Genomic DNA, 230,686 nt, shown 5'->3' on the forward strand with positions numbered 1-230,686 from the left:
CTCTCGCCTTCGCTCTCGCCTTCGCTCTCGCCTTCGCTCTCGCCTTCGCTCTCGCGCAGCGCAGCGCACGCGACAGCTACGTATCGAATATCACTTCAGCGATCCACTCGGACTCATCCATGCGCAGGGTGAGGCCATGCCAGGTAACTGCTTTGATCTCAGTCGCTTGTGCCTGAACGGCTGAAGTCATGTCACCGTAGGCGATGTCCGCCGTGCAGTGCCAGCCGTATACATCAGAATATGCAGAAACTGCATACGTGACGGGAAGGACGCGAAGGACGGCGTGGAGGAAGAGCAGCTCAGAGAGCAGGGCGTGCAGCAGTTCCTCGCCGGAAGGCGCTTCGATGGAAAGGGTCTGTCGTCCGGTGGACTCAATCAGAGGGGGATCGGGGAGAATGAGCGCGAACATGCCGCGGGCAGATTGCTCGAATACGCCCGAGAGCGATGCACTGCGCGCACGGATACCGGTGTCCGCGGTGTGGGACAGTTCCTCGAAGCTCTCTTTCGTCACATCTCCGGCCATGTTGTGTCCTATACTCTACCAATGCGGTAAATCCGCTCAATTCATAGTAGGTAGCGGTAACCGTATTCGCAACAGGAGATGGATAGACCTCTAATACGAATACGAGTTCGAAATCGCCTGTCGCGGCGTAGTTGAGCGAAGCGAAACGAAGCCGGAAAATCGAAATCGAAATCGAGATCGAAGTCGAAATCGAAATCGAAATCGAAATCGAAATCGAAGTCGAAATCGAAGTCGAAATCGAAATCGAATTCGTTCGAGTGCAGTCGAGGATCCCTGTACGCATCAACATGAATTTTAGGGCGTGTTAAAATTTATTTTTAACATAGCCTAAAACTCAAAAATCGCTGAAACTCGTGCATAAAGCTTGTCTCTCGCGCCCCGCAGGGGCTCCCGCGTTCGAGCGAAGCGAGAACTCAAGCGCCGCAGCGCGGCTCCCGCGCCCCCGCAGGGGCTCAAAATGCTTGTACCAATCCATTTTCATTGTTTTCTGCGGCTGTGCTTGCTATTATAAGGCAGCCAGACTGTGAATTCGGCGGGTTGTATGCAGCCTGCCAGCAAATCTGAAAGGCGAGGAAACGAACACCCACGAAATCGCCTGCCGTGGTGTTCGAGCTAATTTTATTACCCATTCATCATAGTTCATCTGATGCCACACACCGCGTCCCTTTTTCGGCTGCGACGTCTGCCGTTGCTGTTGCTTTGTGCTTTTCTCATTCCTGCCGCGCTGTCGGGGCAGATTGTGCTGGAATGGCAGCATCCTGCGCCGCAGGGGAATATGCTGCTGTCGATGCAGAGTTCTCCGTCCGGCGTTGTGATTGCGACAGGACGGTACGGGACGGTGCTGCGGTCGACGGATGCCGGTCAGAGCTGGCGGAATACGATGTACGGATTGACGGACGATGTGATCAGCGCGGATGTATCACGGGATGATCACTTCTGGTGCGTGGCGGACAACGGGATTCTGCTGGAGAGCACGGATGGGGGACTGTTCTGGAAGGACAGGCAGTCCATCACCACCATGGGACTCAACGACATCGCCCAGGTGGGTGCGCAGACGGTGGTGGCCTGCGGCGACGGCGGCACCATCATTCGTTCAACGGATGATGGTGCGACGTGGAACACGGTGTTCTCGGGTGTCAATGTTTTCCTGAATGCAATCACATTTGCTGATGAAAGTCACGGCTGGATCGTCGGCGAATCCGGCACCGCGCTGTTTTCCTCCGATGCCGGTGCCAGCTGGGAAAGCCGGAAAATCAATCCCCCGGAAGATCTGTTCGACATTGTCTTCTCTGACGCTTCCAATGGCTGGATCTGCGGCACGCGTGGCAGTGTGTACCATACCGTGAACGGTGGCTTTCGCTGGGAGAAACAGCAGACGGGCGTATCGCGGCATCTGAACGGGATTCATCTGCTTCCTCCTTCCGAGCTGTATATCGGCGGGGACGGCGGGACGCTGCTGCGGACGTCGGACAGCGGGGTGAACTGGACGCAGCTTCCCGTGCTGCTGCCGGAATCGGTTATCGAAGGTGTCACCTCGGCCTCAGGAACGCTGCTGGCGGGCGGAGAATTCGGACATATGCTGCGCTGCACGGATGGCGGATTCTCCTGGTCTGTCATGAACCCGGAAACCCGCAGATCGGCGAACTGGACCAGCTTCGCGACGGAAAACGACGGATGGTGCTTCGGGGAGTATGGTATGATCATCCATACATCAGATGGCGGCGCATCCTGGCGCGAAGAAACGGCGCTGCTCGGCAACAGTCTCTACGGTGGGAAAGCCGTGTCGGCCGCCGAAGCATGGTGCGTAGGCGAAGCGGGTGTGATACTGCATACGTCGGACGGCGGGAACACATGGACGCAGCAGGAAAACGCGTTCACCAACATCCTGCTGGCTGTGGATTTTGTGTCCCCCTCCGTCGGCTGGGCCGTCGGGGAACTGGGGATCGTGCTCAAAACAACGGACGGTGGCTCCAGCTGGGTGCGGCAGGAAAGCGGAACGCAGGATTATCTTTTCGGCCTCGATGCGGTTTCCGAACAGCATGTCGTCGTGGCTGCGGATGGAGGACGATTGCACACAACTTTTGATGGCGGATCGGACTGGAGCATGCAGCAATCCCCCGTGCAGAGTACGCTGTACTGGCCGAGCTTCGTATCCGATGCGGAGGGCTGGGTCGTAGGTGAAGTCGGCACGATTCTGCATACGACGGATGCCGGTGCGAGCTGGACGAAGCAGAACAGCGGGGTAAGCACCGCTGTGTACGTCGTCAGCACTCCCACGCGCAACGCCCTGTGGGCCATCGGGGATGATGGACTGGTGCTGCAGAGCACTGATGCCGGGGCGAACTGGATACGTCACTACGCAAGGACGGGATACGACCTTTTCGGACTCGATTTCATCTCTCCGCATCGCGGATGGATTTCAGGGGATTATGCTACGGTGCTGACATGGAATGATGCATCCACCGGAATCAATGATCGTCCAGCCCCCGAAAGCTCGCTTGTGCGCGCACTGTATCCGAATCCCCTTCGGTCGACCTCGCAGCTTCAGCTCGCGCGGGATGTGAGGGACGCGGAATTGCGCGTTTTCGATATGCTGGGAAGAGAGATTTTTTCCCGTCAACAGACGGATGCGCACGCGGGCGCGAGCTTCACGCTCGTGAGGGAAGCCTTTCCGCAGTCCGGCGCCTACCTGCTGCTCCTCCGCAGCGGCAGAAGAATTGAAACACGAATGATCATAGTAGAATAGTACCTGTCACATGAGATATATCACACTCATTGTTTTCCTATGCTTTCTGTCCCCATCCCTGCACGCGCAATGGGAATGGCGGCATCCTTCGCCACAGGGGAATGATCTCTGGAACGTCCATTTCGCGCCGGGCAGCAGCACGGGCTGGGCCGTCGGTGCCGCCGGAGTGATTATCAAAAGCACGGACAGTGGCAGCAGCTGGTCAAACCAGGAAAGCCATAGGGAGGATATTTTCCGCGGGGTTTATGCACTTTCTGCATATTCCGCCTACGTGGTCGGCGACAATGGTGTCGTACTCCATACCTCGACCGGGGGCCTCACCTGGCAGAAGCAGAACAGCAGCACCACGGCGGGAATCAACACCGTGCACGCGGTCAATTCCTCCTTCGCCGCCTTCGTCGGTGATGCGGGTTTGCTGCATACGACGAGTAATGGCGGAGCGACATGGACCCCGCGCAGCACAGGGACGAGCAATAACCTCAACGGGGTGTTTTTCACCAGCACGCAGAATGGTGTTGCCGTCGGGAGTGGGACGACCATCGTGCAGACGACGAATGGTGGGGTCAGCTGGACCGCACGGCAGGTGTTTCCCGGACAGTTTTCCAGCGACCTGATCGATGTGTTTTTTGTGGATGCCAGTTATGGCTGGGCAGTCGGTACCGGTGGTGGTGTCATTCGTTCCACCGATGGTGGGACGACATGGTCGCGCATGACCAACAACGGGACGTCTGCAGATCTCAACAAGGTACGCTTCTCCGATCGACAGAATGGCTACGCGGCTGGGGAAAGCGGAGCGATCTATCGCAGCACGAACGGGGGTGCTTACTGGTCGACGGTCACGTCGGGTACGAGCTATGGACTCGAAGGTCTGGCCCTCCAGGGTGCGAGTACCGTGGCAGTGGGACTCTACGGCGTTATCCTGCGCTCGGTCAACAACAACGGCTTCTCCATGGTCACGTCAGGGACGCGCAGCAGCATCAATGCTGTCACGGCCGCGATTCCATCTACCGCGTGGGCAGTGACTTCCGATGGAGAAGTGCTCGCGTCCACCAACGGCGGTATCAGCTGGCAGCTGCGCGCGCAACCGGTGATGCAGCCGCTGTACGGGATCGACAATATCAATGGACAAACGCTGCTTGCCTGTGGGAACGGGGGACTGGTGCTGCGATCAACAAATGGCGGCTACAACTGGTCCTCAATAGCCAGCGGGACATCCGTTGCGCTCAATGCGGTAGATATGCTCGACAGCGATACAGGCTATATCGTCGGCAGCACGGGACGCATCATCAAGACCACGAATGGCGGTGCTGGCTGGTATCCGGTGGCGAGTGGAACGCTGGAAAGCCTCCTCGGTGTGCATTTCACCGACAGTGATCACGGGACGATCGTGGGTACCAACGGCAAGGTGCTCAGCACCACGAATGGGGGGTACACCTGGTCACATCAGCAGAGCTGGACGCAGGATGCGCTGTTTCATGTCATCCGCGACGGCAATCGCGGCATGCTCTGTGGGGATGACGGGACGCTCTCATGCACAACGGACGGTGGACAGCATTGGACCGATTGTCCCGGCGGCACCACCGCGGCCCTCTTCCATCTTACACATCCCGCACCGAATGAGTACGCCGCAGTAGGGGAAGACGGCACCATTATGCGCACCAGCAATTTCGGACAGACATGGGTGCGCGAGATTTCCCATGCGCAGCACACCCTTTACAGCGCCGATGCGCACGGGGGAAATGTGTATGTGGTGGGGGATTACGGTACCGTGTTGCGCAACGGCACGTATCCCTATCCCGTTACCCTCCGTGCATTCACCGCGAGCGAGATCGATGGCTGCGTGCAGCTGCACTGGCTGGTTGAGGATGAGCAGGCATTGCTCGGCTATGCGATTGAGCGACTGGATGCGACCGGCTGGGAGGAAATCGGCTTCGTCAAATCCAGCTCCTCCCTTCGCACCGCATCAGCGGAATATCAGTGGCGGGACTGCCTCGTCGCGACTGCAGGAACAGCCTGGCGATTGCGCATGGTGGATATGGACGGGAGCACGGAATACAGTCCTGAACTCCGCCTCGTTGGCACAGCAGAACCCGGCGACTGGAAACTTGAAGCCTGGCCGCGTCCCTCACACGGCAACGTCACACTGCTCCTGCCTGACGGTGTCGCGGAGCTGGACGTCTACGATATGTCAGGACGCCTGCTTCGTGCCTTTTCCATATCAGAAATGAATGATGCGCGCATGCAGCTTTCGGGATCGCTCTTTCCCTCCACCGGCAGCTACCTGCTTGTCGCACGTAACACCAATCACATCACCTCAATCATTCTGCAGGTGATGAAATGAGAAACATGAAAATTCCATTCCTGACGATACTCTTCGGGCTGTTCATTCTGCCGTTGCAGATGCCGGCACAGATGAAGAGCACGATGCCATCCCGTACCGATTCCGTCACCACGCAACGCGTCGTCGTGTATTTCGAGGGTCCCGCCCGCGAGGAGAATCTGGGACGAGGCGATGCATATCAGCTCGCGCAGCTTATGGGACACTTTCACACCGACACCGATGTGCGAAGTGTGGAGGAGTACCGGGACGGGGACATGGATGCTTTCGACGCCGTGTTTTTCATTGGCTACACGCTGGATTGCCGCACGCCGAAAATATTTATGCAGAATCTGCATAAACGGAAACGCACTGCGGTGTGGCTGCATACCGGTATCCTGCATTACGCAGAACAGTATGATCTCGATGCGCGCTACGGTTTCCATCCTGAACGAGTAGATACCGTCCAGGGCTGGTCCCGCGTGTTTAGAGGTGAGCAGATGTTCACCAAGTCGGAGCCCAACATCACACTCTGCCGCGTGACCGACGCCACGAAATGCACGGTGCACGCCATTGCGGAAAACCGCCGCAAAGGTTCGACACCCTACATCATGCAAAGCGGAAAGTTCTGGTACGTCGCAGATTCCCCCTTCGCACTGGCAGATGAGCGCGACCGCTACCTGCTGTTCGCCGACATGCTGCATGACATACTTGGCGAAGATCATCCCGAATCACATCGCGCCATCGTGCGGATTGAGGACGTGCATCCCCTCGAGGATCCGGACCGTCTGCGTGACCTGGCGGATCTTCTCGAAGATGAAGGCGTTCCTTTCCTCATTGCACTCATTCCGTATTACATCAATCCCGAACGCGGCATACGGGTGAGTTTGACGGACAAGCCGGATTTCGTGGATGCGATCCATTACATGGTCGAGAAGGGCGGGGCGGTGACACTGCACGGCGCCACGCATCAGTACCGCGGCATCACTGCGGCGGATTACGAGTTTTGGGATATCAATGCCGGGGGGCCCATCAAGGACGAAACCGTGCAGTATGTCCGTTCCAAAATCACGAACAGCCTCGAAGAATGCATCCGAAACGGCATATACCCGATCATCTGGGAAACCCCGCATTACACGGGCTCGATGACCACGTATGACGGCGTTGCCACGATTTTTTCCTCCGCCATGGAACAGCGCAGCGCCATCAACAGCGCGGCGTATGGACAGATCTTCCCGTATATCATTTATCGCGATATACATGGACAGAAAATCTATCCCGAGAACCTGGGCTACGTACAGCTCGATCCGGGCGACCCGGAGGTCGCGCGCAGACAGGTGGGCTTCATGCTGGGACACGCGGATGTGAACTACGCCGTGCGCGACGGCTTTGCGTCGTTCTTTTTCCATTCCTTCGTCCCTCACGAAAACCTGCGTCGCCTGGTGCGCGGCATTCGCGAACGCGGTTTCACCTTCATCGATCCGCAGCGCATGTACAACCGTGTGCAGCTGCAGGACAAAGCCATACTCACCGGTGGCGGGGAAATTGCCATTGAACTGCGTGATCAATACCTGCGGGAATACTGGTTCGCCCGTGATGGGGAAGTGCTGCGTACGGAAGTTTCCTCGGCGCGGCAGACGGGACTTGTGAAGCGGAAGATCACGCTGGAGGATGGACAGCTCTATCTGGCCACACCGACAGAAATCAAACAGTATGACGAAGGATTGTTCACCAGCGTCAAGCGTACGCTGCGCTCATGGTATGACGACCTGTTCACCGAGGAGGATACGCGCGATGAGCTTTCGGTGACCGTGCTGTGGGACAGCACGGCGACAGGAGGAGCGATGCGGGATCAGCAGAGCTTCGCCGCCGCTTTCCAGAGCGTCGGTGCGAAGGTTGACACGCTGCACCTGGGTGGCAGGTTCAGGAAAGAATACTGTCGCCTGCTCGCCGTCCCCTACGCCGCGGTGGAGAACCTGCGCAACCCGCAGTTCAGTGAGCTGGTGGAATGGATTCGGCACGGGGGACGTGCGGTGACGGACGGTCACAACGAGTTCTCGCTCGAACTTGGGATGAAATACACCGGCACAAGCGTTCGCCTCACCGGATTGCGCGAGCGGCTGTATCCGGAAGACGATGTGCTCTGGAACGAATCCACCGCGTTCAGAAAATTCGAGGTGGAGAGTGACGACGTTATCTATGCAGCGGACCCTGAAACAGAAGCGCCGGTGGTGATCAGTCGCGCGTTCGGGGAAGGACGTTTTCTGTATCTCGGGACGCGTCTCGATCCGCACACCGATATGGGTGTCAGCCGGTATCCATTCCTCATCCAGTACGTGGCGAAGGATATGGATCTGCATCCGGTATTTCGCAGGGACGCTCTCGAAGTGTATTTCGACCCGGGCTTCCGCAGCGCGATTCCTGTCGAATCCCTGGTTCGTCGCTGGGTCACGCATGGCGTGCGCGCGGTGTATGTCGGCTCCTGGCACGATTACCATACATACACCTACGACTACGAGCGGCTCGTACGACTCTGTCACGAGAATGGCATCCTCATCTACGCCTGGCTCGAACCCCCGCAGATCAGTCACAAATTCTGGGAGGAACATCCCGAGTGGCGTGAGAAAAATGTGTACGGGAAAGATAACCGTGCGTCGTGGCGCTATCCGCTCGCGATGACGGATTCCGCCTGTGTCGGCGCCATGATGCGTGAATACGCAAGCTTCCTGCGTCAGCATGATTTCGACGGCGTGAACATCGCTGAGACCTATTTCGAATCCGACGTACGGGGTCCAGCCGAACCCGGCAACTATGCGCCCATGCATCCCAGCGCACGAAAGGAGTTCGCTGCGCTGCAGGGCTTCGATCCCGCCCTTCTGTTTGAACAGGGTGGAAGATATTACTGGAAAGACAATCCCCGCGCCCTGCGCCTGTTCGAGGATTACCGCGTCCAGAAGGTCGTCGACATGCACCGGCGGCTGCTGCAACTCGCGTATGAAATCCGCAATGAGCGTCCGGGCTTCTCCGTGCTCGTCACCATGCTCGACAATCTTGGCTCGCCAGGATTGCGTGCATCACAGGGCATCGACATAGAACGCATCATCGCTCTTGACGAGGAGTATCCGTTTACACTTATCGTCGAGGATCCCATGGCCCGCTGGTCGGAATCCCCGCGGCGGTACCATGCGATCGCCAGCCGATACCGGCAGCTGATGGGTGATGATTTTGCGCTGGATATCAATATTCTCTCCTTCCGCAGCAAAGAAACGCCCACGATGTTCCCGACACTTGTGCAATCGGGCATCGAAGCATTCTCTCTCTACCAGGTCGCGAGCAGTGAAGTCGATCGCACGGTCGTGTATGCGGAATCGAGCATCAATCCCCATGACTTCCCAATGCTCAGCTATGCGTCCACCGGAAAAGTACGCTGGAAGCATGTGCCCGGCGGCTATGAGATATTTTCACCCCACGCCGTCACACTGGAACTGAGTCCATCACAGAAGTACGTGCTCATCGACGGCGCACTGCGCACGTCGGCGGGGGACGGACGCTTCCTCATTCCCGCGGGACGCCATCACGTGCAGCTCGAATCGCAGGGGGAAGCGCTGCTCGAATCCGGTGTGCTTCACGCCACGCTGCTCAGCTGCACGGGAACGCTGCTTTCTCTGGATGAGGGTGAGCGAAGCGTCTCCTTCACCTATCGCTCTGCCGAACGCTGTTATGTCACCATCAACAAAAAACCCGTGGAGATTCTGATTGACGGGGAAAAACGTGAACTGCCCGTGCGCGAGGGCATCATGCGTTACAGCGTGCGACTGCCTGACGGTGAGCACCGCGTGCAGATTATTACCAGTGGCGCCGTTTCCTACAGCATCGACCTCACCAGTTTGTGGTCATCTACTCTTATCGTGCTCTTTGGCGCCGTAGCGCTGGTGCTGCTCGGACTACTGTACATCGTCACGCGCATTCGGCGCAGGCGGCATCCGCTGCCCACCGCACCGCCGCAGATCGTGAGGTCGCGATGAGTGAAATCCTGCAACTTGTTGTGAACGGACTCTTCGTCCTCGCTGTCATCCTGATCTGGTTCATGATCGCATGGCAGCTGCTGTTGACCCTCGCGGGGTATCTGCATCATTCGTCCTCTCTGAAAGAACGCAGGGAGGTCCATGTCGAAGACGACCGGCTGCCCGGCGTATCCATACTCATTCCCGCCCACAACGAGGAAGTGGTCATCGACGCCACACTCACTGCCATGCGGGCGCTGGAATATCCCGAAGATCGACTGGAGATCATTGTGATCAATGACGGCTCATCCGACGGTACTGGTGACATTGTACGCGCACATGCAGCAGAGGACGCACGTGTGATCTGCTACGACGTTCCCGCGGGTGAAGGAGGGAAGGGGAAATCGCGGGCGCTCAACCTCGGCTTCCGCCAGGCGCGCTTTCCCGTCATCGCCATCTATGATGCGGACAATACTCCCGCCACCGATGCGCTGCGTCACCTGAGCGCGCAGCTGGTCGAGCATCCCGAGCTGGGCGCCGTGCTCGGGAAATTCCGCACGGTGAACAAGAACCGCACCCTGTTGACGCGCTTCATCAATATCGAAACCCTGAGTTTTCAGTCTATTCTCCAGGCGGGACGCTGGAAGCTGATGCGCATCGCCACGCTGCCGGGTACGAACTTTGTCATCCGACGCGAGATCGTCGAAGAACTCGGAGGCTGGGATGAGGACGCCATTACCGAGGACTCCGAGCTGAGCATCCGCATGTACATGAAGGGATGGAAGATCAAGGTCATCCCTTACGCCGTCACCTTCGAGCAGGAACCGGAAACCTGGAGCGTCTGGATCAAACAGCGGACGCGATGGGTACGAGGCAATAACTATGTGTCGAAGAAATTCCTTTCCCAGTGGAAGGATCTCAAGAGCCGCCGTCTGCGCTTCGAGGTGTTCAATGCCGTGGCGTTGTACTATATCTTCTTCATTGCCATTGTGATTTCCGACCTGATGTTCATACTCGCGGCTTCGGGTGTGATCGCCATACCACTGCCGGGCCCGTACACACTTGTGTGGATCATGGCTATCGTCCTGTTCTACGCGGAAATCATGCTGGCACTGTCGTATGATCGTGAGGACAGTTTCGTCGCCTTCCTTCTCATCGGTGCGATGTATCTTGTGTACTGTCAGCTCTGGCTGTTCGTCGTCGCAAAAGCGTTTTATATGGATGTGATCAAGAAGGAGCGTATGACCTGGGCGAAAACCGTGCGTTTTGCGCAGGACAAGGGGAGGGATGCGGTATGAGACTGCAGTACCTCATCCTGGGCTTTCTCATGCTGACTTCCAGTGCCACAGCGCAGGTCGGGTTTTCCCTCTACACATCCAGCACCTATGACGACAACAGCTTTTCCTTCTACGAGAAGCGGGAAGACGTGTATCATGCACTGTTCGGCGCGCTGACTGCCGGAACGCAGTCCGGCTCCGCCTACATGCAGGGATATTACTATGGCGCCCTTGTGCTTTTCCGCACCTACAGCGACCGCACGTATCACGTGCACACCGTGGGAGGATACTCGCAGTTTCAGCTTGATTACCTGTCCGATGATGGCGCTGAGGAGGAAGCGGAGTACAGCAGTTTGCAATCCAACACCGTTAGAGGTCCCGTTCCCGCACCACCTCCAGCGGAGGAGTTCAGCGACAGTCTTGTGACATATCTTTTCGTCATCCCGCAGGTCGGCGCGCGGTTTGATCACGACAACTGGGATTTCTATGACTTCCGCCGCGCTTCGCTGCTCCTGCGTCTTCGCCGGCATGTGAGCGGCGAGCTGATGAGCATGCTGCATGTCACCACGCAGCTCAAGAGCTATCCCAATCTCACGCAGTTCAACCATTTCGAAGTCAACGGCGGTGTGGTGCTCAGTCATCCCCTGGCGAAGGCGATGGACGGTTTCGTTGCGCTGGATGCGGGACACAAGATGTACACCGAAACCGTCAGCGATACGACATGGGTAACCGACGGCAAACCCGGGAAGGGCAAGGGAGGAGTAAAACCGCCCGTCGCGGTGATTTCCCGATTCTCCACCCCATCAACGACGCAGTTCACAATTTCGACCGGTGTGGTGTTTCATCTCAGTTCCTCGGCCCCTCTCGTCCTCTCCTGGCTGCGCAGAACGAATCCGAGCAGCGATGCGCGCTACGTAAACGAAGAGGCCTTTATCGGACTCACCGAGGATGAGATTTTTGACGACCGCTATGGCTATCAATCCCACGAACTTCGTCTTCGGCTCGACGGCACAGTGTTCGGGGACATTCGCACGATGAACGCCGTCGAATACCTGTGGAAGGATTATCCCCGGACAGCAACTGACCTGTTGGGACAACCCTTTGAAGGATATCCGCAGCGCAAGGATCGCCGCTTCGTTTTTCGCCTGCAGGCACTGTATCCGTTCTTCCGCAATGCGCAGGGAAAGGGACTTTCGATCGGACTCGCCTACAACTTCATCCGCAATCAGTCGAACAACGCCTATCACGATTTCAACAATCATCAGATCGCGCTGGTGATGTCCGGAGACTGGTAACGGGGGTGCTCGCAAGTGCATGCGCTCGTCAGCGCAGGCGTCCGCCAACGAGGGTGCCCGCGAGGGATGGCTGTACATGCATTTTCCCGGAAACTTTTCCCCTGTTTTCACGAATACTGCTGTATCCCTTCACCACGCGAGGTCACGATGCGCATTGCTTACGTCTCCCTCAGCCTCTGCACGCTTTTCCTCATCCTGCTTTTCCATGCTCCCGCGACCAGCGCCCATACGCAGCGGCCGGATGGCGGGAAGCGCAGTTTCCGCGCCTCTGATCATTCCTCCATCGACGCCATCGTACGCGCTCTGTACGCTTCAGTCAGCGGTCGCGCGGGGGAGAAGGATGATTGGGACAGGCTGCGGGCGCTGTTCACGCAGAGCGCGCGATTGCAGCCCGTGGTGTGGAAAGGGAAAGATGACGTGCAGCTGCGCACGGTGAGCGTGGATGACTATATCCGCTCGGCCACCAAATACTTCGAATCCGGGAGTTTCCACGAACGGGAAATCGGCAGAAGGGTGGAGAGATTCGGGCATATCGCGCATGTGTTCAGCACCTACGAAAGCTTTGAACACGCCGAGGATCCTCTGCCGTTTGCACGCGGCATCAACAGCATTCAGCTGTATCATGACGGATCGCGGTGGTGGATACTCAGTGTGTTGTGGGATGAGGAGAGGGAAGGGAGTTCCATCCCGGACCACTATCTCGAAATGCCTTAGTCCGCGGGCTGCGATGCTGCGCGGGACCGGATTCTGAGGAGAATTTCGTATTTTATCCGCTGAGAAAATCGAAGATACCCACCGAAAAAAATATGTTTCACGAACAGGAAATTCATGCACATGATGCTACGTAACGTACTTCGTTCCGTCGCCGTCATGATGACCGTGGTTCTGCTGGCCGGTTGCGGCTCCAGCAGCATGTCGTCATACGAGAAGGCGAAAAAAGAGAAACTCGAACAGATCAAGGCCGGTCCATTCGACAGCGGCCGCATGTGGACGTTCGAGGACGCCCCGAAACAGTATCTGCAGGAAACCTACAATTTCAATCCCGGCCAGGAATGGTTCGACGATGTGCGGATGTCCGCCCTGCGTTTTGCCACCTGGTGTTCGGCCTCCTTCGTCAGTGCTGACGGACTGGTGATGACCAACCATCACTGCTCGCGTTCACCGCTGGTGCAGGTGCAGAAAGAAGGCGAGCATCTGCTGGACAACGGCTTCTTCGCCGAGACGCTCGAGGACGAGCGCAAGGTGCCCGATCTCTTCGTTGAGCAGCTCGTCGACATCCGTGACGTGACCGCCGATGTGCAGTCCGCCATGGACGCCGTGGAAGATCCCGCGGCGCGTCTCGAAGCCCGCGACAAGAAGATCGATGAGATCAAAGCAGCCGCGGAAGAGGAAACAGGCAACCGCGCACAGGTCGTCACCCTGTACAACGGTGGCAAGTATTCGCTGTATATCTACAAGCGCTACAACGACGTCCGTCTCGTGCTCGCCCCCGAAATCCAGGCAGCGCATTTCGGCGGGGAATGGGACAACTTCACGTATCCGCGCTACGGACTCGATTGCACGTTCTTCCGCGTTTACGATGATGACGGCAAGCCCTACAAACCCGATCATTTCTTCAACTGGAGCCAGGCAGGCGCAGCGGAAGGCGAAGCGGTGTTCGTGGTTGGTAATCCCGGCAGCACCAGCCGTCTGAGCACTACCGAACAGCTTGAGTACTACCGCGATGTGCAGTATCCCTTCATCTCCGATCTGCTCAACAATCGCATGGAAGTGCTGCTGACGTACACCGAAATGCATCCGGACAAGAAAGAAGAGATGCGTACGGACATCCTGAGCATCGCCAACGGACAGAAAGCGTATATGGGACGGCTCGACGGACTGCGCAACGACGTGCTCATGCAGCGTCGCCGCGATTTCGATCGCCAGTTCAAGGCGGAAGTGATGAAGCGTCCGGAACTCGCCGAGAAGTACGGACACGTGTGGGACGAGATCGCAGAAACACGCGCGGCCACGCGCGCCATTGCACCGGAGCTGTATGGCTTCCGCAACAGCGGACTCGGTATCTCGAAGCATTTTGCGAAAGCCTCGCAGCTCGCCGTGCTGGCGGAGCAGCTCGCCAAACCGGAAGCAGAGCGTGATGACTCTTTCCAGGGCCAGAAACTTGACCTTGTGAAAAAGCAGTTCTCCAAGCCCATCACAGAAGATCCTGACCTCGAGCGCCTCACCTTGCAAAAGCAGCTCATGGCAATGAAGAAACTGCTTGGCGCAGACGATCCCGTCATGATGGAACTGCTGCAGGGCCGCAATTGCAAGGATGCCGCCACGGCGCTTCTCAGCAGCAGCAAGCTTGCGGATTCCGTCGCTATCGCGTCCCTGGTCATGGGTGCACCGAGCAGCATCACGCAGTCGCGCGATCCTTTCATCGTTGCCGCACGCATGGCGCTGCCGCGCTACCAGGAAGCCGTGGAAGTGTCCCAGGCAAACAGCGCACGCGATCAGGTGAACCGCGCACTGCTGGGACGCGCACTCTTCGACGTCTATGGCACCGATATTCCCCCCGATGCGACGTTCACACTCCGCATCGCGGACGGTGTGGTCGAGGGTTATGAATACAACGGCACGAAAGCTCCGGCACACACGACGTTCTACGGCATGTATGACCGTCACTACAGTTTCCCCGGCGAAGAAGCCTGGGCACTGCCCGAGCGCTGGCAGAATCCGCCGGAAGAATTCGACATGAGTACACCGTTGGACTTCGCATCCACCAATGACATCATCGGTGGAAACAGCGGGAGCCCCATGATCAACCGCAAGGGCGAGATCGTCGGACTCATATTCGACGGCAACATCGAGTCCCTCCCCGGCGATTTCATCTTTGCCGAAGACATGGGGAACCGCACCGTATCGGTGCATTCCTCGGGTATTCTCGAAGCCGTGCGCCACATCTTCAAGGCTGAGCGCGTCGCGCGCGAACTCGAACGCGGAGCACTGCCGAACCTCCGCTGATAATCTGCGACAACTGAAAATTACGCAGTGAATCCCCGTGTTCCTGTTTCCATATCCCCATCAGGGGAGTAAATGTGGAAAGAGGGACGCGGGGATTTCGCATAAGGGGGTCGTTGCGGGAAATGTAACTTTCCCGATTCGGGGCCGTATAGCAATGATTGGACAGGATTTCGGAGAAATTTTGTACCTTATTATCTCCCTGAATGAGGGATGAATACACGCTCCAACCTTTTATCATTTACAGGTAATGCAATGCGAACAATTGTGCAGAAAGGCCTGCTGCTGATTGTGGCCCTGGTATTTGTCGCCGGCTGCAGCAGCACGCAGGAGCTGACTCCGTATCAGAAGGCCAAGCAGGCCAAGCTCGAGAGCATCGAAGCACAGCGCTTCGACAACGGACGGATGTGGACATTCGATTATCCGCCACTCGAGTACTTCAAGGAAGAGTATAACTTCGCGCCGGATCAGCAGTGGATGGATGACGTCCGCATGTCCGCGCTGCGTTTCGCGACGTATTGTTCCGCGAGCTTTGTCAGTGCTGACGGACTCGTCATGACCAACCATCACTGCGGACGGCAGTCCGTCGAAGCTGTCTCGAAAGAAGGGGAGAATCTTCCCGTGAACGGCTTCATCGCCAAAACGCTTGAAGATGAGCGTCCCGTAGAAGGACTCTTCGTCGAACAGCTCGTGGAAATCCGCGACGTGACCGGCGAGGTTATCGCCGCCATGGATGCCGCTGACACCGATGAAGCACGCCTGCAGGCACGTGATGCCAAGATCAGCGAAATTGAAGGCCGTATCGCTGAAGAAACCGGCAACCGCTGCCAGCTCGTCACCTTCTTCAACGGCGGCAAGTACTCCGCTTATGTCTACAAGCGCTATGAGGATGTGCGTCTCGTGTTCTCGCCGGAACTCTCTCTCGGGTTCTTCGGTGGCGATGACGACAACTTCACGTATCCGCGTTACACACTCGACTGTAACTTCTTCCGCGTCTATGACGAGAATGGCAAGCCGCTGAAGACGGATCACTATTACAAGTGGAGCCAGAACGGACCGAGCGACGGCGAACTCGTGTTCACCGTGGGTAATCCGGGCAGCACCAGCCGTCTGAGTACCACTGCGCAGCTCGAATTCAACCGCGACGTGCAGTTCCCCTGGATTTCCATGCTGCTCGACGACTATGTGGACGTGCTGAAATCCTATATCAAGCTGCATCCCGAGCAGAAGGAAGAACGCACGAATGACATTTTCAGCATGGCCAATTCGCAGAAGGCGTACAAGGGTCAGCTGGAGGGACTCGAGAATGACGTACTGATGCAGCGCCGCAAGGATTTCGACCGCAAGTTCCGCGCCGCGGTCATGGCTGATCCCAAGCTGAGCGCGAAGTATGGTCAGGTCTGGGATGAGATCGAAGAATCGAATGCAAAGATTCGTTCGGTGGCCCCTGATCTGCTCGGTCTTCGCTTTGAAGTACTCGGCGCGCCTGAGTCACTGAACAAGGCCATGAGTCTTGCCCGCATGATCTATGAACTTGACAAGCCCGAAGATGAGCGTCCCAAGGCCTTCCAGGGCAATGCCCTGAAACTCACCATGCGCTCGCTCTCCAAGCCCGTCAGTCCTGACATGGATATGGAGCGTCTCGTACTCGAGAAGAAGCTTGGAATGATGGAGCACTACCTCGGTGACAGTGATCCTCTGGTGCAGTACGCTCTGAAGGGACAGACTCCGGCACAGGCCGCGCAGCGTCTGCTCAACGAGAGTATCATTCTCGACTCCGCCCGCTATGTGCAGTTTGCGGAAGGTTTCCCCGAGAGCATTCGCAACTCCAACGATCCTCTTATCGTTATTGCCCGCATGGCCACGCCGCGCCGCATGGCCGCATCGGAAGTTGCCCGTGAGACCAGTGCACGTGACGCCGTGAACAAAGCGCTTCTCGGACGCGCCCTGTTCGACGTCTATGGCACCAGCGTTCCGCCCGATGCCACGTTCACGCTGCGCATCAGCGACGGTATCGTCGACGGCTACGAGTACAACGGTACCAAGGCCCCGTCGCACACTACCTTCTACGGCATGTACGACCGCCACTACAGCTTCCCGAACGATGAGCAGTGGGCGCTTCCCGAGCGCTGGCTCAATCCTCCGGCAGAATTCGACATGAGCACGCCGCTCGATTTCGTGTCTACCAACGACATCATCGGCGGTAACAGCGGATCTCCGCTCATCAACCGCAAGAAGGAAATTGTCGGCCTCGCATTCGATGGCAACATCGAATCCCTCCCCGGCGAATTCATCTTCGCACCGGAAATGGGCAACCGCACCGTCTCCGTCCACAGCGCCGGCATGATCGAAGCGATCAATCACATCTACCGCCTCGACCGCCTCGCAAAGGAACTCCGCGCCGGCAAGATCGTGGAGTAAGCTTTTAGCGTACTTGCTGACAAGCCCCCAATCTGGCTAACAGATGGGGGCTTTTTTTTAATACAGAATCTCGATTTCGATTTCGATTTCGAATTCGAGATCGAAATCGAAGTCGAAATCGAAGTCGAAGTCGAAATCGAAGTCGAAGTCGAAATCGAAGTCGAAATCGAAGTCGAAGTCGAAGTCGAAGTCGAAATCGAAGTCGAAGTCGAAGTCGAAATCGAAGTCGAAGTCGAAGTCGAAATCGAAATCGAAGTCGAAATCGCAATCGAGATTGACTTCCAAAACAAAACCCCCTCCGAAATTGGAGGGGGTTACAGATGTACTCTGCTAAAAGCGAGGGAGTATTAACTTGTGGCGAGGTTGCGTTCTTCCGCGAGGGCTCGGCCGGCGCGGAAGGCTGCGAGGTTCTGTTCGACGATGGCATCGCCCTTGCGTGCAAAGATGGCTTTGATGGCCGACTCGAGGTCCTCGGCGGGAATGTCGAGGAAGGGTGAGGCGGCACCGAGGATGACCATGTTCATCGAACGGGCGGTGGCTACTTCGCGAGCGAGTTTTTCACCGTCGACGAGGATGCTGCGCGGGAGGTCTTCGATTTCCTTCCACACGGTTTCGTAGTCGGGATAGTCGGTGATGTTGACGAAGGGCTTGCGATTGGTGATCAACCAGCCTTCAGGGGCGAGGTAGGTCGTGTAACGCAGCGTTTCCATCGGTTCGATGCCGATGATCAGGTCTGCTCGTCCCTCGGGAATGAGGTCGGAATAAATCGGTGCGTCGCTGATGCGCAGGTGGGACTGTACGTCGCCGCCGCGTTGCGACATGCCGTGTACTTCAGCCTGTTTGAGATTGAGTCCGCGTTCCACGGCTGCATAGCCGATAATTGTAGCGATGGTCAGGATGCCCTGTCCGCCGACGCCGGCGAGGATGATGTCACGTTTCATTTGTTTGCCACCTCCTTGGCCAGTTTGCGGGCAATTTTCGCGGTCTGAATGCACTCGCGGCGTTCGATGATCACGGACACGCCCTTGTGGTACAGTTCTTCCTTGATCATGGCGACGTTGTCGTCGTGGTACTTCTTCAGCGGTTCGACCACGCGGATGTGATCTTCCGGAACACCGAGTCCCTTGCAGATGTCTTCGAGTTTCCCGCGTGCGGAACTTGCCTGTCCGCCCGTCATACCCGTGGTTTCGTTGTCGACAATCATGACGGTGATGGGACTGTCCTCAATAATCGCGTCCAGCAGTCCGGTCATGCCCGAATGCGTAAAGGTGGAATCCCCGATCACGGCGACGGCAGGGAAGAGGCCGGCATCCGCGGCGCCCTTGGCCATGGTGATCGATGCGCCCATGTCGACGCAGGAGTTGATGGCATTGAAGGGTTCGAGTGCGCCGAGTGTGTAGCAGCCGATGTCGCTGAACACGCGTCCGGGTTCGAGCTCGGAAAGCGCCTGGTTGAGCGCGTTGTAGCTGTCGATATGCGGGCAGCCCGGGCAAAGTTCGGGGGGACGAGGACGCACGATTTCGGATTTGTCCTCGGTAATCGTGATCTCGCGTCCCAGAGACTTCGCGACAATATTCGGGTTCAGTTCACCTGCGCGCGGCACGGTGCCGTCGAGGCGACCGAGAATGTTGAAACTGACATCCATCAATCCACGAATCTGCTCTTCGAGGAAGGGCGCGCCTTCTTCGAGGATCAGGACGCGCTCGCACTCGTCGAGCATGCGCTTGATCAGATCGCGCGGTGCGGGATACTGGCTGATTTTCAGGACGGGATGGGGACAGCCCTCGGGGTAATTTTCCATCAGGTAGTTGTACCCGATGCCGCAGGCGATGATGCCGAGCGAACGATCGTCGGCGTCGATATACTTGTTGAACGGTGATTTTTCCGATTCTTCCTCGAACGCGACCTGCTTACCGAGAAGGGACTGGTAGTTTTTCCGGGCGATGGCGGGAAGCAGCACGAACTGCCGCTTGTCCGCCGGAAGACGCAGCTCATTCTCGGCTTTCGCTTCAGAGAGTTCCACGCCGGCGCGGGAATGCGCGAGACGCGTGGTGATACGCACCATCACGGGCGTACCGTATTTCTCGGAAAGCTCGAAGCCGTACGCAGCGGCTTCGTAAGTTTCCTGCTGATTGGAAGGTTCGATGATCGGTACGAGCGCGAACTTGCCGTAATAACGGCTGTCCTGTTCATTCTGCGAAGAGTGCATGGAAGGATCATCGGCGACAAGCACCAGCAGTCCGCCATTCGCCCCCGTAATACCGGCATTGACGAAACCATCGGCCGCCACGTTGAGTCCGACATGTTTCATGCATACCATGGCGCGCTTGCCGGCGTATGACATGCCGAGCGCCGCTTCCATCGCGGTCTTTTCGTTCGCACTCCAATCCGAGTGCACGCCCCGTTCGCGGGCGTCTTTTACTTTCTGGATATATTCAGTGATTTCCGTCGAAGGGGTGCCGGGATAGGCATATACCCCGGAGAGTCCGGCGTCGAGCGCCCCCTGGGCGATGGCCTCGTCACCGAGCAGCAACATCCGTTTCATGTGCAATCCTTGCGTTTAATGTATCGACGTATGTTATAGTTCAAAGGTGCGGAACATGCACCTTACAGGGTTTTTTCAAGATAATACCAATGCGTCTTTTATCCTATATGCCGTGGTGGAAATCGCTGTCCATCATGGCACTAAACGCCACGTTCTGAACGTTTTGTATGCATGAAAACAGCTGCAGACTCATGAGAGGAAAGCAAAAGAACAGCGATGACGGTTTCCGCGGACGCGGAGTTACCTCGAATCCCGCAAACCGTTTTGAACAGCGGGAATACGAGCGATTGGGGGATTTCCCTGAAGAAGAGCGTGCGCCGAGGACGCAATTCCTGCGGGATGCTTCAAAAAGCATCATTGCAAGGAATGACAGTCCCGACATCAACTTCGAGGCAAGTATCAATCCCTACCGTGGATGTGAGCACGGCTGCGCTTACTGCTATGCGCGTCCTTTTCATGAATTTCTCGGATTTTCGGCGGGATTGGACTTTGAAACGCGCATCCTGGTCAAGGAAAACGCTTCCACCTTGCTGCGAAAGGAACTGTCCGCTCCCTCCTGGCGTCCCACAGCTCTGGCACTCAGCGGCGTCACCGATCCCTGGCAGCCAATTGAACGGGAACTGGAAATCACACGCCGTTGCCTTGAGGTTCTGCGCGATTTTCGCAATCCCGTGCAGGCGGTGACAAAAAACGCGCTCGTTACGAGGGATGCGGACCTGCTCGCGGAGCTTGCGCAGTACAATGCGGCCAGTGTCCTGATTTCCATTCCCACCGCGGACGCAGATCTGGCGAGGGAGTTGGAGCCGCGCACATCAACGCCTGAACGCCGTTTCCGCGCCATGCGCCAGCTTTCGGACGCCGGCATCCCCGTCGGTATCAGTCTTTCGCCTGTGATTCCGGCACTGACGGACAGTGAGATTCCCACTCTTCTCGAGGAAGCGGCAGCCAACGGAGCGTCCTATGCCGTTTTCGTGCCACTGCGGCTCCCGCGTACAGTAGCGGAGCTGTTCTCAGGCTGGCTGCAGCGCTTTTATCCCGACAGGAAAGAGAAGGTGCTCTCCCGCGTGCGACAGATGCGAAGCGGGGCGCTCAACGATGAACGCTATGTCAGCCGCATGCAGGGTGAGGGGGTGTATGCCGAACAGCTCTCCGCACTCTTCCGTACCGCCAGCAGGAAGCATGGGATATCCACCACCGGACCCGCGCTTGCTACATCGGCGTTTCGCAGGCTGCATGGCGATCAACTGCCGTTGTTTCCGTGACTACCCGCTTCCTCACATTGACCAAACCCTGATAATAAAGGGAATCGTACAGGTATAACTGAAATCTTGCATTGCGCTAACAAAACGCTAACATTATGAGTGCGATATTAGCATCAGGTTTCGTATCACTATATCCGTGGATATCACGTGAGCAGCAAAGGTCGCATACTGGTAGTTGAAGACGAAGAAGAAATTCTCGAACTCGTCAGCTACAATCTCAGCAAGGAAGGTTATACTGTTGACAGCGTCATCTCCGGAGAAGACGCACTCAGCTACATGAAGACAAGCACCCCCGAGCTCATTCTGCTTGACCTGATGCTGCCGGGAGTCGACGGATTGGAAGTCTGCAAATCCATCAAGAACAATCCGGCGACAGCGCAGGTGTCGATCATCATGCTTACCGCCCGAAGTGAGGAAGCGGATATCGTGACCGGGCTCGAGCTTGGAGCGGACGACTACATAACCAAGCCCTTCAGCCGTCGCGTTCTTCTTGCGCGTGTCAAGGCCGTGCTTCGCAGAGGAAAAGAAGCGGAACAGCCGGATGACAGCGAGATTCTCCGTGTGCATGATATTGTCATCAATCCCGGCAGACACGAAGTGCTCGTCGGTGACGAGGGCGTCTCTCTTACGCTCACGGAGTTTCGGGTGCTGCATTTTCTCGCCAATCGTCCCGGCTGGGTATTTACCCGTTCGCAGATTGTCGAAGCCGTGCGCGGTGACGGTTATCCGGTGACCGACCGCAGTGTCGACGTGCAGATCGTCGGATTGCGCAAGAAACTGGGTGACGCGGGCAAATATGTCGAAACAGTGAGAGGAGTCGGCTACCGCTTCGTGGAAACGCCATGAATCCCGTGAAAACCGCATGAAAAAAAAGCGCCTGTTCTGGCAGCTGTATACATCGAATTTCCTGATCATCTTTCTCGCCCTTTTCGCTTTTACATTCTTCATCTCCAATTCCTTCAAGAACCTCCTGCTCACGCAGGTCTCCGATGATCTGGAATCCCGTGCACAACTGCTGCAAGAGGAAGTACTGCATCAGCTCAGAAATGCTGACGGCGGCACACTGGAAGATTTCTGTGTGCGGCTCGGTCAGCGTTCGTCGACGCGTATTACCATTATTCTGCCTGACGGACTCGTGGTGGCGGATTCCGAACGCGATCCTGCGACGATGGATAATCATGCGACACGTCCGGAAGTTCAGCGCGCACTGAACGGACAGATAGGGACGTCAACACGCTTCAGCGCCACATTGCAGATGAATACGATGTACGCTGCCATTCCTCTGCGGGAGGGAGGGGAGCTCATTGGTGTACTGCGTACCGCCGTTCCGGTGAAACGGGCTGAAGAGAACGTTTCAGCACTGCAGTTGCAGATTGTGATGGGGGGGCTCTTCATCACACTGCTCGCCGCGTTGATCAGTCTTGTACTCTCACGGCGGATCACACGTCCCATAGAACAGCTCAAGGACGGTGCGCATCGCTTCGCGGAAGGTGATCTCGACTTCCGTCTGCCGGAGCCGAATTCCGAAGAGCTTTCCGAGCTCGCCGAGGTGATGAATACCATGGCCGAGCAGCTCCAGGATCGTATTTCCATCATTGTCCAACAGCACAGCCAGCAGGATGCCGTCCTCTACAGCATGATAGAGGGGGTGCTTGCCTTCGATACGGACGAGCGACTGATTAATATCAATCGCTCAGCTGCGGAGCTGTTGAAGGTGGATCCCGAAAAAGTACGTGGGAAAAGCATACAGGAAGTGGTGCGCAATGTCGGTCTGCAGCGTTTTGTCGAAGAAGCGCTGTCCGCAAATGACAACACCGAGGGATATGTCACACTCGTTGACGACGTTGAACGCTTCCTGCAGGTGCACGGAAGTATCCTGAAAGACGATGCGGGAATGCCGATTGGACTCCTCGTTGTGCTCAACGATGTTACCGAGTTGCGCACTCTGGAGAACGTTCGCCGTGACTTCGTGGCCAACGTCTCTCATGAGTTGAAAACACCGATCACGAGTATCAAGGGATTCGTCGAGACCCTGCTCGACGGCGCGATCAACGATCGCGACGATGCCCTGCGCTTTCTCGGCATCGTTTCCCGACAGGCCGATCGCCTCAATGCCATCATCGAAGATCTTCTCAGTCTGTCCCGCATCGAGCAGGCGGGCGATACCGAGGAAATCAGTCTCGCACCCGGTTCTGTGCATGATGCGCTGCAATCCGCCATGCAGGTGTGTCAACACGATGCAGAGCAGAAAAACATTATTCTGCAGCTGGACTGCGACGGCGACATCAGTGCACGCATGAATCCACCTCTGCTCGAGCAGGCACTGGTGAATCTCGTGAACAACGCGATCAAGTATTCTGAAGCGGGAAAGCGCGTCTGGCTGTCGGCCGCGGTGGACGATATGCAGAAAGTGCATATTTCCGTGAGAGATGAGGGATATGGCATCGAAGCCGAGCACCTTCCGCGGCTATTCGAACGCTTCTACCGTATCGATAAGGCCAGAAGTCGGAAGATGGGCGGGACCGGACTCGGACTCGCCATCGTCAAGCATATTGCACAGGCGCATCACGGTGTTGTCACCGTCGAGAGCTCGCCCGGCAGTGGAAGCAAATTCACCATCATCATTCCTGTCGCAGGCGACGCAAACGGAAGCGGCGAAACAGCATAGTACCTGAGGTCAGGAATCACTATTTTCCCGAGAACTCTATATCCCGATGCCAACATCACCAGGTAACTTTACAGAACCGCTGAAGCGCAAATTGCTCAAGCTTTGTGCGCTCGTGGAGGAAAATGCTCGACGCTGCATTCTGTCGGTGCGTACGCGCGACAGGCAGGCCGCACAGAATGTCATCGAAGCTGATCACCCGATTGATGTGCTGGAAATCGAGATCGAGGAGCACTGCGTGCGACTGTTTCAGGTTGGAGGCCTCTCTGCATCCGACGTTCGTTATGTTGTTGGTATCCTGAAGATCAACAGCGATCTCGAGCGTGTAGGTGATCTTGCGGCCAACATTGCCCGGCGTGTGCTGTCCATTGGTCAACATGAACAACTGGCACTGCCCAATGAACTGATGGAGATCGCGGAACGCACGCTCGCCATGCTGACTGCCAGTCTCGACGCGCTCGTGCATATGGATACAGGAATGGCGCGGGAGGTGTGCTCAATGGATAATCGCGTCGACCTGCTTTACCGGCACATGTACGACCTCGTGCGCGACCGCATACAGGCCAATCCCGTACAGACCGAGCGACTCATACACATGCTCGGGCTCGCGCGCTCGATGGAACGGATCGCGGACTACAGCACAAACATCGCAGAAAACGTTGTCTTCATTCACGAGGGTCGAATCATTCGGCATGGAAGGGACACGGAAGACAGTGGCGATGCCAGACGAGAAACACAATCTCCTTCCACATAATCTACTTGCGACATGGAAATTTTTATTGTCATTCTGATCATTCTGCTGGCAGCCGCCATCATTGACCTGATGGTAGGTGTCGCCAACGATGCGGTGAACTTCCTGAACTCCGCCATCGGTGCAAAGGTGGCGCCCCGCTTCGTCATCATGATCATCGCGACACTGGGTATTGTCGTCGGTGTCACGTTTTCCAGCGGACTGATGGAGGTCGCGCGGAAAGGTATATTCAATCCGCAGCTGCTGACATTTCCGGAGGTCATGTTCATCTTTGTGGCAACCATGCTCACGGATGTCCTGCTGCTTGATTTCTTCAACACCTTCGGACTCCCGACCTCTACGACGGTATCACTGGTGTTCGAGCTGCTCGGTTCCGCATTTGCAATCGCGGTGATCAAGGTACTCACGAATGGTGACGGTGGGATTGCCGAAGTGTTTACCTACATCAACACAGCCAGTGTGTTTAAAATCCTCTTTGGTATAGTAGCATCGGTGATCGTCGCTTTCATTGTCGGTTCACTGGTGCAGTACTTCTCGCGCATGCTCTTCACATTCGAGTATGGAAAGCGGCTCAAGCGATACGGATCGCTCTGGGGCGGTTTTGCACTGGCGGCGCTTTCCTACTTCATGATGGTCAAGGGCGCCAAGGGGGCTTCTTTCCTCACACCTGAGGACGCTGCCTGGCTCAAAGATCACACGCTGATCATCGCATCGCTTTCGTTTGCCGGTTGGACGGTGATTCTGCAGCTGCTGGTTTGGACGTTTAAAATAAACGTGTTCAAACCTATCGTCCTTGCCGGGACCTTCGCACTGGCACTCGCCTTTGCAGCAAATGACCTTGTGAACTTTATCGGGGCTCCGATGGGCGGACTCGCTGCATACATGAAAGTCAACGCAGCAGGGGATATATGGAGCCAGACCATGGAATCGCTTGCCGAGCCGGTACGTGCGAATACATGGATTCTGCTGTTGGCCGGTGTTATCATGGCGATCACATTATGGATTAACAAGAAAGCACGTACGGTAACTGCAACCTCAGTGAATCTGGGACGGCAGTCGGAAGGATTCGAGCGCTTTGAATCCATCGCCCCGGCACGTTCCATCGTGCGTATCGTGCTGGCAATATTCAAGTTCGTTTCCCTCATCGTGCCTGACAGCCTGAAAAGGAGAGTGGAAGGAAGGTTTGACACCAGCAAATACCGTCCGGAGCCCGATGAAAACGGTGATTATCCCGCATTTGATCTTCTGCGAGCCGCGGTGAACCTTATTGTGGCCGCATTGCTGATCTCCTTCGGCACGTCACTGAAACTGCCGCTTTCCACCACGTATGTCACCTTCATGGTGTCCATGGCAACCGCATTGCCGGACAGGGCATGGGGACGTGATTCCGCTGTCTATCGTGTATCCGGCGTACTGACCGTGATCGGAGGATGGTTCTTTACCGCCTTCATCGCGTCCACCGCGGCCGGTATCATTGCAACAATTATTTACTTCACCGAGCTGCCCGGACTGATCATCCTTTCAATCCTTGCAGGCTTCCTTTTGATTCGTTCGGTTCGTGTTCACCGCCAGCGTGAGCGAGAGGCCGCCGAGTCCGAGAAACGCTTCAGTACGCACCAGAAGGACATCGACGAAGCGCTGCAATCGCTCAAGGATGACCTGAGCAGTACCATCAAGACCGCGACGGAGATTGTGACACGCACATTCAAGGGACTTTCTTCGGAAGATCGCCTCGAGCTGCGCGAAGCACGGAATATTTCAAAGATGCTTCAAAAGCAGGGCAAGGGTATGACGGCGAGCATATTGCGTACCTCGTCAATGGAAGCGGCAGATGAAGCGATCGAAAACAAAACCTATGCAGAAGCCATGAGTTCGCTGCAGCTGCTGCTCCGCAGCCTCCGGCATATGGCGACGCAGACGCACGATCATATTGACAATAATCATGAGGGACTGTCCGAACTGCAGGTCGAGGACCTGGATGCTATTGCGAAAGATCTGCGAAAAGAACTCAAGCGCATCGCCAACGGCATCGGCCAGGCTGATTTTTCAAATATCAACAAGGTCGCTGAAGCCGCGGAAGAGCTGAAAAGCAAAATCCGTAAAGCGGACAAGCAGCAGCTCAAGCGCTCGAAAAAGGAAAAATACACGACGCGTACAAGCCTGCTCTATCTTGAACTCCTCACCGAGTGCGAGGAAATTATCCATCACGCCCAACATCTCTACGTCCTCTGTCAGAAGTGCTACGAGGGTGGCAAGCCCGCTGCTTCCTCGGAGAACTCGTCCAGGGAATGAGTGCGTTGCGGATGGAAAGATAGAAGGATGGAACGATGGAAAGATCGGTTGACTGATCTATGAAGAAAACGACCCCGGTGCTGGAGCGCCGGGGTCGTTTTCAATCATTCCTTTTTCCGATTCATCAGAACGTGTATTCCACATTGAACGTGACCGCTTCAAAGGTCACGTTCCCTCTGTAGTTGGTGGTGCGTTCGTAGTCGAGGAGGAGCTTGTTCCTTCTGCTGATTCTGTATGCTAGACCGGCGATAATGCGATCATTGCTCATGAGGTTGTCTATGCCGAGACCATAAAACCCAGAGGTTTCAGGGAATTCTTCCTCGGCCTCGTCGTACCGGCCGATGACACTGATCGGCGTCGATGGCAATTTGAACTCAGCGAAGAATGATGTGCCGTTCAGGTCCATCGGATAACCATCGCCCGTGACATCGTTGCCTGAGCTGTTCCCACTGCCGTTGAAAAGCGTCGCCGTCAGCACGAAGAATTCATGCTCGTAGGAGACAAATCCGAGATGCATGTTCCAGTCCAAATCCTCCGCGATATTCCCCTTACCAAATGCACCGCTATAGCTGATTTGCAGTCCCGGCAGGAAATCGGGCAAGGGACGAAGCGTGAGGCGTCCTTCAATCGTCTTGTTGGTATTGCGTTCGATTGCGTGATATCCACCACCATTGAATACGCCGACCGCGATACTCCCATAGCGCCCGGGATATTTTGAACTCACGTGCTTTTTGTATTCATCGTCTATTTCGCCACCAAGGAGTGTGCTTGCCTTGGTACCGAAATCCGCAGAGTTGATGATGCCAATACTTTCGATGAACATGTATCCCTGCACGCGATAGTGATTGATCTTCTGCTCGAAGTTCAGCCAGGGACGTGCGATAAGACCGAACTCGATCGCCGGTTTGGTGAAGACAGTAAAATCTGGCAGATCCGCCTTGATGAAACAGTACTTGAGCCGTAACGCAAGATTTCCCTCTTCATCACCATCCCGGTCGACAGTGATGTCCGGCGTGATACGTCCGTAGAATCCGGGAAGCAGTTCCTTGCTCACGTTGATATACCCGCGATTAATCACAAAATCACTGAAGGGAGTGTTCCCGCGACTGCCGGTCTCGAAAGCGATAAAGAACTGTCCGGAAACGGAAACCTCACTCGGATCAAAGATCGCCCTGACAATGGATTCAAGTGAATCGCCGTCAGTGGGAGGGGAGGGGAGGTTGCTGGCGTGGGCAGCTGAACAGGAGCATACCAGAGCCAGGCAAGTGATCAGTGAGAGTCTCATTGCAGGATTCCTGATTGTGGGATGCCATGAAGAGATGTCGGGAGGAGCGTGTCTCGGAAAAAGGAATCAGGAGTAAGTATGCCGAATATCCTGGAGTTGTACAAAGACGGTATCCAACTCGCAGCTTTTCGCTTGCTGTGGAATCCCATATATTCCGCTTTCTGAGAAGGCCATGAAGCAGCAAAGCCAGGCATACATATACGCTCTCTCGGCCATAGCACTCTGGTCGACGGTCGCTTCCGCGTTCAAGCTTTCGCTCGGGGAAACCGGAGTCGTGGAACTGCTTTTCGTTTCGACCATTGTGTCCCTGATCGCTCTCTTCGTTTCGGCATATATGCGTGGCAGACTGCATGATCTGCGCAGGTGGCCGCGTAGGGAGTGGTGGTCGTCGGCATTCCTCGGACTGCTGAACCCTTTCCTGTATTACATCGTCCTTTTCCGTGCGTACGACCTCCTGCCAGCGCAGGAAGCGCAGCCCCTCAATTACACGTGGCCTGTCGTTCTCGTGCTGCTTTCAGCTGTTTTGCTCAGGCAGCCTCTGCGGGCCCGCAGTGTGGTGGCGCTGCTTGTCAGTTTCTCCGGCGTCGCAGTCATATCCCTCAGGGGAAATATGCAGAATCTGCATATTTCCAACGTAGAAGGCGTGTCACTGGCCGTGGGAAGCTCATTGATCTGGTCGCTGTACTGGATTTTCACCATGAAGAGTAAAACAGACGCGCTGCTCAAACTAGCGGTGAATTTTCTTTTCGGCAGTCTGTATGTAACGGTACTTGCGGTGGCGACGGGAGCGGTGTGGGACCTGAGTACGGGAGGGGTGCTGGGATCGGTGTATGTCGGACTCTTTGAAATGGGTGTGACATTCATGCTCTGGATGCGTGCGCTGGAAATGAGCAGCAGCACAGCACGTATCGGCAACCTGGTCTTCCTGTCTCCCTTTTTATCACTGATTATTATTCATTTCGTCGTTGGCGAGGAAATCTATTCCTCCACACCGGTGGGATTACTGCTGATCGTAAGCGGGATTGTACTGCAGAAAATTGGGGAACGGCGCAGGGTCAGTCCCCGAAAAGTGCGTCCATCAGGCGGTTGAACGGACTCTCCCGTTTCATAGGATTCCGTTTTACCCAGTTCCGGTACCGTGTGCTGCGAACCAGGCCAATCGGACCATCGTATATTCCACCGTGCATGAAACCATCGAAGACACGAACGGCAATGACATTGTCTCCCCTTGCGCGCAACAGAGACTGCGGCACGGTGTAGGCTCGCAATCTGTCGTACGTATCATCGTGTCCGTAGGTACCTCCCTCTGTAGGCATGAGCCCGGTTTTCCCAATGCGCTTTCCGTTGAGCCAGACTTCGTCTACATCATCGATTTTCCCGAGCAGCAGTACGAGCGTCTCATTTTTCAATGCGGGATCCAGCGAGAAATGACGACGATACCATCCGAAGCCTTCATAATTGCGAAGTCCCTGCGTCTCCCAGTATATCGGAACGAAAACATCCGGCCATGAACTGTCGTCAACCGTCGGGTCGCTCCATTCGGGCAGATCACCGCGGCGCAGTTTCCAGTTGCCACGGAGGGACTGATCCGGAACGAGATAATCAGTTTGCTGATACACACCAAGATTACCGCGAAGGATGCCACCGGATAATTCACGGTCATACACACGTACCGCGATGACATTGTCGCCGGTGAAATTCACGTATTCGTAGGGGAGGTAGTACCACCGTTTATCCGCAAAGGCAGACATGTAATGCGGAGGAGGAACCCCTTGAAAGCCGACCAGCCGTCCGTTCACATACACTTCATCAACATCGTCAATGGTACCGAGAAACAGGTACAACGCATCGAAATCATGTCCCTCGGGCATACGAAAATGCTTGCGATACCAGGCCCAGCCGTCATAGCCCGGGTAGCCCTGATCCTCCCATGCGTCAGGAGCGTGTATCAGATCCCATCCCGAGTCACCGTAATCGACCCGGGCCCGCGCGCTGTCATCCCCGATTTCAAAACGCCATTCGCCGCGCAGATCCACGATGCGCTGCATGTCCTGCGCCCGGGACGCCTGACCGGGCAGAAGGAGCAGCAGTGTGAACAGGACGATATGTGCGTTGTGTGAGATCATGCTCTCTACGAATCCGGGCGGTGTGCCGCAAGGCACATGGGTGGTATGCAGTTTCAAACTACGAAAAGCGCGTAAAGCCGGTGTTGCAGCCGCGTAAAAGTATGTCACCGGATGTCACCGCTTCATGGAAGCAGCTTGTACCCGATGCCATGCACGGTGAGAATGTGCCGCGGGTGGGAGGGATCGTGCTCAATTTTCTGCCGCAGTTTCAGGATGAAATTGTCGATCGAGCGTGTGGAAATACTTTCGTCATATCCCCAGACATCCGTCAGCAGCTGATCACGGCTCACGGTTTGCCGCGGTCGCTCATGCAGGTAACGCAGGACTTCGAATTCCTTGTGGGACAGCGGGATATCGGTGCCTTCTTCCGATGCCGAATATCCCTCGAAATCCACCGAGAGACGTCCGATGACAGCTGCGTCACCCGTCAGTGACGTTGCATTGCGTGTACGGCGAAGTACGGCTTTGACACGCGCCAACAGCTCCCGCAGGCTGAATGGTTTTGTGATATAGTCGTCGGCGCCGAGTTCGAGTCCGAGCACGCGATCGATTTCCTCGCCCTTTGCCGTCAGCATTATGATCGGTGTGTCCACGCCTGATGCACGTGCAGCGCGGCAGACGTCGAAGCCGTTTATGCCGGGCATCATCACATCGAGGAGAATCAGATCAGCCGCCGTATCGCGAATGAGCTCGAGTCCGGCATTGCCGTCGCCGGCTTCCGCGGTTTCGTATCCCTCGAAATGCAGATTGTCTACGAGTCCCCTGCGCATGTCCGCTTCGTCATCAATGACAAGAATCATGGCCATGGTATCACCTTTTGCTTCCTACGATTGAGCTGCGTTGATGGGAAAACGGAGCCGGAACGTGCTGCCCTTGCCGGGTGTGCTCTCAACCTGCACAGAACCGCCATGCGCCTGCATGATGTGCTGTACAAGGGAGAGACCGAGTCCACTGCCCTTGGCCGTATGCACGAGTCCTTCACTCACCCTGTAAAACTTTTCAAATACACGGCTGCGGTGTTCGGGGGCGATGCCGATACCGCTATCGAGAACTTCGATAAATATGTATCCTCCGTCGCGTCCCGTACGCACCTGCACCTCTTTCACATCTTCGCTGTATTTCATCGCGTTGTCGAGCAGGTTGATGAGCGCCTCCGCGACCGCCTCTTCATCCGCCTGCACGCGGGGGAGGGAAGTCTCCAGTTCCATCGATGTGGAAAAGCCCTTGTGCTCGAGGTGGAAGCTGTACATGGTCATCACCTCACGGACAACCGCATCGATATCAACGCTGGCGAATCGGTAGTCCTTCTTTCCCGCTTCGATGCGCGAGAAAGTGAGAATGTTATTGATAAGGCGCGTCAGCCGCTCTGTTTCCTGGACGATGATGCCGTAGTATTCCTTTCGCTGCGCTTCATCCCGGACGCGATCCATCTCCAGGGTCTCGGCGAACATCCGGATCAACGCCAGGGGCGTTTTGAGTTCATGCGAGACGTTGGAAACGAAATCGGATTTCAGCGCGGCCAGTTCCATCTCCTTCCTCACGCTGCGGTATACGACGATGACTCCCGCGATCAGCAGAAGGTCGATGATACTCAGCAGCAGGGCGTTGCTTTGAAAGCGATCCTGCGCGATTTCCTTCACCGTCTGTCCCTGAAGACTGATGGCAAGCTCGTATTCGGGGAAGAGCCAGAAACCGCGCGATTGCTGCAGGGTCTGTTTCTCAGCGCGTCCGGACGTTGAGAGCAGTACCTCTCCTGTGCGCCGGTCAATGCACGACAGACGCAGATTGTCGCCCGCCAGTTCCTGCAGCTTGGGGGAAAGCACGCGACGAATGAAGCTGATCGCATTGATGGATACTGCGGCGAAGCGTCCTCTTCCTTCGCCATCCACTACCACGGCCGAAAGGCACAGACGTGTACTGCCGCTGTCGACAGGTATACGCAGGGGTTCCATTTTGTAATACAGTTCCTCACGGTAGCGCAGCAGGCGCGACAGCAGGTTCCGGCGCGTTGCAAGGCTGTCAGCAATGCGCTGTTCGAGCAACTGCGTGGCAGCGTCGTCGAGTCGGCGCGCGGAAGCAATGACCTGTGCACTGCTGTCGAACAGCGCTGCCGTGAGTATCGCCGTGTGCTTTTCGAGAATTTCTTCAAGAATGGATGCTGTGCCGCGTTCCGCTTCCTCCCTGAGCAGGGAGCCCTGGATTTCCGCAAACCAGCTTCCCGTGATATCCCAGGAGTACTGGTTGATGGAGAACAGCACGGCATCGAGCTGCTGGGCATACACCCCGGAGAGCGTTTCCTCGGTTTTGTTCAGGCGGCTGAGTTCGAATCCCGTATACAGCAGCGCGGGGAGGAGTATCAGCAGCAGAAGAACCAGCAGGAGGATATTGAGTCGACGGTGCTTCATGGGATACAGTTCTGTAAGAAGGAAATATCGTGACGCGCAGGCAGACAAACAATCCCGGTATCTGGATTCCACGGCACTGAAACCGTATATTCTGATGAAGATAAATGAGCTGACATATGTTCACTATTCGGGAGCCGCAGGCGATGCAGTTGCACGCACTCCCGGAAATCCGCGTCATTCATCGCAAGGAGAAGGCAATGTACGAACAGGACGAACATCGGATGATCCGAAGCACGATCCGCGAGTTTGCAGAACAGGAAATCGGGCCGCAGGCGAAGGAACTCGATGAGAAAGAGGAATTCAGCTATGCCCTGACGAAACAGATGGGCGAAATCGGATTGTTCGGTATCGTTGTCCCACCGGAGTACGGGGGACAGGGAATGGACTACCTGTCGTATATCATTGCCGTTGAAGAAATCGCGCGGGTCGACGGTTCGCATGCCGCAACCGTGGCGGCACACAACAGCCTCGGGATCGGTCCCCTCTACAACCACGGCAGCCAGGAGCAGAAGGAGAAATACCTGCCACCGCTCTGCACCGGTGAAGGACTCTGGGCATTCGGTCTCACCGAACCGGAGGCGGGTTCGGATTCCCGCGGATCGAAGACCTCGGCACGATTGGAGGACGGAAAGTGGATTATCAACGGCTCGAAGATTTTCATTACCAATGGTTCCACGGACATCACCCGCGGCATTACGGTGCAGGCTGTGACGGGGGAAGTCGATGGACGCAAGGAGTTCTCGACGATCATTGTGGACAGCGGGACCAAAGGACTCACTGTACGCACGATGAAAGAAAAGATGATGTGGCGTGCCTCGAACACATCGGAATTATTCTTTGACGATTGTACCGTCCCTGAAGACCATCTGCTCGGACAGCGGGGTGAGGGTTCCAAGATCATGTTGAAGACGCTCGACGATGGCAGGCTGTCGATCGCGGCCATGGGACTCGGACTCGCACAGGGTGCTTACGAGATGGCGCTCAAGTACGCGAAGGAGCGCAAGCAGTTCGGCAAGCCGATCGCAAAGTTCCAGATTATCGGATTCAAGCTCGCGGACATGGCGATGAAAGTTGAACTCGGAAGGAATCTCCTTTACAAGGCCTGTTGGCTCAAGCAGACGGGACAACCTTTTGCGAAGCAATCCGCGATGGCCAAGCTGTACTGCTCGGAGATTGCAAAGGAAGTCGCCGATGAGTCCGTGCAGATTCACGGCGGCTACGGACTGATGAAGGAATACGATATCGAGCGTTTCTACCGCGATCAGCGCCTGCTGCAGATCGGCGAAGGAACCTCGGAAATCCAGCGTCTCGTCATTTCACGTTATCTCCTCAACGAGTAGGTCCATGCTGCAGTTCACCGTTGTCGTCGAAAAAACTCTCGATGGTGTGGACGCTTCCATTCCCTCGATACGGGAATGTGAAACCTGGGCGGAAGATACCGACAAGGCCCTCACACTGCTGATGGACCGGCTGGCGTATTTTCTGCAACGCGAACCGGGTTTTAAGCATGACCTCGATCTGATGCGCCGGGAAGACGGAAAGACGTTTTTCAAATTGATCATACGTAACTGAGTGCGGCGGATGGACGCCGGTCTCCTTTGCACGTAGGCTCTTTCTACCGCGCTTCCAGTAGAAAAAATCTCCCCTTGTCGTTTCCGAAAGCGATACGACCCTCCGGACCAATTGCGGCTGTGACATTGATCGGATCACCGCTGTCAAAGCGCCAGCGCACGCTCCCATCCGCGGAAACCGCTGTCAGGATGCCGTCGGGACTCCCGATATACGCAGTTTCACGTACATCCAAGACGGGACTGGCAAGTCCACCTCCCTGCGCATACTCCAACGCCCATTCCAACTGTCCGTCAACATCGATGCGGTACAGCTTGCCTTCCGCGGTACTTACGTATACCGACCCCGTGGCAGTCAGTGCCGGCGTGCTGTACACCGGTGCATGGAGGTCGTGCGACCAGCGACGCGTTCCGTCGGGACGAAGGGCATACAGCATGTTGTCGGTAGAGGCGATGTAAATGGTACCGAGCGCGTCAACGGCCGGACTCCCCCGGAACGGGGCGGAGGCGGGGAAGGTCCACTGCAATTCACCATTCGTGTTGTAAGCATAGACGAGTTGGTCTGCACTGCCGATATAGACCATGGATTCATCCGGGGAGAGTGCAGGACCGCCTTCGATGGCACCACCGGTGATGCGTCTCCATGCGACCGTTCCATCAGCATGCAGACAGGTCAGCGCGTTATCCGAGCCTCCTATATAAATTTTTCCCTGTGCGTCGAGCACGACGCTGGAGCGTCCCACAGGCGCACCGACAGAGTAATTCCATTCCTTCCGTCCGTAGCGATCGACACTGTAAACGTTTGCGCTGCTGCTGCCGAAACACAGTGAGCCATTTTCCTGCAGGGCGGGACCATTGCCGATGCGTGCAGAGCCCGTCCAGTATGTCCATTTCAACCTGCCATTCCTGTAGTACGCATGCAGCAGAAAATTGTCGCAGCCGAAATACACCGTACCCCTTGCGTCGAAACAGGCCGAGGATCGAATAGGGGAGCCACGCTCGAGTGACCAGGCCAGGACGGGAGAGTCGGGTCCTTCAAAGGGACTGCGTCCGCTATGCTGCGCATCGCCCATGAACATCCACCAGTTGCTTCGTCCGCTCACCAGCTCACCGCCGACGAGTACGTGAAAGGGATCGGACCATGCGGAGCGTCTCCCAAGAACATCCAGGACACGGCAGCGTATCGTGTAGCTACCGGCATCAAAGTAGCTGTGTTCGAAGGTGTAGTACAGCCCGCTCACACCCTCATTGACTACTTCGATTTCGCGTTCGTCACCCCAGTCAATTTCATAAAGGAATTCATCGTTTTCCGGATCCACGGTAACCACGGTGAGTTCCATGAATTCGTCGACTTCGACACTGTCTGACCCGCTGATGATCTGCGGCGTTCCCGGAGGAAGATTGTTTGCGTCCTCATCACAGCCGATAAGTGGCAGCAGGACGAGCAAGAGCAGGGAAGTGATGATGGCGTTCGCTTTCATATTGCGCCAATCTACATACTGCGGATACGAGGCGAAAGGGAAAAGCGACAAGGAGTGCCGGACGGAAGTGTGGTCCACATGGATGCAGGGAAAGGATGCGGCATCCGGAGACGACTGCTCCGGATGCCGCGGAGATGCTAGTTCGCGAGTGGCGATGCGACGATCGGGGGTTTCGGGGTAATGGGACGTTTTTCTTCACGCACCTCCATGTCGTCGATGATCAAGGCACGGGGAGCGATGACGGATGTCGGAATCCCGCTGTACCCCTGTCCCATAGACATGCTGATGCTGAAAATGGCACCGAGTCCGGGTACGCTGCTGGCACCGGCGATGCTGGTATTCCATGCCACTCTGTCGGCGCTTGCGAGGCAGCGGCGCAGTGGACTGCTCCCGGGCTTGAGCACTTCAATATTCCGGATGAGCTCTTCAGAGCCGTCTTTGACGTTGACGCGATAAATCCCGGTTACGCCGTCGAGTGGCTTTGCGCTGTTTCCTCCCTGCATGCCGAACATGCTGAAGGTGCTGCTCATATCCATATCGACGGGCGGGACGGGGACAGTTTCCGGACGTATCGTACGCACGATGTATGTGTATTCCAGTCCTTCATCCAGCGCCCGCTCAAGCAGTTCCTGCTTCATTTCCTCGAAGGTGGGTCCATCGGATACGCGAACATCCATGATCCCGGGCCCAATACCATCGACAGTACTGAACGAACTGTATCCCGTGCAGCGGTGTCCTGTCGATGTCTCCGTGTACTGTGTGGGTGTACGATCGGCCAGCAGGGCCTCGACCTTTCCCTCGCGTAAGAGAATCAGTTCTTCGGCAGGAATCACCCCCTGGCCGTCAACGGCAAAGGGACCCACGAGCTGGGCGCCAGCAAACGATTTTTGCTGTGGAGTGCTGGCGATGGTGATTTCTTTTGGCAGCACGCGCCGACCCATTTTTTCTCCGAGGTTGCGCGTCTGCATTTGAGAGCCCATTGCGGCGAGCGGTCCATCCATGATAGGCATGCGGGAAGCGCAGAGTCCTTCTTCTCCGAGGAAAAGACGCACGAAGAGTTCCGCAGCCGCCTGGTCTTCAAAGAGAACGGGACCGGTGTAAGAATCCGTCATGCGTTTCGCATTGCGCCGCGCGACCAGGCGTTTGGCCATGCTGTGCATTTCCGCTTTAAGACTGGCTTCGTCAGGCAAATCCTGAGGCTGCAGCGCCATGTGCAGTACATAGTCGCTGAGCACTTCACCGTCTTCAGCCTGTGTCGTGGCGGATGCAAGAATCACGGCGACGGTTCCGGGCTCTGTGATGCTGCTCCCTTCACTGTTGAGGAAATAGTGCATGTTGTCGTTGAAATGGAAGGAGACCTGCGAAACAGCGATGCCGGGGTATTCAGTGAACAGCGCGCTGAGTCTTTGCGTGCGGCCACGCCAGGCGTTTTCGTCGCAGGAAACACTGACATGCGGCGTCTGATGCGTGACGGGTTTTACTTTTGCGAAGTCGGCGAGTCCGCGGATCGCTTCGGGAATTTCCTGCTGGCGCATGGCGGCCCGTTTCTTCTCGAGCCTCTCCGTGGCCGATTTGTAGCGCGCATCCGTTTCGAGCCAGAGATCCCGCCGGATGGCGTCGTAGTCGTCTTCAATGCTGGTCGAGCGTCCACGTCCGTACATTGATGATGTGAAATCCATGCTCATGTACTGTTCCTGGGTCAGGTCGTAATCACCGACGAGTACATCGACGTCGAGTCTGCGGACACGCGATGTGTCGAAATCGGTGATGCCTCCGGCGACGGCCTTGATTTTCGTACTGCGCAGATCGTTGAGCGTGTATGCGATGAAGAACGGGGGACTCATTTCCTCGATGGAGAGGCGTTCGATATTCCGTGTCAGTTCGTCATTCATGGCGCGCATGATGACGTCGCTGCTGCTCTGTGCCGCCAGTGGCTGCCAGCATGTGGCAGCGAGGAGGAAGCAGAGTGTGAGAAATCTTGTGTATTTCATGGTATGCTATCCTTGCTGATCAGGAGTGGATTAGTAGGTCCGCTTCGAAGGTTGCGTCGTGCTGTTGTCCCTGTCGGGCCGCTGAAGGAGCGGGGCCCGTTCCTGGGACTTGCTTTTCTTCTGCACCTCGATCTGCGAGACCAGCAGGGAAGGTGAGATTGCGGATACGGGAACACCCCCGGACTCCGCACCGCAGGTGCCGGTAAACACTTCCGGATCATTACCCGCGGCGGTGATATTTGAGAACATGACCAGTGGTGTACCAACGAGATCCACGCCACGCACAAGTTCATCAGGCCGTCCGTCCACGTACACGCGATACACTTCCGTTGGTGTGACATTGAACGCATTCGGCATAAAGCGTCCTGTGGTGGTGAAGCCGCCCTGTACGTCTGCGAAGAGCAGTCCGTACTCTTTCTCCTGTTTACGGCATTCTTCGATCAGCTGTTCGCGGAGGTTGGCCGGCGCGACCGGGTCCGCCGTCGTAACGATCAGGTTCGACTGACGTGATACCGGGTCATATCCCGACGCTGCGCGTCCGTGTCCGTTCGACGTCGGATGCTTTTCAAACGGTGTGCGTCCCATAAGAAAATCATGAAGTACGCCTTTTCCGACGACTTCGACATTCTGTCCCCGTACGCCCTCATCGTCAAAAACGTAGTATCCGTTGAGATCCTGACCTTCAAAACTTCGGCGGGTCGGATCGAACAGCACTGTCATGTGATCGGCAAGCACCGACTTTCCTTCCATTTTCTTGAATGTCTGTCCCTCGCTTTCACTTTTCTGCCTGTGTCCCTCCACGCGGTGCCCGAATATTTCATGGAAGAACACGCCAGCTGCGCGTCCGCTGAGCATGGCCGGACCGGTATACGGTTCCGTCACCGGTGCTTCGCGCATGGCACGCATCGTTTCCACCATCTTTTTGGCGTCAGCGAGCATGACATCGGGCGATGGAAGATCGGAGACCTTGAATGCGAAATAGCTCTGGTAGAGGGGGAGCTCCATACCGTCGTCGCATTTGATCGTTGCATTGAGCATCACCCGTGCGGAAGTGCGATTCTCCGCGATGCGGCTGCCCTCACTGGTGACGATGTACTTCCGCTCCACGCCAAATGACAGTGATGCGCTGCCGCGGAAAATGTGTTCACACTCGAGGAATACCGCACTGATCTTCTTGAGCGCGCGTTCCCAGGCTGCGCGATCAGGCTTGAGTGGCGCGATATCGAGTACAGGTTCCTCGTAACTCTCGATCTTGATGTCACGAGCGAAATCGTCGGATTTGTCTTCCGCTTCGACTTTTACGGCGGTATTGGCTTTCACCTGCTGGTACTTTTTTGCGGCCTTGCGGTAGGCACCGCTGCTGGCATTCCAGAGCACCAGCCGTGTTCCGTTCTCGTTGCCATCGAGCGGCAGGTTGGCAGGAATGGGGAAGTCGAAATCGAAACTGTTGCTGCCGCGGATTTCCCGGGTGTTGTCCGTCGCGTAATCCCCGACCCGCACCTGCGTGGTTGCACCACGATTATGTGACTCCTCGCTTGCCGTCAGCGCTCCGAAGGATGCGGAGACATGTGAGCTGAAATCGTCGACGACACGGTATGAGAGGAAATAGGCAGGGGGGTCTTGCTGCTGCAGGGATGTGTATTCGCGCTGCAATTCCGATTGCAGAAGATCCAGAAAGGCGTCCTGCGCCTGCACCGTTGTCGTCGCACATAGCACGACGAACAGGCATGACACGAACGCAGTGCGTACACTACGATACTTCATCCTTACCTCCACGTTGTTGAAACTTGATACTTCAGGTCTGATGGTTGTGTATATCTGAATATGTGCAAAAAACCGGATATTCGGAACACATAATCGGAGATTGTGGAAAACGGACAGCGCCCGTAGATGGTGATGCAGGCAACCATTTTCTGCAGGCCCTCCAGGCCCCGTTTATTGTATTTGCAGTCAGCGCGTTCTTGTGCTGTCGATTTCCGTAGCAGGCGAATGCCCGGGCACGGGCGCATCCGGTGGTGTTGGAATGGGAATGAACGGTCGTGTGTCCTCAATCGAAGGCATGGGCGCATCGGACGGCATGGGAGATTCAGGCGGTACCGGCGTGTCGGGCGGGATGAGTCCGTCGGGCGGTCTCTGCCTCCGGATTTCCCTTTCGATTTCGAGGCGGAGATTCCTTGGCATGCGCTCGAACTGTCTTTCATGTTCGCGCATGAGACTGTCGATCATCACCGGCTCGCCTTTCTGATTATAGTGATACCACCGCATCCTGCTTGTGGAATCGTTACTGAACAGCTGCATCTGCTCGAAATTCAGTTCGAGCTGCATGTTCTCCAGCTCATTGAGCATGCCGTTCATGATGCTGTCCATGTTGACGGACATGCGCATACCGCCATCGGGACGCACTTCAACCTCGATGCCGCGATGCCTGCTGTGTTTCGCATTCCCACTTTCCAGCGCTTCGTACAGCATCCGTGCCTGCTCGCGCTTGAACACACCGACTTCTCGTGAGAGTTGCCGCATTTCATTTTCCATCTCACGGATGACATGTGCATTCGCCTGAATAGCGATCGTGATGACATGATCCCCACGGTCGTCCCCACGTGTCGTTACGCGCATGGACTGCTGGGGAAGCAAGGTCTCACCACGCCCATTTCCGACAGCCACGGTGCGGGCGAGCTCGTTGACGCGGACATCGAAACGTGGCATGTGATGTTCCATTCCCTTCATTAACCTTCTTAGGCTGTCCATATTCAACTGAAGGCGCTGAAACGTGATACTGTCACGCATCAACACCACAAATTCCTCTGGCATGCGTACCGTGCGGAAACGCTCAATCACGTGTGATGGACGAGGCTGCGGGGGACTCTGGCTGCTGGCATGGGAAACGAAGGTGTATGGGGTATTCCGCTGACTGAGGAAGGCGTCGAAGCGTTCGAGCTGCTCGGGTTCCAGGCTGGCAGCAATCCCGGAGAGAATGACTTTGTGATATTTACTGATGGCCGGGTCAATGGCAATTTCGTTATCGTCATTCATTAGCACGGAGGATTCGATCTGACGCTGCGCGTAGGAAAACAGTGTATCGAAGACACGGCGCTGATCCGCGGTGGGACGAATTTCCTCATAGAGCTCTTCGAGCGAGGCTTTTCGCGCACCGCCGCTGAGATCCCTCGCGAGCTCAACGCGATATCCGGAATCCGCATGTTCATCAACACGCAGTATCGTCCCATCTTTCTCATCGAGAGGCAGCGTGCCGAACATAGCGAACTGAAGCACGTCATCCCTGTCCGTTCGTTCGAACAGGGGCATGATCCAACCCTTGAGAACAGAATTCTCATACGCCTCCTGCATCTGCGTCCCGGTATCCTCGACGTAACGCATCAGTCCATCACGCTGCAGCCACGCCAGCGTACCGACAGCAACGAGCAGTACCACGGCCAGAGCTGCCGCAGCGGGCAGATAGCGCCGCGGGACGGGCAGCGCCCCATCCTGCTCTTCGGCTTCGCGGCGGATGTGATTCATGATTTTCTCGGGGAGGAAAGGATTCGGAGGCAGGGGCTCACGTGCGGCGAGCATGGAATGCATACGCTGAAGCTGCTCGTATTCTTCGCGAACAGCGCTGTCAGTCGCGATGAGTTCCTCGACTTCCCGGCGTTCGTTTTCGCCGAGCTGTCCGTCGAGATACAGCGACAGTTGCAGTGAGATGTACTGATTTCGTCTCAATGTCATAGTGCTACCCCTCCAGAATTGGCTGCAGCCATGAACGGAGCATGGAGCGGCCTCGCGAGAGGCGTGATTTTACGGTTCCAAGTTCGCATTGCATGATCTCAGCCATTTCTTCGTAGGAGAATCCTTCCATGTCTTTCAATATCACCGGAGTCCTGTATTTCTCCGGCAGCCTCTGCAGTCCGCGCTGTATCCACTCCTTCGTATCGGTATCGACGGGTGGAACAGAGGTTTTTGCCGTCAGCTCTTTGTCGCGGACCTCAAGCAGGGTGTTCAGGGAAAGCGAACGGCGCAGTTTCTGCTTGCGCATGATGTCACGACAGTGATTGATGGTAATACGGTAGAGCCAGGTGTAAAACGACGCATCGAAGCGGAATCGGGGCAGTGCTCGATAAGCCTTGATGAATACGTCCTGTGTCACATCGTCAATCAGATCCGGATTGTGCAGCACGGAAAACACCAGGTTGCGAATGCGCTCGCTGTACCGCTCGAGGAGGATGCGGAATGCGTCTTCATCACCAGCCTGGAAACGGGTTATGAGGACGTCGTCCCCGGTTTCCACGGTAAGAGGCGGAGCGGTGCTTTCTGCGGCGTAACCTGTCATGCGATCCGGCGTTTTCACAACACAGTGCTATAGACGGTTTGAGACAACATTTGTTCCGGGAGTCGTGAGAATCGTATTTTTTCCATGGAGCACAATACGGAAAATCCCGTATCGGAGCGAGTCTGGAATACAACCCCGCGCGTAACGGCTTATTTGCGCGAAAGGAGCTCAATTGACGCATGCGCCATACATAGACGCACACTGTCACCACGCATCAGTGGATGCGGAAACACGTACAGTCCGCAGTTTTTATGCACAAACTGCATATTTTCAGCAGGAAATTACGGGTTTTTGCAGTTTCGGTATCCATCCATGGCATGCGGGTGATATCTCCGTCCAGGAAGGCAGACGTTTCCTGGAAGAGAAGCTCCAGTTCGACGGCTGTATCGCGGTTGGGGAGGTTGGACTTGACCGTCTGCGCGGACCGAACCTTGAGATTCAGCAGGAAGTGCTGCGCATGCAGCTGGAATTCGCAGAAGAGCGGAATCTGCCGGTGATTTTGCACAATGTGCGCTGCAGCAGTGAATTTCTCCATTTGCGGGGAGAATATGGACGCACGCCATGGCTGATGCACGGCTTTCAGGGTGCAGTCGAACTCGCGCAACAGTTCATCGAAAAAGATGTACATCTATCGATCGGACCGGCCTTGCTGGAGCGCAAATCACGCTTCCAGGAACTCCTGCAGCATATCCCGCTCGAAAAAATCCTGTTTGAGAGCGACGACACCCGGCAATCCGTCAGACTGTTGTATGCGCAAGCGTCCATTCTGCTCGGCATTGAAGAAAAAAAGCTGCGGGAGAAGCTCGCAGGCACATTTTACATAGTATTCGGAGTACAACCCTGATGGCAGTACAGTGGCTTGAGCGCACCGAACTGCTGCTTGGCAGTGAAGCCCTGACGCAATTGCAGAAGAAGCATGTGCTGGTGGCAGGACTCGGTGGTGTTGGCGCATACGCCGCGGAAATGATTTGCAGGGGAGGCGTGGGAGCCATGACTATCGTCGATGGCGACGTCGTGCAGCCAGGGAACAGGAATCGTCAGCTCCCGGCGCTGCGCAGCACCGAGGGGAGGCAGAAGGCGGAGGTCATGGCGGAGCGCATGCTGGATATCAATCCTGATCTCCAATTACGGGTGATCAGGGAATACATGAAAGACGAGCGTCTGGAAGAGATTGTGGACGGACCCTACGACTACGTGGTGGATGCCATCGACACGCTGTCTCCGAAAGTTTTCCTCATCGCCAATGCCGTCGCACGGGGGATTCCTGTTGTCAGCTCGCTGGGCGCAGGAGGCAAGGTGGATCCGATGCAGGTGCGTATCGACGATATTGCGAAATCACATCACTGCAGGCTTGGGAAAATGCTGCGCAAGCGCCTGCACCGGCTCGGTATTCGAAACGGGGTACAGGTGGTGTATTCGCCTGAGGAAATCCATCCTGATGCCATGATGCCGGTGGAAGACGAAGCGAACAAGAAAACAGTGGTGGGGACGATTTCGTATATGCCACCATTGTTCGGCTGCTGCTGTGCATCCGTTGTGCTGCGAGCGCTGAGTGGGGAAGAAGCCGGTGAGGGTCAGTCAGCCTGACGCTGAGCTGCGGCCATCCTGCGGCTCTGGCGGTGAAATCGGTACTGAAAGGAAATGGCTGCGGTGGTCAGCCCGAAGACAAATCCAAGCCACACCCCTTTGACTCCCATATCGAATACGAAGGCGAAGATATAGCCTGAGGGGAGTCCGATCACCCAGTATGAGAATATCGCGATGTACAGCGGAACAGTCACATCTGTCATACCACGCAGACTGCCGTGTCCCACGACCTGTGAGCCGTCAGAGAGCTGGAACACCGCCGCTATGATCAGCAAACCCGATGCGATATGGATCACTTCGGGGTCATCGATGTATAGCGTCGGGAGTGTGTTGCGGAAGATGATGAATATGAGTGCGGCGACGGACATCAGGGAGATGGCCAGGACCCAGGCGCTGAATCCTGCCTGACGTACCTCACGCGCATCTCCTTTTCCTACGGCATTGCCGACCCGTATGGTTGCGGCATTGGCGATACCGAGAATAATCATGAACGATGTAGCCGCCATACTGATCGCGATCTGATGTGCCGCGAGCGCCTTGGCGCCGATCCAACCGATCATGACGGCGGAAAGGGAAAACGACCCCGCTTCGAAGAAATACTGCATTCCGCTGGGGAGTCCGATACGCAGAATCCGTAGCTGCATGGCTGTGTTGAACGAGTGGAACGCAAGCAGCGGTCTGTAGCGTGTAAAACGCTTCGAGCGCAATACGTACACCATGATGGCGACTGCAGAAAAAACCTCAACCATCAGACTGCTATACCCTGCACCATCGAGTCCGAGAGCCGGGAAGCCCAGGTTCCCGTAAATCAGCACCCAGTTGCCGAGGACGTTGACCCCGTTGGCCAGGATGATTACGACCATGGCAGGACGTGTGAATGACTGTCCCTCGATGAAATTACGTGCCGACATGAACACCATCATCGGCAGGAAGCTGAAGCTGATGATGCGCAGGTAAGGCTCTGCCAGTACGACGACTGACGAGGGCTGGTTGAGGACATCGAGCAGGGTGCTGAGGAAAAGTGAGAGCGCGATAAGAAGGATCCCTATGCCGCTGTTTACCAGCAGTCCCTGCCGGAACACGACACCCGCCTCATCGAAATCCTCACGTCCGCAGGCGATTGCGGTCAGCGGGGTAATGGCGGAGGAAATGCCGGCAGCCAGCACCAGCATGAGTACGAAAACGGAATTGCCGAGTGAGGAGGCCGCAAGAGGCACGGGACCCAGTTGTCCTACCATCAGACTGTCGGTAACGCCGAGCATGACATGGCCAAGCTGTCCGATGGCCACAGGGACCGCAAGACGCACGGTCTCGCGCAGATGTGTTCCGAGATTCCGTTCCATCGGTCAGCTTACTTTCGACTCACCGCTGTCGGATTGCCTGCCGGCAGGATCATCGCTTCCCTTGTGTCCGCTTCCTGCCGCTCCGGTCGCCGCGTCCCCGGAAGCAGAAGCCTCAAGTTCCGGATGGAGAGGGAGGAGTACTGTAAAGGTGGTCTTTCCCGGCTTACTCTCGACACGAATGTTTCCGTGATGCTTGTCGACGATGCGGCGCACGATATCGAGTCCGAGTCCTGATCCCTCCCCGGCTTCCTTTGTGGTAAAGAACGGTTCAAAGATTTTCGCCTGAATGTCTTCCGGAATGCCACTGCCATCGTCTGTGATCGCGACTTCGATTCCCTGGCCGACGGTGCGTACGGAAACTTCGAGCTGTCCCTCGTATTCCATGGCCTGGATGGCATTGTGGATGAGATTGGTCCACACCTGGTTGAGCTCATCCGGGTAGCAGCGTATTGCTGGAACGGACTCGAAATGGCGTGTCACCTCCACACCATGCTTGAGCTGGTTGTGGTAGAGTGTGAGCACGGTCTCTATACCCTCGACGATATCCGCATGTGACATTTCGCCGCTTTTGTCGTGATGCGAAAAATTCTTGAGTGCGAAGACAATTTTGCTGGCACGTTCAACGGCAAGCTCAATATTCTGGCTGTTGCGCTGCTGCATACTGAGCCTGGATGCCAGTGTCAGGATTTCACGCACACGCTCATGACGCAGCACATCATCAAAGATGTCCCATCCCCTGAATATGCCCATTTCAGACAGGTTGTCTGCAATTTCGGCTGCAAATTCATAGGAGTCGTTCTCGAGTTCGGTTTGCAGAGCGCGCCGCTTTTTTCTTTCCTCACGTGCCGAGAGCGAGGTTTTGAGGGAGAGGCTGTGTCGTACCATGGAGAAAAACTGCTCCTGCACTTCCTCCTCAAGTGAAGCCAGCAGGGCGGGGAGGTCACGCAGCGTGTGTTCGAGCGCCTTGTCGATATTCGAGATCGATGCCCGAATGGCGCCAAGGGGAGTGTTGATCTCATGCGCGATGCCGGCGATCAGTTGTCCCAGCGCCGCCATTTTTTCGGACTGCACCAACTGCGCCTGTGTTGCCTTCAGATGTTCGAGTGTGCGCGCCAGCTGACGCCGTTCTGCCTCAAGCAGACGGTTTTTGGACTGTAGTTCGGTATTGACTTCCTGCGCATGCTGCTGCGCACTGCGCACATTTGCGATCATTTTCCCGAACTCCGTAGCCAGGTCGCCAATCTCATCGTTGGTGTAGCGGTACACTGCCGTATCAAGATCGCCGTGTCCCACTTTGATGGCAGCGAGTCTGAGCAGAGAGAGGGGACGTACAATGAGATTCGCCTGCCACATGCCGAACAGCGTGCCGAGAAGCAGGGTGATCATCGATACCCAGAAGGTGATGGCACCGAGCTTGTGCACACGGTCGGAGATGAAATCCGTGCTTGCGCCAATGACGGCGGAGCCGGAAAATAGATCCGTCTCCACCGGGTAGAAGGCGACGACAAGGGAGTCCGTCTGTTCATATGCCGGAGTGTATTCGAAATCTTCCTTGTGTGCGGCAAACGTGCGTCCCTGTCTGTCGACCAGTGCGGCAAAACGCACGCCCGGGGCGCGGACGACAATGTCGAGCGTGCGCCGCATTCCGGCCCAGTCTTCGCTCGCGAGTCCGAAAGTCACACTGGTGGCAACCATTTGTGCGAGGGACTGCACTTCGTTGTGAAAGCTGTCGCGCAGAGCCTCTTCATGCTCGGTCGGGAAGTAGGCGAACATGAAAAGGGAGAGCAGGGCGATAAAGAGGATAATCGGCAGCTGAATTTTCTGCCGTACCGAGAATCGCTTCCGTGTCTTCTTCACCATGCGTTCATGCCGGATCGATAGGGAAATATCTAGAGAAGAATGCTGCAGCCGAGGAAAACGAACCGCAGCGCAAGGTCGTGTTTGTACTGGTCCGCGCCATCGTTGACCAGATAATCGAGCGCTTCGTCGTACTGCACGAGCTGAAGCTTCGCCGTGATCGCGTCGTTGATTCTGTATGCGCCGCCGACGCTGTACACGTAGTAGTCCGAGTCGACACCGAAACTGTAGTCTCCGTACTGCACGGAGACATAGGTCATCAGATCAGAGGTGACATCATACCCGAGCATACCGTGCAGAAAGGCCTGTTCTATGGTGAAGTTCGGCAGATCGGCATCGTCGGTGTCATAGAACACCTTGATCATCTCCGTTTCAAGCGAGAAGGGGCCATGTCGCAGGAAGAGATCAGCGCCGAGGCGATACCGCGGAGCATCATCACCAAGCTGCTCGTGCACCGACTGTGAGAGAATATGATCGGGATAACGCAGGCTGTCGCGAAGATTGTTGTAATCGTGCGTCAGCGAAACGCCGAGGTTGATATTCTCATCGCGCGATCGGAGTCCGATGCGTCCGCCAAGCAGCTTGAGATTGAAATTTGTCGGATCCACACCCGTCAGAAATTCAAAATCGCGGTTCACATCCGCATGAATATCGCCGTCTGGCGTGCGCCGGGAGATGTACGATGCTTCAGCGTTACCAGTGTAGACCGCATAATCACCAAAAAAATTACCGAAAGGAACAGCGCCATAGATCTGGACGAACGCGTGCTCCGGGATGAAATCTTCCGCATAGAACTGCTCGGATAGCAGGCGTTCATAGATGAGGGGACGAAAGATATACGGCAGCAGGGCGAGCCGGTTCTTTATCTCGTTCAGCCGGTTGAATGCGGGATACAGCAGTCCTGTCTTGATACTCAGGGCGTCATCGATGTGATAATTCATCCACGCTTCCTGAAGACTCATGCTGCCCCAGTTCTTGTCTGACGAATAATTGAGCTGGAATTCCAGGTCGACGAAGGCGGTGAAGTTTTCGCCCAGTTCCTTCCGCATGAAGAGATCGAGCTGCTGCAGCATGAAGCTGCTGCGTGATTCAGCGTATTTGATGGGCTCCGCGAAGCCCGGAACGATGGATTCGCGCTGCCCGTCCTGATGAAAAAACACCGTCTGCATGGAACCGAAGAGTTGGAGGTCATCCTGCGCATGAACGCGGACCGTGAGCAGCGAAAGGAAAAGGAGGGACCACAGTATCAGCGAGAGCGGCATCAGTTTCAGCGGAAGCGGCATCGGATTGATGGAGCGGCACAGCTGCATATCCTCTGGAGTGTCGATATGGAGACCACTGCGGCGCATTTACTTCTTCACCCTTGCGACAATGCGGATTTTCTTTTTCCCGCGCACGGCACGTTCAGATGCGAAACCGATGGCCCCTTTCGTTTTCGCCACTTCTTCGATCAGCTCTTCCTCGCTTTCCATGGCATTCGGAGGCGGAGCCTTGCCGGTGAACTGTTTCCGCAGCCAGATGCGCTTGAGATTGTCTTCAGACATGTCGAGATAGGACAGGAAATCTTCTTTCGCCTTGCCATCCTTGACATAGTACACGGAAACACGCGACCCGTCATCCCAGTGGGTTTTGTTCAGCGTGTAAATATCCATCAGATCCTCAATGCTGAGCTTCGTCGATTGCACCGAGCTGTTGGCGATGACCACGGTTTGTGATCGCAGTTCGCCGGTGCTCAGCATCACCAGGATGATGAGTGGAAATATGATGCGCAATGATTTCATGAACGTGTCATAATACGATTGTCAATCCGAGAAACACAAATCGCAATGCGATCCTGTCGATATGAGACTGATGTTCAACTTCCTGTCTGTAATGGATGTACTGTGCCTTCGCAGTCACCGCAGGATTGATCTGGAAGGCTGCTCCTGCAGTAATGGTCCGGTTTTCTGCTTCGGCTCCGAATACCTCTCGGCCGCCTTGATAGGTGCCGTAGAGGAAGAGCCGGTCGGTGAACTGATACCCGAGCATGCTGTAATAGAACAGCAGGTCGAACTCAACGTCCATGCGCTCAGCGGGGTCATAGCTGTAGAGCACTCGAATGAACTCGGACTCAAAACGGACGGGGCCGATGCTTCCCGACAGATCTGCGCCAAGTCGAAAACGTTCTGCATCCCCTTTGAGTGGCGTGCGCAGTCCCTCGTAAATCTTCGGGTACTGTGTGGTGTCGCGGAGATTGTCATAGTCATGCGTCAGCGAGACCCCGGCCTTGAAATTCTCGTTCCGGGCACGTATGCCAAGGCGTCCGCCAAACATTTTCTTGTCTGTCTGCGTGGGATCCACACCACTGAGAAACTCGAAATTCTGATCGAGATCGTTGACGATGTCTCCGTTTTCGTCTCTTCGAGAAATGTATGAGGCTTCCGCATTCCCAACATAGGCTGCGTAATCCCAGAATACGTCCCCATGCGGTATGGCGCCGGAGAGCTGAACGAAGGCGTGCTCAGGGAGATAGTCCTCCGCCATGAAAAGGTCGCTGAGCAGGCGTTCGTAAGCGCCGGGACGAAAGACGTAGGGAAGCAGGGCCAGGCGGTTCTTTATTTCATTCAGGTTGTTGAATGCCGGATAGAGCATGCCCGCTTTGAGTCCGATCATCTCGGAGGGTGTATAGTTGAGCCAGGCTTCCTGCAGACTCAGTGCACCCCAGCGCTTGTCGGAAGAGTAATTGAGCTGGTATTCAAGATCCACGAAAATGCTGAATTCCTCTCCGATGGGCTTGCGCAGGAAGACGTCGAGCTGCTGCACGGCGAAACTGCTGCGCTCTTCGTGATACTCGGTGCTGCCCCAGGGCTGCACGCGGCCAAAACTCATATTGGCCTTCTGGTTGAAGAACACAGTCTGCAGCGAGCCGAAAATCGTGGTTTCCCCGGGCTGCACCTGTGCAGACAGCGCCTCAGCGAACAGAGGAACGCAGCATGCTGCAATGAACATATATTTCCGGGTGAGGCGGAGCATGTATTACCGGGGATTGTACGGGAGGCCAAGCAGGGTGGAGTAATATTCCTCCTTGTCGGCCATGAACATGGATGTAAAGCGCAGCACGAGTGTGTCACCGCTGCGCGCCGTGACTTTTCCGTAGGATTCAAGTGCGATGCGCTCGCCGTCAATGATCATGGCATGCAGACGCACGTCGGCGCGGATTTGCAACGCACCATTGTCTCGCAGGCGGGCCTGCTGCACCGAGACGGCAAGCAGAGGCATATGCAATACGGTGTCGGACACTGATTTGCCGTCGAGTATTGATAGCTCGACAATCACCTCTTTTGACACCTCGCGCATCTCCTCCCAGCTCGGAATGAACTCGACGTCGAAGCCGTCGCGTATGCTCTGTACTTCACAAATGCGTAACGGGTGATCGACACCCTTGACCGAGACTTCAAACTCCTTGACGATATCGACGGAGGCATGGCAGCGATCCAGTGTATCTGAAGAAATCAGCACCTGCTGTCCGGTTGACAGTGCTTCAATACGCGCGGCGAGGTTCGCGGCATTTCCGATGACGCCGTATTTCGTGCGCTTCTCGGAACCGATATTGCCGACGACGACTTCGCCTGAACTGATGCCGATACCCATCTCCAGCGGGGGCATGCCTTCGCTGTGATGCGCAGCGTTGATGTCGTGCATCGCCGTCTGCATGGAGAGTGCACAGGCGATGGCATGTTCGGCATGATTCGCCAGCGGTTTCGGCGCACCGAAAATCACCATGATACCGTCGCCGAGAAATTCGATCACAATGCCGCTGAATTCGGCGATGACTTCCACCATCCGCTCGAGATAGCGATTGAGGATGCGCACGACGTCTTCAGGAGGCAGATGCTCAGTTAGCACCGTAAACCCGCGCAGATCCGACATTAGCACGGAAATATCCCGCTTGGCACCGCCGATCTGCAGTCCCTCGGGATCCCGCAGCACGGTGTCCATCACTTCATCCGATACATACCGGCCGAATACGTTGCGGATGAATTCGTTGCGAACCTGCAAATCCTTGCGCTGCTTTTCGATGCTGAGCATCTGTGTCTGAATTTCTTCCTTCTGCCTGACGACCTCTGTCGTGCGCTCAGTCACCAGCTGCTCGAGGTTCTCATTCATTTCCTTGAGAACGCGGTTCTGTTCCTCGAGTTTCTTGTCCTGGTAATAGCTGCGCAAGGCCTCCTTTATGGTCAGGACGAGGTCTGTTTCTTCCCAGGGTTTGGGAATGTAGCGATAGAGATTCGCATGATTGACGGCGTCACCGACCGCGCCGGCGTCAGCCTGTCCGGTCAGGAGGATGTTGAAGGTTTTCGGGGAGAGTCCGTGCAGCTGACGAAGGAGTTCGTTTCCCTTGATACCCGGCATGATCTGATCGCAGATGATGACGGGGATCTCAACGGACTGGCCAAGCAGGTCCTGCGCCAGTTCCATAGCCTCCTCGCCGCTTTCCATGATTTCAATACTGAAATCCCCGCTGAAATGCTCGCGCAACTGATCCTTCAGACTGCGGAGGATCATCTCTTCATCATCGACACACATGAGAACGGGTTTGCTCATGCGCCGGACTCCAGGCTTGTCCGGATACTGGTGATCAGGTCATCTTCTTTCCAGGGCTTGTGAAAGCATGCCTTGAGTGCTGCGTATTTTCGCGCGTTTTCGACGGCGGAATCGTCCGCCTGTCCCGTGAGCATGAACGTAATGATGGCGGGATGCCTGCGGTGCACATCGATGAGAAATTCGTCGCCTTTGACACCGGGCATCAACCAGTCAGAGACGATAAGAAGTATCTCGACACCGTCGTCGACGAGTTCCTCGATAACCTCCCAGGCGTCTTCCGCATTTTCCGCGATTTCATACGCGTAACGGTCACCGAAGTGGTGCTTGAGCTGCGTGCGGAGACTGTTGAGTACGATGGGTTCGTCGTCCACGCAAAGGATGGCTTTCTTCATACGGGCCTCGAGATGCGTCACGGATAGTTCACCCGGAAGCATCATGCAGCAAATACATCATGTACCGGGGATTGTGGTAATAATATAGGGATTTCTCCCGTTTTACCCGCAGGGGAAATGGGAGACCGGGAAGGATGTGTGCCCCGTCTGAAGCCTGTGATTTGTCCCTTTCAAAGCTGTAGATCTCCCGTCAATCGCTGCAGTTCGAGTGCGGCAATGCGTGCCTGGAAGAGGGCGACGATATATGCTGTTTCAGCTCTGACATATTGCAGCTGTGCATCGCGAAATTCTAGCGAGGTCGCCGAGCCACTGTCGTAGCGTTCGATTTGCAGCGCAAGTCCGTCTTCGGCGGATTCGAGACTGCTGGTTTCCAGCTCCAGCGCCTGCATGCGGATGTCGAGGCTGCGCAATTGCCGTGATATTCGAGCGTCGAGACGCAGACGCGCCTCATCGAGTGCTGCTTCCGCACTGCGGCGTGCGAGAACGGCATTTTCCATGTCGGTGCTGTTGCGGAAACCATTGAACAGATTAAACGAAAGCGAGAGTCCCACCGTGGCATCGGTACTCTGCGTGCTGATATCCCCGCTGAAGCGTTCGCTGTCATCGGTTCCCGTCAGCCTGTCCGAATACCCGTAATTGGCGAAGAGGTTCAGCCGCGGGAAGAAGGTAGACCGTGCGCTGGTGACGGAAGATTCAGCAACGCGGAGGTTCTGCTGACTGATGCGCAGTTCTGCGTTGCGTCGCCGTGCGCGCGCGAGCAGTTCTTCACGGTTGGAGGGAAGATCAGGTAAAGTGATTTCACGCTGAACGTCGAAGGGGGTGTCCGGGTCGCGTCCGAGAAGGATGTTGAGGTCCTGCTGTGCGATCAGCAGCTGAAGTTCCTGCTCCAGTACGGCACTTGAGTCGCTGTTGTATGCGATGCGGGCGTTGAGAAAGTCCATGGCTGAGCCGCCCAGTTCATTGCGAACCTTCTCCTTTTCAAAGCGCGTCCGGGAAATGCCGAGTACATGGCGCAGGGCATCGAGGATGCGTGCCTGCTGCACGACGGACATGTAGGAGGCGACGATGGAGACAACGGTATTCTCGATGTTGCCGCGGCTGCGCGCCTCGCCAAGTCGCGCGAGTTCATTGTAGCGGTTGTTCTCGGCGAACATTCGGAAACCGTCAAACAGTGTCCAGTTCAGTTCGAGCTGTGCCGCGGCGTTGCGCGTATTGGAATTCCCGAAACTGAAGGGAGAATTGGTTTCCTGTTCACTGCGGGCGAGCGACCAGTTTCCAACAGCGTCGAGTGTGGGTAAAAAACCCGCACTGCCACGCATCGTGTTGTTTTCCGCAATTTCCGCATCGTTACGGGCGATGCGGATACTGTAGTTGTTCTCGAGTCCCACTGCCACGGCGTCTTCGAGCGTCAGCAGATTCTGTGCGCGCAGGGTCGGCACAGCGAGCAGAAGAGTGAGGAGAATGCGGAGGGTCATCGTACGTCCTCCTGTTTCGATGCGTAGACGATTTCTTGCAATGCGGGCTCCACGGCTTCAGGAGTGACATCGCTCTTGCGCAGAATATGCCGAGCGAAGAGGACGCGGAATTTGTTGAGGATGAGGAAACTCGATGGCAGCACCATCAGCAGGATAAAAGTGCCGAAGGCGAGTCCGTACGCGACGGAAACAGCCATGGGAATAAGGAACTGTGCCTGTCGGCTGGTTTCCAGGATGAGCGGTGCGAGTCCGAGAGAGGTGGTAAGCGTCGTCAGCAGAATGGGACGCAGACGCGATACGCCCGCAGTATGAACGGCATCCAGTATTTTCATCCCGTCACGAAGATTGCGGTTGATCTGATCGACGAAGACGATGCTGTCGTTGATGATGATACCGGCAAGGGCTATGATTCCATAAATGGAAAGCGTATTCAGCTGTATGCCGTGTATCCCGTGTCCCCAGACCGAACCGAGTATGCCGAGGGGAATGATACCGAAGACGATTGCTGCCTGGGCATAGGAACGGAAGACCAGGATGACGAGGATGAACATTACGATCATGGCGACGGAAAATGCCGTGCGCATCGAGCGCATGGTCTTTTCCTGATTGCGTGACTGTCCTTCGAAGGAAGCGCGAACGCCGCTGACCTGTGCGAGGACGCCGGGAAGCACGTTGTCGCGTATATCGTCAAGAATCGGGGGGAGGTCGGCTTCAAAATCCGTCAAATTGGCTTCAACCTTGATTTCCCGCTGATTTTCGAGGCGATTGATGGAAATGATACCGCGTGCGATATCATATTCCGCCAGTTCGCTGAACGGATACTCGGCACCATCCGGCGTGCGTATACGCATTCTGTCTATGAAACCGAGCGCTGAGCGGTCTTCTTCTGTATAGCGAACCCATACGCGGATTTCATCACGTCCACGTTGAATGCGCTGAACCTCCTGACCGAAAAAGCCCTGGCGTACCTGGGAGGCGATGTCGCGGAGTGTGAGTCCGAGTGCGTAGGCGCGTGGTTTGAGACGAATGTCGATTTCCCGCCGGCCCTCCTGTTCGCTGTCGGTAACATCCTTGAGCGAAGGAAAGTCCTCGAGCTGCGCCACAAGCAGATCGCGCGCTTTGGTGAGCTGGTCGAGATTATTGCCGAGCAGACTGACGGAAACCGGTTTCCCGAAAAAGCCAATACGGCCATAGGTGAGCTTCTGCGCTTCCGGAATGGCACCCACCATGTCACGCAGCCTGTTCGCGATCAACGGTGTGTCCATATTGCGCTCTTCGCCGGGAAGCAGCAGCAGGGTGAGGCGCCCGGTGTGGCTGCCCTGCTCTCCGAAATCATTGCTGCCGATGTCGCGCTTGACTCCGATGACGACGTCTTTGCCGTCGGGACGCTCCGCTTTGAGGGAATCGTTGAGAATCAGGGCTTTCTGCTCGATGTGACGGAGCAGTGAGTCTGTATCGGCTTCCTGCCGTCCCGCCACGAGCGTGAGATTCACCGGCAGCGTGTCACCGTCGATAAAGGGGAAAAAGGTGACGCCGATGAGTCCGCCCCGCAGCAATCCCAGTGTGATCATGACAGCAGCCACAGGGGTGACAACAGTCAGCCATTTGTGCCGCAATGCGAAATGCAGACTGCGTCCATACACATCGTTGGTCAGCCAGGTGATGAAGCCGTCGATACGCTGCCGTATGGGATTGTCCTGCGTATGTGGATGCAGTCCCTTCGAATGCGCAAGATGTGCCGGCAGAATGGTGAAGGCTTCGAGCAGGGAGAACCCGAGTGTGGCAATGACCACAAGCGCCATATGCCAGATAAATTTTCCGAGGAAACCATCGAGGAAAAAGAAAGGCAGAAAGGCGACAATGGTTGTGGCGATGGATGTCGTGACGGGACCGACCATTTCGATGGTGCCATCAATTGCGGCTTTGAGCGCGGGTTTGCCCCGCTCATAGTGCGCGTAAATGTTTTCTCCGACCACGATAGCGTCATCGACAAGGATACCGACGACGACAATCATACCGAACAGGGAAATGACATTGATGGTGATGCCCGCGAGTCCGGCAATGATGAACATGCCGCCGAAGGAGAAGGGAATACCGACGGAGACCCAGAAGGAGAGACGCAGGTTGAGGAAGAAACCGAGAGAAATGATTACCAGCAGGAGTCCGATAAGACCATTGTTGATCAGCAGGGACAGTCGCTGGCGGAGAGAAACCGTATTGTCGTCGAGCACTTCCGCCTGCACTTCACGGTGCTCGGCATTGAATTCGCTGACAATGTTTTTCGCGGCCTCGGCGACGGCGAGAATGTCTTCTTCCCGTGTCTTGTCGATGTTGATGACCACTGCGGTACGATCGTTGAAATACGATTTGTCGGGCACATCCTCCCAGCGTTCTTTCAGTTGGGCGACATCCTTCAGGTAGATAATGGTGCCGTCGTCGTTGCCGCGTACAACGAGATTCGCCAGTTCGCGGGCGAAATATTCACGCGCATTGGCACGAATGAGAATTTCCTCGTCTTTCGTATCGATCTTTCCGCCTGAAAGATTGATGTTTTCCGCTCCGACGGCCGCGGCGACTTCACTGAAGCTGAGATTGTAGCGGCGCAGATCCGCTTCCGAAACTTCCAGAGAAAATTCCAGGCGCGGGACGCCTTCAATGGCGACCTGCGAGATTTCCGGTGTGGCGAGCAGCTCGTCGCGCATGCGCTCGCCGTAATACTTGAGATTGTAGAGGTCGGTTTTGCCGTAGAGTACGATACTCAGTGCGCGGCTGCGGAATTTCTGCTCGAAGATCACCGGCTTTTCACTGCCGATGGGGAAGGAGTTGATGCGGTCGACGGAGTTCTTTACATCGCGGAGCACGTTATCCATGTCCGCTTCCGCAGTGATTTCCACCGTCACTGTACCAAAATTTTCACGGGATACTGAGGTGACCCGCTCGATGCCCTCGAGTCCGTCAATCGACTCTTCGATTTTGAGGACGACACCTTCCTCGACTTCCTCAGGAGATGCGCCGGGATAGGCAACCTGCACGTTGATGAAATCGGGCCGCGTTTCAGGGAAGAAGCTGTATTTCATGTTGAGGAAAAACAGCAGTCCGAACAGCAGCGTACTGAAGAGAAGGACATTCGTCCACACTTTGTAGCGGACGAAAAACGCTATGATGTTCTTCATTCGCTCTCCTCTTCGGAGGCGGTGAGGCGGGCGCTGGCGGGCATACCCGGGGAAACTCCCTGCAGCAATTCTGTTACGAGGGTGTCACCGTCGGACAGGCCTTCATCGATGACGACATGCTCCGGATTCCGGCGTACGATATGCACGTCTCGCATATGCAGTGCCCCGTTGTCGACGATATAGACGTAGCGCTCTTCATACAGTGCGCGTCGGGGAATCTCCGTTCCCACTTCGACATCGCGTCCCGGAATATTCGCTTCCATGAACATCCCTTCAAACAACGCCGCACCAGCGGCCTCAACGGAAACGTACACCGGGATGGTCTGTGTGCGCTGATCCACCGCGCTTCCGATGCGCGTGATGCGTCCCTTCCAGGTCCCTGTGCTCTCTTTCGCCGTGAGTGAAACCGGGCGCGTGCGATCAATCCAGGGAATATCGGAAGCCGGTACGGGCACTTCGAGTTCGAGGTCGCTGAGACTGATGACCTCTCCGAGCACGGAACCCGCTCGGGCAGTAGATCCCACGCGCAGGGCAGTGCTTACGATCGCGCCATCGAAGGGGGCGATGATCGTGTGCTTTTCGAGAGTGATTTCCTGGTTTCGCGCCGCATAGTAAAGCTTGTATACGTTGAATCGGGTCAGCAGCAGCTTGATTTTCCTGTTCTGTGCCTCAGGGAGTTCGCCGAGCGACGCATCGAAACCGCAGGAATCGAAGTACGACTGCCAGACATTGTAGTGTTCCGGATAATCCACCTTGATTTCCGGGAGCACACCGGCAAGAGCATTGAGAAAGTCGCTTTTCGTGCTGTTGAGCGTCAGCGCGACCTGCCTGTCGTCGATGCGCAGAAGCACGTCTCCGCGGCTGAAACGGGCACCGGGTTTGAACGCAACATCACCTTTCTGCAGCACGCCGCCGACTTCACTGACAAGCTGCACGGGCTCGGAAGACGTCAGCTTCCCGAGCGCGACAATGCTGGTCGGGGTCTGCGTCATGTGAATGACACGCGCGCTCACGGATTTCGGGGGCTTCTGTGCGTTCCGGCGTGCGGGTTCTTCCTTCATGCCGGCAAGCAGCTGCATGATGAGAAAGCCCGCGGCCAGGATGACGACGGGGAGGATGTAAAAGAGCTTTTTGTTCATGCGCGAAACTCTCGCAATGCGATAACAGGATTGTGATTATGCCGGGGCTGCGGCACAGAAAAAGAGAACAACGGAAACAGGGGAAAGGGTTTCATGAGGTGGGGGAAGTGGAAGGGAAATCGTACATCAATACCACGGCAGTGAACGCGCGACAGCCGGGTAAAAAAGGTGCGGTACGATTTCGGGATCAGGCCCAGTATCTGCGTGTCAGCCAGCGATCGAATGACAGCGAACCGCTGCCCATGACGAGAACGATGAGTCCGAGTCCCATCGCCAGCAGGTGGTATTCCCAGCCTTCGCCTTCCTGCATGCCCGACCAGTTCATGAAGAAACCGAAATCGATATGCTTGAGCAGGACGGCTCCCAGCATGGTGATCATGATGGAGCCCGCCATGAAGCGGCTGAACACCCCGAAAATGAGCAGCAGGGCACCGATGGATTCAGAGGCGATGACCAGCACGCCGAAAACTGGCGGGATGCCAATACTCTCGAGAGCATCGAGTGAAGCGATCAGACCTTTCCCCCCGAACATGCCGAGTGTTTTCTGCAGCCCATGCGGAAGGATGGCGCATCCGAGTATTACACGCGCGAGGAGTCCTGCTGCATGACTGTCCGTATAAATGATCTGTGCCATGGAATACCCTGCTGCTGGTGTACTGACCGAAAAAACGGTTTATGCGTGCGAGCACTCAGGGATCACATGGTCCCTTCGCCGGTGGACGGCGCCGGAGGAGCGTTGTCCATCTCCATGTGATCGGAAGGAGGCGCAGGTGGCAGATCTTCTGAGGGCTTGGACTCGACAATGCCTTTCAGCGTCGTGAGTCCATGTTCGAACTGGGGACCGAGCTGCTGATCTATGAAGAGTCCGAACCACCGTTCGAGAGGCCAACCGAGAGTGCCTTCGTCCGTCCACGTAAGCTTCGTCCCGCCTTCTTCGGGCTCGAACATCCAGGTGTCGTATGATGTCATTTCATACGGGGCGGTGAAATCCACACGACTTTGTATTTCCCTCGGAGCCTGTACGTCGGTAAATGTCAGCGTCCCTGCCCCGATCACCTTGCCGTCCCAGCTCAATACCGCTCCAGCGCCGCGACCCGGATCGGAGTAGCTGAAATCCGCCTGGGGATCCTGCTCCTGCCAGGGACTCCATTTATCCCAATGCTCAAAGTTCGCAACATACTCGAACACGGTTGCCGGTTGTGCATTTATGACGACGCTGCGTTCGACCCTGTATTCCGACGGCAGAAACGCCGCGATAACCAGCAGCAGTCCCAGAATACCAATAATGGCGATGAGAAGAATTTTCAGTGCTTTCATCGGAACCTCGACAATGTGTAAAAGGGCGGGTCCCACATGGGGACGAACGGCATCGCTCTGTGGTGGTATCTGGCTGCGATGCGAATACGACGGGGTAGACAGAGGGAATGTAGCGGTCAGGGCGGAGGAGTGCAAATCATCGCAGAGAAACAAGTCTATGTTTCTTTTGAAGAAAATAGTATCTTTTTTAGGCCCTCCCCAAGCAAAGGATCTTTGCCTATGCATGTATTGACACATTCTTCACCCTCCGAAGTTCAATTCACACGTATGAAGCGTTTCATTTTTCCTTTCGTATTGGCGGTCGTTATGCTTTTTGCAGCACCGGCCGCGATGGCTCAGCTGTGGCCGCAGGACGGTGGGTACACCTATATGCGGCTGGGACTGCAGGGATTTCAGGGCAATGGTTATCACAATCTGACGGGCGAAGAACTCCCGTTGCAGCGCCTTGAAGAAAGCACATGGAAATTTTACAGCGAGTATGGCTATTCCCGCTTCGTCACCGGTATTGTGAGTCTGCCCGCGTACCGCACACTGCTCGTGCAGGAAAATGTCGATTCCCCCGTGCAGCGGGTGGAGGCTCCCGGTGATATCGAGCTGGGCCTTCGTATCGGCATCTGGCCTGGAGATCACGATGTCATTTTGCTCTCCGGTATCTTCGGCATTCCCATCGGGGAAACCGCCAGTGAGGCGGGACTGTGGTCGGGAGACGACGAATATGATCAGGCAGTGATGCTGGGATATGGTCATGAGTTCGCAGAGCTGCACGCGCACGTGGTCGTGCAGGGCGGGTACCATTTCCGCAATGACGGCTACAGCGACGAGATCATGTACGAGGGTGAACTGCAGTATCACCCATGGTCGTTTCTCGAAGTGCTGTTCCGCGTGCGCTACCTCGAATCGCAGGAAAATGGCGACCCGGCATTTTCTGGCGGCCGCTACGGATTCGGGAGCAACAACCGGCGTTTCCTTCGCTTCGGCCCCGAACTCTCCCTGTGGGTGACCGACAGTTTTGGCGTGCTTGCGTCGGTTTCGTCACTCTCGGGTGCGCAGAACATGCCATCCGCCCTGCAGTTCTCCACCGGGGTCTTCCTGTCCGTCGCCCCGACCAGGAGGAAGTAGTGCATCGCAGGCGCATCCCTGTTCACCTGATTTTTCTTTTGTCTGCTTTCGTCATTCCTCTGCTGCAGCCAGCGGTATCGCTCGCGCAGGAGAGTGGGGGCTGGGACAGCGTCAGTGATCGAAGCGGTGCGCCTGATCACACGGACTTCGACATGCTCTGTGGATTGCTTGTCGATGCGCAGGGAAACGTCCGTTATGAGGGGTTTCGCGTTCCTGCGTTCGAACGCTATGTGGCTGAACTCGGCAGCGTGCAGCTTGAGCAGCTTGGAGAAGATGCGCAGCTGGCCACCGCACTCAATGCCTACAACGCCTTTGTTATTCTCAACGTCATTCGCCACTGGCCGCTGGCTTCAGTGATGGATGTGCCGAATTTCTTTGATGAGCAGCGGTTTCTTTTCGGCGGACGTATGCGTTCGCTTCGCGAGATCGAGGATGCCATCCTGCGTCCCCTCGCCCCGGTGCTGTCACATTTCGCCACCTGTTCCGCGGCGAAGAGTTCGCCCCGCCTCACCCGCCACGCATACGCTGCCGGAGATGTCCGGGAACAGCTCCGCCGCCAGGCACGACGTTATTTTGCCGATACGGCATCGGTGCGCCTCGACAGAGAGGAAGGCGTGTTGTATCTGTCCATGATTTTTCGCTGGTTTCGAAAGGATTTTACGACAGTGTACGGGTCGCTGCGTCAGCTGGCACTGCGCTATCTGCCGCAGGACGATGCGCAATGGTTTGCTGCGCATGAGGCGGAAATCCGCTACATGCCGTGGGACTGGTCGCTGAACAGCCGCTGATCGCCCTGAATCGTGAAGATTGGGGTTTGCGGTTGCGCTGAATTCAGAATAAGTTGGATGGGCTGATATGGGACGATTGCTTCTGCCCCTTCTGCGCGCTTATGAAGTCGCTGAGGGTTTTCTCGCCGGAAACTATCCGGGACACGGGGATATTGAGGTCGCACGACAAAAACTTCGCACGATTGTCGATCTCGGTGTGACATCCATCGTCAACCTCATGGAAGAGGATGAGATGCACTGGCGCGGGGGAAGCATACGCCCGTATGGCGATCTACTGGAAGAATTGCCTGGAAACCCTCCGGTCATGCACCGTTTCCCTGTCATCGACATGCAGATCCCCTCCGTCCAGCACATGAAGGCAATTCTCGATCATATCGACGAAGTACTTGCATGCGATGATATTCTGTATCTGCACTGCCTCGGGGGAGTGGGACGCACCGGTACTGTCGTGGGCTGCTGGCTCGCGCGCCACGGTATCGCCACCGGTGAGGCTGCCCTGACAGAAATCTCCCGCCTGCGAGAGTACGATCCCATGCTCGACATGCCATCCCCGCAAACCGAGCAGCAGTGTCAGATGGTCCGGTCATGGGTTGAGGGGGCATGAACAGGAGCGGAGTGGAAATAACGGATGCACTGATGATGGATCTGCTTTCTTCCGGGGGAACGGTGTGCACATCTACCCAGCGCCTGGCAAGGGAGATTCGGCAACGATTTGACGCGCATATGCTGCGTGAGGGACGCACGGTATGGGCGTCACCCGATGTCGTTCCGTTTCCATCCTGGCTCGCCTCGGCTGTCGAAGAACAGGCGCTTTTCGGGCAGCACCTTCCCTTCGCAGAGGGGTCACCGGTCGCAGAGGGGTCACCGGTCGGACAGGAAGCAGCTTTTTCCGGGAGACGATTGTTAAGCGCGGCGCAGGAAACGCTGACCTGGGAGATGGCGATCGCACGAGCGGATGTGGAAAAACAGGTGCTGCAGACCGAGACACTTGCCTCCATGATGATGGAGGCGCATGCGGTCGAGCATCGCTGGCTCATGCGCGAAGGAGACCTCCAGCGGTATCATAGCGAAGCGAGCGCAGCATATATGCAGGTGCGTGCGGCGGTACGACAGATATGGAAGGAGGAGGGACTGCTGCCGCAATCGGCATTGCCGCGCATTGCGCTCGATCTCTTCCGCGCGTTTCCGGATCTGCTTCCGGAGCGCCTGCTGCTCGCCGGATTCGATTTACTCCCCGATGCTTCGCAGCGCGCGTTCTTCGCGCTCTATCGGCGTCACCGCAGTAGTCTGCCCGCTGCCGCCGCAGTGCCGGAGCAGCGGAGCGGCGACATCGAACGATATGAGAACCTCGAGCAGGAGGTATACGCCGCGGCGTTGTGGTGCAGGCAACTGCTTGAAGCCGGGGAAAATGATATTGCTGTTGTGTTCCCATCCCTTGATCGTGTGCGTCCCCTTGTCGAACGCGTATTTCGGGACGTCCTGCTGCCATCACGCAGCCAGGAGGATGTGGACGAGCAACGCAGCTTCTTCGAACTTTCGCTGGGTACGCGTTGCGCGCATGAACCCATCATGGCCGCGGCGATGCAGGGACTGGAGCTGCTGCGTCCACGAATTTCTGTCGATGCTGTGTGCGCCGTTCTGCGCAGTCCATTTTTCCACGGTGCTGCGACGCATCGCTCCCTGCGCGCACGCCGTGAACTGGATTTCCGGCGCCTGGGTGTGGACACGTTGACACATAGCGATCTGAGGCAGGTGCTGCGCGACGATGCTGAAGAAGACAACCTCGCTGAAGCCCTGTGGCTGCTGGAAACACCTTCTGGCAGCGTCTCATCTCGCGACTGGGCGGCACGCATCGATGCATTGCTGCGCGCGCTGGGCTGGCCGGGAGATCGAACGCTTTCAAGCAGGGAATTCCAGGCGCTGCGTCGCTGGGAGCGACTCGTGGAAGAATTGCTTTCCTTTGATGCCGTGCTCCCACCGATGGCCGTCACCGAAATGCTGGCGCGTTTCCGGCGCATGCTCACGGAACGGGTATTTCAACCGGAAAGCGGGCATGCACCGGTGCAGGTCATGGGCATGCTGGAAACGGCGGGATTGCACTTTGCGCACGCCCGTGTGGTGGGGATGAACGAAGAGCTCTGGCCGCCCCCTGCGCGGCCGCACCCGTTTCATCCCATACGGTTGCAGCGTCAGCTGCGTATCACGGATGGGGTACCCGAACGCTATCTCGAGCAGATGCGTGTCGTCACGCGCAGGGTTGAGCATATTGCAGACGATCTCGTTGTCAGCTGCAGTCGAGGAGAGGGAGACAGGGAACTGTTGCCCTCACCGCTGCTGCGGCATCGCACGATCCGCGACCTTTCTGTTCAGCCCTGGAGCTACGCAAGAAATATGCAGAAAGTGCATAATTCTGCAATGGAAGAGCGTCCCGCAGAAAGCATTCCCGCCATAAGCGCACAGGAGCATGTGCACGGCGGCGTGCGCGTGCTGACACTGCAGTCTGCCTGTCATTTCCGTGCTTTCGCCGAACTGCGCCTGCATACAGAGGAAGCGGAAATTGCGGAAGCCGGTGTGCGTCCCCTCGACCGCGGCACGCTGTTGCACGGCGTGATGGAGCGCGTGTGGCAATCGCTCGAGGGACATGCTGCGCTGATGCTGCTTTCGGACGAAGATTTGCTCACACGCGTTGATCGTGCCATTGAGGAGAGTGAGCGCGCGGCGTCGTCCCTCCGCAGTGCGCAATATGCAGCGCATGTGCGTCAAGCCGAGCGCAGCTGTCTGCGTCAGATTGCGTTGGAATGGCTGCGCGTTGAACGCGAGCGTTCCCAGTTTACCGTCGCCGCGGTAGAGGAAGAACGAACGGCCGCGGTCGGACCTCTTGCCCTGCGCCTGCGCATCGATCGGATTGACAGACTGCAGGATGGCAGTCTGCTGCTCATCGATTACAAAACGGGAAGGCAGGATGCGGGCGACTGGCTTTCCTCCCGTCCCCGTCAACCACAGCTGCCCCTGTACACCCTTACCGACGATGGTGATTACTCCGGCGTCACATTTGCGGAACTGCGGAGAGGCAGCTGCAGGTTTACCGGACTCACCCGCGATACCTCCATAATGCCGCAGCTGCAGGATGTGGAGAACTTTCTCGAAAAGCGCGGGGAGGACGCTGCCGACTGGCAGCAGCTGCGTGATGCGTGGCGCGAGGTGCTGACGGACCTGGCCACGGGGTTTTACGAAGGGAGCGCCGCAGTGAATCCCGCCAATGGTGCAACGACCTGTACCTACTGTCCGCTGCACGCTTTTTGCCGCGTACAGGAACTGCGCAAGGAGGGTGCCGATGTCTGATTCGAACTCCCTTTCATCGCAGCATGCAGCGGAAGAACTGCAGCACAATCTCGAGCAGCGTGACATCGAAGCCAGGAGTGAAGCGCTGGAGCCGGGGTATTCCTGCATCGTACAGGCGCCGGCGGGATCGGGAAAAACCGAGCTTCTGATACAGCGCTTCCTCGTCCTTCTTGCCGCCGTCGACGCGCCGGAAGAAATCATTGCCATCACATTCACGCGCAAGGCATCGGCAGAAATGCGCGTGCGCATCATGCTGGCGCTGGCAGAGGCCGAGTCGGGCGCGGAAGTGGAGGGACATGCCGCAGTCACACGTACGCTGGCCGAACGTGTGCTCGCGAGGGATGCGGAACGAAAATGGCACCTGCGGGATCAACCCTCGCGTCTGCGTATCATGACAATCGACGCACTCAATGGCTGGATCGTGCGGCAGATGCCCTGGCTCTCCGGCATGGGAGGAGTACCGGCGATCGCAGACGACGCGATGGAACTGTACCGCGAGGCCGTGCGGCGCAGCATGCTCGACGATGTGCACGATGTCGAACGACGTGCGCACATCACGCGTCTGCTCGAACATCTCGATAACAGGTATGGGACGATAGAGTCGCTGCTCGCACAGATGCTTGCGATCCGGGAGCAGTGGATGGATCTCGTCAGTGAGGAGGTGGAAATTCCCCGGGAAGCACGGAGCATCATTGAACGGTCGCTGACCAGCATTGTGACGGCACAGCTGCAAAAGCTATGCGCCCTGCTTCCGGAGGAGGAGCGCCGGGAAATTGCCGCACTCGGACAGCATGCCGCGCGGCAGCTTGAGGCGAGAGAGGACAGGAACGCCGGCGCGATGGCGGGATTTCTGAGCGGACCCACTGAACTCAATGAAACACCGGAATCGCTTGCCTCCTGGCAGGCAGCGGCGCAACTGCTGTTGACTGGAAGCGACACATTGCGGAGTCCGCGGGGCATCAATCGCACCCTGGGCTTTGAACGGGACGATACAGAAAAGCCGCGCATGCTGGCGCTTGTCGGACGGTTGGAAGGACAGGATGAATGCATCGCTCTGCTGCAGGATATCAGGCGTCTGCCCTCACCGCGTTTTACCGATGCGCAGTGGGACATTCTCTCATCGATACTCGAAGTGCTGCGCTATTGCGTCGGCGAACTGCAGTCTCTGTTCACGCAGCGTGGCATGGTTGATCATGCGGAAGTCGCGGCATCCGCGTTGCGCGCCCTGGGCAGCGAGCTCGATCCGACGGATCTCGCCATGATGCTCGAATATCGCATTCAGCATATTCTTGTAGACGAATTCCAGGATACGTCTGCCGGACAGTACCGGCTGCTCAGCCTGCTTACCACCGGCTGGATGCCGGACGATGGGCATTCGCTGTTCCTTGTCGGTGATCCGATGCAATCGATTTATCGCTTCCGGGAAGCTGAAGTCGGCCTGTTTCTCAGTATCTGGGAAGATGCACGTATCGGGTCGGTTCCACTGCGAACGCTGCGGCTGTACAGGAATTTCCGCTCGCAGGCGGGTATCGTGCAGTGGGTGAACGAGGTGTTCGCACAGGTCATGCCTGCGCGCAGTGATCCGGCCTCAGGCGCTGTGACGTATGTGCCCTCCGCCCCCGCAAAGCCCGAGAACGGCGAGGCAGTGCGCTTCATGCCAGTCTACAGTGGTGATCGTGCGGATGAAGCTGCAGGTATTGTTTCCCTGCTGCGTGAACTCGGACATGGGCGCAGCGAAGTTACTGCCGAAGAAACAGCAATACTTGTCCGCAGTCGATCACATCTCGCGTATGTCATTCCCGCGCTTCGCGAGGCGGGCATTGCCTTCCAGGCCGTGGATATCGAGGCTCTGGGCGCGCATCCTGCGGTGCAGGACATTCTCGCACTGACACGTGCCTTGCTGCATATGGCAGACAGCACTGCCTGGCTGGCCGTGCTGCGTGCGCCGTTTTGCGGATTGCAGCTTTCCGACCTTCACGCGCTCACTGCGTTGCGTGGAGAGCGAACGGTACTCGATGCCATACACGATGCGATAGTGAAAGAGGAGTACTCGGAGGATGCGGGGATTCGGCTGCGTCGCATCATGCCGGTGTTGGATGAGGCCATGGGTGAAGCGGGTCGCCGTCCCCTGCGGCTCCTTGTGGAACGCTGCTGGATCGGACTCGGCGGACCAGCATGCGTAGATGCGCAGGGCTTCGATGCTGTGGCGTCATATTTCGATATGCTCGAGATGCTGGTGCCCGGAGCGAATCTCGACAATCTTCGAGAACTCCATGAAGGAATCGAAAAGCTTTTTGCACCGCCGGATCAGGGGGATGCCCTGAGGCTGCAGGTGATGACCATTCATCGGGCAAAGGGATTGCAGTTCGATCATGTGATCATTCCCCGTCTCGACGGGACGCCGCCTGTTCGTGAGGAGCGCCTGATGATCTGGATGGACGATCCGGGTGCGAAGGGAAGTGGCTTCATCATCGCTCCGTTGCGGGAACGCGGTACCGAAAAGGAAGCAACCTATGCGTATGTGCAGCGTCGTCTGGCGGAAAAGGAAGAGCATGAGTACCAGCGGCTGTTGTACGTTGCCGTCACCCGTGCCCGCAGGCGTCTGTACCTGTCCGCCACACTGCGCATGAAGGAGGATGACCAGCAGGGGTTTGTGTTGCAGAAACCTGCTCGCAATTCCTTCCTTTCCGCGATATGGCCAGCGGTCGAGGATGAGGCGCAGCGGCAGAGTGCAGCCTGGCTTACCTCCGCACAGGAGGAGGATGTGATATCCCGTCCTGAGATTCGACTGCGTCGCCTGCGTGATGGATGGGAACCTCCGGCACTGCCGCCTCCGCTGCCTGTACGCGCATCCATCGATGTGGAAGACGTGTCCCACCCTGAAACAAGTGAACTGCCCTGGCATGCGGGCGAAGAGGCGAGACTGCGGGGAACTGCGGTGCATCGTGTTCTTGCGTGGATCGGTGCGCACGGTCTCGCCGCGTGGGAAGAGAAAAGTACCGACGAACAAGTATCAACGGTGACGCGCGTCCTTGAGCATGGCGGCAGTGCGGGCACAGGTTTGACACGTGCTGTCATCGACGCGGTGCAGGCGGTAACCGGGGAAGAGATGGGTCGATGGCTGCTCGCAGCGCATCCGGAGGCGCGGAGTGAGTGGGCGCTTACGGTGCATCATGCGGGGAGAAACGAGCGTGTGATCATCGACAGGACTTTTGTGGATGAAGAGGGGACGCGCTGGATTGTGGATTTCAAATCCGCGGTGCACGAGGGGGCAGACCTCGAGGGTTTCCTTGACGCACAATTGCGCATGCATCGCGCGCAGTTGCAGCGGTACGGAGAAATATTGCGCGCATTCGATGCGAGGCCGCAGCGGCTGCTCGTGTATTTCCCGATGTATCGAACGTGGAGAGAGCTGTAGGGTGGAAAAAACAACCCCTGTCACCGGGAGGGACAGGGGCTCATGGGGAAGGAAACGTTTCGTTTCACCTATTTGAGTTTGAAACTGAATACCGCCGTGCCGACCTGGTCGGCCTGTTTGCTGCTTTCGGGAAGGACGTTGAATTTCCATGTGCGCATCGCGGCGAGCGCGGCGCGTTCGTAGCGGGGGTCGCCCTTCTGTATGACGGTCATGCCGTACATGCTGCCGTCGGGTCGCACACGGAAGCGCACAGCAACCTGCACCTCGCGCGTCGCTCCCGGAGGGAAATCGGGAAGCACACCGCTGATACGGTTCCGCGATACACCGCCGTCCCACCGGATATCTGCGGAGCTGTGGGGGGTTGCGCTGAGCGAGCCAGGGTCGGAGGTGATGGCGGAATGATCGCCGGTGCCCGCGCCGCTGACATTGTCAGAAGACTGTACCGATGTGCTCAACCCCTGTTCACGTGATTCCTGGCGGGTGAAATCACCGGTGTGCATCGACGTACTGCGGTCCTGTTTTCCTCCGCCGTAATCCATGAAATCCACCGCGTCCTCGGTCCCACGCAGTTCTCGCGGAGCAGCCGGCGTTGACGGGGCGGCACGCTGCGCGCCGCGATCCCTTGCCGTGGATTCCGTACTCGGTGCCTGCCGGGCGGCAGACTGCTCGATGCTTGTCGTTCCGCTCCGGCGGGGTGAAGACGAACGCTGCGCCGTGGTTGTGGTCTGGACTCTGGGACGCGATTCCAGCCGTGGCGGTGGTGTCGGCAGACGAACCGGGGTGACGAAGGTCAGCTCGATTTCTTCCGGGAGCCTGCTGATATTCGGGAAAGCTGCCCAGAACACCATGATCAGCATGAGCAGGATGTGAAGGACGAGAGAAACGCCGAATCCTTTGACATCATCACTGTTGAGTGTCATGATCTTCTTTCATCCTGGTGGAAATAAAAAATCGTGTTGCGCCGATGCCTTTCGCTTCGTCCATCACGAACACGGCGCGGTCAAGGGGAACGTCGCGGTCACTCGAGAGCACGATGACCTGTTTTTCGGGATCCTTCAGCTTCTCTTCCAGTGCACCCCGAAACTGTTCGGGAGCAATTTCCTCGTTGTTCAAAAAGAGGCGTCCATCATTGAGCAATGCGACCACGATCTGTTCCTGCTCAGATGCGGTGGAATTCTTTGCTTCCGGGAGGGTCACCTTGATCCCTTCCGTGATGATGAAGGAAGAGGTGAGAAGGAAGAAAATGAGAAGCAGCAGGACGATATCCGTCAGCGATGAGTAGCTGAAAATACTCAGCGGCTTGTTGTCCTGATTGAGATGGATTTTCATGACTGGCTGCTCCGTGCCTGCTGACGGGCCGCCTGTGCCTTCTTCGCGGCTGCGAGCGCCTTGCGCTGCTCACTCTGCGCGATGTCAAGGAAGTCGTTGCAGCTGCTCTCGGTTTCCGCAACGAAGTGGCTCACGCGATTGACAAGGTAGTTGTACATGAAGTAGGCAGGGATGCCGACGATGAGTCCGAACGCGGTGGTCAACAGCGCTTCCCAGATGCCGCTTGCCAGCAGCTGGGGATTGACCACACCTTCGTTGACCTCGATGACCCGGAAGGCGGAAATCATACCCGTCACCGTGCCGAGGAAACCCAGCAGCGGCGTGATGCCGGCAATGGAAGCCAGCAGGCCGAGTCCCCGCTCCAGTTTGAACACCTCCATGCGCGCAGCGGCTTCCACGGCATCCTTCACATCCTGATGCGTGCCTTTCATTTTCAGCAGTCCCGCCCGCAGGATGTTCGACAGTGGTGAAGTGGCTTCACTGCACATCGTCAGTGCCGCGGCCATGTCACCCTTGCTCATTACGGAGCGAATCTGAAGGATGAATTTTCCGCCGTCGACTTTGACACGTGAGAGCGTAATCAGCTTCTGCACGATCAGCGTCACGCCGAGCAGCGATGCGGCCAGGATGATCCACATGATAATGCCGCCTTTGAGAAAGAGATCGAATACAGTCATCGAAGTCTCCGCTATAATGAATACTGTTTCTGTGTTCTGCGTTTCATCTATGCGCAGGGGAGGCGCTCTTCACTCCACGCCTGTCCGCTGCCGCTGCCCGGAACCACCGGGCGCTCCTCCTCACCGAAAAACATGCTGAATACAATCACCAGCATGATCACCGTCAGCACCAGCGCAACCACCACAAGTGGCCGCCTGCTTCGCTCCTTCGGAGGATGATAGAGCTGATCCCGGTTCCTGTAAAAAACCTCGTTATCCTCCTCTTCAGCCTCGCCCTTCCGGCTTCGTCCCTCCGGAACTACGCCGGGACAAGCGCTCTCGATTTCGATTTCGCTCTCGAATTCGCCTTCGCTCTCGATTTCGCCTTCGCCCTCGATTTCGATTTCGCTCTCGAATTCGCCTTCGCTCTCGATTTCGCCTTCGCTCTCGAATTCGCCTTCGCTCTCGATTTCGATTTCGCCCTCGAATTCGCTCTCGCCCTCGAACTCGCTCTCGCCCTCGTATTCCATTCGGGGGCTAAATAAGCTCTGCACTTCATCAACGACGGCTGCAACATCGATCATTTCATGCGCACCACCGTGCTGCACGTTTTCAAGCGATGCGGCTGGAATGAATTCGAGTTCCTGTTCATTGACGGATGCGTGTGCGTGAATGAGTACGGGATGTACCGCTTCGTATTTCACATTCTGCAGCGTGCCATTGTCCTGCAGCACCGGTGTCCATTCCCCGATTCCGTCGAGGCGAAGCGGATCGCCGGTACGAAGGGCAGATTTTGCCGCATCGAAGAAGGCATGCAGAAATACCTGTGCGCTGTGCTCCGGGATGCCGAGCCTGGTCGCGAGTCGCGCTGTCAGTTCATCACGCTTCACAATTCCTCCTCATCAGGTGGAAGGAGGGAGGTATGGGCACGGAAGCGCTCTTCCCCGGCCGACCGCAGCAGTGTCCCAAAGGTCATCAGCTCCACATCCTCATCGTGCTGACGGGCTTCACTGATGATTTCGAGAAGGGCATCGACATAAGACTGCACGACGGTGGAGTCCATTCCGAGTCGTGCAGCAGTGCGAATCGTTATGTCCTGCAATCCAGCCATATCAGAAGCGCAGCACCGCTCCTCCCATCATGAAGAAGGGGCGCTCACGATAGTCATCCCATTGTTCGTAAGACTGATCAAGCAGATTGTCGACGCGCAGGAACAGGGAGGCATAATCCGTCAGACGGTATTCACATTCGAAGCCGAGGATCAGCCAGGCGGGAATGTCCGCGCCGTCAGAATTCACCTGTCCTCCGGCGAGCTGCGTGCTGGCCTGCAGGGTCAGGTCAAAGGGAAAGCTGTGCTGCAGCATGAGGCGAAGCTCATACGAGGGCATGTACGGGATGCTGCCGTCGACGACATCGTTATGCGTAGAACGGAACAGCGCGCTTCCCTGGATGCGCGTTGCCGTACTGAAGGCGTGAGCAAGATCACCACGCAGATCCAGCATGCTGCTGTTTCCATCATAGTGCAGTGCCCATTGCTGCCGCACGGGATCAGGCAGAAGGGAAAAGCGCGCGATGGACGATGAGGAACTGTAAGATGCGATGATACGTGCGGAACTCCGGTGCCTGTTGTCCCATTCCGCCGCGGCTTCGAAGCGCAGGGGGATATCAGTGTGCCGGATTTCGCTGGCAAGCATCATGTAGGGATTGAGATGCATGAAATCCGCGAAGCTGCGCTCCTGCACTTCGGGTGCATACCCGGCATGCAGCTGCCAGTCGTCCGTCAGCCTGTGGCGGAAAAGTATGGTAGGATACAGCCGGAGCTGTGTTGCCTGCATGCTGCCGCGAAACAGGTAGAGGCGTGCACGGACGTCAAGGCTGTTTTTTACATCGAAACGGTGAATGGTCGCGGCGCCTGCGTGCATGAAAAATGGCCGCGTGCTGCCTTCCGCTGCCTCGGAAAGATCATTGACGTGAATGCCTCCGCTCGTCTCGAGACGATAGCCGGGAACGCGCAGTGTGGCCGTGCCATCGAGTCCGATACGGTTTTCCAGGCTGCTGTAGTCCTCGAGGTCCATGGTATCGCGAACGGCGAGCTGCTCATCGACGCCGGTATGACGGAAGAACAGCGAGAGGGAGTGGTCGAGAATGGTATTCCGGCGTGAGATCAGGTCGGCCTGCCAGTCGAGCTGTGTCAGGCTGCGACGAAAATCCAGTGCGGGGGCATCCTGCTGCAGCTTGTCCGCATACAACCCGTATTCATGAACCCGCGCGTGAAACGCACCCTGGATACGTGAAGAAGCGAGCAGCGGCGTAAGGTTGCGGGGGAGATAGGTACCCGCATCGATATCGAAATTGAAACGGCTGTAATCGGCCCGTGGTACATGTCCATCACTGCGTTCATACAGCACATGCGAAGCGAGGTCGCCAAGCTGATAGCGATCGGCATACCATGCCTGCAGATGGGGGGTCGACCAGGTGCCAATCCCGGCTTTGAGGCGGAACACCTCTTCACTGCCGGTCAGGGCGCGTTTGCGCAGGGGCATGCGTGTCGGCTCGGTACCGAAGAACCGCTGCTCCCGTATCCCGCGTCCCGCGCGTGCCGTAAAGCCGGCATTGTCGGGCCAGGAAAGTGTTGTTTTCCTGTCCTCGGTAAAGCTGATCATATCGCTGCCGGTGATGACATATTCCGGGAGGTCGAGCGCGGGCAGCACATCGGATGCCTGCCTGGTTTCGGGTTCGAAATTACGCACCGGGGGACGCGGTTTGTCCTGTGCCTGCGCAGTTGCAGGGAGCAGGCAGGAAAGAATGGCTGGGAGAAAGAGCAGACGGAGATATTTCATCATTTGAGTATCTCCAGTCTTGTTTTTGCTTCCGCGGCCTCTTCGGACCCCGCGTATTTGGTCAGCACGTCGTTGTAATATTTCATCGCCTCGCTGGTTTGTCCTTCAGCTTCGCTGATGCGTGCGAGCTGCAGCAGTGCGCGCGCATTCCAGAGGGAAGCATTGTCGCGGTAGACATAGCCGACTCGCAGCAGGGCTTCGCGGGCTTCACCGTAGCGTTTTGCATGCGCCAGCAGCTGGCCGCTGCGGTACTGTGCTTCGGCACCCACGGCATCGACACGCGTACTCGAGATCTGGCGCAATTCCTTGAGTGCCGTCTCCAGGTCACCTTCCTCGGCGGTGAGCACCGCGAGTTCTATCGTGGCGAGGGCAGCGTAGCGGTCTTCAGGCTGCGCCTTGCGGGCGGCCTCAAAATCCTTCCGTGCTGCAGCGAATTGCTTGTCCGATTTGTACACGAGCCCGCGTCGGTAATAGACTTCTGCCCGATGTCCCCGGGCAGCGGGGTCGTTGAGCAGTTCCTCGCAGATGACACGGGCCTTGTTGCGGTCCTGTTGCGCCATGGCGGTTTCGGCAAGCGCGAACTTGGCGCGGACGGCAAGCGGACTCTTTGGATTGAGACTGATTGCTTCGCGCAGTGTTTTTTCTGCGTCATCGAGATCGTCGTTCTCCCTGAACGCTTCACCAAGAAGCAGGTGTGCTTCCTGGAGCAGGGGGGAGGAAGGATGAGATTTGATGAAGCCCTGGAGAGCGGGGATACTGCGTTCAGGTTCCCCCTGTGCTGCCAGGTCGCGCAGATTTGCGAATGCGACTTCGTCGGCGGCACCGCTGCGGGGATTGGACTGCAGCCATTGCTCCTTCACCGAAGCAGCCTCGGCTTCCCGACCCTGCATGCGCAGCGCCTGGGCGAGTCCATCAAGCGCATCGCTCACCTTCGGAGAATCCGGATGCCTGGTGAGCACGCTGCGGTAGCTTTCCTCCGCTGCCTCGTATTCGCCTTTATTGTAGTAGCAATCGGCTATGCTGTAGCGTGCCTGGGGAAGCAGCGGACTCTGTGGCCAGTCACGGATCAGCTTCTCAAACTCCATGATGGCAACATCATAGTCCTTGCTCTGGAAATACATCCACGCGAGTGAGAACTGTGCCTTGTCACCGTATTCCGATTCCGGGTAACGCGCCAGCAGTCCTTTCAGCGTCGAAATCGCGGCGGGCGTATTCCCGAGCCGATGCTCACACGAAGCGAGCTGCAGAAGGGCATAGGCGGAAAGGGGATTCGCGGAATACATCCGCGAGGTGTAGCGGTAGGTTTTCGCCGCGTCGGAGAAATGCTTCTGGGCGTACTGCGCGTCGCCGAGACGGACATTGGCGTCGACGTCATGCGTACCCGCACGGAATTCCGTGGTCAGGCGGTGAAATGCCTTTTCCGCATCAGCAAACTGCTGTGCACGGAAATGTGCCCATCCGAGTCCGTACAACGCGTCCTGCGTCACGTCAGGATTCTGCGTTTCAGCGAGCGCCTGGTTGTACACGATGACGGCGTCGTCGAATTCATCGGTCTTGAAGTAGCTTTCCCCCAGCCAGAGCAGCGCTTCCGTCTTCCGTCCATCAGCCGGGTATTTCTGCAGAAAGTTTTTGAGGACGACAATGGCGTCCGGGTATTTCTTCGCCTGATACAGCGCGAAGCCCTGGCGGAACAGTGCCTTGGAGAGAATCTCCTGCGAGGCGTCTTTCACCGCCGCGGCCGCCGCGTACGCTGGTGCGGCAGCGGCCGGATCGTGCAGCGCAAGCCAGCATTCGCCTTTCATGAACCAGGCGTCGGCGATGACGTCGCTCTCCGGGAAATTTTCGGTCACCGAGTTGAAATGCTGAAGCGCGGTCTGCAGGGCTTTTTCATTGAAGGCCGCCATACCGAGTTCGAAATGCGCGTTGTCGGCGTAACTGCCCGAGGGCTTTGTGGCGATCATTTCGCGGAACACGCTGCGCGCGGCTTCCAGGTTGCCGTTGAGGCGCAGCGCCATACCCTTGCGGAACATGGCCGCCTCGGCGATCTCCCCGTTGCGCTGTGCGAGTTCGTCGAACGTCGCGATGGCTTCGGAGTATTTCTTCTGTTCAATCTGCGTCCAACCCAGCGAATACTGCACCTGCTGTGCACGTTTGTGATCGGGATACCCTGTGAGGAAGTCCCTGTACAGTGCTTCCGCTTCCGCATACTGTCCGAGTTTGTACCGGGCTTCGCCGCGGAGATACAGGCGCTCAGCAGCATTTTCCGGATCTGGACTGTCGGTCAGGGATGTGAGCCAGGAAATGGTTTCTTCATACTTGCCGAGCTGATAGAGGCAGGCTCCCTTGCGGGTGTACACGCTCGAGAGGAGGGCGCTGGAAGGAAAAACCTTCAGGAAATCTTCGTAATTGTCGAGTGCCTGCTGGTATTCACCCTGCTTCTCGAGTACGAAGCCGATGGAAAAATATGCGTAATCGCGTATGCTGCCTTCGGGGTAGTGTTCGTAGGCGATGCGGTAATAGCGCAGGGCCATCGGATAATTGCCATCCTTGAAGGCCGCTTCACCGGCCCAGTAAGCCGATTCGTGCGCCAGGTTACCCTCGGGCCAGCGCTTGACCACCGATGCGAAGGTCTCGTGTGCCTTGCTGAACTGACCCTGGCGGTAATACACCTCACCTTCACGGAAACCCGCATCATCTGCCAGCTTGCTGTCGGGATACCGTTCCCGGAACTGTGCAAACGCAATGGCAGCATCAGGCAGATTCGCATTCTGATACAGCGATTCAGCACAGTAATATGTGGCATCCGGACGTAACGCGCTTTCCGGATAATCATCCAGAAACTGTCGGAATTTTTCGAGGGAAAGCTGGTAGTTTTTGTCCTTGAACAGTCCCAGGGCGAAGGCGTAATCCTGCTCCTCCTGGAGCGATTTTACCTGCGCAGGTGCGGAAAAAGCCAGAACCAATACCAGGAGAAGTGAGAAGAGGACGGTTGGTCGCACCATGTGTAGCTCTTCTGTGGGTAAAATCGAACGACTTAAAGTGATACTATAGATAGTTCACTTAACTGTGACAAATTACGTTTTACGGGTCTGAGTGTCAAGGAAGCGGAACACGGACGAAACGATAGGGCGAATCAAGGGGAACACGGTCAAAACGGATAGGGCGAATCAAGGGGAACACGGATTTTCACGGATTAATACGGATTTTCACGGAGATACTGGTTGGTGGGGGAGTTTGTTTCCAATTGGGAAGGGTAGTTTGGAATGGGGTGTTTGCCGAGAACTCCACCGCAACGCGGGGGAAACAACATCGCGCGAAGTCGCGCGAAGCGGGACGGAGCGGGATGACACCGCGGTTGCGTTCTTTGAGATAAGCGTATAAACCTGTAATTTCTTACCCCTTTCCAATCATGATACAAGTTTACCATGAACGCAACCGCTACAACATTTTCTCCGGAGCAGGCGCTGGAAATGATACTGGAGGCCATTGAGCTGGTCAACAGGCGCATCATCAACCGCAGGGAGGTGATTGATCAGATTTTCTCGGCCATGCTCATGCGGGAACATGCGCTCATTCAGAGTCGCACGGGGGCGGCGAAATCGCTGCTCGCGCAACAGATTTTCAGCATGTTCGATGGTGCCAACGTGTTCATGGTGCAGGCATCGAAGGAGCAGCAGCCGGATACGTATTTTGGCGGACTCGATATAGAGGAGCTGAAAAAGGGTCGCATCATGCACAATACCACCGATTCGCTGGTCGAGAGCGAGTTCGGCTTCATAGACGAGATTTTCGATGCGAACGACTATACGCTTCGCGCGCTGCTGACCACGCTCAATGAGCGGGCGCTCATCCTCGGTGTGCAGCAGGTCCCTGCCCGCGTCCACAGCGTCATCGCCGCCACGAACTATCTGCGCGTCAGTGAGATCACCGAAGCACTGCTTGATCGTTTCATTTTCAAGGCGTTGTTCATTCCGGCGAAGGAGCCGTACACGCAGTATCAGATCGCCCAGCGCTACCTGACGCACAAGGGAAAACCATCCACTCCCGAACAGCGTATTCCCTACGCAGTGCTCAACCGGACGGCAGACGTGATCAAGGGACTGGATGCCGAGTTCAGCATTCGTATTCCGCTCGAGGTCATTTTCTTTGCGAATTCCGTCGTCCGTTACTACGAAATGCAGAAAAACCGTCTGATCAAGGAGAATCCACAGCAGTATCCGCATGTGAAGGACTACTATATCTCTCCTCGTACGTATTCCCGGGCGATGGACATGCTGCGCGTTATCGCCTTCCTTCATGGACGCATGGAAGTGATCCCGGAGGACGTTGAGAAGCTCTGGTATCTTTACACTGTCGTGGGCATTCACGAGGAACGCGACCTCTTCAACAAATGCTATACCAGTCTGTTCAAGCAACTTTCATCATCCCGCGCCTTCGAACAGATACGGCACATGCTCGAATTCCAGGAATTCATCGAATATCTGAAGACGCATCCCGAACTGCTGAAACGTCCCATCACGGAGATCGAAGGACAGCCGCTGCGCCGCACACTCACCGAGTGGGCGAAAGAAGCCCTGGGTATCACGAATGCCTCGGTCGAACACAACCGCAGGCTCCTCGAAGGCTATTTCAAGACCTTCGAACCTCTCAATGAAGAGATTGCCGACTTCCTCCGTATCCAGCAGCGCGACATCCACGAGCTGTTCCACCCAGGCGTGCATATCTATAGCTAACGCCGGTTGGCAGAGTTACCTGCCTGTACACCGTGATGCGAATAGAAAAATGGAACCATCGAAAAATGGAAACATGCCCTGGATGTCATAGTTCAATTTTTCCATTTTTCAATCCTTCCATGCTTCACAAATCCCGGGATGCCTGCACAACCCCTATGTGTAATCTGTAATCTGAAATCTGACATCTGCCATGCCGGCGTACGAGCACTTTTTCGACGTAATGGAGGATCTGGGATTCTTCGAGCATATCTATGAGGATTTGCCCGAGGATTTCTCGGCGGTGTTTGAGATTGCGCGGGTACTGGAGGATGAAAAACATGAATTGACGCAGCGCCTGATGCCGGTGCTGGAATTGCAGAGCAGTGGGGGAAGACGCAATCCGGAGGAGAAGGGGAGGGATCCACAGGTGTATGTTGACGACAGGGCGGAGTACGAGGCGGGCCTTATCCGTTCTCCCCAGCATTTGCCGCGTATCTACAATTATCAATGGCTGCTGCCGGATGACGTGTTTTTCCAGCGTCTCGCGAAGAAAGAGCTGTGGGTGCCGTACGCGCAGGAGCCGACGTATTACGCGGTGGACCCGGAATCGGATGAGTATCGTCCCGACAGTCGCAAGCAGAAACTCTACGTCCTTCTCGATACCTCCAGCTCCATGGCGATGAAAAACCGCATCAATCTCGCCAAGGCCATCGTGTACCATTTCCTCAAGCAGAATCTGCGTGAACTGGGTTACATCAACCTCCGCACCTTCGACACGAAAATCGGAGAACTGCATGAAGCGAAAGACACGGCCAGCTTCCAGGCCCTCCTCACCTATGTCATGCGTCTGCACACGCTGGGCAATGGCACGGCGATGGCGCGCGCGATACGGCAGGCGGTAGAGGATATCAATGCACTGCCGCAGCTTGCAGGGACTGAAATTCTCATCATTACTGACGGCGCCTGCGCGCTCAATGAAGATGAAATCCGTGCGATGCTGGGTGAGAGGATTGTTATCAACACCATCAAAATCGGTCGTGCACAGCTCATCGCTTCCAAGAGCTATATTCACGACCAGATTTTTGAGGAGGACACCGGACAGCATCGCGTGATTGCGCGCCTGCAGAAACGCGAACGGGAACTCAAGCATCAGTACGACTACGCTGAGAGTCCACACATCAAACGCCGGTATGAAGAATCCCTCCGCGCCATCCGGCAGGAAATCGAACGCCAGGTCAATGCCATGACCGAGGAAATTGTCGTCGGTTACGGTCACGAACTCGAACGGCTCTCGTCGCTGTATCTCCAGATAGAAGACATCGACCTGCCCGGCATGTTCGATTTCAGGGAGGAGCAATACGACGAGATACATCGGCTTTTCGAGCAGATCGCCCGCGAACTCGACCTGCGCTGTTCGCTTGACCAGCTTCGTAAACTGGCCCTGATCATCGACCATCTCAGCGTCCTCATCAAAAACACCGAGGATGTGCAGCTGCGCACCAGGCTCGAGGTGCTGCAGAAGGAGGTCACCCAGCGGCTGACATCCTGTATCGAAACCGAAATGGAGCAAAGCGGGGGAGGACTGTTCCGCTCTCTCGGCAATGCCGATCGGCATGATCTGCAGTTCCTGCTTTCGTCCGCATCCACCCTCCACGTCAACCTGTGGCGTGCCTTTATCTGGAAGCTTCTCAGCGGTTTCCGCCGCATCACGGGACGCGACTGATAACCCGCGAAAAATTTCTCAAAAAAATCAGAAAATATTTCACTATTCGGGAATTCCGGACAACCCGAAGGTGTTATGTCTCTATCCGTGGAATGAGTCCCCACGGCAACGCTTTTCAGGCGTTTGTTTTCCGTCATAAAATCAGTAACTTTAAAGATATGTTTTTTTGAGGATTTCACTGTTTCGTTGAAGCCCGAAAAACAACACAAAACCAACGCCGAGATCATCGGTGAAGCCATGCGGGAACTGCTCCCGTACACCAACCTCGGCTGGCAGCTGCTCGCCACAATTCTATTCTTTTTTGGCGCCGGCTATGGACTCGATTCGCTTCTTGGAAGTGGAGAAATACTGACCATCGTCTTTTCTGTTATCGGCATTGTCTACGGATTGTGGTCAGTAATCAGAAACGCAAACGAATTACAAAACAAGAAACAATCCAGAGAAAAATGATTACGCGATTCAAACGGCAACTTCGCAACATGAGGATCGAATTCACGCTCCTCGGACTGCTTTCGGTGCTTTTTGTGAGCTTCACTTATTTGACGAATGAAAACTACACGTTCGGGCCCGACCTGATCGCCGGTTGTATTTTAAGTGTGACTAATGCATTTTTGGGGTATGTATTCATTGAGAAGGCTTTTCGTCTGAACAATAACCTGTTCATGATGTTTTCGCTGGCCGCGATAACCGTTCGCTTCTTCCTTATGATAGCTGCAGTCGCCGTGTTCCTGATCACTACAACAACGAATGTCCTTGAATTCGTTGGATCGTTCATGGGCTTCTATTTCACTTTCCTCATCATGGAAGTGCTGCATATCAACAAGCGGACCGATCAACTCAAGCCAAGAAGAGCTTTCGCCCGATAATTCAACGGAATCCGGACAGTCCATCATCATGAAGATAATCCGCAGTTTTCAGGGAATAATACTCATCGCAGCGCTTCTGCTGTTTGCCGGTGTCCTGCGTGCAGAGGGTGGTCATGACAAGGCCATGACTGACAGCGACCACGGCAGTGCAGTCGATCACGGACAGCAGCACGAGTCGGAGGATGCCTCCGCGCATGGCAACGGCCACGGTGAGGGACATGGAACGGATAATCTGACACCAAACGAAGAGATGATGCGTATTCTCGAGCACAAAGTCGAGAACACCCCTTACATTCACGAATATCCCTTTCCCACCATCGATCTCCCGCAAGGGTGGGTTATCAACATCGCCGGGTTCTCACTGGATATGTCCCCGAGTCGTCATGTGGTTTACATGTGGCTTTCGATGCTGATCACCATTCTTCTGACCTGGCTTGCGGCGCGGCAGACGCGCACGGGCATGGTGCCCCGCGGCTACGGCAATGCCATTGAATCCGTGGTGGTGTTTGTGAGGGACGAAGTGGCCATGCCGTTTCTCGGCAAGCATAGCGCACGATACCTGCCGCTGCTGCTTTCCTTCTTCTTCTTCATTACGGTGATGAATCTCGTCAGCCTCATGCCCTTCGGTGCGGCGTCAACGGGGAATATCAACATCACCGGCGGACTGGCGCTGATCACATTCGCGTTCATGATTTTTGGCGGGATGAAAGCCAACGGCATCATCGGGTTCTGGAAAGGACTCGTGCCGCATGGCATTCCTTTCATCATCGGCATCCTGATGTTCGTCATTGAGATACTCGGACTGGTGATCAAACCTTTCGCGCTGGCCATTCGTCTCTTTGCAAACATGCTTTCCGGCGCACTGGTCATCGGCGCATTTTACGCGCTGATTTTCGGTATGGATACCGTGTTCGTCGCTCCGATGTCCATCGCCTTTCTCCTGTTCATGTCCATCCTGAAGATATTCATCAGTTTTCTTCAGGCTTATATTTTTGCGATGCTTTCGTCATTCTTCATCGGGATGTCGGTGCATCAGGAACATTGATAACGCAAACATTTTCTCTATAACTACTATTCAACTGGAGGATTTTCAATGGAACTCGCATGGTTAGCCGCCGGACTTGGTGCAGCAATCGTCGTCGTCGGTGCCGGACTCGGCATCGGTAAACTGGCCGCCGCCGCTCTCGAAGCCATCGGTCGTCAGCCGGAAGCAGCTGGTGATCTCCGTGGAGCGATGATCATCATGGCCGCACTCATTGAAGGTATCGCACTGTTCGCCGTTGTGGTCTGTCTGCTCCTGGCGCTGAAAGCCTAACACCGTCTTTACAACGAAGCGCAGGAACCTTGAGGTAGCGTATGGATAAACTACTTGCCCTTGAACCCGGGATGCTCATCTGGACGTTCATCACGTTCGCCCTGCTTCTCTGGATTCTGAAAAAAGTTGCCTGGAAACCGATGCTGTCCGCATTGGAGAACAGGGAAAACAAGATTCGCGACGATCTGCAGAAAGCAGAACAGGCACGCGATGATGCCGAACGTATGCTCAACGAGCACAAGGCCCTCCTCCAGAATTCTGAAGCCGAGGCCAGGTCCATCATCGATGAAGCCAAGCAGACGGCCGAGCAGATGAAACAGGGCATCGTTGATTCCGCAAATGAGCAGGCGCGTCAAATGACTGCGCAGGCCAAAGCCGAAATCCAGCGCGAGAAAGACACCGCCCTTACCCAGCTGCGCGAGGAGGTCGCCGATCTCGCCATCCGCGCAGCCGGTAAAATCCTGGGTGAAGAACTCGACGAGAACCGCCATCGCAAGATGGTGGATGATTTCATCGGCAATCTGCCGAAAAACTGAGATAGCCTCTCATTTCGCAGACGGCCGTAGTATAAACGCTGGAATACACCCCCTATGAGTCACAGCAAAGTCTCACATCGCTACGCAGAAGCAATTCTCAATGCCATCCCACAAGGGATGGATATCGAGAGCGTTCTCGGCGACCTTCGCGACGTGCAGGCCTCAATCGCCGCATCGCACGAACTGCAGCTCTTTTTCGAATCCCCTGTGATTGCATCGAAAAAGAAAGCAGAAGCCGTACGCGCGCTCTTTGAAAACCACGTCAGCGGTTATGTTCTCTCCGTTCTCCTGCTGCTTGTGGAGAAGGGGAGGGAAGATATTGTGCTCCCCATTATCGAGGCCGTGCACGATCAGCGCCGGCAGCGTGAAGGGATTATCCGCACGGAAGTGCGGTCAGCAGTTGCCCTCGGTGATGATCAGCGTGCACAACTGGTCGAAGCACTGGCAGGAGCGTCTGGAAAGCACATCGAGGCTGTGTACGAGCAGGATGAGGCCCTGATGGGCGGACTGCAGGTGCGCCTCGGTGATACCGTGTATGACGGCAGTGTGCAACATCAGCTTGAACGTCTGCGGAAGCGCTTTATCAGCGGCAGATAATACCAACGATTCGAATACAAACAGTCAGCATAAGGCAAGAACAGACATGGCAGAAGTAAGACCCGACGAAGTATCGGCGATACTCAGGAAACAGCTCAGCGGCTTCGACAGCGATATTGATGTCTACGAGGTTGGCACCGTCCTGCAGGTGGGTGATAATGTCGCCCGCATTTATGGATTGAAAAATTGCCTTGCAGGCGAGCTGATCGAGTTCCCCAACGAGATTTTAGGCATGGCCCTGAATCTCGAAGAGGACAATGTCGGCTGCGTACTCTTCGGTGAAGACATCGGTGTGAAAGAGGGCGACACGGTCAAGCGTACCGGGAAGGTTGCCTCCATGCCCGTCGGAGAGGAAATGCTCGGCCGCGTGATTGATCCTCTCGGACGTCCCATCGATGGCCGGGGTATCATAACAACTGCGCAGACCATGCCCATTGAACGCAAAGCGCTCGGTGTGCTTCAGCGTCAGCCGGTGAAGGAACCGCTGCAGACCGGCCTCAAAGCTGTCGATTCCATGATTCCGATCGGACGCGGACAGCGTGAGCTGATCATTGGTGATCGTCAGACGGGAAAAACTGCCGTGGCCCTCGATGCCATCATTAATCAGAAACACACGCATACCGAGGAAGCGAAGAAGCAGGGTGTCAATCCCGTGTTCTGCATATACGTCGCGATCGGACAGAAAGCGTCGACCGTCGCACAGGTATACGCCAAGCTCGATGAAATGGGCGCCATGCCCTACACCACGATCATCACAGCGGAAGCCAATTCGCCCGCACCCCTCCAGTATATTGCACCGTATTCCGGTGCGACACTGGGCGAATTCTTCCGTGACAGTGGCCGCCATGCCCTGGTTGTCTATGATGATCTCTCGAAGCAGGCTGTCGCTTACCGCCAGCTTTCGCTGCTGCTGCGTCGTCCCCCCGGACGCGAAGCATATCCCGGTGATGTCTTCTACCTGCATTCGCGGTTGCTGGAACGTGCGTCCAAGCTTTCCGATGACCTCGGCGGTGGTTCGCTGACTGCGCTGCCCATCATCGAAACACAGGCAGGCGACGTTTCCGCATACATCCCGACGAACGTGATCTCGATTACGGACGGACAGATTTATCTCGAGTCCAATCTCTTCAACGCCGGACAGCGTCCCGCGGTCAATGTCGGTATCTCCGTGTCCCGCGTCGGCGGCAGCGCGCAGATCAAGGCCATGAAATCCATCGCCGGACCGCTGCGCCTCGATCTTGCCCAGTACCGCGAGCTCGAAGCTTTCGCGAAATTCGGGTCGGATCTTGACAAATCCACCCAGCAGCAGCTCCGCCGCGGTTCGCATATGCTCGAACTGCTCAAGCAGGGACAGTATATGCCCATGCCCATCGAGGAGCAGGTCGCCAGTATTTTCGCCGGCGTCAAGGGCTTCACGGATGAAATTCCTCTCCCCGAAATGGGACGTTTCGAAAACGAGTATCTCGAATTCATGCGCACCCGTCATGCTGACGTACTCAGCGCCATAGCGCATGAAAAGAAAATCTCCGATGAACTCGACGCCAAACTTCGCGAGATCCTCAAGGATTTTGTCACTTCCTTCAAACTCTCACTGAAAACCGAAGAAGCGTAAATGGCCAATCTGCGCGAAATACGCAGCCGCATTAACGGCAACCGCAACATCAGCAAGATTACCCAGGCGATGAAAATGGTCGCCGCGGCAAAACTGCGCCGCGCCCAGGATGCCATCGTTGCCGCGCGTCCCTATGCATTCAGCATACGTGACCTGATCACGCATCTACTGGCGCGCATGGATCGATCAACCATGCCGGTCATGATGCAGCGTGATGAAGTGGAGAATGTGCTCATCGTCGTGCTCACGGCTGATCGCGGACTCTGCGGCGCTTTTAATACCAATATCATCCGTCATGCCACCCAGAGGATTCACAAGACCTGGGGTGAGCAAAACAAAGCCGGGAATGTGAAGCTGCTTTGCATCGGTCGCCGCGGTTACGCGCATTTCAGCAAGCGCGGATATGATGTCGTTGAACATCATGTCGGACTCGTGAATTCCGCCACGCATATGGACGCATCCAATATCATGCAGTCCATTCTCGATCGCTTCCTCGACGGGGAATTCGATCATGTCGAGGTGGTGTACAATGAATTCAAATCCGTCATCTCCCAGAAGGTGCGTGATGAACAGCTTCTTCCGCTCCCGGAGGAGGAAGAGGAGCACAGCGGCGCTGAGCATCACTACCATCAGTTTGTCGACTACATCTATGAGCCGTCCGAAGTCGAACTCATGGAGCAGCTCATTCCGAAGCATCTCAATTTCCAGCTCTTTCGCATGCTGCTCGAGTCCAACGCTGCCGAACAGGGCGCACGCATGACGGCCATGGATACGGCGACGACCAATGCCAAGGATCTCATTCATGATCTGCAGCTCGAGTACAACAGTGCCCGGCAGGCATCGATCACCACCGAAATCCTCGAAATCGTCAGCGGCGCAAACGCCCTCAAAGACAACGAATAGTCCGACGATACTATCGTCTGCATAAACCGCGGTTGAGCCATCTCCCGCGGTTTTTGTATTATGGCAACTGCAGGTTGAAAACGTTCTACCAATGTTGATGGAAGAAAGGGAACGCGATATGTCACACAGCTATATCATGGACCGCACCGTACTGGTAACCGGAAGTACGGACGGTATCGGACTGCAGACGGCACTGGAACTGGCGCAGCGTGGAGCGAAAGTCGTGCTGCATGGAAGGACTGAAGAGCGGCTGAATGCGGCCATGATACATCTGCGAAGGGAGGGAGCCGATGTTGCAGGCGCGGTGACCGGAGACTTTGCAAGTTTTACTTCCGTCAGGCGCATGGCCGATGAGGTGCGCAACAGCTTTCCCGAGCTGTCGGTGCTGGTGAATAATGCCGGATTATACATGAATGAGCATGTGATGACCGAGGATGGGTATGAAATGACATGGCAGGTGAATCATCTGTCGGTTATGCTGCTGACCGAGCAACTGTTGCTGGTGCTGAAGGAGAATACACCTGCGCGCATCGTCAACGTCGCATCCATCGCACATACCAGGGGAAGCATCGATTTCACGAATCTCAACGGAGAGAGGGAATTTGCTTCATATGCGGCCTATGCGCAGTCGAAACTTGCGAATGTGCTTTTTACCTATGAACTCGCTGCCAAACTGCACGGCAGCGGCATTTATGCGAATTGCCTGCACCCGGGCGTTATCGGCACAAAGCTGCTGCGTGAGGGATTCGGAATCGATGGCGCTTCACTCGAGGAAGGTGCCGCAACGTCGGTGTACCTCGCGTCGGAGGACGATGTGGCGGATGTTTCCGGAAAGTACTTCGTACGGAAACAGCAAACCCCTTCGTCTGAAACGAGTTACGACCTTGAGCTCATGCGGAAACTCTGGGAAGTGTCAGAGGGTCAGATTTACGGGGAAGGGTGACGGGTGAAATCAGCCGGCATGCTCATGCCATTTTTCAGAGATGAAGGCAGACATTTTTTCCGCGTAGACGGACCGGTCAAAGGACTCGGCATGGCTTCGTATCGACTGCGAATCAAATGACATTGCAGTGAATCTTTCGATGGCATCGGTCAGCGAACCGACAGTCTGCTCGGGGAAAAGCGTTCCGCTTAATCCTTCGATCACCGTTTCCGTCGCGCCACCGCGTCCATAGGCTATGACGGGCTTGCCTGAAGCCATGGCTTCCACGGGCACGATGCCGAAATCCTCTTCCCCGGGGAAAAGCAGGGCGCGGGACGAAGCGTACGCTTGTTCAATCCCGGTATCGTCAATCCACCCCTCCATTGTCACTGTCGGACCCGCCAGACGCGCGAGACGCTCTTTTTCGGGCCCATCACCGATAATTCGCAGCGGCACCTTCAGTGTATTCGCCGCCTCAATGGCGAGATCTACGCGTTTGTATGGTACGAGGGCGCTGACGACGAGGAAATTCCCGTCATTATCCTCTGTCGGGGTAAATCGCGCTGTTTCGACAGGTGGATGGATGACCGTTGATGTGCGGCCATAAATGCGTTCTATGCGTTCAGCGACATACGCGGAGTTTGCGATGTAATGATGCACGCGTGAGGCCGTGCGCACATCCCATCGGCGCAGCCGTGCGGCGGCAAGACGAATCAGTGCCAGCTGCAGACTCCCGGTGTTCGACTTGTTGAAATACTGGTCGAACATGTCCCACACATATCGCATCGGCGTGTGTACGTAGCTGATATGCAGGGCATGCGGCGGCACACGCACACCCTTGGCGACGGCATGACTGCTGCTGACGATGAGGTCGAACTCTGAAAGATCCAGCGACTCGATGGCACGGGGGAACAGCGGGAGGTAGTGACGGTAACGGGTTTCTGCCATGGGCATGCGCTGCAGGAAACTGCTGCGGATGTCGTGGCTTCGAATGGTTTCGCTCACCTTTTCCGGATATGCGATAAGCGTATGAATGGGCGCTGCAGGGAAGAGTTCGCACAGCACTTCCAGACACTTTTCCCCTCCGCGCATGCCGGTGAGCCAGTCATGGACGAGCGCGGTGTTTGCGGGGATTTCTGCGGGCATGTTGTTCCGTACCGTGAATTCAGTATACTTTGCATGACAAGATAGAAAAGTGCCAACAGAAAGCGTAACATGATGCACGATCCGTTTATCATACTCAATCGCCACAGTGATCGCATTTTCGGAGACGTTCACCTGCCGGAGAAGGCGGAGGGATCTCCCGTTGTCATCATCTGTCACGGCTTCAAGGGATTCAAGGGGTGGGGCGGTTTCCCCTGGGCTGCGGAACATTTCGCGCTGAAGGGACTCACGGCGGTACGCTTCAATTTTTCACTGAACGGTGTGGAAGAGGAATTCGGACAGTTCACCGCACTCGATCGCTTCGCGCGCAACACCATCAGCAGGGAGCTCGATGACCTGGCAGACGTGGTCGCCGGAATCCGGGAAGGAAAATTGATCGATGCGGAAATCGACCGCAGCCGCATCGCCGTTATCGGTCACTCACTCGGTGGTGGCGTGGCCATCGTACATGCAGCGGAGGATCGTAATACGCGCGCGGTCGTATCCTGGGCGGGCGTCTCCAATTTCGATCGCTGGGGAAAGAAAACAAAGGAGCAGTGGCGCAGGGAAGGGAAGATGGAGATTCAGAATGCGCGTACCGGACAGATGATGCCCATGGATGTAGTGATGCTCGACGATCTCGACGCGAACCAGACACGATTCGACATTCCCGCAGCAGCGGCGCGGCTGGAATCGCCGCTGCTCGTGCTGCACGGGCAGCAGGACGTATCCGTTCCGATTGAAGAGGGACGCAGAAATGCACAGGCCGCCACACATCCTCAGAGCAGGATTATTGAAATCCCGAACACCGATCATACTTTCGGCGTGAAACACCCGTTTGAAGGACCCACGGCGTCCTTCAGAGATGTGGTCGAAAAAACGTCATCCTGGCTATGGAAGGCCTTCTCCTAGCCTTTTTTCGCCTCTTAAATTGTCAATTATGCAGAAAGTGCATATTTCCAGCGTGGGAAATATGCACTTTCTGCATAATTATTCAGGCGGAGAGCTTCAGGCTTCGCGCGCGGAGATGTTCGCTCAGTTCACAACGGTGAACTTGGCGACACGAACTTCGTCATGCGTCGTCAGCCGGTAGAGATATATGCCGTTGCTGAGCGTCGACGGATCCCAGCTGATATCCCATCGGCCCGGACTGCAGCTCTCTTCAAACAGCGTGGTGATCTGTCGACCGAGCAGGTCGTGGACTCTCAGCGTCACCATGCCGCCGCGCACGACATCGACGGCGACATGCGCCACGCCTGTCGCGCTGCGCGATACGGGCTGCGGCCAGGTCGAGGAAATGGAAACACGTGATGGATACTGTGCTTCGATGCGATTGACAGCGAGTGTGCCACCGGAGGTTGTCCGCATGACCGTCGTGTTCCATCCTGCCACGCATCCGGTTTTGCTGTCGATGAAGGATACCGATTCGAGGTTGACGTCGGTATTGCTTTCCTGCGCTGTCCATGTCTGTCCTGCATCCCAGCTTTCGAGAACGATGCCACCGTATGCTGCGATCACGGCGTGATTGCGTGTCAGATGCTGCACGCCGCTCAGACGATATGCGGAAAGCGGGAGATTTGCTGTTGCAGGATTCCACGTTTTCCCATAGTCCGTACTGCGCAGTATTGTCCCGTTGATGCCGCAGACAACGATGGTACTGTCATCGCCGAAGGAAACCCCGGTCAGTTCGAGGTCCGTTCCGCTGCTCGATTTGCTCCATTTCTCGCCGCCATTGACCGTGCGGCGAATCGTGCCTTTGTTGCCCACGATGATTCCAACGTCTCCGCGGAAAGCGATTTCATTGTAATTATTCAGTCCGGAGCTTTCGTTTGTGAACGTCGCTCCGCCATCGGTGGTGGAGAGTACGCGTGCACCGCGTCCGACAACCATCCAGTTATCCGCGTCGAAAAAATGCACGTCGAACAGTGCATCTGACGTACCGGTGGTGAGCATCTGCCATGAGAGTCCGGCATCTGTCGACTTCATTGCCACGCCGCCATTGCCGAGGACGACGCCGAGGTCGGCACTGTACCAGCGCACACGGCGAAGGACGTCTGTCGCTCCATTGCTGATTTCCTGCCAGCTTCCGCCGGCATCACCGGAACGCAGAAGCAATCCATCGCTTCCGACGGCCACAATTACCGAAGCATCGAGACAGCCGACGGAAAACAGTATGTCTTCTCCTTCCTTGTGTTTTTCAAACCAGCCTTTCTGTGCATGCAGCGGAACGGAGAGAAGGAGGAATGACAGGATCAGGAAGAGCGAGAATACGGAAGCAATGTGTTTCATAGTCTGATGTGGTCTGTTCAACGGTTTCAACTAATCAAAACTTATAATTGCAAACCCTACATGACAATAAACAGCGGGTTAAATCTTTGAAAGAAAATGCCCCGTCACCTTGGGGGTAACGGGGCATTTGTAATAGGAAGGGAGCGAACGAGACAAAATGCCATCGTTCGAGGCGAGCATTTATGCTGCGATCGCCTGCGTGACTTTCTCTGCCGCTTCGCGGAAGTTATGTGCGACGAGGAAATCGATGCCAGAATTCTCGAGAATGACAGCGGCCTCTTCAGCATTGGTCCCGGCGAGACGCACGACAATGGGCACCTTGATGTTGATGTTTTTCGCGGCCTGTACCACACCGTTCGCGATGCGGTCGCAGCGCACGATGCCACCGAAAATGTTGATCAGAATCGCCTTCACATTCTTGTCACTGAGAATGATGCGGAAGCCCTGCTCGGTGGTCTGCGCACTTGCGCCACCGCCCACATCCAGGAAGTTTGCGGGGTCACCGCCGGCCAGCTTGATGATGTCCATCGTACCCATCGCGAGTCCGGCACCGTTGACCATGCAGCCCACATTGCCATCGAGCTTGATGTAGTTGAGATCGAATGCGGAGGCCTTGACTTCGAGGGGATCTTCCTCGGCCTTGTCGCGCAGCTTGATGAAATCCGCATGACGGAACAGCGCATTGTCATCGAGATTCACCTTTGCGTCGAGAGCGAGCACATCGCCTTCTTTCGTAAGGACGAGGGGATTGATTTCGAAAAGACTGGCGTCAAGCTTGTCATATGCATTGGCCAGCGCCATGAGGAATTTCACGGCATTCTTGAAGGCAGTTCCGGAGAGTCCGAGTCCGAACGCAAGCTCGCGCGCCTGATACGCCTGGAAACCGATCTTGGGGTCAATGGCGACCTTGAGGATTTTTTCCGGGGTCTCAGCGGCAACCTTCTCGATCTCCATACCGCCTTCTGTGGAAACCATCATGACGTTGCGCGACTGCGCGCGGTCGAGCAGCATCCCGGCGTAGAATTCCTTGTCAATGTTGACGCCCTGTTCGATGAGTACGCGACGGACGATCTTGCCTTCTTCGCCGGTCTGAATGGTCACGAGCAGATTCTTCAGCATCTGTGCTGCGTACTTCTCAACCTGCTTGAGTGTGGTGGCAACCTTCACTCCACCATCGAGAATCAGTTTGCGCGACTGCGGATCGAGAATCTTTCCCTTGCCGCGGCCACCTGCATGAATCTGCGATTTCACGACCCAGACCTTGCCACCAAGTTTCTTCGCGACATTCACCGCCTGCTCGGGCGTCGTCGCTACGCCGCCCTCGGGCGTGGGGACATTGAACTTTCTCAGTATGGCCTTTCCCTGGTACTCATGGATTTTCATGCGCCGTTCCTTCTAATAAATGGGATAGTATGTAAGCTCAAATCATTTGTCTAGAATAAGGCATTTACAAAAATGCAAAAAACCGGGACAAATTCCAGATCGCACGCAATCTGCGAACGGTCTGCATTTTGCTGAGCATGGAAAAATGAAAAGATGGAATAATGGAATCATACTGTAAATGTCATATTTCCATTCTTCCATCTTTCAATATTTCAATACTCGGCAAGTACCCTCGGTGTGAGGACTCGGCGCTGACTACCCGCACACCGCGTTGAATACGCGGAGGAAGTTGCCACCCAGGATGGCGCGGATGTCGGAAGGGGAATAGCCGCGGTGGAGCAGTTCGCGGGTGAGGAGGGGGAGGTCGGTAACGTCGGCGAGTCCGACCGGAGTATACCCGATGCCATCAAAATCGGAACCGAGTCCGACATGCGCGACGCCGGCGATTTCCACGGCGTGATCAATGTGGTCGGCGACGGTGTGGATGGTCGCGAGTCCGGCCCTGTCTGCGCGGGCGACCAGGGCATCGACGGACTCTTCATAATCCCCGCCGCGTTCGGGATATTTTTCTTGAAGTTTGCGCTGCTCTGCGAGCAGGTCCTTTGCCAGACGTATTTGTTCTTTCCCGAGTCCCGCTTTGATAAAGCCGGGATAGAAATTCACCATGGCCACACCGCCGTTTTTCGCGATGGCTCGAAGCTGCCTGTCGGTGAGGTTGCGGTGATGATTGCGCAGCGCTTTTGAGGCGGAATGGGATGCAATGATGGGGTTGCGTGTGGTCTTGATCACATCCCAGAACGATGCCTCACCGAGATGCGAAACATCGATGAGTACACCGAGCGAATCGAGCAGACGCACGAAATCATGGCCTTTTGCAGAGAGTCCGCCTTTGACCTTGCCCGCGCTTTCATCCTTTGAACAGGTCGCCCAGTCAGAGCTGTAATTCCATGTGAGCCCGAAGCAGCGGAGTCCACGAGCGTAGAGCTGATAAATGCGCTCCCGTTTCCCATCGATACAACGTCCGCCCTCAAGCGCGATGATACCGGCGATGCGTCCCTCATCCGTCGTGCGTTTCAACGCCTTTGCCGAGGTGATCACGCTGAGAAGGGAGGGATTGCGCGCGGCGATGGCGTGCAGCGAATCGATTTCCGCGAGGGCGAACTGCCAGGCGGCGTCATGCTTTCGTTTCGAGGGTACCCAGATCGAAAAGAGCTGCACATCGAGTCCCCCGGCGGCAAAGCGCGGGAGGTCCGAGTGTCCCTTCGCGTTCCACGATTCCATCTCACCGCCGGACATCACGCGTCCGAGAACATCGTTGTGTCCGTCCACCACTGTCGCCTGCATGTGAAGAGCTCGGTAGTCTTTCTGCGCGAGCAGGGTGAAAGGGAAGAGAAGAATGATGAGCAGGGAAATGCGTAGTACAGACATGATATTGCGTCAGAATGGGAATTTTTCAGCGTACCAGTCACGGGTGACGTCCATCCACATGACCAGTCCCTTCCATTCTTCGAAGGGAGCGTAATAGGCCTCGATGGCTTCGTCGGCGACGGGACTGCCGTTGTTGTGAATATCCGCGAATTTGGACCGGCACCAGCTGTCGAGTCCCAGTTTATCGAAGCGTCCGAGCAGTTTGAGAAGATTGCTCGCCGCATACTCACCCACGCCTTTGATCGCGCGCAGTTCCCGGTACAGCTCTGGCGAGGGGAGGGTGCTGTCGCGGAAGGCTTCTATGTCGAGTTCTCCGCGCGTGCAGCGCCGGGCCAGCTCAAGGACAAATGGAGCGCGGTACCCGAGTTTGACTTCACTGCGCAGAAAGGCCTCACTGCTCTCGGCGATGGCCTGGGGGACAGGAAATGGGCGAGCGTCGCCTGAACCGATGCCAAAATGCTGTATCAGGCGCTGATTCATCTGCGTGGTCAGGGACCAGCTGCAGTTTGTGGTCAGTATCATCTTGACGACATCCTCAAAAAATGAGGCGCCACGCAGCATGCGACCCGTATTCCGGCGTGCAATCCATGAGAAGGTACTGTCATCCCGAACGCGAGCATAGAAAGGTCTGAGATCGAGATTCAGATGCAGGATATCCTCCGCTGCGTTCTGAGCATTCGCCAGCGCTCGCTGCGAGAGCCGTCTGCGATGTTCGACTTCGACGGCGACGCGGGATTTTCCGGCAGGGGAGAACTGCAGATCCATCACTCGATCGGCATCGTCCCGCAGCGCATAGCACAGCACTCCGCTCGCGGTATCGAGGCGGAAAGGAAAAAGAGCACACCATCCATGTGAATAGACGGTGTGCTCAAAATGAAAACGAGGGGGAAGTGAGAGATTGAGGGCAGTGTTCATGCGCGCTGCGTCCCTTCTCAGTCTTCCTCGCTCTTCTTAATGGACTGCACTTCCATGCGCACGTCCTGGGCGAACTTCTTGACTTCGTTCATGTGCTTGCGAAGCCGGGTACCGGCGGATTTGTTTCCCTTCTCATAGAACTTTTCAAAGTCCGATTCGAAGGACTGGACAAGAGCAAGCAATTCCTGGTAACGGTTCATATGACCTCCTGGTTATTAATCACTCATCAGATGATGCGAATGCACGTAATATACGATTTCAGGCTTTTTTCCAAAATGGGCAGGGCAGGGAGATGCATTTTTGTACATTGCAGGGGAACAGACGGATTTCTCCATGAAATGCTTCCTTTCCCTCTCGCTGATCCTGACATTGACCGCTCTTCCGGCTGCCTTCGCGCAGGAGCATGCCGCCCTGTGGCCGAAAATCGAGTCCTTTGATTCCGGTTATCTCCAGGTTTCCGATCTGCACAGCATTTATTACGACCGCAGCGGAAATCCGGATGGTGTGCCGGTTTTCGTGCTTCATGGGGGACCCGGAGGATCGACGTCCCCGTATTACCGCCGCTTCTGTGATCCGACGTATTTCCAGATCGTGTTGCACGACCAGCGCGGGGCGGGACGCTCGAAACCCTATGCGGAAACGAGGGAAAACACGACCTGGGACCTTGTGGAGGATATCGAGCAACTGCGCAAACATATCGGGGCCGAGCGTATCGTGCTGTTCGGCGGGTCGTGGGGAACGACACTGGGACTCGCGTACGCCGAGCGGTATCCGGATCGTGTCCTCGGACTCGTCCTCCGCGGGGTATTTACCGCAACGAAGGAAGAAATCGATTGGTTTTATCACGGAGGGACAGCACATCTGTTTCCGGACCAGTACCGGGAACTGCTTGACGCGCTGCCGGACCCGGACCGTCGTCCGCTTCCTGCGTATCTGTATGAGCTGCTGCAATCACCGGATTCCCTGACGCGCGCGAAATATGCAAGAGCATGGACGAAGTACGAGGCCGCCGCCAGTAAAGTGGATGCGGATTCGAGTCATATTCGTCAGCTCAACAACTGGCTGGAAGGCAACAATCCGCTGTCATTCGCGCTTTTCGAGAATTACTACATGGCCAATGACTGTTTTCTTGAGCCTGATCAGCTCTGGAAGGATATCGACCGCATTCGTGATATCCCGGCGTTCATCGTCAATGGGCGCTTCGACGCCATCTGTCCACCCATAACCGCCTGGCGTCTGTACCGCGCCCTGCCGCACTCACGCCTGGTCCTTACTTTCGCCTCGGGGCACTCGATGGCGGAGCCGAATACGGAAGCAGCCCTCGTGCAGGGCTTCGAATGGCTGAAAACCAAACTGGAGGAGAAATGAGCAGCATCGATTATACCGACCTCCGGCATGATGTGGCGGAGCATTGCCGCGCCATGCTGCGCGCGGGACTCACAACAGGCTCGGGCGGTAACATCTCCGTTCGTCTCGAAAACACGGATCGCATGTGCATCAGTCCTTCAGGCATCCCGTACCACGAGATGCGCGTGGAGGAAGTACCCATCATCGATTTCGACGGAGAACACAGCGATACCGACACGCAGCCCTCCAGCGAGTATCCCATGCATGCCGCGGTCTACCGGGCGCGACCCGACGTCACGGCCATCGTTCACACGCATTCCCCCTATGCCACCACCTTCGCCTGTCTGCGTGAACCCATCCCCGCGTCGCATTACCTTGTCGGCTTTGCGGGTCCGCGGGTCCCTGTCGCCCCCTACGCCACGTATGGCAGTGAGGAACTGGCGCGCAATGCAGTGGAGTCGCTCGGGCAGGAGTATCATGCGACACTGCTGGCAAATCACGGGCTGCTGAGCGTGGCATCGTCCATTGAGCGGGCTTTCGCCATTGCCGAAGAAATCGAGCTCGTCGCACGCATCCACTACCAGGCGCGTTGCATCGGGACGCCGGTAATTCTTGACGACGAGGAAATAAAGCGTGTGATCCGGAAGTTCAGAAGTTATGGCGTGCGGTCATCCCATGCCGCCGATGACACCCGGCTCGACAATTACGATGGTGAAGGGAGCTGAGCGGTCGCATGGAGTTCCTTCCCGTCAGTAAAGCGGAAATGCAGCGGCTCGGATGGTCGCAATGTGATGTCATCCTCGTCAGCGGCGATGCGTATATCGATGCTCCGCAGATCGGTGTCGCCGTTATCGGACGCGTGCTGGTGGATGCCGGATTTCGTGTCGGTGTCATCGCACAGCCCGACATGCATTCGGGGGAGGATATCAGCCGTCTCGGGGAACCGCGGCTGTTCTGGGGCGTGACCGGGGGCAGCGTGGATTCGATGGTCGCCAACTACACGGCGCTGCAGAAGAAGAGACGGTCGGACGACTATACTCCGGGAGGTGAAAACACGCAGCGGCCCGATCGCGCCGTCATCGCGTACAGCAATCTCATCCGGCAGTATTTCAAGGGCACGGTGCCCATCGTGCTCGGGGGACTCGAAGCGAGTCTCCGTCGCATCGCACATTACGATTACTGGAGCGACGCGGTCAGACGCTCCGTGCTTTTCGATGCAAAGGCCGACCTCCTGGTCTATGGCATGGCAGAGGAGACGGTTGTGCAGCTCGCCCGGTCGCTGGCGGAAGGGGAACTGCCGCGTGCTCTGCCAGGCACATGCATCATTGAGAAGACTGCACCCGATGCCTATCTGCAGTTGCCTTCCTACAAGATTGCGCGCAGCGATGTGGACTCCTTCCTGCACATGTACCGGGTGTTTTACGACAATACCGATCCCGTGACGGCGAAAGGACTCGCACAGCAGCATGGAGACCGATGGCTCGTGCAGCATCCGCCTCCCGCCTATGAATCCCAGGTGCAGCTTGACCACGTGTATGGACTTCCGTTTGCGCGGGATGCGCATCCGACATACAGGAACAAGGGTCGTATTCCAGCGCTCGATACCATACGCTTTGCCCTGCAGACCCATCGCGGCTGCTACGGCGAATGCAATTTCTGTGCTATCGCCGTGCATGAAGGACGACGGGTACGCTGGCGCAGCGAGCGCTCGGTTCTCGATGAGGCAGCGTCATTTTCCTCACATCCGGCGTTCAAGGGTGTGATCCCCGATGTCGGGGGTCCCACCGCCAACATGTACGGTTACGAATGCAGCAAGAAAATCGAGAAGGGTGCATGCACGGAAAAACGCTGCGTTTACCCCACGCTCTGCAAACAGCTGCCCGTGGATCACAGCCGCTACACACGTTTGCTGCAGCGAATCCGTGCACTGCCGGGGATGCGGCATGTTTTCGTCGCCAGCGGGATCCGGCACGATCTCGTGAAGGAAGACCGCTCCTGCGGCATGGATTTCATGGAGCAACTCGTTTCCCATCACGTGTCAGGACAGCTCAAGCTGGCCCCCGAGCACAGTGACGACAGTGTGCTCGGCGTCATGGGGAAAGGGGGCGTGCAGGATCTGCTCGACTTCCGCGAACGATTCTATTCCATCTCGAAGAAATCGGGGAAAAAACAGTTCCTCACCTATTACTTCATCGCCGCCCACCCAGGTTGCGAAGAAAAGCATATGCGGGCGCTGAAATCGTTTGCTTCCACGGAACTTCAAATCAATCCGGAACAGGTACAGATTTTTACGCCCACGCCTGGAACGTGGTCAAGCGTCATGTATCACACGGGGAAAAACCCGTTTACCGGGGAGCGCATGTTCGTAGAAAAGGGGTTACGAGGGAAGCGGTTGCAGAAAGACATCCTGCACACAGCAAAAAAAAGATGAAATTTTCACGAAGATCGTGAATCCCTGCGCGATCTTGCTGCATCCTACTCCTGGAGCTGAAGACCGGCTACTCCTAAATATTTCCTTCATTGGAGAAACGACCTGCCGGAATTTCGAGAGAATTGCAACATGGAGCAGCAATGACCAACAAAAAACGTACCTTTTTCTTTTCCATCCTCATTATTATTCCTCTCCTGGCCCTCACCGGATGGGCTTTCTGGTCGGACATGATCAACATGATGCTGCCGGCGGACAGTCGTCCGGGGAGCATCACCTACGTGGCTGAGCCTGTGACGCAGGAGCAGTTCGACGCCATCGCTGATCAGCTTACGGGCGAATTCGATATGGAATTCAAGCACATCGACATTTTCCGCGAAGCGGGCATCACCGAGTATGAGGGACCGCAGACCTGCCTTTCCTGTCATGAGGAAATCACTGTTGAGGATGCCGCGAGCGGCAACGAGAAAACCGTCAACCTCATGCACAACCTCCTGACATCAACGCACTATCGTTTCTTCACCGAGCGTCACCCGAATGTGTACGGCTTCAACGGCAAGCTGGCCGATAATTTCGCCATGGGAAAAATCAATCGTCCCTGTCCCAAGCCGGGTAGCTTCGCGATGACCGCCTGGGCGGACCTCGTGGTCACCGAGCATGGCGACACGCTTTCCGAGGGCTGTGGCCAGTGCCATATCGGCGGCCAGTACCAGGCGCCGCTTGGTGAAATGATGCCGGGTTATGAAACCACGCAGGATGAAAAAGATGCCATTGACTGTCTGATCTGCCACTCGCAGGGATATGACATGAACCGCAAGCAGGTGACGATGGACGACAACGGACTCAAGCGCTGGGAAATGGACCGCAGCATGCGTGCCGCGATGTCGGTTACGACAACAACGTCGCAGACCTGCCTGCGCTGTCACCAGCACAATTTTGGCGGCGACATTTATATCGATTCCACCGACACCTCGTTTTTCCAGAGCATGCTGAACACAGGCCACGAGCGTCCCCGCGTCCTTCACCCTGGATCCAAGCGCGGCACGCCGTTCTCCCCGAGCTGGGATGTGCATGCTGCTGCGGGACTGAACTGTACGGACTGCCACACCACCGAAGGTCACTACATCGCAAAGGGCCAGCATACCACGACGATGATGACCAATGATCTGCCGGATGTGGATGTGGCATGTGCGAACTGTCACACCAATGAGCCGCATGAGGAAAATGAGGAGATCGCCGAATTCCTCAACATGCATACCGAGAAAGTGGCGTGCGTGACCTGCCATATCCCCTCGCTGCAGGAAGACAATGCCACGCGCCGCGATTTCGACACACCGATGTATGAAGAACACCCGGGTGTGTACGTGTACACAGATATTGAAAAGTTCACCCAGCCGAAGCAGGCAATGACCTACGTCTGGTGGAACGGTGATGCGACCTTCCTCGGCAATGCCATCGGTGACAATCCCAACGGGGAAGACCGCTACGTGTTTTACAAGCCGACGCAGAAGTGGCCTGAGTACCAGGACTACGACTACAGTGAATGGTACGAGCGCGTGATGCGTCCCATCGCCAAGAAGCGTCCCTCCAAGCTGTATGCCATGAAAATCTTCAACGGCAAGCAGCACATCGACCTGCAGAATATCGGTCCCTTCGGTGGCATGTTCGTGCCCTACAATCTCCCGACCTATTATCGCACCGGCGATCCTGACAAGGCCGCTTCCGTGGAAATGGCGAAAGACATGATGAAGATGATGTACGGCACCATGTTCAAGTACTACATGATGGATCAGTTCATGCAGTACATGGACGATGGTACCGGGAAATACATTACCGAATGGCACACCGAGCCGTATGAGGACGTGCGCCTGGTCAAGCAGGGCAAGGTGGAACCCCGCTGGATTCCTGCCGATGCCAACATGGAAATCAGTCACGCCGTGCGCCGCAACGGAGCGCTGACCTGCCAGAACTGTCATGCCGAAGACGGTGTGCTTGACTGGAAGGCCCTCGGTTACAGTGACGAAGACGTGGAAATGTATCAGATGAATCCTCTCGAGTGAGTGTACGCTCACTGAGCTCCAGGAAAAGGGCGTCCCTCGCAAGAAGGACGCCCTTTCTACATATGCCAAATATCACGACATTTTTGTATCTTTTTTCCTCGGGAAACGTACTGAGAAGAATGAATCCTGTTTTTCAAATATCGGAGTAATGATGAACCGATTCCTACGTGTTGCGACTGCTGTTGTCCTGTTCGCTGCGCTGCCGATGCTGCTGCATGCACAGGAGCAGGAGAGTGCTATTTCCTCCCTTGGACTTGGAAGCAAACTCCCTGTAAATCCGCTCGTGAAAATCGGGAAGCTCGAGAACGGGCTGACCTACTACATCATGCAGAACAAACGGCCCGAGAACCGCGCGGAAATGCGTCTCGTTGTCAATGCCGGATCCATCCTTGAAACCGATGACCAGCAGGGACTCGCACATTTCTGTGAACACATGGCATTTAACGGTTCCGAAAATTTCAAGAAAAACGAACTCGTCGAGTACCTCGAGTCCATCGGTATGCGCTTCGGATCCGATCTGAACGCCTATACCTCATTCGATGAGACCGTGTACATGCTTGAATTGCCGATGGACGATGAAAGCGTCGTTGACAAGGGCATGCAGGTGCTGGTGGACTGGGCCTCGGCGCTGTCATTCGAGAACGAAGAGATCGACAAGGAACGCGGTGTGATCATGGAAGAATGGCGCAGCAGGAAAAGCGCAGCGTCCCGCATTCGCGACAAGCAGTTCCCTGTTCTGCTGCACAATTCGAAGTATGCAAAGCGACTGCCCATCGGTCAGCCCGAAATTATCGAAAACTTCGAGTACGATACGGTGAAGAAATTCTATCGCGACTGGTATCGTCCCTCGCTGATGGCAGTCATCGCGGTGGGCGATTTCGATGTCAGCCAGATGGAAGAAAAGATCAAAGCCAAATTCGGCGGGATCGAAAAGCATCCGAATCCCCCGAAGCGTGAGACCTTTGAGGTACCTGATCATGATCAGTTCCTGTTCACCATCGAATCCGATCCCGAGGCGACGTCTACCAGTGTCAACCTGTATCACATGATGGATCCGGAGGTGGATCGCAGGGTGATGGACTATCGTTCATCGATGATTCCGCAGCTCTACAGCCAGATGCTCAACGCCCGTTACAGCGAGCTGCTGCAGGACAAGAATCCTCCGTACATCTTCGCGTCCTCAGGCAAGGGCGGCTTTGTGCGCGCGAAAGATGTGTATGTCCTCAATTGCGGAGTGAAGGACGGTGGAATCGCACGCGGCTTCGAGACTCTGCTCACTGAGGCCGAACGCGTCAAGCAGCACGGTTTTCTCGAGACCGAGCTCGAGCGTGCGAAAACCAATATCCTTCGCAGAATGGAGCAGATGTACGAGGAGCGCGAGAAAACCCGTTCCGGCAGTCATGCGTCTGAGTTCGTTCGCAATTTCCTCACCGAAGAGCCGATTCCCGGTATCGAGGTGGAGTACGAACTGTACAAGAAGTATCTTCCGACCATCACCATCCGCGAAGTGAACAAGCTGACGGATGAGCTGCTGCGTGAGGACAACAGGGTTCTTGCCGTGAGCATGCCCGAAAACGAAAAATATCCCAAACCGACGGAAGAAGAACTGCGTGCCATCATCGCGAAGGTCGAAGCCATGAAGCTCGAACCGTACGTCGATGAGGTTGCCAACAAGCCGCTGACTGAAGTCCCCGGGCAGTTCGCGAAGGTGACGGCAGAGAAGTCGTACGACGATGTCGGCATCACGGAATGGACGCTGGGGAATGGCGTACATGTGCTGCTGAAACCCACCGATTTCAAAGACGATGAGATTCAGTTCGCCGCGTGGAGTCCGGGTGGTCACAGCCTGTCGACAGACGCCAATTACCCGAGTTCGTCGATGGCTGACGCACTGGTCAGCGCCGGCGGTGTGGGTGATTTCGACGTCATCAAACTGCGCAAGGCCCTGACCGGCAAGGTCGCGAGTGTCAGTCCGAGTATCACCGAAGAGTCCGAGGGCTTCTACGGACAGGCTTCGCCGAAGGATGTCGAAACCATGCTGCAGCTGGTGAACCTGTATTTCAAGGCACCGCGCAAGGACACGACCGCGGTGGAGAGTTTCAAGGAGCGCATCGGAGGCTTCCTTGCCAATGCCCGCAATCGTCCTGAAAGTGTGTTCGGCGATACGCTGACGAAGGTGCTCTACCAGGATCATCCCCGTCATCAGCCGATGACAGAAGAGTGGCTCAAGGGACTCGATCTCGAAGTGGCATACGATTTCTATCTCGACCGCTTCAAAGACGCGAGTGATTTCACTTTCATGTTCGTGGGGAATTTCAAGCCGGAAGAACTCAAGCCGATGGTCGAAACCTGGCTCGGTTCGCTGCCTTCAATCAACCGCAAGGAAACCTGGGGCGATCCCGGCATTCGCTACCCGAAAGGCGTGATCAAGAAGAAGGTATACAAGGGCATCGACGACAAGTCCATGGTCACCGTCGTGTTCACAGGCGACCACAACTGGTCGTACGAAAACAACTACAAGGCGAATGCTCTTGAAGAACTGCTCACGATCAAGCTTCGCGAAGAGATACGCGAAGAAAAGGGCGGTACCTATGGCGTTGGTGTGCGCATGGGCCTGGACAAGTCACCGGTCGGGGATTATGCCCTGATGATTCGCTTCGGCTGCAAGCCGGAACGTGTCGACGAGCTTACCGCGACCCTCTTCGACGTCCTCAACAGCGTACGAAATGAACCTGCCGATGAAGAGACCATCAACAAGATCAAGGAGATTCAGCGCCGCGAGCGTGAGACAAATCTCAAGGAGAATGGATGGTGGCTCGGACAGATGCGTGCATCGCTGTCGTACGGCGAGCCGCTTGATCGCTGGATGCAGTACGACGCACTGGTCGACGCACTGGATGCCGATATGCTGCAGGAGACAGCACAGAAGTATATCAACATGGACAATTACGTGCAGGTCCAGCTTTTCCCCGAGGAGAAGCCGGATGATGCAACAGGCGACGTCTCCGCCGAGTAAGTCCCGCATCGAAAAAACCTGACAAGCGTCCCTGACCGGCATTCGCGGCAGGGACGCTTTCCTTTTTATCCTGCGCAACGTACATTCCCGTAATCCATTAACTCCGAAATACGGGGATGGTCCATGGCTCCTGCTACCCTGCAAAAACCCGCCGTCATCGTCCTGTCGCATCACCCATCACCACTCGGCAATCTGCATATCGCCAGTTGTGACGGGGCCGTCTGCTACCTCGGCTTCGAGCGTAAAGGCTATCGCGAGGATCTCTATGCCTATCTGGGACGCTACCTCAAACACTTCGACGTGCAGTCCGACAAGGGCCAACACGACAGCATCCACCGTCAGCTCGACAGATACTTCGAAGGACGCGTGAAAAAATTCCGCGTCAAGACGCATCTCTACGGGACGGAATTTCAGCTGCAGGTGTGGACGGCACTTCGCTCCATTCAGTACGGCAGCACCAGCAGCTACCGTGCCATCGCCGACTACGTGGGCAATCCCGACGCCTCCCGTGCCGTCGGCCAGGCCGTCGGCCGCAACCCCATCTCCATCATCATACCCTGTCACCGTGTCATCGGCGAAAACGGCACCCTCGTCGGCTACGCCGGCGGCGTCGACCGCAAGAAAAAATTGTTAAAGCTCGAAGGCGCCCTCCTGGTTTAGTATTATCAATGGGAACACGGATCCTCACGGATCGTACGGATTTTCACGGAAAAAGGGAGTAGGGAGAAGAGGTTGGGTTCTGACTTGCAGGCCAATGGTGGGGAAGTGACTTTGGTGTAAATACCATAATCAGGGAGAATGCAATGCTGCATGGGGAGATTACGAGGGATATCATTCGTGGATTTTTTGATGTGTACAATACTCTGGGATACGGTTTCCTCGAACGGGTGTATGAAAACGCACTGGCTCTGGAATTGAAGGAATTGATGCTGCAGGTGGATCGTCAGGTCAAGATTGATGTGTACTACTACGACGATCGGGTTGGCACGTATTTCGCCGATATGGTCGTGGAGCGAAAGGTGCTGCTGGAACTCAAAACAGCTGATACTATCAACAATGAGCACATTTCCCAGCTGATTAACTATCTGAGATCTACAGAATATGAAGTTGGTTTGCTGTTGAATTTTGGCCGCCAGCCTCAATTCGCACGCAGAATCTTCACCAACAACCGAAAGGGTGTAATATCAGACATCTCTCCGAACCTCCGTGAGGATCCGTTGGATCCGTGAAAACCCGTGTTCCCTTTGATAGCACTTACGGGTTCTGACGCAGTTTCTTCTTCTCGCTGCGTCGCTTTTTATCCTCGAGGCGTTTGAGGTTGGATGCGCGGGTGGGACGGGTTTTTTTCCGGGGTTTGGGCGGGGAGAGGGCGTGGTGGATGGCGCGGGCGAGGCGGTCGCGGGCATCCTGGCGGTTGCGTTCCTGTGAGCGGTAGCGGCGTGCTTCGATGATGAGTACGCCTTCTTCATTGATGCGGTTCTTCTCCATTTTCAGCAAGCGTTCACGCACATCCTCTGGCAGAGAAGGAGAGTGCTGTACGTCGAAACGCAGTTGAACCGCGGTGGCGACTTTGTTGACATTTTGTCCCCCGGGTCCCGATGAGCGCACGAAGCTTTCTTCGAGTTCGCTGTCCGGTATGTGTATGTCCGCCGTAATCGCCAGCATGTACGAAACTAACGATTGCGGCTCCTTCCATCAATTCCTTCCTCCCGAATTCTTGACATAATCGCGGCGAATGCGTAGCATAGGCGCATCTGTTATGTAGTATTGATCTGTTGCACGGACAGGTTTCCGCCTTGTCCGTACACGCGACAGGCAGCTGCGACGTTCCAGGGGAGTACGGAACTGTGGCTGCGGCAGAGTGGATTAGCGCTGAAATGAGGCGTTTCGTATGTGGCAGGTTCCGTGGTGGCAGCGGCATCGGTCGAAAACGGAATTTCAGCAGTGGCATGCTTGTATCACAGCTGAGCGAGGTATGGTATGGATCCAAATCTATGGCATCTGGACTGGGAACGAACGTTTGAGGCGTTGATGGGCATCGTTGTGCTGTCATTCGTTGTCGAGCGCGCGGTTTCGCTGCTTGTGGAATCACGCTGGTGGATCGGGAAATTTGAAGACAGCAGCGTGGCGAAAAAACGGAACGCAGTGGCACATACGGTCACATCCGACCCAGCTGCCGGCGAAGGAAATGCCGGGACAAAACCGGAGAACGCGTCGACTGCAGGAAACGTGGCAACCGCCGCAGAACAACCACTGCCCGCACAGCGCTATCCTCTGAAGGAATTGTTGGCTTTCCTGGTCGCGGTGCTGATTTGCTGGCGGTGGGATTTTGACGCGGTAAGCATTATTCTGCTGACGGAGACGACGACGAAAGTGGGTGTCGTCATCACCGCAGCTGTCATCGCAGGGGGCAGCAAAGCTTCGATCAAGCTCTTCCACGATGTGTTCAACATGCGTTCGAGCGCGTTGCGGGAGAAGCAGCAGAACAGTGGCAATGTCGACGGACAGAGGTAAGGAGCAATGAAAACAGTATGGATACTGATGCTGACCATTGTGGTCAGTATGACTTCACTGCATGCCCAGCACTATTACGTGGAGGCGAGCAGATCCGCTATTGTGCGCACGCAGCCGGACAGGAATGCCGAGATGATTTTGCGTATGACGCAGGGGGATCAGCTCAATCTCGTACGACTCGAACAGACGGACACCTATTACGAAGTCGTGCTGCCGGCAGGGGGCAGCGGCTGGGTTTCGCGCTATGTGGTGCGGGTGCATGAAGGGGAGGCGCCGCATCCGCTGGGTGCATCTTCTTCCACGGAGGTGGCAAGCGGGCCAGTCGCGGACGTTACCAGTCTCGGCGAACCGGTGGCTTACCAGGTCCTTCGCAGACGGGCCTACAGCGCAGGTTATGATCCGAGGCTGAAAATTCCTGTGTGGGTGCAGTACACGCTCACGAAAGCACATTCGGAAGCCGATGATGTTGATCGTTCCAACGCCTTCGGTGATGATGAGGATATACATGAGGATGGCAGGGCATACAATGTTGACTATGACCAGTTAGGGGATGGCTATGTGAAGGGACACATGGCGCCGGCGGACGATTTCCGTTGGAGTGCGGAGGCTGAACGCGAGACGAATCTGCTGACGAATATCGCACCGCAGATAGGCAGCGCTTACAACGGCAGCGTCTGGAAACGTATCGAGAACAGCGTGCGCGACTGGGCGGAAAGCCGCGGTGAAATCACCGTCATCACCGGACCGGTATTCTTTTCCCGCGACAGCATTGTGACGAAACCGGATTCTCTCACGCAGCCCGGTACTGCCCGGCAGGTTGTGTACAACGTACTCGGAGAACATGAGGTAGCAGTTCCCACTGGATTCTACAAAATCATTGTAGACGCCACAGGCACGCGGCCCGAGGTTATTGCGTTCCTTGTCCCACATTACGAAACGCACACAGATGCAGAGCGAAGCATCGCCCGCTACATCGTAAGTGTCGACGAAATCGAACGGGTCACCGGAATTGATTTTCTTCCTGAGCTGGAGAATGGAGTAGAAGCTGAGATTGAGAGCCAGCGCGCCCCCGGACTCTGGTAGAAACGATCAGTTTGAGCTGCTAGAATACCATTCAAATCATTCATGAGGATGCCCCCATTGCTTCCTTATGTCTCTGCTTGATATGCTTGACCGGGGAACTGATAGCACCTATCTTCTTCATATTAGTGGACCTTATTCTGCATTACCCGGCTATTCAGTAAATCGGACGTTCGATGAAAGAAGAATATGAATCAGAAGGAAAGGCTGCAGAGTCCGTCTCATTTTCTCCTGAAGCATGGTTCAAACTGCTTGTCGAGCGGGCATTGTCAGGGGTGTATATCATACAGGAAAGGGAGGTCGTTTATGTGAATCCCCAGATGGGGGAGATTCTCGGCTACACCCCGGAAGAGCTGATTGGCACTGATCCAATACGTCATGTTCATGAAGAGCATCGGGAATGCATGGCTGAGCTGCATGAAATGCGCCTCAGCAATTTTGGTCCTGGCGAGCGACTGGAAATTAAAGTCGTTACCAGCAGTGGTGAAGCTCGCTGGGTGGAGCTTCATTCCGTTTCAGCCAAGATTGCCGGGAAGCGTACGGTGCTGGGAAACATGCGGGATATTACTGACAGGAAGAAGGCTGCAGAGTATGCGCTGGAGCATCAGGTCATGATGCAGCTCATCACAGAGAATATGGCGGATGTGCTCTGGGTGATGGATCCCGAAAGCAGGCGATTCAGGTATGTCAGTCCATCGGTACAGCAGCTCCGTGGTTTTACTCAGGAGGAAGCCATGCAGCAGTCCCTCGAAGAAGCACTCACTCCAGAATCATTGGAACGCGTTCTGGCGATCATGGATTCTCTTGTGCCGCGCCTTCTGGCCGGAGAAGATCTCGGCAGAACACTGGTCGAAGTTCGGCAGCCATGCAAGGACGGCCGGATCATCGACACCGAAATCTATGTAACCGCATACCAGGCCGATGATGACAGTACGCTTATTGTGGGCGTCACACGCGATGTCACCGAGCGCAAGGCACAGTCGAAGCGCTTCGAGATATTCAGCAGGACCTTGGATCTGATGAGTGAGGCTGCTTTCTGGTTTGGAACTGACAATCGTTTCACATATGCGAACGCCGCAGCATGTGCTTCTCTGGGATACACCCTTGATGAATTAGTCGGAATGGATTTGTCCGTCGTCAATTCAAATGCGACTTCGGAACAGATGGAGTACGTTTGGAAAAAACTCCGCTTCGGAATTCCTCACATTGCTGAATCGCATCATACACGGAAGGATGGCAGCACCTTTCCCGTCGAAACACGATCCTTTCTGGTACATATCGACGGCAAGGAATACTGCTACGGAACTGCCATTGATATTCAGGATCGTTTGCGTGCGAGGCAGGAACAGGCCGACTCCGGATAGCGCACAAAAGGGGAGCGACGCGCTCGATGACGTTGCTATTCTTGCCAATCTGTGGCGAAATGCCATCAAGAAAATATGCAGAAGCTGTATTTTCGGGTGGGAATGGGAGAGGGAAGGCTCGGTCAACCTTGCCTTCGAAAAAGATAGGTGCCATCCATTTCAAGCACGCGATCGTCGTTTTGTCGGTACACGGCGTAGGTGAGTTTGACCAGTCCACGATCCGGTCTGCTTGTCGCACGGGTTTCGCGCACTTCGATATCCACGCGCAGTGTGTCGCCCGGATGGACGGCCCGCAGGAAGCGCATGTTTGTGAATTCCAGCACGGCGACGACCTGATCGAACCAGCCGCTGGCGCGAACGAGTCCCATGGCCACGGCCAGTATCATCGGTCCGGTCACCAGGCGTCGCGGATGTCCGATTTCCTGTGCTCCTTCATCGTGCAGGAACATCGGCAGGTGCAGTCCCGCCACATCGAGAAACACATCAAGCTCCTCCGCCGTCACCGTCCGTTCCGGTGTTGTGACGGTTAGACCCTCGGAAAAATCCTCAAAATACATGTCAGCTCCTTTCCAGCATGCGGAATATGCAGAAATTGCATGTTCCATGGACTCAAAATATGCAGAAACTGCATAATACCGGGCGAGTAAATATGCAGAAACTGCATAATTCGCAGCCGGGGTGTGCTTTACATCACAAAGCACACCCTGGCGTGATAGGTGAAATGTACCTGTCGTGGGCTATTGCAGCCGGACGGGAAGCACGGTAGCCGTATTCCGTGTTCTGTCACTGAGGAGCAGGAAGTAATTACCGGATGGGATTCCTTCAAGTGAAACCGGAAGTTGATGCACACCTGCTTCATGGAAGCGACCTGCAGACAGCATGCGGAGTTTGCGTCCCATCACATCGAAAATCGCAACGTCGAGACGCGCTGCATGGGCGAGTTCGACACGCAGCGTCAGGTCGCCGTGAGCAGGTTGGGGATACAAGGATGCGGACATGGGCAGCGCCGCGGTTTCGATGTCCTCCACAGCGACAGCAGGAGGAATCGGCGAACGCAGTACGCCGCATCCGCGGGTGCCTGCGTAGAGGTAGCCTTTCTCGTCGATACAGATTGCGGTGATTTCCTCGGTCGGCAGGCCGAGCGAAAAGCTGAACCACGAAGTCATATCGAATGAAGCCAGTATGGCAGTGCCCGACCCGGTTACGGCCTCACCTCTGGCGTCGAATGCGTGTCCACCAAGAAGGAAGAGATATGAGGCATCCCCGTCCGCATCAATAACGCTGAACGTGGATTGCATGCTCTGCGGAACGAAGTTGCCGCCTCCCATGCTGCTGTATCCATAGGAATACAGAGGGTCGCCGAGTCCTGCGATCAGTCCGCCATCCAACATAGGCAGCACATTCAGAGCATCGCCATCGAGAATTTTGTCCCATTCGACACCTCGATCGGACGAGAGGAACAGACCATTCTCTGTTGCCGCGAACAGCTTGTCATCTGCATAGCGGTAGAGCTGGCGGATTTTTCCGAGTCCGGGATTGTATGCGGGTGCGGACCAGTGAAAATCATCGTCGAAAGGATACAGGAAACTCTTTCCCGTTTCAACATTCACATCGCTGAGCAGCATGGTATTGTCACTGAATTCGACGATGCTGTTCAGTCTCCCCTTGATCCAGCTTTCGAAAAGGAGCGGCTGCCATCGCCAGCTTTTTCCCGCGTCACTGCTGCGGTATATGTAATCATGCATCAGGTCGCCACCGGGCAGGATGGTGAAGCGGGTCGGAATATCGGGGTTCGGGTAGGTGTATTTCATGGTATCGCTCCACTGCCACGAGTCGCCGAAATCTCTGCTGTGCATTACGCCAGTGACATGGCAGCTGTCCATAGCCGCGAGCACGCTGCCATCGAGGAATAGCAGGTCCGAGACATACCCATATCCACAATCGAGGCGCGTGCTGCTGCCGTCCGCCGTATCCACGCGCAGGAAGCCATCGAGCGTGGTTGAGACGAGCAGATCGCCATCCGCCGTGAGCATAAGATTCATCGCATCGATATCCCTGCGCAGCCATTTCCAGGATGACCCTTCGTCGTAAGAGACGAGTACGCCGCTTGTGTCGGGACGCAGTCGCTCGGGCGGTGCACCGTAGAAGTCGGTTCCGATACCGAGGTAGAGTGTACCGGATGGTCCTTCAATGATGGCACGTGCGCGGACATCGCTGTTGCGGCTGAGGACAGGGGCGAAGCTGGTGACCGGGTGCATCCAGTTGGCGGAGCGCACGAAGACCGTGCCTCCATAACCCGTAATCACCCGTCCCGAATCCGAAGTCACAAGCAGTATGTCACTATGTGGAATCCGGATGGTCGCGCTGTCGTCTACCTGATGGGAAGTATTCCAGGTCAAGCCCCGATCGAGGCTAATCCAGTTTCCCCCCCATGAGCGCGAACAGACTATCCATCCGCGGTCATTCATCGCGAATTTCCTTGGCAGATCCAGCTGCGGATTCCTGGGGAAGGTCAAGTCGTCAGACAATCGCTCCCATGTCTCGCCATTGTCGGTGGACCGGTAAATGGCGCCATACTCCTGTCCTGCATAACAGTTTCCATCGCGCAGGCAATCGAGCGCGGTTGTGGCGCTGTCGTGCACCTGTGTCCATTTCGAGAAGTCTTTGGTACGCCAGATCCCCTCATCATTCGCACAGAGAATGCTGCGGTCGTTCGCCCATGCCAGTGCGTGCACCTTACCCCAGCTGGGAGTGACATCCTTCAGCATGCTCTCACCGGGAGTATAGAGATACAGTCCGCGTCCATTGCGTCCCAGTCGTGATGAAGGCCCCGAGAACAGGAACCTGCCATCCCCAAGATCCAGCATGTGGGCCGCATAGCCGGCCTGGACATCCGTCACTGCCTCCCAATGTCCGAACTGTGCAGAACCCTCGCGAGGGAAAAGCGCGAAGATCATCGTGAACGATAGCCACAGCAGCGTAAACGTAGTTTTTGTACGCATGATAAACCCTCCAGAATGTTGTTTCCTCCACCCGCAATAAACGAGTTGTATGCCTGAACTTACAAATGTAAGCAGGGAAAGGCAAGTGCGGCGGCGAATTGCTGGCAAATCGCAGTGCTAATATGTATTTTGCAAATGCATGGTGAGCGCAGCATGCATGCCTTACAGCACATTGCCCCCGTAGCTCAGGTGGATAGAGCGACGGTTTCCTAAACCGCAGGTCGGGTGTTCGAGTCACCCCGGGGGTACAAAACGTACAACAGGTTTTGCTGAAGTAACCCATGCAGTGTGTGGGAAGGATATAGTTATTCTTTCAGGCTGTGTGGAAGGAGGGCAGCATGAATGAAAGTGCCGGGGTAGTAGAGGACATGGGGACGAACACAATGTCATTTGTGGACAGGGCACGGTTTGGCCGCTCTGCAATAACTCTGGGGGCAGTTGCTCTCTGGTTGTTCGCACTTTCAGTGTTGCCAAGCTCTGCGCAGCCCGTGGAGCGGCGATTGAGTTGGACGGATCAGGAAGCAACAGCGCACTGGCCCATCCGAATCGCGATATCCTCAACCGGTGTCCGCTGCGTGTCTTGGGAGAACGGAACACAATTTCTTTCACCGGCTGGACAGCAGGTTGGAGGAATCCTGGAGTCCCCGGCATGGATGGGAGGCGTCGAAGCTGTCGGACCGGGTACATGGGTCTTTCTGCGTTTGAAGGATTCTTCATGGAATGACACTGGTACAATACATTGGAGCAAAACCGTTACCATCGACCTTCGAACTGCGATGGCAGTGGAGTCGACACGCGATACCGTCATTCAGTTCTTCGGCCAACAGCCACCGTACAGTGAAGGTGACTACCACTGGGAATATGTGTATCGATCTTATACGGTGAAAAGCGCTTCCGGATTACTGTTTGCCACTGCGGTGGGTGTCGATGACAGACCTGGGGGACTATTCTACAAGTGGAATGAAGCGCGCTGGTCTCTCTGGCGAAGCAGAGGGGATCTGGTCCGGCATTCCAGCAGGATCGGACAAAAGACGCTGTCCGGATATCTCCAGGATCCCCACGTATGCATGGCTGCGAAGAGTGCGAGTGGCTTGATGTATCTTCTGATTCGGGAACGGGAGGAAAGCGGCAGGGATGGATTCGCCGTCAGTCAGATTGACGGTAGCAGCGGCGAACGTCTGTTGACAACGACGTTGGATCCCATGCAAGCCACACACAACGGTGATATCGCGGATTTTGTGCCATATGATGATGGACATACAGAAGTAATCAGCCTCATTCCCGGCTCGGATTCACTTGTGGTGAGACGCTATGACGAGAGCGGAAGGGTGGATGATGAGATCCTGCTTTGTCCAGAAATAAACATTGTTGACAATGAGGTGATTCGCGTAGGATGGCCAGACGCAAGTCATGTAATGCTGAAGAATGGGAATCACCTCCTTTCTTACAGTAGGAAGGATGCGGTAGACAGTACGCATCTGTACATCGCGATGTATGACCGGGAGTGGAGTCCGGTAGGAACTCCCAGACGGGTCTCCAACGTCCCATCGAACCAGCAAATCTGTGCAGGACTCGCTGTGCACAACGATTCCGTCGCCATTGCCTGGCTCGATTCACGTGAACAGTACCCGGGAATCTACTACCGTTGCTTCCCGATTGATTACGTGACGGACGTGAGTACTGCTCCAACTGCAGTACCGACACCTCTGTACGTGCACCCAAATCCTGTTCGTCAGGGTCAGGTTGCGTTCATCGAAATTGACGGCGCACAGCACGAGGATCTCTTGCTCTTCGATGCACTTGGCCGTAAGAAACTATCGCTACCTGCGGAACAGCTCACGGTATTGCGGACAGCCAATCTGCCGCGGGGAGTATACTTCCTCGTCTCACCGGGAGCGCAGGCTATACAGATGAAACAGCTGATTGTATTGTGAGATTTCATCGTACGGAAATATGAAGCATCCATGTCATACCCTGACGGTGATCGCATGCGCGTTGGTCGTTGTTTGCAGCGTGACGGGAGCGCAGCCCTTACAGGAAATTCGACTGTTCCTGTAAGACGACGCAGCTACAGATGTCCAGCTTCTGTCATCAGCGCTGTTGTTGGGGCCGTTGTGCTGGGATTGATCGCTATTGACCTGACTGCACCCCTGGAGCTCCGACATGCAGATTATCCCGATGACGACGACCTGCTGCGGGTGCTTCGTCAGATCTGTGTGTACCCGAATGAACTTCCTGCTGAGCTCAGCTCGGCGATAGTATCATGCCGCCATTGCAAATACGTGCAGAGCTGTCCTTGAACAGTTCGCAACTGCAACTGAGGGAGGTAGCACCGGGTCCGCCAGGCTCTGTAGAACTCATGAAGCTGGATACGGCGACGCACCTCGCGATTGATCTCACAGCGACGACTAAAGACGGGAATGTGCTGCATGTTCGTGTTCGCGTGCACGATATCGATGGACCGGGGACCTATCCCGTTCAAGTGGAGCAGCACTCTGCCGGACATATCTCCATCCGGGACGAAGCAAGTGGAATGAATGCATCTTTCAGCAAAACGAGCGGGGGAACTGTGACGATCGAGGAACTTGACCTGGAGACGATGCGCTGTCGCGGTCGGCTCGACGTACATTTTGACCAGCCTCAGGCCCGCTTTCCGAATCACTCGCAGCTGTACCTGCAGGGCAGCTTCGATCTGCCGGTATGGATTTCAACCGAGTATGATCTCAAACTGCATCGCCTGACGCGTCCTGCGGGATATAAGCTGATAGACCCATAACGCACATCCAGGCCCTCAAATGTACGCGTGTAGAAGGATTTTTGTTGACTTTGTCGCCGGGGGAGTGTACGTTTGACCTATCCCTCCCTCCCCCCATGGGCGTCACGGCATTAGCCGGGGCGCTCATTTTTTTTGTACCCACTTCTCAAATTACCCAGCCTCCATCATGATTGCTAAGGAATGCATGCAAACCCGCCTTCCGTCGGATTTGATATTGGGCGAAAGCCTGTTATTTTTTTCCAGGTTCAATGTATCCGTTATATCGCTCTCTCCCCGTTCATCCCGGAGGCTTCCATGAAACGTATCGCCACGTTCTTCGCACTTGTGCTTTTCCTCACTCCCATGTTTCTGCATGCGCAATGGCAGTCTGCCGGTGGACCGGATGGTGGGCGTGTGAACGGACTCTATTCCTACAGCGGATACGTCTATGCAGGCACATACGCCGGGATATTCCGTTCTTCGGATGATGGGGATTCCTGGGAAGCCGTCTATGGCGGTATTAATCCCAGTGGCGTGTATCGTTTTGCCGTGCATGATGGACTCTTTTTCGCGGGTACCGCCATGTCCAACGTCCTGGTGAGTACGGATGGCGGTACGACGTGGACAGAGGCTGCATCGGGCAGCGGCTCGCATGTACAGAGCTTCGTGAGCCGGACTTCCGGACTGTATGTCGGCAGCATCTGGGGCGGCGTGACACGGACAACGGACTATGGTCAGACCTGGGAGGAGTTGAATACCGGCCTCCCTGTGCCGCGTCTCAGCTGTCTCGCGGAAGCGGGCACGGCTCTGCTCGCGGGCATCGGCGGCGGGGGATTGTATCGCAGTACCGATGAAGGCGCCTCGTGGACGGATGTATCCAATCCCGCACCTTCCGGACAGCTGCACTGCGCCGTGCAACATCAGGGAGACGTCTACGCTTCCTTCCTGGGAAACGGTGTGTACAAATCGACGGATGCAGGGTTGTCGTGGAGCCGCATTCTGACCTCGACGTATGTGTACGATCTCATTTCCGATGGCGCACGGGTGTATGGCGTAGACAACACCAGGTTGTGGTATACGGATGATGGAGGAAATACATGGACGGAACGGACCTTGACGGGTTCACCCGCCGGGGGGTATTGCATCGAGAAAATCGGCGGCCGACTTCTTGTCGGGCACATCGCCGGTGGCGTAACCGTGAGCCTGGACGATGGTGTCACGTGGTCGGAGAGCTCAGACGGACTGCGTGCAACTAATATCAACGCCGTACTGAAATCTGGACAGAATTTGTACGCGAGTGTTCAGGACGCCGGATTGCGGCGCAGTACGGACAATGGTGCTACATGGACGGTTTTGCCGGTGCAGCGCAACGGAAGTGTGCTGTCCGAACGAAACGGCACGCTTTTCTACGGAACAAGCAACGGTTTATATAGCAGTACGGACGATGGGGATTCCTGGCAGTTGATCAATGGCACGGGCTATGCTTTCAGGAGCATGTTCAACGCTCCCTCCGTCATGTATGCAGGTGCCAGCAATGGCAGCGTACTCGCATCGACCGATGATGGCGTCAGCTGGACCAAGCGCGGGGAAATCGGGGTCGCAACGGATATTGGATCCATTGTTGACAATGGAACCGTGTTGATGGCCGGTACCTCCAATGAGGGCATTTTCGTCTCCACCGACGACGGCGCCACATGGGAACAGAGAAACAATGGACTCGGAGCGAATCCGAGCAGTCAGGATCTTATATACACTGACGGTGCCTGGTATTCTGCACGCACCCCCGGACTGTACAGATCCACCGATGACGGATTGAACTGGCAGGTGATACCGAATGCCATTCGCCAGAGCAATTCCTACAGTATCACCGCAGTGCAGGGTGGAATCGTTGCCGGCACCTATGACGGTGGAGTGTATTTCTACGATACGGATGATTCCGTGTGGACGGATATCGGGAATGGCTATCTCGGTGTGGTCGTGCAGACGCTCGCGGCTTTTGGCGACAGCGTCTACCTCGGCTCCGGTGCAGACGGACTATGGCTGCGGGCAGTTTCGGATTTCAAGCCGAGTCCCGAGATCGCAGTGAGCCCGGCATCGCTGGATTTCGGTACCGTCGCAACCACATTGACAAAAAAACTGAACGTGGAAGTTGAAAACATCAGTGACGCTGCGGTGCGACTTCGCACTGCTACAATAGTAGGTCCGGATGCCGCGGCGTTTTCCGCCGTCTTCAGCGGCAGCACTCTCCTGTATCATGGTGAGAAGAGCAGGGTGGAAGTCTCATTTGCACCGTCAGAGCTGCGCAGCTATTCTGCGGAACTTGTCATATCCTCAAACGATGTCAGCACGCCGGAGCACAGGATCGCGCTGACGGGGAAAGGACTCGAGGTGCCTGCCGCCAGAGTGGAGCCGTTGTCATACGACTTTGGGGATGTCGAGAGAGGGATGGAAAAAGACATGACCTTCCATGTCTACAACGACGGCAATCTCGATCTGGAGGTACAGATGCCGAAACTCGTGGGATCGGATGCTGCTTCATTCTCCCTGACCGGAAGCGCAATGACCATCGCTGCTGCTGATTCCGGTAGTTTTACCGTGCGCTTTGCACCTGATGCTGATGGATTGAAACAGGCGACTGTTCAGCTCCAGACAAATGATCCATCGAAGCTTCTGGTTGAAATCCCCGTTTCAGGAACCGGAGTTCGTCCCGATCGTCCAGAGATCTTTGTCACGCCAACCGCTATTAATTTCCCGCCCACTGACGTCGGCAGCAGAAGCACAGAGACCATACGTGTAGAAAATCATGGTGGTGCGGATCTGCTGGTCTACCGCACGCTCATGGCCGGTACAGGCCGGAATGCCTTTATCGCGCGTGACGGCGACAGTCTGACCATCGTACCCGATGGCTTCGCTGAAATAACCGTTGAATTCCAGCCTGAGGATAACCTTCCATACAGTGCGACGCTGAGGATTTCCTCGAATGACCCGAGTATTCCTTCTTTCCCGGTCTTTCTTTCGGGACTGGGACAGGGTGACGACAGTCCTGTGATCGAGCTTGAAAAATCTTCAATCAGTTTCGGCTTTGTCGCCGTCGGTTCCTCTCGCACCGAGGATCTGAAAATCACGAATGTGGGGCGCAGTCCGCTCAACCTCACCGGCTTCAGCTTCCAGGGCTTCGGTGCAGATCAATTCGCACTGCAGAACGGATCGGTCACCACTTTGGGACCGAACCAGTCCACCACCATCACCGTAGCGTTCGTTCCAACGAGTGATGGAGTCAAGCACGCTGATCTTGTCGTCATGAGCAACGATCCCGTACTCCCCAACGCACTCGTGACGCTCACGGGCAACGGTATCGTGTCTTCGGTTGAAGACGAGGCCATGCCGACCAGGACCGCGATACTGCAGTCATTGCCGAGTCCCGTCCGCTCAGTGGCACGCATCCCGGTACTTCTGCAGAACAAAGCGCATGTGCGTATTGAGCTCTTCGACCTGCTCGGCAACAGCATCACTATGCTTCAGGACGGCGAACTTTCCGCCGGGAAGCATTTCATCGCGTTCAATGCGACAGCCCTCCCGAGCGGAGTGTATTTCTGTCGCCTTTACACGACAGACGTACTTCGCGTCAGGAAAATTGTTGTCGACAAAAGGTAAGAACGTACCAGAAAAGATAGAACGTACTGTTGGAGGTAGGACTATGGACAGAAAGTACAGGTGTATACCAGTTGTTGTGTTGATGCTGTTGCTCACTTCGGCGGTTCATGCCCAGGAAAGCGGGCTCCCAGCAGGTAGAAGTGCAGAATCACTGACTGGTATTTGGGAAATCGTATTTGAAAACGGGGAAAGCATGCGCCTGGAACTGCTGCAGCGTTCGGATTCGCTGTACGGGTACGAAGTCAACGGTGCGGAGATGATTCCACTCCTGGGTACATGTTCAAAAGAAGGGCAACTGTACCTTCGTAGGCCAGACCCGTCGACTCCGACTGCAGATGCAGATGAGCAAGCGGGGAGTCTCAGTCCACTCGTTCATGAAATCACAGGCACTGTGCAGCACAATTGCACCAGCTTCAAAGGAGTGAAGCAGGTGCGCGATCAGGAATCCGGGGCCGTGCTCGATCAAAAAGCGTTCGCTGCCGCCAAACGTATCTACACCGATCTCCCGAGCTGGATGAACAGGGGAATGAATGCAGTGATTCTGCTGGAGGAGGCAGTGCCTGACATGGACAAAGTGCCAGATCGTTAACTTCGATGAGCGAAATTTCCTTGAGTTGCTCCTGCATTTTGTCTCCAGGGAGATACTCTGGGCGGGGCTGCATCACCGGCCTTCGCGTTGACATTGTTTGCCTGTTCGCGTATGTTATTAACCAATAAGCATATCCGATATTCTTATTTATTGTATTAGTAGCAAGGGGCACGAGCATGAGGAGAAACGCAATCAATCGATGGCTGCGCGGATTGTTATTCGCTTTACTGACACTGGGCACTGCGAACATTGCTCAGGGTTGCAGCGATCATGCAGCGGGAAGGGAAGTGACCACACAGCCTTCCCTGGAGTGCTTTGCACATGAAACCGGGATGAAGGGGGAGTCACCGGAAGAACTGTTTTCAAAACCTTCACTTGTGGTGTTCTGGTCCACCCACTGCTCTCCCTGTTTGAAGGAGTTGCGCAGAATGAACATGTTGGCGCAGGAGCATCCGGAAATCAGTTTTGTCTGGGTGAGTGGGCAGGATGATGAGAAGAAGATCGGCAAGCTGGCTGACACCCTGACGGCAATACATTTCATCCACGACCCGGATTCGACGGTCTGGCATGAGTTCAACCCGGAGAGTTGGGGCGTTGCCTATGCTTTCGATAAGTCAGGTACGCAGTTTTTGAAAGGATATTCATCCGAGATTACTGATGGAAACATCAATTCGATCGCAATGGAGAAGTCCATCACGCGTCGTCACAGCCGGATTGGCTATCAGTTCAATTTCGATACAGAAGTTGGGTTCGGCGCGCATGAGTTCAGCTACATCCCGCACGACAACGGTGAGGAAGTACAATTAACCAACAAATCCGCGACTTCGCTTGTTAACTATCTCCTTACCTCATTGTATGGAAACAAGGTTGAAATCGTCGAACGCAATGAGGCAAACGCTTCGACGCCGGTGAAAATGATCAGACTTCGCCTGCGTTACGACGAAGAGCAGAAGAAAGCTGCCTTTGAGCGTTTCCTCAAAATGTTCTGCGCGGGCTACGGAATTGTACTGGATCTGGAGAAATCGGCAGACGGGGAAGTGCAGAAGGTTATTGTCGATTATTCCGGTTATTCCGGGTAACCCTTTTCGGCGAATAGTGTCTGATTATTGAAGCCTGCTGATACGAAAGCTCGACAAAACTGACCGGGACTGTCAAAGTCGAATCCTAAAGCGAATATTGAGCAGGTTCGAATGCACTGACTGATAGTTGAGGAGGCAGGATGAAGTTGTCAGGGATATGTATTCTGGGGATTACCTTTATTCTACTGTGTTGTCTGCAGGCCTGTTCGGACGATTCTTCCGTCGACCCGGCGTCGCACCGTCCCACGGAGTTTACACCACCCACGTTGACATTTCCTGCGGATGAGGGAGTGATTTACGATCCACTACGCCTGGCGTGGGAATCCGGCTATGAGTACGATTCCTATCGACTGCAGATCAGTGAGGATGCGGGGTTTCAGTCCATGGTGTTCAACCAGGATGTGGGGACCTTCCTCGAGGTCATACCCCCCAAGTTCCTGGGTGACAGGGAGTATTTCTGGAGAGTTGCTGGACAATCGCCTGACACAGCGGTGTTTTCGGACGTTCAGTCATTCACTTTCTTCGTTCTCAAGGGACCGCTGGTACAGCGAACATGCGTGTTGACAGTGCATGGTGTGTATCTGCAGTTTATCGACGAGGGAACAATGCACCCGGATTCAGTGCGTCCGTATTACCGTCCATATCGGTTGGATTCAGCGGCGATTGAGCGCTATGGAACAGCGGGACATCATTTTCTCGGATATGGACAAGATACCGCGCCGATTTTCGACATCGACAGCGCAGGTCCACATAAGTGGACCCTCGACCTGCAATTTGCTGAGGCGAGCGATGTCATCTCAACACTGAAGTTCAAAGAGATCGCTTCCTGTGGAGGGTGGATGCCCAATATGACAGGCATCTGGTCAGAATGGTACTCCTTCGAGCTAAGCTGGCAAGGGCCATGGATGCGCTCAGGTACAGGTGGGTACTATGAAATTCGTGGCCCCGCTGCGGTCGAAGGCTTTTTCGAGGATATGAAATTGCAGGGATATCGCACTTCTTCACCCCTGGGGCCGTCAACGAGTAACACAACCTGGTATCATGCGACAGGCAACGTCGCAGCGAAGGAAGACGCGTACATCCGACTGGAGTTTATATGATTATCCGTCCTGGTAGACGAATCGTCGTTGTTCTCGTCATGATCATGATACTGCTGCCCATCCTCACAGGCGCCTGCAGCGAGTCCCGGTATCCACGTACCCCATTGGTGGACGTCCGCAATGATTCGCTGCTGATCGATCTTGACGATCGTGTCTCTTACGATGATGTGGCGGTGCTCCTGCTCTTCGGGGATGAACACTTCAACGATTACTATTCCGATGCGATGCCGGATTTTTCTGAAGGTGGACGATTTACCATCCCGCTTGAATACTGGCATCGTTTCGATGCGGCTTCCACGAAATACGAACATCCAGAGCCCGGTCGAAAACCGGATATGATATCTATCGCAGTCGATATCCCGGATGGTAGCGGGGTACTCTGGAATATCATGCTTCACAATAACCAGTATCTGCTCCTGAACAGTGAGGGAGCGAACGCCGAGGGAGAGCGGGTTCCGGAATTGAACAGGGCGATGCCCGACTCCCTGAAACGTCTACTCGCCAATCGTACGACGTCTTAGCCCGGAAGTGCCTTCATCCCACTTAATCCGCTGCCTGGAGAGCGAATTTATCGTACATTACACTATGAACGCTTTTCGAATACTGATGGTACTTCTCGTCTGTTTGCTGGCCGCCAGCTCGCTGCAGGCGCAGACTGGCACGGGACAGACCGTGAAAGAGCCCAACACGATGTTCGAGTTGAAGGTTCGTGTGGACGGACATTCGGTCATCATCCGTAATGATGGGGATCAGAATTTCCGGCTCACCTCCATCGGTATTCTCTGGCAGGAGGGACGAGGGTACTGGTCAAAGGAACCGGAAGACATGCATGTGCCGGCACATGACAGTTTGCGTGTGCAGTATGCAGACATTGTTGCGAACTATGACCCGAAAACCGACGATGGCTATCCACGCGGTGTCATGATGATGCTGGAGAACGAGGATGGGAAAATCGAACCGCTGGCGTTCATCGGGAATGAAGTCGATGGGTACCAGATCAACCCGTTGCTCGTCAGGGAAATGAAGCAGCGGCAGGAACGCTAAAACGTTGCCCGCGCGCCAACGGATAGGGTGAGGGCGCGCTTGAGTCCGTCAAAGTTGACATCACGCTGCAGGAGGGGAAGCGCCACCTGTCCGAGAAGCGCGTACGATTCGTTGAGGTCGTACGATGCAGTGCCAAGCACGTTTACCTGCAGCTGATCACTGTCCTCCACATTGTAGAAGATATCCTGGTTGACAACGAACGGAAACTGGCGACTCGATTCGCCGAGGCGCTTGATCGCGATTACCTCGAGTCCGAACCCGATGTCACTGATGAAACTGCTGTATCCGACCCGCCCGATAAAATCGTCACTGCGCTCGAGCCGGTCGATGCGATTGTCGCTGCGTCCTGTGCTCAGCTGATATCCGATAGCGAACAGCCATTCCGCGTATTCATACGAAGCGCCAAGGATCAGGTCATTGGTGCCGAGTCCGGGCTGATACGCCTGGGGAAGATTGTCCTCATTCACCGGTCCCGTAGCCAGTTTCCCGCCTGCCTGCAGGAAGAGCTGCTGCTGATGCTCCTGCCATACGCGCTGACGCCAGAGCAGGATGAGATCCCCGATGCCGCTGGTGCTGCCCAAAGGACCGTCAATGGTCCTGTACGGCAGGCGGACAATCAGTGCGGAATTCTCAAACAGATCCACCAGAGCATCCAGCTGAATGGTGTGGAATGTGAGATCCTCATCGCCGCCGGACTGTCCATAAACGTAACGCAGCGCGACCTGATGACGTGAGTTCGTGGGAGCCGCACCGATAACGCAGGCGCCCGCATCCGAACACTGGGCAGTGACGTCCTGCGAGATAAATCCAAGCAGCAGGAGGAGCAGAAGTAGGCTTTTCCGCATAGATGGCCTCAAAAATTGAAGTTGAACGTTCTGCATTCCCAACATGCACGGGTCGCAGGTTGTTCCTCGTAAGGGGGAAATGTATATTTCAAGATGTAATTGATCCATGAAAATCGCTTTTCCATCAACGAGTTACCTCCATGCGCCTCTCTCAGTACTTCATTCCCACACTCAAGGAAATTCCCGCAGAAGCGGTCATTCCCAGTCACCAGCTCATGCTGCGCTCAGGCATGATTCGCGGACTCTCGTCCGGAATCTACTCACTGCTTCCGCTTGGCTACCGGGTCTGGAAGAAGGTCATGACTATCATTCGCGAAGAAATGGACGGGATAGGCGGCATGGAACTGCATCTCCCGGCCCTCAATCCGAAGGAGATCTGGGAAGAAACCAATCGCGTCGAGGCCTTCGGCGACACCATGTTCCATATCAAGAATCGTGAACTGGTGCTGGCCCCGACGCATGAAGAGATCATCACACATCTCGCGCAGGCTTTCGTGCACTCGTACAAGGATATGCCGCAGATCTGGTATCAGATTCAGACGAAATTCCGCAACGAACCCCGCCCGAAATCCGGTGTCATTCGCAGTCGCCAGTTCCTGATGAAAGATGCGTATTCCCTCGACAATAGCTGGGAGGGACTCGACGAGAGCTATCAGAAACACTACGATGCGTATTGTCGCATTTACTCGCGCTGTGGACTCAATTACTTCGTGGTTGGTGCTTCCAGCGGTGCCATGGGTGGTACGGGATCACAGGAATTCATGGTGGAATCCGATGCCGGTGAGGACCTCTGCGCTTTCAACCTCGAAAGCGGATATGCCGCCAATATCGAGGTGGCGACGTCACAGCTGCCCGCGGTCACACGGTTGGATGAAAACCCCGCGGCCGAGAAATTCGACACGCCCAATGCAAAGTCCATCGATGACCTGGTCGAACAGCACGGTGTAATTGAAGAGCGCTGCGCCAAGGCGCTGGTGTATTTCGCAGACGATCAGCCCTGGCTGATTTTCATGTCGGGCAACGATCAGCTCAATGAAGCCAAGCTGCAGGGCGTCCTCAAAGCCAATATCATTCGTCCCGCGCACGATGAAGAACTGCTGGCCCTTACCGGAGCAAATGCCGGTTCCATCGGACCAATCAATCTCAAGACGAAGCTGCGTCAGATCGCAGATCTGCGTCTGAAGAACGCCAACAATCTGGTCAGTGGCGCCAATGAGAACGGCTTCCATTATCGCCATATCGATATCGATCGCGACGCCGACATCGAGTCCTATTACGATCTGCGTACCGTCATCGAGGGTGAACCCGATCCGGTGAAGGGACTGCCTCTCAACGTGAAAAAAGCCATCGAGGTGGGACACATTTTCAAACTCGGAACGAAGTACTCCGAGGCGCTCAAGGCCAATTTCCTTGATGCGGAAGGCAAGGAACATCCCATTATCATGGGCAGCTACGGTATCGGAGTCGAACGCATCGTCGCCTGTCATATTGAACAGCGGCATGACAAGGATGGTATCTGCTGGCATCCGTCAATCGCACCCTTCCAGATCCAGGTTACCGGACTGAAGGTCGAAAGCGATATGGTGCGTGAGCATGCCGAGAAGATTACGGCCGACCTGGAAGGCGCAGGACTCGAGGTGCTCTATGATGATCGCACTGGTGTCAGTCCAGGCTTCAAATTCAAGGACGCCGACCTGCTGGGTATGCCGGTGAATGTGATTGTCGGCGAAAAACATCTCAAGGACGGCAACGTTGAGATCAAGGTGCGCCACAGTGGAGAACGTCATGTGCTTCCCCTGGCGGACGTCGTCTCGAAGTGTGAGAATTTGGTTACAGAGCTGATGGAAGAGAACTAAACCGCAAGCTCCGATGTTCTGCTATCAATGAGAAGATCCATCAACTTTCACTTAATACGAGGCTAGTACATGCTGAGCAAAACCATGGTCGAGAAGCTCAACGACCAGATCAACATCGAGTTTGAATCCTCGAATCTCTACCTGCAGATGGCCGCCTGGTGCGCCTGGAAAGGATACGAGGGTGGAGAGACTTTCCTGCGCATGCATTCCGAGGAAGAGCGTATGCACATGATGAAGCTTTTCAGCTATGTCGGTGAAACCGGTGCCCTCGCGAAAATCGGCAGCACGGAGCAGCCGAAGCTCGAGTTTGAATCCCTTTCCGACATGTTTGAGCAGATTCTCTCGCATGAGAAATTTGTGACCAGTAAGATTAACGAATTGGTTGCGTCCGCTTACGAGGAAAAGGATTTCTCGACGCTGAATTTCCTCCAGTGGTACGTCGCTGAGCAGCATGAGGAAGAGACGCTCTTTAATGCACTCCTCGACAAGATCAAGCTGATCGGACACGACGGCCGCGGACTGTACCTCATCGACAAGGAACTCGGCAAGCAGGCTGCACGCGCCGCTGCCGCTCCCGCCGGTGAATAAGTCCTGACAAGTATTTTCTGCAATAGCGGTCCCGTGTTGAACGGGACCGTTCTTGCATACAGTTGCCTTTGACTCCTGTTTGATGTACAATGGGAGGCGAAAAACCCCCGCTTTCAAAACCATTCTCAGTAGAACACCATGGCCTTTCCCGCACCTTTTTATCGTTGGCGTCCCCATCCCTGGCATGGACTCGAAGCAGGACAGACGCCACCTTCGCTCGTCAATGCATATATCGAAATCACGCCATTCGACATGGTCAAATATGAACTCGACAAGCTGACGGGATACCTGCATGTCGATCGTCCACAGCGCTCTTCCGCGCTGCCACCGACGCTGTACGGGTTTGTTCCGCGAACCTTCTGCGGACGCCGGGTCGGCGCGCTTATGCCGAGCGCGGAGAAAGGAGATGGCGACCCGCTCGATATCTGCGTGCTCAGCGAGCGTCCGATCAATCGCTCTGACGTCGTGCTGCAGGCGCGCGTAGTCGGCGGACTCGCGATGAATGATCACGGGGAGGCGGACGACAAGATCATCGCCGTGCTCAACAAGGACAGCTTCTGGGCGAATGTGAAGGATATCAACGAGCTTCCACCTGTGCTTGTCGAGCGTCTGCGACACTATTTCAGCACCTACAAGCTCGTCCACGGTGAACCCCACCACGTCTCCATCGAACGCGTCTACGGCCGCGAAGAGGCGGAAAATGTCATCCTCGCCGCCATGGAAGATTACCAGGAGGAATACGGGGAGTAGGAAGGGTCAGATTACAAATTGCAGATTACAAATTGCAGATTACTGCAAGCAGATTTCTGCAATCTGTCAACAGGGATTGATTCCACGTTGCCACCAGGCCTTCGGGGACACGACATGGGAATCAATCCCTGCTCCTGATAAGTTCGGGATCTGCAATCTGCAATTATTTGAGCACCATCATCTTCTTCGTGACGCGGGTGTTGCCGTAGGTGAGGTGATAGAAGTAGGCACCGCTGGGGATGGCGGTGGCGTCGAAGAACACGTGATGCGTGCCGGCATGCTGCTGACGGTCGACGAGTGTACTGACCGTGTTGCCGAGCGCATCGGTGATTTTCAGCTGCACAGCACCGGTATGAGGCAATGTGTAGCGGATCGTTGTTACGGGGTTGAAGGGGTTGGGGTAATTCTGCTCAAGTGTGAAGTCGGAAGCGACAGCATCCCGGATTTCTACAGGAATTTCATTTGAATATGTTTCGCTGCCGTCGGTATCAACCTGCTTGAGTCTGTAGTAGAGCAGATCGCCTGCGGGAAGGGCGTTGTCGACATGCGAGTACAGCTGCAATCCTGCCGAGCTGCCTTTTCCATCAACAAATGCGATTTCTTCCCAGCCGCCGAAACGGGTACGGCGTTCAACGGCAAACCCGCGGTTGTTGGATTCATGTGACGTTCTCCAGTCAAGACGTACATTGCTGCCATCTCTCCGTGCCGACAGGTTGAGCAGCTCGACGCCGAGGGTGACGCCCAGACTGTAGACACTGCGTCCATGCGTGGCCGCATACAGCTTCCCCGTTGTGGGATGCAGTTCGAGATCGACAACGACGACCTTGGGCATTCCGTCGCCCAGGATTTCCCAGTTCTCTCCGCCATCCGTTGTCGCATACACGCCGAAATCGGTGCCGACGAACAGTTCATTCGGCATTCCGTAGTTGATGGCCAGCGCATTGGTGGGAATGGCCGGCAGATTCCCTGAGATACTTTCCCATGTTTCCCCGGCATCCGTAGTTTTGAAAACGCTTTCGTCGATGTAGTGCGAGAAGCACGCGTACACCGTGTTCGGATCGGTCGGATGGAAAACGATATCATTCGTATTCCTGCCCGAGGGCAGACCTTCGGCTTTCAGATCCCAGTGGCTCCCGGCATCGGTCGTCCGGTATATCTGTCCGTTGGTGTTGCCGACATACATGATATCAGGGTTCAGCGGGGAGACGGCGATGTAGGTGATGCTCTTGGATGAATCCATATCCCCGTGAAACGGTACCCAGAGCAAGCCACGATTCGTCGTCTTATAGAGCTGCTTCGTTGTGGCGGTAAAGAGGATTGAAGGATCGGTGGGATGAATTTCGACCGGCGTCACCCAGCGTCCCTTCCCGTAAAGTCCGTCATTGATCCCGGTCCAGTTTTTTCCACCGTTCACGGTGCGCAGATGAGATCCGTTCTGATACTCGGCATACTTGATGTTCGGGTCTTCGTAATCGAACACGCAATATCCGCCGTCACCGCCTGTCTGATGTTCCCAGTTTGCGTGAGCGGTATCAGAGCCGTGGTTACTCCCGTTGTCCTGCGTTCCTCCCATCATGTCTCCCGGGTTGGGAAGAGAAATGCCCAGCTCATAGAACTGTGTGATTGCGATATCGTCGTTGCGCGAGCGGTAGGTGATACCTCCGTTGTCCGAAACATACAGTCCGCCGTCATTGCCGACGAAGCAAATGTCGGGTGAGGAAGGACTGAATTCGATGGCATGCTGATCCACATGCAAACCGCCGCGCGGCGAAAAATTCCGTCCGCCGTCCAGGCTCAGATACAGTCCGACACCGCCTGCAAGCAGCATATTGGGATTCATGGGATGCACGGCAATCTCGCAGTTGTACCAGCCGTAGGTGTTGAAGAAGTTCCGCGGGTTGTCCGCCGGCATGGTTCGTTCCCAGCTCTCCCCGCCGTCCGTACTTTTCATGACAGCAAGTGTCTTGTTCTTGTAAGGATCCTTGGAACCGGTCAGAAGCGCGTAGATGATCTCAGGCTGTGATCTGCAGAGGTCGACGGCGCAGCGGCCGATGCTGTCCGTTCCCACGCCCATGTCGAGCACCTCCCAGGTGCGTCCGGTATCTATCGAGCGAAGGATGCCGGCATTCTGTACCGCGGCATAGATGAGTGAATCGGAGGTCGGATGCAGGACGAGGTCATGGGCCACGCCGCCACGTGTCTTTTCCCAGCTCACGCCACCGTCGGTGGAGCGGAAGAGTCCCTGCCGTGCCGCGACGAAAACGATGCTGTCGATGCTGTGATGCACACGAATACAGCCGATGTTTTTCGCAAAGTTATTGCTGATCACATCCCAGGTCGCACCTGCATCCGTGGACTTCACAACGCCGACTCCGGGATAGGAATCCGCACTGCCATTGGCTTCACCAGTACCAACGTAAATGATATCAGGGTTGCTCGGGTCGATGTCGATGCTTCCCATCGCCATGGTAGGCAGATCATCTGCTACAGGATAAAAATGGGGCACGTCGGCCGTGGCGTTGGTGGATTTCCAGATCCCGCCGTCAGCGGCGGTGAAGTATACAATGCTGGAGTCCGTCGGATGGATGGCAACACCGGTGAGGCGTCCCCCGATATTGGAGGGTCCCACGAGCTGCCATGCTGCAGCCGCGGTGCCGTTTTTCTTGGAAAGGGAGACCGCGGGACGGTAGACGGACATCTTCTGTGTCTGCCGCCAGGCTTCCATGCGTGCTCCTTCCGGTATGGTCCCATCAGCCTCCTCGCGTCCATCGCGGAACCAGCGATAGCGTTGATGAATCCACTCTTCGCTGTCTCTGTAGAGCGAAAGCTGATCTGCGGGTTCTACCGGATTGTAGGGAATATCGGATTGTGCGAAAACGGGGAGTGCTGTAGCGAACAGCAGAAGAAGGGTGGCAAACGTCTTCATGGCTTTTGCAGCATTGTGAGTGAGCGAGATCTGGCGGCGCAGGATTCCGGGCTGGAATCTGCATCCGGCTATTACAGCAATATCTCCACTCGTAGAAGCAAATCCAAGAAAAAACGGTCGATTACTGCGATTGGCGAATCTCCAGCGCATGCATGTCTATAATCACATCACCATTGATGGCATGGATGGTGAGCATGCCGCTGCCGAGCTCGGAGGTGAGTCGCGGACTGTCGAAGAGCTTATCCTTTGCCATGCCGATGGTGTTGCCATTGACGGTGCGTTGGCCGTGGTAGGTGAAATCGAGTTTCTCTCCGTCCATCGTCGTGTAGCGGATGCGCATGTCGCTGTCGAACGCAGAGGTGTCGATGACGGTTTTATGCAGTTTCTGCATAAAACTCTTGAAGGAACCGGCTTCGTTACGTCCGATCACCTGAACGATGACGCCATTGCGCAGCTCATTCGAGACGAAAAGCGGCTTCCCCTGGCTGTCGGCGATACGGAATTTCTTCAGCGGATACATCCCGATGTACACATCTCCCGTATTGATACTGATCCATCCTGACTTGAGCGTATCGACACGCATGTCCCTGGGATCAGCGGGCAGGTAGCCTATGATGAGCGGAAAGCGCTTCACCTCCTCGAGGTCATAAAGCGCAATGAGGGTGTTCCTGTGCTGGAAGACATCCTCGAATGGCGATCCCCCGACCATTTTCGTCACGGTATCGTAGTACGGATCGACCAGGCCGATATTGCGGAACGCGATTTCATCGCTGTGGGGAAGAAACGGCAGCAGGGAGGCGGGGTCGGACCACGGGTGCATCACGAACAGATTCGCGGCGCTGGTCGGATCTTCAGGGATCCATGTTACATCCCAGCTGTGCTGCTCGCGCGCCTGCACTTTTCCGCCCGGGATGGAGCCGAGTGCGTACAGTGGATCCATGTAGGTGTAACGGACGACATCGTCGACGACAGGTACGAGTCCGCTCCGAATCTGTTTCGCGGGACGCTTGCGCTCCCAGCTCTCATACGGTTCGCGGCGGACGGTGGCGAGTTCGACAATCGCAGGGTGCGGCTGGAAATCGCTCAACAGAGCGAAATACTGTGCGCGGCCGTATACCCTCGGTCCATCTCCAAAATACAGCCAGGCGATCGATGACATCCCGTTCGCGACGGGAAGCGAGAGAGTCGCCGGGTCACGTTTCTCGCGCGAATGCGCGCCGCAGTAACTGCCGTTGAGATAATCATGCGCAAAATCGGCCAGCAGCCACTGCGCCATGAGTTCAGCCCGCAGGCGGAGATCTTCGTCTCGCGCGAAATCCCGCAGCAGAAGCATGGACATGAAGAACATGCTGGCGTAGGTGGGGGAGTCGAACTCCCGCTGTCCTCTCTCGGTGCTTTCGCGTATCCAGTTCAGAAGAAAATCCTGTGCGTCATGCACATTTTCTTCCCGGGATTTTCCATTGAAAAAATGTGCGTCGGGACTGAAGTATGTCGATGCGAGATACAGCGCGGTGTAATACGCGACGCGCTCGTGCTCGCCCTGCAGGGGACGAATGGGGAAAAATTCCCAGATGGATTCGATACGCTCCCGCAGGCTGTCGCTGAGTTGCGGCCGCACATGGATGTACGAAGCCGTCATCTGAAAGCGCTCAATGACATCGGGCGAAACACTCGATGTGAGTGCACCCAGCATTGCGAGTCCTTCCTCACGATGTACGGTATCGAGAACGCGTGCCGTCGCGGCAGGATAGTTGGCGTCGATGTCAGCCGTCGTAAAGAAGGTGCGTATGCTGTCACGCCGCACGGAGATATCAAGCTGTGCGGCCACGGGCTGTGTGGCAGCAATCGAGAGAAAGAGTATGAAGAGAAGGGCTTTAGCTTTCATGTTACTGCATCCACAGATCACTGACGTATCCGAGACGAATGGAAAAAGGTTGCCAGGTCTTGCCGCGGGAATCGGAAATGAATGAGCCGTTTTCTGCGCCTGCGTAGACACGGTCCGGCTGCCGGGGATCAAAGAGCAATGCATTGATATTGAGGTTTGTCAATCCACCGCTTGCGAACTCCCATGTCTTGCCGAGATCGCTGCTGCGCATGACGCCGGTGATGCGGGTGCCAATAAGCAAGGTGCTGCGGTCGCGCGGGTCGAACACGGCACATTTGACGGAGGGGAAGCGCAGACCTTCGTTGCGGTTTGTCCACGACCTGCCACCATCCGTACTGACCCATATCCCGTCCTGTTCGCTCCAGGCGAGCAGGTGCGTCGGATCCTTCGGGTGCGCCTGCAAACCGGAAAGCGGCTGCGATTCGAGTCCGCTCCGTCTCCAGCTCGCTCCCTTGTCCGCCGACCGATACACGCCGTCGTTGGTCGCAATGAGCATGCTGCCCGGTACGCGGAGGAGCTGCGTGACATAGGTGCCGTCAGGTGTAGAGAGTCCTGCATTGGAAGTGTTCCAGCTTGCGCCGCCGTCTTTGGAGAGGAATATCCCTTCCGTCGTTGCAGCCCAGATGCCGGTAGCGTCCATTTCAATGTCGAGCACCGCCGGCATATCCCATCCGCTGATCAGTTTCCAATCCTCGCCCGCGTTGCCGCTTTCAAGCACCCCATAATCGCTGCCCAGCAGCACATGCGCACTGTTTGCAGGATCAACGGCAATGGCGTTGACGGCACTTGTGATCCACCCGCGATTCATCCAGCTCTCGCCGAGATCGGTACTGACGGCGAGTCCCTGGTATACCGGTGCGGCATTGGAGAGTCCCGCAGGTGGCGGTGCATAGTAGAAGCTGATATAGAACGGATGCTCCTGCGCCTGCAGTGTCATGCTGCAGAACAGCAGAGTGAGGAAAAGCGGGAGTTTGCCGCGGCGAAAGAAAAACGCGCTGCGCCGGTTTTGCCGCGATGCCTGTAGTCTTGTCGGACGCATGATCAGTAGTCCTCACTGTCGACGCGCTGTATGTCGGCGCCGAGATTTCTCAATTTCAATTCGATGGCCTCGTATCCCCGGTCGATGTGATAGACGCGAAGCACTTCGCTGCTTCCGCGTGCGATGAGTCCTGCGATGATCAGGGAAGCGCTCGCGCGCAGATCTGTCGACATCACGGTTGCTCCGGTAAGATGGTCCACCCCGTGCACGATGGCCACGTTTTTCGTTACATCGATACGGGCGCCCAGGCGCTGAAGTTCCGGTACGTGGTTGAAACGGTCGAAATACACCGTATCGGTCACCACCGAACTTCCCCCGGCGGTACTCATCATCGCCATCCACTGCGCCTGCATATCGGTCGGGAAACCGGGATAAATGGATGTTGTCGCGTCAACCGGCTGCAGTGATCCTTCGCTGCGCAGGGTGATGGTGTTTTCGGTGACCGCGATTTCGCATCCAGCCTGTCGCAGCATGTCGAGCGGTACGGAAAGATGTTCATGCTGTACGTTCTCGAGCGTGACCTCTCCTCCGGTTGCGGCAGTGGCAGCCAGGAAAGTCCCTGCTTCAATACGATCGGGGATATTGCTGTCGTCCGCGGGATGCAGTTCGTCGACGCCTTCGACGGTCAGGCAGTTACTGCCGATTCCGTCGATGCGGGCACCCATGCGGACGAGGAAGGACGCCAGCTGTGTGATTTCCGGCTCGACGGCAGCATTGCGGAGTACGGATTGTCCTTTCGCCAGCACCGCCGCCATCAGGGCATTACCCGTTGCGCCGACGCTGGAAATTTCAAAGTCGATTTCTGTACCCTGCAGCGCGCGCGCCTGTGCGATGACATAGCCGCCTTCGATGCTGATTTCTGCACCCAGCGCCTCCATGGCCTTGAGATGCAGGTCGACGGGTCTCGGACCCCAGGCACAGCCGCCGGGATAGGAAACACGCGCGTGTCCGTAGCGGCCGAGAAGGGGACCCAGCACGTAGAAGGACGCACGCATTTTCTTCACCATCTCATACGGCGCTTCGTGGCTGTGCACCCTGCTGGTGTCGAGTTCGATCGTCGTGCCCGGATGGCGGATCTCTACGCCCATCGTTTCGAGCAGCTGCGACATGGTTGAAATATCACGCAGGCGAGGCGTGTTGGCAAGGCGGCAGCGTCCACTCGTCAGTAATGCCGCAGGCATCAGTGCGAGGGAGGCGTTTTTTGCTCCGGATATCGTCACGGATCCCTGGAGACGATTTCCGCCGCGTATGATGAATTTGTCAAGTGATGGCAATGGTACCGGATGCGAAAGGTGCGACAGTAGTGGCAGAAAAGTACGTGAATTGCGCTGTTCAATGCAATGCATACTCGCTTTTCCCTCCCGCGTTTGCGGTGCCACACGCATTTGCCTATATTTTTGCAATTCCGTGATTTCAACTCACAGGACACTATCCATGGGATCCTACGGCAGCTATTTTGTCAGGGCGTTGCGCAATCCTGTCGGTCTGCTGACGCTTGCCGGATTCGGCGCCATCAGCCTGGTATCGATGAATCCGATTCCGCTGTTTATCGGACTCGGACTCGAAGCAGGGTTTGTGACCGTTGCACCGATGCTGCCCGCGTGGCGGCGTCGCGTGGATGCAAAAGATGAACAGCGCCTCGTCGAAGAGGGGGAAAACAGGGCGAAGGAAATGCTGCGCAAGCTGCCCGACTCACAGCAGCAGCGCTACAGAACCCTGCGGCAGACGGCAGTCAGCATCCGCGAGAATTATGCCCGCTACAACGACGCAAGCCGCAACTATCTCGAGCAGCTTTCCGGCAGACTCGATGACATGCTGCTGCGTTACCTGCGGATGCTCATCACCGAATCCAACTACACGAAACATCTCGCCGAGCACAGCGCCACGGAGCTCGAAGGTCGTATCCGCTCACTGCAGGATGAAATGGCGCAGGATGATGAACGTGTCAGAACGATCAAGGAAAAGCAGCTCAGTATCCTGCAGCAGCGCCGCGAAAAGCTCACGAAGGCTGATGGCGATCGCGAGGTGCTCGCCGCACAGCTCAGTACGCTTGAAGAATTGATGCAGCTGCTCAAGGAGCAGGCCATCACGATGAAGGAACCGGATGAGATGAATGCGCAGCTCGATTCTCTCATGTCGGAAATCGAACATACCGAAGACACGGTCACCGCACTGGAATCTTCCTTCGAGACGCTGTTCGATCGCGAATTGCGTGCAGCGGAAGAGCAGAAGCGGCTGCAGTCAGAATAAAACGGAGAAAACACGCATGTCCGAAGAAAATCGCAAACGTCTGCATGAACTGCGGGAGATGTCCCGCCAGGGTGGCGGAGAAAAACGGGTCAAGGCGCAGCACGACAAGGGGAAATTTACCGCGCGTGAGCGGCTGGAAATCCTTCTTGATCGCGGCAGTTTCGAGGAAATCGACGCCTTCGTCAGGCATCGGTCCCACGACTTCGGACTCGACAAGCAGCATTATCTCGGCGACGGCGTGGTCACGGGTACAGGACGCATTGACGGACGCCTGGTCTTCGTCTTCAGTCAGGATTTTACCGTCTTCGGCGGCTCGCTTTCGGAAGCGCATGCGGAGAAGATCTGCAAGATTATGGATATGGCGATGAAAGTCGGTGCGCCGGTAATCGGACTCAATGACTCGGGCGGCGCGCGCATTCAGGAAGGCGTGGTCAGTCTCGGCGGGTATGCCGATATCTTTCTTCGCAACACCCTCGCTTCCGGCGTGATTCCGCAGATCAGCGCGGTGCTCGGTCCCTGTGCCGGCGGCGCCGTGTATTCTCCTGCCATCACCGACTTCATCTTCATGGTGGAGCAGAGCAGCTACATGTTTGTCACGGGACCCAACGTGGTCAAAACGGTCACGCATGAGGATGTTACCTCTGAAGATCTTGGTGGTGCCATGACGCACGCAGGCAAAAGCGGTGTCGCGCACTTTACGCATGAAAATGAAGTGCAGACGTTGACGCAGCTGCGTCGGCTGATGAGCTTCGTTCCGCAGAATAATATGTCCTGCGCCCCCCGCGTGCCGGCTACGGATACCCCGGATCGTATGGACGAAGGGCTCAATACCATCGTGCCCGACAATCCGAACAAGCCCTATGACATCAAGGAAGTCATCCGTATGACCGTGGATGACGGGGATTTCATGGAAGTGCAGGAAAGCTATGCCGCCAACATCGTCGTGGGCTTCGCACGCTATGATGGACGCTCGGTCGGTATTGTGGCGAATCAGCCTGCCGTGCTCGCCGGCGTGCTCGATATCGACGCATCGCTCAAGGCCGCACGTTTCGTGCGTTTCTGCGACTGCTTCAATATTCCACTCGTCGTTTTCGAGGATGTGCCCGGTTTTCTGCCAGGGACCGAGCAGGAATGGCGTGGTATTATCAAGCACGGGGCCAAACTCCTGTATGCCTTCGCCGAGGCCACCGTTCCGAAAATCACCATCATCACGCGGAAGGCTTACGGCGGAGCTTATGACGTGATGAACTCAAAGCATATTCGAGGGGATTTCAATTTTGCCTGGCCATCGGCGGAAATCGCCGTGATGGGACCCAAGGGCGCGGTAGAGATCATTTTCCGAAAGGACATTACCGCATCGAAGGACCCCGAGGCCGCACTCGAAGAGAAGATCAATGAGTACAGGGAGAAGTTCGCGAATCCTTTCGTCGCGGCGGAGCGTGGATATATCGACGACGTCTTCGAGCCGATGGAAACGCGTCCCCGCATCATACGCGCGCTCGATATCCTCGAAGACAAGGCCGATTCCAATCCGCGGAAAAAGCACGGCAACATCCCGCTCTGACAGCGGGCGAATCATGCCGATCTGAAGGTTGAATACGGGGAGGGGGAAGGTCAGCGCACGATGATGCGCTGCATAGTCGTGGATGCTCCGGAGGTTGCCGACAGGAAATATGCTCCTGCCGGTAGTTTCGCGGTGTGTACGGCAATACTCTGCATGCCCGCTTCCAGCTCGCCATCCCACAGCGTCTGAATGCGCTTTCCTGAAATGTCCCACAACGCCAGTTGCACGTGGGAATATTCCGCGAGTTCCAGCGTCACCGAACCGGTTGCGTGCAGCGGATGCGGCGCTACACTTCGGATGTGCAGAGTCGATGCGACTGTTGCCGGGGGCGACTGCGCGTCGACGACATCGCCGAACAGGTACTCCAATGCGAGATCGATATGGGCGCGCCAGTTTCCCCAGCTGTGTCCCTCGTGAAATTCCCTGAAGTTGTATTCATACTGACCGTTTTCGAGCACCTGCAGGAAATTGAGCACCTTGCTGCGTAACACGGGAATATCATAGGTACCAAGGTCGAGATACAGGCGCAGCGCCAGCTGGGGTCCGTCCGAGAACCGTGTGAAAATCTCGGGAAGGACATAACTCGACTGCGCCGCGACCTTGCCGAACACATCAGGGTATTTCATGGCGATATACAATGCGACATTGCCGCCGTTCGACGAGCAGCCGACGACTGCGCGGGCTTCTGCGTCCTTTCTCGTGCTGTAATCCCTGTCCACGGTGGCCATGACTTCTTCGATCACGAAACGGGAAAAATCATCGATCTGATTTCCCGCATATTCCGCGTTGCGATTCACCGGCGGAAGGAAAACGGCAATGCAGGGCGGGATGCGTCTCTCATATATGAGATTGTCGAGTACTGTGGTTGCATGGGCAAGGTCGATGTAATGAATGCCGTCGTGGAAGAGGATGACAGGATACTCTCCGCCGAGGCTGTCATACCCGGCAGGCAGATACACACGTCCCTCCCGTGTATTCTGCAGCAGTGTACTTGCAAAAGTCCTTCTGATCAGGATGCCCTCTGGCACCCCTGCCTGGGGATAGATTTCAGCCGGAGGGATATATGCCGGCATACGCAGTTCGGAAATGGGACCGATTTCGCCCGGGGCGGTGTAAGGATTCAGGGGATCGGTGTCCCACACTTCCTTGTTGATGACGAAACTGTAGTCGAGTCGCGCATCAGCTTCAAATGTGTCGCTGCGATACCAGAGAGAAGTTGTCGACAGCCTGGTGAGGGGGGAGGCCTCCGGATTCCAGTTGTTTCCGTCCCCAGCAAGAGCGACTTCCTGCGCATCTGCGTCCAGGTATACGCGATACACCGTCGTGTCATTCACGATGAGCGGGAAAGCCGGTACGACGGTCAGAAAGCTGTCGACCATGAACTGCCGCCGCTGTTCGGGCGCATTCTGAACACGAACAATGAGTTCAGGAAAATCCTGCGCCGCCAGAGGCTGGCAGAGAAGGAAAAGGAAAATCAACGTGGAAAATCTATGCATGGAGTGCTGTCTGTCGTATTTCAGCGTATGGATTTTTTCTCTAAACGCGCAATAATTTCAGGTTTATGCAGTTCACGCAGCGCATCGCGGGCGATCCACCGGGCCGGTCGCGAATCACGTGCCGCCAGTCCCTCTGCACAGGTGATCGCTCTTGCGTGCAGCGCCAGGTTGCGCTTGCCTATCTGACGCAGTGCCCAGTTCACTGCTTTCTTGACGAAGTTCCGGTCGTCATCAGCTGCCGACTCGATGAGCTGCAGCCAGGATTCAAATTGGCTGTCTGGGACGTCCTTCGCATGAACGGCAAGGCTGGCAAGCAGCGCGAAGGCGGAACGACGGACAAATTCCTCTTCCCGCGTATGCCAGGCGAGAATCTTCTCCTGGGCAAACGGCGTTTTCCGAAAGAGATTGTTGCATACCTGGTCCGTCACATCCCATGAATCGAAATCAGCCGCCCAGCTGTCCATCTGCTCAGGGGTTACGAGGGCGGGATCATCACAGAATGCGCAAAGCAGTCTGGCGTCGTGCACGCCGGTGTCCCAGAGTGCAAGCGCAAGCGCATGCTGCCTGCCGACAACCTTTGCCAGCGCCCGGATGGAGGGCATGGAATTCCCGAATGCTTTCTCGGTATTGATGCCGAAACGTGCCATGCCCTCGAGATTCGTCTTGTCGCCGCTGCGGCGAAGTTCATCGAGTACGGCGTCAACATTCTCCTTGATGGTGTCCATGAAGCAAAATATATACGACCTTCAATATGAAACAACGCAACTCTGCATTGACATTGGGAAAAAAACTGGCGATTTTTGTTGCAAAATATTCAAATTTGAAATATTTGAAGAACGCAAAGAAATACGGAAACAGGGAAGACGAAGCGCTGGGCATGTGGATCAAGCTTGCACGCGCGTACGCCACGTTCAACCGGGAGTCGGTCAAGGATATCCGCAGTTACGGACTGACACAGCCGCAGTTCGGTGCACTCGAGTGTCTGCTGCATCGCGGACCGATGACTATCGGTGAACTTTCGCGGAAAATGCTCGTCAGCGGGGGGAACATGACCTGCGTCGTCGACAATCTCGAGAAAGAGGGTCTGGTGCATCGCAGGCACTCGGATGAAGATCGGAGAGCCGTCATCGTGGAGTTGACCGAAAAAGGAAAGACGATGATCGGTAAAATCTTTCCGACGCATGCGAAGCGCATCGCCGAGATCGCTGACGTGCTCGACAGCGAAGAGCAGGCGACACTCGCGGCGCTTTTGAAAAAACTCGGTCAGCGTCTCAACGAACACTGATCCGTCCCTGGGATTGAACTGCTGATACCGGTGCCGAACTTCGGCATTTGTGTTTTTTGTGCTATGTTACGCCCTGAACACCAGCACACGAGGAAGCAGTGAAGGTCTCGCTTTTTATCCCCTGCATCACCGATCAGCTCTATCCCTATTCAGGGATGAATATGCTGCGCGTTCTCGAACGTGCCGGTGTGGATGTGCAATATGACGAAAAGCAGACCTGCTGCGGACAGCCGGCGTTCAACACTGGCTATCATGAGGAAGCGCGCACACTCGCGGAGCGCTTCCTGGACATTTTTGATGGTGACGGATCGGATGCCATTGTTGCCCCTTCGGGATCCTGCACCACGATGGTGAAAGCGTTTTACGGCGATCTGCTCGAACTCAGTGCGCCATACCGGGAGAAGGCGGAGCGCGTGCGCGCCCGGCTGCACGAATTCACATCATTTCTCGTGGATGTGCTGCATTGTGAGGATCTGAATGCCAGCTTCGAGGGTCGCGTGACGGTGCATGATTCCTGTCATGCGCTTCGTGAATTGCACGTCAAGGAACAGCCACGACGCCTGTTGCGCAGGGTGAAGGGACTTCAACTCGTGGAAATGGACAGGGCGGAGGTGTGCTGCGGTTTCGGGGGAACCTTCGCAGTGAAATTCGCCGATGTCAGTACCGCGATGACAGAGGAAAAACTGGAGTCCATCGAGCGCAGCGGAGCGGAATGGGTGACGGGAGTGGATTCGAGTTGTCTCATGCAGATCGATGGCATGCTCAGACGCAGGGGCAGCAGCGCGCGCTGCATTCATATTGCCGACATTCTGGGTGGGGAAGCCGCATGAGTTATCAGACACCCATCCAGCCCGAAAATCTGAAGGTGCTTGTTCAGGAGCGCATCCATGACAAAACGCTGCGTGGCAATGTCCGGCGAGCGACGTGGACCTCACTCGGCAAGCGTGCGGCTGTCGTTGAGGATTTTCCTGACTGGGAATTTCTCCGGACGCAGGGGCATGAAATCAAAAAGCATGTCATGCAGCATCTGCCCGAATACCTCGCGCGTTTTGAAGAGCGCGCAACAGCGGCCGGAGCACATGTGCATTACGCGGAAACAGCTGCCGAAGCCTCACGTATCGTCTGCGACCTCGCCGAGGAGACCGGAGAGCGTCTCGTCGTCAAGAGCAAGTCCATGACCACCGAGGAGATCGAATTGACGCCGGCACTCGAAGCGCGCGGACTCCGTACGGTCGAAACGGATCTCGGGGAATACATTGTGCAGCTCGCCAAGGAGCCACCTTCGCATATCACGGCACCGGCCCTGCACAAATCCCGCGGTGAAATCGGACAGCTGTTTGCCGAACAGCTCGGCATTCCTTTCACAGACGACCCTGAAGAATTGACAGCTATCGCGCGTAAAATTCTGCGTGAGGATTTTCTGCAGGCGGGTGTGGGGATTTCGGGCGTGAACTTCGCCGTTGCCGAAAGTGGCAGTATCTGCATCGTGGAGAATGAAGGAAATGCACGTCTGAGCATGAGTTTGCCGCGACGGCATATTGCCGTCATGGGAATGGAGAAAATCGTCCCTGACTTCGAGAGTCTGGGTCTTTTCCTGAATCTTCTCGGACGCAGTGCGACGGGACAGCGCATCACCTGCTATACATCCCTCATTACTGGTCCTGCAAAGGACGCGGAACTCGACGGTCCGGAAGAGCTGCATATCGTCATCCTCGACAATGGCCGCTCACGGATGCTGGCAGAACCGCATCAACGCGAATCGCTGTACTGCATCCGATGCGGGGCCTGCATGAACGTCTGTCCCGTCTATCAGAAGATCGGCGGACATGGCTACGGAAGCGTGTATTCGGGTCCCATCGGCAGCATCATCACTCCGGTGTACAGGGGAGAACAGCGCTCGAAAGCCCTGCCGTTTGCCTCATCGCTCTGCGGTGCCTGCGCCGAAATCTGTCCCGTGCGCATCGACATCCATCACCATCTGCTCTGGTGGAGAAAGCGCATCGTCGGTCACGGATACACGAAATGGACGGAGCGCATGGCCATGCGTCTCTTCCTCGCGGTTTCGCGTCGCAGCTGGCTTTTCGATCTGGCAGGTCGCCTGGCACGCGTATTCGCGCCACTGATCAGCAGAAAAGATGAAGGTCCGTCATTGCCTGTCTGGAGCCGGGAACGGAGTTTCCCGCAATTGCCCGACAAATCATTCAAACAGCTCTGGAGGCAGCACCGTGAACGCGCGTGATCGCATCTTCCAGCGCATGCTCGAGCATACCGCCAGCTCCGGGGCCGACGAAAATATGCAGAAACTGCATAATTCCCTGCGGGAAAGCAGTATCGCGGCATCGACCGGGGACGCCGAGCTCTTCGCACAGCGCGCTGGCGAAGCAGGTGCCGAGGTCGTGCATGCGCAAACCCTGGAAGATGTTCCGGAAGCTCTGGAGAATGTCCTGAGCGGTCTGGCCTCACTTGTGCTTTCCTCCGATCCTTCTTTCGATGCATCGGGACTGGCGCAATTGCTGAGCGCGCACTTCCGTTCACTTCACACCGTTGATGTTGCGGATTTGAAGGAAACGCAGTCGGGTACCGGATGGAAGGCGCGTTTGGCTGCCATGGATGCAGGATTGGATATGGCGGTCGCAGGTATCGCGGATTCCGGTGCCGTGCTCATCCGTTCGCATGCGGTGGAGAGCCGTTCGATGACCCTGCTGCCAGAGATGCATATCGCTCTCCTCCCCGCGCAGCGCATTCTGCCTTCCCTGCATCATGCGGCACCGTTGCTGCGATCAATGACGCATGCGCAGGGACACAGCGCGGTGACACTGGTGGGCGGACCGAGCAAGACGGCAGACATTGAAAAGGTGCTGGTAACGGGAATTCATGGTCCCGCACGCTTTGTGATCGTTGTGATCGAGGCGGACCCGCGTCTGTCGCATTGAGATGTATTCATCGTTACAATACAAGAAACTTGAGAGGTTATCATGAGTGATCTGGTTGTCAGACTTCTCCCTGAAATCGAGGACATTCGAGATGAAGCCCTCCGGGCGAAGGTCCACGCATGCTGGCAGGAGGCGATCGATTTTCGCGGGTGGACGGAAGAGCTGCTGCGCAGTATCCCGTTTACCCTGCTGGCCGACAATGTCTCGATCGCATTCATTGACCATGTCCGTGCCGTATGCAGAATGTGTATAGCCTGTGACGATATACTCACTGAAGTGCATGGTGAGAAGAAAACGCCGATCAACAGGGATTACCTCATCGCCGGCGCCCTGCTGGCAGATGTCGGGAAACTGCTCGAGTACGACCTTGTGGACGGCGCACCTGTGAAATCGGACTATGGCAAGCATATCCGGCACCCGTTCAGTGGGGTCGGACTTGCGTTCAAGCACGGATTGCCTTCCGAGGTCATGCACATTATCGCAACGCACTCCAAAGAGGGTGCAGGAGAAAAACGGCTGCCTGAAAGTATCGTCTTTCATCACGCTGATTTTATCGATTTTGAACTTGTGAAGTAACCGCAGTACTGTTGTTTTTCACGGAGCACTCAGCAATGGCGCAGAATCTCATTGAAAAAATCGCCCAACTGCACACCGTCGACTCTGGATCGCAGCAGGTGCGCAGCGGGGATTACATTTATATTCGTCCCGCACACGTCATGACGCATGACAACACAGGTGCGGTGATCCCGAAATTCCGGAGCATCGGCGCGGCTCGCATTGCGAATCCACGGCAGGTCGTCAGCACGCTCGATCACAACGTGCAGGATACCAGCGAGAAAAACCTGCAGAAATACCGCAATATCGAAGCCTTTGCCCGTGAGATGGGGATCGACTTTTATCCTGCCGGACGCGGTATCGGACACCAGATCATGTGCGAAGAGGGATACGCCTGGCCCGGCAGCATGGTCGTCGCGTCGGACAGTCACAGCAACATGTACGGGGGACTCGGCTGCCTCGGTACGCCCATCGTGCGCACTGATGCCGCGGCAATCTGGGCTACGGGACGCACCTGGTGGAAAGTGCCACCCGTGGCTCGCGTGCAGCTGCATGGTGCGCTGCCCGCAGGAGTCACCGGCAAGGATGTCATCATCACGCTTTGCGGACTCTTCAACAACGATGAAGTGCTCAACCACGCGATAGAATTCACGGGCGAAGGAGTCGCATCACTTTCCGTGGATCAGCGCCTGACCATCGCAAACATGACGACGGAATGGGGTGCACTCGCAGGCGTATTTCCCGTTGACGAGCGAACAATTGCCTGGCTGCGACAGCGTGCGGCGTTTGTTGCGGCACGTGGACTCGAGGGAGTCCCTTCGGATGAGGATGGTAACGGGTCGCATCCCCGCATGAATAATGCGCGGATCGACGCACTGGAGGCATACCGGATAACCGCGGATGAGAACGCCTTCTATTCGCGTGAAATCACGTTGAACCTGGCAACCGTGCGTCCCCACGTCTCCGGTCCCAATCACGTGAAAACCATGACATCCATTGCAGAGATGAAGCAGCGGCAGCTGCCCGTCAACAAGGCGTATCTCGTATCCTGTGTCAACAGCCGTGTCGAGGATATCGCCGAAGCCGCGTCCGTCGTGCGTGGCAAGCATGTGGCGGAAGGCGTCGAATTTTATATTGCCGCAGCGTCAAGTGAGGTGCAGGCAGCCAGCGAGGATCGCGGAGACTGGCAGGCGCTTCTTGATGCAGGGGCAATTCCGCTGCCTCCGGGTTGTGGTCCCTGTATCGGACTCGGTATGGGACTGCTGAAGGATGGCGAAGTGGGCATTTCGGCGACCAACCGGAATTTCAAGGGCCGCATGGGATCGAAAGAAGCGGAGGCCTACCTGGCGTCGCCGTCGGTGGTCGCCGCTTCAGCGATCGCGGGTGTCATCGCGGCGCCGGTGGATTACGACAGTGTCGCACCCGAAGCCACGATGCTCACCAATGAACGACCATCGGCCGGCGACAGCGAAACCGTGATCGTGGATGGCTTTCCTGCTGTCATCAGGGGAGAACTTCTGTACTGTCATCAGGACAATCTGAATACCGACGGTATCTATCCCGGCAAATACACGTATATCGACGACTTCACGGCCAGTCAGCAAGCGGAAGTCGCGATGGAGAACTACGATCCGGCCTTCCAGGAACTGGCCAGAGAAGGTGATATCCTCATTGGGGGATTCAATTTCGGCACCGGCAGTTCACGTGAGCAGGCTGCGACCGCACTCATGCATCGCGGCATCCGTCTCGTCGTTGCCGGTTCGTTCAGTGAAACTTACAAACGCAATGCCATCAACAACGGCTTTCTGGTTGTGGAAGCTCCGGGACTGGTGGCCGAGCTGCGCAGCCGATTTGGTACGGATGCGCCGACTGTTCGCACCGGGATCGAGGCGGAACTGGATTTTTCGCGTTCGGAGATCGTGGCGGACGGAAAACGCTATGGCATTGATCCTGTTGGTCCCGCTGCGCAGGAACTGATACTTGCCGGGGGACTCGAGTCCTGGGTGAAATCGGCTATCAGCTGACACCCGCAGCATGCATCATCATTCAACGTAAGGATACATGTATGGAAAAAAGTGTTTCAAGGCAGATTGCGGAATTCGCGGTCGCACTGCGGTATGAAGACCTTCCAGAAGCCGTCATCCATGAGGTCAAACGTTACCTGTATGACTCCATCGGCTGCGCGTACGGATCGTCGCATACGAAGGATGTCGGTATCATCAGGGACATTTACCTGGAGATGGGTGGCACGGAAGAAGCCACGGTCATTGGATTCGGCGACAAGATGCCGGCAGTCAATGCTTCACTGGTCAATTCGCTGATGATACGCGCGCTCGATTTCAACGACATTTACTGGAAGGAAGACCCCAGCCATCCTTCCGACATTATTCCAGCTGCACTGGCAGCCGGAGAAAAAGTGAACGCATCGATGAAGAGTGTGATAACTGCCATCGTCCTGGCCTACGAGTTCGAGCAGCGGCTCTGTGAATTCGCCGTTCCCGGTGTGCGTGAGCGAAAATGGCATCATGCGACTCTGACGCAGTTCGTTTCGCCGATCGTCGCCGGAAAAATGCTCGGTCTCGACGTCGATCAGATGGTCCATGCCATCGGCATCAACGGCAGCCATAATCACACCATTGGTTGTCCCACCGCCGGCAAACTGACAATGATGAAAAACACGGTGGACCCCATGGCAGTGCAGGCTGGTGTGTTCGCTGCACTCATGGCCCAGAAGGGATACAGCGGCACCGAAGCGGTGTTTGAAGGGAAGGAAGGACTGATGGATGTGTACGGTCCCGACTGGGATATGGACAAGCTGCTGGGTGGTCTCGGGGATTCATGGAAAATCCTCGAATGCAGCATGAAGGCATTCCCTACGGAGGCGTTAACGCATACGCATCTCAGTTGCGTTCTCAAGCTTGTAACGGAAAACAACATCAGTCACGAGCAAATCGAGGAAGTGCGTGTGACCACGATTGCACGTGCCTGTGACATTCTTTTCGATCCGCACAAGTATCGTCCCGATTCCCGTGAGACGGCGGATCATTCCCTGCCTTACTGCATTGCGGCTTGCCTGGTCGATCACAAGATTACCACGCAGTCTTTCTCTGACGAGAAACTGAAAGACCCGCGCATCTGGGAAGTGATCGACAAAATCAAGGGTGAGGCTTCCGAGGAATTTGAACGCATGTTCCCGGCGAAGCAGCCTTCCCGTGTGGTCATCCGTACCACGGATGGGGACGAATACACCGAATACCTCGAGTATCCCAAGGGCGATCCCAGAGAGCCCATGACGGAAGAGGATCTCGACAATAAATTCATCGCATTGTCCGGCAAGCTGCTGCAGGCCGACGCACAGCAGAATAAAAAGGATATCATCTTCAGTGCGGAGCAGTATTCCGCACGTGATTTCATGAAAAGTCTGATTGTATAGGAGGATGCCGGACGATGTATGTCGTCCGGCGTTCCTGAGATGACCAGTTCCGGCAGATATCACCTCATGCACGCAACTGCGTGCATCCTGCTCTTCGGCATGTGCCTTGCACCTTCGCTGCGCGGGCAGGATGTGGGACACATGCGCTTCGAGCGGCTGACCGTCGAAGACGGTCTGTCGCAGGGTGTTGTCACCGCAATGCTGCATGACCATTCCGGATTCATGTGGTTCGGGACCAAGGATGGACTCAACCGCTACGACGGGTATACCTTCGTGCAGTTCCGGAATGAGTCCGACAACGTGAATTCGCTTGGCGACAATGCTATTTCGGCACTTGTCGAGGATTCTCTCGGACAGATATGGATCGGGACGGAAGGTGGGGGACTGCACCGTTATGATCCGCAGAGCCGGCGCGTGCACAGGCTTCCTTATGCGCTTCCCGAAGGACTCAGTGAAGCCGGACGCATTATACGGACATTGTGTTTTGACAGCCGTGGTGTGTTGTGGATCGGTACGGACGGCGAAGGGTTGTTTGCCTACAATCCAGCGGACAGTTCCGTCCAGCATTTCCTTGGTTCAAATACCAGCGGCAGCGCACTGCTGACAAATAGTATACACGTCATTCAGGCAGCTGATCGCAACCACCTGTGGATCGGGGGGCACGGAAACATCGTGTACCTTTTCGATATCCTGAATGGCAGTTTCAAACATTTCCGACTTCCCGTACCGGGGAGCGGACTGGGACCTGCCGACGGTATTCTCGATCTTGCCACAGATGAAGAAAACCAGCTATGGGTTGCGACGACAGGATTCGGGGTGTTCCGCATCGATCGCGAAACAGGAAACATCTCGTCCCTCGATATTCCCAGTCGTCCCGAAGGGTCAAACCCGCTGTTTGCACGCGCACTCATGGTTGATTCCAATCAACGTCTCTGGATCGGGACCGAAGACCACGGCATTGTGGTCTATCATCTCAGGAAGGGGCGGTGGGAGTTTCTGAAGTCAGGGCAGGAAGCGCAGTATCACTTCGGTGACATTGGCATCCTCACTCTCCTCGAAGACCGTATCGGAAATATCTGGGTCGGTACCAACGGGAAAGGACTTCAATTCACCTCACCGGCTTCAAAGGATTTTCATCTGCTCAGGACGCACGTAAAAAATCCTTCCGCAATGACAATAAGAAGCTACCGTGGAATCTGGGAGGAGGGTGATTCCGTTCTCTGGCTCGGTGGGTACGGTGGTCTGAACCGCTGGGACAGGAAAACCGGCCTTATCAGTGTCGTTGACCTCGGCTATCGGTCGGAAAGTGGGGAGGCCGCGGCGCAGTACTCCCGGGCAAACGCGCATTGTTTCTGTCCTGATCCGTCTGATCCTGATGGCGGGCTCTATGTTGGTTCGGAGGGAGGCGGATTATTCCATCTCGATCTGCGTTCCCGCCGTGTCCGCAGAGTACCCGCAGGATATGCGGACGACAGTCATGCGCTCCGCGGATTCAGTGTGTATGACATGATCGCTGATGATGCCGGGAACCTCTACATAGCAACTGATATCGGAATGTCACGGTATCAGACTGGAACGGGGCGCTTCACGCATTACATCCATGATCCACAGAATCCGCACAGTATAAACTCCGGCGGAATCTCAACCCTTTACCGGGACAGCAATGGTTTTCTCTGGATCGGATCGGAGCGTGGCGGACTCGGACTCTTCGATCCGGTGACGGAGGACTTCACTCGCTTCGTCCATCGAGATGGAGATCGAACCTCACTGAGCAGCAACAGGGTGTATTCGATATATGAAGATATCCGCGGCGTGCTGTGGATCGGTACCTCACTCGGTCTCAATCGTATGGACCGGCAGAGTACCACTTTCAGGCATTTCAATCGGCTCGACAATTTCCCGAATGAAGTCATCTACGGTATCCTTCAGGACGAGCAGGGGCTGCTGTGGCTGAGCACGAATGAAGGACTTGTAGTATTTCATCCGTACCGGGGTGTGATAAGCACATATGACGTCAGTGATGGATTGCAGGGAAACGAATTCAACAGCTCGGCATATTTTGAAGCGGCGAACGGCGAAATGTTTTTCGGTGGCGTCAACGGATTGACTTTCTTCCATCCGAAGCAGATTCGTCGCAATCCCTTTATTCCACCCGTGCAGATTACCAACTGCCACATCGGAGGAAAGGAGGTACAGCTCGCGCAGAACGCCGAAGGAGAATACTCCCTGGAATTCCAGTACACTGGCGAGACCATCAGTTTCGAATACGCGGCACTGAGTTTCTACAGGTCAGAAAAAAACCAGTACCGATACCGGATGGACGGTGTTCACGAAGGATGGATGGAGGCAGGACACAACAGGCAAATTACCTTCGTCGCCCTGTCTCCCGGGGAATACACGCTGCACATTCTCGGATCAAACAATGACGGTATCTGGAACAACGAAGGGGTGCAGGTTGCCATCACCGTTCTCCCGCCGTTCTGGGGCAGCTGGTGGTTTCGCCTGCTCGTCGGTGTTCTCGTCCTTGGTATTGCGCTGCTGATTCTTCGCTGGCGGCTGAGTATTATTCGGAAACAGGAAGTGCAGTTGACGAAAACCGTGGAGGATCGCACAGCGGAACTGCGCCATTCGAATGCATCCCTGCTGCAGGAGATCGAGGAAAGGAAACGGGCGGAGGCGGAAGCGTACAGGGCAAATGCAACGAAAACGGAATTCCTCGCGCATCTCAGCCATGAGATACGTACACCGATGAACGCGATCCTCGGCTACACCGAGCTGCTCTCTGACAGAATTGAGGACCCCGAGTTGAAAGATCAGCTCCACAGCATCGAGCTGTCGGGCAACAGCCTTCTGCGTCTGATCAACGATATCCTTGACCTGTCGAAGATCGAAGCGGGCAGGCTCGAACTGGAGTTCGATGCGGTGGACCTCAGGGCACTGTTGCATGAGATTCAGACCGTTTTCGAATTCCAGTTTCAGCGGAAGGATCTGCACTTTGAGGTCCGTGTCGATGAACAGCTGCCTCAGACAATGTATATCGACGAACTGCGCACGCGGCAGATTCTCTTCAACCTGATCGGCAATGCCGTCAAGTACACCGATGAGGGCGGGATAACCGTGCATGTGTCACAGACGGACAGAACGCGTGAGAGCTTTACGCTGGTCATGACCGTGTCGGATACCGGAATAGGTATCCCGCCCGCACAACAGGAAATCGTGTTTGAGCCTTTCCGTCAGGCAAAGCGCGCCCGTCTGGCCGATGCTCGTGGGTCGGGACTGGGACTTGCGATCACGCGCAGGCTGATCGACATCATGCAGGGAAGCATTCAATTACAGAGTAAAGTAGGACAGGGATCGACGTTTCGTATACGTATACCAGATATCCGTTTCCCCGAGGAAGAGGCGGAACAGGAAGCAAGGCGTGAGGGGGATGCGGAGCGCGATGCTGCGTCGGCGCGACCCGCGACAGTGTATACAGAAGATGTGCGACAGGTGACAGCAATGGATAGTACGCAAGACAACAGTCGGCAGCCGGATTCCGCGGAGCACACTGAGGAAACGATTTCCGAGCCGCGCCGTCTCGAGCTTTCAGCGTTCCTGCAGCAGCTTCGGCACGAGGATCTTCCCCTCTGGCAGGACGTCTCGCGCAGCTATCACATTCAGCAAATGGAACAGTTCGCCCAGCATGTCCACGATGCAGCGTCCTCATTTGCGTATACCCCGCTTGTGGAGTGGAGCGGCACACTACTCGCACAGGTCAAACGCTTTGATATGGAACACATCCCGCGTACATTAGAGAAATTTCCCGATCTTCTGGAAAATCTCGCGGCACAGTGCCAGAACGCCTGATCTCCAAGCATTTCCTGGATTCCACATGAAGCGCAGTCGCCCTCTTCTGCTCATCGTTGATGATGTATCAAAGAATCTTCAAGTCCTCGGAAATTTTCTCCGGGAAGAGGACTATGACATCTCGGCAGCGATGAGTGGCAAGCAGGCAATTTCAATCGCAATTGATACGCAGCCTGATCTCATTCTTCTGGACATCATGATGCCGGAAATGGATGGCTTCGAGACCTGTCGTCGGTTGAAAGCGGACGAGCGTACGAAAGAAATTCCCGTCATCTTTCTGACGGCACGCACCGATACCGAGGATGTTGTCAAAGGCTTCTCGCTCGGGGCGGTTGACTACGTGACAAAGCCCTTCAACAGGCTGGAGTTGCTTGCACGTGTTTCCACGCATCTGGCGCTCCGGTTTTCGAGAGAGGAACTGCAGAAGACCATCAGGGACAAGGATAAGTTCTTCTCCATCATCGCCCACGACCTGCGGGGTCCCCTCGGCAGCTTCATGAGTATTGCCGAATATGTATCGGAGAACCTGCACGACCTGGATCTCGAGGATGTGCGAACGCTCTTCCGGGAAATGCAGCATACGGGCAAGGGTGTGTATGTGCTGCTCGAGAATCTGCTCGAGTGGTCGCGGATTCAGCTCGGTACGATTCAGTACAATCCGGAGGATGTCGATATCGCATCCATCGTTGAGAGAACGTACCGTTTGCTCCGTTCCCAGGCTGAACAGAAAGATGTGACACTCAATGTGGATACGTCTTCACAGCTTGTGCAGGCTGATCGTAACATGGTGTCTACCGTGCTGCGCAATTTGATTTCAAACGCAATCAAGTACACTCCGCGCGGTGGAAGCATCAGCGTCACGCTCATGCCGCGGACGGGTGAAAGGAAACTCTATGTCTCCGTGCAGGATAGCGGGGTGGGGATGGATGAGAAGCGTGTGAAGGACCTGTTCGATATAACGCAGACGAGAAGTACGCCGGGGACGGAGAAAGAGAAGGGATCAGGGTTGGGATTGATTCTCTGCAGAGAGCTGATCGCGCTGCATGGACAGGACTTGCGCGTCGAATCAAAAAAGGGTGAAGGCAGTACGTTTACCTTCACCCTTGCAATGAACTAGCACTTCCGTTGCGTGTTATCCGGCGTTTGCGGTCGGATACACGCCATGCTGATGATACTGTTCGAACAGCTTTCCCCAGGCTGTGTTTTTCTTCCATTCCTCAAACACTTTACTGTCTTTGATTGGCCAACGGTAGTAGTCGTGATAGACTTCTGAACCGGCGACGAACATATGCACCAGTGGGGTGTGGAAGAAGAGCTTCTGAATGCCTTTCAAGGGACCGAACCACAGGAGGTCACCAACGCGACTCGCGCCGTTGTCACCGACCTGGAAGCCCCAGTTCACATTGCTGATATCATCACCGACGATTTCTATCTCGCGTACGTCGCCGTTACCGAGTCCCCGATCATGTGCCAGGCGCACGTATTTCAGATCACTGAGCGGATCGAAACCCATCATTTTCGCCGCGACTGCGTCGATGGCAACCTGATCTGCACTGGCGAGAATAACGTTTTTGATTTCGGGGAACATGGTACGCGGACCGGGACCGTTTCCGGCTGTCGTACCGTCCATCACCGCAAACACGCCACTGTGAATTTCCTTCTGAATCGCCAGCAGGTCGACCAGCGTTTCATGAATCCAGGAATGCGTATAGTGACGCTTGGTGTTGAGGAGTCCGCCAAACGCATTTTTCATCGCGCCTGTCGTCGTCGTATAGATGTGGCATTTCACCGTCGGAAGGTGCACGATGTTTTTGCCGAAAAAATAATCCGGGATATAGATCCCTTCAGGGTAGATTTTGGGAAGTACGAGCATATCGGCTTTCGGCTCGTATTTGACCCATTTCATGTCCTCATCTTTGAAATTGAAGAGCACGGGGATGTCGTACTCCTTGAAGATGGGGACGTACCCGTTCAGATCTTCACCCTTGAACGCATCCGTGACAACCGTTTTGTTCTGGACGCAGGTGATGTCCTTGTAATCGTGCTTCCGCAGCCCCTGCACGACGGACTCCATCTGCCACGGCGTGGTATTTGCCCCGGGAAACGGGAAATGCCAGCTGATATTGTCTTTCAGTATCGTGGTGGAGGATGGGTCGAGAGCTTCCTGCATTCCGGCCATTTCCATCAGGCGGATATGGTCTTCAATCACCGTCTCAGGTGTTGTGTGCAGTACGGCAACTTTGCTTTTCATGATTGGTCTTCTTTCAGGTCAGGTAGATAATGACAATGATGCTGGCTGCCCAGAGCATCACGTTAGCCAGCAGCGGTTTGTCGCTGAGGAATTCGGAAGTCGGATCGCCGCCGGTGTGTTTCTGATGCACCAGGTAGTAATACCGGAACAACCCGTAGAGTACGAATGGTGCCGTGAACAGCAGTCCTTTTCCGAACTTCATGACTGTTTCGTCGGCCACAGTGTAGAGGATGTAGCAGATGAGCGTCGATGCCGTGACGAGAGAAATCATCTGATCGAGGAAATACGTGCTGTATTCCTGCAATACGGGACGATGCACGTGGGCATCTTTTTCGAGAATAGTGATCTCGTGCCGGCGCTTGCTGAACCCGAGAAAGAGCGCGAGCAAGGATGTGCAGATCAGCAGCCATTCGGAAATGGGGACGTCAATAATCACGGCACCGGCCACGATACGCAGCACGAAGGACGCCGCAATGGTCATGACGTCAATAATCACTGCTTTCTTCAGCGTGTAGGAGTATACGACGTTCAGCGTGAAATATGAGGCGAGAACGATAGCGAAACCGCTGTGGACCGCCCAGGCAATGCCGAGTGTGACGGGGACAAGAATCGCAACCGTGATGCCCGCCACGCGCACATTCAGATCGCCGGACGCAATGGGACGCAACCGTTTGACCGGATGCTCGCGGTCGATCTTTGCGTCAACAATATCATTGAGGACGTAAATCGCGCTGGCAATCATGGAAAAAAGGAAAAAACCGGCGACGGCGTATTGCACGACATGCAGATCAAACAGATGCCGTGAGAACAGGAGGGGGGAGAGGACGAACACGTTCTTCGTCCACTGCCTGATGCGCATGGTACGCAGCAAAAGGACGGTCTGTGAATCCCGCTTCCTCACCCGGGTGTTATCGTTGCTGCTCAACGCCGCTTTCGCCATGTTTCCAGAAATGTATCGATGCCCCTGCGTAACCCGGCCAGGCGCTGGGCGAGTCCGGTGACGGTAGGTTCTACCTGCTCCTGCAGGATATTCTCGAGACGGTAAATGTTCTCCGTGACCTTGCGCAGATTCTCGACGGCATTGGATACCGCTGCCCGGTTGTCGGTGACTACCGTCAACGCCTCATCAGTTCGATCAGTTACCTGCTGCACGCGTTTGAGCGCCGGAACGGTCTCATCAGTGATACGTCGGACATCTTCACCCAGTCGCAGCACGAGACGGGAAATGCGCAGGGCAACAACGATCAGAACACAGACGAGCACAATGGAACCGGCGGTCAGGAGGAGATATAGTACGTCCTGTAATGTGGCCATGGTGCTTTCCGTTAAGTCTTACATGAAGGCTCAGCTCTGGGGTGCTTGCTGACCCTTGTCGCGTTCGTCTTTGTAGGCATCCACGCCGGCCTTGACCGCTGTTTTCAGCCGGTCGCCTTCGGTGCTGACCCGCTGTTTTGCGCCGCCGAGTATCGTTTCGGCATCCTGAAGAAGGGAATCGGCCTTTTTCTTCGCATCAGTGATGAGTGCGGCAGATTTTTCCTTGCCTTCGTTGATGATCGTCTTTGCTTTCTCCTGGGCATCGGCGAGATAGCCCTCGACATCCTCTGCAACCTTACCGCCTTTCACGGCGAGCTCTCCGCGCAATTCTTTGCCGCTTTTCGGGGCATAGAGCAGCGCGAATACTCCACCGACGAGAGCGCCGGAGAGGAAACCGAGGAGGAGATTACGTGACCCGTTGTCAGCCATAGGTGCTCCTTCCTGTTCTGGATTTCAAAAAATCAGACTGGATCCGAGAACCGCGTTTCCAGGGCATCAAAGCCCTCGCGCAGTTTATGCATGGTGTCTTCCATGGACTCGGAAATAACTTTTGTATCCGCGATCACCGGCATGAAGTTCGCATCGCCGTTCCAGCGAGGGACGATGTGCATGTGAATGTGGGAATCGATTCCGGCTCCACCGACACGGCCGATGTTCGAACCGAAATTGAAACCCTGTGGATGCATCACAGACGCGAACACACGCAGCCAGTCACGTATCACCTCATGCATTTCCCGGTAGGCGGCATCCTCGAGTTCAAGATAGGAGGAAGTGTGCCGGTTCGGGATGATCAGGAGATGTCCGCTGTTGTACGGATACAGATTCAGCATCGTGAAGCAATGCCTATGGCGCTTCACGAGATAACGTTGGTCATCGCTGTCGGAAGCAAGGGCTTCGCAGAATACGCAGCCCCTGTCTTCCTCGGCGGTTCCAAAAGATTGAATGTACTGCGATCTCCAGGGAGACCAGAGTCTATCCATAGGTCAATATCTAGCGGCTTTTCTTCTTATGCCGATTCTTACGCAGACGCTTCTTGCGCTTGTGCGTCGCCATTTTGTGGCGCTTTCTTTTCTTGCCGCAAGGCATGGGCATACCTCCAATTCAAGAATTCGATGAAACAAAAAAGAGTTAGGTCTTATGATTACTCTGCTTTTTCGAACTGCGTTTTCAGCAGCTCACCGGCATTGATGCCGTACTGTGACGTGGGATCAATATCCCGCGCCCTGGTGAACCATTTGCGGGCCTCATCGAGGTTCCCGGCGTTCAGGTTCACAATACCGAGATTGTAATTCCCGAGCTGATGCTCGGGAGCGTCCGCAACCGCGCGTTCCATTTCCGCGATGGCAGCGGAGTAGTTTCGCTCTTCAAAATAACAAATTCCGAGATCAACTCTTGCATCCGGGTTATGGGGATTGCGCTCCAGATACGATTTGTACTGCGCGATCGCTTGATCAAGCAGCTTTGCGTCGTGCAGATCATTCGCGTATCGCAGACGCGCTTCGTCGTCTTCCGGGTTCTCATCGATGAATTTCCGCATTTCCTCGAGGCGGGCGAAATCGATCTGCGGCTGCTGCTGGGCAGGTGCATCGCCGGTGGACTGTCCGGAAGTCGCCTGCTGAGCCAGAGGAGCGTCACCCGTCGGGAGTACGCTTGCAGTGATCACACCACCGAGAACGAACGATGCCACACATAGCACGATCCACTGCGTGGTCGTGAAGAGCGAGTGGGCGGTGGAAGAAGCACTGCCGCTTTGTGCACTGCCTTTCGGACGCTGCTTCTTTCCTGCAGAGGCTTTTTTGGGTTTACCCGGGGTTGCAGGGGCAGATGCAGTTTTTCGCGCGGGAGCGTCTTCATTCTGCTGTTCCTCAGCCTTCTGCTGTTCCTCAGCCCTTTGCTCCTCGGCCGCCTCTTGCCTGACAGCCTGCTGCTTTGAGGCGCTCTCCCTGCGCTCCGCTGCTGCCACGAGGTCTTCGCCACAGATGTCGCAGGAGCGCTGACCGGCATCCACGACGGAGCCGCAGGTGGGACAGGTTGTTTTTTCTGCCGACATTATTCCTTCGCTTTCAGGTTTTGATCAACACCGGAACGCAGTTCCTTTGAAACCTTGAAAATTGGCACATAGTGTTCATCTACGAACACTTCCTCGCCGGTTCGCGGGTTTCTCGCCATGCGCGCCTTGCGCTTTTTCACCTTGAAGCTGCCAAAGCCACGAATCTCGATGGAATGGCCGTCCTTGAGCGCCTGGCTGACCGTAGCGAGAAAACCGTCCACGACGGCTTCCGTCTCCACCTTGGTCAATCCGGTGGCAGCTGCAATGTTATCGACGATGTCTGCTTTTGTCACGACGTTACCTTCCGGAACTGTTAATAAAGCAATCTGTATTGAAGCGGGCTGCCCTGCTGCAGCCGTGTTTGTAGTCCTTCAAGCTCTTTGCGCGCCTTGGCGCCGAGGAGATAGTCGAGAGCATTCGGTACTTCCTCTTCGCGCACGACACGCGGCTCTCCCTGCATTTTCCCGAGGTTTCCTGCCACAATAACAGCGGTGTGCAGTGTTCCGAGCGTATCGACGAGTCCAAACCCCAGCGCCTGCTGACCGGTGAACACACGGCCATCAGCCAGCGCAAGAACGCTGTCGCGGGGGAGATGCCGTCCTTTCACGACCACACTGACGAATTGTTCGTACACGTTGTCGATCGTGTTCTGCAGCTGCAGTTTTTCCTGCTCCTGCATCGGACGGGTGGGACTCCCGGTATCCTTGAATTTTCCTGATTTGATCGTTGTGCTGTGTATTCCGACGTTTTCCATCAGTTCGCTGAAATCGGCGAACTGCGAGATCACTCCGATGCTGCCCGTCAGTGTACCCGGGTTTGATACGACGTACGACGCCCCGCACGCAATATAATACGCACCGCTCGCCGCCACGGAACCCATGGAAACGACGACAGGAGTACCGAGCTGCCGTGTGCGCAGTACTTCCCGGTAAATCTCGTGACTCGGAACGACGCCACCACCAGGGGAATCGAGGCGCAGGACGATAGCCTTGACAGAACTGCGCCGGCGGTACTTGCGCAGCTGACGGATGACATCTTCGGCATCCGTAATGGGTTCCGATAACTCAATCAAACCGACGCGCCCCGCACTGCTGCCGCCGTAGCTCTGTTCGTAACTATCGGAGGTGGACGTTGTGACGGCAGTTGCAAGCATGAACACGGACATCGCCAGCACGAGGAATCCTATCCCCGCGAAGGTGACTGCGATGCCGATAATCCATTTTCCTGCTGTACTCATATCCTGTGATATCCAGTAACTTGTTGAGGATCATAAAGTTACAAAAAACATGTCCTATTGTCAATGAAAAAGATTTCTGTAAGTGTCACTGCTGCAATACCCTACAGCGATACGGCCCGCAATGTGACGCGTCCCGTACAGCTTCGCAGGGAGATTCTCATTCCATAAAACCGTATATTTTAAGAATGGAAACGATTCTGTATGGAAGCGGCATTATTCTCGGAGCTTTCCTCGTCGGGTCTTTCCCCACGGCGTACATTCTCGTACACCGGCAGCACGGGAAGGACCTGCGGAAAGAGGGAAGCGGCAATGTCGGGACGCTGAACGCATACGAGGTCTCCCGCTCTCGGAGCACCGGTGTGATGGTGCTTCTCATAGACCTGCTGAAAGGTGCATTTCCCGTCGCCGTCGTACATCTCGCCTTTCGAGCGGGACTGCCCGGTGATCACGTCATGCTTTACGCGACGCTGGCGCTGCTCGGTGCGGTTGCGGGACACAACTATTCGCCCTGGATCGGCTGGAAGGGAGGACGCGGACTCGCGACCGCTGCGGGAGCGTCCCTGCTCATCAATCCGCTGCTGCCTGCGATCTGGGGGCTTTTCTGGGGTGCGGGCTTTCTGAAAACTCGGAATGTCCATTTCGGGAACATCGCAGCCACCGTACTCCTTCCCTTCGCCGTCCTTCTCGGTGAGTCCACCGTGAACGCGGCAACACTCTTCGCTGATGCAAAGGCCGGTGAAGTGACCCTGCTTGCCTTCCTGATGAGTTTCCTGGTATTTGTCCGCCATATTGAACCGCTGCGGCAAATGCTGCGTCCTATAAAAAACGATCAATCTGCGTAACAGAAGAGATACCATTCATGAAACGCTATCAGTATTCAATCCTCCTCGGTATGTTTATCGCGCTGTTCTGCACAGGCAGTCTGACAGCCTGCAACACCGAAGTGCAGGATGCGGCTCCCGCACTTGTCGCGCAGCAGTCTCCCGCCGCACAGGGCGGAGATGAAATCTCCAACTCCCGCAGAAACGCCATCACCCGCGCAATTGAACGGGTGAGTCCCGCTGTCGTCGGTATCAATGTTACCGTGGAACAGAGGCGCATGGATCCGTTTTTCCGCCTGTTCTACGGAGATCAGACCTACACAACCTCCAGTGCCGGAAGCGGTTTCATCATTTCATCCGACGGTTACATTGTCACCAACGACCATGTCGCCGGGGGACAGAACGCCGACATTACCGTAACGATGACCGACGGAAGCCGTCACAAGGCGAAGCTGATCGGCACCGATCACGTGACTGATATCGCGCTGATCAAAATCGAGGCCGATCACGATTTGCCGTATCTCGAACTCGGAAATTCCGACGACGTCATCGTCGGTGAGTGGAGCATAGCTTTCGGAAATCCGTTCGGACTGTTTTTCGCCAGTGCCAAGCCGACGGTGACTGTTGGTGTGATCAGTGCCACACATGTGTACCTCGAAGAAAGGGATAAGCGTGTGTACAGGGATATGCTGCAGACCGATGCTGCGATTAATCACGGGAATAGCGGGGGACCCCTCGTCAACAGTGATGGACAGGTCATCGGGATCAATACCGTGATTTTTTCGCCGAATGAAGGGAATATCGGGCTGGGATTCGCCGTGCCGGTCAACCGGGCAAGAAAGGTCATTGAGTTGCTTCGTGACGACGGTAATGTCGACAGAAACTTTGATCCGGGATTCCGTGTGCAGATGGTCAACGACGCCATCGCCCAGGCATACAATCTCGACAAGGTCGAGGGTGTGATCGTTACCCAGATCACCTCGCGTGACGGAGTCGCGTATCGTTCCGGGCTTGAAGTCGCCGACATCATCCTGAAAGCGAACGGGGAGACCGTGTTCAACATCAACGTGTTGCAGTCTATGATCCGGTATTCCCTGCGCGGAGAAACCATTCATCTCAAGATTATCCGGAACAACGAAGTCAAATCGCTGGATCTCAAACTGGAATAAATCACCGAGGAAACACATGATTCAACGCTATACGCGTCCTGAAATGGGGACGCTGTGGACTGACGAAGCAAAATTCCAGACCTGGCTGGAAATCGAAGTGCTCGCCTGCGAGGCACAGGCGGAACTCGGCATCGTCCCGAAGGATGCTATCCCCGTGATACGGGAACGTGCGGATTTTTCCGTCGATCGTATCAATGAACTTGAGCGCACACTCAACCACGATGTTATCGCCTTTCTGACGAATGTCGCGGAAAACGTCGGTGAGAATTCCCGCTTCATTCATCTCGGCATGACATCTTCCGATGTCGGGGATACGGCACTTGCCGCAATGACGCGGCGGGCGGGTCTGCTGCTGCGGGAAGGAGTTGAAGCACTGCTGCCTGTGATCGCGACCAGGGCGAAGGAGCACAAGTACACGCCGATGATCGGGCGCACGCACGGAATTCATGCTGAACCGATGACGTTCGGACTCAAAATGGCCCTCTGGCATGAGGAAATGAAACGCAACCTCGAACGCCTTGACCGTGCCATCGAGCGCATTTCCTATGGAAAAATCTCAGGCGCGGTTGGCACCTATGCAAACATCGATCCCTTCGTGGAGAAATACGTATGCGAGCATATGGGCTTGAAACCCTCTCCGATCAGCACCCAGGTGCTGCAGCGTGACAGGCATGCCGAATTCCTCTCTACACTCGCCATTATCGGCGGGTCGCTTGAGAAGTTCGCCACCGAAATCCGGCATCTGCAGAAAACCGAGGTTCTTGAAGCTGAAGAGTATTTTGCGAAAGGGCAGAAGGGAAGCAGCGCAATGCCGCACAAGCGCAATCCAATCACCTGTGAACGGGTCGCCGGCATGTCACGCCTCCTCCGTGGCTACGCGCTCAGCGGTTTCGAAAACCAGGCGCTCTGGCATGAACGCGATATCACGCATTCGTCCGTCGAACGCGTCATCCTGCCGGACGCCAGCATTGCACTCGATTACATGCTCTCCAAGATGAAAGGCATCATTGAGAATTTCTTCGTTTACCCCGAACATATGCTGCGGAATCTCAATGGTACGCGTGGACTCATTTTCTCCCAGCAGCTCCTGCTCGCACTGACAAAGAAGGGCATGCTGCGTGAAGATGCCTATCGTATCGTGCAGGGGCACGCCATGCGGGTATGGAAGGAAGATGTGCATCTCATGGAACTTGTGAAGGCGGATGAGGAGATAACGTCCGTTCTCTCAGACGCTGAAATTGAGGATTGCTTCGACTATCAGCGCGGGCTTAAGCACGTCGATCTCATTTTCGAACGACTGGGCCTGGCCTGATTTCCGTAACTTCTTGCAGTGCAAGTGTTTAAAGAACCCCACTCCGGCGGGGTTCTTTTTTTATCCCGTCGTGTGAGGCAAATCGACGTCTCAAACCATTAATTATTATTAATCCCCCATTCAGACCCTCGAAAGATAGGGAGCGTATCTTTTCTTCGTACTCATGGCGGAAATCCATACCAACGCCACTTCCAGACACTCCACCCGCGCATCAATGACAGCACCGCATCGCACATATCTCCTTTTCTCATCCGTGGATCGCACGATGGCCATCCCCGTCGATCAGATAGAGGAGGTGGTTCCCGCCTTCGAAATCCGCAGTACACCCGGACTGACAGGGAATATTGTCGGACTCATCAATTTTCGTGGCGGTGTGTTGCCGGTACTCGACTGCCGACGGCTCGTGAGTGGAGAAAGCAGCGAATTGCAGTTGCAGCACAACTTCATCATTACGCACACGGAAAAGCATCAGGTCGCGCTTCTCATTGAAGAAATCGGAGACCTGGTGCATTTCGATACAGAACTCGAACAGGGTGATCATGTGCTTGCTGTGAGTGATTGCAGTTTCCGGACGGTGATCATGCATGGCGGAGAAATGGTCTTCGTACTGGATGTCGATGCCTGTTTCAGTGGTATGCCGCCGCAGGACGCAGCACCGGCTGCCTTCGAATCAATCACGGAGGGAGGATATGTCCATGAGCGCTGAGGCATTGGATATGGTCCTGAGCAACGCGGCACCGCTCGAGTCCGCTCTCAAGCGCATTGAAGCCATGCTCGGACTCCGATACCAGCAGCATCAGTGGAGTGATCTGCTGCGGCTGCTGCGTCCCGCAGCGCGGGAGCTGGGCTTCAAAGACGTCGCGCGCTGTATCAACTGGCTTGCACACGAAGAGGTGCGTCCAGAACAGGTTCGCATCCTCGGGAAACATCTGACCATAGGTGAATCGTATTTCTTCCGTGAAATCGTCGTCTTTTCCATTCTGAAATCGCAGCTGCTGCCTGAAATCATAGAGCGAAAGGAAAAGCACGGCGATACGACACTGCGCATCTGGAGCGCCGGCTGCAGTACAGGAGAGGAAGTATACTCGCTCGCCATTCTGCTCGACAGCTTCCTCGAAGAGAGGGAAGGCTGGGATTATCTCGTGCATGGAACGGACATCAATCCGAATGCGCTGTCAAAAGCCGCGGTGGGACAGTATCGTGAGTGGTCATTCCGGGATCTACCTGACGGCATCCTCGAGAAGTACTTCTCCTGTGACGAGGAGGGAAGATACGAGGTATCATCCCGCATCCGTCAGCATACGGAATTTACCTACTGCAATCTCGCGGAAGCACAGATGGACTACCCCAAGGGATATGACATCATCTTCTGCCGGAACGTCCTGATGTACTTTACCCGCGCGAAAATTGCTGAAATCGTGCAGGGCTTTCGCAGATCCGTCAGGGAGTCGGGCTGGCTCATTCCCAGTCTCACCGAAACGACGCTGATCAACAATGCCGGATTTGAGGGCGTACGCTTCGGTGAAGCCACCATGTTCCGCAAGCAGCCGAACATTCAGAATATCATTCCCATGAAGCAGGAATCGGCGACGCAGCAGTCATCCTCTTCTCCCCAGGATCAGCCCGCAGTCTCGCAGTGGCGCAGCTCGTTCGCTTCGATACTGCCGTTCGGCGCAAAACAGAAGCGCGCGAAAAACAGCGAGCAGGGCAGGAGCAACGCAGAGCAGCCGACATCGATACACGAAGCCTCCACGGAGGAAACTACCGATGCTTCGGCAGGTAAAGCACACGATCCGCTGAAGAACGTCAGCACAACACACGCCACCCGGGATGTGACGGATGTGCTTGTCGATTCGCAAACCAATAGTCCTGCAAAGGAAAAGCAGACAGACGCTGACTCTGCGCCGCACGTGCTGGCGGCAAACGCAGAAAAGAACGCCCTGGTACAGCTGGCGCAGAAGCTTGCCGATCAGGGGGCGCTTGATGAAGCCCGCTCCACGGCGTGGATGGCAGTAGAGCAGGCAAAGATGGATCCACATGCGCATATCATTTACGGAACCATCCTCAGGGAAATTGGTGAGACCAAGAGCGCGATGGACGAGTTTCATCGGGCGCTGTATCTCGACCACGGCTGTGTGCCCGCGCACTTTTACCTTGGCAGTCTGTACAGCCACATGGGTGAAACGTCGAAGGCACGGCGTCATTTCCGCAATGCGCTCGAGCTGCTTGATACCATGGATGACCAGGATGCTGTGATCGAGCCGGGGGCACTTACCGTGCGCAGGATGAAAGATATTATCAGAACCATGTCAGGTGAACAGTGAAGTTCGATACAACAGGAACACCGGCGAATGGCTCGCCGAGCTGGGACGAGATTCGCACGCTGCTTGCTGGCATTCGCACGAATCTGGAGCGTCCGCAGGGTCCCGCCCAGGAGAACGTCCAGTCGGTATTCAGGACGCGCGCAGGGCAGTACGCAGTCAGGACCGAGGAACTTGAGGAGGAAACGGACGCGCGCGAGGACGTCCTGCAGTTCTCCCTCGGCAGTGATGCATACGCCGTGCCATGCGCGTGCATCGAAGAAATCATCCCGATGCAGAACCTCGTCGCGCTTCCGCACACGGCTCGTCCCATACTCGGCATATCGAGCAATCGCGGACTGCTTTTCGCCGTCGTGGATCTGAAACGCATTCTCAATATCCCTGCTTCCGACCTGACCACCATGCACCGTTTGATCATCCTCCGTCACGAAGAGCTGCAGGTGGGATTACTGGTCGATGTCGTGCATGGGATGCGCAGCTTTGATATGGACCGTCTGCGGGATCTGCCGCAGGAATTGCATCAGACGACACATCGCTTTCTTCGCGGCGTCAGCAGTGACCATGTCCTGCTTCTGCGCTGCGACAAGGTGATGGAGGAAATCCGCCGCCTCAGCGGCAGCACGGAAACAGCGGACAGTGAACAACATTCCGAACAGCACGAACAGGTGCACGCATGAAATGGTTTGTCAATCTAAAAACGCGATATAAACTCTTTATCGGATTCGGTATCGTCATTGCATTTCTCCTGGCACTCATCGGCGTGGAGAATCTGCAGTCGTCCCGATCTCTTGTCGAGTACGAATCCATTTTTACGACACAGGTGCCGCTCAATCAGCAGGGAAGCGAACTCGTCAGCGAGCTGATGCGGGAGAGATTGCTGTTCGAAAGTATCGTCGAGGATGCCTCGACGGTCACGGGCAGCGGCGATTTCACCCAGGCACGTGATCTGTTCGTGCGGCAACTGCAGGAGGTCGAGTCGAATCTGCTGCGGAACCAGGCGCAGTTCGAGCGAACCCGCGCAAATCTTGCAGGAAATAAACTGATCAAACCGCTGGAAAACGCGTATCAGCAATTCCGGAATATTTCGAAACTGCATGAGGAATACGCACAGCTCAGCGCCAATGCACTCGAAAGTCTCGAACATGGCGACACGCTCAGATTCCGTGAGTTCAAAGCCGAGATCGACAAGAATGGCGCCGAATTCCATGGCAGCGTCGATATATTTTCCTACGAATTGAAAAATCTGTTTGAAGCGTCGCGGGATCAGCTGACCTCGATCGAGGATACAGCGATGGTTGGACGCATACTTATTTTCAGCATTGGCATCGCGCTGGTGATATTTTTTGCGACGTTCATCTCACGGCAGATTTCCCAACCGCTGCGGCATGCCACCATGATCGCCGACAAGCTCGGGCAGGGTGATACGTCGGTGTCGATCACCATCGACAGGCAGGATGAAGTCGGGGAACTCCTGAGAACACTCGAAAAACTTCGCTTGAACTCCGAGCACGAAGCGCAGGTCGCGGCACGCATCGCCGATGGAGACCTGACTGTACAAATCACACCACTCTCGGAACAGGATGTACTCGGGAAAGCGCTGTCTACGATGGTCGAAAGGCTTCGTACACAGACGCGCGAAATGATAGAAGGAATTAACGTGCTCGCTTCCGCAACCGCGGAACTGTCGTCCACCATGGTGCAGATTGCTGCCGGTGCGCGGGAGACAGCATCTGCGGTGAATGAGACCGCGGCAACGCTCGTGGAGGTAAAACAGGCCTCCCAGCTCTCGGATCAGAAAGCCAAAATCATCTCCGACAACACCCAGCAGACGCTGCGTGTCTCGCGTGATGGCGTCGATTCCATCGAACAGAGTATTTCTTCGATGGAAAACATTCGTGAGCAGATGCGCAGCATCGCGGAAAGTATCATTAAACTCAGTGAACAGGGACAGGCGATCGGCGACATTGTGACATCAGTCAATGATCTGGCCGAACAGTCAAACATTCTCGCGGTGAATGCCGCGATCGAGGCGGCGAAAGCCGGAGAATACGGAAAGGGCTTCACCGTCGTGGCAAAAGAAATTCGCAACCACGCTGAACAGTCGAAGCAGGCCACCGGTAAGGTGCGTTCCATTCTTGTCGACACGCAGAAGGCTACCGCGTCCGCCGTGATGGTCGCGGAACGGGGGACGAAGCTCGCGGAAGACGGCGCACAGCTGAGCACCGTGTCAGGGAAGGCGATACAGACCGTGATGAGCGGGATCAATGAGACCGCGGAGAGCATGCTGCAGATCGCAGCATCCGCCAAAGAACAGGTCGTCGGTCTCGACCAGGTCACCACGGCCATCACGCATATCAAATCGGCCAGCGAACAGAATGTCGAATCGATTCATCAGGTGGAACTCACAGCACAGAATCTCAAGGAACTGGGCACAAGACTGCAGCGCTTCGTCGAGCGCTACAAACTCTGAGAGTGCGGAGCTGAATTGTGATGAACGAAGCGGAATTCCTGGAAAAACTGCGTGAGGCCTTCTCCGTAGAGTCGGATGAGCATTTCCGGACGATACGAAAAGGACTTGCGGAACTCGAGCAGGATGCTGACGATCCCGTCAGTATCATCGAGCTCATTTTCAGAGAGGCGCACAGCCTGAAAGGTGCCGCGCGGGCCATTAATCGCGGCGACATCGAACTGCTGTGCCAGGCAATGGAAAGTCTGCTCGCGATCTGGAAAAAGGATGCCTCCCTGCGAAGGCCGGAACATTTCAGCATGCTCGAGGATGCAATGGAGCTGCTGGAGGAATTACTGGCGTCAGTGGAGGAATACTCACCGAACAGCGAGCCTCTGGCCTCGCTGACGGAAGCGATGAAGACGGAAAGTGATGCACTGAAGAAAGATCAGGGTGGAATTTCCATTTCGCCCATGCAGGCCTCCGCGTACGGTGGTGCCACGGATGATGGACAGTCTGAAATCATGCCGGCACAGGAATTGACAGAAGAATCTTCCCGGATCGAATCCGACGAGGAGCCGGACAACAGCTCCGTCGCACATGCACCTGCGGCGGGGCAGTCCGGATTACCGGAAAACCCCGCACTGCCGGGAAACCCCGCACTACCGGAAAGCCTGCGACACAACACGGCGAACGGGAACGGCTCGTCGAATGCTCAGCCATTCCTGAACCGGGAGCAGCCGCAACCGGGTAAAAGCAATGGCGCCCTGCAGGCCCCGACATCTGCCACGGCAATGCATGCTGGTAATGGGACTGCGCAAAACGGGAACGGAGGTCAGCATGCGCCTGACACTACCCGGCAGCAGAGCCCTGCGAAGCAGCAGAGCCCTGCGAAGCAGCAGAGCCCTGCGAAGCAGCAGGGGAAAAACGGACGCGAGGTTGTGCGTGAGACGGTACGCGTCTCGCTGACGGAGCTTGAAGCGCTGTACCGCCAGACCGAGGAGCTCAGCTCCATCAAGTACATGATCGGACGCAATGCCTCGGACATGCGTCGGGTCATGGATCAATGCAGGGAATGGATACGCGAATTTCAAAAGTACCGTCAGCAGTCTATTGAAAGACTCGATACTTCTCCGACTGGCGGTACGGTGCAGCCTGCGGAACATGGAGATTACGAAAAGCTGCAGCATTTCCTGAAATGGACCGCACGGCAGATTGAGGGCATCGAAGATTCCATCGGAAAATCCATAGAAGACGGCAGGGGCACCATGTATATCATGGACACACTAGCCGAGGCCATGATGGATCAGGCCAAACATCTGCTTCTTCTGCCATTCGCATTGCTCAGCGATAGCCTTGTCCCCATGGTGAGGAAAATCGCCCGCGATCTCGAAAAAAATGTGCATTTCGATGTCCACGGTGAAGATATTCGTATCGATAAACGCATTCTGGAAATGCTCAAGGATCCGCTGGTGCATATCCTCCGCAACAGCCTGGACCATGGGATAGAGTCTGTCGAATCCCGCGTGCGCGCGGGGAAACAGGCGGATGGACGAATCACGCTGCATATTCGTCTTGCGCAGGACAATAAGGTGGAGATCGTTGTCGAGGACGATGGCGCGGGGATAGATATCGAGAAAATCAGGGCAAAGGCCGTTCAGGAGAAAATCATCACGAAGCGCGAGGCGGAATCGCTCAGCGAGATGGATACGCTGGATTTGATTTTTCATGCCGGACTGTCGACCAGCCCGATTATCACTGACCTTTCCGGCCGGGGCGTAGGACTCAATGTCGTTCGGGAGAATATCGCTACGCTGGGCGGAGAGCTGCGTGTTGAAACGGAAAAGGGGAAGTGGACGAGATTCACAATGTCACTTCCGGTCTCTCTCTCGAATGCCCGTGGTGTGCTCGTGAGGAGTTCAGGGAGGATGTATATCGTTCCGCTGCAGCATGTTGATCGCGGCATGGTCATGCACCGGGAAGACATTTCACGACTCGACGGCAAATCCGTGATCGAATACAATGACCAGACCGTGACGTTGCAGCGGTTGGACGAGGTGCTCCGCATGCCCTCCGCAGTCAAACGCGAAGAGAACACGCAGTGCACACTGCTCATGCTGATGCTGGGCGGTTCCTTCCTTGCGGTCGAGGTCGATGAAGTACTCTGGGAACAGGACGTTGTTGTCAAATCCCTGCCGGCTCCCATATCTCGTGTCCACACGATCGCCGGTGCCTCCCTGCTCAGTACAGGGGAACTCGTCCCCGTGCTTCACATTCCTGACCTCTTTTCCGCCGCCCGAGGTGGGGGACATGCCGAGCGGCATGACCGCACCGAGACGGTGGAAAAGGAAAGCAAAAACGTTCTCGTGGTGGATGATTCCATCACCTCCCGCGTGCTTCTGCATGACATCCTGCTCTCGAGCGGATACAATGTCACAACAGCCGTGGACGGCATCGACGCGTTGACTTCGCTGCGAGAGGACCCCTTTGATATTGTCGTCTCCGATGTCGAGATGCCTCGCATGAATGGCTTTGAGCTCACGGAATCCGTGAGAGCGGACGAAAAGCTGCACGATCTGCCAGTGATACTGGTTACGGGACTCGAAACGAATGAGGACCGGGAGCGGGGCTTCGATGTCGGAGCCAACGCGTACATTATCAAGAGCAGCTTCGATCAGAGCAACCTCCTTGAAGTTATCACGCGGTTGATCGGATGACGCGCGTCTTCGTCATAGCGAAGGATGCCGTGCTTGCCGAACTCGCCTCGCGTGTACTCGGACAGCAATCGGAAATCGAGGTGGTGAAGGTGGTCCTTTTCGGTGAAGAGGTCATGCGTCAGCTGCATCGCGTGAAAGTGGATATCATTGCCGTTGACGGAGAACTGAATCCGGACGAAATGACGGATCTTACACGCCTGATCATGAATACCGACCCGCAGCCCATTGTGATCCTGGCGCGTTCAAACCGCGCTCCGGCGATTCGATCCGCTGTGGATGCAACAGACACAGGAGCACTCGGCGTCCTTGAGATTCCGACGGACAGGGATAACGGCGCTTTCGCTTCGATGTCGGCAGAACTCGCGCGAAATCTGCGTCTCATGTCGGAGATCAAGGTGATACGCAGGTGGGACAGCAGCCGCTTCGAGGCGCTTCAACGCATTTTCCATCCGGAGGCGGAGGAGGATTCTCCGCAGTACAACATCAAGCTCGTCGCCATAGGCGCATCTGCAGGGGGCACCAAGGCCCTTCAGAGCATTTTCCAGCAGCTGCCTGAGGATTTTCCCGTTCCTGTACTCGTCGTACAGCATCTTGCCAGGGGATATGTGGGCGGACTCGCGCGTTGGCTTGCCGATCAATGTCCGATGAAATTCGTAATCGCTGAAGAAGGAATGTCGCTGCGGGCCGGAACGGTGTACCTGGCGTCTGACGACAAACACTTGACTGTGGGGCCAGATCATCGTATTCTGTTGTCCGATGAGGAATCCGTCAACGGATTCAAGCCCTCCATCGCTCGGCTCTTTTCCAGCGTACATGATACGTTCGGCGCAGATTGCGCCGCGGTACTGCTGTCTGGGATGGGGAATGACGGGGCGGCTGAAATGCGACGGTTACTTGATGTCGGTGCATGCACTATTGCTCAAGACAAGGAAACATCGCTCATTCATGGCATACCCGGTGAGGCGATCAAACTTTCAGCAGCCCGATTTATCCTGCCTCTGCAGGAAATTCCAACCGCGCTGCATGCCCTGGCGCTGCGAGGACAGGTATCGAAGCCGGTCTGAGCATGTATTTCGCAGTTGAAGGATCATACATAGATGACAAGCGGAATTGAAATACTCGTTGTAGAAGACAGTCCCACTCAGGCACTGAAACTGAAATATGTCCTTGAAAAACAGGACTATTCCGTTCGTCTGGCTGTCAACGGGCGCGAAGGACTCGAAGCTATTCATCAGCAGCGTCCTACGCTCGTCATTTCTGACGTCCTCATGCCCGAGATGGATGGCTATGAGTTCTGCAGCGCCATCAAAAATGACGATGATCTGAAGGAAATCCCTGTCATCCTGCTCACGACGCTGTCGGACCCGCAGGATATTATACGTGGACTGGAAAGCGGCGCTGATAACTTCCTCAACAAGCCGTACAGTGAAGAAGCACTGCTTTCGCGCATCAAGTACATCCTCATCAATATGGATGTGCGTACACGCATGCGTACGGGCATGGGAATCGAGATCTATTTTGCGAACAAGAAGCATTACCTGACTTCGGAGCGCATTCAGATCATCGACCTTCTGCTGTCCACCTACGAGAACGCGGTTGAGAAAAACCGTGAACTCGAGACCACGAACAAGAAACTTCGGGCCGTACAGGAAGAGGTGGAGAAAAACAACGACCAGCTCAAACAGCTCAATGAGCAGAAAAACATGCTGCTGGGTATGGCAGCCCATGATCTGCGCAATCCACTCTACCTGATCGAGGGCTACAGCGATTTTCTTCTCAAGGATGAGAAAGATGAGCTCAGTGCCGAGCAACGCACCATTCTTGGGGCTATCCAGTCAAGCAGCACCTACATGGTGCAGATGATCAACGATTTACTTGACGTACACAAGATCGAAACCGGGAAGATGGAAATGAACGTGGAGGAGGCGGATTTCCGTGAACTCGTGGAAGCCTCCATCAAACGGCAGGAATTCGCTGCGGGAAAGAAGGGTGTGGATATTTCCTTCCGCCCACCAGAATCCGCTCCGAAAGTGCTGGTCGATCGAGGAAGAATAGAGCAGGTGATGTCCAATCTGCTCGACAATGCCATCAAATTCTCGTTCAAAGGCGCCGTTATAGAGGTGTATTTCCAGTATGACGAAAATGAGCTCATCTTCTCCGTACGGGATCATGGTCCCGGCATCCCCGACAAGGAGCAGAGCCGCCTGTTCAAGCCGTTCAGTACGACAAGCGTGAAACCCACAGGGAGCGAACGAAGTACCGGACTCGGACTGGCCATCGCAAGGGATATCATTGAAAAGCATCAGGGACGCATCTGGGTGGAGAGTGAAATCGGGAATGGATCCACCTTCTCATTCACACTGCCTGTCACCCTTGCCGTAACTTCCTGACCGCACCGTCTCCGGTCCCCGTGAACGTATTTGCAAGTTGTCTTTCGTTGCAGTAAACTATCCGCGGTTTATCCAACAATTTTTCGGCGGTTATGCGACTACTTATTGTCGAAGACGAAATCAAGGTTTCCCAGTTCCTGCAGAAGGGATTCGAGGAAGAACTGTTCTCCGTGGATACCGCGGAGGATGGGGACAAGGGGCTTTTCATGGCCCTCACCGAGAGCTACGACGTCATCATTCTCGACCTCATGCTTCCGAAAAAAACCGGCGTTGAGGTCCTCCGCGAGCTGCGCAAGGAGAAAACGACCCCGGTGCTCGTGCTGACGGCGAAGGGACAGCTCGAAAGCAAGGTGGAAGTTCTCAATATCGGTGCAGATGACTATCTGACGAAACCGTTTGCCCTCGCGGAGTGTATCGCACGCGTGCGGTCACTGCTGCGGCGTGCGCAGATGGACAAACCGACGAACGTACTTACCGCAGACACGCTTGAACTCGATCAGATTCAGCACGTCGTCAAGCGCGATGGGAAGGTCATTGATCTCACCGTCAAGGAATTCAAGCTTCTTGAATACCTGCTGCGCAACAAAAACACCGTCCTTACCCGTTCGGCAATCATCGAGCACATCTGGGAAATTACATTCGACACAGGTACGAATGTGCTCGATGTCTATATGACACGACTGCGGAAAAAAGTTGATGACGAGTATGAAGTGCGGCTCATACACACCATCCGTGGTGTGGGATACATTCTCAAGGACGAAGAGGAATGATGCCGGGTCCCCGGCAAAAAGCGGTACTTCTTTACGGCTCGACAATCTTCGGGGCGTTCGTCTTTATTTTTCTGATTGTCGTCACCGTCTTTACCCAGCAATTTCCATCCTTTAATCTCACGGGCCTCGGGATTCTCTTTATTCCTGCAGGACTGTTCTTCGCATTTACCATCGGCTGGATAATCAGCCAGGAACTGCATCCGAAATCCAATAAAGGCGACGGCGGTCTGAAGCCACCCTTGCCCGTTGATGGCGATGCGGATTTTCAGACCAAAATTCACAGCGTGCACAGCACCATTGAGAACATGCAGGCGGCGTACGAGCAGATTCAGAATTTCTCGGCCAATGCCTCTCATGAATTGCGCACACCGCTGACGATCATGCGTGGGGAAGTGGAACTCGCCCTGCGCAAGACCAAGACCAAGGAAGAATACCAGGAACTCCTCGGCAGTCTTCTCGAAGAGATCATGCGCCTTTCGCGTATCCTGGATGATCTTCTGCTTATCGCAAAGACGGAAATCGGGGAACGGCCCATTGAATTGCAGCCCGTCGATCTCGGGGAGCTGGTTGAAGAGATTGCGGATGAAGCAGAGATGTTTGCTGAACAGGCAGGCATCACGTTTACGCTCGAATCCAGTTTCGAAGTCTTTATCGAGGCCGAACCGCTGCGTATCCGCCGCGTGCTCCTGAACCTGATTGATAATGCCGTCAAGTACAATCGAAAAAACGGAACGGTCACACTCAGCATGCGTCCCCGTGGCGACATGGTCGCGGTGTGCGTTTCCGATACAGGAATAGGCATTCCGGAAGAAGCCATTCCCAGACTGTTCGAACGCTTCTATCGTGTCAATGACGGCTCAGCCTCCGACGCCAAGGGGACAGGGCTCGGGCTTTACCTGGTCAAGTGGATCGTCAAGAATCACGGGGGTTCGATCACCGTCGATTCGCAGCCAGGCAAGGGAAGCACCTTCTGCATCACCCTCCCAATCAGGAATAGCGGGGTATAAAACATTAATACCGTTATATCGGTATTAATGACTCCGGCCCTCCCGTTTTCATCCTTTCACTCTTGTAATGATGGATTAAGCCGTTTGTAAGAATGGCACGCTAGATTGCGTATCAGAAATTCGAGAGAAAAAACCAGAACGGTTTAGCAGTTTAATTCTCTTTCACTCTCTTCACTTTCTTACAGGAGTTTTTATGGGTACGCAACAGCTTCTTCTCATCGTCCTTGGTGTCATCATCGTCGGTATCGCAGTGGTCGTCGGTATCAACATCTTCGGTACGAACGCCGAGCAGGCCAACAAAGATGCGATCACGCAGGACTGTCTGCGCCTCGCAGCTGCCGCCCAGGGTTTCTATCGCAAGCCGACCATGCTCGGTGGTGGTAACAATAGCTTCGTCGGTATTGAAATCGAAGATTGCGGTATGTCCAACAATGGCGACATCATGACTGGCGAAAATGTCAATGGTACGTACGTTCTGAGTGGTGCAACGGCAACGGGTCTTGTTGTTACGGGAACATCTCAAACGGACAATACTCAAACGGTCACGTTGACGCTTGACATGACCGGTACCACTGACGACGAGCGTGTCAGCATCGCATACGCAGGCTGGTAAGAGTCGCGATTCTGAAACGCAGAACAACAGTTTTTGTTCAACCGTCCCGCGCCTAGCGGGACGGTTTTTTTTCATGCAAATGTAATGCGGTATTCATATCGCTGAAAGGTTGTATGAGTATTTTGCGTATCGGTGATAAGAGTAAGTAGGGTACGGGTCTCAACCACATTCTGGAGGACCGTATCATGGGGACGCAGCAGTTATTACTTGTTGTACTGGGAGTCATCGTCGTCGGTATCGCCGTTTCCATCGCAATCTTCATTTTTGGCAGCAATGCGGAGCAGGCAAACAAGGATGCGCTCACGCAGGACTGCCTGCATCTTGCCTCCGTTGCGCAGGGTTACTACAAGAAGCCCCGGATGCTTGGTGGGGGAAACAATTCATTTACAGGACTGCAGATATCTGATTGCGGCATGGAGGATTTCGGCACCGGGAGCGGTCAGAATCTGAACGGCACCTTCACCATCCAGAAAGCGGACGGAATGAGCCTCACCATCCAGGCTGTTTCCATTTCCAACAACACACAGACGGTAACGCTGACGCTGGATATGACGGTCATGGAAGGTGAGGAGCGCATAGAAATACTGTATGCCGGCTGGTAGGGTATCCAGCATGTGTGTCTGCACCGAGGGGCGGGGAAGTGATTCTTTCTCCTTTGTAATCCGCAATTAAGCTTCTGTTAAGTCTGCCGAAGTATCTTTCCTCCTAGCCATAAGGAGTTCTCCGCTCTCGCTGGAGCAGTTATGGCAGGAAGTAGGAATAGAAAGGAAAGATATCATGGCGGATTTTCGATTTCAGGGTGTGGTACCATCGGGGAAGATGATACAGGGCACCATCTCGGCCAGTAACGCTGCCGAAGCCAAGAAGAAAATTCAGGACCTCTCGAAAGGTCGCTCGTTCAAGCTCGACAAGCTCGAGAAGCGGGTGGCCTTTGTGTACAAGGCCACAAAAGGTGAGAAAACTGTCGAAGGCGAGCAGAAAGCCTACTCGAAGAGCGAAGTTGAAAATGCGCTCACGCAAATGGGCTACAAAATCGTCTTCGTGCGGAAAAAAATGAACCTGAGCGTCGGGAAGCCACCGGTGGCCGACGTCATCACCTTTGTACGACTGAGCGCCGATCTCCTGCGTGAAAAGCTCCCATTCAATGAAGTACTGAATCTGCTCGCCAACGACATCGACAACAAGGTGCTGCGAGAGACGCTGAAGGATATCAACACTGATCTTCGCAAGGGTGCTGAAAGTGAACGCGTCTTCATGAAGTACGAGGGCATTCTCGGGAAATTCACCGCAAAGATGCTCGGACTCGCATCCAAGAGCGGTGCCATGGCCGAGATGTATGATTCGACGGCCAAATTCCTTGAACGTCGGCTCGAATTCAAGAAGAGCATGAAGAGTGCCATGCTCATGCCGATGATTACACTTGTGCTTCTGATTCTTGCCACGATCTTCTACGTCGCCTACATCTTTCCTGAAACCGCACGCATGTTCCTGAAATATGGCATTGAACTGCCGCCGATGACGGAAGCAACACTCGAATTTTCCGACTGGCTTGTAGCGAATATCATCTGGTTCGTTATTGCCTTTATTGGAATGGGCGTCGGTGTGTTCATGATGTTCACCAACGAGAAAAGCAGAAGGTGGGTCGACAAAACCTCTTTCCGCGTTCCAGTAATGGGGGGACTCATTCACAAAACCGCAATCGAGGTTTTTTGCCGCGTGTTTTATTCGCTGTACAGCGGGTCAGGTGAAAATATTGATGTTATAAAAACAGCGGCAGAAGCGACCGGGAATTCGTATTTCGAATACCAGATCAAGACCATAACAATCCCCATGATGCTCAAGCACGGTAAAGGTCTGCATGAGTCCTTTGAGGCATGCGAGGTATTTACCAAAACAGCGCTTTCGCGATTTCATGCGGGTGCGGAAACCGGCATGGTGCGCGAAACCGCTCTTCAGCTCGCCAACTACTACGAACGTGAGACGACGTACAAACTGAAGTCCGTCGTGGATTTCATGCAGCTGTGGGTTGCCATGATTATCATGATCGTCATGACGGCCATCACTATCGTCTCTTCCGAAACCGCAGTTATCAAGCCGAAAAGTGCGCCGGGCATGGGGGATCTTCTTCCCGCCATGCTCCTGGCCACCGGTTCGGTCAGAAATTTCCTAAGAAAGGCTATGTATGGATGCCGCAGCTTCTTTACTCGAAAGAAAGATCGATAAGGTCGGCGTAGCCCTTCTTCACAAGGGTATTGTTGACCGCGAAACCGTCTCCAAGGCACTGACAACCAAGGAGAAGGAAGCAGGGCGCCGTCACCGGAGCCTGGCTGAAATCCTTGTAGACGATTACAAGCTCGACCACCACACGGTGTTTTCCGAGGTGGCGCGTATTTATGCGTTCAAGACGCTGAAGATCGACGAGGCGATGACAGAGCGCCGCATCAATCTGATCAAACAGATGATCGAGCAGCTCACACAGGAACAGAAGGGTATCCTCTTCAAGTCGCGCACACTGCCGCTGCAGTTCGATAGCAGGACGCCGGACAAACTGGTTCTGATTTCGTCGATTCCGATCCACCGCGACATCCCGCGCATCGCCAACTTTTTCCGCGCGCTCAAGTACGAGGTGTATTATGCGGAGCAGAAGCAACTGCAGCCGCATATCGACAATATTCTCCGCGGAGACAATGTTTTTCTCGAATCCATCAAGGAGATGGAGGCTGAGCTTCAGGAATCCGACATGGAGTCGACCAACGACATTGATGAAGCTGAGCTCGATCAGGAAATCAACAAGTCGATGCTGGTCAACCTCTTCGAGGGCTGTCTGGTTGAGGCGGTGCGCATGGGCGTCAGCGATATCCACATCTTTCCGACAACGAGAACAGTGACGGAGTTTCATTTCCGCGTCGATGGTAAACTTGCGGTGTGGAACAAGGTTGAAGGGACGCGTCCCGAAGCCGTACTGGCTGTTGTCAAGGATCGAAGCATGAACATTGATCGCTTCGAGCGTGATGCCGCGCAGGATGGTTTCATTCAGCGTACCATCGACAATACGGTTATTCGATTTCGTGTCTCCGTCCTGCCGATTGCCGGCTCGGAGTACCAGCAGAAATTTGAAAGTATAGTCATTCGCGTCCTTGACAGCCGCAAGGTGATCAAGGATATCGCGAAAATCGGTTTCCAGAAGAAAGCGTACGAATGGTTTCAGGATTCCATTTCCAAACCCCAGGGCATGGTGATTCTTACCGGTCCCACCGGAAGCGGTAAAAGTACAACCCTGGTGGCAGCGCTGTATTCGGTGATCACACCGCAGGTAAATGTCCTTACTGTCGAGGACCCTGTTGAATACGTGATTGACGGTGCCAGGCAGATCAAAATCAGCCACAAAGTTGATTTCGAGCAAGCCATCCGCGCAATCCTCCGTCACGACCCTGACATCGTCATGGTCGGTGAGATGCGCGATAAACTGACAGCCGACATCGCCATCAAGCTGGCGAACACCGGTCACCTCACGTTTTCCACGCTGCATACGAACGATGCTCCCAGTGCCGTCACGCGTCTGTTCAAGATGGGCATCGAGCCGTTTCTGATCGCATACGCCATTAATCTCGTCGTCGCCCAGCGCCTGATGCGCCGTCTGTGCAACAAGTGCAAGCGTCCTGCCACCGAGCTCAATCATGCAGAACTGCAGAATGTCGGCTTCACCGAGGAGGAAATCGAGACCGTGACGTTCTATGAACCGGTCGGCTGCAGTGCCTGCGTGAAAGGCTACAAAGGCCGCGCCGCCATTCATGAAGCACTGTATTTCTCCAAAGCGATCCGGAAGACGATTTTCGAATCCGGTGAAGAAATCGACGAGGATGCTGTTCGCAGAATCGCGATCAGCGAAGGAATGCTGACGCTGCGTGCCTCTGCGCGCGAGCGCGTCAAGGAAGGCGTGACCAGCGTCGCGGAAGTGATCTCCGCAACGATGTCGGATTAATTACGCGTCGTTTCGCGTCCGCAGAACATTACAAATCTGTAATAGTATTGTAATGCGGAGTTCAGGCAGCGCCCGGATGCAGCGGGTATTTTGAAGACGGTACTCTGCAGAATTCTGCATTGAGCCGCATTGACGTGTCAATCATGTTTTCACCAATCCAATGCCCCAGCAAAGAGGAACAGAATGAATACCGGACAGATGGCCCTGACAATCGGAGCGTTCATGCTCCTGGGGATGGTGATGCTCAACTTCCGCGGGTTGAATTTTCAGAACGAGGATGTGCTGAATACCAACACGTATTCCCAGCAGTCCGTGGCTATCGGACGCACCATGATCGAAGAGATACAGAAATACCCGTTCGACGCAGCATGCAACAGCAAGAAAATTATCCGCCTGGAGGATCTGACTTCCTGCGGTCCCGGAGGCGGTGATATCTATCCAAACATGAATGATCTCGATGACTTCCACGGGTCGGTGTTCCGCAGTCCCAATCCCGGGGAGACCCCGACCTCGGCAATCCCGAAATGCCTCTGGGGCACGGAAGGCTTTACGGTTCGCTGTGATGTCCGGTACGTGCAGGAGTGGAATCCCGCCCAGACGAGTTATTCGCGGACCTGGTTCAAACTCGTGACCCTTGTGATATCAAATGCATTCTCCGAAGACACCGTAACCATGTCCTATCTCGCAACCTACTAGTGAGCGCATCATGAGCACCCATCTCGATATTATCGGATCCGTGATCATCGCCGGGATGATAATCCTGAATTTTACCGTTTTCATGGGTGAAAGGCAGGAGTCCCAGATTGAATCGACCAACAAAATCACCGCGCAGACGGAGATGACGGACATTACCGAGACGCTTCGTCACGATCTTCGCAAGGTCGGCTACGGTTGCGACTCCGCGGCCATTCTGCGCGCAGAACCTACTCTGCTCGTGTTCCGCGCCGACCTCGACAATAACGGAAGTATCGACACCGTCGCCTATGCGTTCGTGGAGGACAAGGCATCCACGACAAGTACTTCGACTTCCACCACCACAACAACGACGACCACGAGTGTGACGACATCAGAGGAAAGCGGCACGACGTACTACGTCAATGATGAAGGGAATATCATTGAGGAGACCAAGGTGCTCACACCGCCCAAGTATCTGCTTTACCGTGTCGTCAACAGCCGGAAGGTGCCCGGGTATGATGTCGGACTGCAGGGAATGACGTTCAAGTACTACGAAAGCAATAAGTACGGTCAGCTGACGGAAACCACTTCTCTCGCAGCAATCAATGCTATAGCTGTCACGCTGCGTCTGCGCAGCAAGATGCAGGAGGATGGGAAGTATCAGTACACCGTAAACGAATTTACCGTCACTCCCAAGAATCTCTAAGGAGGAGCCATGGGACAGCAATCGCTTATCATTGTCGCGCTCTCATCTCTGCTGCTGTCGATATCCGTTCTTGGTATCATGGGAGGGTGGAATTTCTCAAATGAAACGACCGCCGAACTTTTCGAAAGGGAACAGGCTCTGAATGTCAGCCGCAGTGGCGTCAACATGGCCGTTTCCAAACTGCGGAAGCAGAAGAGCTGGCGCGCCGGTTTCGCCAATTTCCCCGTAGCTGGGGGAGAGGTCTCCGTGCGCGTCGTTGATCTGGGTCCCGATACGGTCCGCATCATGGCAGCCGGTACGGTGAACGGATTCACCCATCGCGCGGATGTCGAAGCAAAACTCAGTTCCATTTTCCCCAACGTGGAAAGCGCCCTGACGATCTTCGGAGACTCTGTTGAGTTTTCAAACAACGGCACGGCATGGGATATCGATGGACGGGATTATCTCGAGGATGGAGTGACACTCGGACCCAGTCCCCCGGTGAGTGGTATTGGCGTCCAGTCCAGCGAAACGGTCGAGGATTTGAAGGCCATGATAGATCCCAACGTGCATCCCAATATCACGGGTGCAGGTGGTTCTCCATCACTTGGTACAATAGGCACATCAAACCTTGCGACGCTGCATGACTTTTATCGCGATCGCGCCACCGTTAAGCTGCCGGCAGGGAAGTATGCGGATAATTCCGTGTTCGGAACACCGAAAGCTCCGGAGATAGTGTACGTACCTGGCGATCTGGAATGGACGGGAGTCATCAGCGGTGCAGGCATTCTGGTCGTGGACGGCCAGCTGATCATGAAGGGAAAAGTCAGCTGGAAGGGCATCATTCTCAGCATGTCGGGAGACGTCAAGATCGAGCTTGGAGGTACGGGCACACCGTCCATTTTAGGCACCGTCTGGGTGGGCAATACCTCACCATCAGATGTGACGCACGTGCATGTCGACGGAAACCCCTCGCTCAAATACAGCTATACGACACTGATGACCATCCTCGGCAACCTCGGACTTCTTGACGTCGAAATCTATAAATATTACGAGTAGAAGACGATTTTCGTATGAAATATCACCAAAAGAATTTTTTCTGTTTTTTACGGACCGCTCTTCCCCTGGTTGAATTAAATGATTATATTTCAATGAATCCTGATAAAAACATCAAGCACAGGTTGAGAAAAGAGCGCCAAATCGCAACAAGTGAATCTGTGAACAATCGAAAGCTACCTACATGAGTCAGGATCCCGTCACAGCCGCCACTCCCGCTACCCACCGGAAAGAGGCTCCATCCAAGGCCTCGAAAGCTCCCGTCATTCCCGAAAAGATTGTTTCGAACGCGATGAAGGTGCTGGACTTTGTAGTCCGGGACATGCCGCCACATTATTTCGGGACGGAAAAGCAGGAATTCATAGCCAAAAAGCTTGAGACCATCGACGAGAAGGCGATTCAGGTGCTGCGAATGTTTTATGAGCGCATTCTGCATCATATGCGCGAACTGGATGCTTCGGATATCGACCTGGGCAGTTTCGGTACACGTGGTGAAATATGGCTGCGCGTGCACGGCAACAAACTTCCACAGAAGGATCTCCCGGTACTGCCATCCCCGATGGCCGATGTACTCGTGCAGTCACTGGTCATGCCGCGTCAACGGCAGAAGCTGATCGAAAAGCGCAGTCTCGACTTTTCCTATCACGTCGAGGAAGACGGTGAGCGTTTCCGCTACCGTGGTACGGCCTATTTCGATCTCGATGCGGTGGGAATGAACATGCGTGCCATCACGGCGAACATTCGTCCCTACAGCAGCTATAATTTTCATCCGAACATCACCAATATCGTCAACCTGAAAAACACGAAAGAGGGACTGATACTGGTGACGGGTATTACAGGTTCGGGAAAGAGTACGACGCTCGATGCCATTATCGATGCGAACAACAATTCGGTAGATGCGCACATTATCATCATTGGTGCACCGATCGAATATGTGCATTCGCCCAATCGTTCCGTGATTCGTCACAGGGAAGTGGGCAGGGATGTGCTTTCGTTCAAGGACGGGACGGTGCAGGCGTTGCGTCAGGACCCGGATATTGTTATCATCGGTGAGATGCGTGATCCCGAGACGATCATGGCCGCGTTGGAAATCACAGATTCCGGTCACAAGGTGTTTTCCACGCTGCATACGTCGTCTGCGGTCGAGAGTCTGGACCGTATCATCGGCGAAGTTCCGCCGGTGGAACAGGATCGCGTGCGCAACCGCCTGGCTGATGTGCTGAAACTCGTTGTCTCCCAGAAACTCGTTCCTACCGTGGACAAAAAGCGTACGCTTGCGAAAGAAGTGCTGCTTGTCACGCCATCGGTGCGTGCCGCGATCAAGAACGGGAACATAGGCGAAATCTACCAGATGATCACCGAAGGCAGCGCCATCGGCATGATTACCATGGAGCAGGATCTGTATCGTCTCTACAGAAACAACATTATCAGCATAGACGAAGCCCTCAACTACGCAAACAACAAAAAGCGGCTCAGGCAGTTGATCAACAAGCAGGTCAATTGATGTTCCTCTTCCGCACATGCCTATGAGCACACCGGTACGACCACAGCAAATCTGTATAGGACTGTCCATCGAGGGCGCGATGCTTCGCCTTGCCGTTCTCGGAAAGACAGGACTCAAACTCAATGTGATGGATCTCGCATCCATGCCGCTTCCCATGAAGCAGTTCTCCGCGTCGATGGATGACGAGGGAGAGCAGGGTGGAGGCGGTTCAAAGGATAATCCTTTCGACGACGTCGGAAGTGCGGAATCCGCTGATGCATCGCCGGAAGACAATATCGACTTCAGTTCGATTCGGGAATTCATCGCGACGCATTTCGTGCCTCGTGCCACGTTTTCCCTTGGCTTCGAGGTGCCGAACGTCCGTACCCTGCTGCTGCCGGTGGACAAAAAAGACACACCTTCGAAAATCCGCAGCAAGGTGATCGAAGAGGTTCAGAAGTCCCTCAACGTCGAGCTCAGCAAGCGCGCGCTCGATTACACCAGGGCGGGGGATAAGCAGGTACTGGCCATCGCAAGGGCGGAAGATCATCCGGTGGTCGAGATCTGCAGTTCACCGCAGGGAAGTGAACGGCGTCCGACACGCATCGACAATGTGACGAGCAACGAAATCGCGCTCATCAACATGGTGCGCGTGCATTTCCGTGCGGAAGCCGATCAGCTCGTCCATGTCATTCACGTCGACGATGACGTGACACATTTCTTCGTCCTTCGCGGACATGATATCGAGTATATCGGTCCGGCCATTCAGCAGGGTGCACACGATGCGCACCTGGTATCCACGCTGTACAACCGCATCGAACTCACGGCGGAAAATGCCGGCTACCTGAATCCTGACAAGGTGGTGCTCAGCGGCAAGGCCGAGGAGATCGGACTGAAAGAGGAAATCCTCGAGAATAACCCGGAAGTCGTGTTCCATTCGCTCAAGCAGCTGCGGGTAGGACATTCCGACGACAATGATATTCTCAGGGATATGAACAATTACCTTATCCCGATATCCCTCGCATGGCAGCAGCTGCAGCCGAAAAACACGCATTTCTACCGCCTCGATGTCCTTCCTGAAAAAATCCGCGATAGCCAGAAACGCTTCAAGCTCGCATGGCATGGAGTACTGCTGTTTGTCCTGCTCTTTGTCGCCGTGACGATACTTACCGTTATCGGACTCCGGAGACAGGCTGAAATAAGTCAGCTTGACTCGGCACTGGAATTCGACCGCCAGCAGATGCAGGAACAGAAAATCATCGTCGAGCAGATCGGTGAACTCGAGCAGCGATCCACCTCCATACGCAATGCCACGACAACGCTCGATACACTGCTGATGAATGCGGAGTTGTGGTCCGAGACGCTTGACACCCTCGCCGTCGGTGCAGCTGCGCTGCAGGATATCTGGGTCAGTGAAATGAAATATGACAAGGACGGAGCTCTCATCGTCACGGGTTACACGGTGCGGCGGGCAAGCATCCCCGATTTTACGAAAAAGATCGGCAAGACGAAGCTCCAGGAAATCACCGTGCAGGAGATTGGCGATCACAAAGTGTATCGCTATGAGATAACGCTCAAGCCTGACAGCCTGTACCCGTACAGCAATTCACGCGCCGCACGCTGGCACGATTCCGTGCGTACCGCGCTCGGCGATGTCGTCACGGCACAGCCTGCGGGAGAGGCCGCACCGAGTCCTGGCGTACAGCGCAGCGCCCCGGCCGGAGAGCAGCCCCCGGAAGGAACGCCGCCCATTCCCTCAGAGGATGAGATGAACGCCGCAACCCCACCGGAAGAACAGTAAAGAGATCGAAGCATGCCATATGCCGTCCGCAATAGTATCATCCTGGCTGTGCTCCTCATTCTCGTCGGAGGTGCCGGTGCCGGGTATATTTATTTCTATCAGGATTCGACAATCGAGGAACTGCAGGCACAACGCAAGCAGATCCAGGATCAGCTCGGAGATGCAGACGATCTGTTCGATCGCCTGGTCTCCGTGCAGGAAAAGGTCGAAGTGCTGAACGCCTCCTGGCGTCAGCGTCCGAAAACCCTGCCGCTGCTCGAAGAAGCCAGCAATACGAACATCTATCTCAACGACATTCTCAATCTCAGTCCGGAACTCGACCTCAACGTGTTTACGGAAGAAGAGGTCGACCAGAATGCCTGCGGCTATGTCCGCTACCATCTGGCGGGACAGGGCCCCTTCGAAAGTTTTGCCCTGCTGGTTGAATACCTGGAGTTCGGACCGCGCCTGATAAAACTCAGCAATATTGACGTTCGTGAGGTGCATGCCGTCGACGAGGAGAACGGCAGCATCCGTCACACGGTACAGTTCGATATTGACATGCTTGCCTACTTCTCGACGCAGGAGCCGTTCGCGGATACGCTCGAGGCACGCAATGTGGCGATGACATACATTCCGCCCATCCAGCACAATCCCTTCCGCTCACTCGTCGTTCCGGACATCCCGCCCAATACCTTCGATCTGCCGAATGTGGAAAACTCCACCTTGCTGGCCATCATGAAGGGACGCGCCTTCATCAGCGACCAGAACAATCAGCTGATTATGCTGAGCGAAGGGGATGAAGTCTATCTCGGGTATGTGTCGAAAATCATGCCCGAGCGCCGCCAGGTACTGTTCCTGCTCAACAAGGGCGGCATCATCGAGCGCTACATGCTGACGCTGCGCCTCGACAATCAGTCCTTTGGAAAGAAACGGAAATAAGGTCACTCCCATGAAACATCGATACCAACTTATCCTTCTCAGCTGTGTGCTCCTGTTGTGCGGACTCTCCGCGCAGGCGCAGGACAGACTGCCGGTACGTGATTACACGGCTCCCGAGGAATTGATTTCCATGGATGCGAACACCACGTTTCAGCAGGCAATCGAAATCTTCAACAACGCCAGTAAGCGATTTCGCGGCAAACCGATCATTTATGACGGTGATTCGCGCGACAAAATCGGTGTGAATATCACGCATCAGCACTGGCAGGACGCCATGGATCTCGTGCTGCGCATCACCGATCACTGGTATCAGGATACCGAAGACTTCACACGCGTCTTTTCATTGAAAGACAAGAAGTACATGAAAGACACCAGCAGCGTCAAGGCAGAAGAAGCCATTCAGACGCGTGAGGTGCAGATCTCCGCCGTGTTTTTCGAGGCGAACCGCTCCGAACTCGAACGGCTCGGACTCGACTGGTTCCTCACCAATACCACGGCTTCTGTCGGAATTTCCCAGACCACATCTACGACGGGGACCACGCTGTTTGGCCAGGAAGACAACAACTCCTCCGGCGAAACGGAAGTCGAACTCGGAACCATCACCACACTTGCTTACGGAAATGGAACGCTCGAAGTTCTTGCAGCAATGAAGGCGCTCCAGTCGGAGAACCTCGGTGAGCTCATCTCGAGTCCCAACATCACCGTGCGCAGCGGCGAAACAGGCCGCATCCAGGTGGGACAGGATTTCTCCATCAAACAGAAAGACTTCGCCGGAAATACCACCGATAAGTTCTTCAGTACCGGTACCATTATCGAGGTGGAACCCACGGTGCTGGAAAAAGACTCTCTGCAGTTTGTCAACCTGGCAATCACCGCGGAGAGGAGTACCTTCGTACCCGATCCTGTGACATCGATCATCAACAAGACCACGGCGAACACCTCGGTTATTCTCATGGACGGTGAGGAAACCGTCGTGGGCGGACTCGTTACCAATGACTACAAGGTCCTTCGCCGCGGCGTGCCCTTCCTGAAAGATCTCCCATGGTGGGTGTTTGGTCTTCGATATATTTTCGGTTACGAGGAAACCCAGGTCGACAAACGTGAACTGACCATCATTCTTCGCGCCGATATCGTGCCTTCCGTCGAAAAACGCATGGCACTGAAAATGGAAGAGATTTCAGAAGGACAGAATGCGCTCCGTCGTGAAAGTGTTCGGATGGAGCGGGTGCGCCAGAGCCTCCTTCGCCAGATCGAGGAAGCCAAAGCCACGAGAGACTGAGAGATCGTATGAAAGTGGAACACGAACCGCTGCTGTTGTTTATCACGCAATGCGTACGTGTAACACCACCAGTACTTATGAGGGGAGGAGAGGGGATTCGCCCGGAAGTTCCGAGTAAGAGGGGCTGTGCATGAAGCTGTTCGACAATCTTTCGATACGAGCCAAACTCACGGCAGTGATCTCACTGCTGTTCTGGACTGTTTCCATATTCATTTTCATTTTTTTTCCTGCCCGGCAGCGCGACCAGGCCAACCATGCGTTGCAGGATCGGGCCACAGCGCTTGCGCTCCGTTCAGCGCAGCCGTTTTCATTTACGGGTAGTCTGCAGGACGATAAAACGCGGGTAGCCTCCTTTGACGCGGCGAAGACCGACTCACTGGTTCTTTACTATGTCGTCGTCGATAACCAGGGCAATGTGATCGAAGCCTGGAATCCCGACATCGCCCGGCAGGTCGAATATCGCGACGTTGCAGATCCATTCGGAAGTGATGTCGGCGTCTGCAAGGCAGCAGCGGAAATATTTCAGGACAAACATCGTCTGGGTACGCTGTACCTCGGACTCTCGACCGAGCAGGTCATTGCGGCGATGGAAGAAACTCAGACAACCATTGCCATCATCAGTCTGATTATTTTCCTCATCGGTGTCGCAACCGTGATCGGGGTTTCCACCGTGATCACGAATCCCCTGCGTAACATGGTGCAAACGGTCGAACAGATCGCCAGCGGCGATTATGTGCAGCGCGCCAACGTATCCTCGCAGGATGAGGTCGGACATCTCGCCTTCTCGTTCAACCAGATGGTGGGCAATCTCAAGAAAGCCTACGATGAACTCGAGCTTTCAAATACAAACCTTGAACAGCGGGTCGACGAACGCACGAAGGAACTGAATGAGGAAATCCAGGAGCGCCGACGTGTCGAAGAAGCGCTGCGCGACAGCGAATCCCGTCAGCGAGCCGTCATCAGCGCGCTGCCGGATCTCATGCTGCTGCGGGACGGCAGCGGCATCTACTCTCCCGACCCTGTGCTGCTCATTCCACCCGGTGAGCTGCAGTCGGACATGACGCGTGAACAGTTCGCGTGGAGCCTGATGGCAAGCTTCGAACCGCTTTTCGAAACGGCCCAGCGTACCGGTGAAGTGCAGGTGCAGGAGTATTCCATTCCATTCTCGGAGATGCAGCGCTATTTCGAGGCGCGTATCGCTCCCTGCGGCATCGATCAGACTGTCACCATCGTCCGTGAGATCACCGAGCGCAAGGAAGCGGAATCACAGCTCTCATTGCAGGGTGCCGCTCTCGAGGCAGCCGCGAACTCCATTCTCATTGCAGACTTCAATGGAACCATCATCTGGGTCAATCCGGCCTACACGGAGCTGACAGGATATTCCTTTGCTGATGTGGTGGGCAAGAACCTGCAGGAAGTGGACTACGGCGCAGAGCCAACAGAAAGCCTCGAGGCCATGTGGGAAAACATCATCCATGGCAAGGTTTGGAAGGGAGAACTCGTCAGGACGCGTAAGAATGGCACGACGTACGATGAGGAACAGACGGTTACGCCCCTTCGCGATCAGCTGGGCAACATCAGTCACTTCATCGCCATACAGAACGACATCAGCGAACGCAAGAAATTCGAGCAGTCGCTGATTGCTGCGAAGGAGAGCGTCGAGGCGGCAGACAAGCTGAAAGACGCATTCATCGCGAACATTTCTCATGGAATACGGACACCGCTGTACATCATGATCGGCTACCTGAATCATATCTCCTCTGAACTGAAGAGCGGACTGACCCAGGAGCAGGGCAAGTATTTCGATTTCGTCTTTGAATCCGCTGACCGGCTTACAAACTCCATCGATCTTATCCTGGATATATCACGACTGCAGACTGGCAACATAGAATTCCAGGATATCGAGATTTCCCTGCGCAAGGTGATTGAGGACCAGATTCTGCAGATCAAAAACCTGGCGGAGAAGAAAAGCCTGTCCCTCGCCTTCGACAATCAGCTCGGCGAAGTCCGCGTACGCGCCGATGAAGGCTTCCTCTCGAAATGTATCGGCAGCCTGCTCGAGAATGCGGTGAAATTCACTCGAAAAGGATACGTGGAAGTGCGTCTGTATCATAGGGATACGGGCGAGCTTTCAATCGATGTCGAGGATACTGGCGTCGGTATCTCCGAAGACTATCAGTCGAAGATGTTCCAGATCAGCACGCCGTCGAACGATACTTCGGGACATGCGTTCGAGGGGGTGGGACTCGGTCTTGCTCTCGTACGCCGTTATCTCGAGCAGATCGGGGGACGCATCACCATCAAGAGTGCACGTGGTGTCGGATCGATATTCACTATCACGTTGCCAGAACATCTGATCGTCTCACAGGAGGACATCCCGACGGTTTCCCGTTTCGTGAAGAAGGAAAACATCACCACACCGGTGGCGCTGGATGATAACCCGCGCAAACTGCCGAATCTTCTCGTGATTGAGGATGATGCCGACACGAGGCAGTTCATGAAAATCACGCTCAAGAAGCACTACAATGTTTTCACCGCAGAAAATGTGACTGAGGCGACAGACGTAGTGACCAACCGCAAAATTCAAATCGTTATCGCCGATGTCTCTCTCGGCGGGGAAGAGTCCGGTCTCGATTTCGTGAAGGAAATGCGCAAGATCCCGCGCTACAGTAAAGTGCCCGTCATCGCGGTGACTGCCCACGCATTTGCAACCGATCGCGACCTCTGTCTGTCCGCCGGCTGCAACCGCTATTTCTCAAAACCCGTCGATCATGCCGTCCTGTTGCGCACGATGGAAGAGCTGCTCGCAGGCGTCATGTAAAAACACATAATTTCTTTTCCCGCGTATTGGAAGCTGTTTCACAAGCTCGTAAATTGTCACAGGTTCTGTGACAATTGAGGACGTATGTCCGCTTCCACAAAACTCTCCACGGCCATTCAGGCACTCTGCGTTCTCGCATCGGACAGGGAGTCCGCCCACAGCAGCGAAAGTATTTCCCGCAGTACGGGAATCCATCCCTCGCGTATCCGCGGCATTCTCGGTATGCTGCGGCAGGGGAATATCGTGTGTGCGACAAGAGGACTCAGTGGCGGCTTTGCGCTGGCACGTGATCCCGGGGATATTCATCTTCAGGAGATCTATTGCACCGTGGAAGTCCGAAAGGCCTTTCACCTCGACGTCAATCGTGCCGGCGGTACCGGGTATCCTCTTTCATCGGCGGTGAATACGTGGTTCCTGGCGCTGTTCGCGGATCTGCAGGTGGAAATCGAAGATCGTATGCGGGATATCACACTCGCGGATATCCTGCGTCACATACAAGCAACACCAACATAACCGTTTTTCAGAGGGCAGTATGGACTTTCTCAAGACCCTGGGTATCAAGGAAATGAACTTCGGCGCTTCCAGCGGCCGTGAATGGATTGAAACGACAGGGAGCGAACTGAGCATTCATTCACCCGCTACCGGAGAATTCATTGCCAAGGTGCGACAGGCGAATGAAGCTGAGTACGAACAGATTATCGCGCGTGCCGAGAAGGCTTTTGTCGAGTGGCGCACGATACCGGCACCCAAACGTGGTGAAATTGTGCGGCAGGTCGGACTCCGCCTGCGAGAATACAAGGAGCCGCTCGGGAAGCTGGTCTCGTTCGAAATGGGCAAGTCCCTGCAGGAAGGACTGGGTGAAGTGCAGGAAATGATCGACATCTGCGATTTCGCTGTCGGCCTCTCCCGTCAGCTCTATGGCTTCACCATGCACAGCGAACGTCCCGAACATCGCATGTACGATCAGTATCATCCGCTGGGTATCGTGCTGACAATCTCCGCGTTCAATTTCCCTGTGGCCGTATGGTCGTGGAATGCCATGATCGCGGCAGTCTGTGGAGATGTCAACCTGTGGAAGCCCTCATCCAAGGTGCCGCTGACGGCCATCGCCTGTCAGAATATCATCGCGGAAGTACTCGAGGAAAACAATCTTCCCGAAGGCCTGTTCTCTCTCGTCGTGGGTAAGGGCTCGACTATCGGTGAAACCATGCTCAACGACAAGCGCCTGCCGCTGGTTTCCGTTACCGGATCCATCAATGTCGGCCGCCATGCCAACGAGGTGGTCGCACGCCGTTTCGGCCGCAGCATCCTCGAACTGGGCGGCAACAACGCCATCATCATGACGCCGGATGCGAATCTCAAAATGGCCATTCCAGCAGTCGTTTTCGGTGCCGTTGGCACGGCGGGACAGCGTTGCACGACTACACGTCGTCTCATCGTGCACGACAGCATTTACGATCAGGTGCGGGACACGCTGGTGAAGGCGTACGGATCGCTGCGCATCGGTACGCCGATGGATGAAGCGAATCATGTCGGTCCGCTCATCGACAAGGCAGCCGTCGACATGTTCAGCAAAGCCATCGAAATGGCACAGAAAGAGGGCGGGAAGCTGCTGTATGGCGGTGAAGTACTCGAAGGCGAGGAATATGCGAGCGGCTGCTACGTACGTCCCGCCATCATCGAGGCTGAAAACCATTTTGAAATCGTGCAGGAAGAAACCTTCGCACCGATTCTCTATCTGATCCGCTACAAAGGCAATGTGGAAGAGGCGGTCGCCCTGCAGAACGGTGTGGTGCAGGGACTCTCATCCGCGATATTCACCGATCGCCTGCAGGAAGCCGAGTACTTCCTCTCGCATGCAGGATCGGACTGCGGCATCGCAAACGTCAATATCGGGACCTCGGGTGCCGAAATCGGTGGCGCATTCGGCGGGGAAAAGGAAACAGGCGGTGGACGCGAGTCAGGCTCGGACGCCTGGAAGGCGTACATGCGCCGGCAGACCAATACCATCAATTACGGCAGCAGTCTTCCCCTCGCACAGGGTATCAAGTTCGATCTCTGAGCACTTCGGGGCTGAAAAGTCCCTCAAAACGCTCTGAACCGTTAAAAACACGGCCGATTCGTCGAAAATATGCAGAAAGTGCATAAAAATTCACGGATCGGCCGTGTTCATTATGCAGAAAGTGCATAATCATCGTCAGACTGCTGTGAACGCATTGAACCAGAACACAGAAAATTTTGTATGGAATGGAGCATGGTTTGTGCCATGTCCTGTTTCACACGGTATATAGAACATGACTGAACGAAGTAAACTGTTTCGCCAGGTACTCGGAAGCTTCGCGACGGGAGTGGCCGTCGTTACATCTCGCTATAACGATGAAGATTTCGGATTGACCATCAACTCCTTCACATCGGTTTCCCTCGAGCCCCTGCTCATTCAGATAAACATTGCAAAGAATACCACGTCGCATGATTATATCATGGACAGCAAGGTGTTCGCGGTCAATATTCTTGCGGAGGATCAGCAGCTGATTTCCACGATCTTCAGCGGCGCTCCACCTGCTGAGCGCTTCTGCCATGTGGAAACGAGACGGAGCGAGACCGGCTGTCCCATCATCGAGGGCTCTCTTGCCTACATCGACACGCGCGTGGTGGAAACCTATGACGGCGGTGACCACACCATCTTTCTTGCGGAAGTACTCGACATGGAGACGCTGAGAGAGGATGCAGCGCCGTTGCTGTACTACCGCGGGAAGTATGCGCGCATGCAGGAAGACGAGGGTTAGGTCGGGGAATGGCGGGGAAGTTACGCTTCGGTGCTGTCACCCGGTTCAGCATGGATGAAGATATCGTCAATGCGTGCATCGAGCAGACGAAGCCCATTCTCGAGTTGATCGACAATGTGATGCATTTCTGAAAGCGACAATGAAGCGGGAAGGGAAACGGATGCCGAGAGCCTGATGCCGCTTGAGGTGGAGTAAAGATGGATGCTCCGCACGCCGAGTACACCGGGAGTTTCGTGCATATGCGACGTACAGCGTTCAAGAAGTTGCGCTTCGGCAGCACTCACATCCAGTGCATTTTCCGCACTGACATGATCTTCCTCCAGATGAATATGGACCTCTCCGACGTTGGCAATGTGTTCGTGTACGCGCTGCTCAACGACGCTCGCAGTTTCATGCGCGACTTCAAAACTGGTACCCTGGGGATATTCGATATCGAATTCGATGAGATACTGCTCGTTGACCCAGAGAATGGAGATGTTGTGGGCCGTGAGATCGGATTGCCGGACAAGCCACTCTATCTTATCGGACAGTTTCTCACGTACCCCGATTACGGGTTCGGCATGGACGAGAATATCCGCCTGCGGAAGTGCAGCGCGGACGCTTTCTTCGACACCGTCGACAATCGCATGTGCCCGGTCAAAAAATGTCGTGCGCTGGATCCCGATGATGAGGTTCACGAACACCATGCCCCCTGAGGGCCGCAGCCTCAGGCTGCGGATGCTTTCCACGCCGTCCACTTCATCAACTGCGCGTTCAACCTTTTCCTGCGCACCTTCAGGGACGCGGTCGAGAAGTCCGTCAATTGTCTGCCTGCCGAGCCGGATACTGATCCAGATGACGATACAGGCGACAATGGCGGCGGCGATGGCGTCCGCCTCCGGGAAGCCCACCATAACCGAGACGAGTCCGACCAACACCACTGCGGAGCTGTAAATGTCCGTTCGAAAATGCAGCGCATCCGCTTCGAGGGCCTGACTGTTGTACTTTTTTGCGATGCGCATCAGCGCGCGGGAGCGGGTCGCATCCACCACGATGGAGATACCGACGACGAGAAACGCCCAGAAGTTCACTTCGATATGCACGACGTCGCCTGTCAGCCGCTCCCAGGCCTCATAGAGAATCCAGACGCAGGTTACCAGCAGCAGCAGCGTTTCAAACAGGGCGCTGAGGTTTTCAATCTTGCCGTGGCCGAACTGATGTTCCTTGTCCGCGGGACGATCGGCGATGCGCACGGCGAAGAAGGTGATCATCGCTGCGAGCAGGTCGAGACCCGAATGCAGGGCTTCGGAGAGAATTCCGAGCGAGCCCGTCCACACGCCCACGACCAGCTTCATCAGAGTGAGCAGAATGGCCGCGAAAACGCTGGTCAGCGCCACGCGACGCTTTTCCATCATCATGTGATTGCGGCTGAGCTGCTCAGTGGTATCCTGCGTATGTTCGATAGCGGATCGCATGCGGGAATCTACAGTTTTTACACAAGCGGGAAAAGGTGTGAAATTCCGTCCCGTCTTGCTGCGTGAAGCGTCATAGCGTATGTTTTACTCAGCCGTACATCAGTGAGGAAGCATGCTGCACGTATCCACCCACCCTGTCATTCAACGCGATGTTACCATACTTCGGGACGAACATACGTCTTCCGAAGTTTTCCGCGCTGCGCTGAGCCGCGTGTCGCGACTCCTGCTCTATGAAGCGGGATCGGATCTGCCGGTAAAGTCATGCCGGGTGCAAACGCCACTTGAGCAGTGTGAGGGCAGCGTGCTGGCGAAGCGCATTGTCCTCGTTCCCGTTCTGAGGGCGGGACTCGGCATGGTCGATGCATTTCTCGAGATGCTGCCGCAGGCGGAAGTCGGTCACATAGGATTATACAGGAACGAGGAAACCCTCGAGCCCGTGGAATACTATGGAAAATACCCGGTTGCACTTGATGAAGCCGTGGTGTACGTTCTTGACCCGATGCTGGCCACGGGCGGAAGTGCGGTTGCCGCGCTGCGCGTGCTTCAAACGCACGGAGCGAAAATGATGAGGCTTGTGACCCTGGTCAGCGCACCGGAAGGGGTGCGGCATGTGGAGGAGGCTTTTCCTGAGGTGCCGATATATACAGCGGCGCTGGACAGGGGACTCAATGATAAGGGGTATATCATCCCGGGACTGGGTGATGCGGGCGATAGAATTTTTGACACCGGACCGGATAGCCGTTGAAAGGACGCGAAGAAGATGATGCATTCGTACAGCAGGACAGGCGATCACGGAAGCGTATCGCAGTCATTGCCTGGTCCGGCAGCCTGCTGCTCCACGCAGCATTCATCTTCACCGCTCTGCTCATCACATTGCAATCACCTGATAAACATGACGCCGCCGTCAGCGTGGATTTCCTGCGTCCATCACCACGCAATTCTCAAGCAAAGCTGAACAACCCTGGTCCCGCTGCTGAAGCTGCATCAAGACGCTCAACACAGCAACAGCGAGACAGGGAAGCCGCACCAGAAAAACCGCGTATTGCACCGAATATTCCCACCACCCTGGTGTTGCCGGATATCAGTACTTCGGGCGACGTGATCGATGCTGACAGCCCCCGGCGTATGAAAATCCCGCGTTCTCCTCTCGAGAGGGAAATGACATCGGAGCAGGCCTATGCCGAATTGAACAGGCTGCTTGAGGAATACCCGCAGTTCCGTGATCAGATCATGCGCAAGCTTGTCGCAGGCAGTGGCATGACCCCAGACACCGTTCCAAAATTTGATCTGCGGCTTGAACAGATGCTGGCCAATGGGATCAAGCCTTCGTGGAACAATCAGCGGCATCGCGTCGAAGCTGCAAATCAGAGCTTTAACGGCGTGAGTGGCTGGACGCAGAACAGTTACGGCGGGGGCATCAATGTTCTGGGATTGCTCGGACTCCTTTACGACCTGATCAAAGGGGAAGAGAAGGGCAAATAAAAAAACGCCCTCCCCGGGAAAGGGAGGGCGCATTGGCAACCCGGAGGTTGCAACGATTAGCGGGCCAGTGTCATTCGGATGCTGGCCGTTTGCGTTCCGGAGCGCAGCACTGCGATGTAGCTTCCGCTGGGCAGGTCACCTGCATCGAATCCGACATGATATGTGCCTGCATGGCGATAGCCGTCCAACACCGTGGCGACTTTGCGTCCAAGAGCGTCAAATACCTCGAGGCTGACATCACCAGCGTTGGGCAGAGTGAAACGCAGCGTGGTCGAGGGGTTGAAGGGGTTGGGGAAATTCTGCTCGAGCACAAAGGCGCTCGGTGCAGGCAGGTTCTCGGCATCCGTGGCAACGCTGAAAGAGACTTCGACCGTGTCGGAAGTGTTGACACCATCGTTGGCGACGACGCGGAGACGGTAGCCAGTCTTGCCCTGCTCGGCGAGGATGGAATCAGCCATGGCCTTCGACTCGTACTGAATCATAGTCCACGTCGATCCGTTGTTCGTGCTCAGCCAGACAGTGTACCAGAATTCAGTTTCACCGTCTGCATCCGTCGCGCTCCATTTTGCCTCGAACTTGACACTGTCAACATCGGCACCATTGCTCGGGAAGTCGATGGAAACCACGGGCTTGTTTGCGGAGATGACGCGCTCGGCTACGATGTTGCCGTCCTTCTCGACGACCACCCGTGATGCTTCGTCGGGACAGGGGACGACGAAGGCGAAGTACTCCGTCTCCATCCGCGGATCCGGTCCGGTAAGTGCGTCGACTTCATCGAGTCCGAGAGCGCGGAAGGTCGGGTGATAGAGGTAGCTTGCGATTTCCTGGTCGCTGGCATCCAGCACCTTGAAGGTGTGCGTGGCATACTGGGCGTCCATCATCGAACTGATGGTGGCGTTCTCAAGGCGCATCCAGGGACCAAAATCGATGGCCTTCGTCGTGCTGTCGACACTTCCTTCGATGTACAGCGCCTTGGCCGTGGTTCCGGTTTTGCTCAGCTGCGTCTTCTGCGAGGTGAATTTCTCCATCGCGGTGAAGAGTTTCGAGTACTCGACCTCGGAAATCCAGAGATAGTAGAAGAAGTTATCGCTGGGAACCTGGCTGCCGCCCATGAAGCACTTGACGCGCTGCGGACGGGAGACCTTGTTCTGGATGCCGGACCATCTCAGCTGCTTGCCGACCACATCAACGCCACCCATGACATCGATGCCGATGAAGTTGTCGAAATACTGCTCGCGCTGATCGGGGTTGTCGGGATCGAGATCGCCGCGGCGCAGGCCGAAGCTGTGTCCGAGTCCATGCGCACCGTGCTTGAAGTGGTCGGCGCTTGCGACGGTGAAGTCGTAGATACCGGACCATGACAGCGTCTGCGATGCGCGGTGATTGAACTCTTCCTTGTCGAGGCGTGTGCCGAACCATGTCGGGTCAACCGCCATGACGTAGCGGTCATAATCGGGATTCGCGCGGCGCATTTCCTTGTACGCCTTCATCAGGTACGGCTCCCAGGTTTCGGTCAGCAGCGTATCGGCGGCGCCGATGTAACTGTAGTCCGCGACTGTGGGAGCAGTGGTAAACTGTGCCTGTCCGTCTTTCATCGGCCACGTCTTCTGCATGAAGGTCGCAATACTGTCGGCCCAGCTGCTGACGCGATTGATGTTACCCGGATAATTATCCGCTGCCTGCACGAGCACGTTCACCTCGGCATCGCCTTCGTTGCCGTATGCGGTTGCCGTAGCGGTGGAGTAGAACACCTTGGTGTTGTTGAACTCATTCGCTTCCTCGATGCGTCCCTTCGGATTCTGCGCGTCCGTGGGATCGACGGTAAGCGACACTTCAACAGTGCCGGCATCGAAGCCAAGCTCGTCGAGCAGCATCCAGATCACGATCGGCTGTCCAGCGGGCATGGCGACTTCCGTCAGAGGATTCTCAAAGGAATAGTCGACGGCAAAATTGTCAGGATCGAAAATGTAGAAGGTGTCGTAGGTGTTGCCGTTGGCTTCGGCTTCGATCTTGAACGGCGTGCTGATGCCCTCACTTGCAGAGATCGTCGCCTTGACGGCGAAGGCCTTGTTGGGCGCAATAATGTCAACGCCCTGCAGCACCTGGACGATTTCTGCATCGTAAATCTCGAGGTCGGGACCGGTCTGCTGTTCAACCGAAAGGAAGAACGCCTTCTCGATGCACTGCAGATCCGTTTCAAAGAACACGGAGAAACCTGTGCTTTGCGAGTAAGCGGGGGGGATCTTGACTTTCAATGCAGCACGGCCGGATGCATCGGTGGTCAGCGTCCCCTGCATGATCGTGTCACCCACAATGATCACGTAGTAACGAATCTCCACGCCTGCGCTGTCGGCCAGCGTGAGGGAGTTGAAGCAATGCGCGTCAAAGGTGATTTCGTCTTCGTCGTTCGCAATGACTTTCTTCTTGTCCGGTTCCAGTTCAAGCCAGTACGATGCGCCCGGATACTCGACACGAAGGAAGGGATCCAGGAAGACCTTTCCCATGGTTCCACGTTCGCCGGGTTTCGGACCTTCGCATTGACCCCAGTAATTGTAGCGTACGTCAATGGAATCCGCCTGGAAGTTCGAGACGTTTCCAATCTGTCCGCCCGTTCTCACGAAATGATTGTAGTTGATATGCACGTTATCGATGTCGGAAGGATCGAATCCGCCGGCGAAGGGGGAGATGTTGATCGTACCGAAGTTTTCGATGGTGTTGTAACGCACCACGGTCCCGTTGCTGATGGTCACGTTGCCGTCAATGATATGGCAGCCTTCCATCTTCGTCGGGACATCCTTCGGCTGAATCGTGATCTGTCCCATGTTCACTTCACTGTTCGTGATGTTGCTCGTCACGATCGTGGAGTTTTCGATCATGCTCATATTGTCGGCTTCCTGCACGCCCCACATCTGACCTTCATGCGTGAGCAGGCAGTTTTTCGCAAAAATCTTGTTGGAGTGATGCCTGATGTAGGCGTAATCATTCCGTTGATTGTCCGTCACCCAGTCGAGTGTCACGCCATCAAAATGCGATTCCTGATCACTGGTGATGTTCACGTCGGAACCCACGAATGTGAAGTTTTTCAGCGGACCCATAATTCCGCCACACTCGATGTTAATGTCATAAAGACGTCCGCCCGATGCGGAGAACTGTCCATGCGGTACCTGACCAGGATCACTGCTGCCGAACACTTTCATGCCGCTGACCGTACCTGCAACACCGAGATCCCAGGTCACATTGGCGCCGTTTGCGAAATGCATGTGTCCGCCCGGCCAGACCTCAACGGTGTCATACATGGCCGTCGTGATGTTGATAGTGTCAGGACGCGTCAGAATACCCTGCATGTCTCCGCCCTGGAAGAACGAGTATCCCTGGAGATTGTCATCGATGGTACCACCGGAAGCCTTGTAGGCCAGGTACTGGTACACGTATGAAGTCCCCTTGTTGAGCCCATAATCGGTGACGACTCCACCATCGTCGCCATTGAGTGTTACGGTACCAACAAGCTTGGCTCCACGATAGAATTCAACCTTGGTGAACTTGGTGTCCGTCAGGTTGTACATCAGGATATCTGCACTGTTGTCGCCAGTGTAGATGACTGCGCCGAAGGGCTGGGCTGTCGCGTTGAACGCGAACAGCATGAGGAACAGCACTGCAGGCAGAAAAGCGGTCACAGCTTTTCTCATAGAAAACCTCGAAGTTGAAATAACAGCTGTTATCGTATGTTCAATGATAATCGCTTTCCAGGGTAGTGGAAAAGTGGGACAGGGACCCCCGCGGCGGTATTGAGATCCAATATCCGATACAGGGTGAAAGCTACTCTTTTTCCGGCGTAAAAATCAAGGTGGAAACGGCGCTTCTACGTGAATTGGGGAGGATTTCCGTGGCTCCGGCGCTTTTTTCGCTGACAGTTGCCGCGGAAGCACGGAGATGCGTAGTTTTAGCTTACATAACGAAGGAATTCCCGGTATGAATATTACCCGCATCCATTTCGAGAGCACGGATTCAACCAACGCTGAAGCAAAGCGGCGCATCCGCGAAGGCCTGAAGCCTGACGCTGCCGACGTGCACCGTGCAGGCTGTGTGGAAGGAACCGTGATCACCGCTGATCATCAGACGTCCGGCAGGGGACGATTTGACAGGCAATGGGAAGACATGGCGGGACAAAGCGTCCTTGCCAGTTATATCCTCTATCCCCGGCGTGCGCCTGAGGAATGGGGCGGACTCCCGCTGCTCGCCGGACTCGCTGTTCAGAGAGCGCTGTCGCCGCTCCTCCCGGGGGGCGTCCAGCTGAAATGGCCGAATGATGTACTCGTGGATGGAAAAAAAATCTGTGGGATTCTTGTCGAGTCAGGCATGCTCGGCAATCAGCCATGGGCCGTCGCAGGTATCGGTATCAATGTCCTGCAGCGCGAATTTCCTGGCTCATACCGGTACCCTCCGACGTCATTGCTACTCGAACGCGGACAGCTGACGGAAACCGGCGAAGTACTGCAGGCAGTTTCCATGGAACTCGGCGCACTGTATGATCGCTGGCAGAACGAAGGGTCGTCCTTCGTCATCGAGGAATGGAAAACGCATGCGCAGCATATGCTGCCAGCTGATATCGTGCTTCATCAGGATGGTGCGGACAGGGATGTCCGTGCAATCGGTCTCGCTCCGTCAGGGGCGCTCATCGTATTGAACGAGAAGGGGGAGCATGAGGAAGTCTATGCGGGTGATGTCAGTCTGCACACAGGCAAGGAAACGGAGGAATAATGAAGCGGATTTATCTCGACAATGCTGCAACCACCGGACTCCTCCCGGAAGTCGTTGACGCCATGCTTCCATGGCTGCGTGAACAGCACGGCAATCCCTCCAGCACGCATGCTGATGGACGCACGGCGCGGGTCGCTGTCGAAAAGGCGCGCGAACATGTTGCGCGCATGATCGGGGCGGATCCCCGTGAAATCGTTTTCACCGCGGGCGGAACCGAAAGCGACAACAGTGCGCTGCATATGGTCATGGAGCAGCAGGACACACTCAACGGCTGCCATATCATCTCTTCTCCCGCCGAACATCATGCAGTTCACATGCCACTCGATCTGCTTGCAAAGCAGGGCGTAGTGATCGATCAGCTGGGCGTGGACGGCGGGGCAGTGCCGCGTGTCGACATGCTCGATGCGTCTGTCAAACCGTCAACGATTCTTTGCACACTGATGCATGTCAATAATGAGACAGGCGGTATCCTGCCCCTGGCTGAGGTAGGACGCAGGTTGCATGAGCATGATGTGCTGTTTCATTCTGACACCGTGCAGAGCGCAGGCAAGCTGGATATCGCCATCCATGAGGCCGAAGTGGATTTTGCGTCCATGTCCGCACATAAGATTCACGGTCCGAAAGGCACCGGCGCCCTTTATGTGCGCAGCGGATTGGATGCCCCGGCCTTCATGGTGGGTGGGGGACAGGAACGCGGTCGGCGGGGAGGAACCGAGAACGTGGCAGGCATCGTGGGCTTCGGAGAGGCGGCACGGCTTGCTCTCCTGCACAGGGAAGAGCGATTGGAACGCTGGAAGGAATTTCATGCGCTGCTGCGTGGCCGCCTGCTCGAACAGTGGCCCGATCTCATCGTCAACGCATCCTCGGAGTACGACATGCTGCCGAATATTCTGAGCGTGTCTTTCCCGTCTTCATCATACGAAGTGGACGGTGCGGCACTGCTCATGAACTGTGATCTGGCAGGAGTTTCGGTGAGCGGAGGATCCGCCTGTACGGCAGGGAGCATCGAGGCATCGCATGTCATGCGAGCGGTGGGACACGATGAAGCAACCGGGGCTGCCACGCTGCGCATGTCATTCGGCGCCACGACGACAAGGGAAGAGGTGGAGGAAGGCTGCAGCCGCATCCTCGGCGTGCTCGAGGGAATGCTGAAATCCTGAGATCCCTCAGGAATGGCTGGAATTTTCGAAACCGCGTTCCCATTCCCGCATCGCGATGCCATAACGCAGCCCACGTTCTGATACCGTGATACCGTCGAGGTCGCGTTTTTCGGTAAGCCGTTTGAGAATGCCGATGCCGACGAGAATGATATCGGCACGGCCCGGATCGATATGCATGGCATGCTGCAGTTCGTCGCGCGTCAGTTTGCGGAATTCATCGAAGCGCTGCTGAATCATTGCACGCGTGAGGCGGAAGCCGGAAATCGCGGCACCGTCATACTCCTTCAACCCCAGTTCCACTCCGGCAAGCGTGGTTACCGTTCCTGCGACGCCGACGAAATGCGTCTCCCCGGCGGAAAAGCTCGGATAGCTTTCTATCGCTTCGTCGATGCGCGCTGTCATCGCCGCAATCTCTTCGTCCGTCGGAGGCGTGTGATGCAGATATTTCTCGGTGAGACGCACACAGCCGATATCCACACTCTTTCTGTCCAGGATATGGAACCCCTCGCCAACGGTCAGCTCGGTGCTGCCGCCGCCGATGTCGAGCACGGCAAAGCTGCCGCTGCGATCGGGGAAACCGGAGATGGCGCCGCCGTACGTCCACAGCGCCTCATCCTCGCCGCTGAGTATCTCAATCTCAAGTCCGAGTTTCTCATGCATGTAATCGAGGTAGTCATCGCCGTTATGGGCGTCCCGCAGTGCACTCGTCCCCGTCGCACGTATCAGCTCCGCACCATGCTCCTTCGCGCGCTCCACGAACGAGGCCAGGTACTTCTCGCTGCGTGTAAACGCATCCCATGCGATGGCACCGCTTTTATCGACGCCTTTGCCCACACGCGCGACCACCTGCTCGTCGAGGATGGGCGTCAGACTGCCGTCGGTGCCGATGTCGGCGACCAGGAGAAGGATGGTGTTCGTTCCGATGTCAATCGTGGCGATACGCATCAGGCCTCCCTCCGCGCGGCGATGGATGCCCATTCACCTTCGAGCAGCACTTCATCCACCACGAGTCCCACATGCTCAATCGCCAGGCGCAGATCGGCCACGTCCGATTCGTAGAAACCGGCGAGCAGCAGCCTTCCTCCGCCACGCAGCATTTCCGCGTAACGCGGAAGCAGCTGCATGTTGTCGATGCGCGTGATGTTGGAGAGGATGAGGTCATATCGGCCTTCCGCCTCTTCGAGTGATCCGTGATGGAAGCGGATGTGCTGCTGCACATCATTGCGCTCGGCGTTCTCCATCGCGTTGTCGTAAGACCATTCATCGATGTCTACACCGACAGCCTTTGCGGCGCCGAGACGGATGGCGGCGATGGCCAGCACGCCCGTGCCGGTGCCGACATCGAGCACGTTGTCGTTCTCTTTCAGATAGCGCTCGATGAGTCGCAGCATCAGCCGTGTGCTCTCATGGTATCCGGTGCCGAAAGACATTTTCGGATCGATGACGAGAACCAGTTCGTCCGCCTTCGCTTCCACCTCATGCCAGGAGGGAGTAATGATGATGTGGTCTGTGATGCTGATGGGACGAATACTCTCTTCCCACTGCTTGTTCCAGTTCTCCTGCTTCATGCGGGAGATTTCCGGCGCGATGGCTTTCTCCTCGTCGTTGAACGAATTCAGCAGTTCCTCAGAAATTTCCTGCCAGTCTTCTTCCCGGAAATACACTTCCCACCAGTCATCGTCTTCGAGAAAACCGAGAGGTTCGCGGGCGATAAGCATGGCCTGCAACTCTTCGTCACGTGTACTGCGGGAAAAGCGGGCGCGTATGAAAACGATGTCTGTCATGTGTTCGGTGCCTGTTGAATGCCATGGAGTATGTAAAGAAGCAGGGTGCCGACATCCTGCAGCGGTTGCGGAGCGCATTGATCCGGAAGATCGCGCGTCGTGTGCCAGTACTGCCGGCGGGGAGAGGATGTATCGTGTCCCACGAGAGAAGCGTCGATGATGTCTACCGTCTTGATTCCCGCAACGGTGTTCAGCGGTACGTGGTCATCGAGAATAGGGGAATGCTCCTCCTGCGTAAAGCGGCTGAGTCCGAGCGTCGCGGCAGCATCCCAGACCATTTTCAGAATGTCGCCTGCGTACTGCCTCGAAAACTCCTCCTGCGGGAAACGTGCATCCCTGTCGCCGACGAGATCGAGAAGCACGCCGAAGAGCGTGCGCGCTTTTCCTTCGTATGTGGCTGCGTAATAGCGGGAGCCGATCAGGAACATGCTCTCGTCGCCTTCGCGTCCGTAATCCTCTCCATCGAAGAGAATGATATCCACTCCAACAGGGGCCGGGTGCTCGCGAAGTACCTCCGCGAGATGCAGCAGCACGGCAACACCGCTTGCACCGTCGTTGGCGCCCGGCACGGCCTTCAGTGCGCGGTCAGGGTCGTTTTCGGCGTCAGCCCAGGGACGAGAATCCCAGTGCGCACAGAGAAGGACGCGGGAGGGATTTTCAGGCTGAAGACTGGCAATGACATTGGTCAGCTCCAGCTTCTCGTTGTCATAGCCGCGCAGCGTGAAATACTGTTCCTGTGTGGGAATGCCGAGGGAATCGAAGAAGGAGACGAAATATGCAAGACAGGCATCGTGTGCGTCACTGCCAGGGACACGAGGACCGAACGCAACCTGCCGTTCGAGCAGTTCGAATGCGCGCGCGCCTGAAAACGACGGGTATGCTGCGGGAGGGGAGAACAATTGCTGTTGTCCTTCATTATTTGTTCGCGGGGCGTCTCCGCAGGAGACAGCGAAGACGAACGCCAGTGCCATGAGACAGACCGTGGATATCCTGCGGATTTTCATCATCTCCAAAACTAGTGAACCCCCGGCGCGGAAACAAAGCGCCGGGATTTGATACAAAAAACAGAGGGTCCCGTGTTGTGGGACCCTCTGTCGTAAACCGATGATAGGCTGGACTTATTCGAGCAGCATCATTTTGCGCGTCAGACGGCTTCCGCCGCTGCGCAGTTCGTACATGTACAGTCCCGACGACAGCTTGCCCGCGTCGAAAGCAACCGTATGCGTTCCGGCACTCTGCACGCCGCTTTCCAGTACGCGTACGACGTCGCCCAGCGCGTTGTAGACGGTGAGCGTCATTTCTCCCGTCGTCGGAAGCGTATAGGTGATACTGGTCGTGGGATTGAAGGGATTGGGATAGTTCTGCCCGAGCGCGAGCGAAACCGGTGCAAGGGCGTCGTCGACGTCGAGTGCCGCGTTGATATCGAGAATTTCGAAATCATCAACGGCAGCTTCGACCAGCGATCCGGGCTCGTTATCGGCCGCGGTGAATTTCACGACGATCTTGTCGGTGAGGTCCACCATATCCTCGAGTTCGAATACCTTGGCCTTCCAGGAGGCATCCGACTCAAGCGTACGCTCGAGATACTCGTAATTGCGTCCGCCGTCGGACGAAATCTGTACCGACCAGTAATCCGTTCCCGGTGTTGCACCGGCGTCGTTCGAGTACCAGCGGTAATAACGCAGCACGGGATGCACCATGTTGGTGACGTCGTAGGAGCGCGTCGTAAGGTAGGTTTCACCGTCGTCAACATCATTGGTACCGAGTCCGGAACCCTTTGACGCATTGCCGGTCACCCAGCATTTATCCATGCCGGCGCCAGGAGTGTGGTCCTCATCCGGCTGCACGTAAGGCACATCGCCTTCGTTGCCGAGTTGTGTGTTCCACGTTCCGACCGGATCCGCGTTGATCCACTCACCGGTGGTGGCGTCGGAGAGCACCGACCAGCCATCCGCGCTTTCCGCGTCATTGAAGTATTTACGCTCGAAACCGACAAGGAAGAGATAACTCGATTCCGGTGCTTTCATGGGCTCGTGAAGGCTGCTGCCGAAGTTGTCAAAGGCTTCGACGTAATAGCGCACAATCGTTCCCGCTTTCTGTGCCGGGAATTCACCGGTGAAGGTTTCGCTGCCCGGATCGTAGTTGCAGGTGAAACGGGCGTTGTTCTGCCAGTTGTCGGTCGAATACACAATGTCGACGCGTTCGATATGCATGAGATCGGGATTGATCTCGGATCCCACACGCGCGACACCCGTGATCTGATACGTGCCGCTCGTGGTATGCTGATCTTCCATGCCGGCGTGCACGATGGTGATGGCTGATCCGGGGATGCCATGCGCCGCGAAAGCTTCGATGATGGCCTCACTGTTGGGCGTGCCGTTGGAGAGATCGCCGTCATCATCATCCGCGGCGAGGAATTCCACGAAATAATCCGCCAGTGCCACACCCAGCGAATTTGCATCGGGTGCACCGTACATGGCGTCGTGATACAGGCGCGTGGCGCGCTGCAGTCCGATGGCTTCACGCACATCCCATACCGCGCCGGTCAGAATCATACCGTCGTCGTGAATCTCGTTGACCACGTCGTCGGGGTAGCGCAGGGTGTTGTCGGAGTTGCGGATGATGCCGCCATTGGCGCCACCCTTCATGAAGCCCACGCCGATGCGCGGATCGTCGGCCAGGAAATTCGAGGTCATGTCGGCGATGGCTTCCTTGAGCGCACCGTTCGAGGGAGCGCGGCCGGTGAGCTTTGCCGTCAGCCAGATGTGAATGCCATGCCCCATCTCATGATGGATGACAGAGGCGATCTGGCCGGTGTTGCCGCACTGGAGACTGGACTGGAAGAAATTCACACCCGTACCGTCAAAAAACGCGTTGCAGGTATTGTCGATTTCTACAAGTCCGGGAATCTGGTCGTCGAGCTTGCTGTTGTTGGGCGAGCTGTCGAGGGCGCGGGACCAGTCGCGGACCAGATTCATGTGATAAAACGTGTTACGCTCGGAGGCGATGGAATTTTCATCGTCGAACACGATATCGAGATTCTGTCCCGCAGCCACGGTCTCACTGATATACGCATTTGCAGGTGCTCCGCCGCCGCGTGTCGTGTCGTCGCGGTGTACGAGCACGTGGGGACCACTCAGACGCGCAATCAGCTGTCCCGTCGTATTGCTGCCGAGATCGGCCGTAAAGCGTCCCTGATCGTCAGTAGTGTACATCGTACCGGCCACCCAGACGTATGCGTTGGCAAGCGGCAGGGTCTGCGCTTCTTCGGTGTAGGAAAGGTTGTAGACTTTCGCGAGTACGCGTCCGTTGACCACATTGGCGCTGGCATTGGGACCTTCGCCGCCGTGCAGATGCGTGATCATGTCGTAGCGCCACGCGATGCTGCCATCATGTGCATCCACGTACATGTCCCAGCGTTCTTCCGGACCGTTCTGCACCTGGAAATTATACACCAGGCGATACTTGATATAGTTGGCGTAACGGACGGGAAGGACGTAGAGTGTTCCGCCTTCGATGTTGTCGTTGGAAGCGCTGTAGGGGAGTCCGACTTTCGCAAACTCGCGGGCAGCTGCCAGACTGACGGTGGGATTGGTGTCGACGTCGATGGAGGGATTGAAATCAGACCCGAACATGAACACGCGACCCTCTGGACTGATACGCAGGTCGACGTACGAATGAAGCACGTCGATACCGTTGTATACCTGAACGTATTTCTGATAGGCTTTTCCACTCACGATCTCGCTGTACAGCATGCGCAGCTCGGAGGGACGCACGTTGAGCATGGCTGCGTGCGCCTCGATGAAGGCTTTTCCCGCCTGCGGGGCGTTCAGCAGGTTGATATTGCGAAAGCCGTCGATCTGAATGCCGGAACCCCATGCGCGATGCGGTGTGTTCCGCAGAGCGTCATAGCGGAAATTCCAGCTCGTATTCTTGTAGACGAATTGCTGAAAAGCGTTGTGCGCCTTGGATAGCGACATACTCGCCTGCAGTTCATTCTGCGTGAGCACGTAACGCTCTTCGGGAAGTGGGACGGCGATGCCTTCGTCACTGTGCATGTACTGCGCGTTCGCGACGGGAAGCGCAGCGATGACGAAAAGCAGCATCACTAGAAATCTTTGCATAGTATCCTCGAAGATGTGGGGATCGTGAGCCGTTTGCGAGATGCAAATCAATACATTGACATAGAATAGCTGGAAATAGTTACAGGATCAAGGGAAAAACCCGGATTCGGGACTGTTTCGGCAGGAATACTTAAAGTTCGGGACGGCGAACATCCGCGGGAAGCGCAACTTCCTTCCAGTTCCAGCATGCTACCGTATGATGCGCATCTACCGGGAGACGATCCGGTTCGTGCAGAACGCAGTTTTCGGTCGCGTATTCGCAGCGGGACTGAAAATTGCAGCCCGGGGGATAATGTGTGGGACGCGGAACCTGCCCGGGAATAATCGTCAACCGGTCCTTACGCGCATGGAAAGAGGGAATGGAGGAGAGGAGTCCGACCGTATAGGGATGCAGGGGACGCTGAAAGATGTCGTGGACACTGCCGCATTCCACAATATGCGAGGCATACATGATGGCGACACGGTCGCAGACCTCCGCCACCACACCCAGATCATGACTGATCAGCAGCACGGTCATACCGAATTCCAGCTTCAGATCGTTGATCAGCTTTAGCACCTGCGCCTGCACGGTGACATCAATGGCAGTGGTAGGTTCGTCGAGAATGAGCACTGAGGGACGCGCCACGAGTCCCATGGCAATAAGCGCACGCTGCCGCATTCCACCCGAAAGCTGATGCGGGTACACGGTCATCACGCTCTCCGGATCGGGAATACCGACTCGGTCGAGCATGTCGAGCGATTTCTCGTAGGCTTCCGACCAGTTGTTTTCCGAATGATAGAGCAGCACCTCGGTCATCTGATCCCCGATCGTGAACACCGGGTTGAGCGAGGTCATGGCTTCCTGGAACACCATCCCGATTTCATTGCCCCGCATCGCACGCATCTCACGCTCCGTCAGATCGAGCAGATTCTGTCCGTGAAACAGCACTTCCCCCGATGCGATGCGTCCGGGCTTGCGTATCAGTCGCATGATGGACATCGCGGTCACACTTTTCCCGCAGCCCGATTCCCCGACGAGGCCGAGTGTCTCACCGCGCTCGAGGGAAAACGATACGCCGTCCACTGCGCGCGCGATTCCCTCATCCGTTTCGAAAACGGTGCAGAGATTGCGGACATCGAGAATGGTGGATTTCTGCATGCGACGGCATTGCCTGATGGTGGGGAAACCCTCTTACGCCAAAATACTGCGCGCGCAGGCACGGTTCAACCGTTTTAGCCGCCCGGCGGGAATGCGGATTTGCCTTCTGCAGACTCTCCAACCTCCTGTTTGTGAACTGCATGCGCGTGTTATATCTTCATCACCTACGACGTACACATATCTCAGGCCGACATGAAGCAGCAAGCCCCATCCCGCGACGACGCATTTCTGGTAAACGAAGACGCCATGAAAAACCTCATCCGTATTCTGCATGCCCGTGAAAAACAGGTGCAGGCAGGCGGAGGGGAGAAATCCGTTGCGCGGCATCACGATCGCGGAAAGATGACCGCTCGCGAGCGCATCGATGCACTGCTCGATGAGGACAGCCATTTCCTCGAGATAGGACTGTTCACGGCATGGGAGATGTACGAGGAATACGGCGGTGCGCCTTCAGCGGGAACGGTGTTCGGCATTGGACGCGTGCATGGACGCGACTGCGTCATCGTCGCTAACGACGCGACCGTGAAGGCCGGAGCATGGTTTCCGATCACGGCGAAGAAAAATCTCCGCGCACAGGAAATCGCGATGGAGAATCGTCTGCCCATCATTTATCTCGTCGATTCGGCCGGCGTGTTCCTGCCGATGCAGGATGAGATTTTTCCCGACAAAGAGCATTTCGGAAGGATTTTCCGCAACAACGCCATCATGTCCTCCATGGGCATCCCGCAGATCGCAGCCATCATGGGCTTCTGCGTGGCCGGCGGCGCCTACCTGCCCATCATGAGCGACGAGGCGCTGATTGTTGAAGGAACGGGCACGGTGTTCCTCGCCGGATCGCATCTCGTGAAATCGGCCATCGGGGAAGTGATACAGAATGAGGAACTGGGCGGTGCCCGGGTACACAGCGAGCTGAGCGGCGTCACCGACTACCGCATGCCCGATGACGCCACGGCGCTGAAAACCATCCGCGACCTGGTGTCGAAACTCGGCGACAGGGGACATGCCGGCTTCAACCGTATCGACGCGGTCGATCCCGCACGTCCGATTACGGACGTCTACGGCATCATGCCGAAAGACCGCTCTCGTCCCTACGACGTTCACGCGCTGCTTACCTGCCTGGTCGACGACCACGAATTCGTTGAATACAAAGCCGACTACGGCCGCTCCATCGTTTGCGCATACGCGCGCATTGACGGCTGGGCCGTGGGCATCGTGGCGAACCAGCGCAGCATCGTCAAGGATGGCAAGGGAGAAATGCAGATCGGGGGTGTGATTTACAGCGACAGCGCGGACAAGGCCACGCGCTTTATCCTGAACTGCAATCAGAAGAAAATCCCCCTCGTCTTCCTGCAGGATGTTACCGGCTTCATGATCGGCAGCCGCGCAGAACACGGCGGCATTATCAAGGACGGTGCGAAAATGGTCAATGCCGTGGCGAACAGCACGGTGCCGAAAATCACCATCATCACCGGCAATTCATACGGCGCCGGAAATTACGCCATGTGCGGAAAGGCCTACGACCCGCGTTTCATCTTTGCCTGGCCGTCGGCGCAGATCGCCGTCATGGGCGGAGCGCAGGCGAGCAAGACGCTGCTCGAAATCCGTCTCTCCCAGCTGAAGCGCGAGGGAAAGGAAATCACAAAGGAGGAACAGGAGGAACTGCTCAAGACGATTCAGGATCGCTACGACAGTCAGATGAGTCCCTACTACGGCGCCGCCCGTTTGTGGGTAGACGGCATCATCGATCCTGCGGACACGCGCGATGTGATTTCCTCCTGTCTCGCCGCAGCGGAAAACAATCCTGACATCCCGCAATTCAATCCCGGCGTCATCCAGACATGAGTGCATGTCCCACACCCATCGCCGCATAACCATATTCGCCCGGAAATTGCTGCTGCCGGCTCTTGCCGCGCTGCTGCTTTCCGCAACTCCCCTGCATGCCCATATACAGCCGAGAGACACGGCATTGCATGCAGCTGATCACCTGAAGCAAGCTGCAATGCTCCACTGCGCAGGAGGGGAAGACAGAGATGAAGACGAAGGTTTTTTCACCTCGCTCTGGCTGCTGCTGCGGCATTTCATATTCCCGCAGGAATTGAATCTGATTTACGATCTCAGGGCATGGATTGCGGAGCTGCCAGCACCCGGGGACAGGACGAGGGAAGGGGATCTGCGTAGGACGGATGAGATTTACGATCACGCTGTGTATCTTGCCGAGGGCGATGCCGCGCGCGCCATTCTGGCCTGCGCCTGGGCGACGCTGCCGTATCACACGTTTCCTGCGCGCATTCCGCTGCTCGACATCGGCATCACCGTGCCGGTATCAACGGAAAGCCGTGCGGTGTTCGATCAGCGCATGAAGAATCTCCCGGGAAAGCTGTTCGAGGATTCGCCGCGCGGACTCGATCGCGACAAGGTGCCGCACTTTTTCGGCAGCGCCTGGCTGCAGCTTGCGACGCGGCAGCCGATGATCGCCGAGGCGGCGGGGGAATTGCTCGAACTCAGTGAGGCAGTGTTCAAGCTTGAAGGCTCCCGCGACCCGCGCGACATCGCTGTCAATCGCCTGGGCGTCTGCTTCGCCATCGCGCTGCAGCGGCAGCAGAATATACATCCATCAGACATACTCAAACGCGGACTGCAACACCATGAGCACTGCGCCGAATCCGAAAATTCTTCTCGTTGACGATGAACGCAGCATTCGCGATATGCTGCGCATGACTCTTGAATATGAAGGCTTCGACGTCGCCGATGTCGACAGCGGCATCCGGGCCCTGAAAGAGATTGATGCCATTCGTCCCGACGCCGTCATTCTCGACGTCAAAATGTCCGGTCTCGACGGCATGGAAACACTCGAACGCCTGAAAAGCTCTCATGCGCATATCCCTGTCATTCTGCTCACGGGACACGGCAGCATTGAAACGGCGGTCGAGGCGACGAAAAAAGGCGCATTCGATTTTCTGACCAAGCCGCCGGACAGGGAGAAAATTCTCATCACGCTGCGGAATGCGCTCAGGCAGACGTCCCTTCTGCGCGAAAACCTACGCATGCGCGAAGAAATCGAAGGCGCTGACGTCATGGTCGGGAGCACGCCGGCCATGAAGGCGCTGAAAGACACCATCGCGCGCGTGGCGCCGACGGAAGCCTATGTGCTTATCACCGGTGAAAACGGGACGGGCAAGGAACTCGTGGCCCGCGCATTGCACCGGCAAAGCACGCGGGCGGACCGCGAGATGGTGGAGGTCAACTGCGCGGCCATTCCGCAGGAGCTGATTGAATCCGAACTTTTCGGACATGAAAAAGGGGCGTTTACCGGGGCGACGGGACAGCGTATCGGGAAGTTCGAGCAGGCCGATGGCGGCACGCTTCTGCTCGATGAGATCGGCGACATGAGTACGTCCGCACAGGCCAAGGTTCTCCGCGTCCTTGAAGAAGGCGCCTTCGAGCGCGTGGGCGGCAACAAGCGTATCAGCGTCGACGTGCGCGTTATCGCCGCAACGAACAAAGATCTCAAGCAGGAAATCAAGGACGGCAATTTCCGCGAAGATCTTTACCACCGTCTCAACGTCATCCCGATTCATGTCCCGCCTCTGCGCGAACGGCGCGACGATATCTCCGACCTCATTCGTTTTTTCCTCACCGAAACCTGCAGGAAAAACAAGCTGCCGCAGCGCACGATCACAGAGGATGCGGTTACGCGTCTGCAGTCCATGCCCTGGTCCGGCAACGTGCGCGAGCTGCGCAACGTCGTCGAACGTCTCGCGATCATGGTCGCCGAAGCCATCACCGCCGACGACGTGGCGCGATTCGTGGTCGGCGGACCCGGCGCCTTCGACGACACGCTTTCGATGGAACTCACGTTTCAGGAATTCAAGGACAGAACCGAAGAGATGTTCCTGCGCAAACAGCTCGAGCGCTTTGAATGGAACGTCAGCCGCACGGCAGACGAACTGGGCATTCAGCGCAGTCACCTGTACAAGAAAATCAACAAGTACGGACTCGAAAGGAAGGAGGGCTAGAACAGATCGGCATCCCTGCCGAGCGCACGCAGGGAATCAACCCGCCTGAGGGAATCGGCGGCGGTTGAATCCGTTGTCGACAGCCGTTCGAAGCGTTCGATGGTGACGCGGTACAGCTCTTCGACACTCTCGCGATCGGTCGCCACTTCCCGCGCCATGGCGAACAGTTCGGTGGTGTCGGTGTGATGCGCTGCGAGAAGGGAATCGAAAGATCGGCGCATACGCAGGGTGTCACCGCGGTAGAGTTCCGACTGGTAAATCATCTCGCCGTATATTTCCCTGAAATTACCCTCCGAGAGGGTATGCTCCTTTTTCTCTCCGCACGAAGCCAACAGCACACAGGTCATGCACAGCAGCAACGATACAGACAGCAACGAAGGGAAGCGAAGCTTCTTTCCACGGGCCGACCGGTATCTACTTTCCATTACGCTCATCTGGGGCTCAACATTTTCGGTGACGAAATTCGCACTTGCGGATCTGCCGCCGCTCATGCTGCAGGGCATGCGTTTTTCACTCGCTGCCCTGATGGTGGGAATCTATACATGGAAGGATATCAAAACAACCACGCCCGAATCGCTGCGTGCGGGACTCCTGCTCGGCGTGATGCTCGGACTCGGTTTCGCCTTCCAGACTGTCGGACTGCTGTATACCTCCGCCGGAAAGGCGGGGTTCCTCACCGGCACCATGGTCGTGTTCACACCGCTGCTTCAACTCGCCATCGAACGCCGGCGTCCTTCACTCGGCAACGGCATTGGCGTGCTCATCGTGGCTGCGGGACTCTATCTCTTCACGTCCCCATCGGGCGGGGATTTCAATTTCGGGGATATCCTCATTCTCATTTGCGCCGTGGTATTCGCCTTTTACATCGTCTATCTCGACGTCTTCACCCGCGCCCGCTTCGACCGCGAAATTGTCTTTTACCAGTTCGTTGCCTCGGCCATTATCGGCTTTGGCCTCGCGCCGTTCTTCGCCCATGGGGAAACGACACTCACGCTTACCTCCACCGGAGCCGTGATTTATCTCGCCTTCTTTGCGTCCACCATCGCGATTTTCGTGCAGTCGAAATACCAGAGGGAAAGCACTCCCACGAAAGCCGCCATCATTTTCACGATGGAACCCGTTTTCGCCGCCATCATTGCCTTCCTCATGCTCTCCGAAACCATGAATGCCCTCGAAATCACCGGAGCGGCCGTCATGTTCGGCGGATTACTGTTCTCAGAGCTGTATGGAATGCGAAAACCGGCTTCCCACTGATTTTAACATACCCTAAAAAATAATTTTAATACGTCCTAAAACTGTCAGATTACGCCGCTGCTGCCTGCGTAGAGCACGTCTTTGACGCGGATATGGGGCAGGAGCATGGGGAAGTAGCCATCCGTCGTCGAGCAGCGGGAAACGGGACCGAGGTCCTGGATTTCCTTGAACAGGTACACCGGCGTTTCCCGAATGAGGACATTGCGCACGCCTCGCGTGATTTTTCCATCCTCGATCATGAAGAGTCCGTCACGCGTCGACCCCGTCAGCAGACAGTTGCGCGGATCGATCATCGAGAGCTGCGCGAAGCCGCTGACCAGCAGTCCTTTTTCGATACCAGCGATAAGCTGTTCTGCAGGAGTTTCACCGCCCTGCATGATCAGGTTCGTGGGTGAGGCCACGGGATCGCCTTTTTTGGAAAAGCGTTCGCGTGTGATGGAATCGATCACACCGTTTTTCACCCAGGTGCGGGGATGGACCGGCAGTCCTTCAGCCGTAAAGGGCATGGAAGGCAGCTCTGCATACATCGGATCGGATTGCAGGGTGATGCGTTCGTCGAACATTTTCGTACCGACGAAGGATGAGCCGTCGAGGCGGCGCAGGAAGCTCTGATCCTGTTCGATCGCGCGTTCGGAAAACTGCGAAAGCATTGGCTGCAGCATGTCTGCCAGCGCACGGGGTTCGAATACGGTGGAGAGCCGTCCCCCTTCAATCTGCACGGGTTCTTTCCACGCCGCGCATTTCTGCATGGCAACACCGAGCGCGGAACGCACGGCCTCGCGATCAAGTGCTCCGCGGTAGGTCTCCGCGAAACCCGTGCTCCAGCCATCCTTTGCATACACTCGCAGACTGCTGTGATGAAGGGTGGATTCCTGGTGCAGGAAGAGTCCTGCACTCGAGGCCAGGGCAAGAGAAGAACGGGTGGATGACAGGCTTCCGCTGAAGCGCATGTCCTTTGCGCGCACATCATCAAGCAACTGCCTGGTCACAGCGCTGTCGATGCCGTCCTCAATACGGAAGCCGTCCACAACGAGAGGCGCCGCACTGCTCTCGGCGGCGGAGGGGAAGGGATAAATTTCCGGAGACTCCGGCATGCTTGCTGCGAGTGCCACCGCGCGTGAGATGGCAGAGCGGATACCTTCCGCTGAAAGTTCGTTGCACTGCACGGTCATATACCGTTTGCCGACGCGCACGCTGATCTGCATGGAGGCATCGCTGCTGTACTGTGCGGGACGCAGTGTGTTGTCCGCCAGTGGCTGACTCATGCCTTCGGCCGAGCGCAGCACCGCGAAACACTCGTCGGCGTCTTTCGCCTGCACAGCGAGGCCAAGCAATTCCTGGGCTTTGGATCTTGTCATACTCATGACTGCTCCCTCGCTGCGTAGACGGGCACATCCGCGAAAAGCGTGGGGGGAACGGAAACGGAGAAGGGAGCCGACCACAGTGGATTCGCCCGCGAGGGGAAGAGATCTCCCGCCGTCATGGTTTCCTTGCCGCTGCCTATCGCGACGATGGCGTTCCAGAACTGTTCCACCGAGGTTTCGATTTCCACGCCGCGCACCATGTCCCCGGTTTTACCGCCTTTGATCATCCAGGCCGCCTGGGGTTTGAGACGGAACAGCGTGCGCTGGGGATTGGTGACGATGCTGCCGCGTCCCTTGACATAGAGTCCATCATCGACACCTGAAATCAGGTCGTTGAGATCGCCGTCCGTTCCTTCCTGCATGATGATGTTGGGCATGGAAGGACCCGCGGGTTCGCTCCAGTGCGCGGTGCGGGTGCAGGGAAAGCCGATGCCTGCAGGGAGAGCGGGAAGGGTGTCATCCCACGGCAGATGACTGAACACGCCGTCGGTGAGCAGCGGCATGCGCAGGGCAGGACGACCGCTGTCGTCCCATCCGCCGGTGGCGAGTCCGTCCGCCAGCGTCATATCCGCCTCGAGCTGAAGGGATGCGGGACCGATGCGTTTGTTGCCGATATCCGCAACGCGGAGCCATGCGTCTCCCGGACGCCGTCCGTCAATCTCCATCACGCTGCGCGGATCGAAATGCGGAAGCAGCGTCTCGAACAGTACATCCCACAGCACGCTGGGATGCAGCACCACCTGGTATTTGCCTTCCTTCACCGGTTCCGCGGTCTGCGTGCGCAGTACTTCCTGCATCGCGGTTTCGAGATCGCTTTTGAAATTCCGTTTCGTGATTTCCCAGCCGCCGGACTGCGCTTCGAAGCTGCTGCTTCTGCTGTCCATGCGCCGCAGCTTCTGATGAAACGCCGTCACCGCGAAGTTCGGGTAGGTCATCACATGCTTCTGCCGCAGGCGGGATCCGGCAGAATTCACGAGCAGCCGCGTGCTCTCCTGCATGAAGAGATTCGCGACCGAGTACGGTATCTGCTGAATCTTGAGGGGGTAGGTTGTCAGCTCTCGAAGGAAGGCGATTTTCTCTTCGACCGGAACTTTGAAAGGATCGATTTCCACCGGTGTTTCCCAGCTTTGTTCGCCCAGATCACCTCGCGTGGAGGCAGGATCGTTGTCCAGACGCTGCTGCGCCGCAACCGCATCCGCCGCGCTGCAGGCATGCATCGCCAGGTCCTTCGCGCGTCCCGCTTCCCAGGCCGCGGTAACCGCCGTGCCCCAGGCGCCATCCTTGAACACGCGGAGACAGTAGCCGCTTTCGCTGCTGTCGCTGAGCGTGTGCACATCCTCTTTCCGAAGCTGTATGCTTTCGCGATGCTCGTGCATCGAAAGGACTTCGGCGTAGGATGCGCCCTGCGATGTTGCGGCATCCACTGCGTCCTGTATCCAGTCCGCATTCGCCGCGATATCCCCATCGTCCTTCACGCCGCGTGCCTGTATTCCCGCGGGAAGTGTGGCGAGTGTTCCCACGACTGCGCTGCTCTTGAGAAAATCTCTTCTGTCCATACCCTGATGTACTGTTGCCTGTACCAAAAAGTTCATTGCCTGCTGCAATGCGGAAGATACGACATGCGCGGGAAGTTCTGAAAATCGAAGGTTTTGCCTTTCATATTCCACTGAGAAGGAATGCTTCCGGCCTATGCTTTTTTTCGTATTTTTCCCCTTATGAAAACCATGCATTGCCGCATATCGGGACTGGTACAGGGCGTGGGTTTCCGCTACTTCGTCCTTCAGCATGCCCGCACACTCGGAGTGCGCGGATACGTGGAAAACGAGTACAGCGGCGACGTCATTGTCGTTGCGCAGGGGGAGGCGGGACAGCTCGACGACCTCGTGCGTGAGCTGCGTGTGGGACCCCGCTCCGCCCATGTGCGAAACCTTCGGGTGGACTGGCTCGACGAGGACGAAATGTATAACAGCTTCGAGATTCGCGTATGAGCAGGACGACAGCAGCCATCGTTCAGGAGGTATGCATATGAGCAGCATGGATTTTCGCGTCGGTCAGGGCTATGACGTGCACCGTCTTGCCGAAGGTGAATCGCTTGTACTCGGTGGCGTCACCATTCCTTCTCCGCGCGGCACCGTGGCGCATTCCGATGGCGACGTGCTGCTGCACGCACTCTGCGACGCACTGCTCGGCGCGCTGGCGCTGGGCGATATCGGCGAACATTTTCCTGACACCGACGAGCGTTTCCGCGGTGCCTCCAGTCTCGAACTGCTGCGCGCTACCATGGATCTCATCACTGAACGCGGCTGGCAGGTCGTGAACATAGACGCCACGCTCATCCTGCAATCGCCGAAAATACTCCCGTATAAGGAGTCCATGCGCGAGAACATCGCCGGAGTGCTCGGCACGGGGAAGGACCGGGTCTCCCTCAAAGCAACGACCGGAGAGCGCATTGGCTTCGTCGGAAGGGAAGAGGGCACCGAAGCCATGGCCACGGTTCTGCTCACGAAGGAGCACTGAGGCGCAGATGGAAGAAATCGTTGCCGAACTCTCCCGCCTTGATGTCATCTGGATTTACGCCGCGGTCTTCGGCATTGCCTACATCGAAAATATTTTCCCGCCATTCCCGAGCGACATCATCGTCGTTTTCGCCGGTTCCCTCGTCGCCATAGGAACCGGCAGTGCCGTGATCACCGCAATTCTGGCCACGGCGGGCAGCACCCTCGGCTTCATGTCCATGTACTGGATTGGCGACAAGTTCGGCGACCGCTGGTTGGAAACGGGACGCATTCCTTTCATCTCCGTGGAATCCGTGCATAAGGTACAGGAGTGGTTCTGGCGCTACGGCTACTGGGTTGTGGTCGGCAACCGCTTCCTCGCAGGCACGCGGGCCGTCATCAGTTTCTGCACGGGTGTGGCGGAAATGGATATCACGAAAACCACGCTGCTCTCGGCGGTGAGCGCACTGGCGTGGAACTGCATACTTCTGTATTTAGGATATGTGGTGGGGGACAACTGGCGTGTGATCGGCGACTATCTCGGGACGTACAGTAAAATTGTCACCGCCGTGGTTGTCGTCGCTTTCCTGGGCTGGCTGCTCGTCAAGTGGCTGCGTGCGCGGCGCAACGGCGTGACGGACAACACTCCGGATGAAACGGCTTGAGAGGCTCAAAACGATCCCATGATTGACTGGCTCTACAGCATCGATGTCTCGCTTTTCCGCTTTGGCAATGAAACCATCGCCAATCCGGCGGGGGACTGGTTTTTTCCCTTCATCACCGATCTCCGGAATTTTATCGTTCCGTATATCCTGGTCCTGCTGGCGCTGATCGTGTTCGGCAAGAAGCGCGGTGCGATAACCGTACTGCTCATTCTTATCACCGTCGCCTTTGCCGACCAGATCAGCAGTTTCGTGGTCAAGCCGCTGGTGGGAAGATTGCGTCCCTGTCACGTACTCGATCACGTGCGGCTTCTCGTAGGCTGCGGATCGGGAAAGTCCTTCACCTCGTCGCATGCCACGAACAACTTCGCCATCGCGGTGATTGTGCAATACATGTGGCCGAAGGCCCGATGGTACATACTGACCTGGGCGGCGCTCGTTGCGTTTTCCCGCGTGTATGTCGGCGTCCATTATCCCTCCGACATCATCGGCGGCGCCGTACTCGGCAGTCTCATTGCATTTGCAGTCATTTTCCTGTATGAACAGACCCTCAAGGGAATACAATTCGTGAAAGCGCGTCGCAGCGCAGGTGCAGTCAGCACCGGCGCACGGGGCGATGGAAAGGAACAGGCATGAGTACCGATCTCACCGAACAGATAACGCAAATGGCTTCCGTCCCGGCCCCGCAGTCGCGTCCCAGGCGCATGCGCATCATTCTCGCCGTGACGTCCGGACTGCTTTTTGCCGCGGCGTTTCCCCCGGTGCCGATCGGACTCTCTGCGCTGGTGGCCCTGCTGCCCTTCCTTTTCCTTCTCGACGATTTGCGTTCATGGAGGGAAGTGTTCCGCTGGTCGTATCTGACCTTTCTCGTCGGCAACGCCGGTGCGATCTGGTGGATCAGCGGATGGTGGGGAGAGGATCCCTGGCTGAAAGCGGCCGGGGTCGCCGTGAACCTTATTTACCCGCTGTGGTTCATCGTTCCTGCCCTGCTGTATCATTTCGTGCGCCGCAGGCTGGGCACACTCGCGGCCGCGGGCGCATTCCCCGTATTGTGGACGGCCTGGGAATGGCTGGCGCATCTGCCGGAGTTGTCCTTCCCCTGGCTGCTGCTGGCGAATACGCAGACCTACGACATCGAGAACATCCAATTCATTTCATGGACAGGAGCGTTCGGACTCAGTTTCTGGGTGGCGATGATCAACGCCATACTCTTCGTCATCACGCGGCAGCTGCTGGCGGGGTCATGGACCATGAAATCCCCGCGCATGATCTTCTCTGTTGTTCTGCTACTCCTCTGCATCGTACTGCCGAAGCTGCATTCCAGCCTCGTACTTGATGACACGGTTACTCCCGTAGGCGAACTGCGTGTGGGCATCGTGCAGCCGGATGTCAATCCCTACGACAAGTGGAGTGACGGCGCAACGCCGTTCGGGAAGCTGAAGGGGCTCGTGCACATTTACGATTCGCTGTCCGTTTTCAAACCCGACCTCGTCCTTATGCCCGAAACCGCCATCCCGTTCCTCGTATTGCAGCCGAGCTATGAGCGTGAATGGCAGTGGCTGCGTCAGCACGTCGACAGCATCGGCGTGCCGCTGCTTTCCGGTTTCCCGCACACCGAGTTTTTCAACGATCCGGAAAACACGCCGCGCAGTGCGCGTCCCATACCGGAATCAACGCTGCACTATCTCAACTACAATTCCGCGTTGCTGCTGGAGCCGGGGGATGTCAATCCCCAGATATATCACAAATCCCGTCTCACACCGCTGAGTGAGCGCATCCCGTATCTCGACATGCTGCCGTTTCTGCAGGACGCGCTGACCTGGGGCGTGGGCATCAGCAACTGGGGACAGGGGAATGACACCACGGTGTTTCACATGCGGCATGAGAGAGAGGACATCGGCGTCTGGGCCATGATCTGTTACGAGACGCTGTATCCCTCTTTCGTCGCGGGCTTTGCCGAGCGCGGTGCCGAGGCGTTCTGCGTGATTACGAACGACGGCTGGTTCGGTCCTTCATCCGGTCCCTACCAACTCATGCAGTACACCGTCCTTCGTGCCGTCGAAAACCGCCGCGCCGTAGCGCGCTGCGCAAACAACGGCGTTTCCTGCTTCATCGATCCTTACGGCAGGGTATCGCAGCCGACACCGCTGTATACGCGACTGGGTATCGTCGGGACAATACCGCTCATCCGTGAGCAAACATTCTACACCAGGCATGGCGACTGGTTTCCCTTCGGGATCAGCGTCATCGCCGGCTTCATCATCCTTTTCACCATTACCGCCGGGTATTACAAGAAATGAGCACGCAGATGATCGACTTACGCAGCGACACCGTCACCATTCCCACCCCCGAAATGAAAACCGCCATGATCGCGGCTCCGCTGGGGGATGATGTGTACGGCGAGGATCCGACAGTGAATCGTCTGCAGAAAAGCATGGCGGCATTGTTCGGCATGGAAGCCGGACTCTTCGTTCCCACCGGAGTGATGAGCAATCAGATCGGCATCAAGGCATGGACGCAGTCCGGCGACGAGGTCATCGTCGAGCGCGAGTCGCATATTTTCAACTATGAGACCGCGGCACCCTCGATGATGTCCGCCGTTCAGCTGCACACCGTCGGCAGCGATCTTGGTGTGTTCGCGCTGGAGGATGTTGAGGCCGCCATTCGTCCGGGTGAGTATTACTATCCCCGTACCTCGCTGGTGTGCATCGAGAACACACACAACCGGTATGGCGGAACGCTGTATCCCATCGAGGACATGCGTGCACTGTCGCAATTCTGTGCTGATCGCGACCTGCGTCTGCATCTCGATGGCGCGCGCATCTGGAATGCCCACGCCGCCACCGGCACGCCGCTGAGCGCGTACGGTGAGGTAGTGGATTCGGTGTCCATCTGTTTCTCGAAAGGACTCGGCGCCCCCGTGGGATCCATGCTGCTGGGTCCCGCCGACTTCATCGCCCGCGCCCACAAATACCGCAAGATTTTCGGAGGCGGCATGCGTCAGTCCGGCATGCTCGCCGCCGCGGCGCAGTACGCCATCGAGCATCATCTTCCGCTGCTCGCGCGCGATCACGCGCGGGCAAGGACGCTGGCTGAAGGACTGGCAGATATCGATGCCTTCACCGTCGACATCGAACGTGTGCAAAGCAACATGGTGCTGCTCGACTTCACCGGCGCCGCGATGCGGGCAGGGGAGGCACAGGCCAAGCTCGCCGAAGAAGGCATCCGCATCGGCATGGGCATGGGCGACATGCTGCGCGCCGTCGTGCACATCGACCTCAACGACGACGACATCACCCGCGCCCTCGAAATCTTCCACCGCGTATTCTGATTCGCGCATACAGGTCATGAAGCGGGCGACGCAAACTGATCTGCACAAAAGCATTCTGAACGAAGCAAACGTATCCTGAACGGAGCATAGATGGCATCGAACAGTAAATCCCTTCCTGACATCGCGAAATTCCGCCACAGCATGACCAAGCGCGTCCTCTCGTACCACGTCGACCGCCAGAACGTCGTGCACAACATCTGGTACTTCTATTATTTCGAGGAAGCGCGCGTCGAATACATCCGCGCGCTCGGTCTGCCGATGGACGAAGGCACCTTCGTCACGCACAACAAATTCTTCGTCGTGCGCAACAGCTGTGACTACTACGCTCCCGCACTGTTCGATGAGCAGGTGCAGCTCCTCACCCGCATCACCACCGTCGGCAACAGCTCCATCGGCTTCGAACACCTCGCCGTCAAAGCCGACGGTACCCCCGTCGCAAGGGGCGAGCACGTGTTCGTCCACGTCGACGAAAACACCAACACACCCACACGCGTACCCGAATCCCTCCGTGAGCTCATCCGTGCGTTCGAAGGGGATAATGTTGTATTCGAGGGGTAGAGAATAATCAACGAGAACGCGGATCTTCACGGATCGTACGGATTCTCGCTGAGGAGGGGGAGGAGGCCGGGTTTGTTGACTGCATGGATTGATTAATTCGATCATGCCTGTCACGGCGTAGTTGAGCGGAGCGAAACAAAGCCGGAACTTCGATTTTGCCTGTCCGCCGTGGTTGAGCGAAGTGAAACGAAGGTGGAAGAGCGATGTACTCTGGGAGCCTTGCATTTTCAGATTTATTTCACCTTTTTTTGTCCACCACGGGCATTCGAGAGGTATATAGATACAGAGGCAGCCGGTGCTGCGTCTGGAAAATGGTGTCACAAGTGTTCTGAAAGCGGAGCGGGGTATGCGATTTACAACATTGATCCTTCTACTGGTGATTCTGCCGTCGTTTATGAGAGTAGGAGGGGGTGAGCCAGAACCATACGACATACCATGCATGGTTATTCGGAATGCAGGTCAGTGGGACAATTCCGTACGCTTTGCGATTCCCGGAGAGAATGGATCGCTCTGGTTTCTGAAGGACGGCCTGGCCATCACGCGTCCGAGATCGGGAAAAACGCTACCGGGAGAACTCAGCCTGAATGGCGCAGATGATGGAACTGTCGAGATGGAGATCATCCGCCTGCGCTTTAAGAATCACTCAGACGCCATGCGACTTATGGCAATGGACACCGCAGATGCTGTATCTCATTTTTATCTCTGCGCTGACAGCACGAAGTGGCGTGAGGACGTATCAAATCATGGGAGAGTGCGGTATGCGAATGTATGGGATGGAGTGGACATTGAGATTGATGCACTCGGAAGGTCTGCGGAGCCAGGTTGGAAAGAGATCACAGCAGCTGGAAATGGCCGTCCTGCTATAAGAATTCGGAGTCGTAATGAAATTACGCGTGAAAAGATGAAGTTCGAGCTCCAGCAAGGAAATGAAGTACAACAATTCCCATATGATCCTGCCGTCGCCGCAACGTTCATGAATTTTGTCAGACTGGGGGCAGACAGAGTTGTGAAGACGGAAGGAAACATGCTGGTTATATCAGGTTTAACACTAGATGCTGACTTTCCACAGGTCAATTCAACCCGTAGCTTCTACGCTGGGACTTGGAACAGTACTTTTGTGAAATATAATACAAGTATTAAGGAGGTAGTTTACAGCACTTACTTCGGTCCTACACCGTTGGGGCAAGGCGCCCGCGGATGGACAGGAAGTGAATCTATTGATGTCCATGAAGGCAAGGTGTCTGCTCTTACGAGAGGCGGAGCAAATTTCCCGATTAATCGAGCGATCCCGGGATCAGAGCCACCAAGCGCTAGTGTTGATGACTATCAGAGTGTAATTCTCGTGCTAGATGAATATGGACATTATGAACTAGCAAGTTACGTTGGTGGACCAGGTAAAATAGAGCCCGTATCAATACATCAAAGAAATGAAGAGTACTATATTTATGGTCTTGTGTCGGTCAATGCTGGGGATAGTGTTGCAGCGATTACACATGACGCCATCGAACCATACGCAGAATTTCGTCAACCACATGGCAGCGATACTTACACGTCGGTTTTTGGCATTGTTTCCACTCAGCTCGATTCATTGTCCTACATGACATACATTTATCCTTCAACGGTTCTAAATGCATTAATAGCTCCAGAAAATGACCATTTCCACATGCATGTCGATGATACAGACGGTAGCGTTGTCTTTGTCATGGGAAATCGATTCGCTGGTATCGACGATGTTCCGTTACGTAATACTTTAATATCCAAGGAACAAATATCGGGACAAGTAGGAGCGTATGTCGCGAAGTATTCGAGGGTGAAAAATGATTATGAGTATGCGACCTGGTATGGTTTTGCTGATCGTTCGTTCTGGTATGAAACCTCCCTCCTACAGGCAGATGGAGATTTAATCCTATATGGAAGAACATACCCGCGTTCTGGTACCTATTCGCTGCCTGGCATATGGACAACGTATGGCAACAATATCCCTGAGCGAATAGTGTCGACAGCCCGGACGATTGGCTGTATAGATGCTACAGGTAAGAGTATCGGCGGTGTTAATATCAATACAGGACTTGCATCGAATGAGAACATATCAAATATTATAGAAGGCCCTTGTAATTTAATACTGTGCACAGGAAACTTATATTATCCTAGTCAAGGGGCATTGGAGTCGGATGAAGTAATGCCGCTGATTAATGCATTTGATACTATGAGTATTGCCGCTCCGTCCCCATATAATATTGATGATCTTTTTCTGATCGCACTGGACGCCAACACTCTGGATGTTGTTTTTTCATCTTTTTGGAACCACCCATACAAAGCTGTACCAGCTCAACCTAATATCAGCTCAAGACCAAATGGATATCTACTGTATAGTGATTCCTACCTCCCTGATAGGATCTCAAGATTGCCAGATTGGCGGATCCTGGGTAGTAGTCTGACAGAAGGGAGATACTATGTGGATTTACGCATTCCCACGCCTTGCCGGCAGTTCAGTTGTGCAATATCGAGCATTGATACAATCAAGGTAGAGAAGACGCGTGGGTATGGTGAGCCACGAACATTCGATGTGCACTATACTCTTTCCAACCTCAGTGATGCCAAAGGTGCACGCGTCCTTCAGGCCACAATCGATGTTCCGCCAGGACTGGAAGTTGTCGCACCCTCAAGCGCACAGCCCATGCTTCCTGCGGAGATTGGCCCCGGAGAATCAGCAAGTTGCACATGGACGCTGCGTGTGAAGGATGCGTCTCTGATAGGTGATACACTGGAGGTGTTATGCAAAGCGTTCTTTGTTGATCCGGAATCCGGCGCGGAATGGCCTGCAGCCGAGGAATGGTGTACGTACGATATTGTCGTCAAACGTTTCGATGAGGATGATCCGCGACTTTCCTGCCTGATTGAGGGACCTGACCGCGTGTACTGGAAGGGTAATGGTTACGCAGAGACTCCGGACGGCGAAGTCGGTTTGCTCCACTATATGGTGACATACACGAACGTTACGTCCGCACCAGTCCCTGTCGCGTCCTTCCAACAATCCGCCATTCCGAACTGCCGCATTTTCCGCAATCCGTTCTGGCCGGGAGAGACCATTGCGCCAGGGGCTTCCGTCAGTTTCCCGGTCGAAGTCCGTATCGATGCACTTCGCTTCGATCGTGACATTATTGTGCGTACCAGCGCCATGGATGAGTACGGTTTGCCTTGGAGTGACTGCGAGATCCACACCAACATTCCCGGTGTGCCGGAGCTTCCCTGCGAGGTAGAAGGACCAGAGAAGATCGTATGGAATACCGCACTGAGTACAGCTGATCCTGCAGCGCCGCAATACACTCTGACGCTCAATAACCCGCTGGACACCGTTCGCGTTGATGTTCGTGTCCGTCTGGACTTGATTTCCGCTCCGCATCTGGGTCCTGCTGCAGGGGATTCCCTCGTACGCGATTCCTTCAACGTAGAGGCGAAATCTGATCAGAGCCTGCAATTCAACATGGTGCTGCAGAATCCACCAGCCGTGCCAACCGATGACACATTGCTGTTTGCGATCACGGTGGATGGATTCACGTACTACTGCAGCAGAATTGTGCATATCGATGTCATCGATAAAACAGTGGTGTGCACGCTGAACGCTCCAGATCAGATCGATGAGTCCACCGTGCTTTCCCGAGCTCTCGTTCCATTGCAATACAATCTGACGAACTCCGGGACTGTGCAGGTTGAAGTCGACCGAATCGAGCTTGAGATCGCACCCGGGAGTGGTGTGATGACAGAAGACGCACTGATTCGCAGTGGGGGAACGCTCACACCAGGTAACAGTATTCCGCTGGACTGGAATCTGCGGATTCTTGCTCTACGATCTGCACGGACAGCCCATTTTAGCGTTACCGCATACGGCAGAGACGATGAGGTTATTGCAGCATGCACAAAAGAAATTGAGATTGAAGCTGTGGAGAGTCCCAAATGCAGACTGAATGCAGTAGATACGGTGCGCTTTGACCGGGATCATGTTCGATATGAACCTTATCCTGTTCCTTTGACAGTTATGCTGGACAATCTCCTCGATGAGGAAGAAACGAATGTCGTAGCTGAAATCGCGCTCGATCTTGCCCCGAGGTTTGAGCTGAATGCCACCGAAGTCGCACAGAAGAACATGCCGGTGCTCGATACGCATTCAACTTCGGTGTTGGGCTGGCTTCTCATTCCGCAGAGAGCTTCTATTGCCGAAGATCAGGAAATCATCGTGCGCTACCGTTCCGACGAGCAGACGGAGTGGAAACAGTGCAGCATGATTATTCACATCGAAGCCTGGCCGGAGGAGACAGGTATTGCCTGTTCAACGGGTGGACACGATTCCCTGTACGCCGATCCCTACTACGAACGCTTCATCCCTGATCCGCTTTTCGTGTCGTACACCGTAACGAATACCGGGACGATAGCACTCACGGGCTGTGAGGCTTCGATTGTGTTGCCGAAAGAGTTCGTCCTTGCCGGATCGGACAGTACGCAGCTCTTCACATCGCCGGAGTTTGCAAATCAGCAAGGTGGACCCGTTTCTCCCGGCACACTTCTCCCGAACGCAACCTGCACGCGGTGGTGGATGATCACGCCGTCCAATCAGCTGACGGCAGCAGGACCCGTTGACATCACATGGCAATGGCGTTCCGATCAGCAGGGAAGTGGTGATGGATGCAGTTCCTCGATTGAAGTCGTTTTCGATTCCCCGGCCGGTATCGTCCTCTCCCCGAAGCACCTGTACTTCGAAGCCGAGCGCGGCGGACCGCTTCCCGCAGCGCAGAACGTGCAGCTGTGGACGGGTGGAGGATTGACCATGCCCTGGAGCATGCAGCCCACTGAAACCTGGCTGAATGCAAATCCACTCTCCGGCAGCCAGGAAGCCACGGTCGCCGTGCAGCCGAATAGCACGATGCTTGATGTTGGTGGACACGCAGCCGCACTGAACGTATCCGCGGCTCCATCGAATCGCAGCATCGCAGTGACATACGTGATTCGGAAGAGCACCAGTGTTGGCGACCCATCGATGCCTGCCGCGTTAACGCTCGAAGCATGGCCGCAACCGGTCACGATCGGTGGTATGCTGCAGGTGGCCATTGCAGGTGCGGGAGATGAGAGCTATCGGTTGTCCCTGTACGATATGCTCGGACGCGAACGCCTCTCCCGCACACTCGAAGCCGGTGAACAGTGGAGTATCAATGTGTCCGCCACACAGTTCACTCCGGGAAGCTACATCCTTCGCGTCACGGCGGTGGATGGCACCCAAGTATCACGATTACTCTCAGTAATCAGGTAACGGCCATGATCGGAAATATGCAGATTCTGCATAAAAGTGGTTCACCATGCAGCAATATGACGCTCAGCTTGGTGCGATTATTCTCGTTGGTCACTGCCATGGCAATATTGCTGGCAGGCTGTTCTGGATATGAGACGCTGTCGCTGGCTGAATTTGAGCAGTCTGTGCGTACGAATGCAGGGGACGGTTTCGATGTCGACAGCGTGCGGCTTAATGGTGATGTGGTTGCTGGGGCACTACGGTATCAGGATCTGGGGATATTCGTTAAGGAGGACAGGGTATACCGCGCCGTTGTCATCGAGGATGATACCTTGCTGTTGGGACAGGATGATACGGTCGAGATATGCGGCTCGGATACATACGCGGTTGGATACACTGATGGCGGGGAAGTGAAGGAGTCCAGGGGCAGGATTTGCATTGAGTACTGCGTTGAAGGGGCCACGGTCATTACCGGGTTCGATGATTCGGATCGAGGTGGTGTCGGTGACGAAGGACATGCTCTCCGTTTATCAGAGATCGAGCAGGTAGGCCGTCTGCGAAGCGCGAACGAGTATCTTCTGTACATCTTTGTTGGAGTGGGTGTCGCCGCGGTGCTGACGACATTGTACCTCCTGAGTCAGCTGCGGACAGGATGATTCAGTTAAGTCCAGCGAAATATCAAGCTGCTAGAAGGTGAGAGATTTGAGAATCAAATTGCATGTTCTTTATGCCATGGGAGTACTCATCATTCAGATGTGTGTTTTTTCCATGCAACCTGCTGTGTCGCAGGTCCCGTACCCGGTTGCTTCCAGGTGGACGTCGTTGGGACCGAACGGTGGGGACTGGGCTCTCCGCGTAGAGATTCCTACCTCATCATCTGCGCATATATATGCCTGCGGAATCAATGAAGTGTTTCGAAGCGACAACTTCGGCGCGCAATGGATCAATATCTCAAACAACATTGGTGGACCGGACTGCCTGAACGAGAATCCCAGACTCATTCTATCTGCCACTAATAACAGAGAACTGTTCATAATAAACTCGAGTGAGATAATCTACCACACGATGGATGCGGGTGAAACCTGGGAACGGATGTATTCGGACTCCGTCAATTTTCTGCTGCATGTTGATCCCAGGAATCCCGACCTCATGATCGCGCGGAAGTATTTATCCACCCCATACCTCAACTCTTTTGTGGCGTCAACGGATGGGGGACAGACGTGGCAAGACCGGTCCTCTGGAATCGACACCACCATGGGGCGGCTGCTTCTGAATCCAAATCCCTTCTTTCACGATCACTTGCTGGCTTTTCAACCAGCTGGTCATGGTTCGGATGTCATCAGTGGTCACCTGCTTTATGCCAGTTCCGATTTCGGTTTGCACTGGCGAAAAATCTCATCGTTGGACAGCACACAGACGGAAACCGTTGTCACCTTCGATTCACAGAATCCTTCAATCTTCTATGTCCGCAGTTTCGCTTCCGCCTCAGGTGTTCTTAAAACTACCGATGCCGGCACCACGTGGGAGGCGGTTGGAAATGGACTGCCAGCACCTCCGTCGTTTGGCTACAGACTGACCGTCGATCCATCGCGTTCGAATGTCGTGTATGCACACGATGGAACAGATATCTATCGCAGCACTAATGGTGGTAACGACTTCAGTGTTCTTTCGGCAGCACCGTCCCTCGGACGCATCAATACGATTACTATCGATCCCATTGATTCCATGCGACTGTATGTGGGAGCTGTCCCAACGGGCGTCTGGTTCAGTAATGATGGAGGTATTTCATGGGAGGCGCAATCGAACGGACTGACCATCAGCGATGTTGCAGCCTTCTCATGCCTTTCGAAGGATTCGATTTTCGCACTTGTTCACGGCAAGGGTCTGCTCCGCACAACCAATGGCGGCGGTGATTGGGAGACTCTGTTACCCGATCCTTCGAGTTCTGAGGCTTCGATGATTCTCGTTCAATCGGACGGTGAGCATGCGATCTATTCCACGCGTGTTCCGTCATCCTGGTATGGGAGCACCACCGCATTTGACACGACAATCATAGCTAGGAGCACTGACGCAGGAACCATATGGGAGCAACTTCATATTCCGCACAGGTCGGTCTCGCATGTTGGCGTCTCCTCTGATCGGCAGGTGATGTATGCAGATTTCTCTGCTGGTGTTGATTCAACTGGATCATTATTGGATGGGCTGATTAGAAGCTCGGACGCCGGAAACACATGGGAAATTCTTCAGCTTCCGGGATACCGGATCAATTCCGTGCGAAACATCATTGTTGATCCAGTGAATAGTGACCGGGTGTACGCAACAGTAATTGCGCTGCCTTCGGCCTCGCTTCCCAACCGTGGCAGCCTCGTGATCCGGAGCGATGATGGAGGAAAATCGTGGACTACCATTGCAGATACCATATACGGCTTTGTAGTGCGTCCCAGGCAGCCTCACATACTGTTTCATCTATCCAGCGATGAACATCACCGCAGGATCCTGAACAGGAGCAGCGATTATGGGGCAACCTGGGAGCGGATAGCTGTCGGCTACAAAGTCCGGGATATAGTCCCGCATCCATTGCATGTGGATATGCTTTATGGTGTAACAGATCCGGGACGCATCACCTACAGTACGGATGGAGGTGCGAGCTGGAGGGAAGTTGAGTCCAGTGGTTCCTGCAAAGGGCTCCTACAGGTCGCGCCAGTACAGGTTGATTCTTCCAGTTTTGTTCTTTTTGGTTCTACTTCGTATGGGGGACTCAAGGTCTATCAAGGCGATGTCGTTTCTTCGATCACTGTGGAAAATCAGCCGTTGGATATTCATCTTGGTCAGTCGTACCCGAATCCAACGCACTCCGGTAGTACCGGGATGAAAACGACAATCCCATTCTCCCTTGATCAGGATGGGTATGTCCGTCTTGTCATTCATGACATCATGGGCCGCCGTGTTCGCACGATTGTGAACCATACGTTGTCCGCCGGGGTTCACCACGCTGAAATCGATATCAAGGGACTGCGTCCAGGAATTTATTATTACACGCTGACAGCCAATTCGCAGACTGCTACAAAAACACTCGTTGTGGTTCGCTGATTGACAATCCACGCCCGAGTTGCTATTCTGGAGCATTCAGCGTATTGAGTGAAAAACTGACGAGATGCGGATGACTCGGATATTGATGTTGCTGGGAATTGTCCTGCTGATTGTTTCTGCAGGTTGTGATGATGACCACGGAGCATCATCACCTGATGGACCAAAAGAAGTGGTTTACGGCAATGGCGTCTTGGTTACAGATACTGTGACGATCGGCGATGTGAAACGACTTCGGGTATGGGGTGAAGTCGATGCAAGGATCGAAATGGGGGATACTGCGAGAGCAATCCTTACGACTGACAGTAATATTCGCCCGCACCTTTCTGCATCTAACTGGGAAGACCTATTCTGGCTAAAGCTAGATTATGAAGGTGTTGACGCAAGGCCCACAAAATGTGAGGTCATAGTTAACGTCCCCAGCATCCATACCATAACATCACAGTACTTGTCCAATTGCGAGATATCCGGCTTTGACATGCAGGATAGTGTTTGGATTCATGGAGTATATGGATCGGATTATAGCGGTGAACTCTCATCCAAGTACATATCGATTGATCTGTCAGGTTCAAGAATATCCATGGCAGGTGAAGCGGGTGAATGTGACCTTGTCGTGACAGGTACTCTTGCGGAGTTGGATGGTTTCGTCTGTAAGAATCTGCAGCTGAGATGCGAAAATGGTTCTACGGCATCGGTGTATTGCACTGATACACTGGAGATAATCAATAGAGGTAGAGTCACTGTCGAGTATTATGGCAATCCGAAGCACGTCGAGTTGTACGTGGATAGTCTGTGTACAGTCATAGCACATTAAAGCTGTGAGAAGCAACGTGCGGACAGGATGATTCAGATAACACGATCGCACGGAGCGTAATAATCTGGAGGTGGTAATGAGATGGGTGATGTTATGTTCTGTGCTGTCGGGAATGCTGCTCATCGGTATTGCATTTTCGTGTGGAGTGCTGGCCGATGTGGGAATTGCGTTACAATCAAATTATCGCCCTGCTCTTTCCGGGCATTGTCCTTATCGTGCTTCCGTTCCTTCTTGCGTCCCGACGAAAGAAGACCGTACGGGATACGAAAACATGACCCAGGTCGGAATTCTGCAACGCTGAATGGTCTTCGCCTATTAGCGTTCAGAGACGAACAAGCCGTCGAAACGGACTGGATCAAGAGCTTGATTTGATCGGGAGATCAGGTTGTGGGAGAGGCAGAGGGAGGGGGAATCCGGTTTGTGATACAGCGATGTGAAATGCACTTTATGCGCATGAGCGAAGACCATCTGCACAACATGCTCGACGAGCGCGCGCTCTCGATGAACCTTCGGCCGTACCAGGCTGAAGCGCTGGATGTGTTGACGCGAAAGCACGCAGAAGGCAAGCGTCGTTTCCACATCGTCGCACCGCCGGGATCGGGAAAGACCATTATCGGCATCGCATTTCTGCAGCGCCTGGGTGTGAATTCCGTGATTCTCTCGCCCAACGCGGCCATTCAGGCACAGTGGATCGACAAGTACGGTCGCGCCACCGCCGATCTGGTGGATACGCTGGGTGAGGTCTGGGGAGATGATGTGCGGCATCTCATCGGACACGATCCCGCGCAGCAGACACCGATCCTGTCGCTGACCTACCAGAGAATTGCCGTACGCAATGCCGTGGACGGCAGCATGCATGAAAACGTCGAACACCTGGTGGAGATTCTGCGCAGACAGGATTACCAGCTCCTCATCCTGGACGAGTGCCACCACCTGCTCGCGTTCTGGGCGGATGTATTGAAGGAAGTGCTCGCCCTGCATCCGATGATGGTGCTGGGACTCACGGCCACACCGCCGGTTGACCGTGCCGCGCACGAACAGTCAATGTATCTCGACCTTGTGGGACCCGTGGATTACCAGATCCCGCTCCCCGCCGTCGTCAAGGACGGCAACCTGGCGCCGTTCCAGGACCTCGTCTGCCTGGTCCACCCCGATCCGCAGGAACTCGCCTTCATCCGTGCGCGGCACCAGGAATTTCACGCGCTGTTCGAAGACCTGAACAGCGCGCAGGCAGATGTCACACCCCTGCATCTGTACGTGCAGGACGTCATGGACCATTGCGCATTTCGAGGCAGGAAATACGATGCATGGAACTCCTTTCTGAAAAACAATACTTCCGCCGCCATCGCCCTCGGACGCTATGCCCATCGATACGGCATTCCTCTACCCGCGCATGTGCCGATGCTCGATGAAATGGAAGAAGCGCTCACGCTCGATGATGTCTCCGGTATCCTGCAAGGCTATCTCGACGATGTCTGCAGCGGCGAGCACGCTCCGGAAATCGCGTCGCGTATCGGCAGGGTGACGCGTGCCCTAAGGCAGCTCGGGTATGAACAGCGCGGAGGGGGGTTCGTACGGCGGCGGAGCGTCATCGACCGCGTACTCGCGCTGTCGCATGCCAAACACGGGATGCTTCGTCGTATCCTCGCGCAGGAAATCCGGAATCTCGGTGATCACGTGCGTGCGCTGGTGCTGACAGATTTCGAAACAGCACAGGCGGGCGGAATGAAAGCGCTCGAAGGCATTCTCGATCCGGAGGCCGGGGGCGCGGTGGCCGTCATGCGTACCATCACTTCCGATCCGGAGACCGACGTTCTCGATCCCGTCATGCTCACGGGTTCTTCAGTGCTGTGCGACGACGACCTCGCGCAGCGTTTCTGCGCGGACATGCGCGCAATCGCGGCGGCGCGGCAGTGGGAGATACAGCTCGAAGCTGTCTTCATTGGTGAGGGCGAATACACGCCGGGGGATATGGCCGGCGAATCCGACGCTACACGAGGGATGTTTGAAATTCGTGGTTCAGGAAGCGACTGGAACACGCGCACCTACGTGCTGATGATCACCGAACTGTTTGACCGGGGCGTCACCCGCTGTCTGATCGGCACGCGCGGACTCCTGGGCGAAGGTTGGGACAGCGCGGCAGTAAATGTGCTGATCGACATGACCGCGGTGGCGAGTTACGTGAGCGTCAATCAGATGCACGGTCGCAGCCTGCGTCTCGATCCGTCACGGCCCGAGAAAGTGTCCAACAACTGGGATATCGTCGCCGTCCTGCCCGAGTTCGAGCGCGGCTTCGCCGACTGGGATCGCTTCCTGCGAAAACACCAGCATTTCTACGGGCTGAGCGATGATGGCGAACTCGAACGCGGTATCGGCCACGTACACCCGCTGCTGACGCATCTGCGTCCCGATGAGCTGACCGGGGCCATCGATCACATCAACGAAGACATGCTGGCACGATCAGCCCGTCGCGATGAGGTCCTCCGTGCATGGCGCATCGGACTCGAGTATCGCGGCGTTGAACTTCCCTGCCTCGAATACCTTCCCGACGCCGATGCCCCCACGCGTCTCCCGGCCACAGCGCGAAGCACGGCGAAGCTCGAGAAGGTGATCGAGGAATTCCGCTTGCAATCGCGCCGCCTGGGTGGTATCGCCGCTGTCGTTCCTGCTCTCACTGCCGCCGCGGTGAGCGTCGCAGTGAACACCTTCGCCCCGGCACTCACGGCCGGTGCGGGCTTGTCGACATTTGGCCTGCTGACCGTCGGTCTTCTTTGGTATCGCTCTCGGCGTCTGAATCGCGTTGTCACCGAGGAGCAGCACGTATCGAGCACCGAGCATGTCATGTCACTGGCGAACGTCGTACGCGACAGCATCGTCGCCCTGCGGGAGGAAACGTGTGACGCCGTTCCGCCCATTCGGAGCAGTCACCGTGACGACGGCGGGTTGCGCATATGGATTGAGTCCGAACTGGAAGAGGAGAACACATGCTTCACATCCTCGATGAACGAACTGTTTCGCCCGGTGCAGGACCAGCGCTACATTCTCCAGACCTACAGACTGATCAATGGACGGCGGGTCGGTGAACTCCTCCGAAAGCGCGATCCAGCCGATGCCTACGTCAAGGTGGGGGTTGTCCCCGTACCCTCGGACTTCGCCCGCAAACGCGAACGCGCCGATGTCTTTCACCGCTTCTGGGAAGAGCACCTGGGCAAAGCTGACCTGCTCTACACGCGGAAGGGTGAGGGCGCGAACCTGCTGAAGACGCAGCTGCGCACACGCTTCATGCAGGGTCGCCGCTTCGTGAAGGTCCTGTGGAAATAGCGAATTGATCTCGCCGATCAGCGCACCAACAGCTTGCTATGCAGCACTGTCGTGTTCTGAGTTACTGTCACAAAGTAAAGTCCCGGGGTGAGCTGGGGAATGTTCATCGAGTGGTGAAGTCTGGAGCCGGGTGAGTCGAGGCGCTTCATGATTACAGCACGACCAAGCATGTCAGACACGAGAATCCGGGCTGTGCCCGGACGCAGACCTGTCGCATGGATGGTGAGATATTGGTCTGATTGAGAAATTGGATTGGGTGAGAGGTGAATGGAAGGGGATTCCGGATGGGGGGACTGCCCAACGGATGTTGCCAATTGCTTCGCACCGACCCAGATCTGAAAGCGACAACTTAGTCCATGCTTGGATCCCGAGCCGAGAGTTATCACATCGTCATATCCATCACCATTTACGTCTCCGGCTGGATACACTCCTGGATCCACATAATCGACATTCGGAGAGGTTCCGAAAAACCCCAATGGAGTGCGGAACTCTGCACCACCAGGATAGAAATAATATCTGGTTGCCTGCCAGAAAATACCGTTCGACCAGCCCATTATCAGGTCTGGTTTGCCATCACCATTCATATCACCCACTGGAGCAATTACGGTCGGGCTAATATCAGCGTATGGTCCAGGTGTTGCATTCGGTATCGAGTCGTTTGGTAGAATCGTCAATGGCAGCTCTGCCTTACCACGAAACATCAGTGCGTCACCGAATTCCCTATGAATTGCGATATCGAGTATGTCCTGGTAGCCGTCGTTGTCGATATCCATCATTCTTGCCCGACCGTATTTTGGTGCCCATCCGTCTTTTTGCCGGATCACCCTGGTGGGTATTCCTGCTGCAGCTTGACTATTCCCCAGATAGAGATTCCAGTACACATTACCTGTGGTGTCAGCGCCGGCAATCAGGATTTCGTCGTAGCCGTCTCCATTGATGTCCCCTGTCAGAATATCGAGTGCAAATGTCAGAGTGGCCGCTAAGGGTGGCGTGACCAGGAACTCGACATCATATTCCGCATCCATCTCCGGACCGCCGAGATACAGAACCGCCTTGTATCTAACGGACTCCCGGAGGTCATTCGCCATCACGAGAAGATCCGGCCAGCCGTCACCATTGAAATCCGGGGCAAACACTGAGTTCCGGTAACCATACTCCAAGGTCTTACCGACACGTTCTTGCGGCTTTCCTTCGATCAGCAGGTCAGGCTCCCAGTCATACTTCACCGCGCCTTCTTTCTGGTAATAGACACGGACTTTACCCGTGAAATCCGGGGGATATTCTCCAGGGGGCCAATTATGGATAGCGGTGACAATATCCATGCGTCCATCACGATTGAAGTCCGCTGCACACACACCCGAACTGCCCCCCTGAAGTCGATAAGCCGGTACATGGCTGAGCGTATCACCACCGAAAAAGATAT

Annotated in this window: 182 protein-coding genes and 1 tRNA gene (1 of these 183 cut by a window edge); 116 read left to right on the plus strand and 67 right to left on the minus strand. The window is 55.6% G+C overall.

Annotation, left to right across the window (positions count from 1 at the left end):
• Positions 1-76 precede the first annotated feature (76 nt).
• Positions 77-523 (minus strand): archease, encoded by a 447-nt coding sequence (locus KQI65_04785; GenBank protein ID MCB2204043.1) that lies wholly within the window; start codon positions 521-523, stop codon positions 77-79.
• 131 nt (positions 524-654) lie between these two features.
• Here KQI65_04785 and KQI65_04790 point away from each other — a divergent pair, with 131 nt between their 5' ends.
• The 9 genes from KQI65_04790 (at position 655) to KQI65_04830 (ending at position 17,586) form a co-directional block, all read left to right on the plus strand.
• Positions 655-831 carry a hypothetical protein gene (locus KQI65_04790; GenBank protein MCB2204044.1) on the plus strand — a complete coding sequence of 59 codons (177 nt, stop codon included), beginning with the start codon at positions 655-657 and terminating at the stop codon, positions 829-831.
• Positions 832-1,169: 338 nt separating this feature from the next.
• A complete protein-coding gene (locus KQI65_04795; protein MCB2204045.1) occupies positions 1,170-3,269 on the plus strand; it encodes a T9SS type A sorting domain-containing protein in 2,100 nt (699 codons plus the stop codon).
• Between the two features lie 10 nt (positions 3,270-3,279).
• Positions 3,280-5,610 (plus strand): hypothetical protein, encoded by a 2,331-nt coding sequence (locus KQI65_04800; GenBank protein MCB2204046.1) that lies wholly within the window; start codon positions 3,280-3,282, stop codon positions 5,608-5,610.
• Positions 5,607-9,611: a polysaccharide deacetylase family protein gene (locus KQI65_04805; protein MCB2204047.1), complete on the plus strand. Its 4,005-nt coding sequence runs from the start codon at positions 5,607-5,609 to the stop codon at positions 9,609-9,611. The genes KQI65_04800 and KQI65_04805 overlap by 4 nt, the downstream gene beginning before the upstream one ends.
• Positions 9,608-10,888 carry a glycosyltransferase family 2 protein gene (locus KQI65_04810; GenBank protein ID MCB2204048.1) on the plus strand — a complete coding sequence of 427 codons (1,281 nt, stop codon included), beginning with the start codon at positions 9,608-9,610 and terminating at the stop codon, positions 10,886-10,888. The genes KQI65_04805 and KQI65_04810 overlap by 4 nt, the downstream gene beginning before the upstream one ends.
• On the plus strand, positions 10,885-12,162 hold the full coding sequence (locus KQI65_04815) for a hypothetical protein (protein MCB2204049.1): 1,278 nt from the start codon (positions 10,885-10,887) through the stop codon (positions 12,160-12,162). The genes KQI65_04810 and KQI65_04815 overlap by 4 nt, the downstream gene beginning before the upstream one ends.
• Before the next feature lie 147 nt (positions 12,163-12,309).
• Positions 12,310-12,876 (plus strand): hypothetical protein, encoded by a 567-nt coding sequence (locus KQI65_04820; protein ID MCB2204050.1) that lies wholly within the window; start codon positions 12,310-12,312, stop codon positions 12,874-12,876.
• Positions 12,877-12,990: 114 nt separating this feature from the next.
• Positions 12,991-15,168, plus strand: a complete 2,178-nt coding sequence (locus KQI65_04825) for a S46 family peptidase (protein MCB2204051.1) — start codon at positions 12,991-12,993, stop codon at positions 15,166-15,168.
• A 252-nt stretch (positions 15,169-15,420) separates the two neighbouring features.
• Complete coding sequence (locus tag KQI65_04830; GenBank protein MCB2204052.1) at positions 15,421-17,586, plus strand: S46 family peptidase; 2,166 nt, start codon at positions 15,421-15,423, stop codon at positions 17,584-17,586.
• Positions 17,587-17,643: 57 nt separating this feature from the next.
• Here KQI65_04830 and KQI65_04835 read toward each other — a convergent pair whose 3' ends face one another.
• The 3 genes from KQI65_04835 to KQI65_04845 form a co-directional block, all read right to left on the minus strand.
• The gene (locus KQI65_04835; GenBank protein MCB2204053.1) at positions 17,644-17,871 is read right to left on the minus strand and encodes a hypothetical protein; all 228 of its coding nucleotides are present in this window, start codon (positions 17,869-17,871) and stop codon (positions 17,644-17,646) included.
• Positions 17,872-17,933: 62 nt separating this feature from the next.
• Entirely contained in the window at positions 17,934-18,527 is a 594-nt protein-coding gene (locus tag KQI65_04840; protein MCB2204054.1) for an indolepyruvate oxidoreductase subunit beta, read from the minus strand.
• Positions 18,524-20,131, minus strand: coding sequence for an indolepyruvate ferredoxin oxidoreductase (locus KQI65_04845; GenBank protein ID MCB2204055.1), 1,608 nt, complete (start codon positions 20,129-20,131; stop codon positions 18,524-18,526). Before KQI65_04845 ends, KQI65_04840 begins: the two co-directional genes overlap by 4 nt.
• 191 nt (positions 20,132-20,322) lie before the next feature.
• Between KQI65_04845 and KQI65_04850 the strand changes: the two genes are divergently transcribed.
• The 5 genes from KQI65_04850 to KQI65_04870 all read left to right on the plus strand — a co-directional run bounded on the left by KQI65_04850 (position 20,323) and on the right by KQI65_04870 (position 27,101).
• Positions 20,323-21,393, plus strand: coding sequence for a PA0069 family radical SAM protein (locus KQI65_04850; protein ID MCB2204056.1), 1,071 nt, complete (start codon positions 20,323-20,325; stop codon positions 21,391-21,393).
• Positions 21,394-21,540: 147 nt separating this feature from the next.
• A complete protein-coding gene (locus KQI65_04855) occupies positions 21,541-22,239 on the plus strand; it encodes a response regulator transcription factor (protein ID MCB2204057.1) in 699 nt (232 codons plus the stop codon).
• A 16-nt stretch (positions 22,240-22,255) separates the two neighbouring features.
• On the plus strand, positions 22,256-24,061 hold the full coding sequence (locus KQI65_04860) for a cell wall metabolism sensor histidine kinase WalK (GenBank protein ID MCB2204058.1): 1,806 nt from the start codon (positions 22,256-22,258) through the stop codon (positions 24,059-24,061).
• A gap of 46 nt (positions 24,062-24,107) precedes the next feature.
• Positions 24,108-24,812 (plus strand): phosphate signaling complex protein PhoU, encoded by a 705-nt coding sequence (gene phoU / locus KQI65_04865; protein ID MCB2204059.1) that lies wholly within the window; start codon positions 24,108-24,110, stop codon positions 24,810-24,812.
• 12 nt (positions 24,813-24,824) lie between these two features.
• Entirely contained in the window at positions 24,825-27,101 is a 2,277-nt protein-coding gene (locus KQI65_04870; protein MCB2204060.1) for an inorganic phosphate transporter, read from the plus strand.
• Between the two features lie 124 nt (positions 27,102-27,225).
• On the opposite strand, the gene KQI65_04875 is transcribed toward KQI65_04870, so the two are convergent.
• On the minus strand, positions 27,226-28,386 hold the full coding sequence (locus tag KQI65_04875) for a hypothetical protein (protein ID MCB2204061.1): 1,161 nt from the start codon (positions 28,384-28,386) through the stop codon (positions 27,226-27,228).
• Positions 28,387-28,558: 172 nt separating this feature from the next.
• On the opposite strand from KQI65_04875, the gene KQI65_04880 reads away from it, so the two are divergent.
• Positions 28,559-29,476 (plus strand): DMT family transporter, encoded by a 918-nt coding sequence (locus KQI65_04880; GenBank protein MCB2204062.1) that lies wholly within the window; start codon positions 28,559-28,561, stop codon positions 29,474-29,476.
• On the opposite strand, the gene KQI65_04885 is transcribed toward KQI65_04880, so the two are convergent.
• The 3 genes from KQI65_04885 to KQI65_04895 form a co-directional block, all read right to left on the minus strand.
• Positions 29,442-30,512 carry a beta galactosidase jelly roll domain-containing protein gene (locus KQI65_04885; GenBank protein ID MCB2204063.1) on the minus strand — a complete coding sequence of 357 codons (1,071 nt, stop codon included), beginning with the start codon at positions 30,510-30,512 and terminating at the stop codon, positions 29,442-29,444. The genes KQI65_04880 and KQI65_04885 overlap by 35 nt on opposite strands.
• Before the next feature lie 122 nt (positions 30,513-30,634).
• Positions 30,635-31,318: a response regulator transcription factor gene (locus KQI65_04890; protein ID MCB2204064.1), complete on the minus strand. Its 684-nt coding sequence runs from the start codon at positions 31,316-31,318 to the stop codon at positions 30,635-30,637.
• Positions 31,319-31,336: 18 nt separating this feature from the next.
• Positions 31,337-32,917 (minus strand): HAMP domain-containing histidine kinase, encoded by a 1,581-nt coding sequence (locus KQI65_04895; GenBank protein ID MCB2204065.1) that lies wholly within the window; start codon positions 32,915-32,917, stop codon positions 31,337-31,339.
• A 197-nt stretch (positions 32,918-33,114) separates the two neighbouring features.
• On the opposite strand from KQI65_04895, the gene KQI65_04900 reads away from it, so the two are divergent.
• Complete coding sequence (locus KQI65_04900) at positions 33,115-34,257, plus strand: acyl-CoA dehydrogenase family protein (GenBank protein ID MCB2204066.1); 1,143 nt, start codon at positions 33,115-33,117, stop codon at positions 34,255-34,257.
• A gap of 4 nt (positions 34,258-34,261) precedes the next feature.
• Positions 34,262-34,489, plus strand: coding sequence for a hypothetical protein (locus KQI65_04905; protein MCB2204067.1), 228 nt, complete (start codon positions 34,262-34,264; stop codon positions 34,487-34,489).
• Positions 34,490-34,532: 43 nt separating this feature from the next.
• On the opposite strand, the gene KQI65_04910 is transcribed toward KQI65_04905, so the two are convergent.
• The 5 genes from KQI65_04910 to KQI65_04930 all read right to left on the minus strand — a co-directional run bounded on the left by KQI65_04910 (position 34,533) and on the right by KQI65_04930 (position 42,284).
• Positions 34,533-35,966 carry a PQQ-binding-like beta-propeller repeat protein gene (locus KQI65_04910; protein MCB2204068.1) on the minus strand — a complete coding sequence of 478 codons (1,434 nt, stop codon included), beginning with the start codon at positions 35,964-35,966 and terminating at the stop codon, positions 34,533-34,535.
• Positions 35,967-36,103: 137 nt separating this feature from the next.
• Entirely contained in the window at positions 36,104-37,957 is a 1,854-nt protein-coding gene (locus tag KQI65_04915; protein MCB2204069.1) for a hypothetical protein, read from the minus strand.
• Positions 37,958-37,987: 30 nt separating this feature from the next.
• Entirely contained in the window at positions 37,988-39,721 is a 1,734-nt protein-coding gene (locus tag KQI65_04920; GenBank protein MCB2204070.1) for a TldD/PmbA family protein, read from the minus strand.
• A gap of 186 nt (positions 39,722-39,907) precedes the next feature.
• Positions 39,908-41,683: a hypothetical protein gene (locus KQI65_04925; protein MCB2204071.1), complete on the minus strand. Its 1,776-nt coding sequence runs from the start codon at positions 41,681-41,683 to the stop codon at positions 39,908-39,910.
• 4 nt (positions 41,684-41,687) lie between these two features.
• Complete coding sequence (locus tag KQI65_04930) at positions 41,688-42,284, minus strand: sigma-70 family RNA polymerase sigma factor (protein MCB2204072.1); 597 nt, start codon at positions 42,282-42,284, stop codon at positions 41,688-41,690.
• 172 nt (positions 42,285-42,456) lie between these two features.
• Here KQI65_04930 and KQI65_04935 point away from each other — a divergent pair, with 172 nt between their 5' ends.
• Positions 42,457-43,128 (plus strand): TatD family hydrolase, encoded by a 672-nt coding sequence (locus tag KQI65_04935; GenBank protein MCB2204073.1) that lies wholly within the window; start codon positions 42,457-42,459, stop codon positions 43,126-43,128.
• Positions 43,128-43,871 (plus strand): tRNA threonylcarbamoyladenosine dehydratase, encoded by a 744-nt coding sequence (locus KQI65_04940; GenBank protein ID MCB2204074.1) that lies wholly within the window; start codon positions 43,128-43,130, stop codon positions 43,869-43,871. The genes KQI65_04935 and KQI65_04940 overlap by 1 nt, the downstream gene beginning before the upstream one ends.
• Here the strand turns inward: KQI65_04940 and KQI65_04945 are convergent.
• The 12 genes from KQI65_04945 to KQI65_05000 all read right to left on the minus strand — a co-directional run bounded on the left by KQI65_04945 (position 43,859) and on the right by KQI65_05000 (position 59,151).
• The gene (locus KQI65_04945; GenBank protein ID MCB2204075.1) at positions 43,859-45,214 is read right to left on the minus strand and encodes an MATE family efflux transporter; all 1,356 of its coding nucleotides are present in this window, start codon (positions 45,212-45,214) and stop codon (positions 43,859-43,861) included. The genes KQI65_04940 and KQI65_04945 overlap by 13 nt on opposite strands.
• Before the next feature lie 3 nt (positions 45,215-45,217).
• Positions 45,218-47,074, minus strand: a complete 1,857-nt coding sequence (locus KQI65_04950; protein MCB2204076.1) for a HAMP domain-containing protein — start codon at positions 47,072-47,074, stop codon at positions 45,218-45,220.
• A gap of 29 nt (positions 47,075-47,103) precedes the next feature.
• Positions 47,104-48,420: a hypothetical protein gene (locus tag KQI65_04955; protein MCB2204077.1), complete on the minus strand. Its 1,317-nt coding sequence runs from the start codon at positions 48,418-48,420 to the stop codon at positions 47,104-47,106.
• Positions 48,421-48,852: a substrate-binding domain-containing protein gene (locus KQI65_04960; GenBank protein MCB2204078.1), complete on the minus strand. Its 432-nt coding sequence runs from the start codon at positions 48,850-48,852 to the stop codon at positions 48,421-48,423. It lies immediately after the preceding gene.
• Positions 48,853-48,859: 7 nt separating this feature from the next.
• The gene (locus tag KQI65_04965) at positions 48,860-50,059 is read right to left on the minus strand and encodes a hypothetical protein (protein ID MCB2204079.1); all 1,200 of its coding nucleotides are present in this window, start codon (positions 50,057-50,059) and stop codon (positions 48,860-48,862) included.
• Positions 50,060-50,086: 27 nt separating this feature from the next.
• On the minus strand, positions 50,087-51,655 hold the full coding sequence (locus KQI65_04970) for a response regulator (GenBank protein ID MCB2204080.1): 1,569 nt from the start codon (positions 51,653-51,655) through the stop codon (positions 50,087-50,089).
• Complete coding sequence (locus tag KQI65_04975; GenBank protein ID MCB2204081.1) at positions 51,652-52,047, minus strand: response regulator; 396 nt, start codon at positions 52,045-52,047, stop codon at positions 51,652-51,654. The genes KQI65_04970 and KQI65_04975 overlap by 4 nt, the downstream gene beginning before the upstream one ends.
• A gap of 170 nt (positions 52,048-52,217) precedes the next feature.
• Positions 52,218-53,522, minus strand: a complete 1,305-nt coding sequence (locus tag KQI65_04980; GenBank protein MCB2204082.1) for a TolC family protein — start codon at positions 53,520-53,522, stop codon at positions 52,218-52,220.
• The gene (locus tag KQI65_04985; protein ID MCB2204083.1) at positions 53,519-56,695 is read right to left on the minus strand and encodes an efflux RND transporter permease subunit; all 3,177 of its coding nucleotides are present in this window, start codon (positions 56,693-56,695) and stop codon (positions 53,519-53,521) included. The genes KQI65_04980 and KQI65_04985 overlap by 4 nt, the downstream gene beginning before the upstream one ends.
• Entirely contained in the window at positions 56,692-57,834 is a 1,143-nt protein-coding gene (locus tag KQI65_04990; protein MCB2204084.1) for an efflux RND transporter periplasmic adaptor subunit, read from the minus strand. The genes KQI65_04985 and KQI65_04990 overlap by 4 nt, the downstream gene beginning before the upstream one ends.
• 187 nt (positions 57,835-58,021) lie before the next feature.
• Positions 58,022-58,468: a DoxX family protein gene (locus tag KQI65_04995; protein ID MCB2204085.1), complete on the minus strand. Its 447-nt coding sequence runs from the start codon at positions 58,466-58,468 to the stop codon at positions 58,022-58,024.
• Between the two features lie 62 nt (positions 58,469-58,530).
• On the minus strand, positions 58,531-59,151 hold the full coding sequence (locus KQI65_05000) for an SRPBCC family protein (protein ID MCB2204086.1): 621 nt from the start codon (positions 59,149-59,151) through the stop codon (positions 58,531-58,533).
• A 306-nt stretch (positions 59,152-59,457) separates the two neighbouring features.
• Here KQI65_05000 and KQI65_05005 point away from each other — a divergent pair, with 306 nt between their 5' ends.
• From KQI65_05005 to KQI65_05025, 5 genes are all read left to right on the plus strand, one after another.
• Positions 59,458-60,270 (plus strand): hypothetical protein, encoded by an 813-nt coding sequence (locus tag KQI65_05005; protein MCB2204087.1) that lies wholly within the window; start codon positions 59,458-59,460, stop codon positions 60,268-60,270.
• On the plus strand, positions 60,270-61,058 hold the full coding sequence (locus tag KQI65_05010; protein ID MCB2204088.1) for a DUF547 domain-containing protein: 789 nt from the start codon (positions 60,270-60,272) through the stop codon (positions 61,056-61,058). The genes KQI65_05005 and KQI65_05010 overlap by 1 nt, the downstream gene beginning before the upstream one ends.
• 67 nt (positions 61,059-61,125) lie before the next feature.
• Positions 61,126-61,662: a hypothetical protein gene (locus KQI65_05015; GenBank protein MCB2204089.1), complete on the plus strand. Its 537-nt coding sequence runs from the start codon at positions 61,126-61,128 to the stop codon at positions 61,660-61,662.
• Positions 61,659-64,400 carry a PD-(D/E)XK nuclease family protein gene (locus KQI65_05020; GenBank protein ID MCB2204090.1) on the plus strand — a complete coding sequence of 914 codons (2,742 nt, stop codon included), beginning with the start codon at positions 61,659-61,661 and terminating at the stop codon, positions 64,398-64,400. Before KQI65_05015 ends, KQI65_05020 begins: the two co-directional genes overlap by 4 nt.
• Positions 64,393-67,818, plus strand: coding sequence for a UvrD-helicase domain-containing protein (locus KQI65_05025; GenBank protein ID MCB2204091.1), 3,426 nt, complete (start codon positions 64,393-64,395; stop codon positions 67,816-67,818). Before KQI65_05020 ends, KQI65_05025 begins: the two co-directional genes overlap by 8 nt.
• A gap of 68 nt (positions 67,819-67,886) precedes the next feature.
• Here the strand turns inward: KQI65_05025 and KQI65_05030 are convergent, their stop codons facing one another.
• Genes KQI65_05030 through KQI65_05060 form a run of 7 tightly spaced genes read right to left on the minus strand, consistent with a single transcriptional unit; the run spans position 67,887 to position 75,645 of the window.
• On the minus strand, positions 67,887-68,738 hold the full coding sequence (locus KQI65_05030; protein MCB2204092.1) for an energy transducer TonB: 852 nt from the start codon (positions 68,736-68,738) through the stop codon (positions 67,887-67,889).
• Positions 68,722-69,147, minus strand: a complete 426-nt coding sequence (locus tag KQI65_05035; GenBank protein ID MCB2204093.1) for a biopolymer transporter ExbD — start codon at positions 69,145-69,147, stop codon at positions 68,722-68,724. The genes KQI65_05030 and KQI65_05035 overlap by 17 nt, the downstream gene beginning before the upstream one ends.
• On the minus strand, positions 69,144-69,824 hold the full coding sequence (locus KQI65_05040) for a MotA/TolQ/ExbB proton channel family protein (GenBank protein ID MCB2204094.1): 681 nt from the start codon (positions 69,822-69,824) through the stop codon (positions 69,144-69,146). Before KQI65_05040 ends, KQI65_05035 begins: the two co-directional genes overlap by 4 nt.
• 47 nt (positions 69,825-69,871) lie before the next feature.
• Positions 69,872-70,693: an HU family DNA-binding protein gene (locus KQI65_05045; protein MCB2204095.1), complete on the minus strand. Its 822-nt coding sequence runs from the start codon at positions 70,691-70,693 to the stop codon at positions 69,872-69,874.
• On the minus strand, positions 70,690-70,914 hold the full coding sequence (locus KQI65_05050; protein ID MCB2204096.1) for a hypothetical protein: 225 nt from the start codon (positions 70,912-70,914) through the stop codon (positions 70,690-70,692). Before KQI65_05050 ends, KQI65_05045 begins: the two co-directional genes overlap by 4 nt.
• Before the next feature lies 1 nt (position 70,915).
• Positions 70,916-72,646 carry a hypothetical protein gene (locus tag KQI65_05055; GenBank protein ID MCB2204097.1) on the minus strand — a complete coding sequence of 577 codons (1,731 nt, stop codon included), beginning with the start codon at positions 72,644-72,646 and terminating at the stop codon, positions 70,916-70,918.
• Positions 72,643-75,645 carry a tetratricopeptide repeat protein gene (locus KQI65_05060; protein MCB2204098.1) on the minus strand — a complete coding sequence of 1,001 codons (3,003 nt, stop codon included), beginning with the start codon at positions 75,643-75,645 and terminating at the stop codon, positions 72,643-72,645. The genes KQI65_05055 and KQI65_05060 overlap by 4 nt, the downstream gene beginning before the upstream one ends.
• 423 nt (positions 75,646-76,068) lie before the next feature.
• On the opposite strand from KQI65_05060, the gene KQI65_05065 reads away from it, so the two are divergent.
• The 11 genes from KQI65_05065 (at position 76,069) to KQI65_05115 (ending at position 85,850) form a co-directional block, all read left to right on the plus strand.
• A complete protein-coding gene (locus KQI65_05065) occupies positions 76,069-77,376 on the plus strand; it encodes a MoxR family ATPase (protein MCB2204099.1) in 1,308 nt (435 codons plus the stop codon).
• A 190-nt stretch (positions 77,377-77,566) separates the two neighbouring features.
• Complete coding sequence (locus KQI65_05070; GenBank protein ID MCB2204100.1) at positions 77,567-79,078, plus strand: VWA domain-containing protein; 1,512 nt, start codon at positions 77,567-77,569, stop codon at positions 79,076-79,078.
• A gap of 186 nt (positions 79,079-79,264) precedes the next feature.
• Positions 79,265-79,528: an AtpZ/AtpI family protein gene (locus KQI65_05075; GenBank protein ID MCB2204101.1), complete on the plus strand. Its 264-nt coding sequence runs from the start codon at positions 79,265-79,267 to the stop codon at positions 79,526-79,528.
• A gap of 29 nt (positions 79,529-79,557) precedes the next feature.
• Positions 79,558-79,944, plus strand: coding sequence for a hypothetical protein (locus tag KQI65_05080; GenBank protein ID MCB2204102.1), 387 nt, complete (start codon positions 79,558-79,560; stop codon positions 79,942-79,944).
• 28 nt (positions 79,945-79,972) lie between these two features.
• Positions 79,973-80,989 carry a F0F1 ATP synthase subunit A gene (gene atpB, locus KQI65_05085; protein MCB2204103.1) on the plus strand — a complete coding sequence of 339 codons (1,017 nt, stop codon included), beginning with the start codon at positions 79,973-79,975 and terminating at the stop codon, positions 80,987-80,989.
• 48 nt (positions 80,990-81,037) lie between these two features.
• Positions 81,038-81,259, plus strand: a complete 222-nt coding sequence (atpE, locus tag KQI65_05090; protein MCB2204104.1) for an ATP synthase F0 subunit C — start codon at positions 81,038-81,040, stop codon at positions 81,257-81,259.
• Positions 81,260-81,300: 41 nt separating this feature from the next.
• Positions 81,301-81,795, plus strand: coding sequence for a F0F1 ATP synthase subunit B (gene atpF, locus KQI65_05095; protein ID MCB2204105.1), 495 nt, complete (start codon positions 81,301-81,303; stop codon positions 81,793-81,795).
• A 54-nt stretch (positions 81,796-81,849) separates the two neighbouring features.
• Positions 81,850-82,392, plus strand: coding sequence for an ATP synthase F1 subunit delta (gene atpH, locus KQI65_05100; protein MCB2204106.1), 543 nt, complete (start codon positions 81,850-81,852; stop codon positions 82,390-82,392).
• A gap of 46 nt (positions 82,393-82,438) precedes the next feature.
• Positions 82,439-84,004 carry a F0F1 ATP synthase subunit alpha gene (gene atpA, locus KQI65_05105; protein ID MCB2204107.1) on the plus strand — a complete coding sequence of 522 codons (1,566 nt, stop codon included), beginning with the start codon at positions 82,439-82,441 and terminating at the stop codon, positions 84,002-84,004.
• Positions 84,005-84,907, plus strand: coding sequence for an ATP synthase F1 subunit gamma (gene atpG / locus KQI65_05110; GenBank protein MCB2204108.1), 903 nt, complete (start codon positions 84,005-84,007; stop codon positions 84,905-84,907).
• Positions 84,908-85,025: 118 nt separating this feature from the next.
• Positions 85,026-85,850, plus strand: a complete 825-nt coding sequence (locus KQI65_05115) for an SDR family oxidoreductase (GenBank protein MCB2204109.1) — start codon at positions 85,026-85,028, stop codon at positions 85,848-85,850.
• Between the two features lie 9 nt (positions 85,851-85,859).
• Here the strand turns inward: KQI65_05115 and KQI65_05120 are convergent, their stop codons facing one another.
• Positions 85,860-86,921: a glycosyltransferase gene (locus tag KQI65_05120; protein ID MCB2204110.1), complete on the minus strand. Its 1,062-nt coding sequence runs from the start codon at positions 86,919-86,921 to the stop codon at positions 85,860-85,862.
• Positions 86,922-87,047: 126 nt separating this feature from the next.
• Between KQI65_05120 and KQI65_05125 the strand changes: the two genes are divergently transcribed.
• Positions 87,048-87,884, plus strand: coding sequence for an alpha/beta fold hydrolase (locus KQI65_05125; GenBank protein MCB2204111.1), 837 nt, complete (start codon positions 87,048-87,050; stop codon positions 87,882-87,884).
• 123 nt (positions 87,885-88,007) lie between these two features.
• Here KQI65_05125 and KQI65_05130 read toward each other — a convergent pair whose 3' ends face one another.
• The 5 genes from KQI65_05130 to KQI65_05150 all read right to left on the minus strand — a co-directional run bounded on the left by KQI65_05130 (position 88,008) and on the right by KQI65_05150 (position 93,187).
• Positions 88,008-89,261, minus strand: a complete 1,254-nt coding sequence (locus KQI65_05130) for a hypothetical protein (GenBank protein ID MCB2204112.1) — start codon at positions 89,259-89,261, stop codon at positions 88,008-88,010.
• A 180-nt stretch (positions 89,262-89,441) separates the two neighbouring features.
• Entirely contained in the window at positions 89,442-90,644 is a 1,203-nt protein-coding gene (gene sucC / locus KQI65_05135; protein MCB2204113.1) for an ADP-forming succinate--CoA ligase subunit beta, read from the minus strand.
• Between the two features lie 255 nt (positions 90,645-90,899).
• Positions 90,900-92,072 carry a dipeptidase gene (locus tag KQI65_05140; protein ID MCB2204114.1) on the minus strand — a complete coding sequence of 391 codons (1,173 nt, stop codon included), beginning with the start codon at positions 92,070-92,072 and terminating at the stop codon, positions 90,900-90,902.
• Positions 92,073-92,081: 9 nt separating this feature from the next.
• Positions 92,082-92,987 (minus strand): hypothetical protein, encoded by a 906-nt coding sequence (locus tag KQI65_05145; GenBank protein ID MCB2204115.1) that lies wholly within the window; start codon positions 92,985-92,987, stop codon positions 92,082-92,084.
• A gap of 17 nt (positions 92,988-93,004) precedes the next feature.
• Positions 93,005-93,187, minus strand: coding sequence for a histone H1 (locus tag KQI65_05150; GenBank protein ID MCB2204116.1), 183 nt, complete (start codon positions 93,185-93,187; stop codon positions 93,005-93,007).
• 133 nt (positions 93,188-93,320) lie between these two features.
• Between KQI65_05150 and pip the strand changes: the two genes are divergently transcribed.
• From pip to KQI65_05185, 7 genes are all read left to right on the plus strand, one after another.
• Entirely contained in the window at positions 93,321-94,355 is a 1,035-nt protein-coding gene (pip, locus tag KQI65_05155; GenBank protein MCB2204117.1) for a prolyl aminopeptidase, read from the plus strand.
• Positions 94,352-95,059: a class II aldolase/adducin family protein gene (locus KQI65_05160; protein MCB2204118.1), complete on the plus strand. Its 708-nt coding sequence runs from the start codon at positions 94,352-94,354 to the stop codon at positions 95,057-95,059. Before pip ends, KQI65_05160 begins: the two co-directional genes overlap by 4 nt.
• A gap of 8 nt (positions 95,060-95,067) precedes the next feature.
• A complete protein-coding gene (locus KQI65_05165; GenBank protein MCB2204119.1) occupies positions 95,068-96,765 on the plus strand; it encodes a YgiQ family radical SAM protein in 1,698 nt (565 codons plus the stop codon).
• A 140-nt stretch (positions 96,766-96,905) separates the two neighbouring features.
• The gene (locus tag KQI65_05170) at positions 96,906-98,822 is read left to right on the plus strand and encodes a nitrite reductase (GenBank protein ID MCB2204120.1); all 1,917 of its coding nucleotides are present in this window, start codon (positions 96,906-96,908) and stop codon (positions 98,820-98,822) included.
• Between the two features lie 151 nt (positions 98,823-98,973).
• Positions 98,974-101,838: an insulinase family protein gene (locus KQI65_05175; protein MCB2204121.1), complete on the plus strand. Its 2,865-nt coding sequence runs from the start codon at positions 98,974-98,976 to the stop codon at positions 101,836-101,838.
• Between the two features lie 123 nt (positions 101,839-101,961).
• On the plus strand, positions 101,962-102,498 hold the full coding sequence (locus KQI65_05180) for a methylated-DNA--[protein]-cysteine S-methyltransferase (GenBank protein ID MCB2204122.1): 537 nt from the start codon (positions 101,962-101,964) through the stop codon (positions 102,496-102,498).
• 143 nt (positions 102,499-102,641) lie between these two features.
• Positions 102,642-103,067 (plus strand): GxxExxY protein, encoded by a 426-nt coding sequence (locus KQI65_05185; GenBank protein ID MCB2204123.1) that lies wholly within the window; start codon positions 102,642-102,644, stop codon positions 103,065-103,067.
• Positions 103,068-103,092: 25 nt separating this feature from the next.
• On the opposite strand, the gene arfB is transcribed toward KQI65_05185, so the two are convergent.
• Positions 103,093-103,503, minus strand: a complete 411-nt coding sequence (arfB, locus tag KQI65_05190; protein MCB2204124.1) for an aminoacyl-tRNA hydrolase — start codon at positions 103,501-103,503, stop codon at positions 103,093-103,095.
• A gap of 315 nt (positions 103,504-103,818) precedes the next feature.
• Here arfB and KQI65_05195 point away from each other — a divergent pair, with 315 nt between their 5' ends.
• From KQI65_05195 to KQI65_05205, 3 genes are all read left to right on the plus strand, one after another.
• Positions 103,819-104,352 carry a hypothetical protein gene (locus KQI65_05195; protein MCB2204125.1) on the plus strand — a complete coding sequence of 178 codons (534 nt, stop codon included), beginning with the start codon at positions 103,819-103,821 and terminating at the stop codon, positions 104,350-104,352.
• Between the two features lie 6 nt (positions 104,353-104,358).
• On the plus strand, positions 104,359-105,435 hold the full coding sequence (locus KQI65_05200; GenBank protein MCB2204126.1) for a DNA/RNA non-specific endonuclease: 1,077 nt from the start codon (positions 104,359-104,361) through the stop codon (positions 105,433-105,435).
• 173 nt (positions 105,436-105,608) lie between these two features.
• Positions 105,609-106,796 (plus strand): PAS domain S-box protein, encoded by a 1,188-nt coding sequence (locus KQI65_05205; protein ID MCB2204127.1) that lies wholly within the window; start codon positions 105,609-105,611, stop codon positions 106,794-106,796.
• 122 nt (positions 106,797-106,918) lie between these two features.
• Here KQI65_05205 and KQI65_05210 read toward each other — a convergent pair whose 3' ends face one another.
• Positions 106,919-107,353: an acyl dehydratase gene (locus KQI65_05210; protein ID MCB2204128.1), complete on the minus strand. Its 435-nt coding sequence runs from the start codon at positions 107,351-107,353 to the stop codon at positions 106,919-106,921.
• A 180-nt stretch (positions 107,354-107,533) separates the two neighbouring features.
• Positions 107,534-109,798 carry a hypothetical protein gene (locus tag KQI65_05215; GenBank protein ID MCB2204129.1) on the minus strand — a complete coding sequence of 755 codons (2,265 nt, stop codon included), beginning with the start codon at positions 109,796-109,798 and terminating at the stop codon, positions 107,534-107,536.
• Positions 109,799-109,972: 174 nt separating this feature from the next.
• On the opposite strand from KQI65_05215, the gene KQI65_05220 reads away from it, so the two are divergent.
• The 9 genes from KQI65_05220 to KQI65_05260 all read left to right on the plus strand — a co-directional run bounded on the left by KQI65_05220 (position 109,973) and on the right by KQI65_05260 (position 120,019).
• Positions 109,973-110,046 (plus strand) — tRNA-Arg (locus KQI65_05220).
• Between the two features lie 252 nt (positions 110,047-110,298).
• The gene (locus KQI65_05225) at positions 110,299-111,732 is read left to right on the plus strand and encodes a T9SS type A sorting domain-containing protein (protein ID MCB2204130.1); all 1,434 of its coding nucleotides are present in this window, start codon (positions 110,299-110,301) and stop codon (positions 111,730-111,732) included.
• Positions 111,733-112,157: 425 nt separating this feature from the next.
• A complete protein-coding gene (locus KQI65_05230; protein ID MCB2204131.1) occupies positions 112,158-112,574 on the plus strand; it encodes a hypothetical protein in 417 nt (138 codons plus the stop codon).
• Between the two features lie 294 nt (positions 112,575-112,868).
• Positions 112,869-116,207 (plus strand): choice-of-anchor D domain-containing protein, encoded by a 3,339-nt coding sequence (locus tag KQI65_05235; protein ID MCB2204132.1) that lies wholly within the window; start codon positions 112,869-112,871, stop codon positions 116,205-116,207.
• A 193-nt stretch (positions 116,208-116,400) separates the two neighbouring features.
• Positions 116,401-116,796 (plus strand): hypothetical protein, encoded by a 396-nt coding sequence (locus tag KQI65_05240; protein MCB2204133.1) that lies wholly within the window; start codon positions 116,401-116,403, stop codon positions 116,794-116,796.
• A gap of 377 nt (positions 116,797-117,173) precedes the next feature.
• Complete coding sequence (locus KQI65_05245; GenBank protein ID MCB2204134.1) at positions 117,174-117,875, plus strand: hypothetical protein; 702 nt, start codon at positions 117,174-117,176, stop codon at positions 117,873-117,875.
• Between the two features lie 140 nt (positions 117,876-118,015).
• Positions 118,016-118,975: a hypothetical protein gene (locus KQI65_05250; GenBank protein MCB2204135.1), complete on the plus strand. Its 960-nt coding sequence runs from the start codon at positions 118,016-118,018 to the stop codon at positions 118,973-118,975.
• Positions 118,972-119,496 (plus strand): hypothetical protein, encoded by a 525-nt coding sequence (locus KQI65_05255; GenBank protein ID MCB2204136.1) that lies wholly within the window; start codon positions 118,972-118,974, stop codon positions 119,494-119,496. Before KQI65_05250 ends, KQI65_05255 begins: the two co-directional genes overlap by 4 nt.
• Before the next feature lie 64 nt (positions 119,497-119,560).
• Entirely contained in the window at positions 119,561-120,019 is a 459-nt protein-coding gene (locus KQI65_05260; protein MCB2204137.1) for a hypothetical protein, read from the plus strand.
• On the opposite strand, the gene KQI65_05265 is transcribed toward KQI65_05260, so the two are convergent.
• The gene (locus tag KQI65_05265; GenBank protein ID MCB2204138.1) at positions 120,016-120,864 is read right to left on the minus strand and encodes a hypothetical protein; all 849 of its coding nucleotides are present in this window, start codon (positions 120,862-120,864) and stop codon (positions 120,016-120,018) included. The two genes, KQI65_05260 and KQI65_05265, sit on opposite strands and share 4 nt — an antisense overlap.
• A gap of 140 nt (positions 120,865-121,004) precedes the next feature.
• Here KQI65_05265 and KQI65_05270 point away from each other — a divergent pair, with 140 nt between their 5' ends.
• From KQI65_05270 to KQI65_05280, 3 genes are all read left to right on the plus strand, one after another.
• A complete protein-coding gene (locus KQI65_05270) occupies positions 121,005-122,720 on the plus strand; it encodes a proline--tRNA ligase (protein ID MCB2204139.1) in 1,716 nt (571 codons plus the stop codon).
• A gap of 69 nt (positions 122,721-122,789) precedes the next feature.
• Complete coding sequence (gene ftnA, locus KQI65_05275) at positions 122,790-123,308, plus strand: non-heme ferritin (GenBank protein MCB2204140.1); 519 nt, start codon at positions 122,790-122,792, stop codon at positions 123,306-123,308.
• A gap of 138 nt (positions 123,309-123,446) precedes the next feature.
• Entirely contained in the window at positions 123,447-124,058 is a 612-nt protein-coding gene (locus KQI65_05280; GenBank protein MCB2204141.1) for an inorganic pyrophosphatase, read from the plus strand.
• Between the two features lie 163 nt (positions 124,059-124,221).
• On the opposite strand, the gene KQI65_05285 is transcribed toward KQI65_05280, so the two are convergent.
• The 4 genes from KQI65_05285 to murA all read right to left on the minus strand — a co-directional run bounded on the left by KQI65_05285 (position 124,222) and on the right by murA (position 131,254).
• Positions 124,222-126,984, minus strand: coding sequence for a T9SS type A sorting domain-containing protein (locus KQI65_05285; protein MCB2204142.1), 2,763 nt, complete (start codon positions 126,982-126,984; stop codon positions 124,222-124,224).
• A gap of 121 nt (positions 126,985-127,105) precedes the next feature.
• Positions 127,106-128,869 carry a hypothetical protein gene (locus KQI65_05290; protein ID MCB2204143.1) on the minus strand — a complete coding sequence of 588 codons (1,764 nt, stop codon included), beginning with the start codon at positions 128,867-128,869 and terminating at the stop codon, positions 127,106-127,108.
• 1 nt (position 128,870) lies between these two features.
• Positions 128,871-129,908 (minus strand): hypothetical protein, encoded by a 1,038-nt coding sequence (locus KQI65_05295; GenBank protein ID MCB2204144.1) that lies wholly within the window; start codon positions 129,906-129,908, stop codon positions 128,871-128,873.
• Positions 129,909-129,910: 2 nt separating this feature from the next.
• Positions 129,911-131,254 carry a UDP-N-acetylglucosamine 1-carboxyvinyltransferase gene (murA, locus tag KQI65_05300; protein ID MCB2204145.1) on the minus strand — a complete coding sequence of 448 codons (1,344 nt, stop codon included), beginning with the start codon at positions 131,252-131,254 and terminating at the stop codon, positions 129,911-129,913.
• A gap of 88 nt (positions 131,255-131,342) precedes the next feature.
• On the opposite strand from murA, the gene KQI65_05305 reads away from it, so the two are divergent.
• Both KQI65_05305 and KQI65_05310 read left to right on the plus strand, forming a co-directional pair.
• Positions 131,343-132,158, plus strand: coding sequence for a hypothetical protein (locus KQI65_05305; GenBank protein MCB2204146.1), 816 nt, complete (start codon positions 131,343-131,345; stop codon positions 132,156-132,158).
• Between the two features lie 16 nt (positions 132,159-132,174).
• A complete protein-coding gene (locus tag KQI65_05310) occupies positions 132,175-133,722 on the plus strand; it encodes a methylmalonyl-CoA carboxyltransferase (protein MCB2204147.1) in 1,548 nt (515 codons plus the stop codon).
• Positions 133,723-133,772: 50 nt separating this feature from the next.
• Here KQI65_05310 and KQI65_05315 read toward each other — a convergent pair whose 3' ends face one another.
• Entirely contained in the window at positions 133,773-135,218 is a 1,446-nt protein-coding gene (locus KQI65_05315; protein MCB2204148.1) for a hypothetical protein, read from the minus strand.
• 20 nt (positions 135,219-135,238) lie between these two features.
• Entirely contained in the window at positions 135,239-135,943 is a 705-nt protein-coding gene (locus KQI65_05320) for a DNA alkylation repair protein (GenBank protein MCB2204149.1), read from the minus strand.
• Positions 135,944-136,047: 104 nt separating this feature from the next.
• Between KQI65_05320 and KQI65_05325 the strand changes: the two genes are divergently transcribed.
• The 9 genes from KQI65_05325 to KQI65_05365 all read left to right on the plus strand — a co-directional run bounded on the left by KQI65_05325 (position 136,048) and on the right by KQI65_05365 (position 148,390).
• Entirely contained in the window at positions 136,048-136,503 is a 456-nt protein-coding gene (locus KQI65_05325) for a MarR family transcriptional regulator (GenBank protein MCB2204150.1), read from the plus strand.
• A 98-nt stretch (positions 136,504-136,601) separates the two neighbouring features.
• Complete coding sequence (locus tag KQI65_05330; GenBank protein MCB2204151.1) at positions 136,602-137,333, plus strand: (Fe-S)-binding protein; 732 nt, start codon at positions 136,602-136,604, stop codon at positions 137,331-137,333.
• Positions 137,330-138,742, plus strand: coding sequence for an iron-sulfur cluster-binding protein (locus tag KQI65_05335; protein ID MCB2204152.1), 1,413 nt, complete (start codon positions 137,330-137,332; stop codon positions 138,740-138,742). The genes KQI65_05330 and KQI65_05335 overlap by 4 nt, the downstream gene beginning before the upstream one ends.
• Entirely contained in the window at positions 138,729-139,436 is a 708-nt protein-coding gene (locus KQI65_05340) for an LUD domain-containing protein (GenBank protein ID MCB2204153.1), read from the plus strand. The genes KQI65_05335 and KQI65_05340 overlap by 14 nt, the downstream gene beginning before the upstream one ends.
• A 42-nt stretch (positions 139,437-139,478) precedes the next feature.
• Positions 139,479-140,012 carry an HD domain-containing protein gene (locus KQI65_05345; protein ID MCB2204154.1) on the plus strand — a complete coding sequence of 178 codons (534 nt, stop codon included), beginning with the start codon at positions 139,479-139,481 and terminating at the stop codon, positions 140,010-140,012.
• Positions 140,013-140,047: 35 nt separating this feature from the next.
• Entirely contained in the window at positions 140,048-142,015 is a 1,968-nt protein-coding gene (lysF, locus tag KQI65_05350) for a homoaconitase (protein MCB2204155.1), read from the plus strand.
• A 41-nt stretch (positions 142,016-142,056) separates the two neighbouring features.
• Positions 142,057-143,424: an MmgE/PrpD family protein gene (locus KQI65_05355; protein ID MCB2204156.1), complete on the plus strand. Its 1,368-nt coding sequence runs from the start codon at positions 142,057-142,059 to the stop codon at positions 143,422-143,424.
• Positions 143,425-143,490: 66 nt separating this feature from the next.
• Entirely contained in the window at positions 143,491-147,273 is a 3,783-nt protein-coding gene (locus KQI65_05360; protein MCB2204157.1) for a hypothetical protein, read from the plus strand.
• A 25-nt stretch (positions 147,274-147,298) separates the two neighbouring features.
• Positions 147,299-148,390 (plus strand): hybrid sensor histidine kinase/response regulator, encoded by a 1,092-nt coding sequence (locus KQI65_05365; GenBank protein MCB2204158.1) that lies wholly within the window; start codon positions 147,299-147,301, stop codon positions 148,388-148,390.
• Positions 148,391-148,405: 15 nt separating this feature from the next.
• On the opposite strand, the gene KQI65_05370 is transcribed toward KQI65_05365, so the two are convergent.
• The 8 genes from KQI65_05370 to sppA all read right to left on the minus strand — a co-directional run bounded on the left by KQI65_05370 (position 148,406) and on the right by sppA (position 154,125).
• Positions 148,406-149,524 carry a DUF362 domain-containing protein gene (locus tag KQI65_05370; GenBank protein MCB2204159.1) on the minus strand — a complete coding sequence of 373 codons (1,119 nt, stop codon included), beginning with the start codon at positions 149,522-149,524 and terminating at the stop codon, positions 148,406-148,408.
• A 13-nt stretch (positions 149,525-149,537) separates the two neighbouring features.
• Complete coding sequence (locus tag KQI65_05375) at positions 149,538-150,464, minus strand: decaprenyl-phosphate phosphoribosyltransferase (protein MCB2204160.1); 927 nt, start codon at positions 150,462-150,464, stop codon at positions 149,538-149,540.
• Positions 150,446-150,838 carry a DUF948 domain-containing protein gene (locus KQI65_05380; GenBank protein MCB2204161.1) on the minus strand — a complete coding sequence of 131 codons (393 nt, stop codon included), beginning with the start codon at positions 150,836-150,838 and terminating at the stop codon, positions 150,446-150,448. The genes KQI65_05375 and KQI65_05380 overlap by 19 nt, the downstream gene beginning before the upstream one ends.
• 30 nt (positions 150,839-150,868) lie before the next feature.
• Positions 150,869-151,267 carry a YtxH domain-containing protein gene (locus KQI65_05385; protein MCB2204162.1) on the minus strand — a complete coding sequence of 133 codons (399 nt, stop codon included), beginning with the start codon at positions 151,265-151,267 and terminating at the stop codon, positions 150,869-150,871.
• 32 nt (positions 151,268-151,299) lie between these two features.
• Positions 151,300-151,818, minus strand: coding sequence for an HIT domain-containing protein (locus tag KQI65_05390; protein ID MCB2204163.1), 519 nt, complete (start codon positions 151,816-151,818; stop codon positions 151,300-151,302).
• 161 nt (positions 151,819-151,979) lie between these two features.
• Positions 151,980-152,888: a tetratricopeptide repeat protein gene (locus KQI65_05395; protein ID MCB2204164.1), complete on the minus strand. Its 909-nt coding sequence runs from the start codon at positions 152,886-152,888 to the stop codon at positions 151,980-151,982.
• Positions 152,888-153,181 carry an integration host factor subunit beta gene (locus tag KQI65_05400; GenBank protein ID MCB2204165.1) on the minus strand — a complete coding sequence of 98 codons (294 nt, stop codon included), beginning with the start codon at positions 153,179-153,181 and terminating at the stop codon, positions 152,888-152,890. The genes KQI65_05395 and KQI65_05400 overlap by 1 nt, the downstream gene beginning before the upstream one ends.
• A gap of 20 nt (positions 153,182-153,201) precedes the next feature.
• On the minus strand, positions 153,202-154,125 hold the full coding sequence (gene sppA / locus KQI65_05405; GenBank protein ID MCB2204166.1) for a signal peptide peptidase SppA: 924 nt from the start codon (positions 154,123-154,125) through the stop codon (positions 153,202-153,204).
• Between the two features lie 185 nt (positions 154,126-154,310).
• Here sppA and KQI65_05410 point away from each other — a divergent pair, with 185 nt between their 5' ends.
• From KQI65_05410 to KQI65_05540, 27 genes are all read left to right on the plus strand, one after another.
• Positions 154,311-154,967 (plus strand): glycerol-3-phosphate acyltransferase, encoded by a 657-nt coding sequence (locus KQI65_05410; protein ID MCB2204167.1) that lies wholly within the window; start codon positions 154,311-154,313, stop codon positions 154,965-154,967.
• 17 nt (positions 154,968-154,984) lie between these two features.
• Positions 154,985-156,115, plus strand: a complete 1,131-nt coding sequence (locus KQI65_05415; protein MCB2204168.1) for a trypsin-like peptidase domain-containing protein — start codon at positions 154,985-154,987, stop codon at positions 156,113-156,115.
• Between the two features lie 16 nt (positions 156,116-156,131).
• Positions 156,132-157,427 carry an adenylosuccinate lyase gene (locus tag KQI65_05420; GenBank protein MCB2204169.1) on the plus strand — a complete coding sequence of 432 codons (1,296 nt, stop codon included), beginning with the start codon at positions 156,132-156,134 and terminating at the stop codon, positions 157,425-157,427.
• A gap of 214 nt (positions 157,428-157,641) precedes the next feature.
• Complete coding sequence (locus KQI65_05425; protein ID MCB2204170.1) at positions 157,642-158,133, plus strand: chemotaxis protein CheW; 492 nt, start codon at positions 157,642-157,644, stop codon at positions 158,131-158,133.
• The gene (locus KQI65_05430; protein ID MCB2204171.1) at positions 158,117-159,751 is read left to right on the plus strand and encodes a hypothetical protein; all 1,635 of its coding nucleotides are present in this window, start codon (positions 158,117-158,119) and stop codon (positions 159,749-159,751) included. Before KQI65_05425 ends, KQI65_05430 begins: the two co-directional genes overlap by 17 nt.
• The gene (locus tag KQI65_05435; protein ID MCB2204172.1) at positions 159,748-160,425 is read left to right on the plus strand and encodes a chemotaxis protein CheW; all 678 of its coding nucleotides are present in this window, start codon (positions 159,748-159,750) and stop codon (positions 160,423-160,425) included. Before KQI65_05430 ends, KQI65_05435 begins: the two co-directional genes overlap by 4 nt.
• Entirely contained in the window at positions 160,422-162,218 is a 1,797-nt protein-coding gene (locus KQI65_05440) for a HAMP domain-containing protein (protein MCB2204173.1), read from the plus strand. Before KQI65_05435 ends, KQI65_05440 begins: the two co-directional genes overlap by 4 nt.
• Before the next feature lie 20 nt (positions 162,219-162,238).
• Entirely contained in the window at positions 162,239-164,911 is a 2,673-nt protein-coding gene (locus tag KQI65_05445) for a response regulator (protein MCB2204174.1), read from the plus strand.
• On the plus strand, positions 164,908-165,975 hold the full coding sequence (locus tag KQI65_05450; protein MCB2204175.1) for a chemotaxis response regulator protein-glutamate methylesterase: 1,068 nt from the start codon (positions 164,908-164,910) through the stop codon (positions 165,973-165,975). The genes KQI65_05445 and KQI65_05450 overlap by 4 nt, the downstream gene beginning before the upstream one ends.
• A gap of 33 nt (positions 165,976-166,008) precedes the next feature.
• Positions 166,009-167,301 (plus strand): response regulator, encoded by a 1,293-nt coding sequence (locus KQI65_05455; protein MCB2204176.1) that lies wholly within the window; start codon positions 166,009-166,011, stop codon positions 167,299-167,301.
• Between the two features lie 92 nt (positions 167,302-167,393).
• Positions 167,394-168,071 carry a response regulator transcription factor gene (locus KQI65_05460; GenBank protein ID MCB2204177.1) on the plus strand — a complete coding sequence of 226 codons (678 nt, stop codon included), beginning with the start codon at positions 167,394-167,396 and terminating at the stop codon, positions 168,069-168,071.
• Positions 168,068-169,078 carry a HAMP domain-containing histidine kinase gene (locus KQI65_05465; GenBank protein ID MCB2204178.1) on the plus strand — a complete coding sequence of 337 codons (1,011 nt, stop codon included), beginning with the start codon at positions 168,068-168,070 and terminating at the stop codon, positions 169,076-169,078. The genes KQI65_05460 and KQI65_05465 overlap by 4 nt, the downstream gene beginning before the upstream one ends.
• Before the next feature lie 193 nt (positions 169,079-169,271).
• Entirely contained in the window at positions 169,272-169,691 is a 420-nt protein-coding gene (locus KQI65_05470) for a hypothetical protein (protein MCB2204179.1), read from the plus strand.
• Positions 169,692-169,876: 185 nt separating this feature from the next.
• The gene (locus KQI65_05475; GenBank protein ID MCB2204180.1) at positions 169,877-170,293 is read left to right on the plus strand and encodes a hypothetical protein; all 417 of its coding nucleotides are present in this window, start codon (positions 169,877-169,879) and stop codon (positions 170,291-170,293) included.
• 175 nt (positions 170,294-170,468) lie between these two features.
• Positions 170,469-171,914 carry a type II secretion system F family protein gene (locus tag KQI65_05480; protein ID MCB2204181.1) on the plus strand — a complete coding sequence of 482 codons (1,446 nt, stop codon included), beginning with the start codon at positions 170,469-170,471 and terminating at the stop codon, positions 171,912-171,914.
• The gene (gene tadA, locus KQI65_05485) at positions 171,874-173,673 is read left to right on the plus strand and encodes a Flp pilus assembly complex ATPase component TadA (GenBank protein ID MCB2204182.1); all 1,800 of its coding nucleotides are present in this window, start codon (positions 171,874-171,876) and stop codon (positions 173,671-173,673) included. The genes KQI65_05480 and tadA overlap by 41 nt, the downstream gene beginning before the upstream one ends.
• Before the next feature lie 183 nt (positions 173,674-173,856).
• Positions 173,857-174,369, plus strand: coding sequence for a hypothetical protein (locus KQI65_05490; GenBank protein ID MCB2204183.1), 513 nt, complete (start codon positions 173,857-173,859; stop codon positions 174,367-174,369).
• Positions 174,370-174,379: 10 nt separating this feature from the next.
• The gene (locus KQI65_05495; GenBank protein ID MCB2204184.1) at positions 174,380-175,054 is read left to right on the plus strand and encodes a hypothetical protein; all 675 of its coding nucleotides are present in this window, start codon (positions 174,380-174,382) and stop codon (positions 175,052-175,054) included.
• A 9-nt stretch (positions 175,055-175,063) separates the two neighbouring features.
• Positions 175,064-176,092 (plus strand): hypothetical protein, encoded by a 1,029-nt coding sequence (locus KQI65_05500; protein MCB2204185.1) that lies wholly within the window; start codon positions 175,064-175,066, stop codon positions 176,090-176,092.
• 289 nt (positions 176,093-176,381) lie between these two features.
• Complete coding sequence (locus KQI65_05505) at positions 176,382-177,593, plus strand: PilT/PilU family type 4a pilus ATPase (protein ID MCB2204186.1); 1,212 nt, start codon at positions 176,382-176,384, stop codon at positions 177,591-177,593.
• Positions 177,594-177,672: 79 nt separating this feature from the next.
• The gene (locus KQI65_05510; protein ID MCB2204187.1) at positions 177,673-179,373 is read left to right on the plus strand and encodes a hypothetical protein; all 1,701 of its coding nucleotides are present in this window, start codon (positions 177,673-177,675) and stop codon (positions 179,371-179,373) included.
• A 12-nt stretch (positions 179,374-179,385) separates the two neighbouring features.
• Entirely contained in the window at positions 179,386-180,294 is a 909-nt protein-coding gene (locus KQI65_05515) for a hypothetical protein (GenBank protein MCB2204188.1), read from the plus strand.
• Positions 180,295-180,304: 10 nt separating this feature from the next.
• Positions 180,305-181,573, plus strand: coding sequence for a type II and III secretion system protein (locus KQI65_05520; GenBank protein MCB2204189.1), 1,269 nt, complete (start codon positions 180,305-180,307; stop codon positions 181,571-181,573).
• Between the two features lie 130 nt (positions 181,574-181,703).
• Positions 181,704-184,394: a PAS domain S-box protein gene (locus KQI65_05525; protein MCB2204190.1), complete on the plus strand. Its 2,691-nt coding sequence runs from the start codon at positions 181,704-181,706 to the stop codon at positions 184,392-184,394.
• A gap of 84 nt (positions 184,395-184,478) precedes the next feature.
• Entirely contained in the window at positions 184,479-184,907 is a 429-nt protein-coding gene (locus KQI65_05530) for an Rrf2 family transcriptional regulator (protein MCB2204191.1), read from the plus strand.
• Positions 184,908-184,926: 19 nt separating this feature from the next.
• Complete coding sequence (locus tag KQI65_05535) at positions 184,927-186,456, plus strand: aldehyde dehydrogenase family protein (protein MCB2204192.1); 1,530 nt, start codon at positions 184,927-184,929, stop codon at positions 186,454-186,456.
• A 232-nt stretch (positions 186,457-186,688) separates the two neighbouring features.
• Entirely contained in the window at positions 186,689-187,180 is a 492-nt protein-coding gene (locus tag KQI65_05540; GenBank protein ID MCB2204193.1) for a flavin reductase family protein, read from the plus strand.
• A 20-nt stretch (positions 187,181-187,200) separates the two neighbouring features.
• Here the strand turns inward: KQI65_05540 and KQI65_05545 are convergent, their stop codons facing one another.
• Positions 187,201-188,634, minus strand: coding sequence for a cation-efflux pump (locus KQI65_05545; protein ID MCB2204194.1), 1,434 nt, complete (start codon positions 188,632-188,634; stop codon positions 187,201-187,203).
• A 112-nt stretch (positions 188,635-188,746) separates the two neighbouring features.
• Here KQI65_05545 and upp point away from each other — a divergent pair, with 112 nt between their 5' ends.
• Together upp and KQI65_05555 are read left to right on the plus strand one after the other, a co-directional pair.
• The gene (upp, locus tag KQI65_05550) at positions 188,747-189,379 is read left to right on the plus strand and encodes a uracil phosphoribosyltransferase (GenBank protein ID MCB2204195.1); all 633 of its coding nucleotides are present in this window, start codon (positions 188,747-188,749) and stop codon (positions 189,377-189,379) included.
• Positions 189,376-190,116 (plus strand): hypothetical protein, encoded by a 741-nt coding sequence (locus KQI65_05555; protein ID MCB2204196.1) that lies wholly within the window; start codon positions 189,376-189,378, stop codon positions 190,114-190,116. Before upp ends, KQI65_05555 begins: the two co-directional genes overlap by 4 nt.
• A 56-nt stretch (positions 190,117-190,172) precedes the next feature.
• Here KQI65_05555 and KQI65_05560 read toward each other — a convergent pair whose 3' ends face one another.
• Positions 190,173-193,802 (minus strand): T9SS type A sorting domain-containing protein, encoded by a 3,630-nt coding sequence (locus KQI65_05560; protein ID MCB2204197.1) that lies wholly within the window; start codon positions 193,800-193,802, stop codon positions 190,173-190,175.
• Between the two features lie 283 nt (positions 193,803-194,085).
• On the opposite strand from KQI65_05560, the gene KQI65_05565 reads away from it, so the two are divergent.
• Positions 194,086-194,874 carry a biotin--[acetyl-CoA-carboxylase] ligase gene (locus KQI65_05565; protein ID MCB2204198.1) on the plus strand — a complete coding sequence of 263 codons (789 nt, stop codon included), beginning with the start codon at positions 194,086-194,088 and terminating at the stop codon, positions 194,872-194,874.
• Complete coding sequence (locus KQI65_05570; protein ID MCB2204199.1) at positions 194,874-196,034, plus strand: cysteine desulfurase; 1,161 nt, start codon at positions 194,874-194,876, stop codon at positions 196,032-196,034. The genes KQI65_05565 and KQI65_05570 overlap by 1 nt, the downstream gene beginning before the upstream one ends.
• A 6-nt stretch (positions 196,035-196,040) precedes the next feature.
• Here the strand turns inward: KQI65_05570 and KQI65_05575 are convergent, their stop codons facing one another.
• The 5 genes from KQI65_05575 to KQI65_05595 all read right to left on the minus strand — a co-directional run bounded on the left by KQI65_05575 (position 196,041) and on the right by KQI65_05595 (position 203,080).
• Positions 196,041-196,979, minus strand: a complete 939-nt coding sequence (locus KQI65_05575; protein MCB2204200.1) for a Ppx/GppA family phosphatase — start codon at positions 196,977-196,979, stop codon at positions 196,041-196,043.
• Positions 196,979-197,818 (minus strand): 50S ribosomal protein L11 methyltransferase, encoded by an 840-nt coding sequence (prmA, locus tag KQI65_05580; protein MCB2204201.1) that lies wholly within the window; start codon positions 197,816-197,818, stop codon positions 196,979-196,981. The genes KQI65_05575 and prmA overlap by 1 nt, the downstream gene beginning before the upstream one ends.
• Positions 197,815-198,822, minus strand: a complete 1,008-nt coding sequence (locus KQI65_05585) for a M28 family peptidase (GenBank protein MCB2204202.1) — start codon at positions 198,820-198,822, stop codon at positions 197,815-197,817. The genes prmA and KQI65_05585 overlap by 4 nt, the downstream gene beginning before the upstream one ends.
• 114 nt (positions 198,823-198,936) lie before the next feature.
• Positions 198,937-201,942: a T9SS type A sorting domain-containing protein gene (locus tag KQI65_05590; GenBank protein ID MCB2204203.1), complete on the minus strand. Its 3,006-nt coding sequence runs from the start codon at positions 201,940-201,942 to the stop codon at positions 198,937-198,939.
• A 130-nt stretch (positions 201,943-202,072) separates the two neighbouring features.
• Positions 202,073-203,080: an ABC transporter ATP-binding protein gene (locus KQI65_05595; protein MCB2204204.1), complete on the minus strand. Its 1,008-nt coding sequence runs from the start codon at positions 203,078-203,080 to the stop codon at positions 202,073-202,075.
• A gap of 192 nt (positions 203,081-203,272) precedes the next feature.
• Here KQI65_05595 and KQI65_05600 point away from each other — a divergent pair, with 192 nt between their 5' ends.
• The 3 genes from KQI65_05600 to KQI65_05610 are packed head-to-tail and all read left to right on the plus strand — an operon-like array spanning position 203,273 to position 207,096.
• On the plus strand, positions 203,273-204,922 hold the full coding sequence (locus KQI65_05600) for an acyl-CoA carboxylase subunit beta (protein ID MCB2204205.1): 1,650 nt from the start codon (positions 203,273-203,275) through the stop codon (positions 204,920-204,922).
• Positions 204,923-204,926: 4 nt separating this feature from the next.
• Positions 204,927-205,763 carry a hypothetical protein gene (locus KQI65_05605; protein ID MCB2204206.1) on the plus strand — a complete coding sequence of 279 codons (837 nt, stop codon included), beginning with the start codon at positions 204,927-204,929 and terminating at the stop codon, positions 205,761-205,763.
• Complete coding sequence (locus KQI65_05610; GenBank protein MCB2204207.1) at positions 205,726-207,096, plus strand: sigma-54 dependent transcriptional regulator; 1,371 nt, start codon at positions 205,726-205,728, stop codon at positions 207,094-207,096. Before KQI65_05605 ends, KQI65_05610 begins: the two co-directional genes overlap by 38 nt.
• Here KQI65_05610 and KQI65_05615 read toward each other — a convergent pair.
• Entirely contained in the window at positions 207,093-207,359 is a 267-nt protein-coding gene (locus tag KQI65_05615) for a hypothetical protein (protein MCB2204208.1), read from the minus strand. The two genes, KQI65_05610 and KQI65_05615, sit on opposite strands and share 4 nt — an antisense overlap.
• Before the next feature lie 82 nt (positions 207,360-207,441).
• On the opposite strand from KQI65_05615, the gene KQI65_05620 reads away from it, so the two are divergent.
• The gene (locus tag KQI65_05620; protein ID MCB2204209.1) at positions 207,442-208,350 is read left to right on the plus strand and encodes an EamA family transporter; all 909 of its coding nucleotides are present in this window, start codon (positions 207,442-207,444) and stop codon (positions 208,348-208,350) included.
• Between the two features lie 44 nt (positions 208,351-208,394).
• Here the strand turns inward: KQI65_05620 and KQI65_05625 are convergent, their stop codons facing one another.
• Both KQI65_05625 and KQI65_05630 read right to left on the minus strand, forming a co-directional pair.
• A complete protein-coding gene (locus KQI65_05625) occupies positions 208,395-209,714 on the minus strand; it encodes a hypothetical protein (GenBank protein MCB2204210.1) in 1,320 nt (439 codons plus the stop codon).
• The gene (locus KQI65_05630) at positions 209,711-211,306 is read right to left on the minus strand and encodes a twin-arginine translocation signal domain-containing protein (GenBank protein ID MCB2204211.1); all 1,596 of its coding nucleotides are present in this window, start codon (positions 211,304-211,306) and stop codon (positions 209,711-209,713) included. Before KQI65_05630 ends, KQI65_05625 begins: the two co-directional genes overlap by 4 nt.
• A gap of 123 nt (positions 211,307-211,429) precedes the next feature.
• On the opposite strand from KQI65_05630, the gene KQI65_05635 reads away from it, so the two are divergent.
• From KQI65_05635 to KQI65_05690, 12 genes are all read left to right on the plus strand, one after another.
• Positions 211,430-211,702, plus strand: coding sequence for an acylphosphatase (locus tag KQI65_05635; protein MCB2204212.1), 273 nt, complete (start codon positions 211,430-211,432; stop codon positions 211,700-211,702).
• Between the two features lie 37 nt (positions 211,703-211,739).
• Positions 211,740-212,231 (plus strand): 2-C-methyl-D-erythritol 2,4-cyclodiphosphate synthase, encoded by a 492-nt coding sequence (gene ispF / locus KQI65_05640; protein ID MCB2204213.1) that lies wholly within the window; start codon positions 211,740-211,742, stop codon positions 212,229-212,231.
• A gap of 7 nt (positions 212,232-212,238) precedes the next feature.
• Complete coding sequence (locus tag KQI65_05645) at positions 212,239-212,874, plus strand: DedA family protein (protein MCB2204214.1); 636 nt, start codon at positions 212,239-212,241, stop codon at positions 212,872-212,874.
• 21 nt (positions 212,875-212,895) lie between these two features.
• On the plus strand, positions 212,896-213,507 hold the full coding sequence (locus KQI65_05650; GenBank protein MCB2204215.1) for a phosphatase PAP2 family protein: 612 nt from the start codon (positions 212,896-212,898) through the stop codon (positions 213,505-213,507).
• Positions 213,504-215,171: an apolipoprotein N-acyltransferase gene (gene lnt, locus KQI65_05655; GenBank protein MCB2204216.1), complete on the plus strand. Its 1,668-nt coding sequence runs from the start codon at positions 213,504-213,506 to the stop codon at positions 215,169-215,171. The genes KQI65_05650 and lnt overlap by 4 nt, the downstream gene beginning before the upstream one ends.
• An 8-nt stretch (positions 215,172-215,179) precedes the next feature.
• A complete protein-coding gene (locus KQI65_05660) occupies positions 215,180-216,202 on the plus strand; it encodes an aminotransferase class I/II-fold pyridoxal phosphate-dependent enzyme (protein ID MCB2204217.1) in 1,023 nt (340 codons plus the stop codon).
• A 90-nt stretch (positions 216,203-216,292) separates the two neighbouring features.
• Positions 216,293-216,760, plus strand: a complete 468-nt coding sequence (locus KQI65_05665) for an acyl-CoA thioesterase (protein ID MCB2204218.1) — start codon at positions 216,293-216,295, stop codon at positions 216,758-216,760.
• Positions 216,761-219,215: 2,455 nt separating this feature from the next.
• Entirely contained in the window at positions 219,216-222,062 is a 2,847-nt protein-coding gene (locus KQI65_05670; protein ID MCB2204219.1) for a T9SS type A sorting domain-containing protein, read from the plus strand.
• Between the two features lie 98 nt (positions 222,063-222,160).
• Positions 222,161-222,697: a hypothetical protein gene (locus KQI65_05675; protein ID MCB2204220.1), complete on the plus strand. Its 537-nt coding sequence runs from the start codon at positions 222,161-222,163 to the stop codon at positions 222,695-222,697.
• Positions 222,698-222,950: 253 nt separating this feature from the next.
• Positions 222,951-225,131: a T9SS type A sorting domain-containing protein gene (locus tag KQI65_05680; GenBank protein ID MCB2204221.1), complete on the plus strand. Its 2,181-nt coding sequence runs from the start codon at positions 222,951-222,953 to the stop codon at positions 225,129-225,131.
• Between the two features lie 70 nt (positions 225,132-225,201).
• Positions 225,202-225,942 (plus strand): DUF2807 domain-containing protein, encoded by a 741-nt coding sequence (locus KQI65_05685; protein MCB2204222.1) that lies wholly within the window; start codon positions 225,202-225,204, stop codon positions 225,940-225,942.
• Positions 225,943-226,395: 453 nt separating this feature from the next.
• Positions 226,396-229,263: a DEAD/DEAH box helicase family protein gene (locus KQI65_05690; protein MCB2204223.1), complete on the plus strand. Its 2,868-nt coding sequence runs from the start codon at positions 226,396-226,398 to the stop codon at positions 229,261-229,263.
• Between the two features lie 17 nt (positions 229,264-229,280).
• Here the strand turns inward: KQI65_05690 and KQI65_05695 are convergent, their stop codons facing one another.
• On the minus strand, positions 229,281-230,686 hold the 3' portion of the coding sequence (locus tag KQI65_05695; protein ID MCB2204224.1) for a T9SS type A sorting domain-containing protein. 229 nt of this gene lie beyond the right edge of the window; the window shows 1,406 of its 1,635 coding nt (coding positions 230-1,635); the start codon falls outside the window, past its right edge — the gene reads right to left on this strand; its stop codon occupies positions 229,281-229,283.

The organism is bacterium, assembly GCA_020444325.1.
Taxonomy (GTDB): Bacteria; Bacteroidota; Ignavibacteria; order SZUA-365; family SZUA-365; genus BM516.

Bases quoted from the DNA above. Each gene is read 5' to 3' on its own strand.
- KQI65_05145 (MCB2204115.1), bottom strand. From the start codon at position 92,987: ATGAACACTGCCCTCAATCTCTCACTTCCCCCTCGTTTTCATTTTGAG.
- KQI65_05200 (MCB2204126.1), top strand. From the start codon at position 104,359: ATGAAAACAGTATGGATACTGATGCTGACCATTGTGGTCAGTATGACT.
- KQI65_05600 (MCB2204205.1), top strand. From the start codon at position 203,273: ATGAAGCAGCAAGCCCCATCCCGCGACGACGCATTTCTGGTAAACGAA.
- KQI65_04940 (MCB2204074.1), top strand. From the start codon at position 43,128: ATGGCAGTACAGTGGCTTGAGCGCACCGAACTGCTGCTTGGCAGTGAA.
- ispF (MCB2204213.1), top strand. From the start codon at position 211,740: ATGAGCAGCATGGATTTTCGCGTCGGTCAGGGCTATGACGTGCACCGT.
- KQI65_04990 (MCB2204084.1), bottom strand. From the start codon at position 57,834: ATGAACAAAAAGCTCTTTTACATCCTCCCCGTCGTCATCCTGGCCGCG.
- KQI65_05430 (MCB2204171.1), top strand. From the start codon at position 158,117: ATGTCCATGAGCGCTGAGGCATTGGATATGGTCCTGAGCAACGCGGCA.
- KQI65_04910 (MCB2204068.1), bottom strand. From the start codon at position 35,966: ATGAAAGCGAACGCCATCATCACTTCCCTGCTCTTGCTCGTCCTGCTG.
- KQI65_05445 (MCB2204174.1), top strand. From the start codon at position 162,239: ATGAACGAAGCGGAATTCCTGGAAAAACTGCGTGAGGCCTTCTCCGTA.
- tadA (MCB2204182.1), top strand. From the start codon at position 171,874: ATGGATGCCGCAGCTTCTTTACTCGAAAGAAAGATCGATAAGGTCGGC.
- atpH (MCB2204106.1), top strand. From the start codon at position 81,850: ATGAGTCACAGCAAAGTCTCACATCGCTACGCAGAAGCAATTCTCAAT.
- KQI65_05460 (MCB2204177.1), top strand. From the start codon at position 167,394: ATGCGACTACTTATTGTCGAAGACGAAATCAAGGTTTCCCAGTTCCTG.
- KQI65_05625 (MCB2204210.1), bottom strand. From the start codon at position 209,714: ATGAGTATGACAAGATCCAAAGCCCAGGAATTGCTTGGCCTCGCTGTG.
- KQI65_05070 (MCB2204100.1), top strand. From the start codon at position 77,567: ATGCCGGCGTACGAGCACTTTTTCGACGTAATGGAGGATCTGGGATTC.
- KQI65_05475 (MCB2204180.1), top strand. From the start codon at position 169,877: ATGGGGACGCAGCAGTTATTACTTGTTGTACTGGGAGTCATCGTCGTC.
- KQI65_05675 (MCB2204220.1), top strand. From the start codon at position 222,161: ATGGCAATATTGCTGGCAGGCTGTTCTGGATATGAGACGCTGTCGCTG.
- KQI65_05060 (MCB2204098.1), bottom strand. From the start codon at position 75,645: ATGGTGCGACCAACCGTCCTCTTCTCACTTCTCCTGGTATTGGTTCTG.
- prmA (MCB2204201.1), bottom strand. From the start codon at position 197,818: ATGACAGACATCGTTTTCATACGCGCCCGCTTTTCCCGCAGTACACGT.
- KQI65_05015 (MCB2204089.1), top strand. From the start codon at position 61,126: ATGGGACGATTGCTTCTGCCCCTTCTGCGCGCTTATGAAGTCGCTGAG.
- KQI65_04870 (MCB2204060.1), top strand. From the start codon at position 24,825: ATGGAAATTTTTATTGTCATTCTGATCATTCTGCTGGCAGCCGCCATC.
- KQI65_05645 (MCB2204214.1), top strand. From the start codon at position 212,239: ATGGAAGAAATCGTTGCCGAACTCTCCCGCCTTGATGTCATCTGGATT.
- KQI65_04970 (MCB2204080.1), bottom strand. From the start codon at position 51,655: ATGAGCAAACCCGTTCTCATGTGTGTCGATGATGAAGAGATGATCCTC.
- KQI65_05470 (MCB2204179.1), top strand. From the start codon at position 169,272: ATGGGTACGCAACAGCTTCTTCTCATCGTCCTTGGTGTCATCATCGTC.
- KQI65_05000 (MCB2204086.1), bottom strand. From the start codon at position 59,151: ATGAAAGCACTGAAAATTCTTCTCATCGCCATTATTGGTATTCTGGGA.
- KQI65_05630 (MCB2204211.1), bottom strand. From the start codon at position 211,306: ATGAACTTTTTGGTACAGGCAACAGTACATCAGGGTATGGACAGAAGA.
- KQI65_05280 (MCB2204141.1), top strand. From the start codon at position 123,447: ATGGCCTTTCCCGCACCTTTTTATCGTTGGCGTCCCCATCCCTGGCAT.
- KQI65_05390 (MCB2204163.1), bottom strand. From the start codon at position 151,818: ATGGATAGACTCTGGTCTCCCTGGAGATCGCAGTACATTCAATCTTTT.
- KQI65_05065 (MCB2204099.1), top strand. From the start codon at position 76,069: ATGAACGCAACCGCTACAACATTTTCTCCGGAGCAGGCGCTGGAAATG.
- KQI65_04945 (MCB2204075.1), bottom strand. From the start codon at position 45,214: ATGGAACGGAATCTCGGAACACATCTGCGCGAGACCGTGCGTCTTGCG.
- KQI65_05545 (MCB2204194.1), bottom strand. From the start codon at position 188,634: ATGCGATCCGCTATCGAACATACGCAGGATACCACTGAGCAGCTCAGC.
- KQI65_05115 (MCB2204109.1), top strand. From the start codon at position 85,026: ATGTCACACAGCTATATCATGGACCGCACCGTACTGGTAACCGGAAGT.
- phoU (MCB2204059.1), top strand. From the start codon at position 24,108: ATGCCAACATCACCAGGTAACTTTACAGAACCGCTGAAGCGCAAATTG.
- KQI65_05500 (MCB2204185.1), top strand. From the start codon at position 175,064: ATGGGACAGCAATCGCTTATCATTGTCGCGCTCTCATCTCTGCTGCTG.
- KQI65_04930 (MCB2204072.1), bottom strand. From the start codon at position 42,284: ATGACAGGTTACGCCGCAGAAAGCACCGCTCCGCCTCTTACCGTGGAA.
- KQI65_04925 (MCB2204071.1), bottom strand. From the start codon at position 41,683: ATGACATTGAGACGAAATCAGTACATCTCACTGCAACTGTCGCTGTAT.
- KQI65_05515 (MCB2204188.1), top strand. From the start codon at position 179,386: ATGCCATATGCCGTCCGCAATAGTATCATCCTGGCTGTGCTCCTCATT.
- KQI65_05660 (MCB2204217.1), top strand. From the start codon at position 215,180: ATGATCGACTTACGCAGCGACACCGTCACCATTCCCACCCCCGAAATG.
- KQI65_05265 (MCB2204138.1), bottom strand. From the start codon at position 120,864: ATGCGGAAAAGCCTACTTCTGCTCCTCCTGCTGCTTGGATTTATCTCG.
- ftnA (MCB2204140.1), top strand. From the start codon at position 122,790: ATGCTGAGCAAAACCATGGTCGAGAAGCTCAACGACCAGATCAACATC.
- KQI65_05595 (MCB2204204.1), bottom strand. From the start codon at position 203,080: ATGCAGAAATCCACCATTCTCGATGTCCGCAATCTCTGCACCGTTTTC.
- KQI65_05560 (MCB2204197.1), bottom strand. From the start codon at position 193,802: ATGAGAAAAGCTGTGACCGCTTTTCTGCCTGCAGTGCTGTTCCTCATG.
- KQI65_05610 (MCB2204207.1), top strand. From the start codon at position 205,726: ATGAGCACTGCGCCGAATCCGAAAATTCTTCTCGTTGACGATGAACGC.
- KQI65_05230 (MCB2204131.1), top strand. From the start codon at position 112,158: ATGAAGCTGGATACGGCGACGCACCTCGCGATTGATCTCACAGCGACG.
- sucC (MCB2204113.1), bottom strand. From the start codon at position 90,644: ATGAAAATCCATGAGTACCAGGGAAAGGCCATACTGAGAAAGTTCAAT.
- KQI65_04920 (MCB2204070.1), bottom strand. From the start codon at position 39,721: ATGAAGTATCGTAGTGTACGCACTGCGTTCGTGTCATGCCTGTTCGTC.
- KQI65_05215 (MCB2204129.1), bottom strand. From the start codon at position 109,798: ATGCGTACAAAAACTACGTTTACGCTGCTGTGGCTATCGTTCACGATG.
- KQI65_05530 (MCB2204191.1), top strand. From the start codon at position 184,479: ATGTCCGCTTCCACAAAACTCTCCACGGCCATTCAGGCACTCTGCGTT.
- KQI65_05590 (MCB2204203.1), bottom strand. From the start codon at position 201,942: ATGCAAAGATTTCTAGTGATGCTGCTTTTCGTCATCGCTGCGCTTCCC.
- KQI65_05240 (MCB2204133.1), top strand. From the start codon at position 116,401: ATGCGCCTGGAACTGCTGCAGCGTTCGGATTCGCTGTACGGGTACGAA.
- KQI65_04955 (MCB2204077.1), bottom strand. From the start codon at position 48,420: ATGCGCCGCAGTGGTCTCCATATCGACACTCCAGAGGATATGCAGCTG.
- KQI65_05540 (MCB2204193.1), top strand. From the start codon at position 186,689: ATGACTGAACGAAGTAAACTGTTTCGCCAGGTACTCGGAAGCTTCGCG.
- KQI65_04840 (MCB2204054.1), bottom strand. From the start codon at position 18,527: ATGAAACGTGACATCATCCTCGCCGGCGTCGGCGGACAGGGCATCCTG.
- KQI65_04795 (MCB2204045.1), top strand. From the start codon at position 1,170: ATGCCACACACCGCGTCCCTTTTTCGGCTGCGACGTCTGCCGTTGCTG.
- KQI65_05020 (MCB2204090.1), top strand. From the start codon at position 61,659: ATGAACAGGAGCGGAGTGGAAATAACGGATGCACTGATGATGGATCTG.
- KQI65_05195 (MCB2204125.1), top strand. From the start codon at position 103,819: ATGGATCCAAATCTATGGCATCTGGACTGGGAACGAACGTTTGAGGCG.
- KQI65_05210 (MCB2204128.1), bottom strand. From the start codon at position 107,353: ATGTATTTTGAGGATTTTTCCGAGGGTCTAACCGTCACAACACCGGAA.
- atpF (MCB2204105.1), top strand. From the start codon at position 81,301: ATGGATAAACTACTTGCCCTTGAACCCGGGATGCTCATCTGGACGTTC.
- KQI65_04915 (MCB2204069.1), bottom strand. From the start codon at position 37,957: ATGAAATACACAAGATTTCTCACACTCTGCTTCCTCCTCGCTGCCACA.
- KQI65_05345 (MCB2204154.1), top strand. From the start codon at position 139,479: ATGAGTGATCTGGTTGTCAGACTTCTCCCTGAAATCGAGGACATTCGA.
- KQI65_04975 (MCB2204081.1), bottom strand. From the start codon at position 52,047: ATGAAGAAAGCCATCCTTTGCGTGGACGACGAACCCATCGTACTCAAC.
- KQI65_05125 (MCB2204111.1), top strand. From the start codon at position 87,048: ATGCACGATCCGTTTATCATACTCAATCGCCACAGTGATCGCATTTTC.
- KQI65_05295 (MCB2204144.1), bottom strand. From the start codon at position 129,908: ATGCGTCCGACAAGACTACAGGCATCGCGGCAAAACCGGCGCAGCGCG.
- KQI65_05170 (MCB2204120.1), top strand. From the start codon at position 96,906: ATGACCAACAAAAAACGTACCTTTTTCTTTTCCATCCTCATTATTATT.
- KQI65_05440 (MCB2204173.1), top strand. From the start codon at position 160,422: ATGAAATGGTTTGTCAATCTAAAAACGCGATATAAACTCTTTATCGGA.
- KQI65_05140 (MCB2204114.1), bottom strand. From the start codon at position 92,072: ATGTCTGTACTACGCATTTCCCTGCTCATCATTCTTCTCTTCCCTTTC.
- KQI65_04805 (MCB2204047.1), top strand. From the start codon at position 5,607: ATGAGAAACATGAAAATTCCATTCCTGACGATACTCTTCGGGCTGTTC.
- atpE (MCB2204104.1), top strand. From the start codon at position 81,038: ATGGAACTCGCATGGTTAGCCGCCGGACTTGGTGCAGCAATCGTCGTC.
- KQI65_05255 (MCB2204136.1), top strand. From the start codon at position 118,972: ATGATTATCCGTCCTGGTAGACGAATCGTCGTTGTTCTCGTCATGATC.
- KQI65_04980 (MCB2204082.1), bottom strand. From the start codon at position 53,522: ATGACCCTCCGCATTCTCCTCACTCTTCTGCTCGCTGTGCCGACCCTG.
- KQI65_04845 (MCB2204055.1), bottom strand. From the start codon at position 20,131: ATGAAACGGATGTTGCTGCTCGGTGACGAGGCCATCGCCCAGGGGGCG.
- lysF (MCB2204155.1), top strand. From the start codon at position 140,048: ATGGCGCAGAATCTCATTGAAAAAATCGCCCAACTGCACACCGTCGAC.
- KQI65_05165 (MCB2204119.1), top strand. From the start codon at position 95,068: ATGGAGTTCCTTCCCGTCAGTAAAGCGGAAATGCAGCGGCTCGGATGG.
- KQI65_04850 (MCB2204056.1), top strand. From the start codon at position 20,323: ATGAGAGGAAAGCAAAAGAACAGCGATGACGGTTTCCGCGGACGCGGA.
- KQI65_05415 (MCB2204168.1), top strand. From the start codon at position 154,985: ATGAAACGCTATCAGTATTCAATCCTCCTCGGTATGTTTATCGCGCTG.
- KQI65_04900 (MCB2204066.1), top strand. From the start codon at position 33,115: ATGTACGAACAGGACGAACATCGGATGATCCGAAGCACGATCCGCGAG.
- KQI65_05410 (MCB2204167.1), top strand. From the start codon at position 154,311: ATGGAAACGATTCTGTATGGAAGCGGCATTATTCTCGGAGCTTTCCTC.
- KQI65_05425 (MCB2204170.1), top strand. From the start codon at position 157,642: ATGACAGCACCGCATCGCACATATCTCCTTTTCTCATCCGTGGATCGC.
- KQI65_05250 (MCB2204135.1), top strand. From the start codon at position 118,016: ATGAAGTTGTCAGGGATATGTATTCTGGGGATTACCTTTATTCTACTG.
- atpG (MCB2204108.1), top strand. From the start codon at position 84,005: ATGGCCAATCTGCGCGAAATACGCAGCCGCATTAACGGCAACCGCAAC.
- KQI65_05310 (MCB2204147.1), top strand. From the start codon at position 132,175: ATGTCCGAAGAAAATCGCAAACGTCTGCATGAACTGCGGGAGATGTCC.
- KQI65_05585 (MCB2204202.1), bottom strand. From the start codon at position 198,822: ATGAAAATCCGCAGGATATCCACGGTCTGTCTCATGGCACTGGCGTTC.
- KQI65_04890 (MCB2204064.1), bottom strand. From the start codon at position 31,318: ATGGCCATGATTCTTGTCATTGATGACGAAGCGGACATGCGCAGGGGA.
- KQI65_05370 (MCB2204159.1), bottom strand. From the start codon at position 149,524: ATGAAAAGCAAAGTTGCCGTACTGCACACAACACCTGAGACGGTGATT.
- KQI65_05375 (MCB2204160.1), bottom strand. From the start codon at position 150,464: ATGGCGAAAGCGGCGTTGAGCAGCAACGATAACACCCGGGTGAGGAAG.
- KQI65_05080 (MCB2204102.1), top strand. From the start codon at position 79,558: ATGAGGATCGAATTCACGCTCCTCGGACTGCTTTCGGTGCTTTTTGTG.
- lnt (MCB2204216.1), top strand. From the start codon at position 213,504: ATGAGTACCGATCTCACCGAACAGATAACGCAAATGGCTTCCGTCCCG.
- KQI65_04895 (MCB2204065.1), bottom strand. From the start codon at position 32,917: ATGAAGCACCGTCGACTCAATATCCTCCTGCTGGTTCTTCTGCTGCTG.
- KQI65_05395 (MCB2204164.1), bottom strand. From the start codon at position 152,888: ATGTCGGCAGAAAAAACAACCTGTCCCACCTGCGGCTCCGTCGTGGAT.
- KQI65_05480 (MCB2204181.1), top strand. From the start codon at position 170,469: ATGGCGGATTTTCGATTTCAGGGTGTGGTACCATCGGGGAAGATGATA.
- KQI65_05040 (MCB2204094.1), bottom strand. From the start codon at position 69,824: ATGACTGTATTCGATCTCTTTCTCAAAGGCGGCATTATCATGTGGATC.
- KQI65_05690 (MCB2204223.1), top strand. From the start codon at position 226,396: ATGAGCGAAGACCATCTGCACAACATGCTCGACGAGCGCGCGCTCTCG.
- KQI65_04875 (MCB2204061.1), bottom strand. From the start codon at position 28,386: ATGAGACTCTCACTGATCACTTGCCTGGCTCTGGTATGCTCCTGTTCA.
- KQI65_04885 (MCB2204063.1), bottom strand. From the start codon at position 30,512: ATGATCTCACACAACGCACATATCGTCCTGTTCACACTGCTGCTCCTT.
- KQI65_05570 (MCB2204199.1), top strand. From the start codon at position 194,874: ATGAAGCGGATTTATCTCGACAATGCTGCAACCACCGGACTCCTCCCG.
- KQI65_05205 (MCB2204127.1), top strand. From the start codon at position 105,609: ATGAAAGAAGAATATGAATCAGAAGGAAAGGCTGCAGAGTCCGTCTCA.
- KQI65_04815 (MCB2204049.1), top strand. From the start codon at position 10,885: ATGAGACTGCAGTACCTCATCCTGGGCTTTCTCATGCTGACTTCCAGT.
- KQI65_05175 (MCB2204121.1), top strand. From the start codon at position 98,974: ATGAACCGATTCCTACGTGTTGCGACTGCTGTTGTCCTGTTCGCTGCG.
- KQI65_05685 (MCB2204222.1), top strand. From the start codon at position 225,202: ATGACTCGGATATTGATGTTGCTGGGAATTGTCCTGCTGATTGTTTCT.
- KQI65_05290 (MCB2204143.1), bottom strand. From the start codon at position 128,869: ATGAAAGCTAAAGCCCTTCTCTTCATACTCTTTCTCTCGATTGCTGCC.
- KQI65_05335 (MCB2204152.1), top strand. From the start codon at position 137,330: ATGAGTTATCAGACACCCATCCAGCCCGAAAATCTGAAGGTGCTTGTT.
- KQI65_05160 (MCB2204118.1), top strand. From the start codon at position 94,352: ATGAGCAGCATCGATTATACCGACCTCCGGCATGATGTGGCGGAGCAT.
- KQI65_05305 (MCB2204146.1), top strand. From the start codon at position 131,343: ATGGGATCCTACGGCAGCTATTTTGTCAGGGCGTTGCGCAATCCTGTC.
- atpA (MCB2204107.1), top strand. From the start codon at position 82,439: ATGGCAGAAGTAAGACCCGACGAAGTATCGGCGATACTCAGGAAACAG.
- KQI65_05025 (MCB2204091.1), top strand. From the start codon at position 64,393: ATGTCTGATTCGAACTCCCTTTCATCGCAGCATGCAGCGGAAGAACTG.
- KQI65_05665 (MCB2204218.1), top strand. From the start codon at position 216,293: ATGGCATCGAACAGTAAATCCCTTCCTGACATCGCGAAATTCCGCCAC.
- KQI65_05575 (MCB2204200.1), bottom strand. From the start codon at position 196,979: ATGCGTATCGCCACGATTGACATCGGAACGAACACCATCCTTCTCCTG.
- sppA (MCB2204166.1), bottom strand. From the start codon at position 154,125: ATGAGTACAGCAGGAAAATGGATTATCGGCATCGCAGTCACCTTCGCG.
- KQI65_05615 (MCB2204208.1), bottom strand. From the start codon at position 207,359: ATGATTTACCAGTCGGAACTCTACCGCGGTGACACCCTGCGTATGCGC.
- KQI65_04960 (MCB2204078.1), bottom strand. From the start codon at position 48,852: ATGAAATCATTGCGCATCATATTTCCACTCATCATCCTGGTGATGCTG.
- KQI65_04820 (MCB2204050.1), top strand. From the start codon at position 12,310: ATGCGCATTGCTTACGTCTCCCTCAGCCTCTGCACGCTTTTCCTCATC.
- KQI65_05490 (MCB2204183.1), top strand. From the start codon at position 173,857: ATGAATACCGGACAGATGGCCCTGACAATCGGAGCGTTCATGCTCCTG.
- KQI65_05565 (MCB2204198.1), top strand. From the start codon at position 194,086: ATGAATATTACCCGCATCCATTTCGAGAGCACGGATTCAACCAACGCT.
- KQI65_05365 (MCB2204158.1), top strand. From the start codon at position 147,299: ATGAAGCGCAGTCGCCCTCTTCTGCTCATCGTTGATGATGTATCAAAG.
- KQI65_05535 (MCB2204192.1), top strand. From the start codon at position 184,927: ATGGACTTTCTCAAGACCCTGGGTATCAAGGAAATGAACTTCGGCGCT.
- KQI65_05455 (MCB2204176.1), top strand. From the start codon at position 166,009: ATGACAAGCGGAATTGAAATACTCGTTGTAGAAGACAGTCCCACTCAG.
- KQI65_04800 (MCB2204046.1), top strand. From the start codon at position 3,280: ATGAGATATATCACACTCATTGTTTTCCTATGCTTTCTGTCCCCATCC.
- KQI65_04860 (MCB2204058.1), top strand. From the start codon at position 22,256: ATGAAAAAAAAGCGCCTGTTCTGGCAGCTGTATACATCGAATTTCCTG.
- KQI65_05380 (MCB2204161.1), bottom strand. From the start codon at position 150,838: ATGGCCACATTACAGGACGTACTATATCTCCTCCTGACCGCCGGTTCC.
- KQI65_05035 (MCB2204093.1), bottom strand. From the start codon at position 69,147: ATGAAAATCCATCTCAATCAGGACAACAAGCCGCTGAGTATTTTCAGC.
- KQI65_04830 (MCB2204052.1), top strand. From the start codon at position 15,421: ATGCGAACAATTGTGCAGAAAGGCCTGCTGCTGATTGTGGCCCTGGTA.
- KQI65_05385 (MCB2204162.1), bottom strand. From the start codon at position 151,267: ATGGCTGACAACGGGTCACGTAATCTCCTCCTCGGTTTCCTCTCCGGC.
- KQI65_05315 (MCB2204148.1), bottom strand. From the start codon at position 135,218: ATGCATAGATTTTCCACGTTGATTTTCCTTTTCCTTCTCTGCCAGCCT.
- KQI65_04785 (MCB2204043.1), bottom strand. From the start codon at position 523: ATGGCCGGAGATGTGACGAAAGAGAGCTTCGAGGAACTGTCCCACACC.
- KQI65_05510 (MCB2204187.1), top strand. From the start codon at position 177,673: ATGCTTCGCCTTGCCGTTCTCGGAAAGACAGGACTCAAACTCAATGTG.
- KQI65_05465 (MCB2204178.1), top strand. From the start codon at position 168,068: ATGATGCCGGGTCCCCGGCAAAAAGCGGTACTTCTTTACGGCTCGACA.
- KQI65_05235 (MCB2204132.1), top strand. From the start codon at position 112,869: ATGAAACGTATCGCCACGTTCTTCGCACTTGTGCTTTTCCTCACTCCC.
- KQI65_04995 (MCB2204085.1), bottom strand. From the start codon at position 58,468: ATGGCACAGATCATTTATACGGACAGTCATGCAGCAGGACTCCTCGCG.
- pip (MCB2204117.1), top strand. From the start codon at position 93,321: ATGAAATGCTTCCTTTCCCTCTCGCTGATCCTGACATTGACCGCTCTT.
- KQI65_05260 (MCB2204137.1), top strand. From the start codon at position 119,561: ATGAACGCTTTTCGAATACTGATGGTACTTCTCGTCTGTTTGCTGGCC.
- KQI65_05495 (MCB2204184.1), top strand. From the start codon at position 174,380: ATGAGCACCCATCTCGATATTATCGGATCCGTGATCATCGCCGGGATG.
- KQI65_04905 (MCB2204067.1), top strand. From the start codon at position 34,262: ATGCTGCAGTTCACCGTTGTCGTCGAAAAAACTCTCGATGGTGTGGAC.
- KQI65_04950 (MCB2204076.1), bottom strand. From the start codon at position 47,074: ATGGTGAAGAAGACACGGAAGCGATTCTCGGTACGGCAGAAAATTCAG.
- KQI65_04880 (MCB2204062.1), top strand. From the start codon at position 28,559: ATGAAGCAGCAAAGCCAGGCATACATATACGCTCTCTCGGCCATAGCA.
- KQI65_05320 (MCB2204149.1), bottom strand. From the start codon at position 135,943: ATGGACACCATCAAGGAGAATGTTGACGCCGTACTCGATGAACTTCGC.
- KQI65_05605 (MCB2204206.1), top strand. From the start codon at position 204,927: ATGTCCCACACCCATCGCCGCATAACCATATTCGCCCGGAAATTGCTG.
- KQI65_05180 (MCB2204122.1), top strand. From the start codon at position 101,962: ATGGCTCCTGCTACCCTGCAAAAACCCGCCGTCATCGTCCTGTCGCAT.
- KQI65_04825 (MCB2204051.1), top strand. From the start codon at position 12,991: ATGCACATGATGCTACGTAACGTACTTCGTTCCGTCGCCGTCATGATG.
- upp (MCB2204195.1), top strand. From the start codon at position 188,747: ATGCTGCACGTATCCACCCACCCTGTCATTCAACGCGATGTTACCATA.
- murA (MCB2204145.1), bottom strand. From the start codon at position 131,254: ATGCATTGCATTGAACAGCGCAATTCACGTACTTTTCTGCCACTACTG.
- KQI65_05270 (MCB2204139.1), top strand. From the start codon at position 121,005: ATGCGCCTCTCTCAGTACTTCATTCCCACACTCAAGGAAATTCCCGCA.
- arfB (MCB2204124.1), bottom strand. From the start codon at position 103,503: ATGCTGGCGATTACGGCGGACATACACATACCGGACAGCGAACTCGAA.
- KQI65_04985 (MCB2204083.1), bottom strand. From the start codon at position 56,695: ATGAAGAACATCATAGCGTTTTTCGTCCGCTACAAAGTGTGGACGAAT.
- KQI65_05505 (MCB2204186.1), top strand. From the start codon at position 176,382: ATGAAGGTGCTGGACTTTGTAGTCCGGGACATGCCGCCACATTATTTC.
- KQI65_05450 (MCB2204175.1), top strand. From the start codon at position 164,908: ATGACGCGCGTCTTCGTCATAGCGAAGGATGCCGTGCTTGCCGAACTC.
- KQI65_04965 (MCB2204079.1), bottom strand. From the start codon at position 50,059: ATGTTCATTGCAGCATGCTGCGTTCCTCTGTTCGCTGAGGCGCTGTCT.
- KQI65_05185 (MCB2204123.1), top strand. From the start codon at position 102,642: ATGCTGCATGGGGAGATTACGAGGGATATCATTCGTGGATTTTTTGAT.
- KQI65_05420 (MCB2204169.1), top strand. From the start codon at position 156,132: ATGATTCAACGCTATACGCGTCCTGAAATGGGGACGCTGTGGACTGAC.
- KQI65_05360 (MCB2204157.1), top strand. From the start codon at position 143,491: ATGCACGCAACTGCGTGCATCCTGCTCTTCGGCATGTGCCTTGCACCT.
- KQI65_05520 (MCB2204189.1), top strand. From the start codon at position 180,305: ATGAAACATCGATACCAACTTATCCTTCTCAGCTGTGTGCTCCTGTTG.
- KQI65_05620 (MCB2204209.1), top strand. From the start codon at position 207,442: ATGCACAGCAGCAACGATACAGACAGCAACGAAGGGAAGCGAAGCTTC.
- KQI65_05055 (MCB2204097.1), bottom strand. From the start codon at position 72,646: ATGATGAAATATCTCCGTCTGCTCTTTCTCCCAGCCATTCTTTCCTGC.
- KQI65_05050 (MCB2204096.1), bottom strand. From the start codon at position 70,914: ATGGCTGGATTGCAGGACATAACGATTCGCACTGCTGCACGACTCGGA.
- KQI65_05130 (MCB2204112.1), bottom strand. From the start codon at position 89,261: ATGAAACACATTGCTTCCGTATTCTCGCTCTTCCTGATCCTGTCATTC.
- KQI65_05525 (MCB2204190.1), top strand. From the start codon at position 181,704: ATGAAGCTGTTCGACAATCTTTCGATACGAGCCAAACTCACGGCAGTG.
- KQI65_04810 (MCB2204048.1), top strand. From the start codon at position 9,608: ATGAGTGAAATCCTGCAACTTGTTGTGAACGGACTCTTCGTCCTCGCT.
- atpB (MCB2204103.1), top strand. From the start codon at position 79,973: ATGAAGATAATCCGCAGTTTTCAGGGAATAATACTCATCGCAGCGCTT.
- KQI65_05285 (MCB2204142.1), bottom strand. From the start codon at position 126,984: ATGAAGACGTTTGCCACCCTTCTTCTGCTGTTCGCTACAGCACTCCCC.
- KQI65_05005 (MCB2204087.1), top strand. From the start codon at position 59,458: ATGCTTTTTGCAGCACCGGCCGCGATGGCTCAGCTGTGGCCGCAGGAC.
- KQI65_05030 (MCB2204092.1), bottom strand. From the start codon at position 68,738: ATGACACTCAACAGTGATGATGTCAAAGGATTCGGCGTTTCTCTCGTC.
- KQI65_05635 (MCB2204212.1), top strand. From the start codon at position 211,430: ATGAAAACCATGCATTGCCGCATATCGGGACTGGTACAGGGCGTGGGT.
- KQI65_05120 (MCB2204110.1), bottom strand. From the start codon at position 86,921: ATGCGCGGAGGGGAAAAGTGTCTGGAAGTGCTGTGCGAACTCTTCCCT.
- KQI65_05355 (MCB2204156.1), top strand. From the start codon at position 142,057: ATGGAAAAAAGTGTTTCAAGGCAGATTGCGGAATTCGCGGTCGCACTG.
- KQI65_05150 (MCB2204116.1), bottom strand. From the start codon at position 93,187: ATGAACCGTTACCAGGAATTGCTTGCTCTTGTCCAGTCCTTCGAATCG.